Source organism: Variovorax sp. S12S4 (assembly GCF_023195515.1).
Taxonomy (GTDB): Bacteria; Pseudomonadota; Gammaproteobacteria; order Burkholderiales; family Burkholderiaceae_C; genus Variovorax.
Window position 1 is genome coordinate 334,422 of the sequence record NZ_JALPKR020000002.1, and the last position, 221,278, is coordinate 555,699.

209 protein-coding genes and 8 pseudogenes (2 of these 217 only partly in view) are annotated in these 221,278 nt (G+C 66.4%); 110 read left to right on the top strand and 107 right to left on the bottom strand.

All coding sequences use genetic code 11. From position 1 onward, the window contains the following. Nucleotides 1-349: the 3' portion of a nuclear transport factor 2 family protein gene (locus M0765_RS01900; protein ID WP_258501684.1), read on the top strand. The gene continues 179 nt to the left of window position 1, outside the view; 349 of the gene's 528 nt are visible here — the last part of the coding sequence; its start codon lies off the left edge, out of view; its stop codon occupies nucleotides 347-349. A gap of 6 nt (nucleotides 350-355) precedes the next feature. Here the strand turns inward: M0765_RS01900 and M0765_RS01905 are convergent, their stop codons facing one another. Next, the gene (locus M0765_RS01905) at nucleotides 356-1,258 is read right to left on the bottom strand and encodes a LysR substrate-binding domain-containing protein (protein WP_258501685.1); all 903 of its coding nucleotides are present in this window, start codon (nucleotides 1,256-1,258) and stop codon (nucleotides 356-358) included. A gap of 109 nt (nucleotides 1,259-1,367) precedes the next feature. Between M0765_RS01905 and M0765_RS01910 the strand changes: the two genes are divergently transcribed. Both M0765_RS01910 and M0765_RS01915 read left to right on the top strand, forming a co-directional pair. Next, complete coding sequence (locus tag M0765_RS01910) at nucleotides 1,368-2,285, top strand: dihydrodipicolinate synthase family protein (protein WP_258501687.1); 918 nt, start codon at nucleotides 1,368-1,370, stop codon at nucleotides 2,283-2,285. Nucleotides 2,286-2,357: 72 nt separating this feature from the next. Then, the gene (locus M0765_RS01915; protein WP_258501689.1) at nucleotides 2,358-3,317 is read left to right on the top strand and encodes a Bug family tripartite tricarboxylate transporter substrate binding protein; all 960 of its coding nucleotides are present in this window, start codon (nucleotides 2,358-2,360) and stop codon (nucleotides 3,315-3,317) included. Between the two features lie 14 nt (nucleotides 3,318-3,331). On the opposite strand, the pseudogene M0765_RS01920 reads toward M0765_RS01915, so the two are convergent. Next, nucleotides 3,332-3,859, bottom strand: a pseudogene (locus M0765_RS01920) (peroxiredoxin-like family protein); the annotation flags it as partial. A 98-nt stretch (nucleotides 3,860-3,957) separates the two neighbouring features. Between M0765_RS01920 and M0765_RS01925 the strand changes: the two are divergent. Then, nucleotides 3,958-4,731: a helix-turn-helix domain-containing protein gene (locus M0765_RS01925; protein WP_258501691.1), complete on the top strand. Its 774-nt coding sequence runs from the start codon at nucleotides 3,958-3,960 to the stop codon at nucleotides 4,729-4,731. A gap of 65 nt (nucleotides 4,732-4,796) precedes the next feature. Continuing rightward, nucleotides 4,797-5,144, top strand: a complete 348-nt coding sequence (locus M0765_RS01930) for a GFA family protein (protein WP_258501693.1) — start codon at nucleotides 4,797-4,799, stop codon at nucleotides 5,142-5,144. Here the strand turns inward: M0765_RS01930 and M0765_RS01935 are convergent. Genes M0765_RS01935 through M0765_RS01945 form a run of 3 tightly spaced genes read right to left on the bottom strand, consistent with a single transcriptional unit; the run spans nucleotide 5,116 to nucleotide 8,581 of the window. Beyond that, nucleotides 5,116-6,417 (bottom strand): SAM-dependent methyltransferase, encoded by a 1,302-nt coding sequence (locus tag M0765_RS01935; protein ID WP_258501695.1) that lies wholly within the window; start codon nucleotides 6,415-6,417, stop codon nucleotides 5,116-5,118. The genes M0765_RS01930 and M0765_RS01935 overlap by 29 nt on opposite strands. Further along, complete coding sequence (locus M0765_RS01940) at nucleotides 6,414-7,208, bottom strand: DUF1365 domain-containing protein (RefSeq protein WP_258501697.1); 795 nt, start codon at nucleotides 7,206-7,208, stop codon at nucleotides 6,414-6,416. The genes M0765_RS01935 and M0765_RS01940 overlap by 4 nt, the downstream gene beginning before the upstream one ends. After that, complete coding sequence (locus M0765_RS01945; RefSeq protein WP_258501698.1) at nucleotides 7,205-8,581, bottom strand: NAD(P)/FAD-dependent oxidoreductase; 1,377 nt, start codon at nucleotides 8,579-8,581, stop codon at nucleotides 7,205-7,207. Before M0765_RS01945 ends, M0765_RS01940 begins: the two co-directional genes overlap by 4 nt. A gap of 213 nt (nucleotides 8,582-8,794) precedes the next feature. Between M0765_RS01945 and M0765_RS01950 the strand changes: the two genes are divergently transcribed. Both M0765_RS01950 and M0765_RS01955 read left to right on the top strand, forming a co-directional pair. Next, nucleotides 8,795-9,355: a sigma-70 family RNA polymerase sigma factor gene (locus tag M0765_RS01950; protein ID WP_258501699.1), complete on the top strand. Its 561-nt coding sequence runs from the start codon at nucleotides 8,795-8,797 to the stop codon at nucleotides 9,353-9,355. Further along, nucleotides 9,352-10,008 carry a ChrR family anti-sigma-E factor gene (locus tag M0765_RS01955; RefSeq protein ID WP_258501700.1) on the top strand — a complete coding sequence of 219 codons (657 nt, stop codon included), beginning with the start codon at nucleotides 9,352-9,354 and terminating at the stop codon, nucleotides 10,006-10,008. The genes M0765_RS01950 and M0765_RS01955 overlap by 4 nt, the downstream gene beginning before the upstream one ends. A 9-nt stretch (nucleotides 10,009-10,017) precedes the next feature. Here the strand turns inward: M0765_RS01955 and M0765_RS01960 are convergent, their stop codons facing one another. Genes M0765_RS01960 through M0765_RS01980 form a run of 5 tightly spaced genes read right to left on the bottom strand, consistent with a single transcriptional unit; the run spans nucleotide 10,018 to nucleotide 13,498 of the window. Next, entirely contained in the window at nucleotides 10,018-10,428 is a 411-nt protein-coding gene (locus tag M0765_RS01960; RefSeq protein WP_258501702.1) for a DUF2177 family protein, read from the bottom strand. Between the two features lie 41 nt (nucleotides 10,429-10,469). Then, nucleotides 10,470-11,111, bottom strand: a complete 642-nt coding sequence (locus M0765_RS01965; protein ID WP_258501705.1) for a DUF6134 family protein — start codon at nucleotides 11,109-11,111, stop codon at nucleotides 10,470-10,472. Further along, nucleotides 11,108-11,914 (bottom strand): DUF1295 domain-containing protein, encoded by an 807-nt coding sequence (locus tag M0765_RS01970; protein ID WP_258501707.1) that lies wholly within the window; start codon nucleotides 11,912-11,914, stop codon nucleotides 11,108-11,110. The genes M0765_RS01965 and M0765_RS01970 overlap by 4 nt, the downstream gene beginning before the upstream one ends. Further along, nucleotides 11,907-12,458 (bottom strand): DUF2878 domain-containing protein, encoded by a 552-nt coding sequence (locus M0765_RS01975; protein WP_258501708.1) that lies wholly within the window; start codon nucleotides 12,456-12,458, stop codon nucleotides 11,907-11,909. Before M0765_RS01975 ends, M0765_RS01970 begins: the two co-directional genes overlap by 8 nt. Continuing rightward, on the bottom strand, nucleotides 12,455-13,498 hold the full coding sequence (locus M0765_RS01980) for an SAM-dependent methyltransferase (protein ID WP_258501709.1): 1,044 nt from the start codon (nucleotides 13,496-13,498) through the stop codon (nucleotides 12,455-12,457). The genes M0765_RS01975 and M0765_RS01980 overlap by 4 nt, the downstream gene beginning before the upstream one ends. 110 nt (nucleotides 13,499-13,608) lie before the next feature. Between M0765_RS01980 and M0765_RS01985 the strand changes: the two genes are divergently transcribed. Together M0765_RS01985 and M0765_RS01990 are read left to right on the top strand one after the other, a co-directional pair. Next, nucleotides 13,609-14,655, top strand: coding sequence for a LysR family transcriptional regulator (locus M0765_RS01985; RefSeq protein ID WP_258501710.1), 1,047 nt, complete (start codon nucleotides 13,609-13,611; stop codon nucleotides 14,653-14,655). A gap of 54 nt (nucleotides 14,656-14,709) precedes the next feature. Then, nucleotides 14,710-15,195: a GNAT family N-acetyltransferase gene (locus tag M0765_RS01990; RefSeq protein ID WP_157615022.1), complete on the top strand. Its 486-nt coding sequence runs from the start codon at nucleotides 14,710-14,712 to the stop codon at nucleotides 15,193-15,195. Nucleotides 15,196-15,206: 11 nt separating this feature from the next. Here M0765_RS01990 and M0765_RS01995 read toward each other — a convergent pair whose 3' ends face one another. Beyond that, nucleotides 15,207-15,551 carry a hypothetical protein gene (locus M0765_RS01995; RefSeq protein ID WP_258501711.1) on the bottom strand — a complete coding sequence of 115 codons (345 nt, stop codon included), beginning with the start codon at nucleotides 15,549-15,551 and terminating at the stop codon, nucleotides 15,207-15,209. Between the two features lie 263 nt (nucleotides 15,552-15,814). Between M0765_RS01995 and M0765_RS28960 the strand changes: the two are divergent. Beyond that, a pseudogene (locus M0765_RS28960) lies at nucleotides 15,815-19,130 on the top strand (autotransporter outer membrane beta-barrel domain-containing protein). A 24-nt stretch (nucleotides 19,131-19,154) separates the two neighbouring features. Here the strand turns inward: M0765_RS28960 and M0765_RS02020 are convergent. Next, nucleotides 19,155-19,808 carry an FABP family protein gene (locus M0765_RS02020; RefSeq protein WP_258501714.1) on the bottom strand — a complete coding sequence of 218 codons (654 nt, stop codon included), beginning with the start codon at nucleotides 19,806-19,808 and terminating at the stop codon, nucleotides 19,155-19,157. 66 nt (nucleotides 19,809-19,874) lie between these two features. Then, nucleotides 19,875-21,185, bottom strand: a complete 1,311-nt coding sequence (locus M0765_RS02025) for a hemolysin family protein (RefSeq protein ID WP_258501715.1) — start codon at nucleotides 21,183-21,185, stop codon at nucleotides 19,875-19,877. Between the two features lie 23 nt (nucleotides 21,186-21,208). Between M0765_RS02025 and M0765_RS02030 the strand changes: the two genes are divergently transcribed. Further along, on the top strand, nucleotides 21,209-22,051 hold the full coding sequence (locus M0765_RS02030) for a symmetrical bis(5'-nucleosyl)-tetraphosphatase (RefSeq protein WP_258501716.1): 843 nt from the start codon (nucleotides 21,209-21,211) through the stop codon (nucleotides 22,049-22,051). 12 nt (nucleotides 22,052-22,063) lie between these two features. On the opposite strand, the gene M0765_RS02035 is transcribed toward M0765_RS02030, so the two are convergent. The 8 genes from M0765_RS02035 to M0765_RS02070 all read right to left on the bottom strand — a co-directional run bounded on the left by M0765_RS02035 (nucleotide 22,064) and on the right by M0765_RS02070 (nucleotide 30,256). Then, nucleotides 22,064-23,044, bottom strand: coding sequence for an ABC transporter substrate-binding protein (locus M0765_RS02035; protein ID WP_258501717.1), 981 nt, complete (start codon nucleotides 23,042-23,044; stop codon nucleotides 22,064-22,066). 34 nt (nucleotides 23,045-23,078) lie between these two features. Next, complete coding sequence (locus M0765_RS02040) at nucleotides 23,079-24,242, bottom strand: c-type cytochrome (RefSeq protein WP_258501718.1); 1,164 nt, start codon at nucleotides 24,240-24,242, stop codon at nucleotides 23,079-23,081. A 1-nt stretch (nucleotide 24,243) separates the two neighbouring features. Continuing rightward, the gene (locus tag M0765_RS02045) at nucleotides 24,244-25,038 is read right to left on the bottom strand and encodes an ABC transporter ATP-binding protein (protein WP_258501719.1); all 795 of its coding nucleotides are present in this window, start codon (nucleotides 25,036-25,038) and stop codon (nucleotides 24,244-24,246) included. Next, nucleotides 25,032-26,000 (bottom strand): ABC transporter permease, encoded by a 969-nt coding sequence (locus tag M0765_RS02050; RefSeq protein WP_446751585.1) that lies wholly within the window; start codon nucleotides 25,998-26,000, stop codon nucleotides 25,032-25,034. Before M0765_RS02050 ends, M0765_RS02045 begins: the two co-directional genes overlap by 7 nt. 109 nt (nucleotides 26,001-26,109) lie before the next feature. Beyond that, the gene (locus tag M0765_RS02055) at nucleotides 26,110-27,111 is read right to left on the bottom strand and encodes an ABC transporter substrate-binding protein (RefSeq protein WP_258501720.1); all 1,002 of its coding nucleotides are present in this window, start codon (nucleotides 27,109-27,111) and stop codon (nucleotides 26,110-26,112) included. Nucleotides 27,112-27,136: 25 nt separating this feature from the next. Beyond that, nucleotides 27,137-27,961 carry a class II aldolase/adducin family protein gene (locus M0765_RS02060; protein WP_258501721.1) on the bottom strand — a complete coding sequence of 275 codons (825 nt, stop codon included), beginning with the start codon at nucleotides 27,959-27,961 and terminating at the stop codon, nucleotides 27,137-27,139. 147 nt (nucleotides 27,962-28,108) lie between these two features. Beyond that, nucleotides 28,109-29,218, bottom strand: coding sequence for an LLM class flavin-dependent oxidoreductase (locus M0765_RS02065; protein ID WP_258501722.1), 1,110 nt, complete (start codon nucleotides 29,216-29,218; stop codon nucleotides 28,109-28,111). Nucleotides 29,219-29,251: 33 nt separating this feature from the next. Next, a complete protein-coding gene (locus M0765_RS02070; RefSeq protein ID WP_258501723.1) occupies nucleotides 29,252-30,256 on the bottom strand; it encodes an ABC transporter substrate-binding protein in 1,005 nt (334 codons plus the stop codon). Between the two features lie 109 nt (nucleotides 30,257-30,365). On the opposite strand from M0765_RS02070, the gene M0765_RS02075 reads away from it, so the two are divergent. From M0765_RS02075 to M0765_RS02090, 4 genes are read left to right on the top strand one after another with little or no spacing between them, the layout of a single operon-like run. Next, the gene (locus tag M0765_RS02075) at nucleotides 30,366-31,610 is read left to right on the top strand and encodes an acyl-CoA dehydrogenase family protein (protein ID WP_258501724.1); all 1,245 of its coding nucleotides are present in this window, start codon (nucleotides 30,366-30,368) and stop codon (nucleotides 31,608-31,610) included. Then, the gene (locus M0765_RS02080) at nucleotides 31,607-32,590 is read left to right on the top strand and encodes an ABC transporter substrate-binding protein (RefSeq protein ID WP_258501726.1); all 984 of its coding nucleotides are present in this window, start codon (nucleotides 31,607-31,609) and stop codon (nucleotides 32,588-32,590) included. Before M0765_RS02075 ends, M0765_RS02080 begins: the two co-directional genes overlap by 4 nt. Next, nucleotides 32,587-33,207: a cysteine dioxygenase family protein gene (locus M0765_RS02085; protein ID WP_258501728.1), complete on the top strand. Its 621-nt coding sequence runs from the start codon at nucleotides 32,587-32,589 to the stop codon at nucleotides 33,205-33,207. Before M0765_RS02080 ends, M0765_RS02085 begins: the two co-directional genes overlap by 4 nt. Next, a complete protein-coding gene (locus M0765_RS02090) occupies nucleotides 33,204-34,829 on the top strand; it encodes a rhodanese-related sulfurtransferase (RefSeq protein ID WP_258501730.1) in 1,626 nt (541 codons plus the stop codon). The genes M0765_RS02085 and M0765_RS02090 overlap by 4 nt, the downstream gene beginning before the upstream one ends. Before the next feature lie 96 nt (nucleotides 34,830-34,925). Here M0765_RS02090 and M0765_RS02095 read toward each other — a convergent pair. From M0765_RS02095 to M0765_RS02115, 5 genes and pseudogenes are all read right to left on the bottom strand, one after another. Beyond that, nucleotides 34,926-36,393, bottom strand: a pseudogene (locus M0765_RS02095) (DEAD/DEAH box helicase). Between the two features lie 132 nt (nucleotides 36,394-36,525). Beyond that, nucleotides 36,526-37,404, bottom strand: a complete 879-nt coding sequence (gene ypfJ, locus M0765_RS02100) for a KPN_02809 family neutral zinc metallopeptidase (RefSeq protein WP_258501732.1) — start codon at nucleotides 37,402-37,404, stop codon at nucleotides 36,526-36,528. 149 nt (nucleotides 37,405-37,553) lie between these two features. Next, nucleotides 37,554-38,120, bottom strand: a complete 567-nt coding sequence (dcd, locus tag M0765_RS02105) for a dCTP deaminase (RefSeq protein ID WP_258501734.1) — start codon at nucleotides 38,118-38,120, stop codon at nucleotides 37,554-37,556. Nucleotides 38,121-38,198: 78 nt separating this feature from the next. Then, entirely contained in the window at nucleotides 38,199-39,485 is a 1,287-nt protein-coding gene (gene guaD, locus M0765_RS02110; protein WP_258501736.1) for a guanine deaminase, read from the bottom strand. A 133-nt stretch (nucleotides 39,486-39,618) separates the two neighbouring features. Next, nucleotides 39,619-40,224, bottom strand: a complete 606-nt coding sequence (locus tag M0765_RS02115; RefSeq protein WP_258501737.1) for a short chain dehydrogenase — start codon at nucleotides 40,222-40,224, stop codon at nucleotides 39,619-39,621. A 107-nt stretch (nucleotides 40,225-40,331) separates the two neighbouring features. Here M0765_RS02115 and M0765_RS02120 point away from each other — a divergent pair, with 107 nt between their 5' ends. Then, nucleotides 40,332-41,213: a LysR family transcriptional regulator gene (locus M0765_RS02120; RefSeq protein ID WP_258501739.1), complete on the top strand. Its 882-nt coding sequence runs from the start codon at nucleotides 40,332-40,334 to the stop codon at nucleotides 41,211-41,213. Nucleotides 41,214-41,223: 10 nt separating this feature from the next. Here the strand turns inward: M0765_RS02120 and M0765_RS02125 are convergent, their stop codons facing one another. Both M0765_RS02125 and M0765_RS02130 read right to left on the bottom strand, forming a co-directional pair. Further along, nucleotides 41,224-42,324: a BMP family ABC transporter substrate-binding protein gene (locus M0765_RS02125; protein WP_258501741.1), complete on the bottom strand. Its 1,101-nt coding sequence runs from the start codon at nucleotides 42,322-42,324 to the stop codon at nucleotides 41,224-41,226. A gap of 88 nt (nucleotides 42,325-42,412) precedes the next feature. Continuing rightward, nucleotides 42,413-43,357 (bottom strand): LysR substrate-binding domain-containing protein, encoded by a 945-nt coding sequence (locus M0765_RS02130; protein WP_258501742.1) that lies wholly within the window; start codon nucleotides 43,355-43,357, stop codon nucleotides 42,413-42,415. Nucleotides 43,358-43,453: 96 nt separating this feature from the next. Between M0765_RS02130 and M0765_RS02135 the strand changes: the two genes are divergently transcribed. Continuing rightward, on the top strand, nucleotides 43,454-44,764 hold the full coding sequence (locus M0765_RS02135; RefSeq protein WP_258501743.1) for an MFS transporter: 1,311 nt from the start codon (nucleotides 43,454-43,456) through the stop codon (nucleotides 44,762-44,764). Here M0765_RS02135 and M0765_RS02140 read toward each other — a convergent pair. Then, nucleotides 44,725-45,786 carry an adenosine deaminase gene (locus M0765_RS02140; protein WP_258501744.1) on the bottom strand — a complete coding sequence of 354 codons (1,062 nt, stop codon included), beginning with the start codon at nucleotides 45,784-45,786 and terminating at the stop codon, nucleotides 44,725-44,727. The two genes, M0765_RS02135 and M0765_RS02140, sit on opposite strands and share 40 nt — an antisense overlap. 109 nt (nucleotides 45,787-45,895) lie before the next feature. Here M0765_RS02140 and M0765_RS02145 point away from each other — a divergent pair, with 109 nt between their 5' ends. Further along, the gene (locus M0765_RS02145; protein WP_258501745.1) at nucleotides 45,896-46,792 is read left to right on the top strand and encodes an amidohydrolase family protein; all 897 of its coding nucleotides are present in this window, start codon (nucleotides 45,896-45,898) and stop codon (nucleotides 46,790-46,792) included. On the opposite strand, the gene M0765_RS02150 is transcribed toward M0765_RS02145, so the two are convergent. After that, nucleotides 46,779-48,479, bottom strand: coding sequence for a PAS domain-containing sensor histidine kinase (locus M0765_RS02150; RefSeq protein WP_258501747.1), 1,701 nt, complete (start codon nucleotides 48,477-48,479; stop codon nucleotides 46,779-46,781). The genes M0765_RS02145 and M0765_RS02150 overlap by 14 nt on opposite strands. 147 nt (nucleotides 48,480-48,626) lie before the next feature. Between M0765_RS02150 and M0765_RS02155 the strand changes: the two genes are divergently transcribed. Together M0765_RS02155 and M0765_RS02160 are read left to right on the top strand one after the other, a co-directional pair. Beyond that, complete coding sequence (locus M0765_RS02155; protein WP_258501748.1) at nucleotides 48,627-49,271, top strand: TetR/AcrR family transcriptional regulator; 645 nt, start codon at nucleotides 48,627-48,629, stop codon at nucleotides 49,269-49,271. Next, a pseudogene (locus M0765_RS02160) lies at nucleotides 49,268-50,504 on the top strand (glycosyltransferase). Before M0765_RS02155 ends, M0765_RS02160 begins: the two are co-directional and overlap by 4 nt. 14 nt (nucleotides 50,505-50,518) lie before the next feature. Here M0765_RS02160 and M0765_RS02165 read toward each other — a convergent pair. Together M0765_RS02165 and M0765_RS02170 are read right to left on the bottom strand one after the other, a co-directional pair. After that, the gene (locus M0765_RS02165; RefSeq protein WP_258501750.1) at nucleotides 50,519-52,069 is read right to left on the bottom strand and encodes a serine hydrolase domain-containing protein; all 1,551 of its coding nucleotides are present in this window, start codon (nucleotides 52,067-52,069) and stop codon (nucleotides 50,519-50,521) included. 44 nt (nucleotides 52,070-52,113) lie between these two features. Next, on the bottom strand, nucleotides 52,114-53,016 hold the full coding sequence (locus tag M0765_RS02170) for a LysR family transcriptional regulator (protein WP_258501751.1): 903 nt from the start codon (nucleotides 53,014-53,016) through the stop codon (nucleotides 52,114-52,116). A 139-nt stretch (nucleotides 53,017-53,155) separates the two neighbouring features. On the opposite strand from M0765_RS02170, the gene M0765_RS02175 reads away from it, so the two are divergent. Together M0765_RS02175 and M0765_RS02180 are read left to right on the top strand one after the other, a co-directional pair. After that, on the top strand, nucleotides 53,156-53,548 hold the full coding sequence (locus M0765_RS02175; protein ID WP_258501752.1) for an alcohol dehydrogenase catalytic domain-containing protein: 393 nt from the start codon (nucleotides 53,156-53,158) through the stop codon (nucleotides 53,546-53,548). Next, nucleotides 53,536-54,168 (top strand): zinc-binding dehydrogenase, encoded by a 633-nt coding sequence (locus M0765_RS02180; RefSeq protein ID WP_258501753.1) that lies wholly within the window; start codon nucleotides 53,536-53,538, stop codon nucleotides 54,166-54,168. Before M0765_RS02175 ends, M0765_RS02180 begins: the two co-directional genes overlap by 13 nt. A 1-nt stretch (nucleotide 54,169) precedes the next feature. Here the strand turns inward: M0765_RS02180 and M0765_RS02185 are convergent, their stop codons facing one another. Then, the gene (locus M0765_RS02185; RefSeq protein ID WP_258501755.1) at nucleotides 54,170-55,354 is read right to left on the bottom strand and encodes an amylo-alpha-1,6-glucosidase; all 1,185 of its coding nucleotides are present in this window, start codon (nucleotides 55,352-55,354) and stop codon (nucleotides 54,170-54,172) included. Beyond that, nucleotides 55,341-56,339: a GlxA family transcriptional regulator gene (locus M0765_RS02190; RefSeq protein WP_258501756.1), complete on the bottom strand. Its 999-nt coding sequence runs from the start codon at nucleotides 56,337-56,339 to the stop codon at nucleotides 55,341-55,343. Before M0765_RS02190 ends, M0765_RS02185 begins: the two co-directional genes overlap by 14 nt. Nucleotides 56,340-56,380: 41 nt before the next feature. Here M0765_RS02190 and M0765_RS02195 point away from each other — a divergent pair, with 41 nt between their 5' ends. Continuing rightward, complete coding sequence (locus M0765_RS02195; protein WP_258501757.1) at nucleotides 56,381-57,520, top strand: DJ-1/PfpI family protein; 1,140 nt, start codon at nucleotides 56,381-56,383, stop codon at nucleotides 57,518-57,520. A gap of 68 nt (nucleotides 57,521-57,588) precedes the next feature. On the opposite strand, the gene M0765_RS02200 is transcribed toward M0765_RS02195, so the two are convergent. The 9 genes from M0765_RS02200 to M0765_RS02240 all read right to left on the bottom strand — a co-directional run bounded on the left by M0765_RS02200 (nucleotide 57,589) and on the right by M0765_RS02240 (nucleotide 70,435). Next, on the bottom strand, nucleotides 57,589-58,764 hold the full coding sequence (locus tag M0765_RS02200) for a BMP family ABC transporter substrate-binding protein (protein ID WP_258501760.1): 1,176 nt from the start codon (nucleotides 58,762-58,764) through the stop codon (nucleotides 57,589-57,591). Between the two features lie 49 nt (nucleotides 58,765-58,813). Then, the gene (locus tag M0765_RS02205; protein ID WP_258501762.1) at nucleotides 58,814-59,734 is read right to left on the bottom strand and encodes an ABC transporter permease; all 921 of its coding nucleotides are present in this window, start codon (nucleotides 59,732-59,734) and stop codon (nucleotides 58,814-58,816) included. Between the two features lie 195 nt (nucleotides 59,735-59,929). Next, the gene (locus M0765_RS02210; protein ID WP_258501763.1) at nucleotides 59,930-61,075 is read right to left on the bottom strand and encodes an ABC transporter permease; all 1,146 of its coding nucleotides are present in this window, start codon (nucleotides 61,073-61,075) and stop codon (nucleotides 59,930-59,932) included. Further along, a complete protein-coding gene (locus M0765_RS02215; RefSeq protein ID WP_258501764.1) occupies nucleotides 61,068-62,597 on the bottom strand; it encodes an ABC transporter ATP-binding protein in 1,530 nt (509 codons plus the stop codon). The genes M0765_RS02210 and M0765_RS02215 overlap by 8 nt, the downstream gene beginning before the upstream one ends. 102 nt (nucleotides 62,598-62,699) lie before the next feature. Further along, entirely contained in the window at nucleotides 62,700-63,983 is a 1,284-nt protein-coding gene (locus M0765_RS02220) for an NCS2 family permease (protein WP_258508088.1), read from the bottom strand. 176 nt (nucleotides 63,984-64,159) lie between these two features. Then, nucleotides 64,160-65,143 carry a LysR family transcriptional regulator gene (locus tag M0765_RS02225; RefSeq protein ID WP_258501765.1) on the bottom strand — a complete coding sequence of 328 codons (984 nt, stop codon included), beginning with the start codon at nucleotides 65,141-65,143 and terminating at the stop codon, nucleotides 64,160-64,162. A gap of 126 nt (nucleotides 65,144-65,269) precedes the next feature. Then, nucleotides 65,270-67,720: a xanthine dehydrogenase molybdopterin binding subunit gene (gene xdhB / locus M0765_RS02230; RefSeq protein ID WP_258501767.1), complete on the bottom strand. Its 2,451-nt coding sequence runs from the start codon at nucleotides 67,718-67,720 to the stop codon at nucleotides 65,270-65,272. Between the two features lie 2 nt (nucleotides 67,721-67,722). Beyond that, nucleotides 67,723-69,336 (bottom strand): xanthine dehydrogenase small subunit, encoded by a 1,614-nt coding sequence (gene xdhA, locus M0765_RS02235; protein WP_258501768.1) that lies wholly within the window; start codon nucleotides 69,334-69,336, stop codon nucleotides 67,723-67,725. A gap of 193 nt (nucleotides 69,337-69,529) precedes the next feature. Then, nucleotides 69,530-70,435, bottom strand: a complete 906-nt coding sequence (locus M0765_RS02240) for a LysR family transcriptional regulator (protein WP_446751530.1) — start codon at nucleotides 70,433-70,435, stop codon at nucleotides 69,530-69,532. 128 nt (nucleotides 70,436-70,563) lie between these two features. Here M0765_RS02240 and M0765_RS02245 point away from each other — a divergent pair, with 128 nt between their 5' ends. The 9 genes from M0765_RS02245 (at nucleotide 70,564) to mgtA (ending at nucleotide 81,549) form a co-directional block, all read left to right on the top strand. Continuing rightward, nucleotides 70,564-71,763 carry a PQQ-dependent sugar dehydrogenase gene (locus tag M0765_RS02245; protein WP_258501770.1) on the top strand — a complete coding sequence of 400 codons (1,200 nt, stop codon included), beginning with the start codon at nucleotides 70,564-70,566 and terminating at the stop codon, nucleotides 71,761-71,763. A 44-nt stretch (nucleotides 71,764-71,807) separates the two neighbouring features. Continuing rightward, nucleotides 71,808-72,419 (top strand): c-type cytochrome, encoded by a 612-nt coding sequence (locus M0765_RS02250; protein ID WP_258501771.1) that lies wholly within the window; start codon nucleotides 71,808-71,810, stop codon nucleotides 72,417-72,419. Between the two features lie 105 nt (nucleotides 72,420-72,524). Then, on the top strand, nucleotides 72,525-74,684 hold the full coding sequence (locus M0765_RS02255) for an indolepyruvate ferredoxin oxidoreductase subunit alpha (RefSeq protein WP_258501772.1): 2,160 nt from the start codon (nucleotides 72,525-72,527) through the stop codon (nucleotides 74,682-74,684). 8 nt (nucleotides 74,685-74,692) lie between these two features. After that, nucleotides 74,693-76,309, top strand: coding sequence for an indolepyruvate oxidoreductase subunit beta family protein (locus M0765_RS02260; protein WP_258501773.1), 1,617 nt, complete (start codon nucleotides 74,693-74,695; stop codon nucleotides 76,307-76,309). 35 nt (nucleotides 76,310-76,344) lie between these two features. Beyond that, on the top strand, nucleotides 76,345-77,346 hold the full coding sequence (locus tag M0765_RS02265; protein WP_258501775.1) for a Bug family tripartite tricarboxylate transporter substrate binding protein: 1,002 nt from the start codon (nucleotides 76,345-76,347) through the stop codon (nucleotides 77,344-77,346). A gap of 19 nt (nucleotides 77,347-77,365) precedes the next feature. After that, entirely contained in the window at nucleotides 77,366-77,785 is a 420-nt protein-coding gene (locus M0765_RS02270) for an acyl-CoA thioesterase (RefSeq protein WP_258501776.1), read from the top strand. A 57-nt stretch (nucleotides 77,786-77,842) separates the two neighbouring features. Beyond that, complete coding sequence (locus M0765_RS02275; protein WP_258501777.1) at nucleotides 77,843-78,055, top strand: hypothetical protein; 213 nt, start codon at nucleotides 77,843-77,845, stop codon at nucleotides 78,053-78,055. Nucleotides 78,056-78,413: 358 nt separating this feature from the next. Next, nucleotides 78,414-78,620, top strand: a complete 207-nt coding sequence (locus M0765_RS02280; RefSeq protein WP_258501778.1) for a hypothetical protein — start codon at nucleotides 78,414-78,416, stop codon at nucleotides 78,618-78,620. A gap of 202 nt (nucleotides 78,621-78,822) precedes the next feature. Beyond that, on the top strand, nucleotides 78,823-81,549 hold the full coding sequence (gene mgtA, locus M0765_RS02285) for a magnesium-translocating P-type ATPase (protein WP_258501779.1): 2,727 nt from the start codon (nucleotides 78,823-78,825) through the stop codon (nucleotides 81,547-81,549). 374 nt (nucleotides 81,550-81,923) lie between these two features. On the opposite strand, the gene M0765_RS02290 is transcribed toward mgtA, so the two are convergent. The 4 genes from M0765_RS02290 to xdhC all read right to left on the bottom strand — a co-directional run bounded on the left by M0765_RS02290 (nucleotide 81,924) and on the right by xdhC (nucleotide 87,203). Beyond that, nucleotides 81,924-83,366 carry an NAD-dependent succinate-semialdehyde dehydrogenase gene (locus M0765_RS02290; RefSeq protein ID WP_258501780.1) on the bottom strand — a complete coding sequence of 481 codons (1,443 nt, stop codon included), beginning with the start codon at nucleotides 83,364-83,366 and terminating at the stop codon, nucleotides 81,924-81,926. Nucleotides 83,367-83,548: 182 nt separating this feature from the next. Continuing rightward, nucleotides 83,549-84,889, bottom strand: coding sequence for a glycerate kinase type-2 family protein (locus M0765_RS02295; RefSeq protein ID WP_258501781.1), 1,341 nt, complete (start codon nucleotides 84,887-84,889; stop codon nucleotides 83,549-83,551). Between the two features lie 75 nt (nucleotides 84,890-84,964). Continuing rightward, nucleotides 84,965-86,170 (bottom strand): urate hydroxylase PuuD, encoded by a 1,206-nt coding sequence (locus tag M0765_RS02300; protein ID WP_258501782.1) that lies wholly within the window; start codon nucleotides 86,168-86,170, stop codon nucleotides 84,965-84,967. 226 nt (nucleotides 86,171-86,396) lie between these two features. Continuing rightward, complete coding sequence (xdhC, locus tag M0765_RS02305; protein WP_258501784.1) at nucleotides 86,397-87,203, bottom strand: xanthine dehydrogenase accessory protein XdhC; 807 nt, start codon at nucleotides 87,201-87,203, stop codon at nucleotides 86,397-86,399. A 53-nt stretch (nucleotides 87,204-87,256) separates the two neighbouring features. Between xdhC and M0765_RS02310 the strand changes: the two genes are divergently transcribed. Beyond that, a complete protein-coding gene (locus M0765_RS02310) occupies nucleotides 87,257-87,760 on the top strand; it encodes a hypothetical protein (RefSeq protein ID WP_258501785.1) in 504 nt (167 codons plus the stop codon). A 3-nt stretch (nucleotides 87,761-87,763) separates the two neighbouring features. On the opposite strand, the gene uraH is transcribed toward M0765_RS02310, so the two are convergent. Continuing rightward, the gene (gene uraH, locus M0765_RS02315) at nucleotides 87,764-88,114 is read right to left on the bottom strand and encodes a hydroxyisourate hydrolase (RefSeq protein WP_126748146.1); all 351 of its coding nucleotides are present in this window, start codon (nucleotides 88,112-88,114) and stop codon (nucleotides 87,764-87,766) included. A 104-nt stretch (nucleotides 88,115-88,218) separates the two neighbouring features. Between uraH and M0765_RS02320 the strand changes: the two genes are divergently transcribed. The 5 genes from M0765_RS02320 (at nucleotide 88,219) to M0765_RS02340 (ending at nucleotide 93,900) form a co-directional block, all read left to right on the top strand. Beyond that, a complete protein-coding gene (locus tag M0765_RS02320; RefSeq protein ID WP_225612662.1) occupies nucleotides 88,219-88,884 on the top strand; it encodes a GntR family transcriptional regulator in 666 nt (221 codons plus the stop codon). Between the two features lie 6 nt (nucleotides 88,885-88,890). After that, a complete protein-coding gene (gene puuE / locus M0765_RS02325; RefSeq protein ID WP_258501790.1) occupies nucleotides 88,891-89,856 on the top strand; it encodes an allantoinase PuuE in 966 nt (321 codons plus the stop codon). Between the two features lie 2 nt (nucleotides 89,857-89,858). Further along, entirely contained in the window at nucleotides 89,859-91,637 is a 1,779-nt protein-coding gene (gene uraD / locus M0765_RS02330; protein ID WP_258501791.1) for a 2-oxo-4-hydroxy-4-carboxy-5-ureidoimidazoline decarboxylase, read from the top strand. 11 nt (nucleotides 91,638-91,648) lie between these two features. Next, nucleotides 91,649-92,875 carry a M20 family metallopeptidase gene (locus M0765_RS02335; RefSeq protein ID WP_258501792.1) on the top strand — a complete coding sequence of 409 codons (1,227 nt, stop codon included), beginning with the start codon at nucleotides 91,649-91,651 and terminating at the stop codon, nucleotides 92,873-92,875. 131 nt (nucleotides 92,876-93,006) lie between these two features. After that, nucleotides 93,007-93,900: an alpha/beta fold hydrolase gene (locus M0765_RS02340; RefSeq protein ID WP_258501794.1), complete on the top strand. Its 894-nt coding sequence runs from the start codon at nucleotides 93,007-93,009 to the stop codon at nucleotides 93,898-93,900. On the opposite strand, the gene M0765_RS02345 is transcribed toward M0765_RS02340, so the two are convergent. Both M0765_RS02345 and M0765_RS02350 read right to left on the bottom strand, forming a co-directional pair. Continuing rightward, nucleotides 93,863-95,179, bottom strand: a complete 1,317-nt coding sequence (locus tag M0765_RS02345) for an aminotransferase class V-fold PLP-dependent enzyme (protein ID WP_258501795.1) — start codon at nucleotides 95,177-95,179, stop codon at nucleotides 93,863-93,865. The two genes, M0765_RS02340 and M0765_RS02345, sit on opposite strands and share 38 nt — an antisense overlap. Nucleotides 95,180-95,181: 2 nt before the next feature. Beyond that, complete coding sequence (locus tag M0765_RS02350; protein WP_258501796.1) at nucleotides 95,182-96,075, bottom strand: amino acid ABC transporter substrate-binding protein; 894 nt, start codon at nucleotides 96,073-96,075, stop codon at nucleotides 95,182-95,184. Nucleotides 96,076-96,220: 145 nt separating this feature from the next. Between M0765_RS02350 and M0765_RS02355 the strand changes: the two genes are divergently transcribed. The 5 genes from M0765_RS02355 to M0765_RS02375 all read left to right on the top strand — a co-directional run bounded on the left by M0765_RS02355 (nucleotide 96,221) and on the right by M0765_RS02375 (nucleotide 100,632). Continuing rightward, nucleotides 96,221-97,165 carry a LysR family transcriptional regulator gene (locus tag M0765_RS02355; protein WP_258501797.1) on the top strand — a complete coding sequence of 315 codons (945 nt, stop codon included), beginning with the start codon at nucleotides 96,221-96,223 and terminating at the stop codon, nucleotides 97,163-97,165. A 28-nt stretch (nucleotides 97,166-97,193) separates the two neighbouring features. After that, entirely contained in the window at nucleotides 97,194-97,664 is a 471-nt protein-coding gene (locus M0765_RS02360; RefSeq protein ID WP_258501798.1) for an SET domain-containing protein, read from the top strand. A 98-nt stretch (nucleotides 97,665-97,762) separates the two neighbouring features. Next, nucleotides 97,763-98,509 (top strand): response regulator, encoded by a 747-nt coding sequence (locus M0765_RS02365; protein ID WP_258501799.1) that lies wholly within the window; start codon nucleotides 97,763-97,765, stop codon nucleotides 98,507-98,509. Nucleotides 98,510-98,518: 9 nt separating this feature from the next. Beyond that, nucleotides 98,519-99,790 carry a PAS domain S-box protein gene (locus M0765_RS02370; protein WP_258501800.1) on the top strand — a complete coding sequence of 424 codons (1,272 nt, stop codon included), beginning with the start codon at nucleotides 98,519-98,521 and terminating at the stop codon, nucleotides 99,788-99,790. Then, nucleotides 99,697-100,632 (top strand): ATP-binding protein, encoded by a 936-nt coding sequence (locus tag M0765_RS02375; protein ID WP_258501801.1) that lies wholly within the window; start codon nucleotides 99,697-99,699, stop codon nucleotides 100,630-100,632. Before M0765_RS02370 ends, M0765_RS02375 begins: the two co-directional genes overlap by 94 nt. Before the next feature lie 20 nt (nucleotides 100,633-100,652). Here M0765_RS02375 and M0765_RS02380 read toward each other — a convergent pair whose 3' ends face one another. From M0765_RS02380 to M0765_RS02400, 5 genes are read right to left on the bottom strand one after another with little or no spacing between them, the layout of a single operon-like run. Continuing rightward, nucleotides 100,653-101,930, bottom strand: coding sequence for an NAD(P)/FAD-dependent oxidoreductase (locus M0765_RS02380; RefSeq protein WP_258501803.1), 1,278 nt, complete (start codon nucleotides 101,928-101,930; stop codon nucleotides 100,653-100,655). A gap of 52 nt (nucleotides 101,931-101,982) precedes the next feature. Beyond that, nucleotides 101,983-102,861 carry a GNAT family N-acetyltransferase gene (locus M0765_RS02385; RefSeq protein ID WP_258501805.1) on the bottom strand — a complete coding sequence of 293 codons (879 nt, stop codon included), beginning with the start codon at nucleotides 102,859-102,861 and terminating at the stop codon, nucleotides 101,983-101,985. A gap of 8 nt (nucleotides 102,862-102,869) precedes the next feature. Further along, nucleotides 102,870-104,195 (bottom strand): NAD(P)/FAD-dependent oxidoreductase, encoded by a 1,326-nt coding sequence (locus tag M0765_RS02390; RefSeq protein WP_258501806.1) that lies wholly within the window; start codon nucleotides 104,193-104,195, stop codon nucleotides 102,870-102,872. Between the two features lie 35 nt (nucleotides 104,196-104,230). After that, nucleotides 104,231-105,667, bottom strand: coding sequence for an aldehyde dehydrogenase family protein (locus tag M0765_RS02395; RefSeq protein WP_258501807.1), 1,437 nt, complete (start codon nucleotides 105,665-105,667; stop codon nucleotides 104,231-104,233). A 15-nt stretch (nucleotides 105,668-105,682) separates the two neighbouring features. After that, nucleotides 105,683-106,036 carry a cupin domain-containing protein gene (locus M0765_RS02400; RefSeq protein WP_258501808.1) on the bottom strand — a complete coding sequence of 118 codons (354 nt, stop codon included), beginning with the start codon at nucleotides 106,034-106,036 and terminating at the stop codon, nucleotides 105,683-105,685. Nucleotides 106,037-106,319: 283 nt separating this feature from the next. Here M0765_RS02400 and M0765_RS02405 point away from each other — a divergent pair, with 283 nt between their 5' ends. The 4 genes from M0765_RS02405 to M0765_RS02420 all read left to right on the top strand — a co-directional run bounded on the left by M0765_RS02405 (nucleotide 106,320) and on the right by M0765_RS02420 (nucleotide 111,042). Further along, nucleotides 106,320-107,813: an NCS1 family nucleobase:cation symporter-1 gene (locus tag M0765_RS02405; protein WP_258501809.1), complete on the top strand. Its 1,494-nt coding sequence runs from the start codon at nucleotides 106,320-106,322 to the stop codon at nucleotides 107,811-107,813. Nucleotides 107,814-107,841: 28 nt separating this feature from the next. Beyond that, nucleotides 107,842-108,579: an aspartate/glutamate racemase family protein gene (locus M0765_RS02410; protein WP_258501810.1), complete on the top strand. Its 738-nt coding sequence runs from the start codon at nucleotides 107,842-107,844 to the stop codon at nucleotides 108,577-108,579. A gap of 48 nt (nucleotides 108,580-108,627) precedes the next feature. Continuing rightward, nucleotides 108,628-109,404: a GntR family transcriptional regulator gene (locus M0765_RS02415; protein WP_258501811.1), complete on the top strand. Its 777-nt coding sequence runs from the start codon at nucleotides 108,628-108,630 to the stop codon at nucleotides 109,402-109,404. 141 nt (nucleotides 109,405-109,545) lie between these two features. Further along, nucleotides 109,546-111,042, top strand: coding sequence for a nucleobase:cation symporter-2 family protein (locus tag M0765_RS02420; protein WP_258501812.1), 1,497 nt, complete (start codon nucleotides 109,546-109,548; stop codon nucleotides 111,040-111,042). Between the two features lie 15 nt (nucleotides 111,043-111,057). Here M0765_RS02420 and M0765_RS02425 read toward each other — a convergent pair whose 3' ends face one another. Continuing rightward, nucleotides 111,058-111,915, bottom strand: coding sequence for an aldo/keto reductase (locus tag M0765_RS02425; protein ID WP_258501813.1), 858 nt, complete (start codon nucleotides 111,913-111,915; stop codon nucleotides 111,058-111,060). 297 nt (nucleotides 111,916-112,212) lie between these two features. Between M0765_RS02425 and M0765_RS02430 the strand changes: the two genes are divergently transcribed. Beyond that, nucleotides 112,213-112,698: a DUF305 domain-containing protein gene (locus tag M0765_RS02430; protein ID WP_258501814.1), complete on the top strand. Its 486-nt coding sequence runs from the start codon at nucleotides 112,213-112,215 to the stop codon at nucleotides 112,696-112,698. A gap of 11 nt (nucleotides 112,699-112,709) precedes the next feature. On the opposite strand, the gene M0765_RS02435 is transcribed toward M0765_RS02430, so the two are convergent. The 7 genes from M0765_RS02435 to M0765_RS29375 form a co-directional block, all read right to left on the bottom strand. Next, the gene (locus tag M0765_RS02435; protein WP_258501815.1) at nucleotides 112,710-113,162 is read right to left on the bottom strand and encodes a hypothetical protein; all 453 of its coding nucleotides are present in this window, start codon (nucleotides 113,160-113,162) and stop codon (nucleotides 112,710-112,712) included. A gap of 46 nt (nucleotides 113,163-113,208) precedes the next feature. Continuing rightward, a complete protein-coding gene (locus tag M0765_RS02440; RefSeq protein ID WP_258501816.1) occupies nucleotides 113,209-114,366 on the bottom strand; it encodes a DUF3526 domain-containing protein in 1,158 nt (385 codons plus the stop codon). Continuing rightward, complete coding sequence (locus M0765_RS02445; RefSeq protein ID WP_258501818.1) at nucleotides 114,366-114,620, bottom strand: hypothetical protein; 255 nt, start codon at nucleotides 114,618-114,620, stop codon at nucleotides 114,366-114,368. The genes M0765_RS02440 and M0765_RS02445 overlap by 1 nt, the downstream gene beginning before the upstream one ends. Further along, nucleotides 114,617-116,038: a DUF3526 domain-containing protein gene (locus tag M0765_RS02450; protein WP_258501820.1), complete on the bottom strand. Its 1,422-nt coding sequence runs from the start codon at nucleotides 116,036-116,038 to the stop codon at nucleotides 114,617-114,619. The genes M0765_RS02445 and M0765_RS02450 overlap by 4 nt, the downstream gene beginning before the upstream one ends. After that, a complete protein-coding gene (locus tag M0765_RS02455; protein WP_258501821.1) occupies nucleotides 116,035-116,769 on the bottom strand; it encodes an ABC transporter ATP-binding protein in 735 nt (244 codons plus the stop codon). The genes M0765_RS02450 and M0765_RS02455 overlap by 4 nt, the downstream gene beginning before the upstream one ends. Before the next feature lie 8 nt (nucleotides 116,770-116,777). Beyond that, nucleotides 116,778-118,832 (bottom strand): TonB-dependent receptor, encoded by a 2,055-nt coding sequence (locus tag M0765_RS02460; protein WP_258501823.1) that lies wholly within the window; start codon nucleotides 118,830-118,832, stop codon nucleotides 116,778-116,780. A gap of 128 nt (nucleotides 118,833-118,960) precedes the next feature. Beyond that, nucleotides 118,961-119,323 carry a DUF2946 family protein gene (locus M0765_RS29375; RefSeq protein WP_446751531.1) on the bottom strand — a complete coding sequence of 121 codons (363 nt, stop codon included), beginning with the start codon at nucleotides 119,321-119,323 and terminating at the stop codon, nucleotides 118,961-118,963. Between the two features lie 74 nt (nucleotides 119,324-119,397). Here M0765_RS29375 and M0765_RS02470 point away from each other — a divergent pair, with 74 nt between their 5' ends. The 7 genes from M0765_RS02470 (at nucleotide 119,398) to M0765_RS02500 (ending at nucleotide 126,204) form a co-directional block, all read left to right on the top strand. Further along, complete coding sequence (locus M0765_RS02470) at nucleotides 119,398-119,805, top strand: Fur family transcriptional regulator (protein ID WP_258501826.1); 408 nt, start codon at nucleotides 119,398-119,400, stop codon at nucleotides 119,803-119,805. Nucleotides 119,806-119,813: 8 nt separating this feature from the next. Next, on the top strand, nucleotides 119,814-120,698 hold the full coding sequence (locus tag M0765_RS02475; RefSeq protein ID WP_258508089.1) for a DMT family transporter: 885 nt from the start codon (nucleotides 119,814-119,816) through the stop codon (nucleotides 120,696-120,698). Between the two features lie 185 nt (nucleotides 120,699-120,883). Further along, on the top strand, nucleotides 120,884-122,218 hold the full coding sequence (locus tag M0765_RS02480) for a C4-dicarboxylate transporter DctA (RefSeq protein WP_258501827.1): 1,335 nt from the start codon (nucleotides 120,884-120,886) through the stop codon (nucleotides 122,216-122,218). 5 nt (nucleotides 122,219-122,223) lie between these two features. Beyond that, nucleotides 122,224-122,931 carry a GntR family transcriptional regulator gene (locus tag M0765_RS02485; protein ID WP_258501829.1) on the top strand — a complete coding sequence of 236 codons (708 nt, stop codon included), beginning with the start codon at nucleotides 122,224-122,226 and terminating at the stop codon, nucleotides 122,929-122,931. Nucleotides 122,932-122,993: 62 nt separating this feature from the next. Next, a complete protein-coding gene (locus tag M0765_RS02490) occupies nucleotides 122,994-124,097 on the top strand; it encodes an AI-2E family transporter (protein WP_258501830.1) in 1,104 nt (367 codons plus the stop codon). Between the two features lie 162 nt (nucleotides 124,098-124,259). Continuing rightward, nucleotides 124,260-124,697, top strand: coding sequence for a DUF2141 domain-containing protein (locus tag M0765_RS02495; RefSeq protein ID WP_258501832.1), 438 nt, complete (start codon nucleotides 124,260-124,262; stop codon nucleotides 124,695-124,697). A gap of 10 nt (nucleotides 124,698-124,707) precedes the next feature. Next, nucleotides 124,708-126,204, top strand: coding sequence for a carotenoid oxygenase family protein (locus M0765_RS02500; RefSeq protein ID WP_258501834.1), 1,497 nt, complete (start codon nucleotides 124,708-124,710; stop codon nucleotides 126,202-126,204). 20 nt (nucleotides 126,205-126,224) lie between these two features. Here the strand turns inward: M0765_RS02500 and M0765_RS02505 are convergent, their stop codons facing one another. Then, nucleotides 126,225-127,127 carry a LysR family transcriptional regulator gene (locus M0765_RS02505; RefSeq protein ID WP_258501835.1) on the bottom strand — a complete coding sequence of 301 codons (903 nt, stop codon included), beginning with the start codon at nucleotides 127,125-127,127 and terminating at the stop codon, nucleotides 126,225-126,227. Between the two features lie 111 nt (nucleotides 127,128-127,238). Between M0765_RS02505 and gcl the strand changes: the two genes are divergently transcribed. From gcl to M0765_RS02520, 3 genes are read left to right on the top strand one after another with little or no spacing between them, the layout of a single operon-like run. Further along, nucleotides 127,239-129,032, top strand: a complete 1,794-nt coding sequence (gcl, locus tag M0765_RS02510) for a glyoxylate carboligase (RefSeq protein ID WP_258501836.1) — start codon at nucleotides 127,239-127,241, stop codon at nucleotides 129,030-129,032. 17 nt (nucleotides 129,033-129,049) lie between these two features. Further along, nucleotides 129,050-129,835: a hydroxypyruvate isomerase gene (gene hyi, locus M0765_RS02515; protein WP_258501837.1), complete on the top strand. Its 786-nt coding sequence runs from the start codon at nucleotides 129,050-129,052 to the stop codon at nucleotides 129,833-129,835. A gap of 35 nt (nucleotides 129,836-129,870) precedes the next feature. Continuing rightward, complete coding sequence (locus tag M0765_RS02520; protein ID WP_258501838.1) at nucleotides 129,871-130,779, top strand: 2-hydroxy-3-oxopropionate reductase; 909 nt, start codon at nucleotides 129,871-129,873, stop codon at nucleotides 130,777-130,779. Nucleotides 130,780-130,788: 9 nt separating this feature from the next. Here the strand turns inward: M0765_RS02520 and M0765_RS02525 are convergent, their stop codons facing one another. Continuing rightward, a complete protein-coding gene (locus M0765_RS02525) occupies nucleotides 130,789-132,129 on the bottom strand; it encodes an NAD(P)/FAD-dependent oxidoreductase (protein WP_258501839.1) in 1,341 nt (446 codons plus the stop codon). A gap of 241 nt (nucleotides 132,130-132,370) precedes the next feature. On the opposite strand from M0765_RS02525, the gene M0765_RS02530 reads away from it, so the two are divergent. From M0765_RS02530 to M0765_RS02565, 8 genes are all read left to right on the top strand, one after another. Next, nucleotides 132,371-134,674: an NADP-dependent malic enzyme gene (locus M0765_RS02530; protein ID WP_258501840.1), complete on the top strand. Its 2,304-nt coding sequence runs from the start codon at nucleotides 132,371-132,373 to the stop codon at nucleotides 134,672-134,674. Between the two features lie 222 nt (nucleotides 134,675-134,896). Beyond that, nucleotides 134,897-135,511 carry a TRAP transporter small permease gene (locus M0765_RS02535; protein WP_258501842.1) on the top strand — a complete coding sequence of 205 codons (615 nt, stop codon included), beginning with the start codon at nucleotides 134,897-134,899 and terminating at the stop codon, nucleotides 135,509-135,511. A gap of 1 nt (nucleotide 135,512) precedes the next feature. Beyond that, on the top strand, nucleotides 135,513-136,778 hold the full coding sequence (locus tag M0765_RS02540; RefSeq protein ID WP_258501844.1) for a TRAP transporter large permease: 1,266 nt from the start codon (nucleotides 135,513-135,515) through the stop codon (nucleotides 136,776-136,778). 45 nt (nucleotides 136,779-136,823) lie between these two features. Beyond that, complete coding sequence (locus M0765_RS02545) at nucleotides 136,824-137,825, top strand: TRAP transporter substrate-binding protein (protein ID WP_258501846.1); 1,002 nt, start codon at nucleotides 136,824-136,826, stop codon at nucleotides 137,823-137,825. 234 nt (nucleotides 137,826-138,059) lie between these two features. After that, entirely contained in the window at nucleotides 138,060-139,094 is a 1,035-nt protein-coding gene (locus tag M0765_RS02550) for an ABC transporter substrate-binding protein (protein WP_258501847.1), read from the top strand. Continuing rightward, on the top strand, nucleotides 139,094-139,954 hold the full coding sequence (locus M0765_RS02555) for an ABC transporter ATP-binding protein (RefSeq protein ID WP_258501848.1): 861 nt from the start codon (nucleotides 139,094-139,096) through the stop codon (nucleotides 139,952-139,954). Before M0765_RS02550 ends, M0765_RS02555 begins: the two co-directional genes overlap by 1 nt. 9 nt (nucleotides 139,955-139,963) lie before the next feature. Then, nucleotides 139,964-140,734 carry an ABC transporter permease gene (locus M0765_RS02560; RefSeq protein ID WP_258501850.1) on the top strand — a complete coding sequence of 257 codons (771 nt, stop codon included), beginning with the start codon at nucleotides 139,964-139,966 and terminating at the stop codon, nucleotides 140,732-140,734. A 10-nt stretch (nucleotides 140,735-140,744) separates the two neighbouring features. Beyond that, nucleotides 140,745-141,221, top strand: a complete 477-nt coding sequence (locus M0765_RS02565; protein WP_258501851.1) for a nucleoside deaminase — start codon at nucleotides 140,745-140,747, stop codon at nucleotides 141,219-141,221. Nucleotides 141,222-141,225: 4 nt separating this feature from the next. On the opposite strand, the gene M0765_RS02570 is transcribed toward M0765_RS02565, so the two are convergent. The 3 genes from M0765_RS02570 to M0765_RS02580 form a co-directional block, all read right to left on the bottom strand. Next, nucleotides 141,226-141,450 carry an oxidoreductase-like domain-containing protein gene (locus M0765_RS02570; protein WP_258501852.1) on the bottom strand — a complete coding sequence of 75 codons (225 nt, stop codon included), beginning with the start codon at nucleotides 141,448-141,450 and terminating at the stop codon, nucleotides 141,226-141,228. Nucleotides 141,451-141,493: 43 nt separating this feature from the next. Continuing rightward, complete coding sequence (lpxO, locus tag M0765_RS02575) at nucleotides 141,494-142,390, bottom strand: lipid A hydroxylase LpxO (protein ID WP_126748103.1); 897 nt, start codon at nucleotides 142,388-142,390, stop codon at nucleotides 141,494-141,496. 86 nt (nucleotides 142,391-142,476) lie between these two features. Then, on the bottom strand, nucleotides 142,477-143,349 hold the full coding sequence (locus tag M0765_RS02580) for an NAD(P)-dependent oxidoreductase (RefSeq protein WP_258501854.1): 873 nt from the start codon (nucleotides 143,347-143,349) through the stop codon (nucleotides 142,477-142,479). A gap of 126 nt (nucleotides 143,350-143,475) precedes the next feature. On the opposite strand from M0765_RS02580, the gene M0765_RS02585 reads away from it, so the two are divergent. Beyond that, nucleotides 143,476-143,808 carry a winged helix-turn-helix transcriptional regulator gene (locus tag M0765_RS02585; RefSeq protein ID WP_258501855.1) on the top strand — a complete coding sequence of 111 codons (333 nt, stop codon included), beginning with the start codon at nucleotides 143,476-143,478 and terminating at the stop codon, nucleotides 143,806-143,808. A gap of 31 nt (nucleotides 143,809-143,839) precedes the next feature. Here M0765_RS02585 and M0765_RS02590 read toward each other — a convergent pair whose 3' ends face one another. From M0765_RS02590 to M0765_RS02600, 3 genes are all read right to left on the bottom strand, one after another. After that, nucleotides 143,840-144,238 (bottom strand): OsmC family protein, encoded by a 399-nt coding sequence (locus tag M0765_RS02590; RefSeq protein WP_258501857.1) that lies wholly within the window; start codon nucleotides 144,236-144,238, stop codon nucleotides 143,840-143,842. 70 nt (nucleotides 144,239-144,308) lie between these two features. Further along, entirely contained in the window at nucleotides 144,309-144,776 is a 468-nt protein-coding gene (locus tag M0765_RS02595; RefSeq protein ID WP_055803119.1) for a winged helix-turn-helix transcriptional regulator, read from the bottom strand. 1 nt (nucleotide 144,777) lies between these two features. Continuing rightward, nucleotides 144,778-144,906 carry a hypothetical protein gene (locus M0765_RS02600; RefSeq protein ID WP_258501859.1) on the bottom strand — a complete coding sequence of 43 codons (129 nt, stop codon included), beginning with the start codon at nucleotides 144,904-144,906 and terminating at the stop codon, nucleotides 144,778-144,780. On the opposite strand from M0765_RS02600, the gene M0765_RS02605 reads away from it, so the two are divergent. Further along, complete coding sequence (locus M0765_RS02605) at nucleotides 144,905-146,206, top strand: D-amino acid dehydrogenase (RefSeq protein WP_258501860.1); 1,302 nt, start codon at nucleotides 144,905-144,907, stop codon at nucleotides 146,204-146,206. The genes M0765_RS02600 and M0765_RS02605 overlap by 2 nt on opposite strands. A 303-nt stretch (nucleotides 146,207-146,509) precedes the next feature. Here M0765_RS02605 and M0765_RS02610 read toward each other — a convergent pair whose 3' ends face one another. Next, entirely contained in the window at nucleotides 146,510-147,592 is a 1,083-nt protein-coding gene (locus M0765_RS02610) for an aromatic ring-hydroxylating dioxygenase subunit alpha (RefSeq protein WP_258501861.1), read from the bottom strand. Between the two features lie 334 nt (nucleotides 147,593-147,926). Here M0765_RS02610 and M0765_RS02615 point away from each other — a divergent pair, with 334 nt between their 5' ends. The 3 genes from M0765_RS02615 (at nucleotide 147,927) to M0765_RS02625 (ending at nucleotide 150,496) form a co-directional block, all read left to right on the top strand. Next, nucleotides 147,927-148,952 carry an ABC transporter substrate-binding protein gene (locus M0765_RS02615; RefSeq protein WP_258501862.1) on the top strand — a complete coding sequence of 342 codons (1,026 nt, stop codon included), beginning with the start codon at nucleotides 147,927-147,929 and terminating at the stop codon, nucleotides 148,950-148,952. A 56-nt stretch (nucleotides 148,953-149,008) separates the two neighbouring features. Continuing rightward, nucleotides 149,009-149,533: a nucleoside deaminase gene (locus M0765_RS02620; RefSeq protein WP_258508090.1), complete on the top strand. Its 525-nt coding sequence runs from the start codon at nucleotides 149,009-149,011 to the stop codon at nucleotides 149,531-149,533. A 132-nt stretch (nucleotides 149,534-149,665) separates the two neighbouring features. Continuing rightward, the gene (locus M0765_RS02625) at nucleotides 149,666-150,496 is read left to right on the top strand and encodes an urease accessory protein UreD (protein ID WP_258501863.1); all 831 of its coding nucleotides are present in this window, start codon (nucleotides 149,666-149,668) and stop codon (nucleotides 150,494-150,496) included. 13 nt (nucleotides 150,497-150,509) lie between these two features. On the opposite strand, the gene M0765_RS02630 is transcribed toward M0765_RS02625, so the two are convergent. Next, nucleotides 150,510-151,382, bottom strand: coding sequence for a LysR substrate-binding domain-containing protein (locus tag M0765_RS02630; protein WP_258501864.1), 873 nt, complete (start codon nucleotides 151,380-151,382; stop codon nucleotides 150,510-150,512). A 108-nt stretch (nucleotides 151,383-151,490) separates the two neighbouring features. On the opposite strand from M0765_RS02630, the gene M0765_RS02635 reads away from it, so the two are divergent. From M0765_RS02635 to metC, 4 genes are all read left to right on the top strand, one after another. Continuing rightward, nucleotides 151,491-152,081: a mercaptosuccinate dioxygenase gene (locus M0765_RS02635; protein WP_258501865.1), complete on the top strand. Its 591-nt coding sequence runs from the start codon at nucleotides 151,491-151,493 to the stop codon at nucleotides 152,079-152,081. Nucleotides 152,082-152,168: 87 nt separating this feature from the next. Then, complete coding sequence (locus tag M0765_RS02640; protein ID WP_258501866.1) at nucleotides 152,169-153,755, top strand: rhodanese-like domain-containing protein; 1,587 nt, start codon at nucleotides 152,169-152,171, stop codon at nucleotides 153,753-153,755. 58 nt (nucleotides 153,756-153,813) lie between these two features. Continuing rightward, complete coding sequence (locus tag M0765_RS02645; protein WP_258501867.1) at nucleotides 153,814-154,824, top strand: Bug family tripartite tricarboxylate transporter substrate binding protein; 1,011 nt, start codon at nucleotides 153,814-153,816, stop codon at nucleotides 154,822-154,824. Between the two features lie 35 nt (nucleotides 154,825-154,859). Then, nucleotides 154,860-156,062 (top strand): cystathionine beta-lyase, encoded by a 1,203-nt coding sequence (gene metC / locus M0765_RS02650; RefSeq protein WP_258501868.1) that lies wholly within the window; start codon nucleotides 154,860-154,862, stop codon nucleotides 156,060-156,062. A 16-nt stretch (nucleotides 156,063-156,078) separates the two neighbouring features. Here the strand turns inward: metC and M0765_RS02655 are convergent, their stop codons facing one another. The 8 genes from M0765_RS02655 to M0765_RS02690 form a co-directional block, all read right to left on the bottom strand. After that, a complete protein-coding gene (locus M0765_RS02655; RefSeq protein ID WP_258501869.1) occupies nucleotides 156,079-156,912 on the bottom strand; it encodes an alpha/beta hydrolase in 834 nt (277 codons plus the stop codon). 33 nt (nucleotides 156,913-156,945) lie between these two features. Next, entirely contained in the window at nucleotides 156,946-157,293 is a 348-nt protein-coding gene (locus M0765_RS02660) for a DUF1161 domain-containing protein (RefSeq protein WP_258501870.1), read from the bottom strand. Nucleotides 157,294-157,445: 152 nt separating this feature from the next. Beyond that, nucleotides 157,446-157,865 (bottom strand): sel1 repeat family protein, encoded by a 420-nt coding sequence (locus M0765_RS02665; RefSeq protein WP_258501871.1) that lies wholly within the window; start codon nucleotides 157,863-157,865, stop codon nucleotides 157,446-157,448. A 132-nt stretch (nucleotides 157,866-157,997) separates the two neighbouring features. Then, a complete protein-coding gene (locus M0765_RS02670) occupies nucleotides 157,998-159,263 on the bottom strand; it encodes a glutamate carboxypeptidase (RefSeq protein ID WP_258501872.1) in 1,266 nt (421 codons plus the stop codon). Between the two features lie 127 nt (nucleotides 159,264-159,390). Continuing rightward, a complete protein-coding gene (locus tag M0765_RS02675) occupies nucleotides 159,391-159,597 on the bottom strand; it encodes a YbdD/YjiX family protein (protein ID WP_258501873.1) in 207 nt (68 codons plus the stop codon). A gap of 8 nt (nucleotides 159,598-159,605) precedes the next feature. After that, complete coding sequence (locus tag M0765_RS02680) at nucleotides 159,606-161,672, bottom strand: carbon starvation CstA family protein (RefSeq protein ID WP_258501874.1); 2,067 nt, start codon at nucleotides 161,670-161,672, stop codon at nucleotides 159,606-159,608. Between the two features lie 134 nt (nucleotides 161,673-161,806). Then, nucleotides 161,807-162,295, bottom strand: coding sequence for a C40 family peptidase (locus tag M0765_RS02685; protein WP_258501875.1), 489 nt, complete (start codon nucleotides 162,293-162,295; stop codon nucleotides 161,807-161,809). A 137-nt stretch (nucleotides 162,296-162,432) separates the two neighbouring features. Next, complete coding sequence (locus M0765_RS02690; RefSeq protein ID WP_258501877.1) at nucleotides 162,433-162,801, bottom strand: DsrE family protein; 369 nt, start codon at nucleotides 162,799-162,801, stop codon at nucleotides 162,433-162,435. Between the two features lie 55 nt (nucleotides 162,802-162,856). On the opposite strand from M0765_RS02690, the gene M0765_RS02695 reads away from it, so the two are divergent. The 7 genes and pseudogenes from M0765_RS02695 (at nucleotide 162,857) to M0765_RS02725 (ending at nucleotide 169,541) form a co-directional block, all read left to right on the top strand. Then, the gene (locus M0765_RS02695; RefSeq protein WP_258501878.1) at nucleotides 162,857-163,873 is read left to right on the top strand and encodes an AraC family transcriptional regulator; all 1,017 of its coding nucleotides are present in this window, start codon (nucleotides 162,857-162,859) and stop codon (nucleotides 163,871-163,873) included. Nucleotides 163,874-163,918: 45 nt separating this feature from the next. Beyond that, nucleotides 163,919-164,938, top strand: coding sequence for an AraC family transcriptional regulator (locus M0765_RS02700; protein ID WP_258501880.1), 1,020 nt, complete (start codon nucleotides 163,919-163,921; stop codon nucleotides 164,936-164,938). Nucleotides 164,939-165,086: 148 nt separating this feature from the next. Further along, nucleotides 165,087-165,827: a nitroreductase gene (locus M0765_RS02705; RefSeq protein ID WP_258501882.1), complete on the top strand. Its 741-nt coding sequence runs from the start codon at nucleotides 165,087-165,089 to the stop codon at nucleotides 165,825-165,827. Further along, nucleotides 165,824-167,478 (top strand): annotated as a pseudogene (locus tag M0765_RS02710) (AMP-binding protein). Before M0765_RS02705 ends, M0765_RS02710 begins: the two are co-directional and overlap by 4 nt. Beyond that, nucleotides 167,471-167,950: a MaoC family dehydratase gene (locus M0765_RS02715; protein WP_258501884.1), complete on the top strand. Its 480-nt coding sequence runs from the start codon at nucleotides 167,471-167,473 to the stop codon at nucleotides 167,948-167,950. The pseudogene M0765_RS02710 and the gene M0765_RS02715 overlap by 8 nt, the downstream one beginning before the upstream one ends. Nucleotides 167,951-168,062: 112 nt before the next feature. Continuing rightward, nucleotides 168,063-168,746 carry a hypothetical protein gene (locus M0765_RS02720; RefSeq protein WP_258501885.1) on the top strand — a complete coding sequence of 228 codons (684 nt, stop codon included), beginning with the start codon at nucleotides 168,063-168,065 and terminating at the stop codon, nucleotides 168,744-168,746. Between the two features lie 153 nt (nucleotides 168,747-168,899). After that, on the top strand, nucleotides 168,900-169,541 hold the full coding sequence (locus M0765_RS02725) for a dihydrofolate reductase family protein (protein ID WP_258501886.1): 642 nt from the start codon (nucleotides 168,900-168,902) through the stop codon (nucleotides 169,539-169,541). A gap of 99 nt (nucleotides 169,542-169,640) precedes the next feature. Here M0765_RS02725 and M0765_RS02730 read toward each other — a convergent pair whose 3' ends face one another. The 3 genes from M0765_RS02730 to map form a co-directional block, all read right to left on the bottom strand. Next, entirely contained in the window at nucleotides 169,641-170,114 is a 474-nt protein-coding gene (locus M0765_RS02730) for a hypothetical protein (RefSeq protein ID WP_258501888.1), read from the bottom strand. A 188-nt stretch (nucleotides 170,115-170,302) separates the two neighbouring features. Continuing rightward, nucleotides 170,303-170,674, bottom strand: a complete 372-nt coding sequence (locus tag M0765_RS02735) for a VOC family protein (RefSeq protein ID WP_258501889.1) — start codon at nucleotides 170,672-170,674, stop codon at nucleotides 170,303-170,305. Between the two features lie 70 nt (nucleotides 170,675-170,744). Further along, the gene (map, locus tag M0765_RS02740; RefSeq protein WP_258501891.1) at nucleotides 170,745-171,491 is read right to left on the bottom strand and encodes a type I methionyl aminopeptidase; all 747 of its coding nucleotides are present in this window, start codon (nucleotides 171,489-171,491) and stop codon (nucleotides 170,745-170,747) included. A gap of 148 nt (nucleotides 171,492-171,639) precedes the next feature. Here map and M0765_RS02745 point away from each other — a divergent pair, with 148 nt between their 5' ends. The 7 genes from M0765_RS02745 to M0765_RS02775 all read left to right on the top strand — a co-directional run bounded on the left by M0765_RS02745 (nucleotide 171,640) and on the right by M0765_RS02775 (nucleotide 177,436). After that, nucleotides 171,640-172,134, top strand: coding sequence for a helix-turn-helix transcriptional regulator (locus tag M0765_RS02745; RefSeq protein ID WP_258501893.1), 495 nt, complete (start codon nucleotides 171,640-171,642; stop codon nucleotides 172,132-172,134). Next, the gene (locus M0765_RS02750; RefSeq protein ID WP_258501894.1) at nucleotides 172,131-172,538 is read left to right on the top strand and encodes a VOC family protein; all 408 of its coding nucleotides are present in this window, start codon (nucleotides 172,131-172,133) and stop codon (nucleotides 172,536-172,538) included. The genes M0765_RS02745 and M0765_RS02750 overlap by 4 nt, the downstream gene beginning before the upstream one ends. 50 nt (nucleotides 172,539-172,588) lie before the next feature. Continuing rightward, on the top strand, nucleotides 172,589-174,226 hold the full coding sequence (locus M0765_RS02755) for a sensor histidine kinase (protein WP_258501896.1): 1,638 nt from the start codon (nucleotides 172,589-172,591) through the stop codon (nucleotides 174,224-174,226). Then, nucleotides 174,223-174,906: a response regulator transcription factor gene (locus tag M0765_RS02760; protein ID WP_258501897.1), complete on the top strand. Its 684-nt coding sequence runs from the start codon at nucleotides 174,223-174,225 to the stop codon at nucleotides 174,904-174,906. Before M0765_RS02755 ends, M0765_RS02760 begins: the two co-directional genes overlap by 4 nt. Before the next feature lie 172 nt (nucleotides 174,907-175,078). Then, on the top strand, nucleotides 175,079-175,561 hold the full coding sequence (locus M0765_RS02765) for an SgcJ/EcaC family oxidoreductase (protein ID WP_446751532.1): 483 nt from the start codon (nucleotides 175,079-175,081) through the stop codon (nucleotides 175,559-175,561). A 127-nt stretch (nucleotides 175,562-175,688) separates the two neighbouring features. Beyond that, nucleotides 175,689-176,249 (top strand): hypothetical protein, encoded by a 561-nt coding sequence (locus M0765_RS02770; protein WP_258501898.1) that lies wholly within the window; start codon nucleotides 175,689-175,691, stop codon nucleotides 176,247-176,249. Continuing rightward, entirely contained in the window at nucleotides 176,246-177,436 is a 1,191-nt protein-coding gene (locus M0765_RS02775) for a PrsW family intramembrane metalloprotease (RefSeq protein WP_258501899.1), read from the top strand. The genes M0765_RS02770 and M0765_RS02775 overlap by 4 nt, the downstream gene beginning before the upstream one ends. 8 nt (nucleotides 177,437-177,444) lie before the next feature. Here M0765_RS02775 and M0765_RS29380 read toward each other — a convergent pair whose 3' ends face one another. After that, the gene (locus M0765_RS29380) at nucleotides 177,445-177,618 is read right to left on the bottom strand and encodes a helix-turn-helix transcriptional regulator (RefSeq protein WP_446751586.1); all 174 of its coding nucleotides are present in this window, start codon (nucleotides 177,616-177,618) and stop codon (nucleotides 177,445-177,447) included. A gap of 246 nt (nucleotides 177,619-177,864) precedes the next feature. Continuing rightward, nucleotides 177,865-178,364 (bottom strand): annotated as a pseudogene (locus M0765_RS29385) (cupin domain-containing protein); the annotation flags it as partial. 74 nt (nucleotides 178,365-178,438) lie between these two features. Here M0765_RS29385 and M0765_RS02785 point away from each other — a divergent pair. From M0765_RS02785 to M0765_RS28965, 3 genes are all read left to right on the top strand, one after another. Continuing rightward, a complete protein-coding gene (locus tag M0765_RS02785) occupies nucleotides 178,439-179,182 on the top strand; it encodes an SDR family oxidoreductase (RefSeq protein ID WP_258501901.1) in 744 nt (247 codons plus the stop codon). Nucleotides 179,183-179,333: 151 nt separating this feature from the next. Continuing rightward, entirely contained in the window at nucleotides 179,334-180,122 is a 789-nt protein-coding gene (locus M0765_RS02790) for an extensin-like domain-containing protein (protein WP_258501902.1), read from the top strand. A gap of 207 nt (nucleotides 180,123-180,329) precedes the next feature. Further along, nucleotides 180,330-181,898, top strand: coding sequence for a serine hydrolase domain-containing protein (locus tag M0765_RS28965; RefSeq protein WP_274708753.1), 1,569 nt, complete (start codon nucleotides 180,330-180,332; stop codon nucleotides 181,896-181,898). Nucleotides 181,899-181,911: 13 nt separating this feature from the next. Here the strand turns inward: M0765_RS28965 and M0765_RS02800 are convergent. Beyond that, nucleotides 181,912-182,707: pseudogene (locus M0765_RS02800) on the bottom strand (SDR family NAD(P)-dependent oxidoreductase). 57 nt (nucleotides 182,708-182,764) lie between these two features. After that, complete coding sequence (locus M0765_RS02805) at nucleotides 182,765-183,394, bottom strand: class I SAM-dependent methyltransferase (RefSeq protein ID WP_258501903.1); 630 nt, start codon at nucleotides 183,392-183,394, stop codon at nucleotides 182,765-182,767. Between the two features lie 170 nt (nucleotides 183,395-183,564). Between M0765_RS02805 and M0765_RS02810 the strand changes: the two genes are divergently transcribed. Together M0765_RS02810 and M0765_RS29135 are read left to right on the top strand one after the other, a co-directional pair. Further along, complete coding sequence (locus M0765_RS02810; protein ID WP_258501904.1) at nucleotides 183,565-183,963, top strand: VOC family protein; 399 nt, start codon at nucleotides 183,565-183,567, stop codon at nucleotides 183,961-183,963. 18 nt (nucleotides 183,964-183,981) lie between these two features. Continuing rightward, the gene (locus tag M0765_RS29135; RefSeq protein WP_258501905.1) at nucleotides 183,982-184,809 is read left to right on the top strand and encodes a helix-turn-helix transcriptional regulator; all 828 of its coding nucleotides are present in this window, start codon (nucleotides 183,982-183,984) and stop codon (nucleotides 184,807-184,809) included. A 21-nt stretch (nucleotides 184,810-184,830) separates the two neighbouring features. Here M0765_RS29135 and M0765_RS02820 read toward each other — a convergent pair whose 3' ends face one another. Next, nucleotides 184,831-185,628: a helix-turn-helix transcriptional regulator gene (locus M0765_RS02820; protein ID WP_443098584.1), complete on the bottom strand. Its 798-nt coding sequence runs from the start codon at nucleotides 185,626-185,628 to the stop codon at nucleotides 184,831-184,833. A gap of 71 nt (nucleotides 185,629-185,699) precedes the next feature. Between M0765_RS02820 and M0765_RS02825 the strand changes: the two genes are divergently transcribed. After that, on the top strand, nucleotides 185,700-186,188 hold the full coding sequence (locus M0765_RS02825; RefSeq protein ID WP_258501907.1) for a DUF3237 domain-containing protein: 489 nt from the start codon (nucleotides 185,700-185,702) through the stop codon (nucleotides 186,186-186,188). A 49-nt stretch (nucleotides 186,189-186,237) separates the two neighbouring features. Next, nucleotides 186,238-187,251, top strand: coding sequence for a Bug family tripartite tricarboxylate transporter substrate binding protein (locus M0765_RS02830; RefSeq protein WP_258501909.1), 1,014 nt, complete (start codon nucleotides 186,238-186,240; stop codon nucleotides 187,249-187,251). A gap of 18 nt (nucleotides 187,252-187,269) precedes the next feature. Here M0765_RS02830 and M0765_RS02835 read toward each other — a convergent pair whose 3' ends face one another. Continuing rightward, a complete protein-coding gene (locus M0765_RS02835; RefSeq protein ID WP_258501910.1) occupies nucleotides 187,270-188,172 on the bottom strand; it encodes a LysR family transcriptional regulator in 903 nt (300 codons plus the stop codon). Between the two features lie 130 nt (nucleotides 188,173-188,302). Between M0765_RS02835 and M0765_RS02840 the strand changes: the two genes are divergently transcribed. Both M0765_RS02840 and M0765_RS02845 read left to right on the top strand, forming a co-directional pair. After that, a complete protein-coding gene (locus tag M0765_RS02840) occupies nucleotides 188,303-189,097 on the top strand; it encodes an SDR family NAD(P)-dependent oxidoreductase (RefSeq protein WP_258501912.1) in 795 nt (264 codons plus the stop codon). A 15-nt stretch (nucleotides 189,098-189,112) separates the two neighbouring features. Continuing rightward, nucleotides 189,113-190,312, top strand: a complete 1,200-nt coding sequence (locus tag M0765_RS02845; RefSeq protein WP_258501913.1) for a major royal jelly family protein — start codon at nucleotides 189,113-189,115, stop codon at nucleotides 190,310-190,312. A 1-nt stretch (nucleotide 190,313) separates the two neighbouring features. Here M0765_RS02845 and M0765_RS02850 read toward each other — a convergent pair. The 3 genes and pseudogenes from M0765_RS02850 to M0765_RS02860 all read right to left on the bottom strand — a co-directional run. Further along, nucleotides 190,314-191,051, bottom strand: a pseudogene (locus tag M0765_RS02850) (NADPH-dependent F420 reductase); the annotation flags it as partial. Nucleotides 191,052-191,067: 16 nt separating this feature from the next. Continuing rightward, nucleotides 191,068-192,045 (bottom strand): tripartite tricarboxylate transporter substrate-binding protein, encoded by a 978-nt coding sequence (locus tag M0765_RS02855; protein ID WP_258501915.1) that lies wholly within the window; start codon nucleotides 192,043-192,045, stop codon nucleotides 191,068-191,070. Between the two features lie 30 nt (nucleotides 192,046-192,075). Further along, a complete protein-coding gene (locus M0765_RS02860) occupies nucleotides 192,076-193,242 on the bottom strand; it encodes a mandelate racemase/muconate lactonizing enzyme family protein (protein ID WP_258501916.1) in 1,167 nt (388 codons plus the stop codon). A 103-nt stretch (nucleotides 193,243-193,345) separates the two neighbouring features. Between M0765_RS02860 and M0765_RS02865 the strand changes: the two genes are divergently transcribed. From M0765_RS02865 to M0765_RS02885, 5 genes are all read left to right on the top strand, one after another. Continuing rightward, entirely contained in the window at nucleotides 193,346-194,242 is an 897-nt protein-coding gene (locus tag M0765_RS02865) for a LysR family transcriptional regulator (protein WP_446751587.1), read from the top strand. A 51-nt stretch (nucleotides 194,243-194,293) separates the two neighbouring features. Beyond that, entirely contained in the window at nucleotides 194,294-194,548 is a 255-nt protein-coding gene (locus M0765_RS02870; RefSeq protein ID WP_258501918.1) for a DUF7661 family protein, read from the top strand. 158 nt (nucleotides 194,549-194,706) lie between these two features. Then, a complete protein-coding gene (locus M0765_RS02875; protein WP_258501919.1) occupies nucleotides 194,707-195,360 on the top strand; it encodes an alpha/beta fold hydrolase in 654 nt (217 codons plus the stop codon). 14 nt (nucleotides 195,361-195,374) lie between these two features. Continuing rightward, nucleotides 195,375-197,759, top strand: a complete 2,385-nt coding sequence (locus M0765_RS02880; protein ID WP_258501920.1) for a DNA polymerase II — start codon at nucleotides 195,375-195,377, stop codon at nucleotides 197,757-197,759. A gap of 88 nt (nucleotides 197,760-197,847) precedes the next feature. Next, nucleotides 197,848-198,975 (top strand): sensor histidine kinase, encoded by a 1,128-nt coding sequence (locus tag M0765_RS02885; RefSeq protein WP_258501921.1) that lies wholly within the window; start codon nucleotides 197,848-197,850, stop codon nucleotides 198,973-198,975. 13 nt (nucleotides 198,976-198,988) lie between these two features. Here the strand turns inward: M0765_RS02885 and M0765_RS02890 are convergent, their stop codons facing one another. From M0765_RS02890 to ppk2, 12 genes are all read right to left on the bottom strand, one after another. Beyond that, the gene (locus M0765_RS02890) at nucleotides 198,989-199,630 is read right to left on the bottom strand and encodes a response regulator transcription factor (RefSeq protein WP_126748070.1); all 642 of its coding nucleotides are present in this window, start codon (nucleotides 199,628-199,630) and stop codon (nucleotides 198,989-198,991) included. Nucleotides 199,631-199,642: 12 nt separating this feature from the next. Then, nucleotides 199,643-201,007 (bottom strand): cache domain-containing protein, encoded by a 1,365-nt coding sequence (locus tag M0765_RS02895; RefSeq protein WP_258501922.1) that lies wholly within the window; start codon nucleotides 201,005-201,007, stop codon nucleotides 199,643-199,645. A 60-nt stretch (nucleotides 201,008-201,067) separates the two neighbouring features. Further along, entirely contained in the window at nucleotides 201,068-202,006 is a 939-nt protein-coding gene (locus tag M0765_RS02900; protein ID WP_258501924.1) for a VTT domain-containing protein, read from the bottom strand. Between the two features lie 37 nt (nucleotides 202,007-202,043). Further along, nucleotides 202,044-203,054, bottom strand: a complete 1,011-nt coding sequence (locus tag M0765_RS02905; RefSeq protein WP_258501925.1) for an aldo/keto reductase — start codon at nucleotides 203,052-203,054, stop codon at nucleotides 202,044-202,046. A 90-nt stretch (nucleotides 203,055-203,144) separates the two neighbouring features. Next, complete coding sequence (locus M0765_RS02910; protein ID WP_258501926.1) at nucleotides 203,145-204,395, bottom strand: MFS transporter; 1,251 nt, start codon at nucleotides 204,393-204,395, stop codon at nucleotides 203,145-203,147. Between the two features lie 142 nt (nucleotides 204,396-204,537). Then, the gene (urtE, locus tag M0765_RS02915; protein WP_258501927.1) at nucleotides 204,538-205,230 is read right to left on the bottom strand and encodes an urea ABC transporter ATP-binding subunit UrtE; all 693 of its coding nucleotides are present in this window, start codon (nucleotides 205,228-205,230) and stop codon (nucleotides 204,538-204,540) included. Between the two features lie 12 nt (nucleotides 205,231-205,242). Continuing rightward, on the bottom strand, nucleotides 205,243-206,121 hold the full coding sequence (urtD, locus tag M0765_RS02920; protein WP_258501928.1) for an urea ABC transporter ATP-binding protein UrtD: 879 nt from the start codon (nucleotides 206,119-206,121) through the stop codon (nucleotides 205,243-205,245). Further along, on the bottom strand, nucleotides 206,118-207,347 hold the full coding sequence (gene urtC / locus M0765_RS02925) for an urea ABC transporter permease subunit UrtC (protein WP_258501929.1): 1,230 nt from the start codon (nucleotides 207,345-207,347) through the stop codon (nucleotides 206,118-206,120). The genes urtD and urtC overlap by 4 nt, the downstream gene beginning before the upstream one ends. Further along, on the bottom strand, nucleotides 207,344-208,891 hold the full coding sequence (gene urtB, locus M0765_RS02930) for an urea ABC transporter permease subunit UrtB (RefSeq protein WP_258501930.1): 1,548 nt from the start codon (nucleotides 208,889-208,891) through the stop codon (nucleotides 207,344-207,346). Before urtB ends, urtC begins: the two co-directional genes overlap by 4 nt. A gap of 181 nt (nucleotides 208,892-209,072) precedes the next feature. Continuing rightward, nucleotides 209,073-210,341 carry an urea ABC transporter substrate-binding protein gene (gene urtA / locus M0765_RS02935; RefSeq protein ID WP_055803051.1) on the bottom strand — a complete coding sequence of 423 codons (1,269 nt, stop codon included), beginning with the start codon at nucleotides 210,339-210,341 and terminating at the stop codon, nucleotides 209,073-209,075. Between the two features lie 142 nt (nucleotides 210,342-210,483). Next, a complete protein-coding gene (locus M0765_RS02940; protein ID WP_258501933.1) occupies nucleotides 210,484-211,551 on the bottom strand; it encodes an extracellular catalytic domain type 1 short-chain-length polyhydroxyalkanoate depolymerase in 1,068 nt (355 codons plus the stop codon). Nucleotides 211,552-211,621: 70 nt separating this feature from the next. Continuing rightward, nucleotides 211,622-212,539, bottom strand: a complete 918-nt coding sequence (gene ppk2, locus M0765_RS02945) for a polyphosphate kinase 2 (protein ID WP_446751588.1) — start codon at nucleotides 212,537-212,539, stop codon at nucleotides 211,622-211,624. A gap of 156 nt (nucleotides 212,540-212,695) precedes the next feature. Between ppk2 and M0765_RS02950 the strand changes: the two genes are divergently transcribed. From M0765_RS02950 to M0765_RS02980, 7 genes are all read left to right on the top strand, one after another. Beyond that, the gene (locus M0765_RS02950) at nucleotides 212,696-213,730 is read left to right on the top strand and encodes a transporter (RefSeq protein ID WP_258501935.1); all 1,035 of its coding nucleotides are present in this window, start codon (nucleotides 212,696-212,698) and stop codon (nucleotides 213,728-213,730) included. A gap of 97 nt (nucleotides 213,731-213,827) precedes the next feature. Next, nucleotides 213,828-214,685, top strand: coding sequence for a 3',5'-nucleoside bisphosphate phosphatase (locus M0765_RS02955; protein WP_258501937.1), 858 nt, complete (start codon nucleotides 213,828-213,830; stop codon nucleotides 214,683-214,685). After that, nucleotides 214,682-215,659 carry a DMT family transporter gene (locus tag M0765_RS02960; protein ID WP_157615235.1) on the top strand — a complete coding sequence of 326 codons (978 nt, stop codon included), beginning with the start codon at nucleotides 214,682-214,684 and terminating at the stop codon, nucleotides 215,657-215,659. The genes M0765_RS02955 and M0765_RS02960 overlap by 4 nt, the downstream gene beginning before the upstream one ends. Before the next feature lie 15 nt (nucleotides 215,660-215,674). Continuing rightward, nucleotides 215,675-216,310 carry an L-threonylcarbamoyladenylate synthase gene (locus M0765_RS02965; RefSeq protein WP_258501941.1) on the top strand — a complete coding sequence of 212 codons (636 nt, stop codon included), beginning with the start codon at nucleotides 215,675-215,677 and terminating at the stop codon, nucleotides 216,308-216,310. Nucleotides 216,311-216,353: 43 nt separating this feature from the next. Beyond that, the gene (locus tag M0765_RS02970) at nucleotides 216,354-217,025 is read left to right on the top strand and encodes a site-2 protease family protein (RefSeq protein ID WP_126750083.1); all 672 of its coding nucleotides are present in this window, start codon (nucleotides 216,354-216,356) and stop codon (nucleotides 217,023-217,025) included. A gap of 10 nt (nucleotides 217,026-217,035) precedes the next feature. Next, entirely contained in the window at nucleotides 217,036-218,367 is a 1,332-nt protein-coding gene (locus M0765_RS02975) for a tryptophan--tRNA ligase (protein WP_258501944.1), read from the top strand. 72 nt (nucleotides 218,368-218,439) lie between these two features. After that, entirely contained in the window at nucleotides 218,440-219,042 is a 603-nt protein-coding gene (locus M0765_RS02980) for a response regulator transcription factor (protein ID WP_258501945.1), read from the top strand. A gap of 172 nt (nucleotides 219,043-219,214) precedes the next feature. Here the strand turns inward: M0765_RS02980 and shkS are convergent, their stop codons facing one another. Further along, a complete protein-coding gene (gene shkS / locus M0765_RS02985; RefSeq protein WP_258501946.1) occupies nucleotides 219,215-220,633 on the bottom strand; it encodes a surface-behavior sensor histidine kinase ShkS in 1,419 nt (472 codons plus the stop codon). A 233-nt stretch (nucleotides 220,634-220,866) separates the two neighbouring features. Beyond that, on the bottom strand, nucleotides 220,867-221,278 hold the 3' portion of the coding sequence (locus tag M0765_RS02990; RefSeq protein ID WP_258501947.1) for a glycosyltransferase family 2 protein. Its footprint extends 365 nt past the window's final position; only the last 412 of its 777 coding nucleotides appear in the window; its start codon lies off the right edge, out of view — the gene reads right to left on this strand; its stop codon occupies nucleotides 220,867-220,869.

The following is a 221,278-nucleotide window of genomic DNA, read 5'->3' on the forward strand; positions in this document are numbered from 1 at the left end:
GACCTTCTTCCAGGACGTGCTGTCGCCCGACGTGGTGTGGACCATCAAGGGCACCAGCCCCGTGGCCGGCACGTACCGCGGCCGGCAAGATTTTCTCGACCGTGCGGTAAAGCCTTTTGCCGACCGGTTGTCGGCGCCCATACGCCCGGTGGTGAAAGACATCTGGGCCAGCGGCAACGACGTGGTCGTGCATTGGGACGGCACCACCACCGCGGCCGACGGCGTGCCCTACAGCAACAGCTATGTGTGGATCTTCCGCATGAAGGACAGGCGCGCGAGCGAGGTCATCGCCTTTCTCGACCTGGCGCCTTACGACGACGTGCTCCGGCGAGTGCCCGTCCCAAAGTAGGCGACCCTACGGCCTTGCAGGAGCCGGATACGCCTGCTGGATGAGCATGCGCAGCGTATCCGCCACGCCATGCCGGCCGCCGCGGCGCCAAGCCAGGTGCAGCTCGACGTCGAAGCCGCTCGCATCGTGCAGCGGCTTGAACACCACCCCGGCATAGCGCAGCCTGTGCGCGGAGTGCGGCACCACCGCCACGCCCACGCCCGCGTTCACCAGCGACAGTATCGAGTGCGTGTGGCTCAGCGTTTGCACCACTTCGGGCGCGACACCTTCGGCGCGCAGCCTTCCGGCCACCAACTCATAGAGGTAGCGAGACTCCGACGGGCAGAACTCGATGAAGGCCTGCCCCTCGAGCGCGCCCAGCGGTATCGATTCAAGCTGCGCCAGCGGGTGCTCCGCCGGTACGGCAAGCACAAAGGGCTCGCGGAATATGGCGGCCGATTCGGTAAAGCTGCGCGGCGCAAACGGCCGCACGATGCCCAGCTCGATGCGGTCGGCGCCAATGGCCTCGATCTGGTCTGCGGTCTGCATTTCGCGCAGCATCACCTGCACGTCTGGCAACTGGGCGCGCACCGTGGCCAACAGCTGCGGGAGCATGGTGAAGCTGGCCGCGGGAATGAACCCCATGGTCACGCTGCCGGCATCGGCGCGCATGGCGCGGCGCGCGGCCAGCGTGGCGGCCTGGCTGCGGCGCAGGATGTCTTCGGCCTCTCGCAGAAACACCTCGCCGGCGGGCGTGAGCCGCACGCTGCCGCCCGCACGCTCGAGCAGCAGCACGCCCACTTCATGCTCCAGCAGCTGAATCTGCCGCGTGAGCGGCGGCTGCGTCATGTTCAGCGAGGCGGCGGCGCGGCCGAAATGCAGTTCGGTGGCAACGGCCACAAAGCAGCGGAGTTGGGTGAGCTGGAACACGATTCAAATCTTGAATGGCGGCATCCCATGTATGGATTGGACGCTGTTGCCGGTGGCTCCTAGAGTAGCCGTTCTCCGCGCTTCATCCATTTTCCAATCCTTATTCGACATGAGTTCTTTCCAAGGCCGCGCGTTGCGCGAGGCACTCAACGGCATCTCCGGCATTCTGGTAACGCCCTTCGACGCCAGCGACGCCATCAGCGTTGCACCGCTCAAGCCGGTGGTCGACCGCGCCGTGCAGGCCGGCGTGCATGTGCTGGTTGCCAACGGCAACACCAGCGAGTTCTACGGCCTGCAGGCGCATGAGGCCGAGCGCATGGTGCATGCCACAGCCGAATGCATTGCGGGCCGCGTGCCCCTGTTGGCCGGCGTGGGCCGCAGCGTTCATGAAGCCTGCGCCCTGGCGCGCGCCTCGCGCGAGGCCGGCGCCGACGCGCTGATGGTGCACCAGCCGCCTGACCCTTTTGTTGCGCCGCGCGGCGTGGTGGCGTACCTGCGAAAGATCGCGGACGCGGCCGATGGCCTGCCGATGGTGCTGTACCTGCGCAACGAGAACATCGGCCTGGCCGCCATCGAGGAGCTGTGCCGCATTCCCGAGATCGTGGGCGTGAAGTGGGCCTCGCCCACGCCGCTGGTGCTGGCCGAGGCCATGCGCCGCACCGCAGACCGCCAATTGGCCTGGGTGGGCGGCCTGGCCGAAGTGTGGGCGCCGCCCTTCTACGCCGTGGGCGCGCGCGGGTTCACCTCGGGCCTCATCAACGTGCTGCCGGAGCGCTCGGTGGCCATCTACAACGCGCTTGAAGCGGCCGACCATGCGCTGGCCATGCGGCTCATCGGCGAGATGCTGCCCTTCGAAGAGCTTCGCGCGCAAGAAAACAACGGCACCAACGTGACCGTGGTGAAGACCGCACTGCAGTTGATGGGCAACGACTGCGGCGCGACCCGTCCGCCTTCGGCCTGGCCGCTGACGGACCACCAGCACCGGCAGTTGCACGCGCTCATGTCGGGCTGGAACCTGCTGCGCTGATCTCTTGCGGCAGTGCGCGGATTCGAAGTTGCCGCTCTCTTTTCCTTCTCCATAACTATTAAGGACAAACCAATGAACCATCGCCGATCGCTCCTGGCACTTGCCATGCTTCTTCCGCTCTGCGGCGCCGCCAGCGCGCAGAACTTTCCCGCGCGGCCCATCACCATCGTGGTGGGCTCCAGCGCCGGCAGCGCCACCGACGGGCTGGCGCGCGCCATTGGGCTGGAGCTGACCAAGGAAACGGGCCAGCCCGTGATCGTCGACAACCGGGCCGGCGCCTTCGGCGGCATTGCGGCGCAGTTTGTCGCGCGTGCGCAGCCCGACGGCTACACGGTGTTCATGACCACCAACACCACGCAGTCGGCCAACCCCCACCTGCAGAAAAAGCTCTCGTACGACCCGATCAAGGACTTCGCGCCGGTGTCGCTGCTGACCAAGGGCTATCAGCTGCTGGTGGTCAACCCGCAGGTCAAGGCCAACAACGTGGCCGAACTGGTTGCCGCCGCCAAGGCCGCGCCGGGCAAGCTCAACTATGGCTCGGGCAGTTCGTCCGCGCAGGTGGCCACCGAGTTGTTCCAGCAGATGACGGGCACCAAGTTCAACTACGTGCCCTACAAGGCCAACCCGCCGGCAGTGCTCGACCTGGTGGCGGGCCAAACCGACCTGATGATTGCCGACCTTGCCACCACCCTGCCCCACGTCAAGGCGGGCAAGCTGCGCGCACTGGGCGTGAGCAGCCCCAAGCGCCTGCCGCTGGTGCAGGGCGTTCCGGCCATTGCCGAATCGCTGCCCGGCTACGAGTTCGGCTACTGGAACGCGCTCTACGCGCCTGCCGGCACGCCGGCCCCGGTGGTGCAGCGGCTGAATGCGCTCATGCACCGCGCCATCGAAACGCCCGCGGTGCAAAAGCTCGTCGAACAGGCCGGCATGGAGGCTGCGCTCTCCACGCCCGATGAACTGGCGCGCTTCCAGCTGGCGGAGCTCAGCCGCTGGGGGCAGATCATCAAGACCGCGGGCATCGCTGCGGAATAGGCAGCGCTACCTGTTCAGGCCGGTTGCTCGTGCAGCGGGCCTGTGTACTCACCCCGGGCCGGGTAGTCGTTCTTGATGACGAAATCCAGCGCCTGCACCATCTCCGCGAAGTTGGGGCGCACAAAGGGCATCGACTGCACCGAGAGGTAGTAAACGATGTTGTCGGGCCTGACGAGAAACAAGCCTGGCTCCGAAAAAAGCGGCGGCTCCTCGATGCCGATGGACGTCTTGCCGCGAGACGCCGAAACGTACAGGCCCCACTCCCTGGCCTTCAAAAGCGAAAGCCCGTAGCCGATGCGCAAGTTGGCTGCGCCGATCTTCTCGGCCATGGCGCGTGCGCGTTCTTCGCCGTCCGAGCTGATGGCAATGGTGTTGACGCCGCGCTCTGCGAATGACGGGGTCAGCCGCTCCAGCTCCTTCAGGTAGGTGGCGCAAATCGGGCAATGCAGGCCCCGGTAGAAGCACAGCAGCGTCATTCGCTCGGGTGCGTCGTCGGCCAGGCGAAAGGGGCCGCCGGCGAGGGTATCGACCACGAGTTCCGGGGCTTGTTGGCGGGGGTCAGCATGTGGGTGTTCCTTTGAGGTGGTTGCAAACTAGCCTCAAAGATCGCATGCTTGCGATCATGAAGAGTCCAGATTCCATGATTCAAAGTCCAAAGCCGGCCAAGGCCGACCGCCTTGCAGCGTTCATCGAGGTGTTCAAGCTGCGGGTTGCCGTGCTCGCCGAGCCTCTCACGCGCGGGCCGGTGTTGCTGCTGGCGGGCGAGGACGGAATGGACGGTGAAGCCGGTGCCCGGGTCGTCTTTCGGCTGCGTGGCTTCAGCGCGTTGCCGCCTGATCTGCGCGTTGCAGCCCATGTCGATTTCGACAACGACACCAACCCGCTGATGAGCGCCATGCCCGACGAGATATCGGTGCCGCTGAAGGAGTCGCTCGCGCTGGAGGCCACCGCGAAGGCATTTCTTTCGGAGGCCATTGAAAGCCGCTGCGGCCGCAGCGCAGCCCTGAACCGCCTGGCCGAAGTGCTCATGCTGATGGTGCTGAGAAGCGCAATAGACACTGGTGCGCAGAAGCCGGGTCTGCTTGCCGGGCTTGCGCACCCCGCGCTGCATCGCGCGCTGGTGTCGATTCACGAGGCGCCGTCGCGGCAATGGACGGTGGACGACCTGGCGGACCGAACGGCCATGTCCAGGAGCGCATTCATGTCGGCGTTTCGCGCGACGGTGGGTATGACGCCGATGGCGTACCTGAGCTCCTGGCGACTCACGCTGGCGCGCCGGCACCTGGCGGCCGGAGACGCCGTGAAGCTGACGGCGCGGCGGGCCGGCTTTGGGAGCGCCGCGGCTTTTTCGAGGGCGTTCTCCAGGGCGTATGGGCACGCGCCGGCCGAATTGAAGCGTGCCGCCAGCGCTTGACAATACCGCCGCATTCGCCCAATACTCAACCCAACGGTTAACTATTGGATGAGAGGACACCCCGCATGAAATACCAGGGAAGCTGCCACTGCGGCCGCATCAAGTTCGAGGCCGAGGGCGAGATCACCTCGGCCCTGTCGTGCAATTGCTCCATGTGCCAGCGTAAGGGCACGCTGATGTGGTTTGTGCCGCGCGGCAACATGCAGCTGCTCACGCCCGAAGAAGACACCAGCGTCTACCTCTTCAACAAGCACGTGATCAAGCACCGCTTCTGCCCCGAGTGCGGCATTCATCCCTATGGCGAAGCCAAGGCCCCGTCGGGCGAGCCGATGGCGGCCATCAATCTCCGTTGCATCGAGGGCATCGACCTGCAGGCGGTTCCTGTCACGCAGTTCGACGGACGATCGGTATAGGCGCGGGCTGGCTCGGCGCGTGCGTCAGCGTGAAGAGCCCCACGTCGACCCGTCCCGACAGAAAGCCCGCCTCGCAGTAGCAGAGGTAGTACTCCCACAGCCGCTTGAACGAGGCGTCGAAGCCCAGCGGCTCGATGGTCGGCCATGCCGCAAGAAAGCGGTGCCGCCATTCGGCGAGCGTGGCGGCATAGCTGGCGCCGAATGATTCGGCGCATTCCAGCGCAAGGCCCGCGCGCGCGGCCTCGGCCTCGAGCGCGTGCACCGAGGGCAGCATGCCGCCCGGAAAGATGAAGCGCTGGATGAAGTCGGGGCTGCGGCGGTATTGCTCGAAGTGCTCGCCCGCAATGGTGATGACCTGAACCACCGCCGTGCCGCCCGGCGCCAGGCTCTCCCGCAGCGTGTCGAAGTACACCGGCCAGTAGCGCTCGCCCACCGCCTCGAGCATCTCGATGGACACGATCCGGTCGTAGCGGCCCTGCACGTCGCGGTAGTCCTGCAGGCGCAGGTCGATCTGCGCCTGCAGCCCCTCTTCCTGCACGCGCTGCTGCGCATGCGCGAGCTGTTCGGAAGACAGCGTGAGGCCCGTGACCTGCGCCCCGTTTCGCCGCGCCAGCGCGAGTGCGAGTGCGCCCCAGCCGCATCCGATTTCGAGCACCGAGTCGCCGGGCGCCGGTGCAAGCAGCTCGGCGATGCGGTCGATCTTGGCCGCCTGCGCCTCTTCGAGCGATTCGTCGCCCGTGGCGTACAGCGCGCTCGAATAGATCAGGTCGGCGTCGAGCCACTGGGCGTAGAACGCATTGCCCATGTCGTAGTGGAAGGAGATGTTCTGCCGGCTGCCGCGGCGCGTGTTGGCGCGCATGCGGTGAACGGCGCGGCCGAACCATTTCGCGGGCAACGAGGCTTGGAAGACGCGGCCCCAGCCGGCCTCGTTGCGAATGCCGAATTCGAGCAGCGCCGTCAAGTCATGGGTCGACCAGTCGCCATCACGGTAAGACTCGGCAAGGCCGATGTCGCCTCGCAGCAGCATGCGCGCGAGCGGCCTCCAGCGGTGCAGCCTGATGGCGGCATGCGGGCCTGCCGCCGCGCCGCGGCCTTCCACGCGCTCGCCATTGGGCAGTTCCACGGAAATGGCGCCGCAGTGCACGCTGCGCAGCAGGCGCGCCAGCAGCCGGCGCAGCGGCCGACGAATCCAGGACGTTGGAGCAAGCCCCACGGGCGAGCCGAGCGCCGCAGCCTCGAGGCCGCTGGACGTGGAAGAAGTTGAATTGCTCATGAGTCCTTGGTTCCAGCAATGGTGACCGGCTTCGCGGGCGCGGGCGGGCAAGAGCGGAAGCGCGCGCCCTTCACCCACAGCCGCAGCGCCTCCCAGTGAATGGCGGCGATGACCTTGAAGGTCAGCAGCGGATGGGAGAAGAACGCCAGCGCCAGTGCCGCATCGCCCAGCGGTCGGCGCTGCGCATCCAGGCTCGCGGTGAGCACTGCGCCTTCCGCATCGCGCGCGGTAATGCCGATGCGTAGCCCCTTGCGCTCTGCATCAGGCGGCTCGACGCGAAAGTCGTAGCGCATGTCGATATCGAGAAACGGCGATACATGAAAGTGCTTGGCGCACTGCTGCGCAATGCGTTCGCCGTGGCGCTCCGCCTCGTCTACCGGAATCAGGTAGCTGTGGCGCTGGCCGAAGGTGTTGCTCACCTCATAGAGCACGGCCTGCAGGCCGCCATCCGGGTGGCCGCAAAAGTACACACTGAGCGGATTGAACGCATAGCCCAGGATGCGCGGCATGCTGAGCAGGTGGATGGCGCCGCCCGTGCGCAGGCCCGCGGCATCGAGCTGCCGTTCCACATACCCGCGCAGCGCCATGCCGTCGCCCGCGCCGTAGTCACTTTCATGCAGGCTGAACAGGTTGAAGCGGTTGAATGAAAAGAGCCGCAGCCTGCGCGAAAGCGCCGGCAGTTCGTCGACGTCCACCAGCAGCGAGAACACGCGGTAGCCCAGCCGGTGGCGCGCCGGGCGCAGCCGCTGGTGCGTTACGCGGCCAAGATAGAGGGCGGAGCCTTGCTTCAAGCAGCCTCCGCCGCAGCGGTGGGACGCAGCTTGATGCGGCCCGATTCGTTCGGCACAGTCCACGGGCGGCGCACGCCGCCCAGCGCCTCGGCCACGGCCAGGCCGGCCTGCAACCCGTCTTCATGGAAGCCCGATCCGAAGTAGGCCCCGCAGAACCAGGTGCGGCGCTGCCCCTGCAGCGACCAGAGTTCGTCCTGCGCACGCATGGCGGCCGAGTTGAACACCGGGTGCTCGTACACCTCGCTGCCGATCAAATGCTCGCGCGCCGGCTCGTGCACGGGGTTGAGGGTAAGAAAGAGCGGCGTGCCTTCCGGAATGCCCTGCAGCCTGTTCATCCAGTAGGTCACGCACAGCGCGCCGCCTCGGCTGCGGTCGGCCAGATAGTTCCAGCTGGACCACACCGCGCGCCGGTGAGGCATGAGGCTCGGGTCGCTGTGCAGCACCGCGCGGTTGCGGCTGTAGCCGAAGGCGCCGAGCAGCCGCGTTTCGGCGCTGCTTGCGTCCGGCAGCAGGCGCAGCGCCTGGTCGGCGTGCGTGGCCAGCACCACATGGTCGAACCGCCTCGGCGCGCCTCCGCCTTCGGTCAGCACAAGAACGGAGTCGGCCTCGCGCCGCACCTGCACGGCGGCAGTGTCCAGCCGCAGCCGGTCGCCCATGCCGTGGGTGAGCCGCTGCACGTAGCGCACGCTGCCGCCCGCCACGGTGCGCCACAGCGGCCGGCCGCCAAGATTGAGCAAGTGGTGGTTCTCGCAAAAGCGAACGAAGGCCTCGGTCGGGTAGTCGCCGATGCGCGCGGCGGGGGTCGACCAGATGGCCGCCGCCATCGGGTACAGGTGGTCTTCCCTGAAGGCCTGGCCGTAGCCTCGCGCAGCAAGGTAGCAATCGAGCGGCAGCAAGCCGTATTGCGCCGCATCGCCCGGCGCCTGCCGGTAAAAGCGCACCAGGTCGTACAGCATCGACCAGAAACGCGGACTTGCCAGGTTGCCGCGCTGCGCGAACAGGCCGCCCAGGCCGCTGCCCGAATACTCGAGCGCGCCGTTGTCCAGGCTCACGGCAAAAGACATCTCCGCAGGCTGCGTTGCCACGCCCAGGTGCGCGAACAATGCCGTGAGGTTTGGGTAGGCCGATTCGTTGTAGACGATGAAGCCCGTGTCGACCGGGGTCACCCCCGCCCCGCTCGAGACCTGCACGGTGTTGCTGTGGCCGCCGGGCCGGTTGTCGGCCTCGTACAACGTGACCCGGTGCCGCTGCGACAGCAGCCAGGCGGCCGAAAGCCCCGAAATGCCGCTGCCGATGACCGCAATATCGAGCGCCGGCCCGCCAGGAGCCTGGATGTGCGGCGCGGGCGTGTCGGAGGCTGCTGCAATCGTCATGGGGGCTCCGAAAAGAAGATGTGGCAACTTGTACGCGGCCAGCGCCGGTTTGGATTTGCCCCTATTACAAAGAACCGCTGTGATCTAATGCCGCCGGCGGTGCGTAAGAGCAGCATGAACACCGTCCGACAAACCACGGCACCGGTCTCCTCGCGCGTTCGACCGCGAGCGCCTTGGCTGTCGATCGTGACACTGCATCAAGGCCGGGACGCGATGCCGACAAGCGAAGAACTCAACAACCTGGCCCAGGCAGTGGCCCGCAACGGCGACCGGCAAGCCTTTGCCGCGCTGTTCAAGCATTTCGCGCCGCGCGTAAAGTCTTACCTGATACGGCTCGGCACCTCCGAAGGGCTGGCCGAGGAGCTGGCCCAGGAAGCCATGGTGAGCGTCTGGCGCAAGGCGCCGAGCTTCGACCCCGCCCTTGCCAATGTTTCCACCTGGATCTTCACCATTGCGCGCAACCTGCGGGTGGACCATTTCAGGCGCATTGGCAACCGCACGGCCGACGCGGAGGAGCTCGACGGCGACGACATGCCCGACACGCTTCCCCAACCGGACGAACTTTTGCTGACGCGGCAGCGCGAAGCCGGCGTGCGCGCGGCCATGGCGCAGTTGCCCGACGAACAGGCGCAGGTGCTGCGCCTTTCCTTTTACGAGGAGCAACCGCACTCGCAGATTGCAAAGGCGCTGGGCCTTCCGCTCGGCACCGTCAAGTCGCGCGTGCGCCTGGCCGTTCGCCATTTGCGGCGGCTGCTCGATGGACTCGAACCATGACGACGATTCAACATCACCCAGACGACGAGTTGCTGCTGGCCCATGCGGCGGGCAGCCTTGACCGCGGCCATTCGGTGGTCGTTGCCAGCCATGTCGAGAACTGCGCGCATTGCCGCGAACGCATGCGCGTGTTCGAGGCCGTGGGCGGCGCGCTGCTGGACGAACTGCCGCCCGCAACCATGGCACCCAATGCACTCGCGCGCACGATGGCGGCCATCGACGCATCGCCCAAACCCCTTGCCGTGCCCGCGCAGGCGCCCCACCCCGTGCTTCCGCCCGGCATGACCTGGCCGCGCTCGCTTGCGGGGTGCCCCGCCACGCGCTGGCGCTGGCTGGGGCCCGGCATGCGCTGGAGCCGCGTGACCTTGCCCGACGATCCGGCGGCCAATGTGTTTCTGCTGCGCATTGGCGCGGGCAAGAACCTGCCGATGCACACGCACAGCGACTCCGAGCTCACGCAGGTGCTCTACGGCACCTTCCATGACGGACGCGCGCTGTTCGGCCCGGGCGATTTCGACGAGGCGGACGGCAGCTTTCACCACCAGCCGGTGGTGCAGGCGGGCGGTGAATGCATCTGCCTTGCCTCGGTGCGCGGCCGGGTGCTGTTCAACGGGGTGGTGGCACGCACGCTGGGCGCGCTGGTGGGCATGTAGCGGGCCGCGTCAGCGGCTCACAGCCAAAGTCACCTTGGCCGCCACTGCAGCCGAAACCGCGGTGACGAAAGTGCCCCAGCACAGGTCGGCGATGGTCACGGTCCATGACCAATCTTTCAGCGTGGCCTGGTTGGTCAGGTCATAGGTGGCATAGGCCATGAGCCCGAGCAGCGCGCCAAGGCCCAGCGACGTGAGCCAGCGCCCGCTGCCGAGCGCGGGCGACACGGCAAACACCACCACGCCCGCCAGGTAAATGGCATAGAAAGCGGCGGCCGGACCCAGCGAAAAACGCTCCAGCATCAAATGGCCGAGCGCCGGCCGATAGAGCCGGTCGGCCATGACGGTCAGCCAGATGGCGTCGAGCACCAAAAAGACCACGGCCGACGCCGCATAGGCGATGGCGAATTGCCGGATGGACATGAATGTTTTCTCTCTGTTGGTTTGGATAAAAGACCGTCGTATCACTTCAGCCGATAGACCAGTTTGCGCCCACCGTCGACCATCGAGTCGAGCCCGACCCATTCGCCCTGCGCCGAATACCAGACGTCGATCGGCTGCGCCGGGCCGTCGATGCGCCAGCGCGTTGCTGCCACCTGCCGCCCGCGCACCTCGACCGTGCCGCCGCCGGCGCGGCTGACCTGCACGCTCTCGCTGCGGCCGGTCTGCGCATTGAGCAGGCGCGGCTGGCGCTGGATGGCGGGGTTCCAGTAGGCAAAGCTCATGACGCAGCCCTTGAGCGCCTGGCGGCCCGCGTCGGTGACCACGGCGAGCCCGTCGCCTTCGGCCTCGGTCCGCACGCGGCTGGCCTTGCCGTCGTCGTCTGTGGTGGCGGTCAATTCGCTCAGGCAATCTCCGCGCCATTTCTCGGCGGCGCGATGGCGGTAGCGGTACACGGTGAGCCCCAGCAGCTTGACGGTAAAGCTCGCCTCGCTCACCACGCTGCGCGCCTCTTCGGTGCCACCGATGCTGAAGCGATGCTCGCCAATGGGTTTGTCGTCGAGGAACACGCTGAAGATCGAGTCGCCGGCCGGCGCCGCTGCAGCGGGCGAAGCCGCCAGCGCACAGGCAAGGCACACCATTGCGCCGTAGCAAGCTGTTTTCATCGGGGTTTCCCACGCTGAGGGCCGGGCACGAAGGCGTTGGTGCGCGCAATGTAGTCGCGGTAGGCCGGGCGCCGTTCGGCGATGTCCTTCTCGAGCAGGCTCACGCCGGACACCTTCAACAGAAGCACCGTCATGAGCACCGGTGACACCGCCGCCCAGGCACCGCCCCACCCGGCTCCGGCCATGGCCATGAGCCACACCCCCCACCAGACAGATGCCTCCCCAAAGTAGTTGGGATGCCGCGTGTAGCGCCAGAGGCCGCGGTCCATCACCTTGCCCCTGTTCGCCGCGTCGGCCTTGAAGCGCGCCATCTGCGCGTCGCCGATGCTCTCGAACGCAACGCCGAACAGCGCCAGCCCGATGCCTGCTGCATCGAGCATGTTCAGCTCGCGCGCCGACGACATGCCGGCGAGGAAAGGGGCAGAGACAATCCACGCCAGCACAGCCTGCAGGCCGAACACCAGGTACAGGCTCTTGAATCCGAAGTTCGGTTGGTTGCGTTCGCGGATCTGGCGGTAGCGCCGGTCCTCACCATGCCCCCAGTTGCGCCAGCTGATGAAAGCGCTGAGCCGCAATGCCCACACGGTGGCGATCAGCAGCATGCACAGCCCGCGCGGCCCCGCTTGCGGCGGCAGCAGAAGGAAGTACATGGCCGCCGCGGCCAGGATGCAAAGCGACCAGACGCGATCGATCAGGCTGGCGTCGCGCCGTGCCAGGCTGGCGAGCCAGGTTGCGAATGCCAGGACGGCGGTTGTCCCGAGTCCGGCCAGGGCCACCGTCATGAGGCTCGTGTTCTCACCCATGGCTCGTCTCCGGAACGCCGACGCCGTCGAAGCGAATCGAAAGCCGCACCAGCACCGGCATGAGCACCGCCCAGACCACAGCCAGCGTGAGCAGCGCGGGCTCAGGATGCACAAACTCGGCGCCGCCAAGCCGCACGCCCGACGCGAACGACAGCGGACCGAGAACAGCGCCGAGCACGCATGCCAGCCACGGCCGCGCGCGCAGCCACCGCATCGTCACGTTCAGCGCAATGGCGAGCAGCCCCCAGAGCGCCACCAGCCAGTAAGGGGCCAGGTACGGCACGGGCTGCCCGGACGGATAGACCACATGGCCCTGCAGGACGACCGCCGTCTCGATGAAGAACCCCACGGCGCAAGCCACCGCCACGAGCCGCGCTTCGCGTGCCGGCCGGGCCGAAACGAGAAGGTGCCACCCGATGGCCGCCGCAACGCAGGCCGTGCCCGCAAGCGGCAACTGGTGCGCCGCGCCCAGCACGGCCGCAAACCACGCCAGCTGGAACACGGCCAGGTTCGACAGCTGGACGGCGCGCGTGGGCCCGTTCATGCGCGCCGCTCGAAAAGGTAATGGCTCACCCACCACCGCTGGCCGCTCTCATAGCCGAAAAGCTCGGCCACCGACATGAAGAAGAGCCGCCAGCGCATCCACCACAGTTCGGCATCGGCGCCGTAGGTTCTTCTGAAGAGCGGAAACAGCATCATGCGGCGCCCGTCCATGTTGGTGAGCCACGCTTCAGCGGTGCGCTGGTAGTGCGTGCCGTCCCAGCGCCATTGGCGCAGCACCCGCAGGTCGTCCTGGCAGCGCAGCGCCAGGCTGTCGCCCGGCATCATCCCGCCGGAGAAAAAATGGCGGCTCATCCAGTCGCTCGCATCGCGTTCCTCGAAGGCGTAGGGCGCGTCGCGGTGCGCAAACACATGCATGAAGAAGCGGCCCTCGGGCCGCAGCCACCGCGCCACGTTGGCAAAGGCGCGCGGCCAGTTGCGCAGGTGCTCGAACATCTCGACCGAGACGATGCGGTCGAACCGGTCGGCCGTGTAGAACTCGTTGAAGTCGCGCGTGACGACGCGAACGTTGTGCAGCCCACGGCGCGTGGCCTCCACCTCGATGTACTCGCGCTGCGACTGCGAGTTGGACAGCGCCGTGATGCGGCTCGCGGGGTAGCGCTCGGCCATCCACAACGTGAGCGAACCCCAGCCGCAGCCGAGCTCGAGCACGTCCTGCCCGTCGCGCAGGTCCGCGCGCTCGCAGGTGGCCTCCAGCGCGGCCGATTCGGCCTGCATCAAGGTCTTTGCGCCTTCGGGCCAGAAGCAGCTGCTGTACTTGCGGTGATGCCCCAGCACGGCGCCGAAGAAACCGGCCGGCACTTCGTAGTGCTGTTCGTTGGCTTTCTCGGGCAGGGGCGCCAGCGGTGCGGCGCTCATTTCGCGCAGAAACATTTCGGTGAGCTCGGCGGTTTCTTCCGCGGCGCCGCCTTCGAGCTCGGCCAGCCTGGCCCTGAGCAGGCGCCGGATGCCCAGCCGCACGAGAGTGTCGGGCACGAGGCCCCGCTCGACCGAGCGAATGGCGGCTTCAGTGGTTTGCGGCATGCGCGTGAAATCCTTGTTCGCGGCGGCGGAAAGTGCCGCCTGCCGCTATACGCGGGAATCCTCGGGTTGGATCTGCAGCCGCGCGGGGAAACTGAAACAATGCAGCCACCATGGACGGCCTCGATCTCATCAAAACATTCCGCGAAGTGGCGTTCCGGCGCAGCTTCTCCCGTGCAGCCATTTCGCTGGGCATGTCGAAAGCCACGGTCAGCCGCTATGTGGCCGAGCTCGAAGAGCGCAGCGGCGTGCGGCTGCTCAACCGCTCCACCCGTTCGCTCAGCCTGACGGATGCGGGGCAGGTGCTGCTCGACCGCAGCGCCGAACTGGTGGCCATGGCCGAGAACACGCTGAACGACCTGCAGGCCCATGGCTCGCACCCGCGCGGGCGCCTGCGCATGAGCGCGCCGCACGGGCTGATTGCGGGCTGGCTGTCCGACGTGATTGCCGAATTCATCAAGCTCTACCCAGAGGTGTATGTGAGCCTGGTGTTCACCAACAGCGAGATCGACCTGATCGAGGAAGGCATCGACATTCACCTGACAGGCGGGCGCATCGACGACATGAACCTGATCGTGCGGCGGCTGGTGCCGTTCGACATGGTGGTGTGCGCAAGCCCCGGCTATTGGGCGCAGCGCGGCATTCCCAAGGTGCCCGAAGACTTGGCCCGCCACGACGTGCTGAGCTATTCGGCAAAGCCCACCACCCACCTGCCTTTCGAGACCAAGGGCAAGCCGGTCGAGGTGCAGGTGCACAGCCGCATGGAGGCCAACGACGCGGTTGCGCTCATCGAGCTGGCGCTGCGTGGCGCGGGCGTGGCCTATGTGCCCGAGCCGCTGGCGCAGTCGCACCTGGAGCGCGGCGCGCTGGTGCCGGTGCTGCGCGAGCACATGCCGAAGGACCATTGGCTTTACGCGGCCTATTCGCAGCGCCGGCACAACAGCGCCGCCATGCGCGCGATGCTCGACTTTCTCGAGCAGTCGATGGGGCCGGCCGGCGAGCCGCCGGTGCTGCCGCCCATTCCGCCGCTGACGGCGGTGGTGCCGACCGCATGCAATCTTTCGGCGCCGCGCAAGGCTGCCGGCGCTCCCGCGCCTGTGGCCAAAAAGAACAAGTCGCCGGCCGAAGAAGAATTGCTGAACCCTTTCTTCGGACGCTGAGCGGGCTGCAGTCGTGTTGCAATCGCATGTTTTCAACGTGCAGGCAGCCGACGCATGACGACCTCTTCTTCCCCTTCGCCTTCTTCTTCCCTTCTGGTTCGCCCTCCGGTGCCGGAAGACTACGCCGGCTGGAAACCGCTATGGGACGGCTACAACGCCTTCTACGAGCGCGAGGGCCCCACGGCGCTGCCGGAAGAGATCACGCGGGTAACGTGGCAGCGCTTCTTCGACGCCTACGAGCCGGTGCATGCGCTGGTGGCCGAGCGCGATGGCCGGCTGGTGGGGCTGACGCACTACCTCTTTCACCGCAGCACCACGCGCATCGAGCCGAACTGCTACCTGCAGGACCTGTTCACGCTGCCTTCGGAACGCGGCCGCGGCGTGGGGCGCCAGCTGATCGAAGGCGTGTACGCGCATGTGAAGCGCGTGGGCGCGCACCGCGTGTACTGGCAGACGCACGTCACCAACACCGCGGGCCGCATGCTCTACGACAAGATGGCCTCGCACGACGGATTCATCGTGTACGGCACGCTCGTCTGATCGCCTGAAAGTCAGTACTTGATGGTGACGCCGGCTTTCACGCCGTTGTTGTTCTTGCCGTCGCTCAGCACGCCGCCCGTGAGCGACACATTGCCGCCCGTGCTCGCACCCAGCGAGTAGGTCGGCCGCGGCGTGGAGGTGTCGGTGCCTATGTAGGTGCCGCTGCCGTCGGGCCGCTCCACGCCAATGGTGGCGCCCTTGGTGTAGGCCGAGGTTTCGGTGGGGTTGACGTTCGGCGCCACGTAGATGGTGCCCTTGTCGTCGCTGTCGACCGGCACCCTCACGGGCTCCGCCGCTGCGGTAACGGCCGCGCACCACGCGGCCACGCTCACGCTTGCAAAGATCCATTTGCTCATGGCCCCATCCTGCGGGCTCGGCGGCGCCGCGCCTGTAGGACGAGAGGCAGGCCTGCCCGCATCGGCAGGCGATTTGTCATGGTTCGCACCAGCACGCGCGGGGCGTTTGTCTCCCCGGAAAAGGGGCGCACCGCTCATGTCCGCATGTGACGCAATTTTTACATTGGCTCCACGGCAAAAAAACGCTTGCAGTCCGGTCCGGACACCAGGCGACGCCTCCGTTGGCAGGTCAGCGGGGGAACACGCCGCCAAAAGGTAGAGCCATGAACAGAATTTTTCGAACCCTCTGGAATCCTTCGCTCGGCGCATGGGTGGCGGCACCCGAAGTTTCGCGCGGCCACGCCCGGCCAGGCCGCGGCGGCGGCAATGTCGAAGGACGCAGCCGCGCAGGCCCGATGGCCGACCTCCGCCTGCACGCGATCGCCCTGTCTGTGCTGCTGCTGGGCGCAGCCCTGGCCCTGCCCGCGGGCGCGGCCGGCGGTACCGGTGGCCAGCCCGTGGGTGACACCACCCTGCACGCCGGCGACGGCGGCAGCGACGGCCAGGGCGGCACCGGCGGGCTCAACGACACCAGCGTCAACGCCCGCGGCGGCGATGGCGGCGCCTCCACCGAGAGCGGCCCCAGCGCCGGCAGCGCCGCCGACATCGGCAGCTTCGGCGGTGCCACTCCCGGCGCGGGCGGTGCCGCCGGTGCCTCCACCACCGAGCTCTCGCCCGGCGTGTGGCAGGGCGACGCCGGCATCGCCGGCCAATCGCAGACCGGCGACTTTGCCAATGGCAACGGCTATGGCGGCGGCGGCGGCGGCGGCCAGATCGGCAACGCCATGAGCCCCGCCACCACCGCGGCCAGCTTCTCCGCCACCGGCGGTGCGGGCGGCGCCGGCGGCCACGGCTACTGGGCCGCGGGCGGCGGCGGCGCAGGCGGCCACGGCGCCACGCTGCTCGACCCCTGGCCGATGTCGCTGCCAGCGGCGTCTTCACCGGCGGCGCGGGCGGCGCGGGCGGCGATGCCTTCTCCCAGGCCGGCGGCGGCGGCAGCGGCGGCAGCGGGCTGTGGCTGCGCAGCGCCACCCCGGGCCTGACCTTGACCCACAGCGGCACCTCGGCGGGCGGGACTGGCGGCGCGGGCGGCTCGGAGCTGCTGCCGGCGCGCAGCAACGCCTCGGGCGGCGGTGGGGGCGCCGGCGGGGCCGGCCTCACGCTCGCGGGCAGCACCGCGCTGACAGTGATCAACACCGGCCAGCTCCTGGGCGGTGCCGGGGGCGCGGGCGGCACCGGCGGCGGCGGGGCAGGCGGCACCGGCACCCCGGGCAACGGCGGCGACGGCGGGGCCGGGCTGGCCTCGGCCGGTGCGGGCGGCGTGATCGTCAACAGCGGCACCATCGCCGGCGGGGCGGGCGGTGCGGGCGGCGCCAGCAGCAACGGCGGGCCCGCAGGTCTTCCAGGAGCCGGCGGGGCCGGGATAACGGGCGCGGACCTGGATGTCACCCACAACGGCGGCACCCTGGCCGGCGGGCTGGGCGGCGACGGCGTCACACGCGCGCCGGCGGTGGCGTTCACCGGCGGCAGCAGCAACCGCCTGGTGCTGAACGCGGGCGGCACGATGCTCGGTGCGGTGGCCATCGACAGCGGCGCGAGCGCGCGCCTCGTGGCGGGCGCGGACGGATTGGACCTGGGCAATGCGCTGCTGCTGGGCGGCACGGGCACCATCGACAGCAACGGCCATGGCCTGGGCTGGTCGGGCCCGATCTCGGGCGCGGGCGAGCTGGTGAAGGTGGGCGCGGGCACCTTGACCCTGAGCGGGGCGAACACGTACACGGGCGCCACCCGGGTGGCGGCGGGCAGCCTGCGCGCGGGGGCGGCAGGCACCTTCAGCAATGCGAGCGCGTTCACGGTGGACGCGGGGGCGGTGCTGGACCTGGCGGGGCACAGCCAGACCATTGCGGGCATGGCCAGCGCGGGCACGGTGTCGCTGCTGAGCGGCTCGCCGGGGGCGACGCTGACGGTGCAGGGCCCCTGGGTGGGCAATGGCGGCACGCTGCGCCTGGGCACGGCGCTGGGGGCAGCGGGAGCCTGAGCGACCGGCTGATCCTGAGCGGCTGCACGGCGATTGCCAGCGGCACGACGAACATCCAGATCACCAACCTGGGCGGGCTGGGGGCGCTGACGGTGGGCAGCGGCATCGAGGTGGTGACGGCGATGAACGGGGCCACGACGACGGCGCAGACCACGCGCGATGCGTTCCGCCTGGCCGGTGGCCATGTGGATGCGGGGGCCTACGAGTACCGGCTGCATGCGGCCGATGCCTCGGGGGCGGGGGAGAACTGGTATTTGCGGTCCGGCATCATCATTGCGCCACCGCCACCGCCACCGCCACCGCCACCGCCCCCTCCGCCTCCTCCTGCGCCTCCTGCGCCTCCTGCTCCCCCTGCGCCTCCGGGACCACCAGCGCCTGCACCTGCACCTGCACCTGCACCTGCGCCTGCACCTGCGCCTGCACCTGCACCTGCACCTGCACCTGCACCTGCGCCGGCACCGGCACCGGACGACGGCAACCCGCTGAGCGGCGACGGCGGCTCTCCCAACGCGCCGGCGGGCATCACGGTGCCCACCTACCGCGCCGAAGTGCCGCTCTACGCCGCGCTGCCCGAGCAGTTCCGCCAGTCCAACCTGGCCATGGTGGGCAACCTCCACCAGCGCGTGGGCGACGAGAACGCGGGCGGGGCCGGCATTGCCACGCCCAACCAGAGCCTGCGCCAGGGCTGGGCCCGCATCATCAGCATGGACCGCACCACGAGCCAGGGCGGCACCGTCAGCCCCACCAGCGAAGGGCGCCTCACGGGCTTCCAGGCCGGCAACGACCTGTGGGCCGATCCGAACTGGCGCGTCGGCATCTACATCGGCCAACTCGAGGACGATGTGCGCGTGAGCGGCTTTGCACGCGGCGTGCAGGGCTACGCGGCCGGCTCCAACGACCTGCGCAGCCAGTACCTGGGCGCCTATGCCACCTGGAAGAACGACAGCGGCCTGTACCTGGACGGCGTGCTGCAAGCGGGCCGCCACCGCTACACCGCGGCAACGGACCTGGGCGCCGCCAGTTCGGGCAAGGGCCGCAGCCTGCTGGCTTCCATCGAGGTGGGCCAGGCCTTCCGCATTTCACCGGAGTGGATCGTCGAGCCGCAGCTGCAACTGGTGCACCAGCGCGTGAGCCTGGACGACACCGGCATCGTCGGCGCCGTGGTGCAGCAGGACAGCCACAGCGGCTGGCTGGTGCGCGCCGGCGTGCGCATCAAGGGCGAGCTGACCACCGCCGCAGGGCCGCTGCAACCTTATGCGCGGCTCAACGTTTATCGCAGCAGCAGCGGCACCGACGTGACGCGCTTCACAGGGCCCGCGGCCTACACCGACATTGCCAGCCGCACGGGCGGCACGAGCACCGAACTGGCGGCCGGCGCCACGCTGCGGCTGACCCAGAACATGAGCCTGTACGGAGAGCTGGGCAAGTACTGGGCGTCAGGCGGCGGGGCGCGCACGAAGAGCGGCGTGAACGGCAGCGTGGGCGTGAAGATCCGCTGGTAGGGCTTGCCGACGCTCCTTTGGCCGTTATCGGGGAGAGACCACCACCGCAGCAGGCGCGTCGGGCATCGCCAACGGGTTGAGCCCCGGCTCCGCCACCCGCGTGAGCGTGTTGCGGTCGGTGTGATGGAAAGGCTCGGCCCGCCCCTGGATCTGCATCACGGTGTCCTGGTCGTAGGACCAGGTGCCGTCGGCGTTGATGGTGACCGTGATGTTCCACGCGAGCGTGGTGAAGGCTTCTTCGATGAACGGGTTGGACACGATGCCGTTCACCAGGCTGCCGCGCTCGGCGCTGAGCGTGAAGCGCGTGTCGCCGGCCTTGGCATGGCCGCTTGCCATGGCCACCTGGCCGCGCGGAATGGCCAGCGTGTGCATCACCGTGCCGGTGGCCGGCTCCCAGAGCCAGTAGCCCACCTGGTCGTGGTACATCTTGGTGAGGCCGGGCTTGTGGATGTAGGTGTGGTAGCGCAGGCCGTACAGCAGCTGCGGGCCGTTGGTCTGCGGATCGATGGGCTGCAGCTCGTAGCGCTCGACATAGACCTGCGTCTTGGGGCCTTCGCGCTTGGGCTTCACGTCCACGCCGCGGCTGCCCTCCCAGATGCCTGCCATGGCGCGCAGCGGCCCCAGGTTGGCAAGGGTGTCGGGGTCGGCATTCGGCTCGGTGTAGATGTCTTCGGTCATGGTGGGGCTGCGATCATGCGATCGCTTGGTGGGGTCTTGTTGAAATTCTGATGGAGCGGGCAGGCGCTAGTCGCCGTGCGCCGCCGACTTGTCGGGCGCGGCCAGCACGCGGTCGATGCGGCGGCCCTCGAGCGCGGCGATTTCGAAATGCCAGCCCGCGCATTCGATCACCTCGCCCGCCTTGGGCAGATGGCCCGAAACGGCCATCAGCAAACCTGCCACGGTGTTGTAGCGCCCGCGCTCTTCGTCGGGCAGCTCGCGAATGCCGAGCCGCGCGCGCAGTTCCGAAACCGGCATCAGCCCGTCGAGCTCCCACACGCCATCGGGCCGCTCGCGGGCCCAGGCGTCGGTAAGGGTGCCGGGCTGCAGCTCGCCGGTGATGGCTTCGAGCATGTCGCGCGGCGTCATGAGGCCCTGCACCACGCCGTATTCGTCGACCACGAACACCAGCCGGCCGCCGCGCTCGCGGAACTGCTCGAGCAGTTCCATGCCGGTAAGAGTCTCGGGCACGAACACGGCCGGAGCGGCCTCTTGCCCGAGCACGCCCGCGTGCTCGGTGCCCAGCCGCAGCAGATGCGCCACGCTGATCACGCCGACCACGTCGTCGAGCGAATTGCGGCACACCGGGTACCACGAATGCACGATGTTGAGCGCGCCCGCATCGGCCACCTTCTTCAGCGCCTGCGCCACGGTGTCCGACGCGTCGAGCCATTCGATGTCGGCGCGCGGAATCATCAGCGACGACAGGCGCCGGTCGTCCAGGTGGAATACGTTGCGCACCATCTGGTGCTCGTGCTGCTCGATCACGCCGGCGTCCACGCCCTCTTCCAGGCTGGCGGAAATTTCTTCCTCGGTCATGGAGCGGGCGGCGTTGGCGTCGATGCGCAGCAGCTTCAGCACCGTGGCCGTGGCGCCCGCCAGCAGCCACACGAAGGGCTTGGCGCCCTTGGCCAGCCCGCGCATGGGGCGCGACACCCAGCGCGCCACGGGCTCGGGGTAGAGCTGGCCGATGCGCTTGGGCACCAGCTCGCCGAAGATGATGGTGAAGAAAGTGATGCCGGTCACCACCACCGCGGTGGAAACCACGCTGGCCGTGCCGCGGCCCATGCCCAGGGTTTCCATCCAGAGCGAGAGCGGCGCCGCGAAGGCGGCCTCGCCGACGATACCGCTGAGCATGCCGATCGACGTGATGCCGATCTGCACGGTCGAGAGGAAGTGGGTGGGTTCCTCCATCAACCGGAGCGCGGCTTCCGCGCCGGTATCTCCCGTCTCGGCCAGCGCGGCAAGGCGCGCGCGCCGGCTGGTTGAAAGGGCCATTTCGGACATTGCGAACAACGCATTCAGCGAAGTCAGCAAGGCCAGCAGGAGAACATCCATGAACAGGGGGTGAAAATAAGGAAATGGCACTTTACTTGATCGGCGACATCCAGGGCTGCGACGCCGCCCTCCAGAAACTGCTCGACAAGATCGGTTTTTCTCCCAGCCGCGACACCGTCGTGCTGCTCGGCGACCTGGTCAACCGCGGCCCGGATTCAGCGGCGGTGCTGCGCCGCGTGCAGGGCTACGGCGCGTCCGCGCTCAGCCTTCTCGGCAACCACGACCTGCACCTGCTGGGCGTGGCGCACGGTGCACGCAAACCCAGCCGCAAGGACACCCTGGCCGGCCTGCTCAAGGCGCCCGACAGCGAAGCCCTGCTCGAATGGGTGCGCCAGCAGCACATGGCGCTGCACATGCAAATCGACGGCGGCGACCTGCTCATGGTGCACGCGGGCGTGCTGCCGCAGTGGACGGTGGGCGACACGCTGGTGCTGGCGGCCGAGGTCGAATCGGTGCTGCGCGGCCCGGCGCTCGGCGAGTTCCTGCTCACCATGTACGGCAACGAGCCCGCGCAGTGGAGCGATTCGCTCACCGGCAGCGCGCGGCTGCGCGCCATCGTGAACGCGCTCACGCGCATGCGCTTCTGCTCGGCCGATGGGGTGATGGAGTTCGAGAGCAAGGACGGCGCCGCCACCGCCCCCGAAGGCTTCATGCCCTGGTTCGACGTGCCCGGCCGCAAGACCGCGAACGCCACGGTCGCGTTCGGCCACTGGTCCACGCTGGGCTGGCTTTCGCGGCCTGACCTGCTTTCGACCGACACCGGCTGCGTCTGGGGCGGCTGCCTGAGCGCGGTGCGCATCGGCGCCACGCTGCATGAGCGCGAGCTGATCCAGGTGAAGTGCGAGCAGGCGCAAAAGCCGGGCTGACCGTCCGCGCGGCTAGGCGCCCGCGGCCACGCCAAAGCCCGTATCGAACGTGCCCTTCACATCGAGCGGCTGCTTGATGAGCCCCACCTGCCGGTAGAAATCCGCCGTGCCCTGCTGGTCTGCAATCACCTGCGCATCGATCGATATCCACTTCTGCCGGCGGCGCTCGAACTGCAGCTTGGCCGCCTCGGGCGGAATGCCGATGATGCGGGCGAGCGCGGCCGAATAGGCATCGACGTTGCGGTACGACCAGAGCTGCGCCTTCACCACGCGCTGCAGAAAGTCTTGCAGCACCGGGCGCTTGGCGGCAATGGCCGCATCGGTGGCCGCCAGGTAGCTGAGGCCCGGCAGCAGGCCGCGGCCGCTGACGAGCACGCGCGCATGCTGGCTGACCTCCGCCATCGCGGTGTAGGGCTCCCAGGTGGCCCAGGCGTCGACCGAGCCCTGCGTGAGTGCGAGCTTGGCATCGGCTGGTGCAAGAAAGCGGATGTTCACCTCTTCGGGCTTGAGGCCGGCCGCCGTGATGGCCTTGAGCGTGATGTAGTGGCCGATGGACCCGCGGTTGGTTGCAATGCTCTTGCCCTTGAGATCGGCCGCGGTCTTGAGCGGTGAGTCGGGCCGCACCAGCACTGCCGTGCCGTATGAGTCCGAACGGTTGGCGCCGATGGCTTTCACGCGCGTGCCGGCGGCCAGCGCAAAGATGAGCGGCGCATCGCCGATGGGACCGGAATCGACCGCGGCGGCGTTCAGCGCCTCGGCCAGCGGTGCGGCCGCGGGGAACTCGGACCACTGGATGTCGTAGCCGAGGCCCTCAAGGCCGTTGGCCGCTTCGAGCAATGCACGCAGGCCGCCCTTCTGGTCACCGGCCTTGAGCACCTGCCGGCCTTGTGCATTGGCCTGGAACGAAATGGCAGGCAAGCTGATGGCCGTGGCGGCAGCGAGGCTGTGCGTGAGCAGCCGCCGGCGCGCTCTGTCGGGGTGTGGTGAGTGCATGGGTTCTCCGTGTTTGTTGCGGGTAAAAAAACGGTCAGTGGATGAAGCCGCCCTTGATGAAGCGCACCGGCTCGGCGTCCATGCGGGCGATGAGCGCGCCCAATCCATCGGTGGGCGATGCCGCGCCCTGCCCTGGCTCCGCCGGTGTGCGTTCGCTGCGGCAGACCAGGTCGTCGTCGGACCAGCCGACGTTGCCTGGCTCGCCGCGCACGCGCAGCCAGCCGTCGCGGTCGGCGATGAGTTGCGTGCCCGCGAGGCGGTCGGTCCCGGTGATCAAGGCCAGCGCCTCCCATGCGGCGGCGGACTGCACAACGCAATCGGCGCTGGCGCCCGATGCCATTGGCGACGGCGGCACCAGCAGCACCGTCACGAGCCGCGGGTCTTCAGCCGGCGCTGCATTGCCGGCGACGATGCGCACGCGCTGCCCGCGCCAGCTTGCGAGCGACCGCGCAGGCTGCGAGCCGCAACGCACCGCCATGTCGGGCAGGCCGATGGGCTGCGGCCAGTTGCCGAGCGCGCGCAGGCTCTGGCCCGCGCCCAGCGCCTTCATGTAGTCGATGAGCGCCCAGGCATCGGACTCGTCGATGTTCGCGCCGAAGCCCGGCATCGTGGCCCTGCCATGCTGCGCATCGCGCGTGCCGTGAAGAATGCGCCAGAGCAGGTCGCCGTCGGCACGCCGCCACAGCAAGGGGCCGCTCAGGTTCGGCGGCCACACCGCCAGCGAGGCCGCGAGCGGGCCTTCGCCCCTGCCATCCGCGCCGTGGCACGCGACGCAGTTCTGTTCGTAGAGTACGCGGCCCCTGGCGATGGAGGCGGCCGTGAAACCGGTCGGCGATGCCTGGAAACTTGTGGGCGTTGCCGGCACCAGCACCACATGCGCCGCCGGCCATGGCGCGGCGATCAGCAGCATCGGCACCACGGCCAGAAGGTAGAAGCGCGAGCGCCGCCACAGCAGCGCGAGGAGTAGCGCAAGCAGCGCTGCGGCAACAAAGACCAGCGTCCATGCGAGGCTGCGCGCCTGGCCCAGGTCGATCAGCAGGTTCTCGCCAGAGAGGCGCTGCGACCAAGGCCAGGCCGGCTGGCCGTGCATCTGCCGTGCGAGCCCGAGCGCATCGAGCACGCGCAGCAGCTGCAGCTGGGCGCCTTGCAGCAGGCCGATCAGCAAGTTGAGCCAATCGGCCTCGGGCGTGCTTTTCATCTCACCAGGTGGCGTCGAGCCCCAGGTGCCGGAGTGCTTCGTGGCGCAACTCGGCGAGCCTTGCATGGCCGCGGTGGCGCGGATACGGCAGGTCGACCACGATCTCTGCCGCAACACGCGCCGGCCGGTCGCTGAGCACGATCACGCGGTTGGCAAGGAACAGCGCCTCTTCCACGTCGTGCGTCACCAGCAGTGCCGAAAAGCCCGCGCGCTGCCACAGGTTGACGAGCTCGCTCTGCATTGCGATGCGCGTGAGCGAATCGAGCTTGCCGAGCGGCTCGTCGAGCACCAGCAATTGCGGGTCGTTCACCAGCGCGCGTGCCAATGCCACGCGCTGCGCCATGCCGCCCGAAAGCTGGTGCGGAAAAACCTTTGCAAAGTCGCTCAGGCCCACGAGCTTGAGCGCCTCGTCGACGCGCCCGCGCTGCGCCTTGAGCACGCCGCGCGCCTGCAGACCGAGCGCGACGTTGTCCCACACACTGCGCCACGGATAGAGCGTCGGGTCCTGGAACACGACGATGCGCGACGGGTCGGGCCGGGTGATCGGCGCATCGTCCTGCGTGATGTGGCCGGCCGTGGCGGGTTCGAGCCCGGCCACCAGCCGCAGCAAGGTCGACTTGCCGCAGCCGCTCGGCCCCAGCAGCGCGACAAACTCGCCGGGCTTCACGGTAAGGTCTATGTCGTCGAGCACCTGCAGCGGCCCAGCCGGCACATCGAACCAGTGGCTCACGCCGCGAATGTCGATGTGCGCGCCGGCCTGTCGCACACCGGGTTCTGCAACAACGGTGGCTACCATTTGACGGTTCCCTTCTGCCAAGACAGCACGCGGTCGCGCACCTTGAAGAGCAGCGTGATCAGGCCCGAGCACAGCACGGCCATCACGATCAGCGCGGCGTACATGTTCGAGTACGAAGCCCAGCCCTGCGCCCACGAGAGGTAGAAGCCCAGGCCGGCCTTCACACCCATCATCTCGGCCGTGACGAGCACCGAGAACGCGGCACCCAGCCCCATGAAGAGCCCCACGAACACCTGCGGCAGCGCAGCGGGTATCGCCACGCGCAGCACCAGGAAGCGCTCGCTCGCGCCCATGGTGCGCGCCACGTCGTAGTAGTTGCGGTTCACTGTTGCCACGCCGGACCAGGTGAGCACCGCCACCGGAAAGCCCGTCGCCAGCGCGATCAGGAACACGGCCGCCGCATAGCTCGACGGAAAGAAGAAGAACGCGAGCGGCAGCAGCGCTGAAGCCGGCACCGGCCCCAGAAAGCGCAGCACCGGATGCACCCAGTAGCCCGCGATGCGCGACCAGCCAATGGTCACGCCAGTGAGAAAGCCCGCGAGCGCGCCCAGCACGAAGCCGTGCGCCAGCAGACGCGCCGAGTGCAGCAGGCTTTCACCGAGGCGGCGCCAGTCGTCGATGTAGGTTTCGACCAGGCTTTGCGGCGGCGCGAAGAACGGCGTGGGGAGCAGCGCGAGCTTGGCTGTTGCGATCTCCCAGATCGCGAAGAGCACGGGCAGCGCGACCAGCCACGGCCCGGCCGGCCGCAGCAGGGCTGCGATGCGGCCGGCGCGCGAGCCGAGCAGCGCGACGATCGACAGCAGCGCGCCCACCACGATGGCAGCGATGCCAAACTCGTCCGTGTAGGCCCAGTCGCTGAAGCCCACGGCTTGGTTCGGCCAGTAGATGGTGAGCAGGCCGAGCGCGAGCCAGGTCGCAGCGGCGGCTAAGCCGATGCGCCATGTGGGCAGGACCGCTTGGATACGGGGCGATGTCGATGCGGGAGCAGGTGTGCGTACGAGCGCCGCGGCCCCCACCCTGGCCCTCCCCGGAAGGGGAGGGAATCGAAGCCCAATGCGGGGTCTGGGGTGCTCATGCGAGTGGATCGAAAGAGACGTGTTCGGCAAAGCGCACCGGGTCGGTGGTCTTCTTGAGCACGCCCACGCTTCGGAAATCTCGCGCATAGAACTCCACCTCGTCGCGCAGGTTCTTGCCCAGCGGATGGTGGTTGTGCGTGAGCGTGCCGAGCAGCGCGCGCAGGTCTTCCACCGGCACCTTGGGCGAATACTTGGCGAAGAGCTTGGCCGATTCGTTCGGGTTCTCGGCCACGTAATCCGACGCCTGCGCAATGGCGCGCACGAGCGCCGCGACGGTCGGCTTGTCCTTGCGCACCAGCTCGCCGCGGGCGCCCACGATGCAGCAGACCTTGTCCTTGTATTCGCCGGAGAGGTTGCTTGCAATCTCCACGAAGGCGCCCTTGTTGCGCTTCTCGATCAGGTAGACGTTCGGGTCGCCGTCGGCAATCGCATGGATCTCGCCCTTCTGCACCGCAATGTCGAGCAGGTCGGCCGGGTACTGGCGCCAGGTCACGTCCTTCTCGGCATCGATGCCGTTCTTCGCAAGCAATATGGAGAAGAAGTTCTTGCCCGGGCTTGCGATGTCCGAAACGCCGATGATCTTGCCCTTGAGGCTTGCAAGGCTGGTGGCGCCCGCGCTCTTTGCACCCACCAGCCGCACGCAGCCGCCGTGCGAGCTGCCGACGATCTTCACGTCGAAGCCCGATTCCAGCGGCTTGAGCCAGCGGTGGATCATGCCCACGGCCGCATCGGCCTTGGCCGTGGCGAGCGATTCCAGCAGCTGGTCGGTGGAGCCGGTGTAGTTGATCAGGTCCACCTGCAGGCCGTTGCGTTCGAAGTAGCCGCGCTCCTGCGCCACCACCACGGGCGAAAGGCAGAACGCGGCGGCGTTCCATGCAAAGGTGAGCTTGCGCGCCTGCTGAGAGAAAGCCTGCGAGGCGATCAGCCCGCCCGAGGCGACCACGGCGGCGGCACCGCCGACGCGCAAGACGCTGCGGCGTGAAAGGGATGCGGTCATCGAGAACTCCGTTGGTTTTTTATCTTCAGTCCAGCAGTTCGGGTTCCGCTTCGACGAGGCCTTGGTAAAGGCTGTCGAAGGAATGGATGGCCCCCTCCGGGCCGCCGATCTGGCTGTGGGTGTGGCGTGCCGTCGCCTCGTCGATGGGCTGCGGCTTGCCGGCGGCTTCGGCCAGCAGTTGCGTGTGGCAGGCGTTGTCGAGTGCGATGTACCACCACGCGGCAGCTTCCACCGTGGGGCCCGCGGTCAGGATGCCGTGGTTCTTGAGAATGGCGCCCTTCTTGTCGCCCAGCGCCTGTGCAATGCGGTCGCCTTCGCTGGTGTCGACCACCATGCCGGTGAAATCGTCGAACAGCGCCACGTCTTCATGGAACACGCAGCTGTCCTGCGTGATGGTGTCGAGCTTGCGGCCCAGCGTGGACCAGGCCTTGCCGTAGGTCGAATGCGTGTGGGCCGCGGCAACGATCTTCGGGTTGTGCTCGTGGATGGCGGCGTGAATGGCAAAGGCGGCCTTGTTGAGCGGCCTGTCGCCGATCACGGTCTCGCCTTTCGAATTGACCAGCAGCAGGTCGGACACCTTGATGCGCGAGAAGTGAATGCCTAGCGGGTTGACCCAGAAATGGTCGGTGAGCTCCGGGTCGCGCGCGGTGATGTGGCCGGCAAGCCCCTGCGCAAAGCCGAAACGTGCGAACAGGCGGAAGGCGCCGGCCAGGCGCTCCTGCCGGTGGCGGCGCTCGGCCTGCACGCTGGTGCGCGGTGGGATGGGGTCGAACCAGTATTTTTGCTGCGGGTTCGGGTTGCGCCGAAGCGCGAAGCCGGCATCCCAGTCGATCGACAGAACTGCACTCATGAAGATTTCCTCGTGTTGGGTATTGCTCCTTCCCCCTCTGGGGGAAGGCTGGGATGGGGGCGGGCGGCGCTTGCAGGGCCGCGGCGTGTTGAACGCCGCTTACCCCCACCCCTGCCCTCCCCGGAAGGGGAGGAGAGAAAAGCGGGATCACGCAGCCTTGCGAATCGAGGTTGCGCGCTGGGCCACCAGCTCACGCGTGCGCGGAATCAGCTCGCGGCCGTAGTCCGTCGCATCCTCCAGCGGATCGAATCCTCGGATCAAGAAGGTGGTCACGCCCAGGTCGTAGTAGTCGAGTAGCGCATCGGCCACCTGCTCGGGCGTGCCGACCAGCGCGGTGCTGTTCGAGCGGCCGCCGATCTCCTGCGCCACCGCGGTCCACAGCCGCTTGTCGAGTCGCGTGCCCTTCTCGGCCGCGGCCAGCAGGCGCTTGGCGCCTTCGCTCTGCTGCGGCCCGCCGCGGTTGTAGCCCTGCACCACGCGAAGCCGCTTGGTCTCAGCCAGGATGTTGTCCGCACGCGCCCACGCGGCCTCTTCGGTCTCCGCCAGGATCGGCCGGAACGACACCGAGAAGCGCACGCTGCGCCCGTGCTTCGCCGCCTCGGCGCGCACGCGGGTGGTGAGCTCGCGCGCCTGGTCGAGCGATTCGCCCCACAGCGCATACACGTCGGCGTACTTGCCTGCGACGGGAATCGCAGCTTCCGACGCACCACCAAAATACACCGGCACATGCGGCTTGCCGTTGCGCGTCTGCACCGGCTTCACTTCCGAGAACGCATTCTGGAAGCGGTAGTGCGCACCCTCGTGGTCGAAGGGCTTCTCGCTGGTCCACACCTTGTGCAGCACTTCCAGGTACTCATCGGTGCGGGCATAACGCTGGTCGTGATCGAGCCAGTCGCCGTCGCGGCGCTGTTCCTCGTCGGAGCCGCCCGAGATGTAGTGCACGCCGAGCCGCCCGCCGCTGAACTGGTCGAGCGACGCAAATTGCCGCGCAGCCAGCGTGGGCGCAACAAAGCCGGGCCGATGCGCCAGCATGAAGTGAATGCGCTCGGTGACCGAGGCGGCATAGGCCACCGTCAACGTTGCGTCGGGACTGGTGGAATGGTGCGGCACCAGCACACGGTCGAAGCCCGCGTTCTCATGCGCCTGCGCAAAGGCGCGCACATAGTCCCGGTCGATCGCGGGGCCCTTGGCGGCGTGGATCTCCGAGACCTTCTGGCCCTGGATCATGCCGATGAATTCAACGTCGTTCTGGCTCATGGTGTCCTCGTGTTTTCAGATGGATGCGGTTGTTCAGGCGGCAGGCAGGCGCAGCACGTTTTCGAAGCTGCGATCCCACAGGGGCTTCACGTCGGCCGGGCCATCGAGCACGCCGATCTTCAGGAAGGTGTCGGCCACCTGCTGGTGGCTGCGCACCACGGCATCGGTGACGGGGCCCAGGCTGTAGTCGCCGCTACGGCCATTGAAGAGCTCGACCAGATCGCCCACCGGCACGCGCGTCTCGGCCGACTGCGCACGCGCATAGGCCAGGAAGTTGCCGTTGATCCATGCGAACGAGCGCTGCAGGCGCTGCAGCAGGTCGCTCAATGCCGCGCGGCGCAGCGCATCGTCCAGCGCGCGCGGGTTGGCATAGATGGGAAAGTTTCCCGACAGATAACCCACGCCGGTCTTGATGGTGCGCGCGCCGTACTGCGTGCGCGCCAGCTGGCCGTTGTAGCCGTAGATGGCCCATGCATCGAGATCGCCGCGCGCAAAGGCCGAAAGGCCGTCCGACGGCGTGAGGCTCACGGCCTGGATGTCGCTGAACGAGAGCCCCGCCTCGGCCAGTTGCCTGGCCAGGTAGTAGTGCGAAGTGGTGGCGCGCACATAGCCCACGCGCTTGCCCTTGAAGTCCGCAATGCTGCGGATCGGTGAATCCTTGCGTGCGAGCGTCGCCTGGTTGTTCAGGTCTTCATGCGTCACAGCCACCAGCTTCACGCTGGACTTCTGGCGCGCGGCGAATACCGGCGGAATCTCGCTCCCCGAGCCCAGGTCGAGTGCATCGCCGTTGATGGCCTCGATGTGCAGCACGCCGTTGTTGAGTTCGCGCCAGTCAATCTTGTAGGGCGTGTCGGCCTGGCCCGAGGCCGTGAGCAGCGGTCGCCACAGGCCCTTGTAGGTGCCCACGCGCAGGGTCACGCCGGAGAGGTCGCGTGCCGGTGCCGCGGCCCGCGAAGCGCCGGTTGCAGCGGCCATGGCGCTCCAGGCCGCGGCGGCCTGCAGCAGGCGGCGCCTGTCGAGTGGGAATTCAGGTTTCATGCACCGGACCGTACCGGCGCACACGGCAAAAGCGAACGCAGAAAAACGAGTTTGCATATGCAGGATGCGTCGTTTCCGGCGCGGCACGGGGCCGGTACTGTGCGCAACCATGAGTGCACTCCCCTTGCGCCGCCTGCCGGCCACCAATGAATTCCCCACATCAAGCGCCGCTCCGGCCGCGGTCGACGGCGCCCTCTTGGCACGCCTGTCGACCCAGTTCGCGGCCACGGCAGCCGACCACGACCGAAGCGGCGCCTTTCCGCGCCAGAACTTCGAGGCGCTGCAATCGCACGGCCTCATCGGCCTGGTGGCACCTGCGGCGTACGGCGGCGCCGGTGCCAGCCTGGCCACCGCGCGGCGTGTGATTGCCGCGGTGGCGCGCGGCGAGCCTGCTACTGCCTTGATCCTGACGATGACCTACCTGCAGCACCATGCACTCGCGCGCAGCGACAGCCGCTGGCCGTTGCACCTGCGCGAACGCGTGCTGCGCGATGCGGTGGAGCACGGCGCGCTCATCAATGCGCTGCGCGTGGAGCCCGCGCTCGGCTCGCCGGCACGTGGCGGCCTGCCCGCGACCATTGCCCACCGCGAAGGCAGCGGGTGGAAGATCGACGGCCACAAGCTCTACACGACCGGCATCGAGGGGCTCTCCTGGCTTGCCGTATGGGCGCGCACTGACGAAGCCGCGCCGCGCACCGGCATCTTCCTGGTGCCGCGCCATGCGCCCGGCGTGCGCGTGATCGCAAGCTGGGACCACCTGGGCCTGCGAGCCTCTGGCAGCCATGAAGTGGTGTTCGAGAACGTCGCGATCGACCTCGACCATGCGGTCGACCTGCGCGCCCCGGCCGACTGGGCACCCGACGCGGGCAGCCAGACGGACATCGACGCACACGCCACGCAGCAAGCGTGGATGACCGTGCTGCTCGGCAGCCTGTACGACGCGGTGGCGCAGGCCGCGAATGACTGGTTGACCGGCTTCCTGAACCACCGCGCACCCGGCAGCCTGGGCGCGCCGCTTGCAAGCCTGCCGCGCGTGCAGGAGCACGTGGGAGAAATCGCCGCGCTGCTGCGCACCAACCGCGTGCTGCTCGACGATGCGGCCCGCGCGGTCGACGAAGGGCGCGCGCAGCCGGCCACCGAGAGTGGATTGCTGAAGTACACCGTGACGGGCAACGCAGTGCGCGCCGTCGAAATCGCGCTGCAACTGAGCGGCAACCACGGCCTCGCACGGCAGAACCCGCTGGAGCGGCACCACCGTGACGTGCTGTGCAGCCGCATCCACACGCCGCAGAACGACGCCATCCTGGTTGCGGCGGGCGCTCGCGCATTGCAGTCTTCGGGAGCCGCCGCATGACCGACCTTCTCTTCTCCAGGGCTTCGCGCCGAAGCTGGCTCAAGCAGGGCACCGCTCTTGCACTGGCAGCTGCCGGCTCCATGCGTGCATGGGCGCAGCAGCCGCAGACCACGCTGGTGCTCGGCGACCAGGCCGGAGGCTTGCGCGCCCTCTTCGAGGCATCGAAGGCGCTCGACGACGCGCCCTTCGCTTACCGCTGGGCCAACTTCCAGGGCGCCGCGCCGCTGTTCGAAGCGCAGCGCAGCGCGGCGGTCGACACCGCGGTGGCTGGCGACCTGCCGGTGCTGGCCGCGGCCGTCGGCCGCACGCCGCTGAAGATCGTCGCCACGCGCGTGGGCAAGGCCGATGCGCTGGGCATCGTGGTACAACCCGATTCGCCGCTGCGCACCGTGGCCGACCTGCGCGGCAAGACCGTCATTGTTTCGTCCGCGCGCGGCAGCATCTCGCAGTACCAGCTGTATGGCGCGCTCGAAGAAGCCGGCGTGCCGCGCAGCGAGGTCACGGTGAAGTTCGTGCTGCCCACGGATGCAGCCGCGGCCTTTGCGTCGAAGCAGATCGATGCCTGGGCCGTGTTCGACCCCTACTACACGATCGCGCTGCAGCAGGGCGGGCGCATCTTGCGCGACGGACGCGGCATCAACACGGCCCTGGGCTTCATCACCGCCAGCGAGCCTTCGCTGGCCGATCCGGCCAAGCGCATTGCCATCGTGCAGTTTCTCGACCGGCTGGCGCGCGCGGGCGAATGGGCGCTGGCCAACCCCGAGGCGTATGCGCAGGCCTACAGCAAGCTCACGCGGCTGCCGATCGAGTCGGCGCGCATCATCACCGCGCGTGCCTCGGTCACGGGCCGGCCGGTGGCCGAAGCCGACATCGTCGCCTTGCAGGCGGTGGCCGACCGCTCGGCGCGCGACGGCATCCTGCCGGTGCGCGTGGACGTGCGCGCCATCACCGATGCGCAACTCTGGAAACGGCCCGCATGACGGCACCCGAAGTTGCCGCCATCGCACCACTGCGTGAATTCGTCGGCGCATTCGGCCGGCTGCTCGACAGCGCACCCGACGAGCCGCGCATTCTTCTTGAAGGCCGCGCGCTGCTTCGCACGCTGGTCGCGCGAGACGACTGGCTGCCCGACGCGTTCGCGCAGCCCGACCCGGTGCACTACCGCCAGTTCCTGCTGCATGCCGACAGCACCGAGCGCTTTTCGGTCGTGAGCTTTGTGTGGGGGCCGGGCCAGGCGACGCCGGTGCACGACCACACCGTGTGGGGCCTGATCGGCATGCTGCGCGGCGCCGAATACAGCCAGGGCTATGCGGTCGGCAGCGACGGCCGGGCACGGGCGCAAGGCGAGGCCGTGCGGCTCGACGCCGGCGACGTGGAGGCCGTGTCGCCCACCGTGGGCGACCTGCATCGCGTGCACAACGCGCATGAAGACCGCGTTTCCATCAGCATCCACGTATACGGCGCCAACATCGGCGCCGTGCGGCGGCATACTTACCCGGCCGAGGGCGGACGCAAGCCCTTCGTTTCGGGTTACTCCAACACGCTTCTTCCCAACCTCTGGGACCGCTCCGCCGAACTCCGATCGACATTCGCATGACAAGCACCACCGCCTTTCCCCTGCTGCCCTTTGCCGCCGTGCGCGAGCGCCTGCTCGCACGCGAAGAAACCGCGCTGCTCGACGTGCGCGAAGAAGATCCCTTCGCGCAGGAACATCCGCTGTGGGCCGCCAACCTGCCGCTTTCGCGCATCGAGGTCGAAGCCTGGCGGCGCATTCCGCGGCGCAGCACCTTCATCGTGCTCTACGGCACACACGACGGCATCGACCTGGCGCCGCTCGCCGCGCAAACACTGGCCGCGCTCGGCTACACCAACGTGCACCTGCTCGAAGGCGGCCTCGAGAGCTGGCGCGCGGCCGGCGGCGAGCTGTTTCGCGACGTGAACGTGCCCAGCAAGTCGTTCGGCGAACTGGTCGAGCACGAGCGGCACACGCCATCGCTTTCCGCGCCCGAGGTGAAGGCGCTGGTCGAGGGCACGGCGAACGTGGTGGTGCTCGATGCGCGCCGCTTCGACGAATACCAGACCATGAGCATTCCCTCGGCCACCAGCGTGCCCGGCGCAGAACTGGTGCTGCGTGTGCGGGAGCTCGCGCCCGACCCGGCCACGCAGGTGATCGTCAACTGCGCGGGCCGCACGCGCAGCATCATCGGCACGCAATCGCTGGTGAACGCGGGCATTCCGAATCCGGTGGCAGCCTTGCGCAACGGCACCATCGGCTGGAAACTCGCGGGGCAGGTGCTCGACCATGGCGCGAGCCGCCGCGCGCCCGGCGCGGTGACCGATGCGACCCGCGCACAGGCACAGGCCGATGCGCGCCGCGTGGCCGACAAGGCCGGCGTGCGGCGCATCGCGCTCGACGCACTGCACACGCTCGAAGCACCGGAGCGCACGCTCTACCGCTTCGACGTGCGCACGCCCGAGGAATACGAGGCCGGCCACCTGCCCGGCTTTGCGAGCGCGCCCGGCGGTCAGCTGGTGCAGGAAACGGATCACCAGGTGCCGGTGCGCGGCGCACGCATCGTGCTGGCGGACGACGACGGCGTGCGCGCATCGATGAGCGCTTCATGGCTAGCGCAGATGGGCTGGGAGGTGTATGTGCCCGATGCGGTGCCCGCGGCTTCGTTGTTCACTGAAACCGCGGCGCCTGCGCCCATCTATCCACCTGTTGCGTCAGCCGTTGCCGAAATCGAACCGAAGGCGCTGGCAGCGCTGCTTTCGCAGCCCGGCACCGCGGTGATCGACGTGACCACCAGCGCCAACTACGTGAAGCGGCACATTCCCGGCGCCTGGTACGCCATTCGCGCGCAACTGGCACAGGCCATCGGCACTGCAATTCCGTCATCGCAGCGCTATGTGCTCACCTGCGGCAGCAGCCTGCTCGCGCGCTATGCCGCGGCCGACTTGCGCACCTTGCTCGATGCGCGCGGCCAAGGCGATGCGGAAGTGCTGGTGCTGGCCGGCGGAAACGCGGCGTGGTTTGCCGCGGGCCTGGAGGCCGAATCGGGCGAGACGCGGCTGGCTACGCCGCGCACCGATCGCTACCGCCGCCCTTACGAAGGCACCGATGCGCCTGCTGAAGCGATGCAGGCGTATCTGGATTGGGAATTCGGGCTGGTGGCACAACTGGCACGCGACGGTACGCATCACTTTCACGTGGTCTGAGCGTTTGCGCTCGGGCCGATGGGCCCAAAGAAAAAGCCGGCATTGCCGGCTTTTTTGTGGACGGGAGGCCTTGCCGAAGCAAGCCCCTGTGCTTTGTCAGCTCGTCTCGGCGCTCTTGAACAGCGCAGCAACCTTGCGCTTGGTCTTGATGTTGCTCGAGATGCCGCGCGCGGGCGCAGCCTTGGCGGCGGCTTCCCAGTCGGGAGCGGCTTCGCGCTCGCCCGGCTCATAGGGCTTGTCGAAGAACGGATCGCGCGGGGCGGAGGGTGCGCGGTGCGGGCGTCCGCCGCCGCGGCGCGCATCGGGCGCCGATGCTGCTGCGCTCGCGCGGCTGATCGAGCACATCGCGTGCGTCGCCGGCCTCGCCCTCTTCGCGCCAGTGGCGGCGGCCGTCGTTGATGCGGCCGCGCGGCTTGTCTTCTTCGAACTCGACGGGTTCGAGCTCGATCTTCTTCTTGATCAGCTTCTCGATGTCGGCCACTAGGCGCGCATCGTTGCCGCCGCTGGCAAAGCTCACGGCCAGGCCCGAGGCGCCGGCACGGCCCGTGCGGCCGATGCGGTGCACGTAGTCTTCGGCGTTGAACGGAATGTCGAAGTTGAAAACCGCCGGCACGTCCTTGATGTCGAGGCCGCGGGCCGCGACGTCGGTGCACACCAGGAGGTCGACCTCGCCGGCCTTGAACGAGGCGAGCGCCTTCAGGCGTTCGTCCTGGCTCTTGTCGCCGTGCAGCGCCGTGGTGCGAAGACCGTCGCGCTCCAGCGAGCGCGCGAGGCGCGCGCAGCCGAGCTTGCTGTTGACGAAGACAAAGGCCTGCGTGATGCCGCGCTGCTTCACGATCTGCTTGAGGGCGCGGCGCTTGTCGTCGTCGCTCACGCTGTAGAAGTGCTGCTCGACGGTCGACGCCGTTTCGTTCGGCCGCGCCACTTCGATGGTGACGGGGTTCTGCAGGTAGCTGCCGGCCAGCCGCTTGATTTCAGGCGAGAAGGTGGCCGAGAAGAGGAGCGTGGTGCGCTGCTTGGGCAGGTAGCTCAGGATGCGCTGCAGGTCGGGCAGAAAGCCGATGTCCAGCATGCGGTCGGCCTCGTCGAGCACCACGTACTCCACCTGGTTGAGCACCGCGTTCTTGGCTTCGATGTGGTCGAGCAACCGGCCCGGCGTGGCCACCAGCACCTCGACGCCCTTCTTGAGCTCGAGTGTCTGCGGCTTCATGTCGATGCCGCCGAACACCACCGTGCTGCGCAGGTTGGTGTACTTGGCGTACAGCTTGACCTGCTGGGCCACCTGGTCGGCCAGTTCGCGCGTGGGCAGCAACACCAGTGCACGCACCGGGTGCCGCGCGGGCGAGGTGGACGAGTTCTCGTGCTTGAGCATGCGCTGCAGCAGCGGCAGCGAAAACGCTGCGGTCTTGCCGGTGCCGGTCTGCGCGGCCCCCATCACGTCCTGCCCCGAAAGCACGACCGGAATGGCCTGCTCCTGGATGGGAGTCATGGTCTCGTAGCCCATTTCGGCTACGGCGCGCGCCAGCGGTTCCGCCAGCGATAGATTGGAGAAGGAGCTTGTCATTAAGCCTTCTATTGTCGCATTGCCGCAAAAAATGGCAGTGACGGCGCCGTGACAACGTCCGCGCCGGCCGCATTGCTATTTATTTTATAGCACCATACGCAACAACCATGCGCCCCTGCGGCGCTCCAAGGCTCAAAGGGTGCGCGCGTTGAAAGTGTCGCAAGACTTGATATCGCCGCTCTGGTACCCCGCGCCGAACCAGCGTTGGCGCTGCGCGCTGGAGCCGTGGGTGAAGCTGTCGGGCACCACCGCGCGGCCCGCGGAACGCTGCAAGGCGTCGTCGCCGATCTTCTGCGCAGCGTTCATGGCGGCCTCGATGTCGCCCGGCTCGAGCCACTTCTTCGACTCTTGCGAATGGTGCGCCCAGATGCCGGCAAAACAGTCGGCCTGCAGTTCGACGCGAACGCTCAGCGCGTTGTTCTGCGACTGGCTCAGCCGTCCGCGCATGCCGTCTACCTTGGCGGTCACGCCGAGTTCGTCCTGCACGTGGTGGCCTACCTCGTGCGCAATGACATAGGCCTGCGCAAACTCGCCCGGCGCGCCGAGCTGGTTCTTGAGCGTGTCGTAGAAGCTCAGGTCGATGTACACCTTCTTGTCGCCCGGGCAGTAGAACGGCCCCATGGCCGATTGCCCGGTGCCGCAGGCCGTGGGCGTGGCGCCGCGAAACAGCACGAGCCGGGGCGGCTGGTAGGTGCCGCCGTTCTGCCGGAAGATGTTGGTCCAGACCACCTCGGTGTTCTTGAGCACCGTCGAGACGAAGGCCGCCTCGCGGTCTCCCGATGGCGGCTTGGGTGCGGGCCCTTGTTGCTGCTGCACCTGGACGGGATCGCCACCGCCACTCAGGAGGCTGAGCACCGTGAGCGGGTTGATGCCGAAGATCCAGCCGGCAATCAGCGCGACCGCGATGGTGCCGATGCCGATGCTGCGGCCGCCGATGAAGCCGCCGCCTCCGCCGCCCCCACTGCGCCTGTCTTCGACGTTGTCCGATTGTTCGTTGCCTTCCCATCTCATCGCAGTCTCCTTGCCGGGCAGTTGTGCCGGAGCGTCGCTGGATGGTACTTTGTCCGCGCCGGTGCCTTGTAAGCAAAACAGGCATTTGCATGCCTGTGGTGACGCCGTCGGAAGCGGAGGAACGCGAGGGGTACCCCTCGCGAGGCCTCTCAGGTCTTGGGGAGCGTAACGCCGCGCTGGCCCTGGTATTTGCCGCCGCGGTCCTTGTAGCTGGTTTCGCAGACCTCGTCGCTCTCGAAGAACAGCACCTGCGCGCAGCCCTCGCCCGCGTAGATCTTGGCGGGCAGCGGCGTGGTGTTGCTGAACTCGAGCGTCACGTAGCCTTCCCATTCGGGCTCGAACGGGGTCACGTTGACGATGATGCCGCAGCGCGCATAGGTGCTCTTGCCCAGGCAGATGGTGAGCACGTTGCGCGGGATGCGAAAGTATTCGACCGTGCGCGCCAGCGCAAAGCTGTTGGGCGGAATGATGCAGTAGTCGCCGTGCATGTCGACGAAGCTCTTCTCGTCGAAGTTCTTCGGGTCGACCACGGTGCTGTGGATGTTGGTGAAAACCTTGAATTCAGGCGCGCAACGGATGTCGTAGCCGTAGCTCGAAGTGCCGTAGCTGATGATCTTGTGGCCGGCGGCCTCGCGCACCTGGCCGGGCTCGAAGGGGTCGATCATGCCGGTCTGCTCGGCCATGCGCCGGATCCATTTGTCGCTCTTGATGCTCATATGCGGTCGCTGATGCTGCTGCGGGGGAGGAATGGCGCGAATTGTGGCATGTACCATGCCTCGCCCTCCCGGCTGCGGCTATTCCGCCTGCGAGATCACCGTCCGCTCGATCAGCCGGTCATCGCCCAGCACGATCATCGAGAACAGCAGCTCCTCCAGGTTGTTCGCGCGGGCGGCCTTGCGGGCCATCAAAGGCGTGGCCTGGGGGTTGAGCACCAGAAAGTCGGCTTCGCAACCGGGCTGCAGGTTGCCGATCACGCCTTCGAGCCCCAGCGCGCGCGCCGCGCCGCCGGTGTGGCGCCACCACAGCTGCGAAGGCGCAATGCTCAGGCCGGCCTTGGTTTGCCCCTCGCGGCCCACGTAGTAGGCCGCCATCATCGTGTGGAAGGGGCTGAAGCTGGTGCCGCCGCCCACGTCGCTCGCCAGGCCGTAGGGGTACCCGACGCGGTCGGCCGCGCCGAAGTCGAAGAAGCCGCTGCCCAGGAACAGGTTGCTGGTCGGGCTTACCGCGGCAGCCGTTTTGGTGTCGCGCAGCAGCTCGCGGTCGGTGTCGTCCAGGTAGATGCAGTGCGCGTATACGGCGCGTTCGCGCATCAGCCCGAAGCCGGCATACACATCGAGGTAAGAGCGCGCCTGCGGGTACAGCTCGCGCACCCACGCCACCTCGTCGCGATTTTCGGCCACGTGCGACTGGATCCATGTGTCGGCGTACTTCGCGGCCAGCTCGCCGGCGCCGCGCATCTGCGCGTCGGTGCTCGCGGGCGCAAAGCGCGGTGTGATGGCGTAGCCCAGGCGGCCGGTGTTGTGCCACTTGCGGATCAGCGCTTCCGAGTCGATGAGGCTCTGCTCGGTCTCGTCGCGCACGCCGTCGGGCGAATGCCGGTCCTGCAGCACCTTGCCGCTGATCATGCGCAAGCCCCGGCGCTGGGCGCCTTCAAAAAAGGCATCGACCGACGCCACGTGCGACGTGGCAAAGGTCAGCGCCGTGGTGACGCCGTTGCGCAGCAGCTCGTCGAAGAACACGTCGGCCACTTCGTTCGAATGCGACGGGTCGATGAACTTGGCTTCCGCCGGGAATGTGTAGTTCTCCAGCCAGGGCAGGAGCCCCGGCGAGGGCGAACCGATGATGTCCGTTTGCGGAAAGTGGATGTGCATGTCCACGAAGCCCGGCGCGAGGATGCGGCCCGGCAGGTGGGTCAGCTCGGCATCGGGGTGGCGCGGCGACACGGCGGCGTGGCTGCCGGCGTCGAGCACGCGCTGGCAGCCGGTGCTGTCGGGGGCGACGACCAGAAGGCCGTCTTCATCGAAAACGGGCAGTCCGGCATCGTCGAATCGCAGGAGGGAGGCGCGGTAGGCTTTTTTCATCGTTGCTGCGGAGGGTAAACCAGCCCGGCAGCGCCGCAATTTCCATGCGCGTATGAGTGCTATATGGGGAACGTACTCCCCTCGGACGCGGTGACGAGCGCGAGCAGCGCGCCGGCAAGTCGCGTGCACCTGCTCATTGCCACACGCGAAACACGCGCCCCGTCAGCGGACCTTCAATGCTGCGCACATAAGCCAGCGCCACGCGCGCGGCCGGTACGGTTTCGACGCCCGGAAAGAGCGCGCCATATGCCGCCAACGATTCGGTCAGCAGCGTCGGACTGACCGCATTGATGCGCAGGCCGCGGCCCAGCTCGATGGCTGCGCCTTTCACAAAACCCTCGACCGCGGCATTCACGGCAGCCGCATTGGCTCCGCCGCGAACCGGATCGTCGGCCGCCACGCCCGTGGTCAGTGTGATCGAGCCGCCATCTCTCAGCATGTGCTGGCCCAGCAGCGCGAGGCGCACCTGGCCGAGCAGCTTGTCCTGCAGGCCGATGTTGAAATCGGCCGGCCGCATTTCAGCGAGCGGCCCGAAAAACAGCCCGCCGGCCGCCGAGACGATCGCATCGACCCGCCCTACCGCGGAATACAGCGCCTCGACGCTCGCGTCGCTCGTGATGTCGACCTGCCGATCGCCGCGCGTGCGGCCCGCACGCACCACCTCATGCCCGCGCGCGGCCAGCGCCTCTGCCACGGCACTGCCCACTGCGCCAGTCGCGCCCACAACAAGAACCTTCATGGAAAACCTCGCCAAATGAATCAGGAAGGTTCCATTGTTTTGCGAATCGATAGTTTGATAAATTGCCATCCGGTTCGGCAATTCGAAACTCTGGGTTCTCAATCAATATGGACAAGCTGCGCGCGATGGAAGTCTTCGTCGCCACGGTGGACGCGGGCAGCTTTGCCGCGGCCGCCGAGGCGCTCGATCTCTCGGCCGTGATGGTCGGCAAGCACATCCGCGCACTTGAGGATCAGCTCGGCGCTCGCCTGCTCGAGCGCACCACGCGGCGCCACGCACTCACGGAAATCGGCGCGGCCTACCTGGAGCGTTGCCGCGACGTGCTCGCGAGCGTGCACACGGCCGACGGCGTGGCCGAGTCGCTGCGCGCCATGCCGCAGGGCGTGCTGCGCGTGACAGCGCCCGTCGCCTATGGCGCTCACCGGCTCACACCTGTCATTGCCGAGTACATCGCGGCCTATCCGCAGGTGAAGGTGGACCTGAACCTGAACGACCGCGTGGTCGATCTGGCCGAAGAGGGCTTCGACTGCGGCATCCGCTCGGGTGCCGCGGTCGATGAACACCTCATTGCGCGGCCGCTCGCATTGGCACGCATGTTCGCGGTTGCGAGCCCCGCCTGGGTTGCGCGCCACGGGCTTCCGAAGCACCCGTCCGAGCTGGAAGCTTTTCCGCTGCTGGGCTTCGCGGCGTGGGGGCCGAACCATTCATGGCGCTTCACGCGCAACGGGCAGACGGTGCAAGTGCCCGTGCGCGGCCCGCTCAGCACCAACAACGGCCAGGCGCTGCTGGCCGCGGCGATTGCGGGCGTCGGGGTGATCGTGCAGGCCGACGCGCTGCTCGGCCCCGCCCTGGCCTCGGGTCAGGTGGTTCGGTTGCTGCCCAAGTGGGAGTTGCCGACGCGGCAGGTTCACATCATGCGGTTGCCCGAAGCCCGGCCGAGCGCCAAGCTTCGGACCTTCGTCGACTTTGTCGTCGAGCGACTGGGTTAAAGCGACTGGGCTACCGCGTAACGCGGCCCTGCACGCCTTCGGCCAGCCAGTTCATCTTCAGGATCTGCTCGTCGTTCAGCTGCGCACCTTTCGCGATGACGACACGGCCCTCGTTGTCGCGCATGTCGCCGTTCACCGCGCGAAACGGCTGCAGCTTGCCCGCGGCAATGTCCTGCTGGCGCGCCAGCACCTCCTGCTGCACGGCCTTGGGCACCTTGGTGCCGAAGTCGCCGACGCGAATCATTCCTTCCTTCACGCCGCCCCAGACGTTGCCGCTCTTCCAGCTGCCGTCGAGCACCGCCTGCGCGCGCTGCGTGTAGTAGCCGCCCCACTGGTGGGTAACGGCGACGATCTGCGCATCGGGCGCGATCTTGCGCATGTCGGAGTGATAGGCAACGGCCATCTTGCCGCGCTCCTGCGCCGCGGCCATCACCGCGGTGGAGCCGGTGTGAAAGGCGACGACGTCGGCGTTCTGGTTGAACAGCGCCATGGCCGCGTCGCGCTCCTTCGGCGGGTCGAACCATTCGTTGAGCCACACCACGACCACCTTGGCATTCGGGTTGATCGAACGCATGCCGAGCGTGAAGGCGTTGATGCCTTGCAGCACTTCAGGAATCGGAAAGCCCGCCACGTAGCCGGCCACGTTCGTCTTCGTCATGCGGCCGGCCGCAATGCCTGCGAGGTAGCGGCCTTCGTAGTAGCGCGCATTGGCCGTTGCCACGTTGGGCGCGGCCTTGTAGCCGGTGACCGATTCGAACTTCACATCCGGAAAGTCGCGCGCCACCTTCAACGTCGGTTCCATGTAGCCGAAGCTGGGCGTGAAGATCAGCCGGTTGCCCTGCTGCGCAAGATCGCGGATCACGCGCTCGGCGTCGGCCCCCTCGGGCACGTTCTCGACGAAGGTGGTCTTAACCTTGCCGCCGAGTGCCGCATCGACGGCCTTGCGGCCCTCTTCATGCTGGCGCACCCAGCCGGCGTCGGTGACCGGCGTCACGTAGACGAAGCCGATCTTCAGCGGCTCCTTGGGAGCCTGCGGTTGCGAAAAGGCGGGAGATAAAAAACAGGCGGCTGCCCACGCCAGAACGGCGCGGCCCGCGAGGTTTTTGTACATGGTGGTCCTCTACATGGCCCCGGAAAAGCAAAAACCCGCAGCAGGCCGGGACGCCCTGCTGCGGGGTTCGGATTCTAGCGGGGGCCGTTCAGTGAAGCTGCGCGGGCTCCAGCTGCACATGCTGGCGCACGGCCTCCAGCAACAGCGTGGCAAGCCGCTCCACCGGCGTCTCGGCCGCGGCCTGCGCGCGGTAGAGCATGAGCGACATCTGCGGCAGCGCCGGAAGGCCCACGGCCGTGCGGTCGATGGGGCGCACATGCGCAGGCAGGCCGAAGGGCGTGCGCACCGAAAGGCCGAGGCCCGCCGAGGTGGCCGCCCACAAGGCCGCAAGGCTGGCGCTGGTGAACGCATGGCGCCACGGCGTGCCCGCGCGGTCGAGCGCGGCGGTGACAATTTCGCGCAACGGGCACGGCGCGTCGAGCAGCACCAGCGGCAGCGGTTCCCTGGTCTTGCGGGCGCCGCCGCGGCGCTCGCGCTCTTTCCACCAGGGCGCATCGAGCGCATCGGGCGCACGGGGGCCGATCCACTGCAGCGGCAGCCGCGCCACGCGCTCGCCGTGCGGCGTCATCTGCTCGCCGGTATCCCACACCAGCGCCAGGTCGAGTTGCCGAAGCTCGAGCCGCTCGCGCAGTTCGGCACTGCGCGCCACGCAGGCTTCGATGCGCACCTTGGGGTGCGCGCGCGAAAAGCGCCCGAGCACGGCGGGCAGCAGCGTCTCGCCGAAGTCTTCCTGCAGGCCGAGCCGCACCCAGCCCTGCAAGTCGGCCCCGCGCATGGCGGCGCCGGCCTCCTCGTTGAGCTCGAGCATGCGGTGGGCGTAGGCAAGCAGCGTTTCGCCCGCATCGGTGAGCTCCAGGCCGCGGCCGGCCTTGCGGAAAAGCGCCGTGCCGGCCTGCGCCTCGAGCTTCTTGAGCTGCGCGCTCACTGCCGATGTGGAGCGGCCCAGCCGATCCGCCGCACGCGCATAGCTGCCGAGCGCGATGCCGGTGGAAAAACTGCGCAGCACATCGAGATCGAACATCACCTGAGACATGGATTTACCCCTCAACAATCGTCCTGTTTTTTTGAACGGTTGCACCATTATTTTCTGATTTTCAAAATCTTTGCAACGGCGGAAACTCCGCCGCAAATGAACCCATCGACCTCCTCTTCTTCATTCCCGCCCAGTCATCGCTGGAAGGTGCTGGCCGCGGGCGTGGCCGCCAACGCAGCTTTCTCCGTGGCCTTCAGCGGCATTCCAATGACCGCGGTGCTGATGCGCACCGGCTACCAGCTCGACAACGCCACGCTTGGCCTGGTGCTGGGCCTGATGGGCCTGGGCATTGCGGTGAGCGAGCTGCCCTGGGGCCTGTTGACCGACCGCTGGGGCGACAGGCCGGTGCTGCTGACGGGTTTGGGCAGCACCGCCGTTGCACTCACGGCAATGGCGCTCTGGGCCGCGCCCAGCGCGCAGCACATTCCCGGCCTGGGCTGGCTGGGGGCAGGGCTGCTGCTGGTGGGCCTGCTCGGCGGCAGCGTCAACGGTGCGAGCGGCCGGGCGGTGATGACGTGGTTCGATGCCGGAGAGCGCGGGCTTGCCATGAGCATCCGCCAAACCGCCGTGCCGCTGGGCGGCGGCATCGGCGCACTGGTGTTGCCCTTTGTCGCGCTGCACTTCGGCTTTGCCGCGCTCTACGGGCTGCTGGCGGTACTGTGCCTGCTGAGCGCGGTGATGAGCTGGGCCTGGGTGCATGAGCCGCCGATTGCGCCGCGCAGCCAGGCCGGGGCTGCACAAGCCTCGGCTTCACCGCAGAGCGGCCCGCTGCGCGATGCGCGCGTCTGGCGCATCGTGGCCGGCATCGGCATTCTGTGCGCGCCGCAGTTCGCGGTGCTGTCTTTCGGCACGGTGTTCCTCAATGACTTCGGCCATGCCGGGCTCGCAACCATCACCGCCACCATGGTGTTCATACAGATCGGCGCGATGGTCATGCGCGTATGGAGCGGCCGCTGGACCGATCGCCGCCGCAACCGCCCCGCCTATCTGCGCGCCTGCAGCGCACTGAGCGTGCTGCTGTTCGCGGGCCTTGCCGGGCTGGTGATGGCGGCTGGCACGCACACGGCCGACTCGGCGGCGTTGCGCGTGGCGCTGGTGGTGCTGCTGGCCGCGAGCGGTGTCTGCGTATCCGCCTGGCACGGTGTGGCCTATACAGAGCTGGCCACGATGGCCGGCGCGGCCCGCGCCGGCACCGCCCTCGGCATGGCGAACACCAGCGTGTTCCTGGTGTGCTTTGTCACGCCCTTTTCCATTCCGCATCTGCTCACGCTGCAGGGCTGGGCGCTGGTGTGGCTCGCGGCCAGCGCCGCTGCGCTGGTGGCGATGCCGCTGCTGGTTCCGCGGCAACGTGCCGCCGCGGATGCCGGTCAGAAGGTTGCGAAGACGTCGTTGAGCCGGTCGACGTAGGCGCGCTTGGCCGCCACGTCGATGAAGCTGCCTTCGAAGCTGTTGGCCGCGAGTTGCCATGCCTGCTGAACGCTGAGCCCGGTCGCCGCGAAGGTCTGCGTGAAGTTCTGGTTCATGTAGCCGCCGAAGTACGCCGGGTCGTCCGAATTGACGGTGGCGACCAGCCCCGCATCGAGCAGCGCACCGAGGTTGTGCTGCGCCAGGTCGGGGAACACGCAGAGCTTGAGATTCGACAGCGGGCACACGGTGAGCGGAATGCGCTCTTGCGCAAGCCGCTTCATCAGCGCCGGGTCTTTCGCGCTCTGGACGCCGTGGTCGACGCGTTCGACCTTCAGCACGTCGAGTGCGCTCCACACGTACTCCGGCGGGCCCTCCTCGCCGGCATGCGCGACAAGGTGCAAGCCTAGCTCGCGGCAGCGCGCGAACACGCGCGCAAACTTTTCGGGCGGATGGCCCACTTCGCTCGAATCGAGCCCCACGCCGATGAACTTGTCGCGGTAAGGCAGCGCCTGCTCCAGCGTTTCGAAGGCTTCTTCTTCGCTCAGGTGGCGCAGAAAGCACAGGATGAGCGCGGCGCTCACGCCCAGCTTGGGCAGCGCGTCGACGCAGGCCCGGTGCAGGCCGTTCACCACCACTTCCATCGGCACGCCGCGCGCCGTGTGCGTCTGAGGGTCGAAGAACATCTCGGTGCGCACCACGTTGTCGGCCGCGGCGCGCTCCAGGTAGGCCCAGGCCATGTCGTAGAAGTCTTGCTCCTTGAGCAACACGCTGGCGCCGGCGTAGTAGATGTCGAGAAAACTCTGCAGGTTGGTGAAGGCATAGGCGCGGCGCAGGTCTTCCACGCTCGCGTAGGGAATGCTCACGCCGTTGCGCTGCGCGAGCGCGAAGATCAGCTCGGGCTCGAGCGAACCTTCGATGTGCATGTGCAGCTCGGCCTTGGGCATGGCGCGCAGCAGCTCGGGCAGGCGGTCGGCGGCAATGTTGCCGAAGCTCTTGTCGAAGACGGGTCGGTAGTCGGTCATGGCGGGGCAAATCTGGCGTTGTGATTGCACACAGCATAAGCGCTGCCGCGCCCGTGCGCGAGGCCGCCGCGGCCCGGATAATCGCGCTTCCACCCCGCATGAGGATTCCATGAGAGCCATTGCGCCTATTGCAGCCCTGCTTCTGGCCGCCTGCTCGGCGGTTGCCGTGCCTTCCGCCTTTGCACAGACACCCTACGCCGGCCCGCTGTTCGACACGCACCTGCACTACAACCAGGAAGCCTGGGACGGCAACACCGGGCCGTATCCGCCGGCCGAGGCGCTCGCGCGCATGCAGCGCAACAATGTGAAGGCGATCATCGCCAATTCGCGGCCCAACGCCGGCACGCAAACCCTGGCGGCGGCGCGCGAAACCCGCGAGGCGGGCGTTACCGTGGTGCCCTTCGTGCGCCTGTACCGCAACCGCGACGACTACAGCAACTGGTTCCGCGACGAAACCATCCACGAGATGGTGCAGACCGAACTGGCGCGCGGCACCGCAAGCGGGCCTTACCGCGGCATCGGCGAATTCCACCTGTACGAGAGCGCCAATGCCAACGGCCCCGTCGCCAAGAAGCTCATTGCACTGGCGGAACGGCAAAAGCTCGCGGTGCTTGCGCACGTCGACGACGTGGCGATCGACCTGCTGATGGCCAACGCACCATCGAAGGGCCAATCGCTGCGCCTCATCTGGGCACACACGGGCATAGGCGGCGCGCCGATCGAACGCGTGCAGGCGCTGCTGGAACGCTACCCGCTGCTGATGGGCGAGCTCTCTTATCGGCCGGGGCTCACCTGCGAGGGCGGCAAGCTGTGCCCCGATTGGCGCGCGCTGCTGCTCAAGTACCCCGACCGCTTCGTCGTCGGCTCCGACACCTGGGTCAACCAGCGCTGGAGCGCCTACGACGAGATCATGCGCGGCTACCGCACCTGGCTTGGCGACCTGCCGCCCGACGTGGCGCAGCGCATTGCGTGGGGCAACGCGGCCGCGCTGTTCAGCCTGCGCTGAGCGGGGCCGCTGCCTTGGCCTCGACCGGCAGTTCGAGCGTGAACGCCGCACCGGTGCCGGGCCCATCGCTGTGCGCCGTGAGGGTGCCGCCCATCTCATGCGCGGCGATTACCGCGCTGTGCAGGCCGAACCCATGGCCGGTCTTCTTGGTGGTGAAGCCGTGCACGAACACCTGGGTCAGCGCCTGCGTCTCTATGCCCACCCCGTTGTCCGCCACGCAGATGCGAAGCCGCTGGCCCGGCAGCAGCTCCACCCGCAGCGTGAGCCTGGGCTCGCGGTCGGCCACGCCGTCCATGGCCTGCTCGGCGTTGCTGATGAGGTTCACCAGAATCTGAAGTATTCGCCCGTGATCGAGCATCAACTCGGGAACATCGGCAATCTCTTTTTCGATCACCATCTGGCGCCGCTTCAAAGCCTCTTCGTTGATGCGCAGCGCATCCTCGACCAGATCGCGGATCTGCACCTTCTCCAGCAGCCTCGAAGCCCCGGCGTGGGCCTGCTGCGCAGCAATGATCTCCTTGATGTGTTCCACGTTCTTGCTCAGCGCCGCAAGCTCCTTGATGGCGTCGTTCTGCTCCGTCACCAGCGCCGAGGCCAGCTGGCGCAAATAGCCGGGAAGCATCTTGCCCTTGGGGTCCGACGCCAGGAACGCGCCCAGGTCATCCGCATGCTCATCCAGCAGTTGCACCGCCCGCGCAAGCCCGGCCACCTTGGAAGCACGAACGCGCGAAAGAATGAGCGCTGCGGAGACGTTCACGCTGTTGAGCACATTGCCCACGTTGTGCAGCACATTGGTGGCAATGCGGGCCATGCCCGCCAGGTGCGAGGCCTCGACCAGTTGCTTGTGCACCTCGGCAATCTGGCGCTCGGCCTCCTTCAGGTCCGAGATGTTCTTGGTGATGCCGAAGGTTCCGACGATCTCGCCCGCACGGTTGCGCAGCGGCATCTTCGTGGTCAGGGCCCAGGTGTCGGGCCGCCCGTCGATCCAGGTTTCTCTTTCGACCTTGCCGATCATCGGCAGGCCGGTGCGGATGATCTCCTGCTCGTCTTCGAAGGCCGGCCGTGCATGGTCTTCGGAGAAGACGTCGAAATCGGACTTGCCGACAAGCCCCTCGGGCGTGGACATTCCGAATTCAAGGGCTTGGGCCGTGCTGGTCTTGATGAAGCGGGACTGCGCGTCCTTGAAGTAGATGTGGTCCGGGGAGTTGTCCAGGAGCGCGCGAAGAAGATCGCGCTCGTTGGCCAGCATCTCGTCTTCCCGGTGGCGCCGGGTCACCTCGAGCACGACCCCCTGGCTGCCGATGACCGCTCCGCTCGGCCCCAGCACCGCGGATTCGACCACCTGCCAAGTCTGGGGCTGCCCGCCCGCGCCAGAAAGAACTTCTTCGCGCTCGAGTTGCTGCCCCGTCTGCACGATCTGCGCGTGCTGCCTGTCTTCCCGCTCTGCGAGTTCCGGCCGCCAAGGCGAGTCCGGCCGTTGTGCCGCTTCGGCAGAGGCGATCTCGGCGGCAGTGCGGCCCAGGATCCGGTCCGCCGGCGTGCGCTTGAGCTGGCTGAACCGCTCGTTCACGAAGACGAACCGCCCCGCGGCGTCCTTGCGAAAAATTGCGGCGGGCAACTGCTCGACGATCGGCGTCGTGTCTTGCAGAAGGGTTGCGCTTGCGACCGAGGCGGTTTGGCTTGGCATGGCGATGCGGCTCCCGAGAAAAAATGTCTTATATCCCGGGCCGCGGGCGGACACCAGCCTTGGATCTCCCGCCCCGCCCGCCTCGATCCGCGTCAATTATGAACATCGTATAAACTTGAACGACGTTCATATTTCAATGGCTGACCTTTGGCAGACGCAGAACCTACAGGCAGGCGCGAGCGGCGCCGCGCCCAAACGCTCGACAGCGTGGCAACCATTGCCATGCGGCTCTTCGAAGCCAATGGCTACAACGCCACCACCATGGAGCAAATCGCGCTGCAGGCCGATGTGGCCAAGGGCACGCTGTACAACCACTTTCCGACCAAGGAGGCGATCCTTGCGCACTGGGTGCACAAGGAGCTGGCGGAGGACACGCAACGGCTGAGCCGCCTGGCCGAGAAGCCCGGCAGCTTCGAGTCGCGGCTGATGCAGCTGCTCGACGCGTCGGCCGAATGGTCTGAGCGCTACCGGGCCTACCTGCTCGACTATTTCCGGTTCCGCTTTCTCAACATCGAGGACGAGCTCGACGCCGGCGAGGCCCAGGGGCGCCCGCGCGACCTCGCAGGGCTCTTTGCGCTGCTGATCGCGCAGGCGCAGCAAGACGGCACGCTGCGCGCCGACCTGCCCGCCGAGCACCTGGCTTCGCTGCTGCACCACCTGTACTTCGGCGCGCTGATGCGATGGCTCACGCAGCCGGGCCTGGTGCTCGGCGACGAGTTTGCGGTCATTGTCGAAATCTTTGTCGGCGGCGCCCGTGCCGCCGGCAAGCCACTGCGGAGAAAGCGCGCATGAAGATCGCCGTCGTTACCTATGGCACCGAGGGCGATACCCGCCCGCTCGCGGCGCTGTGCCATGCGCTCGACAACGCGGGCCACGCGTCGGTGCTGCTGGCGGACGCGTCGACGCTGGGCACCGCGCAGCGGCTCGGCGTGCACTCGCATGCATTGGCAGGCGACATCCGCGGTGCGCTGGGCACCGGCGGGGCCATTGCCAACGTCGTGGCGCAGAGCGACCGGCCCGGGGCGGCCGCCAAGGCGCTTGCGGACATTGCCAACGTGCAAGCCGCGGCCTGGCTGCGGCGAACGGTCGAGACTGCGCGCGGCTGCGACGCCATCGTGTGTGCGGGACTCGCCGCTTTCGTGGGGCTGTCGGCGGCGGAAGCACTCGATGTGCCCGCGATTGGTGCCGGCATGTTCCCGCTCACCCCGACGCGTGAGTTCGCATCACCTTTCCTGCCGCCTTCGCGCGTGCCGCGCTTTCTGAACCGCGCCAGCCATCACCTGGTCACTGCGATGCTGTGGCGTGCATTCCGGCCGGCGCTGAATGCGGCACGCGCCGAAGTGTGCGGCCTGCCGCCGCGCCGCCGCATGTGGACCGCGCACCCGGCGCTCTACGGCTTTTCGCCCAGCCTTGTGCCACGGCCGGCCGATTGGCCCGCGAACGCCGCCGTGTGCGGCCAGTGGATTCCGCCGGCACCTGATTGGCAACCGCCGCAGCCGCTGAGCACCTTCCTCGCCGCGGGCGAGCCACCGGTCTACATCGGCTTCGGCAGCATGACCGGCTTCGACGCGAGCCGCCTGCGCCAGGTGGTGGTCGATGCCGTCGCGGGCCGGCGTGCCGTGCTCAACCCCGGCTGGAGCGGCATCGACGTGCAGCAGCTCCCCGCCAACTTCCATGTGGTGGGCGACACGCCGCACGACTGGCTGTTTCCGCTGATGTCGGTGGTGGTGCATCACGGCGGTTCGGGCACCACGCATTCGGCCGCGCGCGGGCGTGCCGTCGGTGGTGGTGCCCTTTGCGGGCGATCAGTTCTTCTGGGCGCACCGAATGGCGCTGGCAGGCGTTGCGCCGGAGGGGGTTGCAGGCAGCCGCCTGGGCGCGGATGAACTGGCGCGGGCCATTGCATTTGCAGATCGCCCGGAGGTGCGTGCCAAGGCGCATGCCTTGGGCGAGCAGATGCGTGCGGAAAACGGATTGGCGCGCGCGGTGGAGGCCATCGAGAAAATCGTGGCGACTGCTGCCTGATTCGATGGTTGCCGCTAGTCCGCGGCCCTGCCCTGCACCTGGGTCTTGAAGCCTCGGTTGTTTTCGAAAGCCACGTTCAGCCTGGCGCCATCGAAGCGCAGCAGGTACATCGACACGTCGCCATCGCTCAGCGAACGCGAGAAGATGCGAAAGCTCTGCGGGTCGGTCCAGTCGCCCCTGACCGCAACCGGCGCGTCGGCAACCCTTTCGTTGATGCAGTAGTAGCCGTCGAGCCCCAGCGGCCCGGTCACCGGCTCGGCAGGCGCATCGGTGCGGCCGTTGTCGAAGAGTATTTCGTAGCTTGGGTTTGCCGCCGTGAGATCGAGCATCAGGCGTCTCACACCCAACAGATTGCGGTCGAATTGCCAGACCTTACGCGAGACCGTTGCAGCAAGCTCGGGCGCAGGCGCCACGGGGCTTTGCTTTTCTACGGATGCAGCGCGAATGCGATCGGCCAGCACGGCCTGCGCAGCGCCGTCTTCGGCCAGCGGCCGGGCCGAACGCGCAGAGGCCGCGATCATGTCGATGAACGGAGGCAGCAGGTAGTTGCGCCTTCCCGTGACGACCGCAACCACGTCGATGTCCGGCATCACGATGATGAGCTGCCGGTTCATGCCCGCCGCAATGTAGGCGCGCTTTTCCGGAATGGTCCACCAGCCGTTCGCATAGCGGAAGACGGGCCCATTCTTGAAGCCCATGTCCACCGATGCTTGAAAGACCTGCTCCACCCACGCGGCGGGCAGCAACTGGCGCCCTTCCCATTGGCCCTTGCGCAAGTAGAGGTAGCCGATCTTCGCCATGTCGCGCGGATGCAGGTAAAGACCGAAGCCGCCGGTCTCGATGCCCTGCGGGTCCTTGCGCCAGCGAACGTCGCCGATGCCCAGCGGCTGGAACAGCCTGCGCTGCGCATAGGCCAGCGTGCTGCCGCCTGTCTTCTTCGCAAGAATGGCCGACAGCAGATGCGTGTTGCCGCTGTTGTAGTTGAAGCCGCCGCCGGGCGGCTGCGCCATCGGGCGGTCGAGCACAAAGCCTTGCCAGTCGCGACTGCGCCCGAACTGCAGTGCTGTCTCGGGCACCGAATCGTCAAGCTTCTCCTTCCAATCGATGCCCGAGGTCATGTCGAGCAGGTGCCCGATGGTCATCGCCTTCTTCGACGCATCGAGATTCGCAATGCTGCGCTCGGGAAAGAGGTCGATCACCGGCTGGTCGCGCGAAGCCAGCACCCCGTCCTGGAGCGCCATGCCGGTGAGCGTTCCGACGACGGCCTTGGTGGTGGAGTTCACCGCATGCTTGAGATTGGCGCGGTAGGGTGCGTAGTAGGCCTCGGCAACCAGCCTTCCATAGCGCGTGACGAGCAGGCTGTCCATCGCGTTGGCGGCGCCAAAGTCGACCAGCCTGGCGACCGCGGCGGAATCCATGCCTTGCGCCTCGGGTGTGCTTGCCAACCACCCGGCGGTCGGCCAGACGGCCGGCTCGTCCGCCGGTGCGGCCTTGAGTGGCAAGGCCGCAAAGAACAGCGAGGCCGCCATGGTGGCCAGGAGGCTTGTCTTGCCGTGCACTCGCATACCGGTCTCCCAGTGAGTTTGGCGCCGATCATATCGGCGCTGCTTCAATCGCCAAAGGCGCGCAGCATCGCCTTGCGCAGCCAGGCCTCCGCCGGGTCCTTGTCGGTTACGGCGCGCCATGCCAGCTTGATCTGGTAGCTCGGGCTTTCGAACGGCAAAGCCTCGTAGCGAAGCCCGCCCTGCGCAGACAGCGCCTGTGCCACATGCTCGGGCACCGTGGCCAGCAACTCGGTGCCGGCCAGCACCGCGGGCAGGCTGCCGAACTGCGGCACCGAGAAGGCCACGTCGCGCTGCCGGCCAAGTTCGCTCAACGTCTCGTCGACGGTGCCGCAGAGGTCGCCCGCGTAGGTCACGAGCACATGCCGGCGGCGGCAGTAATCGTCGAGCGAAATTTTTCCGGCGGCGGTGTCGGCGCGCAGCAGCGCGAAACGCGCCGTGCGAACCTTGCGGACCTTCGCGCCCGCGGGCAGGTCTTTCAGGAAGCTCATCACCGCACTGACCTGCCCGTCGTCAAGGTGCTGTGCAGCGTTGCGGTAGCAGACGGTGAGCGTGACCAGCCTGGCGCTCGGCGCCTCGGCACCGAGCGCGCGAAGCAGCCGCGGCAGCATGGCGATCTGCAGGTCGTCCGTCAGGCCGATGCGAAACACCGGCGCGGCGCGACCGGGCTCGAACTCCGCCTGCGCGCGCAGCGTCGCCTCGATCTGCTCGAGTGCCGGCCCAAGCCCCTGCATCAGCGCCAGCGCGCGCTCGGTCGGCTCCATCACGCGTCCCTGGCGCACCAGCAGCGGATCGCCCGTGAGCTCGCGCAGCCGCGCCAGCGCATGGCTCACCGCGGGCTGCCCCAGGTTCAGCCGCTCGGCGGCGCGGCTGACGTGCCGCTCGCGCATGAGCGCCGCCAGCACAGTGAGCAGGTTCAGGTCGATACGGCTGAGTTCGATCGGTTTCATCCGGGCGCTATGGAGTTATCGATTAAGTGCATACCGAATATCGTCTCAATCGATTTCCTTGATTGCCGCAAGGCCACTAGATTGGCTTGGTCGGTTGCTTCAGTCGTGCAGCCTTCGTTCTATCAAGGAGTGTTTTCGTATGAGCAAGATGGTTCGCTTTCACGAGTTCGGCGGTGCCGAGGTGCTGAAGATCGAACAGGTGGCAACGCCCTTGCCCGGCGCCGGCGAGGTGCGCATTGCGGTGCAGGCCATCGGCCTGAACTGGGCCGATGCGCTGTGGCGCCAGAACCTGTACATCGAAGATGCAACCCTGCCGGCCGGGCTGGGCAACGAGGCGGCCGGCACCATCGATGCGGTCGGCGCGGGTGTCAGCGGCTTCTCCATCGGCGACCGGGTTGCGGTTCTGCCGGGAGCCAATCAGGGCCGCTACCCTACGTATGGCGACAGCATCCTGTTCCCCGCGGCCCACGTGGTCCGCTACCCGGAGCAGCTCTCCCCGCGCAAGCCGCCGGCGCCTACATGGCCTACCTGACGGGCTACTTTCCGATGTTCGAGATGGCGCGGCTGCAGCGCGGGCAAACGATGCTCGTCACAGGCGCTTCATCGGGCACGGGCATCGCGGCGCTGCAGATGGCGCGTGCGGCCGGCATCATTGCCATTGCAACCACCCGCACGGCGGCCAAGCGCCAGGCGCTCTTCGATGCGGGCGCGGCGCATGTGGTGGTCACGCAAGACGAAGACGTGGTCGAACGCGTGCTGGCGCTCACCGATGGCCGCGGCGTCGACCTGGTGTACGACGGCGTGGGCGGTGCGCAGCTGGAGCGGCTCGGCGGCGTGGTCGCGCAGCGCGGTTGGTATGTGCTGTACGGGCTCTCCGGCGGCGCGGAGCTCAGGTATCCGGTTCTTGCGCAGTTTCGCAAGAGCTGGCGCTTCCACGTCTACACGGTTCTGGAGTTCATCGGTTCACCCACCATGGGCCTTCCGCGCGACGAGGACGCGTTCGGCCGCGGGCTGCGCTTCGTCAACGAGGGCCTGGCCAGCGGCGCCTTGCAGATGCGCATCGACCGCAGCTTTGCGCTCGACGATGTGGTGAAGGCTCACCAGTACCTCGAACGCGCGGGCCACGTCGGCAAGATCGTTCTCACAGTCTGAGCTACCAGGCCGCCTCGCCGCCCTGCAAGGCGCGCTGCGCAAGCAGGAAGGTGGCGGCGTTCCAGCTCTGGCCCGCCATTCCCATCGGCACCAGGGTGCGGCCGTGGAACCACTCGGTAAAGCGCCAGCCGCCGAGTTCGTTCACGTGCGCCAGGCGTGCAAGCTCGGGCCAGGCGAGATCGTGCAGGCCCAGGTGTGCGAGCGCCATCACCCAGAAGCCGCCCACAAAGGGCCAGATGCCGCCGTTGTGATACTGGTGCACCACGTTCTGCTGATGGCGCGCCATGTACGGCCGCCACAGCGCATGCTCGCGCGTGAGCGGATGCAGCACCACGCGCACCGGGTAAGGCTCGCAGGCGCGCGCCGCCGCAATGGTCTTGACGATGCGCCGCGCCATTGAAGAATCCGCCAGCCCGCTCTGTATGGCCAGCACATTGCCGAACACGTCGCCCTCGTTGCCCACGAACGAAAGGTTGACGAAGCTGAGATACAGGCCCGGGTCGTCCCGCCCGCGGCGCGCGTAGTGGCGCAGCAATCTTGCGCGGTGGTACTCGGGCAGGTCTTGCTGGAACGGATTGAACAGATGGTTGAAGTGATGTTCGGTCGCTTCGGCGTGCTCCAGCGCGAAGCGGCGCTTCACGTCGTACCAGAGCGCGTTGGTGTACAGCACATAGCCCGAGCGGGGCATGATGTCGGCCCAGTCGCTGGCCTCGTTCTGCTGCAGCAGCCTGAAGTGCTGGTGCTCCTGCGCGAGCAGCCAGCCGATGGCGCGCTCCACCTCGCCGCTCCAGTGCGAGGCACCCACCCGGCCATGGCGGCGCACATGGTCCACCGCAATCAGCCACCACAGCGTGGCATCGATGCAGCCCAGGTACCAGAAGTCGGCGTCCAGGCCTTCGGGGTCGACGTATTTGGGAATCTGCCCGTTGGCGGCCTGCTGCGCCGCGAGCGCATCGAGGCTGGCGACGGCGCCCGCCTCCAGCGCGGGCACGCCGCTGCCGCACATCGCCATCACGCAAATGGCGGCATCGCGCCCGAAGATGCGCGTGTAGCGCCGCGCCACCGCCGCCTCCGTGGGGCTGGCGGCCAGGATGCCGTGCGGCGTCAGGTTGCGCTCCAGGAGCTGGATGGAAGCTTGGGCGCAGTTGTCGATCAGTGCAAGGGTGCTGGCGTCAAGTTTGGTCATGGGTTCGATAGGCTTGCGGCGTCAGGCCGTGCTGCCGCGCGAAGGCGCGCTGCAGTGCATCCACCGATCCGAAGCCGCTGAGGCTCGCGATCCGGTCTTGCGGCCACTGCGTCTGGCGCAGCAGTTGCGCGGCGGCTGCCACGCGAATCTGTTCAACAAAGCGCGCCGGCGTGCGGCCGGTCTCGGCCGCAAAGGCGCGCGCGAAATTTCTCGGGCTCATCTGCACACGCCCGGCCAGCGCCTCCACCGAGAGATCGTCCTGCGGATGCGTGCCGATCCACGCCACCAGTTCGCGCAGCCGATGGCTGGCCGAAGCCTGCGCCTCGAGCGCCTGGCTCAGCTGCGGCTGCTCGGCGCCGCGCAGCATGGGCAGCGCCAGTGTGCGGGCGATCTCCATCGACACGGCATGGCCGAGGTCGTCCTCCACCAATGCGAGCGCCAGCTCGATTCCGGTGGTAACGCCGGCCGATGTCCACACCGGCCCGTCATGCACGTAGATGCGTTCGCGCTGCACCCGCACCTGCGGCCACAGCGCCTGCAGCTGGTCGCAGGCGCGCCAGTGCGTGGTGGCCTCGCGGCCGTCGAGCAGGCCGGCCGCGGCAAGCGCGAATGCCCCGCTGCACACGCTGGCAATACGGCGTACGCCGGGCGCAACCTCCGCAAGCCAGGCACCGATCCGCTGCTCCACGATGGCGGCGCGCACGCCCGGCTCGTCGCCACCCGCGACGACCAGCGTGTCGATCGCGGCGGGCAGTTGCCGCAGGTTGCAGGTTCCGGCAAAGCTCAGGCCGCCGTTCGTCAGCACGTTACCGCCCGAAGGCGACGCGATGTGCAAGCGATAGCTGCCGGGCCGCAGCAGCTCGGCCTTGCTGAACACGCTCGCCGGCCCGGCGATGTCGATGGCCTCGACACCGTCGAACGCGACAAGCACCACATCGCTGGCAGAAACCGCGGCTTCTTCGTCCTTGTGGGTCAGGGTCTGCATTCGTAGTCTCAGGGCATCGTCACGTCGACAAGGGTACGGCCATGTGGAGATGGGTTGGGGCGCTGATCGGAGCAAGTATTGCAGCCTTTGCACTGGCAGGCTGCAGCGGGAGCGCGACACCGCTGCCGCCCGCGCACGCGGACGCGTCCCGAAGCGAGCGCGAGAAGCAGGCCTTTGTCGAGGCCCTGAAGCCCCGCCGTGCCGGCAGGCCCGTGATTGCCGTGCTCGCGCTGAACGAAGGCACCGAGATGACCGACCTGCTGCTGCCGCATGCGGTGCTCAGGCGTGCCGATGTGGCCGAGGTGCGCATCGTGGCGCCGCGCAGCGGACGGGTGAGCCTGTATCCCGCACTGGCGATCGACGGCGCGCAGGACTTTGCCGGCTTCGACCGGCAGAACCCTTCGGGCGCCGACTACGTGATCGTGCCCGCGATGATCACGGAGGACGACCCCGCCGTCTCCGCATGGTTGAAGCAGCAGGCGGCGCGGGGCGCGCGCGTGATCGGCGTCTGCTCCGGCGCGCTGGTGGTCGGCCGCGCCGGCCTGCTCGACGGGCGTCGCTTTGCGGGCCATTGGTACGACCGCGGCACGCTGCAAAAGCGCCACCCCGGCGCCACCTACGTGCCGCACCAGCGCTACGTGGTGGACCGCGGCGTTGCCACGACCACCGGCATCACAGCCTCGGTGCCGACCATGCTCGCACTGGTCGAAGCCATCGGCGGGCCCGAGAAGGCAAAGGCAGTCGCCACCGAGCTGGGCGTGGCCTCCTGGAGCCCCGGGCACGACAGCACGCCGTTCTATCTCGACGCAGGCCGCAGAGCCGACTTTCTGCTGAACAAGGCCGCTTTCTGGCGCAACGAGCGGCGCAGCATCGAGGTGCGCAACGGCAGCGACGACATCGCCCTGGCGCTCGTGGCCGATGCTTGGTCGCGCAGCGGGCGCGCCAGCGTGGAGGCGGTGTCGGATTCAGGGCCGGTGACGCTGCGCAGCGGGCTGGTGCTCATGGCGCAGCCCTCCAGCAGCGGGAAAGCGCCGCCCCTGCCCCTCTCGGCAACGCTCAAGCCCGTGCAGCAACTGGACCGCACGCTGTGCGAGATCGGCGCGCGCCACGGCATGGCGCGGCGCAACTGGGTCATGCTCGAGATGGAATACCCCGGGCCGGTGAGCGGCTGCCCAAGCTGAACTTCAGCCGCTTGAAACAAAAGGGCCGCCCGCAGGCGACCCTTTTCTGGATGCAACGCTCGAAGCGATTACTTCTTGTCGCCGCCCGGCACCTTGCCTTCCACGCCCTTGACGTAGAAGTTCACGCCAGAGAGAAACTTGTCGTCGGCCACGGCGTCCTTGGCGACCACTTCCTTGCCGTCCTGGCCGAGGATCGGGCCCTTCCAGATCACGAAGCTGCCGTCCTTCAGGCCCTTCTTCACTTCTTCGACCTTGGTCTTGATGTCGGCCGGCACGTCTTCGGCAATGGAGACGATGTCGATGGCGCCTTCCTTCACGCCCCACCAGCTTTGGCCGGTGGCCCACTTGCCGTCGAGCGCGTCTTGCGTGGCCTTGATGTAGTACGGCGCCCAGTTGATGGTGGCCGAGGCCAGGTGGGCCTTGGGGCCGTAGGCGGTCATATCCGAATCCCAGCCGAAGGCGCGCTTGCCCTTTTCCTGTGCGGTCTTGAGCACGGCCGGCGAGTCGGTGTTCTGGAACAGCACGTCGGCGCCGCCGTTGATGAGCGCGGTGGCCGCCTCGGTTTCCTTCGGTGGGCTGAACCATTCGTTCACCCACACCACCTTGGTGGTGATCTTCGGGTTGACCGACTGTGCGCCCAGCGTAAAGCTGTTGATGTTGCGCAGCACCTCGGGAATCGGCACAGAGCCCACCACGCCGAGCGTGTTGCTCTTGGTCATGGCACCGGCAATCACGCCGGCCATGTAGGCGCCTTCGTAGGTGCGGCTGTCGTAAGTGCGCATGTTCTCGGCCGTCTTGTAGCCGGTGGCATGCTCGAACTTCACGTCCTTGCTGTCGGTGGCCACCTTGAGCATGGGCTCCATGTAGCCGAAGGTGGTGCCGAAGATCAGCTTGTTGCCCTGCCCGACCATGTCGCGGAACACGCGCTCGGCGTCGGCGCCTTCGGGCACGCTCTCGACGAAAGTGGTCTTGATCTTGTCGCCGAATTCTTTTTCAAGCGCCTTGCGGCCGTTGTCGTGCGCGAAGGTCCAGCCGCCGTCTCCCACCGGGCCGATGTATGCGAATGCGATGTTGAGCGGCGCGGCCGGTGCCGGTGCGGCGGCAGCAGGCGCCGGGGCGGGCGCGGGGGCCGCGGCCGGTGGCGCTGCCTCTTCTTTCTTGCCGCAGCCGATCAGGGCTGCCGAAGCCACCGCGGTCAGGGCGGCGAGCTTGAGCAGGGAAGAGCGCTTGTTCAGATCATTCATTGTCGGAAATCCTCAAAAAGGACAGGTTGGCGGAAAACGAAAAACGAGATTATGAGCCGGGGTAGAACGGCTTTCCGATGGATGCCGGCATGTTGATGCGAATGAACGCCGGGTTGCGCGAAATCAGGGCCAGCACCACGATGGGCGCGATGTACTGCAGCATGCTGAGGAACTGCGGCGGCACGTCGACGCCGCTGCTCTGCAGGTGAAAGCCCAACATCGAGACGCCGCCGAAGAGGTAAGCGCCCAGCAGCACGCGAATCGGCCGCCAGGTGGCAAAGGTGGTGAGCGCCAGCGCGATCCAGCCGCGGCCCGCGACCATTCCTTCGACCCACAGCGGCGTGTAGACGGTCGAGAGGTACGCGCCCGCCAGCCCGCACAGCGCGCCGCCCGCAATCACCGCCATGAAGCGGATGCGCCGCACCGGGTAGCCGAGCGCATGCGCCGATTCGGGCGACTCGCCCACCGAGCGCAGCACCAGCCCGGCGCGGGTGCGGTACAGGAACCAGATCAGGCCAAAGGTCAGGACGACCGCGAAATACACCATGGGGTGATGCCGGAACAGCGCGGGTCCGACGAGCGGAATGTCGCTGAGCACCGGCACGGCGTACGACACGCTTTCGGGCAGCTTGGCCTGCACGAAGTTGATGCCCACGAAGGCGGAGAAGCCGACACCGAACAGGCTGAGCGCAAGCCCGGTGGCGTACTGGTTGGTGTTGAGCCAGATCACCAGCACGCCGAAGAAGGCTGCCAGCAATGCGCCGGCCGCCATGCCGGCCAGGAAGCCGAGCCAGGGGTTGTGCGTGATGACCACCGTCGCAAAGCCGGCGATGGCGGCGCAGAGCATCATGCCTTCGGCGCCGAGGTTGACGATGCCGGCTTTCTCGTTGATGAGGAGGCCCAGTGCCGCAATGGCGAGCACGGTGCCGGCGCTGAGGGTGGAACCCAGCAGGAGTGCGTAGCTGTCCATTTTTCAGTTGCTCCGGCGTGGGGTACTGTTGTTCGATAGGGCGCGTTCTTTGCGCTCTTGTTCAGGGCGGGTGCACAGGCCACCGGGTACTCCCCTCCGCGAATGTCCCCCGCCTTCGGCTCCTCCTTTATTTCGCTGCGCGGAGCACCCGATGCCCTGTGCACTGGGGCACGCTGCTGGTGTTCGGCGGTTCATTCAGAGCGCTCCTTCGGTCGAACGCGCGGCCGGCGCAGTCAACGGCGTGCTGGCTTGCAGCGAGCTCGTCGTGTGGCTAGCGGCCTTGGCGGCTGCCTTGCGGCGGATGCGGTACGCAATGAGCGTGTCGCACGCCAGGAGCGTGAAGAGCAGGAGGCCCTGGAAGACGCCGGTGAGCGACTTGGGCAGGCCGAGACGCGACTGCGCCAACTCACCGCCGATGTAGAACATGCTCATGAGGATGGCCGAGAACACCATGCCGACCGGATGCAGCCGCCCGACGAAGGCCACGATGATGGCCGCGAAACCGTAGCCCGCCGGCACGTACGGCGTGAGCTGGCCGAGGGGGCCGGCCACTTCGAGCGCGCCGGCCAGGCCTGCGGCGCCGCCCGAGGTGAGCAGCGCGATCCAGATGGCTCGCCGTGCGGAGAAGCCCGCGTAGCGCGCGGCCGCCGGTGCTAGCCCGCCGACCTGCTGGGCGAAACCGGCCCGGGTGCGGAACAGGAACACCCACAGCGCGCCCACGCCGAGCAGCGCGATGATCAGGCCGATGCTCACGCGCGAACCCTTGAAGAGCCGCGGAATCTGCGTCACGGCCTCGAAGGTTTTCGACTGCGGAAAGTTGTAGCCCTGCGGATCTTTCCACGGGCCGAACACCATGTAGCCGAGCAGCAGCGTGGCCACGTACACCAGCATCAGGCTCACCAGGATTTCGTTGGCATTGAACTTGTCGCGCAAGAACGCCACGATGCCGGCCCACACCATGCCGCCGAGGGTGCCCGCAACAAGAATGGCCACGACGATCCATGAGCCGGTGGTCTTGTCGGCCATGAGCGCAACGCCGCCTGCGGCAATGGCGCCGAACACGAACTGGCCTTCGGCGCCGATGTTCCACACATTCGAGCGAAAGCACACCGCCAGGCCGAGCGCGATGATGAGCAGCGGCGTGGCCTTGATCGTGAGCTCGCCGATGGCGTAGCCGCTCTTGATGGGTTCGTAGAAGAACACCAGCAGGCCCTTGACCGGGTCTTTGCCCAGCGCGGCGAACAGCGCCACTCCGATCAGCACGGTGATCAGCAGCGCCAGGATCGGCGAGGCAAAGGTCCAGAAGCGCGAAAGCTCCGGGCGGGGTTCGAGCTTAAGCATGGGCCGCCTCCTTGTTGTTGCTGTTCTTATCCCAGAGGCCGCTCATCCACTCGCCGATCTGCGGCAGCGTGGCGGCCGCGCGGTCGATGGATGGCGAGAGGCGGCCCTTGGCAATCACATGCAGCCGGTCGCTGATGTCGAACAGCTCGTCGAGTTCTTCGCTCACCACCAGCACGGCACAGCCCGCATCGCGCAGCGCGAGAATTTCGCTGCGAATGAGCGCGGCGGCGCCCACGTCCACGCCCCAGGTCGGCTGCGCGACGATGAAGAGCTTGGGGTTGGCGTCGATCTCGCGGCCGACGATGAACTTCTGCAGGTTGCCGCCCGAGAGCGAACGCGCCGCGGCATTCGGTCCGCCGGCCTTGACGTTGAAGCGCTCGATGATGCCGCGGGCATGTTTTTCGAGCGCCGAGGTGCGGATCCAGCCGCCCTTGCCCACCGCATTGCCGCGCGTGAGCAAGAGGTTGTGCGCAAGGCCGAGCGTGGGCACCGCGCCGCGGCCCAGCCGTTCTTCCGGCACAAAGTGCAGGCCAAGTGCGCGCCGCGCGCGGGGCCTGAGCCGGCCGGCCGGCTTGTCGAACACCCGCACCATCGCGGCCTCGGCGCGCACGTCTTCGCCGGAGAGCGCGTAGAGCAGCTCCTTCTGGCCGTTGCCGGACACGCCCGCAATGCCGACCACCTCGCCGGCGCGCACCTCGAACGAAATGCCGTCGAGGTCGACGCCGAACTGGTCTTCACGCGCAAGAGAAAGCCTGTCGACATGCAGCGCCACCGCACCCGCATGCACCGGCCGGTGCTTGAGCGGCGGCGGCTCGGCGCCGATCATCAGCCGCGAGAGCGACTCGTTGCTTTCGTTCTGCGGATTGCACACGCCCGTGACCTTGCCGCCGCGCAGCACCGTGCAGGCCGTGCACAGCTCGCGGATCTCGTGCAGCTTGTGGCTGATGTAGAGGATGCTGCAGCCTTCGGAGGCCAGCTTGTTGAGCACCGTGAAGAGCTTGACGACCGCCTGCGGCGTGAGCACCGAGGTCGGCTCGTCCAGGATCAGCAGCTTGGGGTTGGTGAGCAGCGCGCGGATGATTTCCACGCGTTGCATCTCGCCCACCGAGAGCGTGTGCACCGGCCGCGAGGGATCGATGTCGAGCCCGTATTCGCTCGCCTTGGCCGTGATGCTGCGGGCCACCTCGGCCAGCTGCAGAGACTTGTCCAGGCCCAGCCACACGTTTTCGGCCACGGTGAGCGTGTCGAACAGGCTGAAATGCTGGAACACCATGCTGATGCCCAGCGCCCTCGCCTGCTGCGGGTTGCGCAGGTTGACGGCCTGGCCGTCGAAGATGACGGTGCCTTCGTCGGGCTTGACCGAGCCGTAGATGATCTTCATCAACGTCGATTTGCCGGCGCCGTTCTCGCCGAGCACGGCATGGATCTCGCCGGGCGCCACGGCCAGCGAGATGTCGCTGTTCGCCACCACCGCGGGGTAGCGCTTGCTGATGTTCGCGAGCTGGAGTCTGGGGGTTGTCATGCCGGGTTTCGTGGGTTTGTCTCGTTCAACAGCAACAAGCGGAAAACATAGCTACAAGTTTAATAGCGTCCCCGCAACCATCGGCGCCCGACGGCGCTTTGCTCAGTGTCCGCCGATGTAGGCGAACTTGAACAGGAAAATTGCTGCGATCACCCAGACCATCGCATGCACTTCCCGTGCCCGGCCGGTGAAGAGCTTGAGCACGGCATACGTGATGAAGCCGAAGGCCAGGCCGTTGGCAATCGAGTAGGTGAACGGCATGGCCAGCGCGGTCACTGCCGCGGGAATCACTTCGGTGGTGTCTTCCCAGTCGAGCTCGACCAGGTCGCGCAGCATCAGACAGCCCACGAACAGCAGCGCCGGCGCGGTGGCGTAGGCCGGCACCGAGCCCGCGAGCGGCGAGATCATCAGGCACGCGAGAAACAGCCCCGCCACCACCACGGCCGTGAGGCCGGTGCGCCCGCCTGCCTGCACACCCGCCGCGCTTTCCACGTAGGCGGTGGTGCTCGAGGTGCCGAGCAGCGAGCCCGCGAAGATGGCGCCGCTGTCGGCCAGGAGCGCCTTGTTCATGCGCTCCATCTTGCCGGGTACCAGCAAGCCGGCGCGCTTGGCCACGCCCATCAGCGTGCCGGTGGCGTCGAACATCTCGACCAGGAAGAACACCAGCACCACGTTCAGGATGCCGCCCTTCAGCGCGCCCAGGATGTCGAGCTGCATGAAGGTGGGCGCGATGGACGGCGGCGCGTCGAACACGCCGTGGAACTTGTTGCCGCCGAAGAAGAACGACAGCACCGTCACCAGCAGGATGCCGATCAATATCGCGCCGCGCACCTTGAGCCGGTCGAGCGCCACGATCACCAGGAAGCCCAGCGTGGCCAGCACCACCGGCGCCGAATGCAGGTCGCCCAGCGTGACGAAGGTGGCCGGCGAGGCGGCCACCACGCCCGCGCTCTTGAGCGCGATGAGCGCCAAAAACATGCCGATGCCCACGGTGATCGCCGTTCGAAGCGACTGCGGTATGCCCTGTATGAACAGCTCCCGCAATCCGGTGACGGTGACGATGAGGAACAGGCAGCCCGAGATGAACACCGCGCCCAGCGCCACCTGCCACGTGTAGCCCATGCCCAGCACCACCACGTAGGCGAAGTAGGCGTTCAGGCCCATGCCCGGCGCCATGGCAATCGGGTAGTTGGCATACAGCCCCATGATCAGCGTGCCCAGCGCCGCGATCAGGCAGGTGGCCACGAACACCGCGCCCTTCGGCATGCCTGCATCGCCGAGGATCGATGGGTTCACGAAGATGATGTAGGCCATCGTCAGGAAGGTGGTGAGCCCTGCGATGACCTCGGTGCGCACGGTGGTGTTGTGCTCGGTGAGCTTGAACATGCGTTCAAGCAAGCCCGCATTCCGCGGCGCGGTGCGCGCGGCTGTCCCCGAGGCGTGGGGATCGGTGACCTTGGGCACCTCTTCAAACCTGTTCATGTCGCTTGTCTCCAGCTGTTGTATTTGGCGGTTCGTTCATCGTCGCCCCGGCCGCGACGCCGGCGCGGCCGAAGGATTCGTCAGGGCGGGTCGGGAGCCTCCGCTGCGACGGCCCGCTGGGCCTGGGTGGTGAAGGCGGGCCGCAGCGAGGCCGCCACGTCCTTGATGCATTCGCGCAGCCAGCGCGCGGAACTCGACGAATGGGTGCGCTCGTGCCAGAGCTGGTAGTACATGAGGCGCGGCAGCGCCACCGGGCAATCGAGAATCTTCACCGGCAGCCGCGCGGCAAAGCGCTCGCAATACTGGCGGCCGGTGGTGAGCACCAAGAGGCTCGAGGCCACCATGTCCGGAATGAGGCTGAAGTGCGCGCAGCGCGCCGTGATGTTGCGCTGCCTGCCCAGCTCGTCGAGCATCTGGTCGATGATGCCGCGCCCGCCCGGGTGCATGGGCGTAGGCGCAATGTGCTCGGCCGCGAGCCAGGTTTCCAGGTCCCAGCCGCGGCGCACGGCCGGATGGTCCTGGTTGACCAGCGACACCACCTCGTCGCCGAAGAGCCGCGCCATGTGCAGGTCTTCGGGCGGCTTGAGCCAGTTGCCGATGACCAGATCGACCTGCCCGAGCGCAAGGTGGCCGTGATAGTCGGAATCGGGCGTGAGCGCATGGATCTCGATCTGGCACAGCGGCGCCTCGCGCTTCACGTGCGCCACCAGCATCGGCAGGAAGAGCGGGTCCATGTAGTCGCTCGCCGCGATGCGGAAGGTGGTGGCCGCCGACTGCGGCTCGAAGCCGCGCGCATCGGAGAACAGCATTTCGGCCGCGCGCAGGATGCTGGCCGCGGGCTCGATCATGCGCAGCCCCGCATCGGTCGGCACCATGCCCGAACCCGAGCGCACCAGCAGCGGGTCGCCCGAGAGTTCGCGCAGGCGCTTCAGCGCGGCCGACACGGCCGGTTGGTACATGCCCAGGCGAATGGCGGCGCGCGAAACGCTGCGGTCGGTCAGCACGGTGTGCAGCACCCGGATGAGGTGCAGGTCGATCTTGTCGAACAAGGCCTGGTCACGCATGGCTTGGCCCCCGGCGGTGGGCCGCACCCGCGGCCCGGCAAGGCCGGTTCCGCGGTGTTTCGCGAAGAGGACGAGGGCGTAGGGCATTGGCAGGACTTTGGACATGCGCCAAAGTCTACGAGTGGGCTATGCGGACTGGACGGCCGTGATGGCGCGAAGAATCGATTCGCTCGTGGCCGGCGCCTTCAGCGGCGGATCGACCCTGTGGCCGCCCGCGGCGGACACCGCGTCGCGGATGGCGAAGAACACCGAGAACGGCAGCAGCAGCGGCGGTTCGCCCACGGCCTTGCTGCGGTGGATGGAGTCTTCGAAGTTCTGGCCTTCGAACAGGCGCACGTTGAAGATCGGCGGGCAGTCGTTGGCGGTCGGAATCTTGTAGGTGCTGGGGGCGTGCGTGGTGAGCTTGCCGCTCTGGGGGTGCCACACCAGCTCTTCGGTCGTGAGCCAGCCCATGCCCTGGATGAAGGCGCCTTCGACCTGGCCGATGTCCACGGCCGGGTTCAGCGACTTGCCTGCGTCGTGCAGGATGTCGGCGCGCAGCAACTTCCATTCGCCGGTGAGCGTGTCGACGACCACCTCGCTCACCGCCGCGCCATAGGCGTAGTAGTAGAACGGGCGGCCCTGCATCTTTTCCTTGTCCCAGCTGAGGCCCGGGGTGGCGTAGAAGCCGTCCGACCAGAGCTGCTTGCGGTCGAGATACGCCTCGCCCACCACGGTGCTGAAGGCCAGCGTGCGGCCGTTGACCTCGACCTTGTCGTTCGCAAAGCGCACTTCGCTTGCCTTGCCGCCATGGCGTTCGGCCGCGCTTTGCGCAAGCCGCTCGCGGATCTGCCGCGCCGCATCTTGCGCGGCCTTGCCGTTCAGGTCGGCGCCGGTCGATGCGGCGGTGGCCGAGGTGTTGGCCACCTTGGTGGTGTCGGTGGCGGTCACGCGCACGCGCTCGAAGCTCACGCCCAGTTCGTGCGCCACCACCTGCGCCACCTTGGTGTTGAGGCCCTGCCCCATCTCGGTTCCGCCGTGGTTCACAAGAATGGAGCCGTCGGTGTACACATGCACCAGTGCGCCGGCCTGGTTGAAATGCTTCACGTTGAACGAAATGCCGAACTTGAGCGGCGCCAGCGCGAGGCCGCGCTTGAGCACCACACTCTTCCGGTTGAACGCGGCGATCTCCTCGCGCCTGGCGCGGTAATCGCTGCTCGTTTCGAGCTCGGCCACCAGTTCGTGCACGATGTTGTCGGTCACGGTCTGGCGGTAGGGCGTGACGTTGTTCTCCGCCTTGCCGTAGAAGTTGACGCGCCGAACGTCGAGCGGGTCTTTCTTCAGCTCGCGCGCGACCGAGTCGAGGATGTTCTCGACGGCAATGGCGCCTTGCGGCCCGCCAAAGCCGCGGAAGGCCGTGTTGCTCTGCGTGTTGGTCTTGCCCGAATAGCCGTGCATTGCCACGTTGGGCAACCAGTAGGCGTTGTCGAAGTGGCACAGCGCACGCGTCATCACGGGGCCCGAAAGATCGGCCGAGTGGCCGGCGCGCGAGACCATGGTGATCTCTGCGCCGAGGATACGTCCCTCGTCGTCATAGCCCACGTCGTACTCGTACCAGAAGCAGTGGCGGCGGCCGGTGATCATGAAGTCGTCGTCGCGGTCGAGCCTGAGCTTGACCGGGCGGCGCAGCTTGCTGGCCGCCACCGCGGCCACGCAGGCGAACAGCGCCGATTGCGATTCCTTGCCGCCGAAGCCGCCGCCCATGCGCCGGCATTCGACATGCACCTCGTTCGACTGCAGGTGCAGCGCATGCGCCACCAGGTGCTGCATCTCGCTCGGGTGCTGCGTGGAGCAATGGATGTGCAGCGCGCCGCCCTCCTTCGGAATGGCGTAGCTGATCTGGCCTTCGAGGTAGAACTGCTCCTGCCCGCCCACGTCGAGCGTGGCCTTGTGGCGGTGCGGCGCGGTGGCAATGGCGGCGCGCACCGCCGCCTCGTCGCCTTCGTTGGCCACGCCGCCGCTGCGCACGATGTGCATTGGCGGCACCACATACTGGCCGCGCGCGTGTGCATCCTGCGGCGTGAGCACGGGCGGCTCGGCTTCGACGGCGATGGCGTCCTTGGCCTTTGCGGCGGCGCGGCGCGCGGCATCGCGGCTTTCGGCAATCACCGCGAACACCGGCTGGCCCAGGTAGCGGATCTGGCCGCCGTCTTTCAGCGAAAGCAATATCGGGTCGTCGTGCACGATCGAGCCGCAGTCGTTGGTGCCAGGAATGTCGTCGGCCGTCAGCACCGACACCACGCCCGGCATGGCGCAAATCGCATCGAGCGACAGCGCCGTCACCCGGCCGTTGGCTGCGGGCGAGAGGCCCAGCGCGCAATGCAGCGTGCCGGCAATCTCGGGAATGTCGTCGATGTAGGTGGCTTCGCCGGCCACGTGCAGGTGCGCCGATTCGTGCGGGCGGCTGATGCCAACTCGCGCGCCGAGTTCGTGCGCCACCGCCTCGGCCGCGGGGTCGATGCGCGCGGCGGTGTTCTTCAGGTAGTCGGCAAATGGCTCGGCGGGCTGCAGCAGGCGGGCGTCGATGGGCTTGTTCATGGTCAGACTCCTTCCGCCGCGGCCTTGGCCGAGGCATGGGGCATCACGCTCCAGACGCTGGTCTCTTCGAGCGAGAGTGCGTCGTCGGCGCGGGTTTCGAGCCAGAGGCGCTGGATGAGGTTCTGCGCCACCTGCAGCCGGTAGTCGGCCGAAGCGCGCATGTCCGACAGCGGCTTGAAGTCTTGCGCGAGCGCGAGCTTGGCGGCGTTCACGCTGGCTTGCGTCCAGGGCTTGCCCACGAGTGCGGCCTCGGCCTGGGCGGCGCGCTTCACGGTGGCGGCCATGCCGCCGAAGGCCAGGCGCACGGCCTTCACCGTGTCGCTGCCCTCTTCCAGCTCCACCGCAAAACCGGCGCACAGCGCGGAAATATCGCAATCGAAGCGCTTGCTGATCTTGTAGGCACGCACCTGGCGGCGCATGGCCGCGAGCGGAACCGCGAGGCCCTGCACAAATTCGCCGGGCTGCAGCTGGTTCTTCATGTAGTCGACATAAAAATCGGGCAGCGGCATGCGGCGCACCGCATCGCCACGGCGCAGCTCGATCTCCGCGTCGAGCGACATCAGCACCGGCGGCGAATCGCCGATGGGCGAACCATTGGCCACGTTGCCGCCCATGGTGCCGGCATGGCGGATGGGCGGCGACGCAAAGCGCAGCCACACGTCCTGCAGGCTGGGCACGCGCTGCACCAGGGCTTCGAATGCGGATTCGAGCGATGCGCCGGCGCCGATGTAGAGCTCGTCGGCACGCGCCTCGACGATCTTCATTTCAGCCACGTCGCCCACGTAGATGATGTCGCCCAGGTCGCGAAACTGCTTGTTGACCCACAGGCCGACGTCGGTGGAGCCCGAGAGCAACTGTGCGCCGGGCTTCTGCACGCGCAGCGCCGCAAGCTGCGCGAGCGTTCTGGGCGCATGAAAGTGGTCGATGCGGGCGCCGAGCGGCGCGGCGTAGTCGAGGCCCTCTTGCTGCAAATTCCCTTGCAGGGCCGTGAGCGCGGCCACCACCGGCTGCGCATCGAGCCGCACCGGAGGCAGGTCGAACATGCGTTGGCCGGCGTCGAGAATCGGCCGGTAGCCGGTGCAGCGGCACAGGTTGCCTGAAAGATCGTCGGCCAGCTGTTGGCGCGTGGGCAGGGTGCCCTCGGCTTGGTGGTGCTCGTAGGCGGACCACAGCGACATCACGAACCCCGGGGTGCAAAAGCCGCACTGCGAGCCGTGGCAATCGACCATGGCCTGCTGCACCGGGTGCAGGCGGTGCACGGGATGGGGGCGCTTGTCCTGCGCCTGAACTTCGGTCTCGCCTGCCGCATGGGCCTGGCACTGGTCCTTGAGGTCTTCGACCGTGAAGAGCGCCTTGCCGTGCAAGGTGGGCAAGAACTGGATGCAGGCGTTCACGGTCTGCAGCTTCAGGCCGCCGGCCTCGGCCAGCTCGCCAATGACCACGGTGCAGGCGCCGCAGTCGCCTTCGTTGCAGCCTTCCTTGGTGCCTGTGCAGTGCGCGTCCTCGCGCAGCCAGTCGAGCACGGAGCGCGTGGGGTGGACGCCGCTGACGTCGACGGCTTTTCCGCGGTGGAAGAACCGGATGGGTTGGGTCTTGTTGCTGCTCTCGGTGCTCATGCTCTTCGTGCTCGTGGGCGGCTCGTTTCGGCCAAGCGTTGACGTTAGCGGCTTGCGCCGCCGGGTACATACCGCAGCGCCCATATTGCGTATGTGGGGGCTGGTATGCAAGCTACGGGGAAACCCTTGAGCCAGTGAGCAATTCCTGGGCCACATCGGGCGTCATCCGCCCCGGCGGATGCCGCTTTTTTCATCAAGCGCCCTCCGAGAACAGTTCGGTGATCACCTGCCGCAGCCAGCGGTTGGCCGGATCGGCCTCGAAGCGCCTGCTCCAATGCAGCGACACGGTGAAGTCGCGCAGCGGAAAAGCGGGCTCCACGATGGCGTAGCCGCCCTCTTCTGCGAACCCGCGCGCGATGTTGCGCGGCATCACCACCGCAAGGTCGGTGGCGCGCACGATGGCGGGCAGCACCATGAAGTGCTCGGTGGTCAGCCGCACCCGCTCTTCCAGGTTGAGCAACTGCAATATGCGCAGCGTTTCCGCATGCGTGCGCACCGCCACGTATTCGAGCGTTTGCAGCGCCTCGATGAGGGCCTGGCTGTTGCGCCGGCCGCGCGCGAACGGATGGCCCTTGCGCAACAGCACGATGTAGCGGTCTTTCAGCAGGTGCTTGCGCTGCGTGTCGCGCACCTTGGGCAAAAAGCCGAAGGCAAAGTCGATGCGGCCGCTGTCGAGCGCGGGCGCTATGTCGGTCGGCAACAGCGGCAGGGTCTCGATGCGGACGCCGGGCGCCAGCTCGCCAAGCCGCGCCATGAGCGGAGGCAAGAAGCGGCCTTCGCCGATGTCGCTCATGTGAATGCGAAAGGTCTTGCGCGATGCCTGCGGCTCGAATCGACCGGGCTCCTGCAGCGCTTCTTCCAGCGTGTTGAGCGCGGCCTGCACCGCAACGGCCAGCCGGTCGGCGCGCGGCGTGGGCGCCACACCGCCGGGCGCACGCGTGAAGAGCGCGTCTTTCAGCAGCAGGCGCAGGCGGCCCAGGCCATGGCTGGCGGCGGGCTGCGTAAGGCCCAGCTCTTCGGCGGCGCGGCTCACGCTGCGTGCGCGATAGACCGCATCGAACAGTCGCAGCAGGTTGAGGTCTATCGTTTGTATATGCATGGTGTGCATATTACTTAGCTCGAATATTTTATTGAAGACCCGGCGCAGGGCTCGCACACTGGCCGCCGTTGCCGATTGACCCAAGGTCGGCGAACACGAAGAGCCCACCCACGAGAAGGAGACAAGACATGGCCAGACTGCGTCCGCATGCGGCAATTGCCGCCCTGCTTTGCGTTGCCACCACTGCCGCATGGGCCCAGCAGCCGCCGGCCGAGGAGCCGGGCTGGGCCAAGGGGCGCCCCAAGACAGAGGCGGCCACGCGCATGGCGCCGGTTCCTTCCTTCCCTATTCCCACCGCGGCCGACCAGTTGCCCACCACCAAGTTCAAGCTGCCGCCGGGCTTCAAGGTGGAGACCTGGGCCTCGGGCGTGCTCGACGCGCGGTCGCTCCGCCAGGGCGACAAAGGCACGGTGTTCGTGAGCACGCTCTTCGTGGGCAACAAGGTCTATGCCATTGCCGAGAAGGGCGACCGCAAGCCCAAGACCATCGTCGACAAGACCGAGTTCGCCACCGGCATCGAATACCACAAGGGTGCGCTGTACCTTGCCACGCACAAGCAGATCGTTCGCTACGACAGCATCGAAGACAAGCTCGACAACCCCGGCACGCCGGTGGTGCTCAACGACAAGCTGCCCGGCGGGCAGGACCACAGCTGGCGCTACCTGCGGGTTCACAACGACAAGCTCTACTACGCCGTGGGCGCGCCCTGCAACATCTGCGACCCCGACGAGAAGCATGCGCGCATCTTTCGCATGAACCTGGATGGAAGCGGCATCGAGACGGTGGCGCGCGGCGTGCGCAACACGGTGGGCTTCGACTTCGACCCGAAGACGGGCAACCTCTGGTTTACCGACAACGGGCGCGACTGGCTCAGCGAAGACCTGCCGAACGACGAACTGAACGTGGTGACCGCGCCCAACCAGCACTTCGGCTATCCGTATTGCCACCAGGGCAACATCGCCGACCCCGAGTTCGGCTGGGGCAAGAACTGCGGCGAGTTCACCAAGCCCGCGGCGCTGCTCGGCCCGCACGCGGCCGGCCTGGGCCTCACGTTCTATAACGGGAAGATGTTCCCGAGCAAGTACCGCGGCGCGATGTTCATCGCGCGCCATGGCCCATGGAACCGCACCACCAAGTACGCGGACATTGCCGTGGCATGGCCGGACGGCAAGGGCGGCGCGAAGGTCGAGCCGTTCATGACGGGCTTCGTCGAGAACAACAACTATCTCGGGCGGCCGGTGGACTTCCTGGTGCTGAAGGACGGCTCCATGCTCGTGAGCGACGACCACGCGGGCGCGATCTACCGCATCAGCTACGGCGGCCGATGAGCAGGGGTTTCGTTCTTGCAGCTTTCATGCCGGCAGGCGTAGCCATGGCCATGATGCTCCTCGCTTCGGCAGCGCCTTCCGCCAGTGCGCAAGGCACGCAGGCTGCGCAGGGCAGCTATGCGCAGCGCTATGCGGCGGTGTGCGCCTCGTGCCACGGTGCCAACGGGCGCAGTGACATGGCGGGAACACCGGTGCTCGCGGGCCAGCATTCGTTCTATGCCATCACGCAGCTGTTCCTGTTTCGTGAAGGCCGGCGCGACAACCCCGCGATGACGGCGGTGGCCAAGACCATGAAGGACGAGGACCTGCGTGGCTTCTCGGAGTTCATTGCCACGCTGCCGGCCGTGCCCGCACCGCCCCCGGCCGCGCCGCCCGATGCCGCCCGCATGGCGCGTGGGCAGGCGCTGGCGCAAACGCACCGCTGCGTGATCTGCCACGGCGCCGACCTGAGCGGCGGACAGCAGGTGCCGCGCATCGCACAGCAGCGCGAAGACTACCTGCAGATGACGCTGCACGGCTTTCGCACCGGCAAGCGGCCTGGCTACACGCAGGCGATGACCGAGGCCGTGAGCGGCATCCCGCCGGAGGACCTGGACACCCTTGCCTACTACGTGGCGCGCTTTCCCGGCACCGCCGCCAAGCCGCCCGGCAAGTAGCCACCGATACCGCAGCGCAACGCCGGCGAAAGCACGGCGCGGGAAACGCGCGCCTTTGCCCGCCAGCCATTCAACCACCACATCAACCCATCGGAGCCGAATCTCTTGGAAGTTTCATTCAGCAAGGAAGTGGAATCGCTGCGCCTGGGCGCCGGCGACACGTTCCACGGCGAGGGCATTCTCGCGATCACCAAAGGCCTGCTGCAATCCGGCGTGGCCTACGTCGGGGGCTACCAGGGTGCGCCGGTCTCCCACCTGCTCGACGTGATGGTGCAGGCCAAGACATACATGGACGAACTGGGCGTGCACGTGGAGGCCTGCTCCAACGAGGCCTCCGCGGCCGCCATGCTCGGCGCTTCCATCCACTACCCGCTGCGTGGCGCCGTGACGTGGAAGTCCATCGTCGGCACCAACGTGGCGGCCGATGCGCTCTCCAATCTCTCGTCGCCCGGCGTGACGGGCGGCGTGCTGGTGGTGGTGGGCGAGGACTACGGCGAAGGGGCGAGCGTGATCCAGGAGCGCACGCATGCCTACGCGCTCAAGTCGAGCATGTGCCTGCTCGATCCGCGGCCCGACCTCGGCCAGATGGTGCGCATGGTCGAGCACGGCTTCCGGCTCTCGGAGGCCTCGAACATGCCATGCCTCATGGAGCTGCGCATCCGCACCTGCCATGTGCGCGGCAGCTTCGAGTGCAAGGACAACATTGCGCCGGCCGTCTCTACCCGGGCGCTGATGACGGAACCCGCGGGCTTCGACTACATGCGGCTCGCGCACCCGCCTGTCACCTTCCGCCACGAAAAGCTCAAGGGCGACGAGCGCATTCCGGCGGCGCGGCGCTACATCGTGGAGCACGGGCTCAACGAACTCATTCCGGGTAGTCGCCACGCCGACCTGGGCATCGTGGTGCAGGGCGGGCTCTACAACGCGCTGATTCGCAGCCTGCAGCAGCAGGGCCTGGCCGATGCCTTCGGCGAGACGGACGTTCCGATTCTGGTGCTCAACGTGACCTGCCCGCTGGTGCCCGAGCAGGTGGCCGACTTCTGCGTGGGCAAGCGCGCGGTGCTGGTGGTGGAAGAAGGCCAGCCCGAATACATCGAGCAGGACATCGCCACGCTGCTGCGCCGGCGCGACATCCAGACGCCGCTGCACGGCAAGGACATGCTGCCTTCGGCGGGTGAATACGGCGTAGAAGTGCTCGCGGGCGGCATCGGCACGTTCGCGGCCAAATACATCGGGCCGGGCGAAGCCTCTTCGTCCGCCGCGGCCTGGCTGGCCGGCAACCGCGAGAGGCGCGAGGCCGTGGCGCGCCAGCTCTCCGCACCGCTGCCCAACCGGCCGCCGAGCTTTTGCGTCGGCTGCCCCGAACGCCCGGTGTTCTCGGCCCTGAAGCTTGCGCAGCAACAGACGGGCCCCGTGCACATTGCGGCCGACATCGGCTGCCACGCCTTCGGCACTTTCGAGCCGTTTTCGATGGGGCATTCGATCCTGGGCTACGGCATGAGCCTGGCGAGCCGCGCGGGCGTGGCGCCGATGATGAACCGACGCACGCTGTCGATCATGGGCGACGGCGGCTTCTGGCACAACGGCCTGCTCACGGGCGTGCAGAGCGCGCTCTTCAACGACGACGACGCGGTGCTGCTGATCTTCAAGAACGGCTACACCTCGGCCACGGGCACGCAGGACATCATCTCCACGCCCGACGACGAGATGAAGGAGCGCGCGGTCGACAAGCAGCAGAGCCTGGTCGACAAGAACCAGACCATCGAAGCCACGCTGACGGGCCTGGGCGTGAAGTGGATGCGCACCGTCACCACCTACGACGTGGAGCGCATGCGCAAGACGCTGACCGAAGCGCTCACCAGCGACTTCAACGGCCTGAAGGTGGTGATTGCCGAAGGCGAGTGCCAGCTGGAGCGCCAGCGCCGCATCAAGCCGTGGATTGCAAGCCTGCTCAAGAAAGGCGAGCGCGTGGTGCGCGTGAAATACGGCGTCGACGAAGACGTGTGCAACGGCGACCACGCGTGCATCCGCCTGTCGGGTTGCCCCACCCTCACGCTGAAGGACAACCCCGATCCGCTCAAGGTCGACCCGGTTGCCACCGTGATCGACGGCTGCGTGGGCTGCGGCCTGTGCGGCGAGAACGCGCACGCGGCCACGCTGTGCCCGAGCTTTTATCGCGCCGAGGTGGTGCAGAACCCGAAATGGCACGAACGCCTGCTGCACTCGCTGCGCGGGGCCGTGGTGCGCGCCCTTCAACCCGCATGAGTCACGCCATGGAACAGAACCGACCCATCACCCTTCTCGTCTGCGCCCTGGGCGGCGAAGGCGGCGGCGTGCTTACCGAGTGGCTGGTCGACATTGCCCGCCACGCCGGCTATGCCGCGCAGAGCACGTCGATTCCCGGCGTGGCGCAGCGCACCGGCGCCACCACCTACTACATCGAAGTGTTTCCGGTGCCGCTCGCGCAGCTCGCCGGCAGGCGGCCGGTGTTCAGCCTGAGCCCGGTGCCGGGCGCGCTCGACGCCATCGTCTCTTCGGAACTGCTCGAGACCGCGCGGCAGATCGGCAACGGCATGAGCGCACCGCTGCGCACGCTGGTCATCAGCTCTTCGGCGCGCATCTTCACCACGGCCGAACGCATGCAGCCCGGCGACGGCCGCGCCGATGCGCAGCACCTGCTCGACGTGGTCAAGGCCTTCAGCCGCGAGCACCATGTGTTCGACATGAACGCCGTGGCGCGCGAGGCCGGCACGGTGGTCAGCGCCGTGATGCTCGGCGCCATTGCGGGCAGCGGCCTTTTCCCCTTTCCGCGCGCGGCCTACGAGCACGTGGTGCGCGGCGGCGACACCAGCGCGCCCGAAAAGCTGAACAAGATGGCCGCGGCCAGCCTGCGCGGCTTTGCCGCCGCCTTCGATGCGGTAAGCGCGCCGCGCGCGCAGGCCGCCTTCGTGAGCAGCATCATGGCGGGCGACACGGCCGACGCACCGCCACCGGCGCGCGCGCTGCCCGACGACGTGGCGCGGCGCTTTCCACCGGCGGTGCACGACATGCTCGCGCTCGGCCATGCGCGCGTGCTCGACTACCAGGACGCTGACTACGCCAAGCTCTATGCCGCGCGGCTGGCCAGGGTGCTCGATGCCGAGCGTGCCGCCGACCCGGCCGGTGCGCAGGGCTTTGCCATCACCCGTGAGGCCGCGCGCTGGCTCGCACTGTGGATGGCCTTCGACGACATCGTTCGCGTGGCCGCGCTCAAGGGCCGAGCAAGCCGTGCGCAGCGCGTGCGGCAGGAAGTGCGTGCCTCCGATGAAGACATCGTGAAGGTCTACGACCACTTCAAGCCCGGCGCGCCCGAGTTCGCCGCGCTGCTGCCGCCCGGCCTTTCGCGCCGCGTGACCACATGGGACCGCACCCGCCAGGCGCGCGGCCGGGAGCCCTGGGCCCTGCCGCTCAAGGTGGGCAGCCACTCGGTGCTCGGCATGGCGTCGCTGCGCCTTCTGTCTTCGCTCAAATGGCTGCGCCGGCGCGGCCAGCGCTTTTCCGAAGAACAAGCCTTGATCGAACGTTGGCTCGCGGCCGTGGAAAGCGGCACACGTGAAACCTGGTCACTGGGCCGCGAAGTCGCACTGTGCGGACGGCTCATCAAGGGCTATGGCAGCACCAATGAACGCGGCAAGCACAACCTGCTGCACGTGATCGACGAGCTCGCGGGCCGTACGGCCTTGCCTGCAACGAAGCGCGCAGAGGCGGTTTCTGCGGCGCGCGAGGCGGCCCTGGCGGACGAAGGCGGCAAGGCGCTCGACGCCGCGCTGTTGCGCCACGGCGCGGCACCCCGGCCATTGCAGGCGCAGCCAATCCGCTGGATGAAGCGGCCGCCTTCCACCACTGCCTGATGCAGATTTCATAACAACCAAGGAGACACAACACCATGCCCCAACCCACCCTTCCCTGGCGACGCCGCCTTGTTTTGACCGCCGCCTGCGCGCTCTTGGCCTGCACGCATGCGCAGACGCATGCTCAGGCGCAGTCCGGCGCATGGCCCGCCAAGCCGATCAAGGTGGTCGTCAACTTTCCGCCGGGCGGCGCCGCGGACCAGATCGCGCGTGCGGTCTCGCAGCCGCTGCAGGAATCGCTCAAGCAACCCGTGGTCATCGAGAACCGTGCGGGTGCCAACGGCAACGTCGGCGGTGAGTCGGTGGCGCGCGCGCCCGCCGACGGCTACACGCTGCTCATGAGTTCAGGCGGCATGGTGTCGGTAAACCCGCACCTGTATTCGCGAATGAGCTTCGACCCGGCCAAGGACCTGGTGCCGGTGGCAGCGGCCGCGCGCGTGCTGGTCTTTCTGGTGGCCAAGCCTTCGCTGCCGCCCACCAACGTGCGCGAATTCATCTCGTACCTCAAGGCCAACCCGGGCAAGCTCTCGTACGGCTCGCCGGGCAACGGCAGCTCGCCGCACCTGGCGGGCGAAATGTTCAAGAGCCAAGCCGGCGTCTTCGCGCTGCATGTGCCCTACCGCGGCGCCGCCCCTGCGCTGCAGGACCTGCTCGCGGGCCAGATCGACTATGCGTTCGATCCTGGCATCGGCCTGCAGCAGGTGCGCGCCGGCAAGCTGCGGCTGCTGGCGGTGGGCAGCCCGCACCGTTCGCCGCAGTTTCCTGATGTGCCCACGCTCGACGAGGCCGGACTGCGTGGCTTCGATGCCGACACGGTGTTCGGCTTCTATGCGCCCGCGGGCACGCCGCCCGAAGTGGTGGCGCAGCTCAATACGCAGATCAACCGCGCGCTTGCGCTGCCGGCCGTGAAGGAGCGCATTGCCGCGCTGGGCGGCGAAGCGTTGCCGGGCTCGCCGGCCGATTTCCAGCAACGCGCCGCGGCCGATTCGCAGCGCTTCGGGGCGCTGATCCGCGAACGGAAAATCGTTGCCGACTGAGCACCGCGACAATGAACAGATGAGCAGCAGCAAAGAAATCACCTACACCGCGCGCGTCGAGTTCGGCGACTGCGATCCGGCCGGCATCGTCTGGTTTCCCAACTTCTTCCGCTGGATCGATGCGGCTTCGCGCCACTTCTTTGCGGAATGCGGCGTACCGCGCTGGGAAGAAACCACCAAGACGCTCGGTGTGATCGGCACCCCACTGGTCGACACGCACACGCGCTTCGTCAAGGCGGCGAGCTACGGCGACACGCTGCACATTGCGGTGCGCATTGCCGAGTGGCGCGACAAGAGCTTTGTGCAGACCTACCGCGTGACGCGTGGCGACGAGCTGATTCTCGAGTGCGAGGAAGTGCGCATCTTTGCGGCCCGGCGCGAAGGCGGCGGTATCCGCGCGGTGCCGATTCCGCCGGAAATTCGTTCGCTGTGCGAATAGGAAGCCCGCGCTCGCTTGCCCTTATCGTGCTTACTCGCTCTTACTTAGAATGGCCTGATGAACCGGCACCTCCTTTTTCCGCTCGCCTTGCTTGTTGTTACCGGCTGCTCCTCGCCTCCCAACGAGGTGACGCCGTTTCGCGACGGCGCGCTGCGTGCCCCTACCTACGTGCAGGCCTCCGACTACTGCAGCGCACGGAATGCAACGCCCAAGTGGCTCGGCAGGGCGCCGGCCGAGTCGGGCGTGCTGTTTCAGTGCATCGCCAACTGAAGCCAGCAGGCCGCTCCCGCACCTTCGGAGCCACCGCGCTGGCAGCGCGGAATATGCCGCCAAGGGTTGACGCACCTCATGACGCAGTGCAACAATCGCAAGATCTTCACTTCGGAGCCTCGTGCGTGGACAGTGCCAGTTGGATCAGTGACAAGACGCGTGCCTCGGCAGGCGTGACACATACGGCCCTCTAGCGCAGGCTCTCTTGCGCTGCGGCCGCCGTGCACGCAGCGTGACCCGTTCGCCCATCAGGCCAGCGGTTCTCCCCTTCCGAATCCCGCCGTTCTGCGTCACTGACTTTTTCAGTCAGCTTGCGTGCGTCCGTGCGCGAGGCCCTTCACCGCGAAGGAGCCTTGCCATGCGTCAATTCCAATCTCGTCAGCAGCACCAGCAGCCGATGCAGGACACCGTTCGCCCGGCGGCGCACGTGCCTGCACGCGAAGCAGCCACCAAGCAGGACCTCGACAACGAGATGCTGGACCGCGCCGCCGCGCTCTGGACCACGCGGCGCATCCGCAGCTTCTTCCTGCTGCTGGAACAACCCTCCCGCACCACGCAACGCTGAAACGCAGCACCGCACAGCTCGGCACGCACGAATCAAGGAGGCCTTCCATGGACCCCGCTTCTCATTGGCGCCCCTGCGCGCCACCCATGTTCCGACCCATCGATAACAACAGTTTGCAGCGCACCGCGCCGCAGGGGATTCCCACGCCTGATTGACGCGGGAGGTTCTTCCCTTCGCGGCCCGCGCCACGAAGGAAAAAAGAATGAAGAACGTCCTGAAGTCCGTTTTCGAGAGCTTCCTGCGCAGCCGCCGCATGCTGCATCACTTCGAGCGCTGGCAGACGATGCTGGGCTCGAAGCCCGTCGGCGTAGCCTCCGCCGCCATGCCGCCGGACATTGCGAAGGCGCTGGCCGCCGCATCGCATGCCGACGCAAGAGAGCTGCTCGCCGCACTCGGCAGCTCGCCACAGGGCCTGGGCGAAGAGCAGGCACAGGCGCTGCGCAAGCGCCTTGGCAGCAACGAGGTTCGCCACGAGCAACCTTTGCCGTGGTGGACGCACCTGTGGCAGTGCTACCGCAATCCGTTCAACCTGCTGCTCACGGTGCTGGCGCTCGTGTCTTACGTGACCGAAGACATGAAGGCCGCACTCGTGATCGGCAGCATGGTGGGGCTGTCGACGGTGCTGCGCTTTTTGCAGGAGTCGCGCTCCAACAAGGCGGCCGAGCGGCTCAAGGCGATGGTGAGCAACACCGCCACCGTGCTGCGGCCGGAACCCGGCGCCGCGAGCGCGCCGCGCGTTGAAGTGCCGATGCGCGACCTTGTGCCGGGCGACGTGATCGCGCTTTCGGCCGGCGACATGATTCCGGCCGACTGCCGCCTGCTGGGCGCCAAGGACCTGTTCATCAGCCAGTCCGCATTGACGGGCGAAGCCATGCCGGTCGAGAAATTTTCCGTCATCGACCGGAGCAGCCGCGAAGCCGGCGTGCTGGAGCGCGAGAACCTTCTGTTCATGGGCACCAGCGTGATCAGCGGCACCGCCACCGCGCTGATCGTGCACACCGGCAACCGCACCTTCTTCGGCGCGCTCGCGCAGCGCGTGGCCGCGGCCGACCAGGGCACGAGCGCGTTCCAGGCCGGCATCAACCGCGTGAGCTGGGTGCTGATCCGCTTCATGCTGGTGATGGCCCCGCTGGTGCTGGTGATCAACGGCGTGTCCAAGGGCGACTGGTGGGAGGCGGCGCTGTTCGCGCTGTCGATCGCCGTCGGGCTCACGCCCGAGATGCTGCCGATGATCGTGACCGCCACCCTGGCCAAGGGCGCGGTGGTGATGTCGCGGCAGAAGGTGATCGTGAAGCGGCTCGAAGCCATTCACAACTTTGGCGCGATGGACGTGCTGTGCACCGACAAGACCGGCACGCTGACGCAGGACCGCATTGTGCTGGAGCGCCATACCAACGCCTGGGGCGAGGCGTCGAACCGAGTGCTGCAGCTGGCCTACCTGAACAGCTTTCACCAGACGGGTCTGAAGAACCTGCTCGACAAGGCCGTGCTGAACCACGCCGAGATGCAGCTCGAGACGCGGCTGCAGACGGCCTGGCGCAAGATCGATGAAGTGCCGTTCGACTTCTCGCGCCGCCGCATGTCGGTGGTGGTGGAGAACGGCGGCAGCGAGCACCTGCTGATCTGCAAGGGTGCGCTGGAAGAGATTCTTTCGGTGTGTACTGCGGTGGAGCGCGGCGCGGAAGTGCTGGCGCTCGATGGCGACTTGCTGGCGAGCATCCACCGCGTGGCATCGGAGCTGAACGCGCAGGGGCTGCGCGTGGTGGCCGTCGCCAGCCGTGCACTGAGAGCTAACGCCCGCAAGCCCGCCTACGGCGTGGCCGATGAATCAGGGCTCACGCTGCTGGGGTACGTGGCGTTCCTGGATCCGCCGAAGGAATCGACCGCGCCCGCGCTGCGCGCCCTGGCGGAGCATGGCGTGGCGGTGAAGGTGCTCACGGGCGACAACGAACTGGTTGCGCGCAAGGTTTGCGGCGACGTGGGCATCGAAGCCGGCCATGTGGTGCTCGGCCGCGAGATCGAGGCGCTGGACGATGCGGGGTTGCGCACGCTGGTCGAGCAGCACCAGGTGTTTGCCAAACTCACGCCGGCGCACAAGGAGCGCATCGTGCACGCGCTGCATGCCAACGGGCACGTGGTCGGCTTCATGGGTGACGGCATCAACGATGCGCCTGCGCTGCGTGCGGCGGACATCGGCATTTCGGTGGACGGCGCGGTGGACGTGGCCAAGGAGTCGGCGGACATCATCCTGCTGGAGAAGAGCCTGATGGTGCTGGAGCAGGGCGTGATCGAAGGGCGCCGCACTTTCGCCAACATGCTCAAGTACATCAAGCTCACGGCGAGCTCGAACTTCGGCAACGTGTTCTCGGTGCTGGTGGCGAGCGCGTTCCTCCCATTCTTGCCGATGCTGCCGCTGCACCTCTTGGTGCAGAACCTGCTGTACGACGTGTCGCAGATTGCGATTCCGTTCGATAACGTCGACCCGGAATTCTTGCGCAAGCCGCAGAGCTGGAACCCGGCCGACCTGGGGCGGTTCATGGTGTTCTTCGGGCCGCTCAGTTCGGTGTTCGACATCCTGACCTACGCAGTGATGTGGTTCGTGTTCTCGGCCAACACGGTTGCTCACCAGACCTTGTTCCAGTCGGGCTGGTTTGTCGAGGGCCTGCTGTCGCAAACACTCATCGTGCACCTGATCCGCACGCGGAAGATCCCGTTCCTGCAAAGCCGCGCCGCCTGGCCGCTGCTGGCCATGGGCGCCGCCATTGCCGCGGCGGGCATCTGGCTGCCAATGGGACGGTTCGCACACTACTTCAGGCTGCAGGCGCTTCCGCTGGCCTACTTTCCATGGCTGGCGGCGATGCTGGCTGGGTATGCGACGCTGACGCAGGCGGTCAAGGGTTGGTATGCGCGGCGGTATGGGTGGCAGTGATTTTTGGCCCTTTGTTCTTAGTGCTGCTATTCAGGGCGCGTGCAAAGGCCACCGGGTACTCCCCTCCGCGAATGTCCCCGGGGCTGCGCCCCTCCTCCTTTATTTCGCTGCGGGGAGCACCCGATGCCCTGTGCACACCGAGCGCTGCGCTTGTTCCGTTCGATCGGCGACCGCTCTGGATAACGCGCCCGTCGATGGGGTGCCTTGCGCAGCGAAATAAAGGAGGAGGCCGCAGGCCGGGGGACATTCGCGGAGAAAGGTACCCCGTCGGCGGGTGCGCCGCCCTGAACAACGCCACCGCACTAAATAAAAAAGCGGCACCGCCGAAGCGATGCCGCCTTTCCAAAAGAACCTGGGCGATCTGAACGAACCGCTCAGATGCTCATGATCGAAACAGCCTTGGTGTTCAGGTAGGCCTCGAGAGCCTCCGGGCCGCCTTCCGAGCCGTAGCCCGAATCCTTCACACCGCCGAACGGCATTTCGGGCGAGGGTGCGGCGGGCTGGTTGATCCACAACATGCCGAGTTCGAGCCTCTGGCTCAGCAGATGCGCGTTCTTGATCGACTTGGTGAACGCGTAGCCTGCCAGGCCGAACGGCAGGCGGTTGGCTTCGGTGATGGCTTCTTCGAGCGTGTCGAAACCGCGGATCGCCGCAATGGGACCGAAGGGTTCGTTGTTGAACACGTCGGCATCGAGCGGCACGTCGGTCAGCACCGTGGGCGCGAAGAAGTTGCCCGTGTCGCCGACGCGTTCGCCGCCGGCCGCAATGGTTGCGCCCTTCTTGCGCGCATCGTCCAGCACATGGGCCATGGCCGTCAGGCGGCGTGCGTTGGCGAGCGGGCCGATGGTCGTGCCTTCGGCCAGGCCGTCGCCGAGCTTCAGGCCTTCGGTGTACTTGACCAGCGTGCGGGCGAATTCTTCGCGCAGGCTGTTGTGCACCAGAAAGCGGGTGGGCGAAATGCAGACCTGGCCGGCATTGCGAAACTTGGCGGCGCCTGCGGCCTTGACGGCCAGGGCGACGTCGGCGTCTTCAGCGACGATGACCGGTGCGTGGCCGCCCAGCTCCATGGTGACGCGCTTCATGTGCGCGCCGGCCAGTGCGGCCAGTTGCTTGCCGACCGGCGTGGACCCCGTGAAGGTGACCTTGCGGATGATCGGGTGCGAGATCAGGTAGTTCGAGATTTCGGCCGGGTTGCCGAACACCAGGCCCACGGTACCGGGCGGAATGCCGGCATCTACGAAAGCCTGCAGCAGCGCGGCGGGCGATGCCGGGGTTTCCTCAGGCGCCTTTACCAGGAACGAGCAGCCGGTGGCCAGCGCGGCGCCGAGCTTGCGCACGATCTGGTTGATGGGGAAGTTCCAGGGCGTGAAGGCGGCGACGGGGCCGAGCGGCTCCTTGATCACCAGTTGCTGCGCAGCCAGGTTGCGCGAGGGCACGATGCGGCCGTAGACGCGGCGGCCTTCGTCGGCAAACCATTCAATGATGTCGGCGGCGGCCAGCGTTTCGCCCTTGGCTTCGGCCAGCGGCTTGCCTTGTTCCTGCGTGAGCAGCTTGGCGATTTCCGGGGCGCGTTCGCGGATCAGGCCGGCGGCGCGGCGCATGACGGCGGCGCGCTCGTTGGCGGGCGTGTTGCGCCACTTTTCGAAGCCGCGCTGGGCGGCGGCCAGGGCGCGGTCGAGGTCGGCGATGCTGGCATGCGCCACCTTGCCGATGGCCTTGCCGGTGGCCGGGTTCACGACGTCCAGGGTCTTGCCGCCGGTGGCGTCGACCCATTCGTTGTCGATCAGCAGGCGGGTGTCGGTGTAGCTGGCGGTCATGGCGAACTTTTCCTTCGAGGACTGGATGGTGGGTGAAAAAGGGGAAAATCTGGATGCGCGGTGCGGCACCCGGAAGGTGCGCTTGCGACAGCGGCGGCAATTTGCCGCCGGGTGCATAGATTAACCCGAGTTCGCGAAGGCCGCCGGAGCCGGGAAACCGGCCCCTTTTGCCGTTGCAGCCGCTACAGAATCAGGAGCGCGCGGAAGTCGTTGACGTTGGTGTTCGTGGGCCCGGTCACGAACAGGTCGCCAATCGCGTCGAAGTAGCCGTACGCATCGTTGCGGTCGAGGTGGTCCGACAGCTTGCGGCCGGCCGCGGTGGCGCGCGCCAGCGTGTCGGGCGTGACGAAGGCGCCAGCGTTGTCTTCCACGCCATCGATGCCGTCGGTGTCGGCGGCCAGCGCCCACACCTGCGGCTGGCCCATCAGCGCGCCGGCCAGGCCCATGCAGAGTTCGCCGGCACGCCCGCCCCTGCCCTTGGCCTGCCCGGGCTGCCGCGGCCGGATGGTGACGGTGGTTTCGCCACCCGAAAGAATGACGCACGGCCGCGCAAAGGGCTGGCCGCGATTCGCCACGGCGCGTGCGAGCGCGGCGTGCATCTTGCCCACCTCGCGCGATTCGCCTTCGATTTCGTCGCTGAGGATGTGCGCCTCGATGCCGGCTTCGCGTGCCGCCTTGGCCGCGGCTTCGAGCGATTGCTGCGGCGTGGCGATCATGTGGACCTCATGGCCGTTGAAGACCGCATCGCCCGGCTTCGGGGTTTCGAGTTCGCCGCTCTCGAGCTGGGCGCGCACAGGCGCCGGCACCTCGATGCCGTAGCGGTCGAGAATGGCCAGCGCATCGGCGCAGGTGGTGGCGTCGGGCACCGTGGGGCCGCTCGCAATGACGGCCGCGTCGTCGCCCGGCACGTCGCTGATGGTGAGCGTGATCACCCGCGCCGGGGCGCAGGCCGCGGCCAGCCGGCCACCCTTGATGCGCGAGAGGTGCTTGCGCACGCAGTTCATCTCGCCGATGTGCGCGCCGCTGTCGAGCAGTTGCTTGTTGATGCGCTGCTTGTCGGCCAGCGTGAGGCCTTCGGCCGGCAGCACCAGCAGCGACGAGCCACCGCCCGAGATCAGGCACAGCACCAGGTCATCGGCCGTAAGGCCCTGCGTCAGCGCAAGAATGCGCTCGGCGGCCTGCTGCCCGGCCGCGTCGGGCACCGGGTGCGCGGCTTCGACGAGTCCGATGCGCTGGGGCACGCCCTCGGGGCGCGGCGGAATGTGGTCGTAGCGCGTGACGACGAGGCCCGAGAGCGGCGCGTCGGCCGGCCACAGGGCTTCGAGCGCCTGAACCATCGAGCCGCCGGCCTTGCCCGCGCCGAGCACCAGCGTGCGGCCCTTGGGCGGCGACGGCAAGTGCGCGCCCAGCGTGGACAGCGGCAGAGCGCGGTCCACCGCCACGCGGTAGAGATGTTCGAGGAAGGCGCGCGGTGCTTTGCGCGGGTCAGGGGTGGGGCCGAAAGAAGGGCTCGATGCGGTCATGGCTTGCTTTGTCTCCATCCGGCAATTGTGCGGCGAACGGCGGTCCGCCCTCTTGACCGCGGTCTATCCCTGCGTCTAGTTCGTCTTGGCGCCGGCCTGGAACCAGCGGCCGATCAATGCGCGCTCTTCGTCGGTCATGCCCGTTGTGTTGTTCATCGGCATGATCTTCGTCACCACCACCTGCTGGTAGATGGCCTGGGCATGCGCCGCCACCTGGTCGGGCGTGTCGACGCGCACGTTCTTCATTTGCACGGCGGCGCCGTGGCACATGAAGCAGCGCTGCTCGAGCACCTTCTGCACGTCCTTGAACGCCACGGCGGGCGCTGCTGCTGCAGCCGCGGGCGCCGCAGCCGGCTCGGGCTTCATCCACACGATGGTGAGGCCCAGCACCACGATGCCGACCAGCGCATAGGGCAGCGGGTTGCCCGCGTTGCCGAGCTTGAACCGATGCCGCACCACGAAGAACTGGCGAATGGCCGCACCGCCCAGCATGATGAGCAGCAGCACGATCCAGTTGTACTTGTGCGTGTAGGTAAAGCTGTAGTGGTTGCTCAGCATCGCGAACAGCACGGGCAGCGTGAAGTAGGTGTTGTGCACGCTGCGCTGCTTGCCGCGCTGGCCGTGCACCGGATCGACCGGCCGGCCTTCGCGCAGTGCCTGCACATTCTTGCGCTGGCCCGGAATGATCCAGAAGAACACGTTGCCGCTCATCGTGGTGGCCATCATCGCGCCCACCAGCAAGAAGGCCGCGCGGCCCGCGAACCACTGGCAGGCTAGCCAGGTTGCGAAGACGATGAAGATGGCGATCAGCACGCCCACGATGGTGTCGCCGTTCTTGCGGCGGCCGAAGATCTGGCAGATGCCGTCGTACACCATCCAGAACACGACGAAGAAGGCCAGCGCCACGCTGATCGCCGCGCCGGGCTGCCAGTCCATCTTGCTCTTGTCGATCAGGTAGGTGCTGGCGTTCCACAGGTACGACATGGTGAAGAGCGCAAAGCCCGTGATCCACGTGCTGTAGCTCTCCCAGTACGACCAGTGCAGGTGGTCCGGCAGCTTCTTGGGCGCCAGCGCGTACTTCTGCATGTTGTAGAAGCCGCCGCCGTGCACGGCCCACTGCTCGCCGCCCACGCCCTTGTCGAGCGACTCCTGGTCCTGCGGCTTCTCGAGGCTGTTGTCCAGCATCACGAAGTAGAAGGAGGCGCCGATCCAGGCGATGGCGGTGATGACGTGGACCCAGCGCAGCAGCAGGTTGGCCCAGTCGAGGTAGTAACTTTCCATGTATGAGGTGCTCTCTCTCAACTCCTTGGGCGCGTGGGGGCGCCGCCAAGGGGTTTCTTCAGCCTGCTCACCACTGCGGGCGCTGTAAGCAGAGAAAGTGCCGCGAACGCAGGCTCCATGACATGGGCCTCGCTCCGCTGCGGCTTGTTGTGGACTGAAAGTGTATACAGTTTTGGCAAGTGTCGAGTTGCTTTTTTTGAAGGCGTCGTCGCCGGGAAAACCCTGTTCAACCCAGTGATTGCAACAACTGTGCCGCCACCGCCACGGCAATCACTTCCGGCTCCTTGCCAGTGATGCCGGGCACGCCGATGGGGCAGGTGATGCGGGCCAGCTCGTCGGGCGTGAAGCCGCGCGCCTCGAGCCGGTGGCTGAAGGTGGCCCACTTGGTCTTGCTGCCGATCAAGCCGATGTAGGGCAGGTCGTTATGCGTGCGCAGCCGCTTGAGGCAGGCGATGACGATGTCCAGGTCTTCGGCATGGCTGAAGCTCATGATCAGCACGCGGCTGCCCGGTGCGAGCGCGGCCACGGCGTCCTGCACGGGCTCGGAATGCTCGGTGTCGATCTGTGCCGGCAGCGCCTCGGGGAACACGCCGTCACGGCTGTCGATCCAGCGCACGGTAAACGGCAGGCTGGCCAGCAGCCGCGCGAGCGCCGCGCCCACGTGGCCGCCGCCGAACAGCGCCACGGGCTTGAGCTGGGCGACCAAGTCGCGTTGCAGCGCCGGGGCATCGGCGGCCGTGATGCGCCGGTACGAGAGAAACACCACGCCGCCGCAGCACTGCCCCAGGCTCGGGCCGAGCGGGTAGCGCTGAATGCCGTCGATGGCACGCCGCCCCTCGAGCAGCTCGCGCGCTTCCTGCGTGGCCTGGAACTCGAGCTGGCCGCCACCGATGGTGCCCGTGAGCCCTTCGGCCCACACCGCCATCCATGTGCCGGCTTCGCGCGGCGCCGATCCTTGGGTCGATTCGACGCGCACCAGCACCGCGTCTTCGCGCGCAAGGCGCGCCAGCAATTGATCGACCATGCCGTTCATTTCCGATACCTTCGGTTGCGGGGTTGCACGAGACTCACGGTATAAACCCGGCGATGAATCGTCAGCTTACGCCCCGTCGCCTTGCCTTGGCGGCATCCGTTCTTTCTTGCGCTCTCTGGCTTGCCGGCTGCGGGAGCACCGGCACCGTTCCGGGCCAGCTGAGCGACGTCAAGACCGATCGCGGCGGGGCCGGCGCCGCGCCCCGCGCATCGAATGCGGCCACCGCGCGCGAGTACCGCCGCGATGCCGCGCGCCACATCTACGAAGCCAACAGGTCGCGCATCTACAGCGGCCAGCTGCCGCCCCTGCTGTACGCGGTCGGTACGCTGCAGGTCAACCTCGATGCCGGCGGCAAAGTGGTGTCGCTGCACTGGATGCGCGCGCCCAAGCATGCGCCCGAGGTCATCGCCGAGATCGAACGCTTCGTGCTGCAGGCCGCGCCCTTCCCTGCGGCCACGCGCCTGGGTGCCGTCACGTGGACCGACACCTGGCTGTGGGACAAGAGCGGGCGCTTCCAGCTCGACACGCTCACCGAAGGGCAGCTGCAAGGCGACTGACCCTCAGGAGCCGCGGTAGGTGGAGTAGCTCCACGGGCTCACGAGCAGCGGCACGTGGTAGTGCTGGTCGGTGTGCGCCACGCCGAAGTCCAGCGACACCTTGTTCAGGAAATTGGGCTCGGGCAGCTTCACGCCGCGCGCCTTGAAGTAACCCGCCACGTCGAACACCAGCCGGTAGGTGCCGGCCTTGAGCGAGTTGTTGTCGTAGAGCGGCCCGTCGCTGCGGCCGTCTGAATTGAGCGTGAAACGCTTCACCAGCGTCGCATCGTCGCCTTGGGTGGTGTACAGCGCCACCTCCATGCCGGCGGCGGGGCCGCCGTGCATCGTGTCCAGTACGTGGGTGCTCAGGCCCATGGGGCGCTCCTTCAATGATGGAACGACGAGGTTCCGGATGGGGCGGGAAATTCCGGTGGACAAAAGTGTATACAGTTACCGGCTTTGGGTCTATCATGAAAAACATGGAGTCCTCCACCACCCGTTCGATCGTCGACGCGCTCACCAAGGCAATCGTCGAGCACCGGCTGCAGCCCGGCACCAAGCTGGCCGAGCAGAAGCTGGCCGACCATTTCGGTGTGTCGCGCACGCTGGTGCGCCAGGCGCTGTTCCAGCTGTCGCAGAACAAGCTCATTCGCCTCGAGCCCGCGCGCGGCGCCTTCGTGGCGGCACCGGCCGTCGACGAGGCACGCCAGGTGTTTGCGGTGCGCCGAATGCTCGAGGCCGAGATGACGCGCGAGTTCGTGCGCACCGTCACGCCGGCGAAGATCAAGGCGCTGAAGGAACACGTGGCGCTCGAAAAGTCCGCCGTGTCGGGCGAAGACATTTCGGGCCGAACCGAGCTGCTGGGCGACTTTCACGTGCGCATGGCCGAGCTCATGGGCAACCAGGTGCTGGCGCAAATACTTGGCGAGCTGATCTCGCGCTGCGCCCTCATCACGCTCATGTACCAGAGCACCAGCGCGGCCGAGCACTCCAACGACGAGCACGCCGACATCGTGAAGGCGCTGGCCGCGCGCGACGAAGAGCGCGCCGTGCGCCTCATGACTGAACACCTGGAACACGTCGAAGCCAACCTCACGTTCGACCGCAAGGTTCCGACCAACGACATCTCTTTGGCGCTGTCCTGAACATCCATGACCGTCTACGACACCACCCTGCCCTACCCGCGCGACCTCGTCGGCTACGGCCGCAACCCGCCGCATTCCCAATGGCCCGGCGGCGCGCGCATTGCGGTGCAGTTCGTCCTCAATTACGAAGAGGGCGGCGAGAATGCCACGCTCCACGGCGACGCAGGCTCCGAGCAATTCCTTTCCGAGATGTTCAACCCGGCGAGCTTTCCGGACCGGCACATCAGCATGGAAGGCATCTACGAATACGGCTCGCGTGCCGGCGTGTGGCGTATCCTGCGCGAATTCGAGAAGCGCGGCCTGCCGCTCACGGTGTTCGGCGTGGGCATGGCGCTCGAGCGCTACCCCGAGCTCACCGCCGCCTTCAAGGAGCTGGGCCATGAAATCGCCTGCCACGGCTGGCGCTGGATTCACTACCAGAACCTGGACGAAGCCACCGAGCGCGAGCACATGCGCCTGGGCATGGAAGCCATCGAAAAGCTGACGGGAGAACGCGCCCTGGGCTGGTACACCGGCCGCGACAGCCCGCGCACCCGCCGCCTGGTGGCGGACTACGGCGGCTTCGAATACGACAGCGACTACTACGGCGACGACCTGCCCTTCTGGATGAAGGTGCAAAAGACCGACGGCACCGTGGTGCCGCAGCTCATCGTGCCCTACACGCTCGACTGCAACGACATGCGCTTTGCGTTGCCGCAGGGCTACTCGCATGCCGACCCGTTCTTCCAGTACATGAAGGACACCTTCGACGCGCTCTATGCCGAAGGCGACCCCGCCGGCGACAACAGCCCCAAGATGATGAGCATCGGCATGCACTGCCGGCTGCTCGGGCGGCCCGGCCGCATTACCGCGCTGCAGCGCTTTCTCGACCACATCGGCCAGCACGACCGCGTGTGGGTCTGCCGGCGCGTCGACATCGCGCGGCACTGGAAGCAGGCGCATCCCTTCGAATCTGCCGCCTCAGGAAGCTGACCATGAGCCTCACCATTGCCCAACTCAACGCGGCCGTACCGGCCGAAGCCGTGGCCCTGCTCGACGGCATCTACGAGCATTCGCCGTGGATTGCGCAACGCGCACTCGCCGCGCGCCCCTTCCGCTCGCTCGCGCACCTGAAGCATGCGCTGGTACAGGCATTGGCCGCTTCGTCGGCCGAAGAAAAGATCGGCCTCATTCGCGCCCACCCCGAGCTCGCGGGCAAGGCCATGGTCAGCAAGACGCTCACGGCCGAATCGACCAACGAGCAGAGCAAGGCCGGCCTGACCGACTGCACGCCCGAAGAGTTCGCAAAGATCCAGAAGCTCAATGCCGACTACAACGCGAAATTCGGCTTTCCCTTCATTCTTGCGGTGCGCGGGCCCCGCGGCACGGGCCTTTCGAAGCGCGAGATCATCGACACCTTCGAGCGCCGGTTGTTCAACCACCCTGAATTCGAGCTCGGCGAAGCGCTGCGCAACATCCATCGCATTGCCGAGATTCGCCTGGACGACAAGTTCGGCGCCGACATCTCTCTTGGCAACGACGTGTGGGACTGGCACGAAGCACTCTCGGCGCATACCGATCCGGGCTACGCCGAAAAAGGCCAGCTCACCGTGACCTACCTGACCGACGCGCACCGTGCCTGCGCGCAGCAGATTTCGAGCTGGATGCGCGACTGCGGCTTCGACTCCGTGCACATCGATGCGGTCGGCAACGTGGTCGGCCGCTACGAAGGCGCAACGCCCGATGCCAAGACCCTGCTCACCGGCTCGCACTACGACACCGTGCGCAACGGCGGCAAGTACGACGGTCGGCTGGGCATCTTCGTGCCGATGGCCTGCGTGCGCGAACTCAAGCGCCAGGGCAGGCGCTTGCCCTTCGCCTTCGAGGTGGTGGGCTTTGCGGAGGAAGAAGGCCAGCGGTACAAGGCCACCTTCCTGGGATCGGGCGCGCTCATCGGCCACTTCGATCCGCGCTGGCTCGACCAGAAGGACGCCGACGGCATCACCATGCGCGAAGCCATGAAGCACGCGGGCCTGGACGAAGCCGACATCCCGAAGATCCAGCGCGACCCGGCCCGCTACCTCGGCTTTGTCGAGGTGCACATCGAGCAGGGCCCGGTACTCACCGAGCTCGACCTGCCGCTGGGCATCGTCACGGCCATCAACGGCGGCGTGCGCTACGTGGGCGAGATCATCGGCACGGCCAGCCACGCGGGCACCACGCCCATGGACCGCCGCCGCGACGCGGCCGCCGCTGTGGCCGAACTCATTCTCTACACCGAGCAGCGCGCCGCGAAAGACGGCGACTCCGTCGGCACCGTGGGCATGCTCGAAGTGCCGAGCGGGTCGATCAACGTGGTGCCGGGGCGCTGCAAATTCAGCCTCGACCTGCGCGCGCCGAACAATGCGCAACGCGATGCGCTGGCCGACGACGTGCTGGCCGAACTCAAGGCCATTTGCGAACGCCGCGGTGTGCGCTATGAGCTCGAAGAAACGATGCGCGCCTCTGCCGCGCCCAGCGAGCCGGACTGGCAGCAGCGCTGGGAAAAGGCGGTCGATGCGCTGGGCATTCCACTCTTTCGCATGCCTAGCGGCGCCGGTCACGACGCAATGAAGCTGCACGAGGTGATGCCGCAGGCCATGCTCTTCGTGCGCGGCATCAACTCGGGCATCAGCCACAACCCGCTCGAATCGAGCACCAACGACGACATTCAACTGGCCGTACAGGCCTTCCAGAACCTGCTGGACAACCTTGCCGCCGAACAAGCGCACTGAAAAGAAAACACATGACCGACTACGCCAAGCTCGACGCCTGGATCGACGCGCACTTCGACGAGGAAGTGCAGTTTCTGCAGCAACTGGTGCGCGTGCCCACCGACACCCCGCCCGGCAACAACGCGCCGCACGCCGAGCGCACGGCCGAGCTGCTGAAGGACTTCGGCCTGGACGCCGAGAAGCACGCCGTGCCGGAGCAAGAGGTGAAGGACTATGGCCTCGAGTCGATCACCAACCTGATCGTGCGCCGCCCCTATGGCGCCGGTGGCCGCACCGTGGCCCTCAATGCACATGGCGACGTGGTGCCGCCCGGCGAAGGCTGGACGCATGACCCGTACGGCGGCGAAATTGCCGATGGCAGCCTTTACGGCCGGGCCGCCGCCGTGAGCAAGAGCGACTTCGCGAGCTTTACCTTTGCGCTGCGCGCGCTCGAAGCCGTGGCCAAGCCGACCAAGGGCAGCGTGGAACTGCACTTCACCTACGACGAAGAGTTCGGCGGCATCCTCGGCCCGGGCTGGCTGCTCAAGCAGGGGCTCACCAAGCCCGACCTGATGATCGCGGCCGGCTTCAGCTACGAAGTGGTCACCGCCCACAACGGCTGCCTGCAGATGGAAGTGACGGTGCACGGCAAGATGGCGCATGCGGCCATTCCCACCACCGGCGTCGATGCGCTGCAGGGCGCGGTGAAGATCCTCAATGCGCTCTACGCGCAGAACACGCTCTACCAGCAGGTAACGTCGAAGGTCGAGGGCATCACGCACCCGTACCTCAACGTGGGGCGCATCGAAGGCGGCACCAACACCAACGTGGTGCCAGGCAAGGTGGTGTTCAAGCTCGACCGCCGCATGATCCCCGAAGAGAACCCGGTCGAGGTCGAAGCCACGATCCGCAAGGTGATCGCCGATGCGGCGGCCGAAAGCGCCGGCATCACGGTGGAAATCAAGCGCCTGCTGCTGGCCAATTCGATGAAGCCGCTGGCCGGCAACAAGCCGCTGGTCGACGCCATCCAGAAGCACGGGCACGCTGTATTCGGCGAGCCGGTCAAGGCCATGGGCACGCCCCTTTACACCGACGTGCGCCTTTATGGCGAGGCAGGCATTCCGGGCGTGATCTACGGCGCCGGCCCGCGCACCGTGCTCGAGTCGCATGCCAAGCGTAGCGACGAACGCGTGGTGCTCGAAGACCTGCGCCGCGCCACCAAGGTGATTGCGCGCACGCTGAGCGACCTGCTGGCCTGAGCCCCCGGGGCGGGGTCACCTGCCGACCGGCCTGCGTTGCGGCCGTCCGACGCAGCGCATCAGCGGCCACCTACACCCGCCGGCAGGCACCGGCGCGCAGCATGGGGCGCATGACCGAACGCAGTTCCTCCATGTCCGCCCTGCCCGCCGATGCGCATGCGGTCTCGCATCGCTTCATCGATGTCGACGGGACGCAGATCTTCTACCGCGAAGCCGGCCCGCGCGATGCGCCGGTGCTGCTGCTGCCGCACGGCTATCCGTGCTCGTCTTTCCAGTACCGCCGGCTCATGCCGGCGCTGGCCGACAAGTGGCGGCTGGTGGCGCCGGACTATCCCGGCTTTGGCCTGAGCGGCACACCGCCGGCCGATGCCTTCGGCTTCGACTTCGACGCCTATGCGGGCTTTCTCGAGGCCTTCTGCAACAAGCTGGAGATCGGCAGGTACGGCCTGTACCTGCACGACTACGGTTCGCAGATCGGCCTGCGCCTGGCCATTCGGCGCCCTCAGCGCGTGGCCGCGCTCATCATCCAGAACGGCGATATCTACGAAGACACGCTCGGCCCCAAGTACAAGGCCATCCAGGAATTCTGGCGCGACCCGTCGGCAAAGAACCGCGCGGTGCTCGAAGAAGCGGTGAGCGAAGACGGCTTTCGCGCCGAGTTCGTCGGCGAGGTCTCCGAGGCCCAGGCCGCGCAGATTCCGCCCGACCTGTGGAAGCTGCATTGGCCGCTGATGAACACGCCGCCGCGGCGCGAGCTATCGCTCAAGCTGATGGAAGGGCTGAAGCAGAACCTCGAGTGGTTTCCACGTTATCAGGCCTATCTGCGCGAACACCAGCCGCCCGCCCTCATCGTCTGGGGGCCGAACGACGGCTACATGCCCGAGGCCTCCGCGCGCGCCTACCTGCGTGACATTCCGAAGGCCGAGCTGGTTTTGACGGACGGCGGGCACTGGCTGCTCGAGACGCACCTCGAGCAGGTGGTTCCCGTCATCCGGCGGTTCCTGTCCGCAGCCCTTTCGCGCTGAGGGCAATCTCATGCGTCACATGGAGAAACTTTTCCATGTCGGCCAGAGAGTTGCAATGCAGCGGTGAGACGCGCACCGTGCCTTCGAGCCCGAACGAGTCGAGCATGCGCTTGGAGTAGATGCTGCTCGCCACGCGCTCGTACACCGTCACGCCGCGCTTGCCGTACTCGACCACCGCCTGCGTGCAGTCCAGGTGATCGAAGCCGATGCCGATGATGAGGTCGCGCTTCGTCAGGTCCGGATGGTCGAGGAAGACCTTCACGCCTTCGATATTGCGCAGGCCCGTGGCCTCGCCGCTGCCGTCGAGCAGCGCCGCGAGCAAGGCCCGCTCGTGCAACTCGATGTGCGCGATGCCGGCTTCGAACAGCGCCCGCCGCTCGGCAGCATCCGAAAAATGGCCGCCGAGCCAGCACACGTAGTCGACGATTTCGGTGACCACCGCAAACTGCCACGGCGCCGAGCTGCCCAGGTCCCAGAAGTCGGGCTTCTTGCCCGCGAGCTTGTGGTGCGGCAGCAGCGCCGCGCGGTCCGACACCCACGACAGGCCCGAGCCCCGGCAACCGAAGAACTTGTACGGCGCCATGTTGATGCCGTCCACCGGCGTCTTCTGCAGGTCGATCAGCCCGTGCGGCGCGTGCTGCACCGCGTCCACCACGATGTAGAGATCGGGCTTGATCTCCCTTGCACGCCGCACGATCTGCTCCAGGTCGAGCTTGGCGCCCGAGATGTTCGACGCGTAGATGACATTGAGCAGGCAGGTTTCCTTGTCCACCAGCCGCACGATCTCGTCGGCATCGACGCCGCCGGTCTCGGGATTGCTGCGTGCCACCCGCAGCTCGCGGCCGGCCCGTTGTGCATAGAGGCTCATCGCGTCGAACGACGAGGGATGCTCGAGTACGGTGGTAACCATGTTCGTGCCCGGCACGTTCTCGGCGACCGCGCGCACCATGTCGAACATGGCGCCCGACGCGGTCAACGACGCATACACACTGCCGCCGCGCGCGTTGAAGATGGTGCGCAGGTCGTCCGTGCCGCGAGCCTGAATCTGCTGCAGTTCGACAGCTGCGGCGTGGATGCGCTCCGCGTTGTCGGGAATGGCATCGACCTGCGCGAAGCGCTCGACCGCCGCCTTCAGCCGGAACGAGCCGCCCGCATTGTCGAAATAGAGCCGCTCGCGCCCGTGGTGGTCGTGGTCGACGTTGAGAAAGCGCTGCTTCACCGCGCGCATGAGCGCATCGGGAAACGCCAGTCCGTTGGCGTGGTGTGTGGTGGCCGGCATCCTCAAACGCCCTTGTTGTTCGGGTTCTTGTAGGCCTCGCGCACCGCGTCGGACATCGGGAAATTCAGGTTCACGTTGCGCGGCGGAATGGGCGACATGAACCACTTGGCGTAGAGCTTGTCGATGGCGCCGGACTTCATCATCTCGGTCACGGCCTGGTCGACGATGGCCTTGAACTCGGGGTCTTCCTTGCGCATCATGATGCCGTAGGGCTCTTGCCGCAGCACGTCCTTGAGCAGCTTGTAGTCGGAGGCATTGGGCTGGTTGGCAATGAGGCCGGCGAGCTGCACATCGTCGAGCACATAGGCCACGGCGCGGTCGCTCGCCAGCAGCAGGAAGGCGTCGGCCGTGTCCTTGCCTGCGATCTCCTGCACCTCGATGTTCTCGGTCTTGCGGAAGCCGCGCAGCAGCTGCATCGAGGTGCTGCCCGCCACGGTGGCCACGGTCTTGCCCTGCAGGTCGGCAATCGAGTTGATGCCCGAGTTCTTCTTGACCGCGGCGGTGATGTTGGTGACGAAGTGGCTCGGCGCAAAGTCGACCTGCTGCTGGCGCTGCACGGTGTTGGTGGTGGTCGCGCAGTCGAGGTCGACCGTACCGTTCTGCACCAGCGGAATGCGGTTGGTCGAATTGAGCAGCGTGTAGCGCACGTCGATCTTCTGCATGCCCAGCTTGGCCTTGATGGCGTCGACCACCTTCAGGCAAATTTCGTTGGTGAAGCCGATGGGCGCGCTTTCTGCACCCGTCTTGTAGGAGAACGGAATCTGCGTGTCGCGGCTGCCGATCTGCACCGTGCCGCTTTCCTTGATCTTGCGCAGCGTGGGGCTTTCTTGCGCCGCCGCGACACCGCAGGCCAGCGCGATGCCGGCGCCAAGCACGAGAGACAGTTTGAAGTTCATGGAATGTTCCTTTGAAGATGAAGCAGGAAGTACACGGAGCAGCACGGTGCGAATCTTCGGCGCGGCTTCAAATTTCCAAAAGCGATTTTTTGTGATTGAATTACATGAATAAAAGTATTCATTTCAGGAACCCCGGCGCATCGTGATGACCTTCAAGCAACTCGAGGCCCTGTACTGGATCGCCAAGCTCGGCGGCTTTGCGCAGGCGGCCAACCAGCTTCACACCTCGCAATCGGCCGTGTCCAAGCGGGTGCATGAACTCGAGCTGCTGTTCGACACCGAGCTTTTCGACCGAACCCAGCGCACCGCCCGGCTAACCGAAAAAGGCGAAGAGATGTTCGTGCTTGCGGCCCGGCTGCTCGAACAGCGCGATGCCGCCGTCGAGCAGTTCAGCAAGCCGGGCGTGGTGGAGCGGCGGCTGCGCATCGGCGTGACGGAACTCACCGCAATGACCTGGTTGCCCCGGCTGGTGGGGCTGATCCAGCGGCACTACCCCAAGGTCATTCTCGAGCCCGACGTGGACGACAGCCTGCAGCTGCGCGACAAGCTGCTGGCGGACGAACTCGACCTGGTGATCGTGCCCGACACCTTTGCCGATTCGCGCATGCAGAGCAAGTCCATCGGCAAGGTGCAGAGCGCCTGGATGTGCAAGCCGGGCGTGGTGGCCGCCGCCGGCACCGTGCGGCTGCACGAACTCGCCCGGCACCGCATGCTGGTGCAAGGCAGCAACTCGGGCACAGGACGCGCCTACGACGCGTGGATGAAGGACCAGGGCGTGCAGCCCTCGGACACCATCGTGGTGAGCAACCTCGTGGCGCTGACGGGCCTCACGGTATCGGGCCTGGGCGTGAGCTACCTGCCGCGCCAGTGCCTCGACCCGCTCGTTTCAGCCGGCATGCTTGCCGTGATCGAGGTGATGCCCGCCCTGCCCGCGGTGCATTACGTGGCCATGAACAAGGGCGAGCACCGTAGCGCGCTCACTTCGTCGATCGTGATGCTGGCGCAGGAGTGCTGCGACTTCACGCGCATGTTCCAGGCCCAAGCCGATGAAGAACACGACAAAAAACGCGAGGAAGAACGCAAGCAATGAGCAAGGTGGCTGGTGCACACTTGGGCCCATGAAACGCCGCAAGCAAACCTCGTCCACGCCGTTCATCCGCGTCGGGCCCAGCGGAGTGCACGGGCTCGGCGCCTTTGCAACGCGCGACTTGCCCGCCTACGCATTCCTCGGGCTCTACGAAGGCCGCCGCTACACGCAGCAGGAAATCGCCGCCGGCGCGTGGAACGACCAGCTCACCTACCTCTTCACCCTCTCCAACCAAGAGACCATCGACGGCGGCAAGGGCGGCAACGGCACGCGCCACCTCAACCATGCCTGCGACCCCAACTGCGAGGCGGTCGAAGAGTACGACGATGCGGGCGAGCTGGTGCTGAAGTTCCAGACCATCGTGCCGGTGGATGCGGGCGACGAGCTGTTCATCGACTATTCCCTGACCGCCGACGACGGTTCGCCGGCCTCCAAATACCCTTGCCATTGCGGTTCGCCCAACTGCCGCGGCACCATGCTGGCCCCGGTCGAGGCGGAGTGACCGCGCGCTGATCCGTTCACCTGGCGGCGGGGCGTGCTACGCTTGAACGGCCCCCAACAATGCCATGGCACTCGCGCCGCAAAAGCGAGCTTCCCCGAATGAAATCCGCCTTTCACATCGCGGTCCTCGACGACGAAGTCGACATCACCCAGCTGCTGGCCAACTACCTTCAAAGCCACGGCTTTCGAGTGACGCAGCTGCACGACGGCGCCTCGCTCATGAAGCTGATGGGCAGCGATCCGGCCGACCTCGTCCTGCTCGACCTGGGGCTGCCCGGCGAAGACGGCTTTTCCATCGCCCGCCGCATGCGCGAAAACTGGCGCTGCGGGCTCGTCATCGTCACCGGCCGCGGCGACGCGGTGGACAAGGTCGTCGGCCTGGAAGTGGGCGCCGACGACTACGTGACCAAGCCGTTCGATTTGCGCGAACTGGTGGCACGGGTCAAGGCCGTGCTCAGGCGATTGGCACCCGACGATGCGTCCACTGCAGCGGCGGCCGCGCCTGCATCGGCCGCAGCGAACCCTTCCGAGCGGCTCCGCTTCGCCGGATGGCAGCTCGACCTCGCGGCGCGCAGCCTGACCAACCCACAAGGCCAGAACGTTTCGCTCACGGGCGGTGAATTCGATCTGCTGTGCGCATTTGCGCACCACCCAGGGCGCGTGCTCTCGCGCGACTTCCTGCTTGAGCAAACACGCGGACGCGAAGCCGCTCCTTTCGACCGCACCATCGACGTGCAGGTCGGCCGGCTGCGCAAGAAGATCGAAGCCGATCCGGACGATCCGCAGATCATCAAGTCGGTGCGGGGCGCGGGCTACATCCTGGTTCCGCCGGTCACCCAGGGCTGAGCCGAGCGTATGGCCAACCCCTCTTCGCCCAAGACTGCCGAGCCGACGCTTGCCACCTTGCAGGGGCTGCCTTCCGGCATTGAAGAGAGCAGCGTCTTCCGGTCGCTCTTCATTGCCTATCCCGATGCCCTGCTGCTCGTCGACCAGGCCGGCGGCATCGTGCTGGCCAACCCTTCCGCGGCCAGCCTGCTCGGCTTTGCGGTGGACGAACTGGTCGGGCTGAACGTCGACGCCCTGGTGCCCGACAGCATCCGCCCGCGCCATGCCGCCTACCGCGAAGCCTATGGCCGGGCACCCCGCGCGCGGCCCATGGGCACGCAGATGGAGCTCGTGGCCAAGCGCAAGGACGGCAGCGAGGTGATGGTGGAGATCGCGCTCAGTCCGCTGCAAAGCCACGGCCTGCCGTTCGTGGTGGCCGCCATCCGCGACATTGGCGCCTACCCGCGCGTGAAGCAGGCGCTGCAGCGGGCGCGCTACAGCGACTACCTCGCGCAGCTGGGCCGACTGGCGGTCGACACGCGCGACCCGCAGGTGATGCTCGACCACGTGCCCACCATTGCGGCGGAAGCGCTGGAGGTCGAGGTGGCCATGGTGCTGCTGCTGGAAAGCAGCCGTCTCGAATTCCGCGTGGCGAGCGGCGTGGGCCTGGTGCCCGGCGAAGAAATCGGCGCGCGCATTGCGAGCCATGCGAACACGCCGCCCGGTTTCGTGTTTGCCGAGGCTCAGCCCGTGGAAGTGCCCGACTACGGCAGTGAGCGCCGCTTCGCCGTGCCGCAGGCCTACCTCGACGCCGGCCTGGTGAGCGCACTGGCCGTGCCCTTCTACGACCGCGGGCGCTTCATCGGCGTGTTGACCGTGCACTCGCGCCAGGCCAAGCGCTTTGGCGACGAGGAACTGCGGTTTCTGGAATCGCTCTCGAACCTGCTGGCCACCAGCCTGCAGCGGGTGCAGACCGAAGAGGCGCTCAGCCACGCCCAGCGGCTCGAAAGCGTCGGCCAGCTCACGGGCGGCATTGCGCACGACTTCAACAACCTGCTCACGGTGATCCAGGGCAACCTGCAGGTGCTCGAAGAACTGCCCGCCATTGCCCAAGACGGCTATGCGCAGCAGCTGGTGGGGGCCGCGGCGCGGCCTCGCGGCGCGGCGCCGAGCTCACGGGCAAGCTGCTGGCGTTTTCACGCCGGCAGATGCTGCAGCCCAACGCCGTGGACCCGCATGCCATGCTGCATTCGCTGGCCGACATGCTGCGGCGTACGCTCGACCAGCGCATCGGCATCGTGATCGACGCCACGCCGGATTGCCCGCCCGTTCTTGCCGACCCGGGGCAGCTCGAATCGGCGCTGTTGAACATTGCCATCAACGCGCGCGATGCGATGCCCGAAGGCGGCACGCTGCACTTTCGCGCCGAGGCCTGCGGCGCGCTGCCTCGCGAAGTGCTCAATGAACTGGGCGAGGCCGGCGAACACGGCAGCTTCGTTGCCATTTCGGTTGCCGACAGCGGCACCGGCATGACCGAGGAAGTGAAGGAGCGCGCGTTCGAGCCGTTCTTCACCACCAAGGAAGCCGGCCGCGGCACGGGCCTTGGCTTGAGCACGGTGTACGGCTTCGTGAAGCAGTCCAAGGGCGCCATTGCCATCGCAACCCAGCCGGGCGCGGGCACCACGGTTACGCTGTACCTGCCCCAGCTGTTCGACGCGGCGCCTCCCGCCGCGCCCGACGACGACGACGGCGAGCAGGCACTGCCCGCCGGGCTGCGCGTGATGCTCGTCGAAGACGACGCCGAAGTGCGCAAGGTGGTCCACACGTTCCTGGCCACGCTCGGCTGCGAAGTGGTGGCGGCGGAAAACGCCGAGCAGGCCCTTGTGCAGATGGAGTCGGACACGGGCGCTTTCGACGTGCTGCTGAGCGACATTGCGCTCGGCCCCGGCATGCGCGGAACGCGGCTTGCCGCCGAGGCGCAGCAGCGCTTTCCGCGGCTCGCGATTCTTCTCATGTCGGGCTTCTCGTCGGAGCTGCTCGATGCCGACCGGGAGGCGCCGCCGAGCTGGGAGCTGCTGCGCAAGCCCTATTCGCGCGCAGAGCTTGCGCGCGCCCTGGCCCGGGTGCTCGCCGCGCGGCCTTGACGGCCCCGCGCCGAAGCTGTTCAGCGCACCAGATCCTGGAAGCGGTAGTAGGCACCGACGATCGGAAGAAACCACGGCTTGCCGAAATGCCCGGGAATTGCGGGCCAGTCGAAGTCGCGCCACGGGTTCAGGTCGGCGCGGCCATTCAGCACTTCGGCCATGATCGCGCCCATGTAGGTCGACATGTGGGTTCCGTGCCCGCTGTAGCCCATGGAATAGAAAAGCCCGTTGCGCTCTCCGGCGCGCGGCAGGCGGTCGCGTGTCATGTCGACCATGCCGCCCCAGCAGTAATCGATACGGGTGTCTCTCAACTCGGGAAAGACTTGCACGAGCGACCGCTGCAGGATGGCACCGCTCTTCACGTCCGACTTGGGGTTGGTCGCCGCAAAACGCGCGCGGCCACCGAACAGCAGACGGTTGTCCGGCGTCACGCGAAAGTAATTGACGAAGTTCTTCGTGTCCGTCGTCATGCGGCGGCGCGGCGTCAGCCGGTCGAGCACTTCGACCGGGAGCGGCTCGGTCACGATGATGAATGCACCCACTGGCACGATGCGGCGGCGGAACCACGCGAGCGGCCCCACGGCCGATGTGCCGGTCGCAAGCAGCACCTGTCGGGCACGGATGCTGCCGCCGGGCGTTTCGACCTGATGCACCGAACCGCCCTGCCGCTTGAGGCCCACAACGGGCGCGTTCTCGTAGATGCGCACGCCGCGCTTCGCAGCCGCCACGGCAAGGCCATGGCCGTAGCGCCCCACGTGCATGCCCGCGCTCTTGCCGAAGACCATGCCGCCGAAATATTGGTCAGACCCGATCTCGCTGCGCAGTTCGGCCCGCGTCACCATGTGGGTGTCGGGATCGCATTCCTTCGCCATCAGCGCTTGCGAGCGGGCCAGCTTGTCGTAGTGTTCCGGCTTGGCGGCGAGCTTGAGCTTGCCGACACGCTTGAAGTCGCAATCGATGCCCTCCTCCGCAATCAGCGACTCCACCTTGGAAACGCCCGCGTCGAACGCGCGATAGAGCATGTTGGCCCGCTCGCGCCCGAGCTTGCCCGACAGCGCGCAATAGTCTTGCGCGAAGCCGTTGTTGCACATGCCACCATTGCGGCCGGAGGCGGCACTGCCCACGTTCCCGGCGTCGAGCACCGCAACGCTTGCACCCTTCTTGGCCAGTGCGATGGCCGCGGACAAGCCGGTGAAGCCCGCACCGACCACCGCCACATCGACATCGCCGCCGGGCGCCTCGGCCTGGCCGCCGGTAAACCTGGGCGCGGTATCTAGCCAATAGGGCATCAGCTTCATAAGTGGATTTCCGTCATGTCAGGGGAACGCTTGGGTGTGCCGAGCCGGCGGCTCAGCCGAACGACTGGTTCGAAAGGGCGAACAGGCGCGGGTGGGCATCTGCCAGGGCATCTGCAACGGGTGCGGCATCGGCTGTGCGACGCTGTACATCGCGCACCATCGGCACCGCATGGCCGACGCAAGGCAGCCCCATCTGGGCAAGCCATGCAGACAGGCCGCTGTCCTCCGTCACGTCGATGCGAACAAACCGGCCGCGAAAGCGGTCCGCGAGCGCGGCGATGAGGTCCCTTGCATCGGCCGCGCTGCTGGCGCCCGATGCGACCACCGGGCCGATCACCACGCCATGCCCGAACTCCCTTGCCGAGGCGTAGGCCGACACACGGGCACCGCGGTCGACGACCATCGTCGTTCCGGCCGCGAGCAATGCATGGAGCAAAGCGGTGCGGTCCATTCCCGTGGCAGCCAGGTCCAGCCGGCGCAGGCTCTCGCCGTCTGCCGGCTGCATGGGCCGCAGGTGCGACGGCGCGGCAGGCAGAGCGGCTTCAGGCGGCAGTGCGGCCTGGTGCTGGAACACCTGCCCGCGGGCGACGAACCCGAGTTGCGTATAGAGCGGAAGCCCTTCCTGTGTGGAGTTGAGGAACACGGTGCGGTTGCCCGCCTCGTCGAGCAGCTTCTCCATCAGGGCACGCCCCAGGCCGCGCCCCTGCATGGCCGGGTCCACGATGATCATGCCCACCGAGGCGTGGGTCTCGCCATAGGGCCACCACATCGCCGTGGCCACCAGGCGGCCGTCGGCTTCCACCGCGAAGCCGCTGCCGAGCTCGAGGGCAAAGCGCCAGTCGGCCTCGCGGTAGGGCCACGCCAGCGCGGCCGATTGCCAGACGGCGTCGGGCAAGTGCTCCGCGCGCAGCGCGGTGAGCCGCGGCGTCATGGCTGTCTTCAGAAGTCCGCGACCTTGCCCCACGCCGACGACAGGAACCTGTCCGGGTGGTAGGGGCGCGGATCGACGATGGGTTCGGCGCCGCTGACGATGTCGGCAATCAAATGGCCGGCCCCGGGGCCGATGCCGAAGCCATGGCCGCTGAACCCGGCCGCCAGCACGAATCCGGGCAGGTTCGACATCTCGCCGATTCCGGGAACGCCGTCGGGCGTGCTGTCGACATAGCCGGCCCAGGCAGCGCTGACCGAACTCTGCTTCAGCTCCGGCACCAGCTCCACCGCCCGCTTGTAGGTGAGGCTCACCACCGATGCGTCCACCTTCGGGTCGAGAACACGCATGCGCTCCATCGGCGTCGGCTTGTCGAGCCGCCAGCGGGACCAGCCCTCATGCCCCGAGCGGACGCCTTCGAGCCCGCCGGGCGCGAGATTGCGCCACCGCCGCTGGAACATGGGCAGGAACTGCGGCGCAAAACGCAGCAGCTGCGGCGTGGGGTCCACGCGTCCCCGGCCGCTGATGGCCAGGGTGTATCCGCCGTCCACGCGCCGCGTCATGGAAACGCCGGTCGTGTGGAGCGCAGCCGGTATGTCCTTGCCGCCCGTGGCAACCGACAGCACCGTCTGCCGGATGGCAGCCTGCGGAAACCGGATGCCGTATTGGCGGCAGAACGAGGACGCCCAAGCGCCGCCTGCGAGCACCGCGACCTTGGTGCGGATGGTCCCCTTCTCGGTGACCACGGCCGAAAGCCGGCCGCCCTCGGTTTCTACACCGCGCGCGGCGCAGCCCTGGTGTACCGTGCCGCCCAGTTTCATGAGCGCCCGCACCACGGCCGGCGCCGCACGTGATGGGTCGGCAGTGCCGTCGGTTGGCGCAAAGACGCCGCCCTTCCAGGCCTTGCCGGTTGCGCGGCCGCGCTGCGCCGCTTCGTCCGCGGTCAGCATCTGGGTCTTGACGTCGACGGTGCGCGCAAACTCGCCCCACCGCGCCCAGCCTTCCAGTTCTTTCTCGCTGTTGCTGAGGTAGAGCAACCCGCATCTCTGGAAGCCCGTCACCTCGCCGGTTTCTGCGGTGAACTGCTCCCACAGGTCCAGGCTTTTGGTGGCCATCGGCAATTCGCGCGCATCGCGGTTCTGCTGGCGGCACCAGCCCCAGTTTCGGCTCGACTGCTCGGCGCCGACGCGGCCCTTTTCCACCAGCGCCACCTTCATGCCGCGCTTGGCCATGTAGTACGCGGCAAAAGCGCCGATGATGCCGCCGCCAATCACGACGACGTCCGCATGCGTCGGCAGGTCCGGGCTCGACTCGACTGGAAATAGAGGTGCAGGCATTCTCGGGATGTCCGTTGAGGGATCGATGAAACTGGTCAGTAGCCGACGACGGCCTTGGTCTCGAGATACTCCTCGAGCCCATGCACGCCGTATTCGCGCCCGTTGCCGGACCGCTTGTACCCACCGAACGGCGCATGGCTGGTCCATGCCGGGTAGTTGATGTGCACCTGGCCGGCGCGAAGCTGCGCCGCCACGCGCCGCGCCCGCTCGCGGTCGCCGGACTGCACGCTGGCGCTGAGTCCGTAGACGGTGTCGTTCGCAATCGCGATGGCCTCGGCCTCGTCGGCGTAGGGAATGAGGACCAGCACGGGGCCGAAGATTTCTTCCTGCGCCACCCTCATGCCGGGTGCCACATCCGAAAACACCGTGGGCCGTGCAAAGTAGCCGTGTGCCAGCCCGGCAGGCCTGCCCAGGCCACCGCAGACGAGCTTGGCGCCCTCTTCGATGCCGCTGGCGATCATCGCTTGCACCCTCGCGTATTGCGCGGCGTTGGCGATGGGGCCCATCGTCGTTTGTTCATCGCGCGGGTCGCCGAGCGTGATGTTGGCCACGGCTGCAGCGGCCAATGCTTCCACCTCGGCCAGGCGTGACGCGGGCACCAGCATGCGCGTCGGTGCGCTGCATGACTGGCCCGCGTTGCGCATGCCGGCCAGCACGCCCTTTGCCACCGCCTGCTCGAAATCGGCGTCGTCGAGAAGAAGGTTGGGCGACTTGCCGCCCAGCTCCTGCACCACGCGCTTGACCGTCACCGCAGCCGCCTGCGCCACGAGCACGCCCGCGCGGGTCGATCCGGTGATGGAGATCATGTCGACGCCCGGGTGTGCCGCCAGTGCCGCACCGACGACCTCGCCCGTGCCGCCGACGACGTTGAACACACCGGGCGGCGTGCCGGCATCGTGCATCACCTGCGCGAAGAGCTGCGCGCTGTAGGGAGACAGCTCGCTGGGCTTCAGCACCACCGTGCAGCCCGCGGCAATTGCCGGCGCGACCTTGGCCGTGAGCTGATACAGCGGCCAGTTCCACGGCGTGATCAGCGCACACACGCCGATCGGCTCCTTCGAAATCGCCATGCCGCTTTCGACGGAAAGAAACTTGTAGCCCTGCAGCACCTCGATCTGCGCGCGGACATGCGCAACGGCAAAAGGCACATGGGCAGCTCGGGCGAAGGCGATGGGAGCCCCCATCTCTGCCGCGATGGCTTGTGCGAACAGTTCCGCGCGCTCTTCCAGCAACGCCAGGATACGGCCCAGCAGCGCAAGCCGCTCGCCGGCCGTGCTTTGCGAGAACGTTTCAAACGCACGTCGGGCCGCGGCAACGGCAAGGTCGACATCCGCCGGCGAGCCGGCCGCGATGTGCCCGACGATCTCTTCGGTAAACGGGTTGACGACGGCGATGCGCGCGGCATGGGCGCGGTCCTGCCAGGACCCGTCGATGTAGAAGCGGGCATCGTCCATGCGTGGCTCTGCGGTCATCGCGGCGCTTTCCGGTCAGGCGATGACCCACACCTTGCGCACTGTCTCGATGGTGCGCCATGTGCCGATGTAGCCCGGCTTCATGATGAAGCAGTCGCCGGCCCTGTAGGTCTGCGGCGGCTGGCCTTGCTCGGTGATCTCGACCACGCCCGAAAGAATGTGGCAGAACTCCCAAGTGTCGCCCTTGATGGAGTGATTGACGCCGACGGTCGACTCGAACACGCCGGCGCGCACCGCGCCGTCCTTCGCGCTGTCCACGTCCCAGTTGCGGCACACGACATCGCCCTCGATGACGCGCTCCGCCGGCGGGCGGTATTCACGCGGTTCGCCGAGCTGGTCGAGTTTGAAGGGGACGAGAAGATTGGACATTGGGTGCCTGTTCGCAGAGGTCTGATGGTGGGCCAATGCTAAAGAAAGCACCGCCCGGGCCGATGCTGAACCGGGCCCCTGTAAAGGTGCGAAATGTGCGATTGCGGGCCTTCAACAGCCGATCGTGCGGCGGCGGGATCTCAGGGAATCTACGGATATATGATTTGCCGGATGGGGTTGATTGCACACTGTTTTTGTATACAAATAACGCACCCGATTCCCGGCGCCCCGACTTGCGCCGGAAAAGCGGTCCCTCAATCCACCATTCGCACGAGGAAAGACCATGAGCACAGTTGTCAGCCAGGCCCCCGCGGGGGCGAGCGAAGCCGGCCATGCGCCGCATGCCGAATCCAACGCGCTGATCAAGCCGGGCTACGACCCGCGGCTGACCAACGAAGACCTGGCCCCTCTCAAGAAACAGACCTGGGGCCAATACAACATCTTTGCGTTCTGGATGTCCGACGTGCACAGCGTGGGCGGCTACATCACGGCCGGCAGCCTGTTCGCGCTGGGCCTCTCCAGCTGGCAGGTGCTGGTGTCGCTGCTGGTGGGCATCGTGATCGTACAGTTCTTCTGCAACCTGGTGGCCAAGCCCAGCCAGGTGACGGGCGTGCCCTACCCCGTGGTGTGCCGCGCCTCGTTCGGCGTGCTGGGCGCCAACATCCCGGCCATCATCCGCGGGCTGATTGCGGTGGCCTGGTACGGCGTGCAAACGTACCTCGCATCGGCGGCCTTCATGGTGCTGGCGCTGCACATGTTTCCCAACCTGGCGCCCTATGCCGACGTGGCGCAGCACGGCTTTGCGGGCCTGTCGACACTGGGCTGGGTGGCGTTCATGATCATGTGGGTGCTGCAGGCCTTCGTGTTCTGGCACGGCATGGAAGCGATCCGCAAGTTCATCGACTGGGCCGGCCCGGCCGTGTACGTGGTGATGGCCATCCTCTGCGGCTGGCTGGTGTGGAAGGCGGGCTGGCGCAACATCGACCTGAACCTGGGCGGCATCAAGTTCCAGGGCTGGGACGCGCTGCCCGTGATGCTCTCGGCCATTGCGCTGGTGGTGAGCTACTTCAGCGGGCCGATGCTCAACTTTGGCGACTTCTCGCGCTACGGAAAGAGCTTCGACGCGGTGAAGAAGGGCAACTTCTGGGGCCTGCCGATCAACTTCGTGTTCTTCTCGCTGCTGACGGTGATCACCACCGCCGCCACGCTGCCGGTGTTCGGCGAACTGATCACCGATCCGGTGCACACCGTGGGCAAGATCGACAGCACCACCGCCGTGGTGCTGGGCGCGCTGACTTTCATGATCGCCACCATCGGCATCAACATCGTGGCCAACTTTGTGTCGCCGGCCTTCGACTTCTCCAACGTGGCGCCGCAGCACATCAGCTGGCGCACGGGCGGCATGATCGCCGCGGTGGGCTCGGTGTTCCTCACGCCGTGGAACCTCTACAACAGCCCCGAGGTCATTCACTACACGCTGGACGTGCTGGGTTCGTTCATCGGTCCGCTGTTCGGCATCCTGATTGCCGACTACTACATCGTGCGCAAGCAGCGCATCGACGTGGACGCGCTCTACACCATGAGCCCCAAGGGAGAGTACTGGTACAGCGGCGGCTACAACCCCAAGGCCATCCAGGCCATGATCCCGTCCGCGCTGGTGCCGATTCTTTGCGTGATGGTGCCCGCGCTGCGGGGTGGCGCGAACTATGCATGGTTCATCGGCATGGGCCTGGGCTTTGTCATCTATGCCCTGCTGAACCGCAACAGCAAGACTTGAAATACTGAAAGAGAGAAAGGGCCGCGCCGTGCGCATCAAGATCATCAATCCCAACACCACCTGGAGCATGACCGAGAAGATCGGCGCCTGCGCCCGCGCGGTGGCGCAGCCCGGCACGGAAATCGTCGCGGTCAGCCCGGCCATGGGGCCGGTCTCCATCGAGAGCCACTATGACGAGGCGCTGGCCGTGCCCGGCCTGCTGCAGGAAATTGCGGCCGGCGAGCGCGACGGCACCGACGGCTACGTGATCGCCTGCTTCGGCGATCCGGGCCTGAAGGCCGCACGCGAACTGGCGCGCGGGCCGGTGGTGGGCATTGCCGAAGCCGCCATGCACCTGGCCAGCATGGTGGGCAGCCGCTTCAGCGTGGTGACCACGCTGGGCCGCACCATGGGGCAGGCCTGGCACCTGGCCGAGATCTACGGCATGGAGCGCTTTTGCGCCAACGTGCGCGCCTGCGAGCTGCCGGTGCTCGAGCTCGAGGAGCCCGGCTCCAACGCACGCGAGCGCATCGTGGACGAATGCCGCCGCGCGCTGGAGGAAGACGGCTCCGACTGCATCGTGCTCGGCTGCGCCGGCATGACCGACCTGTGCGAGCACATCGGCGGGCTGCTCGGCGTGCCGGTGATCGATGGCGTCGCGGCGGGCACCAAGCTCATCGAATCGCTGGTCGCGCTGAAGCTGCAAACCAGCAAGCGCGGCGAACTGGCGCACCCGCTGCCCAAGACCATGAAGGGTGCGCTCGAGGGTTTTACCCTGCCCAGGTAGCTGGGCGTTCGGGGCGCGGCAACGGCCTTGCTGGGCCACAATCTCCGCATGCCTCGCGCCAGCTCCAAATCATCCGCCCCTGCCATCTCTCCCACTCCTGACGCTGCTGCCACCGCCGCGGCAGAAAACGCCGCACCTGCCGCAGACAAGGGAAGTTCCATCGAAAGCATCGCGCAGGACATCGCCACCGCCATCGTCGAGAAGCGCCTGCCTCCGGGCACCTGGCTGCGCGAAGAAGCGCTGGGGCGCGTCTATTCGGTGAGCCGCACCAAGATCAGGGCTGCCCTGCTCATGCTGTCGAAAGACAAGCTCATCGAGATCATTCCCGACAAGGGTGCATTCGTGTGCCAGCCCACGGTGCAAGAGGCACGCGAGGTGTTCGCGGTGCGCCGCATTCTCGAAAGCGAAGTGGTGCGCCTGTTCATTGCCAACGCCCGCACGCGCGACTACCAGGTGCTGGAGCAGCACATCCGCTTCGAGCGCACGGCGCTGCGCCAGACCACCACCACGGGCACCGTGCGCGAGAAGGTGCTGGGCGACTTCCACGTGGCGCTGGCCGAGGCCACGGGAAACAAGACCCTGGCCGAACTGGTGCGCGAACTGGTGGCGCGCAGTTCGCTGATTGCCATGCTCTACCACTCGTCGAACGACCCGCATTGCTCGTCGGACGAGCATTCGGAGTTCCTGCGCATCTGCCGCAAGGGCGACGTGGAAGGTGCGGTGCTTTGCATGATCGACCATCTGCAGCGCATCGAGGCCAGCCTGGAGCTGGGCACCGAAAAGCCGGACCGGCAGCTCGACCTGGTGAAGGCGCTGCTCGCCTAGAAAGCAAGCCGCCGCGGTGCGGGTTTTCCTGCATCCAGTTTGCCGCATAAATTGTATACAGTTTGGCGTACACACATTGTGGACGCCACGCCAAGCCGCGCCGCCCACGCATGTTCCCCTTGCTTCGCCAGGAGATGCACGATGACGGCCGAGACCTCTTCCCCTGTTCACACAGTTCATCCGGTGGACCAGCGGCTGCCCTCGGGCAAGCTCGCGGCGCTCGGCCTTCAGCATGTGCTGGTGATGTATGCGGGGGCCGTCGCGGTGCCGCTGATCGTCGGCCGTGCGCTCAAGCTCTCACCCGACGAGGTCGCGCTGCTGATCTCGGCCGACCTGTTCTGCTGCGGCATTGCCACGCTGATCCAGGCGCTGGGCGCCACGCAGTGGTTCGGCATCAAGCTGCCGGTGATGATGGGTGTGACCTTCGCGTCGGTCGCGCCCATGGTGGCCATTGCCAACGCCAACCCCGGGAAGAACGGCGCGCAGCTGCTGTTCGGCGCCATCATCGGCGCGGGCGTGGTGTCGATACTGATCGCGCCGCTGGTGAGCCGCATGCTGCGCTTCTTTCCGCCGGTGGTCACGGGCACCATCATCGCGGTGATCGGCATCAGCCTGATGCGCGTGGGCATCAACTGGATCTTCGGCAACCCGGTGGGGCCGACGGCGCCCGCGCTGGTGGACCCGGTGTATGCCAAATGGCTCGCGGAGGTAACCTCGCCGGGCAGCTCGATTCCGGCGGTGCCCAAGGGCTTTGCCATCATGCCCACTGTGCCCAACCCCAAGTACGCGGACCTGCCGGGCTTCGGCGTGGCGGCGCTGGTGCTGGTGTCCATCTTGCTGATCGTCAAGTACGCCAAGGGCTTCATCGCCAACATCTCGGTGCTGCTGGGCATCGTGATCGGCGCGGTGGTGGCCTCGGCCACGGGCCTCATGACCTACGAGAAGGTCGGCAAGGCTGCCTGGGTGGACGTGGTGCTGCCCTTTCACTTCGGCATGCCGCAGTTCGACCCGATCCTCATTCTCACGATGACGCTGATCATGATCGTGGTGATGATCGAATCGACCGGCATGTTCCTCGCGCTCGGCGAAATGACCGATCGCAAGATCACGCAGAAGGACCTGGCCAAGGGCCTGCGCACCGACGGCCTCGGCACGCTCATCGGCGGCATCTTCAACACCTTTCCGTACACCAGCTTTTCGCAGAACGTGGGCTTGGTGGCCGTCACGGGCGTCAAGAGCCGCTATGTCTGCGTGGCGGGCGGCGTGATCCTCGTCGTGCTCGGCCTGCTGCCCAAGATGGCGGCGCTGATCGAATCGCTGCCCACGGTGGTGCTTGGCGGCGCGGGCCTGGTGATGTTCGGCATGGTGGCCGCCACCGGCATCCGCATTCTTTCGGGCGTGGACTTCAAGGGCAACCGGCACAACGCAATGATCGTCGCGGTGTCGATCGGCATCGGCATGATTCCGCTCATTGCACCCAACTTCAAGCAGTGGATGCCGCATGGGATCCACTCGCTGGTCGAATCGGGCATTCTGCTGGCGTCGATCAGCGCGGTGCTGCTGAACCTGTTCCTGAACGGTGCCAAGCACGACGAGCAGGCGGTGATTGCCGCGGCCAAGCAGGCCGAAGCGCACTGACCGCCGCCCGTCAGTTCAGATCATCGCGAGCGGTGCCTTGCGCCGGGGCGGTGGATGGAGGCGGTCGAGCTCGGCGAGCGTGGCCGCGTCGAGCTCGAGGTCGGCGGCAGCAAGGTTCTCCTGCAGATGGGCGCTGCGCACCGCCTTCGGTATGGCAACCACGCCGGGCCTGGCGATCACGGCCGCAAGGGCGAGCTGCGCGGCGGTCACGCCGAGTCGCGCTGCCAACACTCCCAGCGCCTTGTCCGAAGCCAGCGCGCCCTGGTCGATCGGGCTGTAGGCCATCAGCGGCATGCCGCGTTCGCGCAGCCAGGGCAGCAGGCTGAACTCAGGGCCGCGTTCACCCAGCGAAAGGTAGACCTGGTTGGCCGCGCAGCCAGGGCCTTGGCCCACCGCCTGCGCGAGTTCTTCCATGTCGTCCGTGTCGAAGTTGCTTACGCCCCAATGGCCGATGCGCCCCTTGGCGACCAGTGCCTGCATCGCATCGGCCGTTTCGCGCAGCGGATGGCTGCCGCGCCAGTGCAGCAGGTAGAGGTCGATCATGTCGAGGCCCAGGCGCTTCAGGCTGCGCTCGCAGGCTTCGGGCGTGCCGCGGCGGCTTGCGTTGTGCGGGTAGACCTTGCTGACGATGAACAGCTCGTCGCGCCGCACGTCGCCGGCGCGCAGCGCCTCGGCCAGGGCTTGGCCAAGCACCGTTTCGGCGCCGCCCTCGCCGTACATCTCGGCGGTGTCGATCAACCGGTAGCCCATGGCGATGGCGTCGCGCACCGCGGCCACTTCCGACGCGCGGCGGTTCGCCGCCTCGCCCATGCGCCAGGTGCCGAGGCCGAGCACCGGAATGTCGCGGGCATTGGAGAGAGGGAGTGTTCGCATGGCTAAATCGTAGCGGGTCGCATGCCCGAGGCAAGACTGTCGGTTGTCGGGCCAATTCCTACACGGCTTCAGCATCCCGCTGACAGAAGCCAAGGCTGCAACGGCGCAGTCTGGTTTCGGACGTGGTGAGCTCCTCTGGGTCCGGACAGTGCTTTTAGTGAGATTTGAGCAAGCACGATGTACCCGCAGCCAGACATGCCGGCGGACAAGCCAATGAGCCGCGCTCGTGGGCCAAAGCGCATGACATGAAAAGCACACCACGCCCCTCGCCCGTTCCGCCATCACAAGGAGAACACAATGGGCCACCAAGACCCTGCCTCCCGGCACGGAGGCACGCACCACTACATGATGTTTGCGCTGAACATGCTGCTCAGCCTCGTCGTCATGTACTTCGTCATGTTTTCGATGATCGACGGCTGGGGCGACTTCCGCAACAACCTCAACATGTTCTACATGGCGCTCACCATGGTCGCGCCCATGGGCATCATCATGCTTGCGACGATGCGCGGGATGTACCCCAACAAGGCGGTCAACGGCGTGCTGTATGCCGCGCTTGCGATCCTCTTCGTCGCCGCGCTTGCCGGCACGCGGCAGCAGAGCGTGATCGGCGACAAGCAGTTCGTCGCCTCGATGGTGCCCCACCACTCCGGCGCCATTCTCATGTGCCGCGAGGCCAGCCTGAAAGACCCCGAGCTGGTCAAGCTGTGCGGCCAGATCTCCAATTCCCAGCGCAGCGAGATCGAACAGATGAATGCGATACGGGCCCGGTTGAACACCATGTAGGGCCCGGCGACTCAAGCGATCTCAGTGGCCTCCGCCCACATCCTGTTGAAAAAAGACTCCCGGGCCTTGTCGAACACGGCGCTTGAGTGAAGACCGACCGCGGACTCTATCCGCGTGGTCTTGCCGAAGTCAGCGCTGGAGACCCAGACCGTGTCCGGCGCCACGAGCACGACTTTGGCGTTGTTGCTGTGATGCAGCGCCACGCGTACATCGGGGAAGCGGAGCTTGAGCGCCCTCGCCTCCTTTTGCGCATCGGCATTCGCAATGATGAAGATGTCTCGCGGGCGCTTGCCCAAGGTCTGGGCGATGTATTCCGGGTCGGGAAGGGCCCCGGTCATGATCAGGACGGGGCCGACCACGCGCGCGATCTGCGACAGGCGCTTGTTCCACGTGCTTGTGCAAACGGAGATCTTCGCGTCTTCGCAGGAGAACGCAAAGCCGCCACTGTCGTCTCTGAAAATCATGTGGTGCTTGGAAAAGGTGAACTGATGCGGTGGCGGCGGTGCGCCTTCAAGGACGGAGGCCGGCGCGCGCAGGGCCCACAGCGGCAATCAGTGCGATCGCGAGGATGCTCAACGCCATCGCACCTCGCCAGGCCGCGCTCTCCGGACGTATTGCCACAGGCTCGAACATGGGCAGCTTGTCGTAGTGCTCCGCGGTCAACCCGCGGTAGCTCATGACCCGGGGCACGAAATAGGCACGCCAGGCGTCCTCGTATGAATTGACGGCTTTCACATGCCGCGCGTAGCGCGGAGCATCGATGCCGGCAAGCCGGTCGGCCGTCATCGCGAGCGCCATGCCCGGCGAAAGCCAGGACCATCGCTCGAGCAGAACAAAACGGCGCGCGCGGGTTTCGTCGAACGCCGCCATCAGCGGGCGGATCTCGCGGTCCTGGGCCAGGTACCTCGGCAGGAAGCTGACTGGCCAGGTGTGGGTGCTGCGCCCGGCCGGCCGGTCAGCCGGGTGAGCGGCGTACCAGGCGGCCAGGTGCTCCTCCATATGCACTTCGGCGTCCTGCTGGGCGGCGCGCAGTTCAGCAACGGCCGTCAGCCGCGATGGCATCGGTGCCTCAACGTCGGCAATGCCCGCCAAGGCCGCGGGTACGACGAACGTGGCCAGCAGCCACGCACCGAGCATGCCGAGCGCGGCAGCGCCGGACGACACCGGCAGCAGGCAGAACAGCCCGGCCAACGCAGTCCAGCAGACGGTGAACGCGCCCAGTGTCGCCAGCCAGACCACCGCGGCGTGCCAGGTCGAGCCCGGGTCCAGCGCAAACGCCAGCAGCGACGCACCGGCGGCCAGTGACCAGGCCACCGCCACGCGAATGCAAAGCGCGATCGCGAACACCCTCCAGGGTTGCGCGCATTGCGCAACCACGAGCCGCCACCGGCCTTGCTCCCGGTCCTCCTGCACCAGTCCGTAGCAAAGCCCCAGGATGGCGAGCGGCAGCAGCAGCGCGACCAGCGTCGCGAAATCAGGTGGGCCCAGGTCTTCGAGCAGCGGGTTCGCGATCCGGTCGCTCTTGCGGGCGTCGGTGTGCCGGCTCTCGACCGTGACGCGCATCGTCGGGCTCAGCAGCTCGAATGTTCCGGTTCCAAGGGCAACGCCGCCGAGCGCTGGCAGATGCGCGGGAGGCGCGTTGAGCCGGGCGAACTGGAACGCGGCCATCATTGCCTTGGTGTCGCCCCCGGCGCGGCGGCGCCCGTTTTGGCGGCCGCCTCGCGCGCCTGTGTTCGCGCCTGTGTTCGCGCCTGTTCCCACGTGGCCATCTCCTGCGCATTCAGGAGCCGCAATTCCCTGGCGGCAAGTCCTGACCAGAGTGCACTCACGCACAGCAGCGCGGCAAAAACACCCGACACCCAGACATGCGTGTGCTGGCGAACGAAGCGCCGCCATTCCGCACGCAAGATGAGGTTCATCATGGCCGCAGCCTCCGCGCGGCAAGCACCAGCAAGCCGCAGGCCGCCGTCGCCCAGGCGAGCAGCAAGCCGAGGTCGGGCAACGCTGCGCGCAATGCGAAAGCGATGTTGGGCGGCGTGTAGTGAAACGCATCGACCGACCGCCACAGCGCGTCGCCGGCGTACTTGTCGTCGAACGAAGTCAGCCCGCGGGTGTTGTCCATGTCCCACTGGTCGATCTTGATGTTCGCGCGGCGGCGGTACTGCTCGGCCGCTTCCTCGAAGTGGCGCTGATGCGCGAGGTCGGTGCCCGAGAGCTTCATCGAGATCGCACGCATGGCCGTCGTCGGGCTGAGTGCCGAGGCAATGCGCGCAACGCTCTCCTGCATTGCGTAGCGATCCCAGAGGCGGCCGAAGTGGATCGCATGCACGCGGTCGGCGTAGGCGTCGCGCTCCATCCGGCGCAGCGCATAGGCGCCGAAGGGCAGGTCTTCCAGGCGACGCACGTTGTGCCGGCGCAGAAGCTCCGCATCGAAACGTTCGTTGCGCACGGCCAGCGCGCCATCGCCCGGCAGGCCTTCGGCGTAGTCGCGCTGGATGTCGCCCCAGAAGCGCTCGGCCGTCGGCAGCGGTGCAGCGGCCTGCGCGCTCGCGGCACCCAGGCGCGGCACGACGAAGACGAAGGCGATCCACAGGCCCAGCACGACGAACAGCGCGCGCCGGCTGCTCGCCACCATGGCCGACACCGCCAGCGCCAAGGCTGCAAAGACACCGCAGTAGATCAAGAAGGTGCCCGCCAGAACGGCCGCGCGCCATACGGCGTCCGCGCCAGGCGATGCGCCTGCCGTCACCAACGCAAGACCCGCCCCCACTGCGGCCAGCGGAACCAGCGAGACCACCGCGAGCAGCGCCAGGAACTTTCCTGCAAGCAGCGCGCGGCCCGGCAAGCCGGCGCTGTGCAGCATGCGCAAGGTTCCGCTTTCCCGTTCCAGGCTGACGGCGTTGAAAGCCAGGGCGACGATCAGCAGCGGCAGCAGCGCCTGCAGCACGAAGGCCGGCGTGAAAGACCCGAAGCGCACCGACGGCGGCTCGTCGGCCGCCGGACGGAAGCGCGCCATGTTGCGCCGATGCGGTTCGAGCCAGAGCGCCTGGCCCAGGTAAGGGCCGAGACCGGGATCGAGCACGGCAAGCGGCGAGTCGGGGCGGAAGGCGTAGAGGCCGAAATGCGCGCCACGATGCGGGTGCTTGTCGCCCTGCGAATCCCACTGCTGGCGCACCAGCTCACTGACCTGCGCCTTCTCGTGCGCAAGCCGCCGCTGCTGCTGGGCCGAAGCGAACAGCAGGCCGGCCAGCAGCAGCGACAGCGAGACGGCAAGCACAACAAAACGCCCGTCGCGAACGAGCGCGCGCAGTTCCTTTCGCAGCACCGCGGCGGCCGTCATGTGGCCCGCTCCAAAGGCGCCGTGCGCGTGTGAGCCAGATAGGCGCGCTCCAGCTCGTCGTGGCTGACGGTGTGCGTATCGAACTGCGCGACGAGACGCCCTTCCTTCATGATTCCGATGCAGTCCGCAACCTGCTTGGCGTTGAACAGGTCGTGCGTGGCCATCAGCACGGCCATGCCGGCGTCGGCAGCGGCGCGCACGCGCTGTGCAAAGTCGTTCGCGGCACCAGGGTCGAGGCCCGAGGTGGGCTCGTCGAGCAGCATCGCCTTTGCATGTTTGGCATGCGCAATGGCAAGGCCGACCTTTTGCCGCATGCCCTTCGAGTAAGTCGCGACACGCGCTGTGTGCGACGCCGTCTGCAGGCCGGCCTGGTCCAGCAGGGCACGTGCGGCCGCATCGGCCAGCGGCACGCCACCCAGCGCACAGAAGTACTGAAGGTTTTCGATGCCGCTCAGGTACGGATACAGCGCCACGTTCTCGGGCAGGTAGGCCAGATGGCGCCGCGCCGCAGCAGCGTTGCGGCGCGGATCGATCCCGGCGACCTGGACGCTTCCGGCCGACGGCGCCACGAAACCCAGCAGTGCGTTCAGCGTGGTTGTCTTGCCCGCCCCGTTGCCGCCGAGCAGCGCGTAGACGCTGCCGGCCGGCACGCTCAAGTCGAGTCCGTCGATTGCGCGGCGCCCGCCCAAGGTGACGACCAGCCCTCGCGCCGAGAGCACTTCGTGATCCATGCGGCGCCTCAGAAAAAGTAGCGCATGGACGCGCCGACCTGCGTGCGCGGCTGCGGCGACACCAGCAAGCCGGCCGCGGTGCCGTAGGCGATGTCGCTCGCAAACCGCCGCGGCTGAAAGATCGCGAACACCGAGAACTGGAACTGCTGCCAGTCGTAGGTTGCCTTCAGGTCGTAGCGCGTATAGGTCGGCATGGTTCGCAGCTGGGTCTGCGGCGTGCCTTCGTAGTACGGATTGCCGGAGGTCAGATAGGCGTCGGCATTGACGGTGAGCCGGCCTTCGCCGAGACGCCGGCGGTACTCCGCCCCCAGCTTGACCTGGTGCCGCGGCACCGACAGCCGCTCGCCGGTGTTGGGCAGCGGGTTGTTGACGCGCGCCTCGAGCACGCGGCCGTAGCTGCCGTAGACCGACCATGCACTGTCGATCCGCAGCCGCGATTCGAGCTCGAAGCCCTTGCGCGTGGTCTCGCCCACAGACTTGAACGAGCCGTCCACCTGGGCGACGATTTCGTCCTGGTTGAGCGTGTGATAGACCACGCCCGATGCGCTCCACGAGGCGGTGGGCGACACCGTGAAACCCAGGTCGTGGGACTTGACCTTCGAAGGCGCCACATCGAACACCGTGCCGCCGCGCGCGCCCAACGGCCCGGTCGCGCCGCTGCCGCTGATCTGCTCTGCGGCGGGCGATCGAAAGCCCTCGGCAATGTTGGCGAAGATGTCTAGCTTCGGCGTCACGCTCCACACCGCACCGATCTTCGGTGTCGTCACGGCACTGGTGTAGTCGGTGGAGGCGGCGGGCAGTTTGCGGTTCCCGATGTCGTAGTCGAACCAGTCGCGCCGCACGCCGCCGACCAGCTTGAAGTTCTGCGCGAGCTTGTACTGCCCTTGGGCAAACAGGCCATAGGTCAACAGATCGAGCTCCTGGTTGTTGATGTAGCTGGCCGTCGGCACACCATTGCGCCAGACGCGGCGCAGCGCATCGCCCTTGTCGCGGCGCAGCTCGCCGCCCACGAAAAGCGAGGCCGCATCGCCGAAGACGAAGTTCTGCGCCAGCCGCCCGCCGTAGAAGTGGCGGTCGTCCTCGCCCACTGTTTGCAGAACGCTGCTCGTCGAGGTGCCGCGCACCCGTTCGAAAGTCTCGCCATAGGCCGTGGCGTACCAGCCTGCCTCGCCGCTGGCCGGTGTGCGATTGAAGACCAGTGCCGTGCGTTCGCCGCTGCCAAAGCCCGGCAGGTTGAATTGGGTCGATCGGGGGTCCACAGTGCCGCGCTGCAGATCGGGCAGCAGCAGGTAGCCGGGCGCTCTCGACTCGGAGCGGTAGTGGTTCACGCGCAGGCTGTACAGGCCATCGCCCAGCTGGGTCGAAAGCTTCCAGAACAGGTTGTCCCGCTCGATGCGGCCATCGCGCCGGTAGCTGTCGGTGCGGTAGGCATCGGCGATGAAGAGCGACTGCACGTCGTTGAAGCGGTTGGACAGCACCAGCGACCCGCGGCGCCCGCCGTAGCTTTCGAGCGAGACTCCGAAGCTCGACGACGCGGGAACCGTTTGCGTCGTGATGCCCACTGCGCCGGCGCGGTTCTGGTCCCCGTACAACGCCGAGACCGGCCCCTTGATCACGTCGATGCGACCGATCATGTCGGGCGTCAGCCATTCAAGGAAAGCCGGTCCGTGGCCTGCGCCGGCCTGGCTCGACGGCATGTTCTGGGGCACGCCGTCCACGTACACCGCGGTGTCCGCGCCGTGCGTTCCCTGCGTGGCGAAACCGCGCATGCGAAAGCCGTTGCCCGTGTCGCCCTGGTCGATGTTGTTGGCGACCACGCCGGGTACGCGGCGAAAGATGTTCGAGATGTCCCGCCCGACGTTGAGCGTGCCGAGCTCTTCGGGCGTGATGACCGTCACGCCCGCGGGCAGGCCGGTGCTGTCGGCGGTGACTTGCGTGCGCTTGCCTTGAAGGTCGACGCGGTCGCCTTCGGCGGTCACGCGCACTTCGTTCAGCGTGCCGGCCGGCGCTTGCGTCTGCGCTGAAGCGAGCAGGGGCGTCGCAAGCGCGAATGCGAAAGCCATGGGTGCCCGGCACCCCAGAGATGGTGAGTTCATGAAAGGAGGAAAGAAGACGTCAGGCAGCAGCTACGCTGGCGCGCGGCCAGCGTCTGCAACGAACTCGGACAGGCCGCGCTGCTTGCGCGGCGGCCTCAGACGCTCTGTGGCGGGCCCCGAGGCGAGGCGCCCCGATACACGGGGGCTGCAATGACGTGCGCCGGCGCCTGGCGCTGGCGCTGGAGACGTGCAGGCGGTGGGCTGGCCGGCAGCTCAGGCCTGGAAGCCAGCAGCACCTGGTGGGCGTGCGCCATGCATCCGCTGCAATGGCAGGGCGCCTCGCCACCTTCGTTGCCGTCGTCTTCGCTTCCGCCATCCGCGCTGTGGAGATGCTGGAAATGCCCGGACGCCGAAGCCTGATGTCCGGCCCCCGTTTCCGCACCATGCGGCGTGCCCGCGCCCGCGTTGATGAACGCGACCGCAAGAACCAGCCAGAGAAGAAAACGAGAAATGCGCATGGCGGAAAAGCGTGGATCATAGCGACGAACCCGCTAATTGCAAATCCATTCTCATTTGCGATTACCATCGGCGCGTGGAACGTCATACACGCCAACGCGATGCGGTGCTGACCGCGCTGTCCGACAGCCGGCGGTCTCTTACCCCGCAGGAGATCTGCGAGCTTGCGCAGCGCTCGGTCCCACGCCTGAGCCTTTCAACGGTCTATCGGCAGCTGAAGAGCCTGCTGGAGGACGGCGAAATCGTGGGCGTCGATTTGCCGGGCCAGGCCACGCGCTACGAGGCGCTGTGCGAATCCGATCATGGCGAGCCCGGCCACCATCACCATCACTTCCAATGCGGCGACTGCGGGCGCGTGTTTCCGATTCACGGCTGCCCCGGACGCATGGAAGACCTGGCGCCCAAGGGTTTTCTGGTGCAGCGCCACGATCTGACGCTGCACGGGCGATGCGCGGATTGCGCGAGTGCTCGCTCTCGCAGGTAACGCTGAGCATGCCCTCGAGCGGAACTCTGCGCGGCATCACCGCAATGCTGTTGGCCTGCGCCTTCTTTGCCTGCATGGACGCGCTGCTCAAGAACCTGGCCGGGCACTACCCGCCCGTGCAAGTGATGGCACTGCGCGGCCTCACGGCGCTGCCCCTGGTGTGCCTGTACATCGCGTGGCGACGCGAGGCAGCAGGCGTTTTCAACCGTCGGCTGCGTTGGCGCCTGCACCTGCTGCGCACCGGGCTGAACATGACGATGCTTGTGCTCTTCGTCCATGGCCTGAAGTCCTTGGGCTTGGCAGAGGCCTACACCCTTACTTTCATCGCTCCGCTGCTGATGGTGCTCATCGCCGTGCCGATGCTGGGCGAGCCAGTCCTGCCGCGGCACTGGGTCGCCATCGGGCTGGGCTTCGTCGGTGTCGTGATCGCGCTGCGGCCCGAGCAGGGGGCCTTCCTCTCGGTGGGCGCTCTGGCGATCCTGGCGGCCGCAGTGTGCTACGCGCTGTCGAACATGCTGGGCCGACTCATCAGCCGCACCGAATCGAGCGCCGCGCTGGTCTTCTGGACCACCGCCGGCATGGCTGTGGGTGGTTGCCTGCTATCGGCGCCGCAGTGGGTGCCGATCCAGGCCCAGCACACGTGGGTGCTGGCGGGTTTGGCCATCAGCGGCTTTCTGGGCCAGATGGCCATCGCCGAAGCCTTCCGCCACGGCCAAGCCGCCGCCATCGCTCCCTTCGAATACAGCGCCCTCGCCTGGGCGCTTGTGCTGGACTGGGCATTCTGGCAAGCCACGCCCGATGCATGGACGCTAGGTGGCGGCGCGTTGATCGTTGCGAGCGGACTGTGGCTGGCGCGAATCGAGGTACCAAGGCCCGCGCGGCAATCCGAATAGGCTGGAATGCGCGCTGCAACGCGAGCTGCAACGGCTCGACCTCGCGCCGTGTGCCGCGCCAATTGAATTCGTAGCCACCCGCCCCGCCCGGGAATACCCTGCTGCACAAGCGCCCATTCTTGCCTACATTGCTTGCATACAAGATTTCCCCAATCTTGCATTCAACCCCGATGGAAGGTTCCTCCATGCCCCGCTTCGTCAAATCCCTATTCGGCCAGGTCGTCATTGCGCTGGTGCTCGGCGTGCTGGCCGGCCTCTTCGTGCCGGAGTTCGCCGTCAAGCTCAAGCCGCTTGGCGACGGTTTCATCAAGCTGATCAAGATGATCATCCCGGTGCTGGTGTTCTGCGTGGTGGTGCACGGCATTGCCGGCGCGGGCGACCTGAAGCGCGTGGGCCGGGTCGGCGTGAAGGCGCTGATCTACTTCGAGGTGCTGACCACCATCGCACTGGCCATGGGCCTGGTGCTGGCCTTCGTGTTCGAGCCGGGCGTAGGCATGAACGTGGACCCGGGCAAGCTCGACGCCGGCGCCATGAGCGCCTATGCGTCGAACGCCGACAAGCTCACGAGCGGCGGCACGGTCGAGTTCCTGATGAAGCTGATTCCGACCACGGTGGTCAACGCCTTTGCCACCGGCGACGTGCTGCAGGTGCTGCTGTTCGCAGTGCTGTTCGGCTGCGCACTGTCTTTGCTGGGCGAGCGCGGCAAGCCGGTGAGCGCGGTGGTGGACTCGCTTTCGCTGGTGCTGTTCAAGATCATGGGCATCATCATCAAGCTGGCGCCGCTGGGTGTGCTGGGCGCCATTGCGTTCACGGTGGGCAAATACGGCATCGGTTCGCTCAAGCAACTGGGCATGCTGGTCGCGCTCTTCTACGGCGCGGTGCTGGTGTTCGTTTTCGTGGTGCTCGGGCTGGTCATGCGCATGTCGGGGTTCAGCCTCTTCAAGCTGCTGCGCTACCTGCGCGAAGAGCTCGCCATCGTGTTTGCCACCACCTCATCGGACAGCGTGCTGCCGCAGATCATGGCCAAGCTGCGCCGCATGGGCATTCGCGATTCCACCGTGGGCCTGGTGATTCCCACGGGCTACTCGTTCAACCTGGACGCGTTTTCGATCTACATCACGCTGGCGGCGGTGTTCATTGCGCAGGCCACCAACACGCCGATCTCGATGTCGGACCTGCTGACCATCCTGGCCATTGCGCTGGTCACCTCCAAGGGCGCGCACGGCGTGCCGGGCTCGGCCATCGTGGTGCTGGCCGCCACGTTGCACGCGATTCCAGCCATCCCGGCCATCGGGCTGGTGCTGGTGCTTTCGGTCGACTGGTTCATGGGCATTGCCCGCGCGCTGGGCAACCTGATCGGCAACTGCGTGGCCACCGTGGCCGTGGCAGCCTGGGAGGGCGATATCGACCGCGAGCGGGCCCACGCCGTGCTCAACGGCACCTACACCCCCGACGACGAACCGCTGGCCGAACCTGAACTGCCGGTGGTACCCCTTGGCGCGGGCGCCGGCAGCCGCTGAAACCGATGGCTGCCGACAACGTCAATCCCACCTCCATTGCCGAGCGCGTGGTCGAGGCCATCCTGGCGCAGAAGCTCGCGCCGGGCGAGCGGCTCGGCGAGCAGGCGCTGGCCGAGAACTTCGCGGTCAGCCGGACCATGGTGCGCGAGGCGCTCATGCAGCTGCAGGCGCGCGGCTTCGTCGAGGTGCAGTCGCGCCGCGGCTGGTATGTGGTGGAGCCCTCGGCCGAGGAAGCGCGCGACGCTTTCTCGGCGCGGCGCATCGTCGAGGCGGGCATCCTGGCCGAAAGCGAGGGCCGGCCGCTGCAAAAGGCCATACGCAAGCTGCGCGACCACATTGCCGACGAGCAGCGTGCCATCGAGGGCGCCGACGCCGCCACGCGCGCCTTCCTGTTGGCCGACTTTCATGTGTGCCTGGCCGAGCAGATGGGGCACCAGCTGCTGGTCGACGTGCTGCGCGACCTCACGGCCCGCACCACGCTGGCGGCCACGCTCTACCAGTCGAAGCATGAGGCCGGCCAGTCCTGCGCGGAGCACGGCGCCATCGTCGCCGCGCTGGAGGCCGGCGACACCGCCACGGCGCGCAAGCTGATGATCGACCACATCGGCAATGTCGAGCGTTCGCTCGAGGTAGACACCACCGCCGGGCCCGACGCGCCGGCGCGCCTGCGCGCCACCTTGTCCCCGGTGGCGCTGCCGCGCGCGAGGCGCTAGCCGACTAGGCATTTCGACCGACACAAACGTGCGTTCAGGCTCGGCTACAGTCCGAGTCACATATGAATTCACCCCAACTCCAGCGCGGCGTATTCCTCGCCCTGCTCGCCATCGTCACGGTCGCCTTTCTCTGGGTGCTGGTGCCCTTCTTCGGCGCGGTGCTGTGGGGGGTGGCGCTGGCCATCCTGTTCACGCCGCTGTACAAGTGGCTGCTCAAGAAAATGCCGGGCAAGCGCAACGCCGCCGCGCTGTCGACATTGACCATCTGCCTGTTCATCGTGATTCTTCCGCTGGCCATGGTCGGCGTATCGCTGGTGCAGGAGATCGTGCAGGTCACGCAGAGCATCCGCTCGGGGCAGATCAACTTCGCGGCCTACTTCCAGCAGATCCTCAACGCCATGCCGCAATGGCTGCTGAACATCTTCGACCGCTTCAACCTGGGCGACATGGAAGCCTGGCAGGAACGCATCTCCGCCGGGGCGGCGCAGGGCAGCCAGCTCATCGCGGGCCAGGCGCTCACCATCGGCCAGAACACCTTCGACTTCCTCATCAGCTTCTTCGTGATGCTGTACCTGCTGTACTTCCTGGTGCGCGACGGCGCGGCGCTTTCCAAGACCATGCGCGAAGCGGTGCCGCTTGCCAAGCCGCACACCCACTACCTGCTCAACAAGTTCACGACCGTAATCCGCGCCACCGTGAAGGGCAACGTGGCGGTGGCCATTGCGCAGGGCGCCATCGGCGGTATCGCCTTCTGGCTGCTGGGCGTGCAGGGCGCGCTGCTGTGGGCGGTGCTGATGGCGTTTCTCTCGCTGCTGCCGGCGGTGGGCGCGGCGCTCATCTGGGGGCCGGTGGCGATCTACTTCCTTGCCACGGGCCACTTCTGGCAGGGCGGCATCCTGATCTTCGTGGGCGTGTTCGTGATCGGGCTGGTCGACAACATCCTGCGGCCGGTGCTGGTGGGCAAGGACACGCAGATGCCCGACTACATCGTGCTGATGTCGACCATCGGGGGCATGGCGATCTTCGGCATCAACGGCTTCGTGGTCGGCCCGGTGATTGCCGCGCTCTTCATGGCGGCGTGGAGCCTGTTCGTGGAATCGGGGCAATGGGAAAACCCGCCCGGCGCGGGTTCGGCCGACGCGGGCGACGACAAGAAGAGCAACTGAACAAAGCTCCACTGGCGCCAGCCTGGAGCGGCTGAAGCGGGCGCGCCTTGCGCCTGCCGTGTGCATCTGGCGCGGGCGCTGCCGCATTTCGTCGCATGGCGCTGGGCAGCGCACGGCGCCTGCGGGATCGTCGGACCTCCAACTTCCAAGACGAGGTCTTTCATGCACTTTCTCGCACTCCTGTCCGGGCCTGGCGCCCACGCCTTGTGCGCCGCCGCACTCCTCGCACCGCTGAGCGCCCTTGCCGCCGACCTGAGCCTGAGCGTGGCCGACGGACCTGCCGCCGAAGCCACGCTGTATGTTGCGCTGTACAACGACGCCGCCAGCTACGCCGACAGCAAGGCCGTGGCGTCGCAGACCGCGCCGATGCAGGGCGGCAAGGCCCGGCTCGTGTTCACAGGACTCGCGCCGGGGCGCTACGCTCTGAGGGCGTTCGCCGACGAAAACGGCAATGGCAAGCTCGACACCAACATGATGGGCATGCCGACCGAGCGCTACGGCTTCTCGAACGACGCGAAGGGCAACCGCGCGGCACCCGTCTTCGAAGCCGCAGCGATCAGCGTCGACGCCGACCTGCAGACCGTCATTCACCTGCGCTGAGGAGACCGCCATGGAACGACGCGAACTCCTGCGCCTGCTGGCTTCGGCCAGCGCCCTGCCCCTGCTGGCACCGCTGGCCCGCGCGGCCGGTACGGACGACTGGCAAGCCCAGTTCGAAGCCGCCGGCACGCCCTGGAAGACCGGCTTCGCCACGCCCCCGGACGACCTCCCGCTGACCCGCGCCGCGGTGCGCGGACGCTTCCCGGATGCCGTGGCCGGCACGCTGTTTCGCATCGGCCCGGCCGGCCACGACCTTGGCGGCGAGCGCTACCGCCACTGGTTCGACGGCGACGGCATGGTGCACCGCTTCACGATCGACGGGGCCGACGTGCGGCACCAGGGCCGCTACGTCGCCACGCCCAAGCGCGTGGCCGAGGTGCGGGCCGGCCGCCGCCTGTTCGAAGCCTTCGGCACCATGCCGCCGGGCGTCGAGCCGCCGACCTCGGCCGACAGCATCAACGTCGCCAATACCAGCGTGCTGCCGATGCGCGGCGAGGTGCTGGCGCTGTGGGAAGGCGGCTCGGCCACCCGCGTCGACGCGCACACGCTGGACACGCTGGGCCTGAAGACCTGGCGGGCCGACCTCGCGGGGATGCCGTTCTCGGCCCATCCCAAGGTCGATCCGGCCGGCACGGTGTGGAACTTCGGCGTGAGTTCCGGCCAGGGCCTGCTGGCGCTGTACGAGATTGCGCCCGAAGGCACGCTGCGGCGCGCAGCCGTGGTGCCGCTGGCCGACATGCCGATGGTCCATGACTTCGCCGTGACCGAGCGGCACCTGGTGTTCCTGATGCCGCCACTGGTGTACGACGCCAAGCGCAAGGAGGCCGGTGCGAGCTTTCTCGATGCCCACGTCTGGCGGCCGGAACTTGGCATGCGCGCGCTGGTGATCGACAAGCAGAACTGGGAGCGACGCCAGATGCTCACACTGCCGGCCGGCTTCTTGTTCCATGTGGGCAACGCCTGGGAAGAAGACACGCCGCGCGGCACGCTCATCCACATCGACTACGTGCGTTCAGACAACGCCGATTCTGTGTTCACGACCAACCGCGAAGTGATGCGCGCGCGCCGCGTGAAGAGCACGGACCCGCACCTGACCGTCGCCACGCTGAACCTCGGCACGGGCAAGGCCATGCAGAAAACGCTGCCACAGGAAGCCGAGTTTCCGCGCGTCGACCCGCGACGTGTCGGCCTGCGTCATCGCCAAGTGGTGCACGCAACGCAGATCCGGCCCGACCTGCCAGGCTTCGGCGCTGTCGCGCGCACGGATGTCGAGACCGGTCGCAGCCAGCGCTTCAGCTACGGGGCGCAGGCCATCGTGGAAGAGCATGTCTTCGTGCCGGACGGCACCAGGCCAGGCTGGGTGCTGGGCACGGTGCTCGATTTCGGTCGGCAGAAGACCGTGCTGTCGTGCTTCGCGGCCGACCACCTGGCGGCCGGCCCGGTGGCGCAGGCCGCGCTGCCCTACACGCTGCCGCTGGGCCTGCACGGCGCCTTCGTGCCGGCTTGATAGAGAGATGGCGGGCGCGGTCAGCCGCCCCACCACCCTTCGGCAAACCGCCCCTGCAGGAAGGCCACGAAGCCCGACACCTTGCCCGGCACCAGCTTGGGCGAGGGAAAGACGGCGTGGATCTCCTGCTCGGGCAGCTTATGGTCGGCCAGCACTTCGAGCACCTTGCCCGAGGCCAGCGATTCGCTCGCCACGTAGCGCGGCATGAGCGCAATGCCCAGGCCGTCGCGCGCGGCGGCCAGCACGGCGGAAAGGTTGTTGGAGCGGAAGCGACCCGAGACGGGCACCGTCACCGGGTCGCCCTTGGGCGTGTGCATGCGCCAGAACTCGTCGCCCACCACGCTGCTGTAGATGAGCGCCACATGCGCGCTCAGGTCTTGCGCGCGCTTGGGGGTGCCGTGCTTCTTCAGGTAGCCCGGCGCCGCGACCATGGCCCAGGGGTTGGTGCCGAGGTAGCGCGCGCCCAGCGATGAATCGGCCAGCTTGCCCATGCGGATGGCCACGTCGATGCCCTGCGCAATCAAGTCCACATAGCGGTCCTCGAAGCTCAGGTCGAGCTGCACCTGCGGATGCCGACGCATGTATTCGAGTGCCAGCGGCACCACCACGCGGCGGCCAAAGGCCACCGACGTGCCCACGCGCAAGAGGCCCTGCGCTTGGTTCTGCCGCAGTTGCACGATGCTTTCGGCCTCCTCGGCCTCGCGCACGATGTTCTTGCACTTCTCGTAGTAGAGCGCACCCGGTTCGGTGAGGCTCACGCCGCGCGTGTTGCGGTTGAGCAGCCGCACCTTCAGCCGCGCCTCGGTGGCCGCGACCTGCTTGGTCACGGTGGGCTGCGTGGTGTGGAACTCGAGCGCCGCTTTCGAGAAGCTGCCAGTCTCCACCACGCGAACGAACATTTCCATTGCCAGTAGTCGATCCATGGCCGGATGGTAGCCACTTATTCCAGGGTGGAATAGCTTTTATGGTCCGCAGCCGTCTTCTTCGAATGGCCCGCGCTTCCTACAGTGGCCTCAACTCAAGGAGACAGTCCCATGGCAAAAATGAAAGCGGTCCAGGCCGCCGTGCTGGTGATGGAAAAAGAAGGCGTGACGCAGGCCTTCGGCGTGCCCGGCGCCGCCATCAACCCGATGTATTCGGCGCTGCGCCAGCGCGGCAGCATTTCGCACATCCTCGCGCGCCATGTGGAAGGCGCCTCGCACATGGCCGAGGGCTACACCCGTGCGGTGGCGGGCAACATCGGCGTGTGCATCGGCACCTCGGGGCCGGCGGGCACCGACATGATCACCGGCCTTTATTCGGCCTGGGCCGATTCGATTCCCATTCTTTGCATTACCGGCCAGGCGCCCCGCGCACGGCTCTACAAGGAAGACTTCCAGGCGGTCGATATCGAGTCGATCTCCAAGCCAGTCACCAAGTGGTCGGTCACCGTGCGCGAGCCGGGCCAGGTGCCGCAGGTGTTCCAGCAGGCCTTTCACCTGATGCGCTCGGGACGCCCCGGCCCGGTGCTGGTGGACCTGCCCTTCGACGTGCAGATGGCCGAGATCGAGTTCGACATCGACAGCTACGAGCCGCTCACCCCCTACAAGCCCGCTGCCACGCGCGCCCAGATCGAGAAGGCCATCGGCATGCTCCAGGCGGCCGAGCGCCCGCTGATCGTGGCCGGCGGCGGCGTCATCAACGCCGATGCTTCCGACCTGCTCGTGCGCTTTGCCGAAGCCACCGGCGTGCCGGTGATTCCCACGCTGATGGGCTGGGGCGCGATTCCCGACGACCATCCGCTGATGGCCGGCATGTGCGGCCTGCAGACCAGCCACCGCTATGGCAACGCGACCATGCTGGCGAGCGACTTCGTGCTCGGCATCGGCAACCGCTGGGCCAACCGCCACACGGGCTCGGTCGACGTCTACACCAAGGGCCGCACCTTCGTGCACTTGGACATCGAGCCCACGCAGATCGGCCGCGTGTTCACGCCCGACTTCGGCATCGTGTCGGACGCCAAGGCCGCGCTCACGCTCTTCGTCGAAGTGGCCGAGGAGATGAAGGCCGCCGGCAAGCTCACCGACCGCCGCGCGTGGGCCAAATCGTGCATCGAGCGCAAGAAGACCATGCTGCGCAAGACCAACTTCGACGACGTGCCGATGAAGCCGCAGCGCGTGTACCAGTGCATGAACAACAACTTCAGCAACGACACCTGCTACGTGAGCACCATCGGGCTCTCGCAGATTGCGGCCGCCCAGTTTTTGCATGTGTACAACCCGCGCCACTGGATCAACTGCGGCCAGGCCGGCCCGCTGGGCTGGACCATTCCCGCCGCACTGGGCGTGCGCGCCGCCGACCCGTCGCGCAAGATCGTCGCGCTCTCGGGCGACTACGACTTCCAGTTCATGATCGAAGAGCTGGCCGTGGGTGCGCAGTTCAAGCTGCCGTACATCCACATCGTGGTCAACAACTCCTACCTCGGCCTCATCCGCCAGGCGCAGCGCGGCTTCGAGATGGACTACTGCGTGCAGCTCGCGTTCGACAACATCAACGCGGGGCCCGATGCGGGCATCGAAAGCAGCTACGGCGTGGACCACCTCAAGGTTGTCGAAGGCCTGGGCTGCAAGGCGATCCGCGTGAACAAGCAGGAAGAGATCGCACCGGCCATCCAGCGCGCCGAGGCTCTCATGGCCGAGTTCAGCGTGCCGGTCGTCATCGAGGTGATGCTCGAGCGCGTGACCAACATCGCGATGGGCACCGAGATCGACAACATCACCGAGTTCGAGCCCCTGGCCGAACACCCGGCCGATGCCCCCACCGCCGTTGCGGCCGAGATGCTGGACTGAGCACGGAGACACGCACCATGCCCAAGTTTGCAGCCAACCTCACGATGCTCTTCACCGAGCTGCCGTTCATGCAGCGCTTCGAGGCCGCCGCCAAGGCGGGCTTCGAGGCGGTGGAATACCTGTTCCCCTACCCCTTCGAAAAGAAGGAGCTCACTGCCGCGCTGCGCGCCAACGGTCTGCAGCAGGTTCTGCACAACCTGCCGGCCGGCGACTGGGACAAGGGCGAGCGCGGCATTGCCTGCCACCCGGACCGCACCGGCGAATTCCGCGAAGGCATTGCGATGGCCATCGACTACGCCACGGCCCTGGGTTGCCCGCAACTCAATTGCCTGGTCGGCAAGGTGCCGGCCGGCGTGAGCACCGAGGCCGCGCACAAGACCGTGGTCGAGAACCTACGCCTTGCCGCTAGCGAGCTCGAGGCGGCCGGCCTGCGGCTTTTGATCGAGCCCATCAATACCTTCGACATTCCGGGCTTCTTTCTCACTCGCACCGACCAGGCGCTGGCGCTGATCGACGAAGTGGGCTCTTCCAACCTGCGGGTGCAATACGACATCTATCACGCGCAGCGCATGGAAGGCGAGCTCGGCAGCACGCTGTCGAAGAACCTCGCGCGCATCGGCCACATCCAGCTGGCCGACAACCCGGGCCGCGGCGAACCGGGCACGGGCGAAATCAACTACCCGTGGCTTTTCAAGCACATCGATTCGATCGGCTACGACGGCTGGATCGGCTGCGAATACAAGCCGCGCAGCGACACCGTCGACGGTCTGGGCTGGCGGCAGGCCCTGACGCAGCAGAAGTGAACGAAGAAGACAACAGCATTCAAGGAAACAGAGACATGTCGCAATCGAAAAAAATCGGATTCATCGGCCTCGGCATCATGGGCGCGCCCATGGCGGGCCATCTGCTCGACGCGGGATACCAGCTGTTCGTGAACACCCAGGGCAACACGCCCGAGCCTTTCATCTCCAAGGCGACCATCTGCGCCTCGGCCGCGGACGTGGCGCGCCAGGCCGACGTGATCTTCATCATGGTGCCCGACACGCCCGACGTAGAGAAAGTGCTTTTCGGCGAGCCGGGCACGCTGGGCGTGGCCGAAGGCCTGAAGGACTCGCGCGGCAAGATCGTGGTCGATTGCAGCTCCATCGATCCGATTGCCACCAAGGGCTTTGCCAAGCGCATCCTCGCGCTCGGCTGCGGCTATATCGACGCGCCGGTTTCCGGCGGCGAAGTGGGCGCCAAAGCCGCGAGCCTCACCATCATGTGCGGCGGCGACGAAGGCACCTTCGGCCAGGTGCGGCCGCTGCTCGAGAAGATGGGCAAGAACGTCACGCTGGTCGGCAACGTGGGCGACGGACAGGTCTGCAAAGTGGCCAACCAGATCATCGTGGCACTGAACATCGCGGCGGTGGGCGAGGCCCTGCTGTTCGCATCCAAGGCAGGCGCCGATCCGGCCAAGGTGCGCCAGGCGCTGATGGGCGGCTTCGCGAGCTCGCGCATCCTTGAGGTGCATGGCGAACGCATGATCAAGCGCACCTTTGCGCCGGGTTTTCGCATCTCGCTGCACCAGAAGGATCTGAACCTGGCGCTGCAAAGCGCACGGGCCCTGGGCGTGGCGCTGCCGCAGACGGCGGGCGCGGCGCAGCTGATGAACGCGTGCGCCGCATTGGGCCATGGGCAACAAGACCACTCGGCACTGGTGCGCGCGCTCGAAGCGCTCGCCCAGCACACCGTTACGCCGGACTGAGCCTGCGGCTCAGGTCTTTGCAGCCTCTAGGGATTCCTTGAGGTTGCGCCGGCGCCAGGCCCAGGTCTTGATGGCCTGCGGCAGGATGCCGACGCACGACGCGTAGTACGTCACCTTGAAGCCCCAGAAGCGCGGGCCGATGGGCGTGTTGCGGAACAGGTCGCCCGCGAGGATGGACAGCAGCGCCTCCTGCATGCGCCAGATGTTGCGCGGCGCCATGAACAGCCGGCGAATCGCGGGCGAAGTGATGCGGTAGATGAACCACGAGAACATCTTCGGTCCGTGCTTCATCACCTTCTCGTAGTGGCGGAAGGCCTTTTCGGCTTCTTTCGCCTCGCCCTTGAGCCACAGGTCGGCCGCCTTGGCGGCCTCGAAACCGCTGTTCATCGCCAGGTACACGCCCGAAGAGAACATCGGGTCGACAAAAGCATAAGCGTCGCCCACCATCATGAAGCGATCGCCGCGGCAGAACTTGGAGTCGTAGGCGTAGTTGCCGGTGGTGGTGGCGCCTTCCATCAGCGTGGCGTTCTTCAGGCGTGCGGCCAGCTTGGGTGCGAGCGCGATGGTTTCCATCAGGAATTCTTCGAGCGACTTGCCTTGGCGGCGCTTGAAGTACGCGGGCGAGGCCACGGCGCCGACGCTCACGGTGCCGTCCTTCAGCGGGATGTACCAGAACCAGCCGTGGTCGAACCAGAAGAGCGAGATATTGCCCTCGAAGCGGCCCGGGCGGCGTTCCGCATTAGCAAAGTGTCCGTAGAGCGCCGCGCTCGCATGCTTGCGGTTGCGCTGCTTGGCGTCGAACTGGCTCGACAGCAGCGTGTCGCGGCCGCTGGCATCGATGACGAAGCGCGGGCGCCACTGGGTCTCGGTGCCGTCGTCGGCCTTGACCTTCACCAGCGCGCGGTTGTCGGCCGTGCCCTTGCCGGCGTCCATATCGACACCTGTCACGCGCTGGCCTTCGAAGGTGCGTGCACCAAGCTTGCCGGCATGGCGGAACAGCAGTTCGTCGAACTCGGAGCGGCGCACGTGCACGGCATACGGAAAGCTCTTGTCCATGGCCTCGCCGAAGTCGAAGTGGCTCGAGTGGTCGTGCCAAGGCGAGACAAACTCGGCGCCGTGCTTCTTGATGCCGATGGCTTCGACCTCGGTGCGCACGCCCAGCCGGTCGAAAAGCGGCATGTTCATGGGCAGCAGCGACTCGCCGATGTGAAAGCGCGGGTGCTGCGCCTTCTCGATCAGCACCACATCGTGCCCCTTGTCCGCAAGCAGCGCCGCCACGGTCGAGCCCGAAGGCCCGCCGCCGATGACCACGACGTCGGGGTCGGTGGTGGTGAAAGCTCCGGGTGTCATGCGCTGCCCTCTTCGTTGTCTTTGTGTGTCTTGATTGACGATGGCCGGCGGCCTTGGCTGCACGGCTCTGCATTGCCTTGTTTAACCTTGGTTGCCCTTGGCCAACACTTTCGGAGTTTAGCGAACCAGCGCTTCGGTTCCGCGCAGGCTATAGGGTCAGGCGTTTTCGGCATTTCCCCTTTGGGAACAAGCCATGCTTTTGCGGTAGCCTCATTGCCCGTCAGAAACAAGGAGACATTTCATGGCTGCACCCCTCTCCCCCGCAGAAGAAGCTCTTCGCGATGCAGCGCGCGAATACCACCGCTCGCCCGTCAAGGGCAAGATTTCGGTCACGCCGACCAAGCCGCTCCTGAACCAGCGCGACCTGTCCCTGGCCTATTCGCCCGGCGTGGCCTACCCCTGCCTCGACATCGCGGCCGACCCGTCGCTGGCGGCCGACTTCACCGCGCGCGGCAACCTGGTGGGCGTGGTCACCAACGGCACGGCGGTGCTGGGCCTGGGCAACATCGGCCCGCTGGCCGCCAAGCCGGTCATGGAGGGCAAGGGCTGCCTGTTCAAGAAATTCGCCGGCATCGACGTGTTCGACATCGAACTTGCCGAGACCGACCCCGACAAGCTGGTCGACATCATCGCGGCGCTGGAGCCCACGCTGGGCGGCATCAACCTCGAGGACATCAAGGCGCCCGAGTGCTTCTACATCGAGAAGAAGCTGCGCGAGCGCATGAACATTCCGGTGTTCCATGACGACCAGCACGGCACGGCCATCATCTCGGCCGCGGCGCTGATCAACGGGCTCGAACTGGTCGGCAAGAAGATCGAGGACGTGAAGATTGCCGTCTCGGGCGCCGGCGCGGCCGCCATTGCCTGCCTCGACGTGATGGTGGGCCTGGGCGCCAAGCCCGCCAACATCTACGCCTGCGACTCCAAGGGCCTGATCTACATGGGCCGCGCGGGCGGCTTCGACGACTCCAAGGCGCGCTACGCGCAGAAGGACACCGGCGCCCGCACCCTGGCCGACGTGGTGAAGGACGCCGATGTGTTCCTCGGCTGCTCGGCCCCGGGCGTGATGAGCGCCGACATGGTGAAGACCATGGGCACGCAGCCGATCATCCTGGCGCTGGCCAACCCCGAGCCCGAGATCCGGCCCGAACTTGCCAAGGCCGTGCGGCCCGACTGCATCATTGCCACCGGCCGTTCCGACTACCCGAACCAGGTGAACAACGTGCTGTGCTTCCCGTACATCTTCCGCGGCGCGCTCGACTGCGGCGCCAGCAAGATCACGGAAGAAATGAAGCTGGCCTGCGTGCGCGAGATCGCCGAGCTCACCAAGGCCGACATCAGCGAAGAGGTGGCCACCGCCTATGCGGGCCAGGAGCTGTCTTTCGGGCCCGACTACATCATTCCCAAGCCCTTCGATTCGCGGCTCATCCTGCGCATTGCGCCGGCCGTGGCCAAGGCGGCGCACGCATCCGGCGTGGCCGCGCGGCCCATCGAAGACATGGACGCCTACCGCCAGCACCTGACGCGCTTCGTCTACCAGACCGGCATGTTCATGCGCCCGGTGTTCAGCGCCGCCAAGATCGCGGCCGCCAAGCGCGTGGCCTATGCCGAAGGCGAAGACGAGCGCGTGCTGCGCGCGGCCCAGCTGGCCGTGGACGAAGGCCTGGCCCAACCCATCCTGATCGGCCGCCCCGCGGTGATCGAGGCGCGCATCAAGAAGGCCGGCCTGCACATCCGTGTGGGCACCGACGTGGAAATTGTCGACCCCGAAGACGACCCGCGCTTTCGCATCTACTGGGAGAGCTTTCACAAGCTCATGGGCCGCCGCGGCGTAACGCCCGAGGCCGCCAAGACCATGGTGCGCCGCTCCAACACCATCATTGCGGCGCTGATGCTGCACCTGGGCGATGCCGACGCCATGATCTGCGGGCTGGTGGGGCGCTTTGACGTGCACCTGGAGCACATCCGCAACCTCATTGGCCTGAAGCGCGGCGCACCGGGCTTTGCCACGCTGAACGCACTCACGCTCGAAAAGCGCACGGTGTTCATCACCGACACCAACGTGAACGAGGACCCGAGCGCCGAACTGCTTGCCAGCATCGCGATGATGGCGGCCGAAGAGGTGCGCCGCTTCGGGCTGCCGCCGAAGGTGGCCTTTCTTTCGCACTCGAACTACGGCACCTCGAGCCGCGGCTCGGCACGCAAGATGCGGTTGGCGCGCGACCTGTTCGCGCAGATGGCGCCCGACATCGAATGCGACGGCGAAATGCACGGCGACTCCGCACTGTCCGAAGAAGTGCGCCGCATCGCGCTGCCCGAGACCACGCTCACCGGCGAAGCCAACCTGCTGGTGTGCCCGAACCTGGACTCCGCCCACATCCTCTACAACGTGCTGAAGATGACGGGCGCCAATGGCATCACGGTCGGCCCCATCCTGCTGGGCGCCTCGGGCTCGGCGCATGTGCTCACACCTTCGTCGACGGTGCGGCGCGTGGTCAACATGACGGCACTGGCGGTGGCGAATGCGACGACCGCGCTGAAGTAACAGGCCCCGCCTTCACCAAACCGACGCCCCGCTGCAGCACGCAGCGGGGCGTTTTTCATTGCGGCGCGGTACGTCGCATGCACCGTTTCCGCCCGCTCATCATTTTTTCGGCTGGCATGCAATCTGCTAATACCCTGAGCAGATATTCCAAATATCTTATTAATATATTTAAAACCTCGGCTTCTGGCCCTTCTTCAACCTTCACCTCTTTTCCCTTCTCACATGGAAGAACACGCCTTGGAACGCGGGGGCTTTTCCCGCCGGGTGCTCGATGCGTCCGACTTCGTCCTGCGCTGGGAGCGCCGCCTGCTTTCCGGGCTGATGGGCCTGCTCATGGTGCTGGTGCTGCTGAACGTGGTCACGCGCTACAGCGGCGTGCCCCTTTATTGGGTGGACGAGGCCTCGGTGTACTGCGTGGTGTGGCTCACCTTCATCGGAGCCTCGGCAATGACGCGGCTGCGGCTGGACTTTGCAGTGACGCTGCTCACCGACAAGCTCGGCGAAAAAGCGGTGCGCATTGCCAAGGCCGCCGCTTCGGGCGGCGTGCTGCTGCTCGGCCTTGCGCTGCTGGCCATGTGCTGGCTCTACATGGACCCGGTGGGCATCGTGCGCCATGGCTTCGATGCCAAGGAATACGCGGCCGAGTCCTTCAACTTTCTTTATACCGAGCGCACGCAAACGCTCAACTGGTCGGCCTGGGCCGTCCAGCTGATCCTGCCGGTCTTCTCGGCCACGCTCAGCCTGCATGCGCTGTCCAACCTGCTCGAAGACCTTGGCCTGCAGCCCCGGCGCACGCACGCCGAGTTCCATGTGACCAACGCGGACGCGGTGAACTGACATGCTGACCTCCGCATTCTTCCTGTTGATCATGCTGGTCGGCGTGCCGATCGGCGCCTGCCTGTGCCTTGCGGGCATCGTCTACATCCTCAACTCGGGCGACACGGTGCTCTTCCAGTCGTTTCCGGTGCAGATGTTCGGCGGTGTCGACAGCTACAGCCTCATTGCAATTCCGCTGTTCATCCTGATCGGCGAGGTCATGAACGGCGGCGGCATCACCAAGCGGCTGGTCGACCTGGCGCTGGCCTTCATCGGCTCGGTGAAGGGCGGCCTCGCCTACGTGAACATCCTGGCCAACATGCTGGTGTCGTCGATCATCGGCTCGGCCACGGCGCAGGTGGCCATCATGAGCCAGATCATGGTGCCCGAGATGGAGAAGCAGGGCTACGACAAGACCTTTGCCGCCGGCATCACGGTGTACGGCGGCATGCTGGGGCCGATCATTCCGCCGTCGGTGATGTTCGTGGTGTACAGCGTGCTGGCGCAGGTGGCGGTGGGCGACATGCTCATTGCCGGCATCATTCCCGGGGTGATTCTCACGGTGCTGTTCTTCATCGTGATCGCATGCATGGGCGTGATCTACAACTACCCGCGCACCGCAAAGCGCACCATCAGGCAGCGGCTGCACACCATTCTCACGGCCTGCCCCACGCTGCTGATTCCCATCGTGATCGTCGGCTCCATCCTCGGCGGCGTGGCCAACCCGACCGAATCGGCGGCGGTGGGCGCGGTGGCCGCGGTGCTGATCGGCCGCTATGTCACCAAGGAATTCCGCTTCGCGATGATTCCGCAGATCCTGCTGAAGTCGGCAATCTACTCGGCGGTGGTGCTGTTTTTGGTGGCCGCGGCGGCGGTGTTCTCGTGGCTCCTGATCTACGGCAAGGTTCCGCAGGCCACGGCCGCATGGATCCAGACGGTGGCGAAGGACCCTATCGCCTTCTTGCTGCTGGTGAACCTGATCCTGCTGGTGATCGGCACGGTGATCGACGGCATTCCGGGGTTGATCATGACCGTGCCGATCCTGCTGCCCATTGCCACGGAGATCTACGGCATCGATCCGCGCCACTTCGGCGTGGTGGTGGTGATCAACCTGGTGCTCGGGCTGATGACGCCGCCCGTGGGGCTGAGCTTCTTCGTGGCTTCGGCCGTCACCGGCGCCAAGCCCGGAAAGATGTTCATCGTCACGCTGCCGTTCTTCCTCATCTGCTGCGCGGCGCTGGTGCTGCTGTCGCTCTTTCCGAGCCTGTCGCTGGCCTTGCTCAAGTAAGCCCGACAAGCGCCCCGTTTTTCCTTCACTCAACCGGAGCCTCGCATGTCCCTCTCCCGCCGCAAATTCGTCGTCCAGGCCGCCGCCGGTACCGCCGCCGCGTCGTCCGCTCTGTTCAGCACCGTGTCGCGCGCAGCAGCCGCCAAGGAGTTCCGCCTCGGCCTCATCACGCCCGCCGGCCACTCGTGGAACCGCGCCGCGGTGGGCTTCGGCGAAGCACTCAAGAAGGCCACCGACGGCCGCCTGAGCGCTACCGTGTTCCATTCGGGCCAATTGGGCAACGAGTCGGCCATGATGCAGCAGCTGCAGTCGGGCGCGCTGGACATGGGCTGGATCCAGGCCGCCGAGCTCGGCTCACGCGTCTCCAGCGTGGCGGCCATCAACGCGCCCTACCTCGTGCGCTCCACCACCAACGTGGCGTCGCTGGTGCGAACGCCGGCCGCGCTCAAGCTGCTCGAGGTGCTGCCACGCGAAACCGGCACCATCGGCCTGGGCTGGGGCATCACCGGCATGCGGGTGGTGTTTTCGACCAAGCCCATCGCCACGCCCACCGACCTCAAGGGCATGAAGCTGCGCATCAACCCGACGCCGGTGTACCGCGACTTCTATCAATTGCTCGGCGCCGCCCCCACGCCGATTCCCACGCCCGCCGTTTTCGACGCCATGTCGAACGGACAGGTCGACGGGCTGGAGGCGGACATCGAGTTTTCATGGAACCAGCGCTTCGACCGGGTCGCGAAGACCATGCTGCCGATGAACGCGCTGTTCATGCCCTTTGCACCGCTGGTCTCGGGCCGCATCTGGCAGACGCTCGACGCCAAGGACAAGTCGCTCATCACCGACCTGGTGAAGCAGTCGCTCGACGCGCAGATCAGGGACATCGTGACCACCGAACTCGGCCTGATCGACAAGTTCAAGACGAGCGGCATCACCATCAAGAGCGACGCCGGCTACAACCCCGCGCCGATCATTGCGGAGTTCGACAAGATCTGGCTGCCCAAGGCCCCGCAGATCGCCGAGCTGCGCAAGATCGGCGCCGCGCTCTGAACCTGCGCGCGAGGCCGGCACTTGGGGCGCCGGCCGGCAAGCCGGCGCCCCAAATTGGTTCAAGCTTCAAGCTTCTTTCGGCTGAAATCCGCGAGAACTCACAAAACGGGTGCGCATAGCCACGCCCGCGCCCCAACTTTGCACCGCGCCAGTTCATCGGGAGGGTTCGCACCAATCGCGTGCGGGCACCGTTTTTGCTTGAATGCAGAAGCATTCACCTCCAACGGATTTCGCATGAACAAGCGCCAACTGCTCCAGTCCTTCCTCGCCGCCTCGGCCCTCAGCTTCGGTCTTTCTTCGGCCCTTGCCCAGACCACGACGCCGATCAAGTTCCAGCTCGACTGGCGCTTCGAAGGGCCGGCCGCGCTGTTCCTGCACCCCGCCGCCAAGGGCTACTTCAAGGCCGCCGGCCTGGACGTGACCATCGACGCGGGCAACGGCTCGGGCGGCACCGTCACACGCGTGGCCTCCGGCGCCTACGAAATGGGCTTTGCCGACCTTGCCGCGCTGATGGAATTCCACGCCAACAACCCCGACAGCCCCAACAAGCCGGTCGCGGTGATGATGGTCTACAACAACACGCCAGCCTCGGTCATGACGCTGAAGAAGAGCGGCATCACCAAGCCGGCCGACCTGGCCGGCAAGAAGCTCGGCGCACCGGTGTTCGACGCGGGCCGCCGCGCATTCCCGATCTTTGCCAAGGCCAACAACATCGGCGCAGTCAACTGGACCGCCATGGACCCGACGCTGCGCGAAACCATGCTGATCCGCGGCGACATCGACGCGATCACGGGCTTCACGTTTACCTCGCTACTCAACCTAGAAGCACGCGGCGCCAAGGCCGCCGACATCGTCGTGCTGCCCTACCCCGACTACGGCGTGAAGCTGTACGGCAACGTGATCATCGCGTCGCCCAAGCTCATCAAGGAGAACCCCGAGGCAGTGAAGAAATTCCTCTCGGCGTTTGCCAAGGGCGCGAAGGAAGTCATCGCCAACCCGGCGGTGGCCATCGAATCGGTGAAGGCGCGCGACGGCATCATCGACAGCAAGCTCGAAACCCGCCGCCTGCAACTGGCCATCGACACCGTGATCAACAGCGCCGATGCGCGCAGCGACGGCTTCGGCGCCGTGAACGCCGGCCGCATGTCGCTGATGGCCTCGCAAGTGTCCGACGCATTCAACACCAAGACGCGCGTGAGCCCCGACGCGGTGTGGACCGCGGCGCTGCTGCCGCCCGCGGCCGAACTCAACGGCGTGCTGCGCAAGTGATGCCAGCGGACGCATCGAGCACGGACGCGGCTCCCTTCGTCGACTTTCAGGACGTCTGGCTCGCCTACAACGAAGAGCTGCTGCGCGCCAACCACTTCGCGGTCGAGGCCATCGACCTGAAGGTGAGGCGCGGGGAGTTCATCGCCATCGTCGGGCCTTCGGGCTGCGGCAAGTCGACGTTCATGAAGCTCACCACGGGGCTGAAGATGCCGTCGATGGGCAAGATCCGCATCGACGGCCAGCCCGTGACCGGGCCGCTCAAGATCTCGGGCATGGCGTTTCAGGCGCCTTCGCTGCTGCCGTGGCGCACCACGGTCGACAACGTGCTGCTGCCGCTCGAAATCGTCGAGCCCTACCGCTCCAGCTTCAAGGCCAAGCGCAAGGAATATGTCGAGCGCGCGCGCAAGCTGCTGCAGAAGGTGGGTCTTGCGGGCTATGAAGACAAGTTTCCCTGGCAGCTCTCGGGCGGCATGCAGCAGCGCGCAAGCATTTGCCGCGCGCTCATTCACGAGCCCAAGATGCTGCTGCTCGACGAGCCCTTCGGCGCGCTCGACGCCTTCACGCGCGAAGAGCTCTGGTGCATTCTTCGCGACCTCTGGACCGAGCAGCAGTTCAACGTCATCCTGGTGACGCACGACCTGCGCGAATCGGTGTTCCTGGCCGACACGGTTTATGTGATGAGCAAGAGCCCGGGCCGCTTCGTGGTGAAGCGCGAGATCGAGCTGCCGCGTCCGCGCGAACTGGAGCTCACGTACACCAAGGAGTTCACCGACATCGTGCTGGAACTGCGCGGACACATCGGCGCCATTCGAAACACGGGCATCAGCGCGGCGCAGACAGCGGCCGCGGTGTCTCACTGAAGGCGCGCCATGAAGAACACCAAGCAAATCGAACGCTGGTCGCCATGGCTGCTGCTCGTGGCAGTGATCCTGCTGTGGCAGGTGATCTGCGCGGGCTTCGGCGTTTCGGACTTCATCTTTCCGAGCCCGCTGCGCATCTGGAACCAGTTCTGGGAATTCAAGGAAATCATCGCGGGCCATGCATGGCGCACCTTCTGGGTGACGATGGCGGGCTTCGGCCTGGCCATTGTGGTGGGCGTACTGCTGGGCTTCGTGATCGGCAGTTCGCGCATCGCGTATGCGGCGATCTATCCGCTCATGACGGCCTTCAACGCGCTGCCCAAGGCGGCCTTCGTGCCCATCCTGGTGGTGTGGTTCGGCATCGGCGTCGGGCCGGCCATTCTCACGGCCTTCCTGATCAGCTTCTTCCCGATCATGGTGAACATTGCCACCGGCCTTGCCACGCTGGAGCCCGAGCTGGAAGACGTGCTGCGCGTGCTCGGCGCCAAGCGCTGGGATGTGCTTGTGAAGATCGGCCTGCCGCGCTCCATGCCCTACTTCTTCGGCTCGCTCAAGGTCGCGATCACGCTGGCTTTTGTCGGCACCACGGTGAGCGAGATGACGGCGGCCAACGAAGGCATCGGCTACCTGCTGATTTCCGCCGGCTCGGCCATGCAGATGGGCCTGGCTTTTGCAGGCCTGATGGTGGTGGGCGCGATGGCCATGCTGATGTATGAGCTCTTCAGCGTGATCGAGAAGCACACGACCGGGTGGGCGCACCGCGGTTCGCAAAACCAGTGATGCGGAGCGAATGACACGCGACCAGATCATCCGCGCGCTGCGGCGCGCCGACGAGGTGGCCCGCCGCGCCATGGCGATGGGCCGGCATCCCTTCGGTGCCGTGCTCGTTGCGCCCGACGGCGAAACCATCCTCGCCGAGCAGGGCAACATCGACACGGTGAACCACGCCGAAGCCACGCTGGCGCGCCATGCCGCGCAGAACTGGCCGGCGGAGTATCTGTGGCAATGCACGCTGGTCACGACCTTCGAGCCTTGCGCCATGTGCGCAGGCACCGGCTACTGGGCGAACATCGGCCGCATCGTCTACGGCGCGGAAGAAAGCGCCTTGCTCGCGCTCACGGGCGACCACCCCGAGAACCCCACGCTGAGCCTGCCCTGCCGCGAGGTCTTCGCGCGCGGGCAAAAGAAGATAGAGGTGATCGGGCCGGTGCCTGAGGTGGCGGACGAGATGATCGCCACGCACCGCGGCTTCTGGGAAGCGCGTTAGAGCGCTAGGCCAGCAGCAGCGACGCCTCGTCGCGCCAATACGCAATGGCTGCCAGCCAGCCTTCCCACACGCAGCCGTTGCAGCCGCGTCCGCAGCAGGTGGTGGGCTCGGGCGGTGGCACGCGCAGGGTGAGCCGCTGCGCAGCGGCCTCGGACTGAACGGCCTCGATCAGCGCCTGGGCGCTGGCAAGGTCGACCGGCACGGGCAGGTCTTTGTCTGCAAGGGACATGGGCAGGCAGCGGTGGCTGGGGAGCGCGCGGCAGGCTGGGGCCTTACCAGAAGATCCAGAGCGCAAGGCCGCCGAAGATCGACCACTTCACAAGGTAGTACGCGCGCTTGTCCCAGGCCTTGAGACGCTTGCCGATGACGCGGATCTGATAGATGTACTTGAACGCGCGGTTGATGCCGCCGGTCTTGTCGCCAACGTCGTTGGGCGAAGCGGCCGCGGCCAACAGGTTCTTTGCAAACCAGCGGTTCACGGCACTGGCCCAGCGGTACTTGAGCGGACGCTCGATGTCGCAGAACAGGATCACGCGGTCCTTGTCGGTCGTGTTCTCGGCGTAGTGGATGTAGGTTTCGTCGAACACCACGGCCTCGCCGTCGCGCCAGTGGTAGCGCTGGCCGTCCACGTCGATGTAGCAGCCCTCCACGCCCGGCGTCCACAGGCCCAGGTGGTAGCGCAGCGAGCCCGCAAACGGGTCGCGGTGGCGCACGAGGCGGCTGCCCGGCGGGAGCTCGGCAAACATGGCGGCCTTGATGGTGCCGATGCCTTTCAGCAGCTCGGTCGTGCGCGGGCACAGCACGGCGGCGGAGGGATGCGCATCGTCGTACCACTTGAGATAGAAGCGCTTCCAGCCGCTCTTGAAGAAGGAGTTGAAGCCCACGTCGTTGAACTGGCTCGAGGCCTTGATGCTGCCGCCATTGCGCATGGCCAGCGCCTCTTCGCGGATGACCTGCCAGTTCTCTTCGAGCACCCGCATCTCCGGAAACTGCGCGGGCGACAGGTACGGCGTGCTCGGCACCTTCGAGAAGATGTACATGAAGGCGTTCAACGGCGCCAGGAAGGTCGAATGATCAGAAAGCTGCCTGAAAAAACGATGCCGGACCTGGCCGCGGAAGTGAACGTAGAGTGCGCTGAGCGCGAAGATGGCGAGAATGACCCACTTCATTAAAGTGTCCTGTAAAGCGGGTCGTAGTGTAATTCTTCACACTTGTTCCGGCTGACTGCGGCCTTTCATGCCCTTTACAGGCCCCTTCAGCCGCGCAGCAGCTTGATCAGCGCCGCCAGCTCCTCCCCACCCAGCCCCGCTGCATCGGCCCGCTGGAACAACCCTGCCGCGAACGTCGGAAACTCGGTATTGATGCCGGCCTGCTGCGCGGTCTGCAGGATGCGCTGGGTCGCTTCCACCGAAATGCGCATCGGGCTTTGCGATATTGCGAAGTTGCCCGACTGGATAACACTGCCTTCGTGCTGCAGGAACCCGGCGAAGGTGGGCATGATGCCCGCCACGATGCGGCCGTATTCCGCCACGTCGAAACCCTCATGCTCGGCCACGCGCGCGCCGTGCAAGAAGCCGAGCATGGTGCCGTAGACGGTCGACAGCGTGGCCAGGTCCATGGCCGCGGCGGCGCTCGCCTTTTCGCCCAGGTACACGATGCCGCCGCCCAGAACGCCGAGCAACGGCTCGGCCGCGCGAAACACGTGCTGTGCGCCCGACATGAGAATGGGCGTATCGGGCTGCCCCATCTGGTCGGGCGCCGCCTGAATGGCGCCTTCGAGGTAGGTCGCGCCCTGGCGGTGCGCCCAGGCTTCGGCATCGCGCGCGTCCTGCGGACTGCCGGTGGTGAGCTGCACCAGCAGGCGACCGTCCATTGCCGCGGCCACGCCCTCGGCGCCAAGAATCGCGTCAACCGCGCGGTAGTCGTACACGCACATCAGGGCCACCGGGCTTGCGCGCAAGGCTTCGGCGGCACTGCGCGCGAGCACGGCGCCCCGGCTCACCAGCGCCGCGGCCTTGTCCGCCGTGCGGTTCCACACCCTGACCTTGTAGCCCTTGTCGAGGTAGAGCCGCGCGATGGTCACGCCCATCGATCCCAGGCCCAAGACGGTAATTTCCTTGTTGCTCATGCCAGTTGTCCGCAAGTTGTGAAGAGGCCTGCATCGTAGGAATTGCACTCCTCAATGGTCAAGTACCTACAATAAAGTGAGGTACTTACCAAAACGCATGTATTCAACCAGCAAGGGCAAGAACGGATGAAAGACAAAAAACCCTACAACTGCGGCATCGGCCCCGCGTTCGAGGTCATCGGCGGCAAGTGGAAAGCCGTGATCCTGTGGGAGCTTCATGCGCAGCCGCGCCGCTTCGGCGAGCTGAAGCGGCTCTTGCCGGACATCAGCGAGAAGATGCTGATCCAGCAGTTGCGCGAACTGGAGGCGGACGGCATCGTGCACCGCGAGGTGTTCCACGAAGTGCCGCCGCGGGTGGAGTATTCGGAGACGAAGCTCGGTGCATCGCTCAATGCGGCACTCGGGCCGCTGGCGGATTGGGGCGACCGCTATGCCAAGCGCGCGGGCGTGGCACGCTGAACTTTGCCGGTGCCCCGCGTGCCGGGGCCGATCAGGCCCAGCCGGTTTCGATTTCGGTCTTCACCTCGGTCATGAGCCGGTGCACCGGGCACTTGCCCGCCACGCGCAGCAACTCGTCGCGCTGCGCCTCGGTGAGTTCGCCGGTCACGCGCAAGCTCGACTTCAGCCGGTAGACGCCCTTGCGCTCCTCGCTGTCGTCCCGGTCGACGATCACCTCGATGTCTTCCACCGGCATGCCCTTGCGGCGCGCGTAGATCAGCACCGTGAGCGCCTTGCAGGCCGCCAGCGAGGCGTCGTACAGGTCGTGCGGCTCGGGCCCCGCATCGCTGCCGCCGCCGGCCGGCGAGGCATCGATGGGAATCTCGTGGCTGCGAATCTTGAGAATGTGACGCGTGCCCGTGATGCCGTCGCGCCGGACCGTGATGCTCATGCCGATGTCCTTGGTGGTGGATGTGGGTGTGGCTGTGAATGCCGGGCGCGATGGTAGCCCCTGGCCTTGCTCAACGGTCGACCGCAAGCATCAGCGTTTCCTTGATTTCTTCCATCACCACGTAGCTGTGCGATTCGGCAGCCACGGGCAGCTTCTTGAGAATGTCGCCCAAGAGGTGCCGGTACTCGCTCATGCCGCTCAGGCGCGCCTTCACCAGGTAGTCGAAGCTGCCCGAGACCAGGTGGCACTCGAGCACCTCGGGCATGTGGAGCAGCTCCTTGCGCACCTTGTCGAACACGTCGCCCGACTTGGCGGAGAGCTTGATTTCGACGAACACCAGCAGCGTCTTGCCGAGCGCCTCGGGCGACACATGCGCGTGGTAGCCGCTGATGACGCCTTCGCGTTCCATGCGCTTCACGCGCTCGGCGCAAGGCGATGCCGACAGGCCGATGCGCTCGGCCAATTCGGTCATGGAAATGCGGCCCTGGCGCTGCAGCAGGTCGAGGATCTTGCGGTCGATGCGGTCGAGTTCGGGCATTTCACTCCTCGCGGGGCATTGGGCAAAAGTTTTCAGTGACTTTCACTGAAAACCGCTTGAAAACGATGAAATCCACCGGATTGTGCGCCTTAGATTTCGTGTATTCACCTTCAATCTGGTAAATATCCATGAAAGTCATCGTTCTTGGCGGCGGCGTGATCGGCACCACGACGGCCTACTACCTCGCCCGCTCGGGTGCCGATGTGACGCTGCTCGACCGGCAGGCCGGCCCGGCCGAGGAAACCAGCTTCGGCAACGCCGGGCAGGTGTCGCCAGGCTATTCGACGCCATGGGCTGCACCGGGCATTCCGCTGAAGGCGATCAAGTGGATGTTCCAGAAGCACGCGCCGCTGTCGATCCGCCCGGACGGCACGCTGTTCCAGCTGCGCTGGATCGCGGCGATGCTGCGCAACTGCTCGCCCGAGCGCTACGCGGTGAACAAGGAACGCATGATGCGCGTGGCCGAATACAGCCGCGGCTGCCTGCAGCAACTGCGCGCCGAAACGGGCCTTCAATACGAACACCGCACCGGCGGCACGCTGCAGCTGTTCCGCACGCAGGCGCAGCTCGATGCAGTGCAGCGCGACATCGCGGTGCTCGAGGAATGCGGCGTGCCCTACGAACTGCTCGACCGCGATGCGCTCGCGCGTGTCGAGCCGGCGCTGGCCGGCGCGCGCGATCGGCTCACGGGCGGCCTGCGCCTGCCGAACGACGAAACCGGCGACTGCCACCTGTTCACCCGCGGCCTTGCCGACATTGCACGCGGCCTGGGCGTGGACTTCCGCTTCGGCCAGACCATCGACGGACTGGAGACCGACGGCGGCCGCATCACCGGTGTGCGCACCAAGGCCGGCAAGATTCTTACGGCCGACCGCTACGTGGTGGCCTTCGGCAGCTATTCGCGCGCGGCCATCGCATCGCTGGGGCTGGACATTCCGGTGTATCCCGTCAAGGGCTACTCGCTCACCGTGCCGCTTATCGACGAATCGCTGGCGCCGCAATCGACCGTGCTCGACGAGACCTACAAAGTGGCGGTCACGCGTTTCGACAACCGCATTCGCGTGGGCGGCATGGCCGAACTCGGCGGCTTCGACCTGCGGCTGAACCCGCACCGCCGTGCCACGCTCGAGAAGGTGGTGAGCGACCTGTTCCCCGGCGGCGATCTGCCGCGCGCCACCTTCTGGACTGGCCTGCGCCCCATGACGCCAGACAGCACACCCATCGTCGGCGCCACACGCTACCCGAACCTGTTTTTGAACACGGGCCACGGCACGCTGGGCTGGACGATGGCTTGCGGCTCGGGCAAGCTGATCTCCGACCTTGTGACGGGTCAGCGGCCGGAGATTCGCACGGACGGGCTGGCGATGGACCGCTATACGCAAGGGACCTCGCGTACTGCGCGCCCGAGTCCTGCGACTGCTGCGGCCTGAGGCCTGTGGTTTTGGGGCTGCTGTTCAGGGCGCGTGCAAAGGCCACCGGGTACTCCCCTCCGCGAATGTCCCCGGGGCTGCGCCCCTCCTCCTTTATTTCGCTGCGCGGAGCACCCGATGGCCTGTGCACATGGACGCGCTGCTGGTGCATCGCTGATCAACGACTGCTCTTTGCATCGCACCCGCTGGCGGGGTGCCGTGCGCAGCGAAATAAAGGAGGAGGCCGCAGGCCGGGGGACATTCGCGGAGTAAGGTACCCCGTCGGCGGGTGCGCCGCCCCGAACAACCACAGCGCCAAAAAACTCAGGCCGCCTTCGAAATCGGAATGGTCACAGCGTTCATCCCGCGATAAACCTCCGCCTCGCCATGCTTCGCAAGCAACTGCATCAGGTGCTTGCGAATCAGCATCCCAGGCCGATCGGACTCCATCGAATATTCGACACCCCGACGCCGCGTGTCGACCAGCGCATCAGGGTCCGTCGATTCGAGGATGTCCTTGTCCTCGCGCGTGATCTCCTCGTCGAAGTCGATCAACATCTGCGCCGCGCAATCGGCCTCGGTGTCGTTGCGGAACAGCCATTGGCACAGCTGCATGCGGCCATCGTCGATGGGTGTGAAGCAGTTGATGATGATGTGGCGCACGCCGCTCGGGTATTCGATGTCGAGCCGGCGCGAGAACGGCAGAAAGTAGGCGTTGCGCATGTGGCGCGTGGTGATCGGGTCCGTCACGCCGCTGATGGCGTGAAACTTGGCGGGGTTGACGGCCTCGATCACAGTTTCCGCATGGAAGCCGCTTTCGTTCTCCACCAGCTCGTATTTGCTCGGCTTCGGGCTTGCGGCCACGCCGAAGGTGGCGCGGTGCACAAAGCTGAAGTGCGAGTTGTCGAATGAATTTTCCAGCGCCCGCATCGGGCTGGTCTGCCACTCTTCATGGAACTGGAAGATGGTGCGGTAGCCCGGGTCGGTGAATTCGGGAATCGCTGGAATATCCGCAAGCGGTTCTTCCAGGGCCACCCATGCATAGCCATAGCGCGCAGTGCAGCGGTAGGCGGTCGTCTTGTACTCCGGCGAAATCTTGCGGTCGGGCTCGTACTGCGGAATGCGGATCACCTGCCCGCTGCGGTCGTAGGTCCAGCCGTGATAACCGCACTGGATGGCGCCCTGCCCGCAGGCCTTGCCTTCACCATCGACGCACCAGCCCTTCGAGAGCTTGGCCGTGCGATGGCAGCACCGGTCGCGCAGCGCAGCAGGCTGACCGTCGGCGTCGATGAAGAGAACGATGTCTTCGCCCAGCAGCGTGAAGGGCTTGGGGCCATGGGCCAGGTCGGCAAGCGGCATGACGGCATGCCAGAACTTGCGGAAGACGGGTTGTTGGGTGACGAGCATGCGTGGACTCCTTCTGTTGTTGCGCGTGGGTACGAACGAACCTGAAAGAGCAATTTCCTGCCGCGGGGCTGAACGCTTCTACTCTGCGCCACTTGTCATGCAAATTGCGCGCCCGCATTGTGGCCCGGGCCGGCGCAGCCTCCAAGCACCCGATGGCAATGCCCGAGCAAAAGACCGTGGCATGCGGCTTGGCATGGCTCGTGCATGAACTTGCGCAAGAGTAGAAGCGTTCAGCAGCGCACGCACCACCGTTGTGCGCCCGCCCGGAAATTGCTCTTGAAGTGCCTCCTGCCTTGGCGGGAGGGTTCAAGACCCGAGAATTCCGAGGCCCCACATGCAACGTCGATTCTTTCTTGCGGCCAGTGCCGCCACCCTTGCCGCCCCTGCCGTCTTTGCCCAAGGCGGCGGCAAGCTGATCCCGCTCAAGTTCACACTCGATTTCCGCATCAACGGCCAGACCGCGCCCTTCTTCCTCGCGCACAGCAAGGGCTACTACAGGGACGAAGGCCTGGACGTGACCATCGACACCGGCGCCGGCTCGGTCGCGTCGATCACGCGCATCGCAAGCGGTGTCTACCAGATGGGCCTGGGCGACATCAGTTCGCTGGTCGAATTCAATGCGCAGAACCCCGGCACCCCGATGGTGCAGGCCGTGTACCAGTACTACAACCGCGCACCCTTCGTGATCATCGGCCGCAAGGACCGCGGGGTGACCGGCGACTTCAAGAGCCTGGCGGGCAAGAAGGTGGCCGCGGCGGCCGTTGAATCGACCCGCCGCGCGTGGCCGATGGTGGCGCGCAAGCAAGGCATGCGCAGCGATGCGTTCCAATGGCAGACCACCGACTTCAGCGCGCGCGACAACGTGATGGTGCGCGGCGACGTCGATGCAGCCACTTACTTTCACGATTCCGCCATTTCGCTCTTCGCGCGCATGAAGGCCGAGGAACTGTCGGTGCTCAAGTATTCGGACGCAGGCGTCGACCTGTACGGCAACGCCATTCTTGCGAGCAGCAACCTCATTGCGCAGAACCCCAAGCTGGTTGCAGCCTTTCTGCGCGCCACCAACCGCGCCATCGTCGAGACCTTTGCCAACCCGGCGCCCAGCATTGCGGCCATGCGCCAGCGCGAACCCATCCTCGACGAAAAGATGGAGCTCGAGCGCTGGGGCGTCACGGCGCAATACGTGGGCGCCGCAGACACGCGGGGCCACGGCCTGGGCGACATCAGGAAGCTCACGCTCGAGCAGCAGGTCGACGAGGTCGTCGACGTATTCGGCCTCAAGGTCAAGCCCGCGTCCGACGCCATCTTCAACACTTCGATGCTGCCATCGCGGAGCGAACGTACCCTCTCCAAGACATGAGCCAAGACATGAGCCAAGACATGAGCCAAGACATGAGCCAAGATATTACCCAAGGCATGAACATCAGCAACAGCCACACCGTACCCCCTGAAGAAACCACGCTCGACGAGCGGGACGAGCGCTACCTGCGCAAGGCCATCGTCTGGTCGCATGCGGCGCGCCGGCGTGGCAACCGGCCCTTCGGATCGGTCATCGTCTCGGCCGCCGGCGAGGTGCTGGCCGAGGCCGGCAACAGCAACACCGAAACCGGCGACTGCACCGCCCATGCGGAGGTGAATGCGCTGCGCGCGCTGGCCGGGAAAGGCCTCACGCGCGAAGAGCTTGCGGGCGCCACCATCTATGCATCGGGCGAGCCCTGCGTGATGTGCGCGGGTGCCATCTTCTGGTCGAACATCGGCCGCGTGGTGTTCGGCATCGACGCCGAGCGGCTGCGCGTGTTCCGCGGCGAGCGGCAGGATCAGCGCGATGCGGAGCTGTCGTGCCGCGATGTGTTCCGCGCGTCGCCGCACCCAATCGAATGCATCGGCCCGGCGCTGCTCGACGAAGCGAGTGCCGCGCATGACGGAGCGTGGGGGGTCTAGGCTCGCCCCCAGTCTTCGCGCACTGCGTGTCGCTTCGCCAACCCCCTACCGGGGGCAACACCTGAGGCCCGGCGAAGCCGGTTCCTCGGTGTTCCGCGCGAAGAAGACCGTGCGGGCGAATAGACTCGTTGGATGTCCTGGCACGCCCATCTTCATCTCGACTACCGACAGGAAACCGCCCGCAGCGTCGCGCGCTTTCGCCATGACGGCCCGCTGCGCATCCTGCAGAGCCTTTACCCCGAGGGAGACGCGATCTGCCACAACGTGCTGGTTCATCCGCCGGGCGGGCTGGTGGGCGGCGACACGCTGGACATCGACATCGAGGCGGCGGACGGAAGCCACGGGCTGATCACCACGCCGGGTGCTTCGCGCTTCTATCGCTCCGAAGGCGAGCTGGCGCTGCAGCGCACGCGCATCCGGCTTGCCAAGGGCGCGCGGCTCGAGTGGCTGCCTCTGGAGGCCATCTGCTACAGCGGCTGCCGGGCCGAGAACCGGCTCACCATCGAGGCCGAACCCGGCGCCGAGATGATCGGCTGGGACGTGACCGCGCTCGGGTTGCCCAACGCCAATCAGCCCTTCGAGCGCGGCACCTATCTGCAGCACATCGAAGTGCCCGGCGTCTGGCTGGAGCGCGGGCGTATCGATGCGGCCGACCAGCGGCTGCTGCAAAGCCTGCTGGGCTTCGGCGGGCATCGCTGCATCGCGTCGCTGTTCTTCGTGTCGGGCACGCCGGCCGCGCGGGCGCGGCGCGAGACGCTGCTTGCGCTCGCGCGCGAGGCCATCGATGCGCACGGCCTGCAGGAGAGCGCTGGCGTGACGAGCCCGCATGCGGAGATCGTCGTGCTGCGCGTGCTGGCGCCGGTGGTCGAGCCCGCGATGCAGCTGCTGCGGCAGGTGTGGCAGGCCTGGCGCGCCGAGCTGTGGCAGCTGCCCGCGAGCTCGCCGCGCATCTGGGCCACCTAGCCCCACCAAGGGTTCAGGCCGGCATGTCGGTGCGCGGCAGCCGCAGGTGCTTCTTCAGCGTCTCGAACACCTGCCGCGTGACCGGGTTCACCACGTGGCTGCGCACGTACAGGTAGTAGGCCAGGTCGGGCAGGCGCGGCATGCCGTCGCCCGCGCCCAGCACGCGCAGGCCCGCGTCGAGCTGCTCCACGCCGCGCGCCGTCACGCCGAGGCCCGCGCGCAACGCGGCCTTGATGCCGATCAGGCTCGACGAGGTGTAGCGCGGTGTCCAGGCCACGCCCGCGGCATCGAGCGCCTCGTGGCCGATGCGGCGGAAGATGCTCGGGCCATCGGCCATGATCAGCGGCACCGGCTTGGCCGGATCGTGCACATAGCTCGCGGCGCAGAGCCACACGGTCGGTGAATTGCGCAGCACCACGCCATCGAACTGCGGATCGGCGCGGTTGGAGATGATCATGTCGACCTCGCCGCTCTTGAGCGAGGTCATGAGGTAGGGGCTGCGGCCGATGTGGATGTCGAGCTGCAGCAGCGGAGAAGTGCGCGCCACCTCGGACAGCAGCAGCGGCAGCATGGTCTCGGCCACGTCGTGCGGTGCGCCGATGCGCAGGTTGCCTTCGAGTTCGCCCTGCCGGAGGCTGCGCAGCGCCTCGTCGTTGAGCGCGAGCAGGTGGTGCGCATAGGTCAGGAGCCGTTCGCCATGTTCGGTGAGGCGCTTCTGCCGGCCCTGCTTGGCGAAGAGCGGGTGGCCCATCTGCTCTTCGAGCCGCTGCATCTGCTGCGTGATGGCCGACTGCGTGCGCCCCAGGTGCACGGCCGCCGCAGCAAAGCTGTGGTGGCTGACGACGGCCGCGAAGGAGCGCAGCAGTTCAAGATCGAGCGTGGGCATACATTAATTTTATTGATGTATTTCTTGCGCCGGCTGGATTGTCGGGTCACACCCCGGTCACTACAGTGAATGCACACCAAGACACGCATCCTCACTGGAGAACCCTGCATGAGCACCCTGTCCGACCAACGCCGCGAGGCGGTCGCCGCGTCCATTGCCCGGATGAAGAAAGCCATTGACGGCGCTGAACCGACCCGCGAAAAGCTCGATGCGGTGCTCGACGCGCTGCAAGGGCTGGCTGCGCGCACCGACTACTGGGGCGCCGCCGACTTTCCTGCGCCCGAGGCCGGCGAGCACCAGGCCCGCTACCTGATTGCCGAGGACCCGGACCAGAGCTACGCGCTCTACCTCAACGTGATGCGGCCGGGCAAGAAGATCGTGCCGCACAACCACACCACCTGGGCCTGCATTGCCGCGGTGGAAGGCACCGAGCACAACCGCGTGTACGAGCGGCGCGACGACGGCTCGGTGCCGGGTGTCGGCAAGCTCGAGGAAACCGCGCTGGTCGTGGTTGCGCCCGGCAAGGGCATCGCGCTGATGCCCGAAGACATTCACTCGGTCGAGATCCAGGGCGAGCAGGTCATTCGGCACCTGCACATGTACGGCCGCGCGCTCGAAACGCTGAACCAGCGCACCGCGTACGACTTGGCGGCCGGCACGTACCAGACGATGGGCATCGGCGTGCAGACGCGCCGCTAGACCCCTTTTTCAACTTCGTCTTCTTTCATGCGGGCCGTGCAGAACGCGGCCTCGCAGGACCGCGTTCGTCCCAACGGCTCGCTTCCCATGACCTCTTTCATCGATCCGAAGACCCTCAAATCCTGGCTGCACGACGGCGGCGAGATCGCGCTGCTCGACGTGCGCGAGCACGGCCAGTACGGCGAGGCGCATCTGTTCTACGGCATTCCCCTGCCCTTCAGCCGGCTCGAACTCGACGCACCGCGACTCGTGCCGCGCCGCAGCTTGCGCGCGGTCGTGTATGACGACGGCGACTGCGATGTGGCCGAGCGCGCCGCCCGCCGGCTTGCTGCGCTGGGCTACACCGGCGTGCATGTGCTGCAGGGCGGCACCCGCGCCTGGAAGATCGCGGGCCATGCGCTCTTCGCAGGCGTCAACCTGCCTTCGAAGACCTTCGGCGAGCTGGCCGAAGAGGCCTATCACACGCCCCGCGTGAGCGCCGACCAGTTGGCCGAGATGCTGGGGCGCAAGGAGAAGGTGGTGGTACTCGACGGCCGGCCGGTGAGCGAGTTCCACAAGATGAACATCCCCACGGCCACCTGCTGCCCCAACGGCGAGCTCGCCTACCGCGTGCGCCGGCTGGTGCCCGACACCACCACGCCCATCGTCATCAATTGCGCGGGCCGCACGCGCAGCATCATCGGCGCGCAGACGCTCATCAACCTGGGTCTTCCCAACCCCGTCTATGCGCTGGAGAACGGCACGCAGGGCTGGTACCTGAACGACCACGCGCTGGAGCACGGCGGCACGCGGCGCTATGCAGCGGACAGCGGCAACACAGATCTTCGGCCGGCCGCCAAGGCGCTGGCCGAACGCTTTGGCGTACCCACAGTGAGCGCGCAGACCGTGCGTCAATGGGCCGGCGATGCCAGCCGCACCCTGTTTCTCTGCGACGTGCGCACGCCCGAGGAATTCGCGGCCGGCACGCTGCCCGGCGCACAGCACACGCCCGGCGGGCAATTGATGCAGGCCGGCGACCAGTACGTCGGCGTGCGCGGCGCGCGGCTCGTGCTGTTCGACAACGACGGCGTGCGTGCGCCCACCATTGCGCATTGGCTGCGGCAGATGGGCCACGAGGCGAGCGTGCTCGAAGGCGGGCTAGCGAGTGGGCTGTCGCTCGCGCCCGCCGCTGCGCCGGCAGCACCTGCGCTGTCGACGATCGACGCACAGGCGCTGTCCGCCCGCCTCGCGCAGGGCGACGTGGCGCTGGTCGACCTGCGCCCGAGCATGCAGTTCCGTGCCGGCCACATCCCGCAGGCGCGCTGGTCGATACGCCCGCGCCTGGCCGACGACCTGAAGAACGAAACCCGCCAGCTCGTGCTGGTGGCCGACGACGATGCGCTCGCGGCCTGGGCCGCGGCGTCGGAGCTGGCCGGCCTCTCGCACGCGCCGCTGCTGCTTGCAGGCGGCATGGCCGCATGGCGCGGCGCCGGGCTTCCAGTGGAAGCCACGCCCGCCCTGCCCACCGATGCGGACTGCATCGACTACCTGTTCTTCGTGCACGACCGCCACGACGGCAACAAGGAAGCCGCGCGCTGCTACCTGGCCTGGGAGACCGGGCTGGTGGCGCAGCTCGATGCGCAGGAGCGCTCGGCTTTCAGGCTGCCTGTCGCTTCCGAGAGTCCGCACGCCTAGTCCCGCTTGCTCTTCCTCATCCGTGCGCCGTTGTCAGTTCCTTTCCAGGAGTCCCGTCATGTCGTCTGCCCATCGCATTCCGAGCCTTGCCCGCCTTTCCGTCGCTGCCGCATGGCTCGCGGCCATGGCCCTGCAGCCTGCCTCGGCCCAGCCGCTGCCGGCACGCGACGGCTTTCCGTCGCAAACGGTGAAGTTCGTCTCGCCCTTTCCCCCAGGCGGCGGCAACGACGCCACGGCCCGGCTGGTGACCACGCGGCTGCCGGAAATCATGGGCCAGGCCGCGGTGGTGGACAACCGCGGCGGCGCGGGCGGCAACATCGGCGCCAAGTCGGTGGCCGAGGCCAGGCCCGACGGCTACACGGTGCTGACCTCGCAGGTGTCGATCATGGCGGTGAACCCTTCGCTCTACTCGGCGCCCGGCTTCGATCCGCTGAAGAACTTCATGCCGATCACGCAGATCAACGCGGCGCCGCTCGCGCTGGTGGTGGAAGCCAATTCGCCCTACAAGACCTTTGCCGACCTCGTCACGCGCGCCAAGGCGAGCCCCGGCAAGGTCACCTATGCCACGCCGGGCAATGGCACGCTCTCGCACATGGTCGGCGTGGTGCTGCAAAAGAACAGCGGCGTGGACATGACCCACGTGCCCTACAAGGGCGCCGGCCCCGCGCTCACCGACCTGCTCGGCGGGCAGGTCGATGTGCTCGTGACCTCGACCTCCTCGGTCGCGGGCATGGTGCAGAACGGCAAGCTGCGCGTGCTTGCCGTCACCAGCCCACGCCGCATCGGCGTGTTCGCCAAGGTACCCACGCTCGAGGAACTGGGCTACGCCAATGCCCGCTTCGAAGACTGGTATGGCTTTTTCGCGCCAGCCGGCACGCCGCCCGAGCGCGTGGCCTACCTGAACGAGGCCATCGTGCGCACGCTGCGCCTGCCCGAAGTGACCAAGCTCGTGAACGACGGCGGCAGCGAGGTGGTGGCCAGCACGCCCGAAGCCTTTGCCGCGCAGCTGCGCCAGGACATCGACCGCTGGTCGGGTATCGTCAAGCTTTCCGGCGCGAAGGCGGATTGACGCCCCATAGGGGCCCGCGCTCGCTGAAACACACCATGTCCGATTCGCCCAAAGATCCCGCAGACCAGTCCCTCGACACCCGGCTCGTCCACACCGGCAAGGCCCCGGCCTACTTCGGCGGCTCGCCGGTCAACACGCCGCTGGTGCGCGCGAGCACCGTGCTGTTCGACAGCGTGGCCGCCATGCGCGACACGCGCGCGCGGCGCGATGGCGAGCGCGCCTTCAGCTACGGCGCACGCGGCACGCCCACCACCTTCGCGCTCGAAGACGCGGTGAGCGAACTCGAAGGCGCCCACCGCACGCGCCTTTTCCCCACCGGCCTTGCCGCCATCGGCATGGTGCTGCTGTCGTACCTGAAGCCCGGCGACCATGTGCTGATGTCGGACAGCGTGTACGAACCGGCGCGCAACCTCGTGCATTCGTTCCTCGATCCCTATGGCATCCGCTGCACCTTCTTTGCCGCGGACGGCAGCGGCATCGAAGAGCTGTTCGAGCCGAACACCAGGCTCGTGTATGCCGAGTGCCCAGGTTCGCTGGTCTACGAGATGTGCGACCTGCCCAGGCTGGCCGCACTGGCCCACGCGCGCGGCGCGCTCCTGGCGGCGGACAACACCTGGGGCTCGGGCGTTCAATACCGGCCACTCGCGCTGGGCGCCGACATCTCGCTGATGGCCGCCACCAAATACCTCTCGGGCCATTCGGACGTGATGATGGGCACCGTCGCCACCACGCGCGAGGCCTGGCAGCCGCTCAATGAGCGCTGCGACGCCTTCGGCATGACCGTGAGCCCCGACGATGCCTGGCTGGTGCTGCGCGGCATGCGCACGCTGTCCGCCCGGCTGCAAATGCACGAGCGGCATGCGATGGAAGTGGCGCACTGGCTGGAGGCACGGCCCGAAGTGGCAGCGGTGTTCTGCCCCGCGCTGCCGCAGCATCCGGGCCACGGCCTCTGGAAGCGCGATTGCCGTGGCACCAACGGGCTCGTCTCGTTCGAGCTGCAGCCGGGCATCGAGGACGCTTCGGTCGATCGCCTCGTCGATGCGCTGTCGCTGTTCGGCCGGGGCTCGTCGTGGGGCGGCTACGAGAGCCTGGTGGCCTGGGCCAACATGCGCGCAGCGCGCAGCGTGACCGACTGGAGCCGGCGTGGTGCTGTCATTCGACTGCACGTGGGGCTCGAAGCGCCCTCGGATCTGCTGCGCGATCTTGAATGTGGCTTTGCGGCCCTGGGTGCCGGCTGAAGGCGCCTCCAGCGGCTCAGGCTGCGACCGGCTCGGGAAGGATGGCCGTCAGCGCGAAGTCGACAAGGTGGAGCCAGGTTGCTTCGAGGCCCATGATGCTGTGATGGTCGGAGCCGGGAACGGTCTGCACCGAGATGGGCGTCGGCCATGCGGCGATGAGCTTCTGCGAGCGCTCGGGCAGCACCACGTCGTCATGCTCGGCCAGCAGCACCTGGGTCTTGGCGGCCACTTCCTTGCAGTGCGTCAGTGAATCGAAGCGATGCCGCAGCAGCAGCGCAAGCGGCACGAGCGGAAAGCGCCTCTTGGCCACTTCCAGCATCGAGTCGTAGGGCGTGACCAGTTGCAGGCTGGAGAACTCCTGCTGCGCCACCAGCTGGATGGCCACGCCCGTGCCCAGGCTTCGGCCGACCACGTGCAGGCGCGCCTGCGGAAAGGCCTTGCGCAAGTGGCGGGCGAACTGGATGGCGTCCGCAACCGACGCGATCTCGGAGGGATGGCCCTGCGAATCGGCCACACCCCGGTAGTTGACCGCGGCAAAGCCGAAACCTTCCGGTAGCCAGTGCAATGCCTGCGCGGTGGCGCGCACGTCCTCGCCCCGCCCGGCAAAGTAGATGAAGAGGTCTTGCAGTGCCTCTTCGCCATGCGGGTGATAGACATACCCGCGCACCATGCCGCCCGGCACCGTGTGCGAGTAGGTGGAAAAGTCGTCGGACAGATGAACGACGGGCAGCTTTCGGGCGTTGAACAGAATGTGCCCCTGGCGTGTTGCCAGGAGCGTCCAGTACGCGGCGATGCCGCCAATGGCAGCGGCCGACGCCGAGAGTGCAATGCGGAAGGCTTTGGATGACAAGGTTTTCTCCGGAAGAGGCTTTACGCCGGGCGGCTACTTCTTGCAGTCGCCACCGACGGAAACCGTGCCGTCCTTGCATTCGGTCAGGATGCGTTCGTCGGCCGCGCGCGGGGGCGCGCCGTTCGAGGCGGCTTCCTGCGCGGGTGATGTGGGCGATGCACCTTCGCGCTGGTAAACGATTTTCTTGCTGCCGAGCTCGCAGCTGCCCACCACCTGGCCGCTCGCCTCTGCATTCGCATCGACGGTGGCTACGGTAAACCGCGTGACGCCGGCCGCGGCAATCTTCGCTTCGATCTGGGTACGCAGTGCTTCGCAGTTTTCAGCAGCAGCGTTGGCGGTGCCTGCCGAAGCAAGCGCGATGTAAATCAACCAGGGTTTCATGATGAGTCTGTCTCGTACCGTGGGTACCGAGGGGTTTGCGAGCCAAGAGTCTAGCCCCGCATTTCCGGAAGAAGCATCCTCGCACACGCTCTGGTAACCGCAGGTCACGGCCGCCAGGATGCAGACTCATCCGTCAACAACTTGTTCGAAGCCTATTCGCAAGCGCTTCTGCCCGCCGGAGACTGGCGCAGCCTGTTCAGAAAGATGAGCTGGCTCTTCGCCGTATCGCTGCCCTGCGACGCCGCCTTCATCATCCAGCCGCGGGCCTCGCAGCGGTCTGCCTTGACGGCCGATCCGTAGAGCGTGGGCCCTGCCAGCAGCACCATGCCCAGCATCTCCTGCGCCTCGGCACTGCCCTCTCCAGCAGCCTGCCGGAGCTCATCGAGCATGGTGCGGTAGTCGCGGGCCGTCTGTGCTTCGAGTGCCAGCTGAAACCGCTGCTCGGCATGCAAGACGATCTTCGGTTCCGCCGGCTGCGCCGCGGAGAGCGCCGCCGTCAGGCAAAGGCCGCCGGCCAGCACGATGCGCCAGCGCAGCGACCAGCTTGCGATTTGATTCAATTCGGATGCCATATCGATGTTCTCCACCGGTTGTTCGGGTGAAGGGCATCGTGGCAGCAAGCGCTTGCAAAAAGAAACTGGAATTCACACAGGCAGGCTCAGGCAGTGCCTGAGTCCGTGCCTTGGTCAGCAATCTATGACGCTTCAGTTGGCGCTCAGGTCCATCAGCATGCGCGACAGCAGATAGAGCCGTGGCACCACGCTTTCGACCTCTGCGTACTCGTCCGGCGTGTGGATGCCGCCGCCCACAATGCCGAAGCCGTCGAGCACCGGTACGCCCACTCCGGCCACCAGGCTTGCATCGGCCGCGCCGCCGCTGCTTTCAATGGTGAGCTTCTTGCCGATCTCGGCGTAGATGCCCTCGGCCATGGCCACGAGCTTGTCCGACGCAGGCGAACGCGGCATCGGCGGCAGGCCGCGGATGAGCCGAACGCGCACTTCGGTGTCGGGAATCAGCTTGTTCTGCGAGATGCGGACCAGGTCCTTCTCGACCCGGTCGAGCTCTTCGGGCGTGGCGGCGCGCACATCGCCCCTGGCGCTTGCGGTGGCGGGAATCACGTTGGTCGGCCCGTTGGCATTGAGCACCGTGAAGTTGACCGTGGTCTTCTTCGCCGCATCGCCCGTCTTCGCCAGCTGCAGCACCTGGTGCGCCACTTCCATCGCCGCATTGCGGCCCGCTTCGGGCGCAACGCCCGCGTGCGAGGCGAGCCCCTTCACTTCGATGAGCGCCGTGGCCGAGCCCTTGCGCTCCACCACGAGTCCGTCGGCCGGGCGGCCCGGCTCGAGGTTCAGCGCCACGTCATGCTGCTTGGCAATGCGCTCGATGAGCGCGCTGGTGCCCACCGATCCCACCTCTTCGTTCGTGTCGATGAGGAAGGTGATCTGCCCATAGTCCTTGAAGCCGATCTTCTGCAGGATCTTCAACGCCTGGAGCCCGGCGACCACGCCGCCCTTGTTGTCCATGACGCCGGGGCCGTAGGCGCGCCCGTCCTTGATGTAGAACGGCTTGGCCGCGGCCGTGCCTTCCTTGAACACCGTATCGATGTGGGCGAGGATCAGGATCTTCTTCTTGCCCTGCCCGGTGATCGTGGCGACCACGTTGGTGCCGGGATGCGGCTCCGCCGGAAAAGTCTCGATGCGCGCGTCGAGCTTGCGCAGTTCGGCAACGACGATTTCGCGCACCTTGTCGAGCCCCTCGGTGTTGGCCGAGCCGGAGTCGATGTTGACCATTTGCTCCAGCAGCTTCAGCGCTTCTTCCTTCTGCTGCGTGGCCGCATCCAGCGCACCCTGGTGCGGCTTCTGCGCCATGGCGGCGCCAGCGAACAGCGCGCAAGCCAGTACTGCGCCCTGGCAGGCAGTGCGCAATGGCGCGGGTTTGGTGAAGTGATTGCGCTTGTGAAGACGAGTCATGGAATCCGTTCTGTTGTTCGTTCGAAGTTGGACGAAGGAAAGCCCGCTGGCGCGGGCTCCCTCAGGCTATCACCCGCTTTCCGCGCGGGTCAAGCGAACAAAACACGGACGGACCGGATTTCGCGGCCTAGCAGCAGCGGCCCTTGCCTCCGCCGTAGCGCGCTTCGAGACGCTCGCGGAAGAAGGCCTCGTAGCTCATCGGCGGCTGGTCCGGATGCGTGGCCGACATGTGGGTCAGGTAGGCGTCGTAGTCCGGCAGCCCGACCATGAGCCGCAGCGACTGCTTGAGCGAGCGGGCAAAGTAGCGCCCGGCTTCCGGCAATGCAAGGGCCATGGCTGTGCTCAGCGCGCGGCCGATGCGGCCATCGGTTCGAAAGGCGTTTCTTGCGCGGTCGGCCGGCTGGCCGCGCGCGCGGCAAGGCAAGCCTTGATGCTGTACACCAGCACGCTCAGCACCACGAACATGAACAGCGCGCACAGCGCGGCGTCGAGCCGGTCGTTGAAGACGATGCGCGACATGGCCTCAGGCGTCTTCGCGGGCGCCACCAGCACGCCGTTGGCCAGGCCTTCGGTGTACTTGGCCGCGTGCGAGAGAAAGCCGATCTTCGGGTCGGGCGAGAAGATCTTCTGCCAGCCGGCCGTGAGCGTGCAGGCCAGCAGCCATGCGGCCGGCGCAATGGCCACCCACGCATAGCGCTCGCGCTTCATGCGGAACAGCACCACCACGCCGAGCAGCAGCGCCACCGCGGCCAGCATCTGGTTGGAGATGCCGAAGAGCGGCCACAGCGTGTTGATGCCGCCCAGCGGATCGACCACACCCTGGTAGAGAAAGTAGCCCCAGGCCGCCACGCACAGCGCCGTGGCAAACAGGTTGGCCGGCAGCGAATCGGTGCGCTTGAGCGCGGGCACGAAGCTGCCCAGCAGGTCTTGCAGCATGAAGCGGCCCGCGCGGGTGCCGGCGTCCACGGCCGTGAGGATGAACAGCGCCTCGAACAGAATTGCGAAGTGGTACCAGAAGGCCATCATGGCCTGCCCGCCGATCACCTGGTGAAGGATGTGGGCCATGCCCACGGCCAGCGTCGGCGCACCGCCCGCACGGCCGAGGATGGTGGTTTCGCCCACGTCCTTGGCGGTTTGCAACAGCATCTCGGGTGTGACCACGAAGCCCCAGCTCGAAATGGTTTGCGCCGCCTGCTGCGCAGTGCTGCCCACCAGCGCGGCCGGGCTGTTCATTGCGAAGTAGATGCCCGGCTCGATGCACGAAGCCGCCACCAGCGCCATCACCGCCACGAACGATTCGGCCAGCATGCCGCCGTAGCCGATGAAGCGCGCATGGCGCTCGTTGTCGAGCATCTTGGGCGTGGTGCCCGAAGAGATCAGCGCGTGGAAGCCAGACACCGCGCCGCACGCGATGGTGATGAACAAAAACGGGAACAGGCTGCCCGACCACACCGGACCGTTGCCCTGCGCAAACTGCGTGACGGCCGGCATCTGCAGCGTGGGCATGACAAACACGATGCCGATGGCCAGCGCGATGATGGTGCCGATCTTCAAGAAGGTCGACAGGTAATCGCGCGGCGCCAGCAGCAACCACACCGGCAGGCTGGCGGCCACGAAGCCGTAGCCCACGAGCATCCACGTGAGCGCCTTGCCGTCGAAGGTGAAGAGCGGTGCCCATTCAGGGTTCTGGCTTACGGCCTGCCCGCCGAAGATGGCAAGCATCAGCAGCACGAAGCCGATCAGCGACACCTCGCCGATGCGCCCCGGGCGAATGAAGCGCAGGTACACGCCCATGAACAGCGCCACCGGAATGGTGGCCGCCACCGTGAAGGTGCCCCACGGCGATTCGGCCAGTGCCTTCACCACGATCAGCGCCAGCACCGCGAGGATGATGATCATGATCATGAAGGTGCCGAAGAGCGCGATCATCCCGGGCACCACGCCCATCTCCTGCTTGACCAGGTCGCCGAGCGAGCGGCCGTCGCGCCGCGTGGAGATGAACAGGATGATGAAGTCTTGCACCGCGCCCGCGAACACCACGCCCGCCAGCACCCACAAGAGGCCCGGCAGGTAGCCCATCTGCGCCGCGAGCACCGGGCCCACCAGCGGCCCCGCACCGGCAATGGCCGCAAAGTGGTGGCCGAACAGCACGTTCTTGTCGGTGGGCACGTAGTCGAGCCCGTCGTTGTGGCGGTGCGCCGGCGTCTTGCGGTTGCCGTCAAGCACCAGCACCTTCTCGGCGATGAACAGGCTGTAATAGCGGTAGGCGATCAGGTAGGTGCAGATCGCGGCGGTCACCACCCAGAGGGCGTTGACGCTTTCGCCGCGCGTCAGGGCGACGGTGCCCAGCGCAAAAGCGCCGAGCACGGCCACGGCTAGCCACACCAGGTGGCGGCGGATGCTGTGCATGGGAATGTCTCCTGGAATTGAACCCGGGAGTGTTCCGCGTCGGCCCCGAGCCCGCATCCGTCGCACCGCGCGGGCTAGGTGCGTGGCTTTGCGTAATGGAAAACCCGGAGCCGAGCCCGAAGGCCGGCCCGAATTCAGAGCCGACGAACCTGCACCGGCTGGCGCGACCAGTACACGCCGTCGAGCCGGTCGAGCCGCACTTCGCCGCCGGTGGACGGCGCATGCACGAACTGCCCTGCGCCCACGTAAATGCCCGCATGCGAGGGCGTGGATGCACCGAAGAGCACCAGGTCGCCCGATCGGATGTCGGACGCCGCCACCGGCCGGCCGAACCCGGCCAAACGGGCCACCGTGCGCGGCATGGCCTGGCCGGCGCTGTTCTTGTACACGTAGCCGATGAGGCCGCTGCAATCGAACCCACCCTCGGGCGTGTTGCCGCCATAGCGGTACGGCGTGCCGACCAGGCCGAGCGCATGGATCGCGACGCCGTTCGATTGCTCGGCCGTCAGGGGCGTGGTGCTGTAGGTGCCTGTCGAAGGGGGCATGCGCGGGCTTGCACAGCCCAGCGCCAGGAGGCAGGCGCCAATGGGAAGCAGACGAAGCAGCCGTAGGAGCAGCGGCATGCGGGAAGGTGGCCTGGGTGCGAGTGCGTCTTGCAAGTCTTGCATGTGGAATGGCGGGTCTTGTGGACGTGGCCAGACTCTAACGCGCCCAGCCCGCGGACCGCCGACCCCACCCGCCTACCGCGGCGCCGCTTTGCCTAGAAGCTCAACGTCGCCGCGCCCCGCTTGATCAGCTCGTGCATCACGCTGGAGCCGGCGATGACCACGCCTTCGAGCAGGCTCTCCTGCGTGTAGCCGCGGCTCTTCACGCAGGGCGTGCAGGCCCAGAGCGTGCCGCCTCGCGAAAGAAAGTCGCGCAGCATGTCGGCCAGCGGTTCCAATGGCTTGACGTGCGTCATGTCGGATGCGCCGCGCCGCACGAGATCGACACCCGCGCTGGTGAGAAAAATGGAGACCTTCAGCCCCGAGGTCATGCCGCCCAGGGCAATGACCAGTCCGACGGAGGACAATTCATGGTCGATGCCATGCGTGATTACAACGACCAGATCGCGTGTCTCGGTGTTCATAGTGGTCTCCATTGAATGAGTGGAGCCAGCGTACGCTTCATGCCGGAGGCAGGCCATGACCAAAATGCCGGAAGTCTTGACCCAAACATCGCCGGGTCGTTCGGGGGACATGCTGTCGGATTTGCTCGAAAGCATGCACGTCACAGGCATGGTGCTGTTCCGTGCCGAGTTCCGCGAGCCCTGGTGCGTGACGAGCGTCGATTCGGGCCAGATGGCCGCGATGCTCGCGCTCGGCTCGAGCCGCGTGATTCCCTTTCACATCATCGGCTCCGGCGGCTGCCGGATCGAGCTGCCCGAGCGCGAACCCATGCGGCTGAACAGCGGCGATGCCGTGCTGCTGCCGTATGGCGGCGTTCACCGCCTGAGCGGCGGCGACGCCACGGCGCCGGTACACATCGGCCAGTTGCTGCCGCAGCCTCCGTGGGCCGGCATGCCGCTGGTGGAGCATGGCGGAGCCGGCGGCGCCACCAGCGTCATCTGCGGATTCATACGCTGCGACGAGCTGCTGTTTCACCCCGTGCTGCGGCACCTGCCCGACGTGCTGCACATCACGCCGGACACCACGCCGGCCGACCACTGGCTGGCCACCACCATCCGCCATACCGTGACCGAGGCCAGCAAGCCGCAGCCCGGATGGCGCAGCATGCTGCCGCGACTCACCGAGTTGATGTTCGTGGAAATCCTGCGCAAGCACATGCAGGGCCTCTCGGCCGACGAGGTGGGCTGGTTCGCGGCGTACAACGATGCCGTGGTCGGCTCGGCCCTGAAGCTGCTGCACGCAGCGCCGCTGGAAGACTGGAACCTGGAGAGCCTGGCCCGCGGCGTAGGCGTGTCGCGCACCGTGCTGAGCGAACGGTTCAATCACTTTCTCGACCAGCCGCCGATGCAATACCTGGCGCACTGGCGCCTGCAGCTGGCCGCCAAGCACTTGAAGAGCAGCGAGCTGCCGATCAAGATCATTGCCGACCACGCAAGGTACGAGTCGGAGGCGGCTTTCAGCCGGGCGTTCAAGCGGCGCTTCGGCGTGCCGCCTGGGGACTGGCGGCGAAGGCAGGCGCAGGGGCTGGGTTGATCGAGCGATGAACGGCGCCATGGCATCTATTTGCAAAGAGTCTGCATGAAATCAGCAGGGTTGAAGGGCACTGTCTCCATCGAGCTCGTGCACGAGGCACTGCACGCCGCGGCGCTCAGGAACATGGACATAACCAGCGTGCTCGAAAGCGCAAAGCTGGATCGCGATCTGCTGAATGCACCCCGTGCGCGCATCTCCGCTGCCGCCTACTCGCGCATGTGGGTGGCGCTCGCCGACCTGATGGACGACGAGTTCTTCGGCCTCGACAGCCACGGGCTTCGCCGCGGAAGCTATGCGCTCATGACGCGCGCAGCGGTCAGCTCCAACAACCTGGAGCACGCGCTGCGCCGCATCCTCCGATTTCTTCACGCCACATTGGACGACTTTCACGGCGAGCTGGTCCGCTCGGCGGACGAGGCCCGCGTCGTCTTGCATGACGGCGGCGTGCTACGCCGGCTGTTCGGCTACGGCACCTGGTTCATCCTCGTTCACGGCCTGGCATGCTGGCTCGTTCACAGGCGCATTCCCTTGCGCGAGATGCAGTTCCGGTGCCCGCCTCCCGGCGACGACAGCCACTACCGCACGCGGTTCTGCGAGAACGTGAAGTTCAACGGCGAGACCACGCACATCACGTTCGCAAGCGATCTGCTGGATTTGAAGATCGCGGAATCTCCAGACACGGTCGACAATTTCTTGCGCGCGGCGCCGGCCAACCTGCTGGTCAAGTACCGCAATGACGCGAGCACCAGCGCGCAGGTTCGCAACAGGTTGCGCAGCCAGTTGCCCGATGCCTGGCCGGAGCTGGAGAAGCTGGCGCAGGAACTCTGCGTTTCCGGCACCACCCTCCAGCGCCGCCTGCAGCAAGAGGGCGTGAACTACCAGCGTGTGAAGGACGACCTTCGGCGGGACATTGCCATCGATCTGCTGTCGAGCGCGACCTTGACGGTGGCTGAAGTCGCAGCCCGGACGGGGTTCCAGGAGACAAGCGCTTTTCATCGCGCGTTCAAGAAATGGACGGGTGTCAGCCCCGGCGCGTATCGCTCCTCCCGCCCCGGGCGGGAATAGGCGCTCCCCAGGAAGAGCTTCGCATGCCCAAAGGCCCCGATCCAATCGAGGCGTTCGGGCATGGGCTTCGGTTGCTTGCAGAACTAACCTCCGCTCGCACCCGCAGCTTGCGTGTGCCAAGCGCTTGTTGAAAGCAAGGAACCCTGGAATGAACCGAATGATGGCACCGCCGCTCGGCGCAGAAACGCTGCGAGCGGCAGTCGATTGGGCAATTGCCACCCGGCGCAGCGTGAGAGCGTATTTGCCGAGGCCTGTGCCACGGGAAGAAATCGAAGCGATCCTCTCGACCGCGCGCTACAGCGCTTCGGGCATGAACATGCAACCCTGGCATGTGCATGTGCTGACCGGGCCTGCGAAGACAAGCCTGTGCGCAGCCATTGCGGCGCTCGACGACGATCCCCGGCTATCGGGCGAGCTGCTGGAGCCTTACGACTACTACCCGCGGGAATGGTTCTCCCCCTATCTCGAGCGGCGCCGCAAGGTCGGATGGGATCTGTACGGCCTGCTTGGCATTGCCAAGGGCGACAAGCAGCGCATGCACCTGCAGCACGGGCGCAACTATCGGTTCTTCGATGCGCCCGTGGGCCTGTTCTTCACCGTCGACCGCTCGCTCCAGGAAGGAAGCCTGCTGGACTACGGCATGTTCCTGCAGAGCGTGATGGTGGCCGCGCGAAGCCGGGGCCTTCACACCTGCCCCCAGGCGGCCTTCCTGAAGTTTCACCGCCAGATCGGCGAGTTGTTGGAAATACCCACGGGCCAGATGCTCGTTTGCGGTATGAGCCTGGGCTACGCGGACGAGTCGTCGATAGAGAACTCGCTCGTTACCGAGCGGGAGCCGGTTTCCTCATTCACGACGTTCCACAACAATGCAAAGGAGACAAGAGCATGAGCGCGGAATCCTATGGCAAGGGCCTCGACCGCTGCGAGGCCAATCATGTGCCGCTGACGCCACTCGGCTTTCTCGATCGCGCCGCGCTGGCGCATCCGGACCGCCCGGCCGTGGTGCACGGCGATCTGTCGCGAAGCTGGGCGCAGACGCGCGAGCGCTGCCATCGCCTTGCGTCGGCGCTGGTGATCCGCGGCGTTCAGCCGGGGGACACCGTTTCAGTGCTGGCGCCCAATACACCCGCCATGCTGGAGGCGCATTTCGGCGTGCCGCTGGCAGGCGCCGTTCTCAATGCGATCAACCACCGACTGGATGCCGAAGCGATTGCATTCATCCTGCGCCATGGCGAATGCAAGCTGCTGATGGTCGACCGCGAGTTCTCTGCAACGGTTGCCGCTGCCTTGAAGCTGCTCGACGAGCCTCCAGCGGTCATCGACATCAACGACCACCTCGCGCCGGCCGGTGAACGCATCGGCGAGACCGACTACGAATCTTTGCTGGCGAGCGGAGACCCACACTTCGCCGGCCGCTGGCCGAGCGATGAATGGCAGCCCATAGCCCTGAACTACACCTCCGGCACCACGGGGACCCGAAGGGCGTGGTCGCGAGCCACCGCGGCACCTACCTCATGAGCCTGCTGCAGATCACGAACTGGGCCATGCCGCGGGCGCCGAGATATCTGTGGACGCTGCCCATGTTCCATGCCAACGGATGGTGCTTCACCTGGGCCGTCACTGCGGCGGCGGGCACCCATGTCTGCCTGCGCAGAGTGTCGGCCGAGGCGGTGCTACAGGCTATCGACAGGCACGAGATAGATCATCTCTGCGCGGCGCCGGTCGTCATGGCCATGCTCGCGGACTCGGCGCAAGACATCAGACTGTCCCGCCCCGTGCGCGTGCTCACCGCGGGGTCCCCTCCTCCGCTTGCCGTGCTCAACAGTGTTTTGGCCATGGGTTTCGATGTGGAGCACGTCTTCGGCATCACGGAGGTTTGCGGCACGCCGGTGAGTTGCGCATGGCAAGACGGCTGGGACGATCTTCCCAAGGCCGAGCAAGGCAAGCTGCGGGTGCGCCAGGGCGTGCGCGCCGCCATGTTCGAAGGCCTCATGGTCGGCGATGCGGACACCCTGGCGCCCGTTTCGCAGGACGGAAAAACTGCGGGAGAGCTCATGCTGCGCGGCAACACGGTAATGATGGGCTACTTCAAGAACGAGGCCGCAACGCGCAAGGCGCTCGCCAACGGATGGTTCCGTACCGGGGACGTCGCGGTACTCCATGGCAACGGCTATGCGCAGATCACGGATCGTTCGAAAGACGTGATCATTTCGGGCGGAGAGAACATCTCTTCCGTCGAAGTCGAGGACGTGGTTCACGGTCACCCAGCCGTCTTGCATGCCGCCGTGGTCGCCCAGCCAGACGGGAAATGGGGCGAAGTGCCCTGCGTGTTCATCGAACTCCGGGCAGGTGCCGCGGCACCGTCGGAGCAAGAAATCATTGCCTTCTGCCGTGAGCGGCTGGCGCACTTCAAGTGTCCGCGCCGCGTGATCTTCAGCAGCTTGCCGAAAACGGCCACGGGCAAGATCCAGAAATTCCGCCTGCGCCAGCAAGCCGGAAGCCAGGAAGCCATCACCGGGCTCGCGAGGCCGCATGACTGAGTTCGAACCCGCTGCCGGGGCGCCCATAGAGCCCGGCTACCGCTTCTCGCGGACCCACGCCTTCGACGAAGAGCAAGTCAGAAGGTTTGCCCTGGCCGCGGGAGACGACAACCCACTGCACCACGACGCGGAATTTGCAAGAGGCACGCGCTTCGGCGGCTTGATAGCAAGCGGCACGCACACCACCTCGCTCTTGATGGGGCTTACCGCCAGTCACTTTGCCAAGAAAGGAAACGTGCTCGGAATCAACTTCTCGGTCGACCTGCTGCGCCCCGTGCGGGCGAGCGAGACGGTACTCATCGAATGGAATGTACTGTCGATCGCGGCCCGCCCGAGAGGCGGCAGCATCATCGAGATGCAGGGCTGGGTGAAAGACGCGGATGACCGGACCAGCGTTCTTGCGCATGGCACGGTGCTGCTCGCGCCTAGCTCGTCATCACAGTTGCCCCGCACCGGTAGTCAGGCTGGCTGAAATTTGCACGAGTGCGTGCCGTGCGTAAGGCTTGTCACGGCTGCGAGTACAGTTCTTTTTGCGCTATCAACAAGGGTACGGACGCACAGTCCGCGCCGAATCGGGGAGTTCAATGGGCATCGAATATCGGCACTTTCTTGTCGTGGACGACGCGCGATGGAAGCCGCAGGCAGACACAGTGTCAAGGGTCGAACAGGTGCTTCGCGCTTGGTCGTTGGGTGATCGCCCGGATAAGGTCATTGACTTGGTTCGAGGAGAACAGCTCTCCACTGAGACTTCCACAACCTCAGCACCGGGTAGAGGAATCGCAGTGATCTATGGCGGAGTCGATGGTGCCGCTGTCGAAAAGCTGGCTGGCCCGTCCTACTATCCGGATCTGAATGCCGCTGACCGCTACATCATGAGCACGACACTGATCGTTGGGGATGACTACCGGTTGCACACAACCGCAGACAGCAGTATCTACTTCGAGGTGGTAGAACCGCCACTCGACTCAAAAGGGCGTCAGCTTGACCCGATCGACGGCGAGTATTCGTCGGCTCTCTACGCGGACACGTTCGCGGGGACGGACGTTTCATCGCCCCCGGTGGTAGTGGCGCATGTCGCCGAATTTGCACAGAAGAACATTGGCTGGGCTAAGTGCAACGGATTCTGGCGGGTGGCACTGGTAATCGATTTCGGAAAGGACATTCCCGGCTTCGCTAGAGGTATTCATTGTCTGCCCGCCATCCAGTTTGTGCATGACCTCAGCGAAGCCTTTAGAGGCCCTGTTCTCCAGATTGGCGAGTTCGACTAATCACGGAGCGCCCGCAAAATCGCGGCCAGCTAAGTTGAGCCTCGGTGACGCCGCTAAGGCCGTTGGCAGAAAACGAGGCTTTGTTGTCATTGCTGCGGTAACGCGCAGCTCCTAGACTCGCCGCTCCAATGCCTGGAGCAAGGGGCTAATGCCATGTCAAAGCTTCGATTCAGGATCTCGATTTCGCTGGACGGGTTTGTCGCCGGTCCGCACCAAAGCTTGCAGGAACCGCTCGGGGCTGGCGGCGAGCAATTGCATGAATGGGTGGTCCCGCTGGAGGCCTGGCGCCGGCCACACGGCCTGGATGGCGGCGTGGTGAACGAGAGCACGGCGGTGATGGAAGACGAACTCGTCAACATCGGCGCGACCATCATGGGACGCAACATGTTCGGCGGCGGCCCAGGGCCGTGGGACAACACGAATCCCTGGAACGGCTGGTGGGGCCGCAATCCGCCGTTTCGTCACCCGGTATTCGTGCTGACCCACCACGCGCGCGAACCCTTGATGATGGAAGGCGGCACGAGCTTCACGTTCGTGACCGACGGCATCGAGAGTGCACTGGACCAAGCCCGGCGCGCGGCAGGCGGAAAGGACGTGGCACTGGCGGGTGGGGCCAACGCCGCGCAGCAGTACCTGAAAGCCGGCCTCATCGATGAAATGCAGCTGCACCTCGCGCCGATCTTGCTCGGCGGTGGGGAACGCCTGTTCGACGGCGTCGACACCCTGCATTCCCTTGCCCTGGTGAAGACGATCGCGGCGCCGGACGTGACCCACCTGAAATTCGCGAGAAAGTAAAAGCGCACTTGGCGGCAGACGTTGGCTTAGCGCTCTAGTGGTAGATGCCGTAGAGATACTGTTCCAGTCCGCTGTGGGTCGGCAATCTGATCGGTGCTACTAAGTGCCCCGCGCACGAACATGGTGAATAACTATCGTCTCGGCTGCGATCTCCTCGACCCATTCTTCAGGTGTCATGTAAGGCCGTTCGCCTTGATGCTCCTGATGGAAACGCACGATGGGGTTGTCGTATTCTGTGTAGTAGACGAAGAAGCCGCGGGTGGGAAAGTCGTGCGCAAGTTTCGCCGCAACGGCTTCCGCCCACCGTTTGCCGAAGACGCAGGCAGCTCGAAAGTCCGGATGCTCATCCTCCCACCATGGCTCATCCGGAAGATGCGCGCTGTGGGAGAAACAGTCGAGGACGTGCGTGTGATTGGCGTTGTGCTCGACATACGTGCGATCGGGTGACTGCGTGAGGCACGATGGCGGTGCGCACCATGAAAAGAAAATGAGTCCGTCGACCATCTTGAAGACAGGCCACAGATAGTCAGCGCTTGCCAAGCCTGCCCGCATTGGTACTTTTTTGATTTTCATATCCAGAGTCTGGCACGTCACGGTATTCCCACGACTTCATCGTCGCAGGCGCTCCCGTTCGAGATTCCATCGGTAAGCACTCGGGCGAAACCGGTGATCTCGCCGCTTGCGGCCAGCGCAAACAACCTGCGTATCCGATCCTTGCGATCGAGCCGTCATCGCGAAGCGCCAGTTATGGCGTGTCTTCGCTACCTCAGTGGCTGCTGCACAAGCTGAAGCTCGTTGCCGGAAGGGTCGCGCAGCGTTGCAAGAATGCCGCCCCATGCCTGTTGCTCCGGAAGCCCGGTGAACGCAACGCCAAGCGAGACCAGCTCGCTGTACTTCGACTGAACGTCCGCCACGTCGAAAGACAGCCCCGTGAAACGCCCGATAAGCGCCTGGTCTTCCGCGGGGGCATCCGCGTCGACATGCTCGACGACCAGGCTCATCGGTCCTGCGTCGAACACGCGAAAGCCCTCTTCGCTTCGCGGCGATGTGAGCGGCAAGCCAAGCAGCTCTTCGTAGAAACGGGACGCGCCCGGCAGGTCTCGAACAAAAATGCGTGCGGTGCGAAGCTGCATGGTCTCTCCTGGCGAGCGTTGGTGGATGGCTAGGGCATACGAGAAACGAAGGGCGAATCCCTGTTCGCAGTCAGTGCAGCGTCACGACGATGGGGGCACCCTTGGTGATGATCATCGTGTGTTCATACTGCGCGGACAAGTTTCCGCTTGCGCCTGCGAGCGTCCACCCGTCGGCAGCTTCCGTCACGATGCGGCTCTTGGTCGAAAGAAACGGTTCGATGGTGATGACCATTCCTTCTTGCAGGATGCGTTTGTCCGAGGGATCGAAATAGCCGGCGATGTGCTCCGGCTCTTCGTGCAGCGCACGGCCGACGCCGTGGCTCCCGAGGTTTTCGATGACCTTGAAACCATAGGCCTTTGCAGTGCGCTCGATGGCGGCGCCGATGGCGTTGATCGGTTGCCCTGCCCTGGCGCTCTTCATTGCTTCGGCAAGGGCCGTACGCGTGGCGTGGCAGAGCCGGGTCTTCTGCGGGTTGGTCGGGGGCACCACGATGGTCCCGCCGGTATCGGCAAAGTAGCCGTTGAGCTCGGCCGACACATCGATGTTCAGGACATCCCCTGCCTTGATGATCCGGTCCCCGGGGATTCCGTGCGCCGCCTCTTCATTGATGCTGATGCACGTCGCTCCAGGAAATTTGTATGTCAGCCTTGGTGCGGACCGCGCGCCCTGTTCTTCCAGCAGCTGCTCGCCGAGCGCGTCGAGCTCGCGCGTGGTCATGCCAGGTTCTGCGGCATCGAGCATCTGGCGCAGCACGAACGAGACGATTCTGCCGATCCGTTTCAATGCTGCGACGTCGTCCTGGGTTTCGATGGTCATCTGAGGTATTTGTGGAAGATTCGGTTGAAAGATCTTTTTTGGGTGGCGCACGGGCCTTGGAGGGCATTATCCGGTACCTATGGCGCTGGTACGCGCCAAACACACGAGGGAGAGCGTTGAACGTGAATCTGCATCTTCAGGGGGCTGCGTGAGCGAAGCCCCTGCCCTTCAAGACCCCGATCTGCTGCGCCGGCTGCTGCGCGCAAAAGACCGGATGGACGCCGCATCGCACGAAGAGTGGCCCGTGGGCCGTCTCGCGGAGGTAAGCGGCGTGTCCGAAGCCCACTTCGCGCGATCGTTCAAGCAGGCCTTCGGCATTCCGCCGCACCGCTATCTGCTCACCCGGCGCATCGAGCGCGCGATGGCCTTGCTGCGCGAAACCGACCGGCCCATCACCGACATTGCCTTCGATACGGGCTGGGCAAGCCTGGGCACCTTCGGGCGCACCTTTCGCGACATTACCGGCCACAGCCCGAGCGCGGTGCGCTCGCAAGGCAAGCAGGCGGTGCGCGAGCTCGGCCCGGTGCCCGAGTGCATCGTGAGCGCCGCGCGCCGGCCCGGGCTCACGACCGCAGTTTCGGAGAAGCGGCGCCAGGCGGCAAACGGTACAAACAAGCCCGAACAAACACAGGAGAGTTCATGAAGCAGGGCATTGATGTAGCCGGTTTGTATGTGCGCGACCAGGACGAGGCGCTTTCGTTCTATGTAGACAAACTCGGGTTTCGCGTTCACACCGATGTGGGCAACGGCGGCTATCGCTGGCTCACGGTGCAGCACCCGGAGCAGCCGTCGTTCCAGCTTGGGCTTTTTCTGCCCGGCCCGCCGGTGCACGATGAGGCAACGGCCCAGGCGCTGCGCGCCATCGTGGCCAAGGGTGCGATGCCTCCGCTCGTTCTCACGGTAAGCGACTGCCGCGCGGCCTACGACCGGATGCTCGCCCTGGGGGTGGAGTTCACGCAGGAGCCCGTGGAGCGCTACGGCACCGTGGACGCGGGCTTTCGCGATCCTTCCGGCAACGGGTGGAAGATGATCCAAGGCCGCGGCTGAGGCCTGCGGCACGCCATCGCACGGCCTCGCGGGCTTGCTAAAGTCCGCGCATGTTCAGATCAAGGCTTTCGCTGGCGTTCGCCGCACTGGTTACGCTGGTTTGCATCCAGGCGGCCTTCGTCTACTGGGGCTCGGCGCGCGTCAATGTCTATACGCAACACAGCCGCCTGGCGAGCGATATCCTCTCGGAGCTGCTGGAACTGTCGGCCAACAAGCAGCGGCTTCGGGTGTGGGCATCGCAGCAACTGATGAATGCAGGTGCCTCCAGCGAAACGCGCGACCGCTGGTTGGCAGGCATGCAGGCCAGTGCGGCCCGACTCAACGAGCTGGCGCACCGCGACCTGGCCGTGTGGACCGAGATCGCGGCCAGCGATGGCTCCGCGGTACCCGCGGAGGTCACGCAGCTGGTCGATGCGGTTGAACTGCTGGACGCCAACATTGCCGACGTGCACGAGCGGCTGCTGCGCCTGACGCCGCTGGAGCGAGGCGCCGAGTTCTCCGCCGTATGGCAGGAGCTCAACCAGGTGTTCGACGTGACGCGCGGGCGCGACCTGCGCGAACTGGTGAACGGCGCCATCGAGCGCCAGCGCCGCACAGTGCCGGTGGCCCGTGCCGCCACCGAGCGCGGCCTCGAGGCGCTGCGCCTGAAGGCCATCGCGCTGGCCGCGCTCACGCTGGCCGCTGCCGTGCTGATGGCCGTGCACCTGAACCGACGGCTGCAGCGGCCGCTCGACCGCTTGCTGGCCGGCACGCAGGCCCTGCAGGCCGGCAATCTCGACCACCGCCTGGCCCTGGGTTCGCACGACGAGTTCGACCGGGTCGCCGAGCATTTCAACGCCATGGCGGTCGAACTGCAGCAGCACCGCAATGCCGCCGAAGCTGCCCGGCGCCGGCTGGAAGACGCAGTCGAAGCGCGCACCGCGGAGTTGCGCAGCGCGCACGACACCTTGCAGCAGATCGACCAGCGACGCCGGCAGCTCTTTGCCGACCTCAGCCATGAGCTGCGCACCCCGGCCACGGCCATTCGCGGCGAGGCCGAGATTGCGCTGCGCGGAAGCGACAAGCCGCTCGCCGAATACAAGCAGACGCTGGGGCGCATCGTCGGCGGCGTGAAGCAGCTGGCCGGCGTGATCGACGACCTGATGCTGATCGCCCGCGCGGAAGCCGACCAGCTCGTGATGCGGCCCGGCGAGGTCGAATTGCAGCAACTCGTCGCCGACGCCGCCGAGCAGGCCGAAGCGCTCGGTGCGCTGCACGGCGTGCGGGTGCAGCTCGAAGCGCAAGACGGCACCGCGGCGCAGCCGGTGCACGTGCATGTGGATGCCGACCGCCTTCGCCAGGCGCTGATGATCGTGCTGGACAACGCGGTGCGCTATTCACACGCAGGCTGTACGGTGCGCCTTGGCTGGCGCGAGCGCGGCGAGCAGGTCGACATCGTCGTGCAGGACGAGGGCATCGGCATCGATCCGCACGAGATGCCCACCGTGTTCCAGCGCTTTCACCGCGGCCGGCGCGCGCGCGATCACCGGGTGGAAGGCACCGGCATCGGGCTGTCGATTGCGCAGGCCATCGTGGGCGCGCACCATGGCCATATCGGCATCGACAGCGTTCCCTTTGCCGGCACCACTGTCAGCATCAGCCTGCCGAAATCGCACGGCGACCAGGCCGCTTCGCTGGAGGCGGCATGAACATTCTCATCGTGGAAGACGATCCGCGCGTTGCCGATTTTCTGCTGCGCGGTTTGCGCGCCGAGGGCTATGGCGTGCAGCTCGCGCGCACCGGCACCGAGGGCTTGGAGCGCGCGCGCGGCGGTGATCTCTCGCTGCTGGTTCTCGACCTGATGCTGCCCGGCCTGAGCGGCCTTGAGCTGTGCCAGACGCTGCGCGCCGAAGGCCACCATGTACCGGTGCTGATGCTCACCGCCATGAGCACGCTCGAAGACAAGGTAAAGGGCCTGCGGCTGGGTGCCGACGACTACCTTACCAAGCCGTTTGCGTTCGAGGAACTGCTCGCACGCATCGAAGCGCTGATGCGCCGCGGCCGCGAACAGCGCCCGCAGGCCAGCACGCTGCAGCTGGCCGACCTGGTACTCGACCGCGAGCGCATGCAGGTCACGCGAGCCGGCCGGCCGGTTTCTCTCACGGCGCGCGAACTGGCCTTTCTGGAGCTGTTGATGAGCGCCCCGGGCCGCGTGTACAGCCGCGAACGCATCCTGTCGAACGTGTGGGGCACCAACGAGGACCCGCTGACCAACGTGGTCGATGTGTATGTGCGCCGCCTTCGCAGCAAGATCGACGACGGCCATGCGCTTGCGCTGCTGAAGACGGTGCGCGGCTTCGGCTACCGGCTCGACGCGCAGGAAAGCTGAAAAGAAGCTCGCCCGCGTTCATGCGCTGTTCATCTGCGCGTTAACCGTTCGTCATTCCGCGCAGAGGCTCGCGTTCATGCACGCGGCCAACACTTGATTCCTGCGCCGCGATGCGGTGCAGCGCCGGCACAACACGGCGTCGCTTTCATCTCACTGCACAGGAATCAAAAAAATGAAGATGCGACTTCTCGCCACCACCGCCGCCACCAGCCTGCTGGCCCTTAGCTTCGCCACCGGCGCCAACGCCGCGCCCGGCGCGGCGGCTTGCGCCCCTGTGACCCAAGCGCAGGTCAGCGCGCTGTTCGACCGCTGGAACGATTCGCTGCGCACACTCGACCCGGACAAGGTCACCGCCAACTACGCACCCGACGGCGTGCTGCTGCCCACCGTGTCGAACAACCCGCGCAGCACGCCTGCGGAAATTCGCGACTACTTCGTCAAGTTTCTGAAGGGCGAGCCGCGGGGCACGATCGACAAGCGCATCATCCGCATCGGTTGCAACGTGGCGCAAGACGTGGGCACCTATACCTTCAAGTTCAAGGACGGCACATCGGTGCACGCGCGCTACACCTACGTGTATGAACTGGTGAACGGCCAATGGCTCATCGCCCATCACCACTCGTCGGCAATGCCCGAGTCCGTTGCGGGCAAGTAAACGGCCGCACGCGCTGCCGCTGGAGATGCGCGCGGGTTCCTCCTCACCGCCATTTCCAGCGGCGGCGGATGATCGTCGTCCGCCGGGGGCGATGCAAGAGCAGCCCGCCGTGTGGCACGATAAAAGCATGCTCGAGCCCTCACGCCGCATTCCATACCGCACCTGGCCAGGCGCGCTTGCCGTTCTGCTTGCCATTGCCGGGTATGTCGGCGGCCTGAAATTGTGGGACAGCCGCACCCCCGGGAGCCGGCCGCTGCCCGCGGGCGAAACGGTGGCGGTCGGGCACGCGCGGTTCGTTCCCGCCGAAGGATGGGAAATGGACGTGTCCCGCTCCAGGACGGGCAGGTCCCTGATGCTGTTCAAGGGCGGCCACAAGTTCTTGGTGACTACCGGGTCATGGGCAGGCGGGCCCGACGGGCCGATGACGCGGCAGCAAAGGTTGATGGAACGCGGCCAGGGCTTGCAGATCGACGGCGACGTGTCCGGCTTTGTCACGCCGTGGGGCCTGCAGGGCAAGACCTTTGCCTACTACGGGTCGAAGCTGGCGGGGCGGTTCTGGCAGGTGGTCGACCTGCAGCGCCGCTCGCTGGTGCAGATCGACGTCTACGGCGCGAGCGATGGCTTGAACGAGGCCATGGCCGACGCGCGCAGCATGCTCGAATCGATGGACCTGGAGGCTCCGCAATGAACCTCGAACTTCCCGAGCAACAGGATCGCGCCGAATGGCCGGTGGGCACCGACTCGTTCTTCCAGCCGCGCCGCGCGGCCTTCTGGCTGCTGTCCGCGCTGATCGTCAATGGGCTGTTCTACACCTTCAACATGTTCTCGGTGGGGTTCCGGGTCGTCCCCATCACTGCGTTGCTGGGACTGCTGGTGTGGGGCATCTACACGCTGGTTTTTCTGCTGGTGTTTCGCACGCTCGATTTGCTCGAGCAGCATCCGCCGGAAGCTTTTTTCCTGGCATTCGCGTGGGGCGGCCTGGGCGCGGTCTACTTTGCCGCGCCGGCGAACATTGCCATTCAGAGCCTGTGCGCCAAGCTGGTGTCGCCCGATTTCGTGGCGATCTGGGGACCGGCCATTGCGGGCCCGATCACCGAGGAGTTCTTGAAACTAGCGGGCGTGGTGCTGCTCATTCTTGTGGCGCGCAACCAGTTCCAGACCTACCTCTCGGTGCTCATCGTCGGGGCCATGACGGGGCTTGGCTTCCAGGTGGTCGAAAACCTCACCTACACCGTCAACGCTTCCATGCACTTTCCGCTCGAGAACCAGGTGTACCCCGTGCTGCTGAACCTGCTGACGCGCGGTCTGCTGAGCGGGCTGTGGAGCCACGCGGCCTACACCACGATCGCGTCTTTCGGCCTCGCCTGGTTCCTGCTGCACCCTGAACGCCCCATGGCGGCAAGAATCGGCTGCGCCCTTCTGTGCTTTGCGCTGGCCTGGGCCATGCATTTCATCTGGAACTCGCCTTGGCTCGAAGATCTTTTCGACGGCGGCTACGGCGAGATGGCGGTGCTGCTTGTCGTCAAGGGCATTCCCGCGATGATTGCCGCCGGGCTCTTCTGGCGCGTGGCCGCCCGTGAGAACGGCGCCTACCTGCACGCCCTTGCGGCCTACTTCGTACCCGAGCGCGATCTGATCCGCGACGACGAGTGGGTTCGGCTGGGCGCGCCTCTGTCGCGCTACAGGGTTCGCATTGAAATGGGCTGGACCTTCGGCCTGCGCGCGAGGCGCCTGAAAACGCAGCTGCAGCGCGAGCAGTTGCGGCTTATCCGCAAGGCAATGACCTACGGGCGCGGGGCGCAGACGCTGCGGCACGAGGTGGCGATAAGGCGGCTGCGCGCCATGCTGGATCCGCTCATCACCACCCAACCCTGAAGCCCCCGCTAGCCCTGGCGTGCAAAGCGACCCGGCGGCCGGCCCACATGGCGGCTGAACGCGGTGCTGAATGTGCTGGCGGAGCCGTAGCCCACGCGCTCGGCAACTTCCGCAATGCCGACGTCGCTGCGGGCCAGCAGGTCTTTGGCGAGCGCCATGCGCCAGGCGAGCAGGTACTCCATGGGCGGCAGGCCCACGGCGCGAGAGAAGCGTTCAAAAAAGCCGACCGCGACAGTGCCGCCTTTCTTGCAAGATCGGCCACCGTCCACGACTGCGCGGGATCGCCATGCAGGTGCCGCAGCGCGGTGGACAACCGCGGATCGGCCAACCCGCGAAGCAGCCCCGGCGGCGCGCGCTCCCCCGGGGGTGGAGCGGAGGGCTTCGATCAGCAGCAATTCAACGAGGCGTTCAAGGACGAGATCGCGCCCCGGTTTCTGCTGGAGCGATTCCTCCCTTACGAGCTGCACCAGCACTGAAAGGCGCCCGATGTCGCGCACGTGCAGCAGCGCTGGAAGCAGCGAAGCCAGCAACGACGCGTCCGGCGATTCGAAGGCAAAGTAGCCGCCGAGCATTCGCATGTCCGGGGGCCTTCGCGCCTGCCGTGGCGAATTTCTTCCGTTGGCGCGGGCACCTTCCTGGCGTCCACAAACACCGGCTCCGCAGGTTCGAGGCCCGACATGGTGAACCCCGGCGTGGCGGGCATGAGCACGAAGTCGCCCGCGGCAAGGGCAAGAGGCTCTTGCCCGTCTACCGCAAGAACGCATTCGCCTTCGAGCATGGTGCAGAAGCTGGGCTCGCCGAACGCCGAATAGCGAACCGCCCATGAGCCCGCGCCGCTGATGACCTTCGAGTACACCGCGCGCGGGCGCAGCAGCTTGACGACATCGGAGAGTGGATCGGACATGCCGGACTCCTGCAAACAAAACATGGACTATAGGTTATTCAAAGTCCTTCCCTGCGCCGATATCGTGACGCACCTTCACCCAAACTCAAAGGAACCCAATGAAGACCGTCCTGATCACCGGCTGCTCGTCTGGCTACGGCCTGGAAACCGCGCGCCACTTTCACGCGCAAGGCTGGCACGTCGTTGCGACCATGCGCACGCCGCGCGCCGAACTCCTGCCTGTGTCGGAACGCCTTCGCGTGCTGCCGCTTGACGTGACAAGGCCCGAGAGCATTGCCGCGGCGCTCGAAGCCGCCGGACCTATCGACGTGCTGGTCAACAACGCGGGGCTGGGGCTCTTCGGCGCGTTCGAGGCAACGCCGATGGCCACCGTGCGCGAGATATTCGAAACCAATACCTTCGGCATGATGGCGATGACCCAGGCCGTGCTGCCGCAGTTCCGGCTCAGGAAGTCCGGCGTGGTCATCAACGTCACATCCACGGTCACCCTCGCACCCATGCCGCTGGTGGCGGCCTACACCGCGAGCAAGACCGCCATCGAAGGCTTCACCGAGTCCCTGGTGTTCGAGCTCGCGCCTTTCAACATTCGCGCAAAGCTCGTCGAGCCCGGGTATGGCCCGGGCACGCAATTCACCGCCAACGGAGCTGAACGCATGCAGGGCTTGATTCCCGAGGCCTATGCCCCGCTGGCGCACCGCGTGTTCGCGGAACTGGGCAACCCGGCGGCAATGACTACCGCGGCCGACGTGGCCGAGGCGGTGTGGCACGCCGCGAACGACCCCGCGCCGACGTTGCGGTATCCCGCCGGTGCGGACGCGATTGCACTCGCCGGCAGCAAATAGGAAAGCCCGAGGCCCGCCGGCACCTGACCGCACAGCAGAAAGCCACGTCAGACTACAGCCGAGTAACGCCAGGCCTTCTAGCGTTCTGCTTTTTGCAGAGCTTCAGCATGGCTGATCCAATCCTGCCTGGCGCTGCATCGGAGCGCTTGCCTTGAACCTTTCTGATGATCCGGCAAAGCCCACGCCCTCGAGGCGCAAGCGCTGGCTCGGCACGGCGTTTTTGTGCGCCGTGCTCGCTGCACTTTTGCTGGGCGCGTGGGCGGTCGCTACCGGCAGGCTGCAGATTCCGGAGCGCTTCAATCCGTGGGCGCCGCTCGACGTTAGTGCGCCGCCCGACTGGCTGACCGGCTACAAGCTTTCGCGCGCCCGCAGCGAGCCTGCGCGCTGCCTGGCCGCGCTGGCGCAAACCGGCATGCAGTACGACCTGCTGCCCGACCGAACCACCGCCCCCGGCTGCGGCTTCAAGAACGCGGTGAGACTGCGCTCCGCCGGCGTGCGGCTCGGCACGGCGCCTTCGCTGAGTTGCCCCATGGCGCTGTCCTTCTTCATGTGGGAGAGGCACGCACTGCAACCCGCCGCCCTGCAGCACTTCGGCCAACCGGTGGCGGCCATCGACCACCTGGGCAGCTACGCCTGCCGCAACGTGAACCGCGGCGAAGGCGCCGTGCCGGGTGCTTCGCGCAGCCGGCATGCGACAGCCGATGCGCTCGACGTTGCCGGCCTGACGCTTGCCAACGGCCGCCGCATCACGGTGCTGCAGGCATGGCCTCGCGGCGGCTCCGCCGACGCGGCAAGCACCAGCGATCCGGCCGCGCTGCTGGTGCGCGATGCGCACCGCGGCGCCTGCCGGTTCTTCAACGGCGTACTCGGCCCCGACTACAACGCGGCGCACCGGGACCATCTTCATCTGGAAACCGGCGGGTATGAGGTGTGCCGCTGACAGCGGCTTCTCTCCCAACCCGCGTCATCGCAAAGACGTGTTTGATGCGCCTTGCTGAACAGGTGAGAACCTTGGAGCTACATCGCTCGCGCTTCCCCGAAAAGAGCTAGGCGGCCGCATGGGATTCACACACAATCCCGCCGGTGTCGGAGTTTGCGCACGGCAAACACCCACCGCTCCCATCGCAAAGCTACCCAAGGACCGCCAATGCATTGCCCGATCCGCCGTTCCCTTGCCACAACCGCTGCGGCCCTGAGCCTGGCAACCCTGCTGGCCTCGTGCGGTGGTGGTGGTGGCGGCGGGGGTGGAGGCGGCGGAGTGGTCGGTGTTCCGGTGACACCGCCGCCCACCACGGCCCAGCTGCCCGAACGCGACGCGCTCATTGCCCGGGCCCGGGCGCTCGAACTGAACACACCTTATGTGCCACCGCCCGGCAACGTGCTCGAGCACCACACCTCCGGCTATGCCAAGACGATGTGTTCCGCCGTGTTCATTACGGGCATCGACCCCGACGTTGCCGCCGAGAGCCTCGGCTACTTCGTGGGCCCCTATGAGCAGCGCAAGAACGTGGGCAAGCCCGTGGTCGATCGCGTGAAGAAAGAGGTCCGCATCTCGATTCCCAACGGCCCGACGTTGGTCGCGCGCCACTTTGGCTCGCAGGGCTGCGTCACGCTGCCGGCGGGCAGCGACGGCGTTTTCTTCACGCCCGTCGAGGTGAAGAGCACCCTGCCCGACCCCGCGACCCAGCCCTGGCCGATGGGCGACGTGCTGCCTGGCGACCCGCCGCCCGCGGAAGTCAACATGGCGAAGGTGAACGAGGCGGTCGAGGCGGCGTTCGGAGTGCCGGAGGCCTACACGGCGGCTTTCGTGGTCACGCACAAGGGGCGCATCGTTGCGGAGCGCTACATGAACGGCATCGGCCCGACGACGCCGCTCGAATCATGGTCGATGGGCAAGAGCGTCGTTGCCACCATGATGGGCGTGCTCATCAAGCAGGGTGTGTACAAGCTCGACCAGCAGGCACCGATCCCCGAGTGGCAAGGGGCCGGCGACGGCCGCCAGCAGATCAAGATCTCGGACATCCTGCAGATGTCGAGCGGGCTGCGCATCAAGGCGCCCGACGACCCGGACTTTGACCCCAACGGCACCTACCCCGATCACACCTACTACTACACCGGCCGCATCAACGCCTTCAACTATGCCGCCACCCGCCCGCAGCAATGGCCGCCCGGCGCGGTGGGCCGCTACCGCAACACCGACCCCGTGCTTGCCAACTACCTGGTGCGCCTTGCGGTGGAGAAGCGCGGCGAGGAGTACCTCTCGTTTCCGCAACGCGCGCTGTTCGACAAGATCGGCATCCGCTCGATGGTCATCGAGACCGACCCCTACGGCAACTTTCTCACGCAAGGCTACGACTTCATGTCGGGACGCGACTGGGCCCGCCTGGGCAACCTCTACCTGCAGGACGGCGTGTGGAACGGCGAGCGCATTCTTCCCGAAGGCTTCGTCAATTTCGTGAGCAGCGTTGCGCCGGCGTGGGCCGCGGACAAGCGCCCCATCTACGGCGGCTTCTTCTGGATCAACGGCATGAGTTCATTGGCCGCGCCGACGTCGGCCTACTACATGCTTGGCGCGGGAGGCCAGTTCGTGCTGGTGATTCCTTCGCACGATCTCGTCGTGGTGCGCATCGGGCATTCCAAGGGCCAGTGGTTCGCAACCTCGACGCTGAACAAGGCGCTTGCGCTGCTGACCGCCGCGGTGCCGCGCGTGCGCTGACGCGGGCAAGCAATCAGGACGTGGGCGCGCCCTTGCGCAAGGTGGGCAAGCCCACGCCGGCGGCATCGAAGCCGCCGTCCACCGCGAGCACCTGGCCGTTGATGAAGCTGGCCTCGTCGCTGCACAGAAAGCCCACCGTGTTGGCCATCTCTTCCGTCGTGCCGTAGCGGCCCAGCGGGATGGTGTCGTAGTAGTCGGAGCGGATTGCCACGGTGTGCACGAGCTTGGCCATTTCGGTTTCGACGGGCCCCGGCGCGATCACGTTCACGCGCACGCCGGCGTTGCCGAGTTCGACCGCATGCTGCTTGGTCAGGTGGATGAGCGCCGCCTTGCTGGTGCCATACGCCACGCGCAGCGGTGCTCGCGCGCAGGCCCGAAATGGAAGCGACATTGACCACCGCGCCACGCCCGCGCGCCACCATCAGCGCACCGAAAGCCTGCGTGCACAGAAAAGCGCCGTCGAGGTTGGTGCCGAGCACTGTGCGCCACTCTTCGAACGAAGTCTGGAGCACCGGCTTGAACACCGCCACGCCTGCGTTGTTGACCAGCGCATCGACATGGCCGAAGCGCTCGACGACGGCCTTGGCGGCGCTGGCGACCTGCAGCGGTTTCGAGACGTCGCAGTGCAAGCCGAGCACCCTCTCGGGTTGAGCCAGATCGGCCACCGCCTGATCGAGCGTGGAGGCATCGATGTCGAGCAGCGCGACGTTGTAGCCATGTGCCAGAAACCAGCGGCCGATGGCCAGGCCGATGCCGCGTGCACCTCCGGTGACGACAGCGACGCGAGACGAAGCGGGGAGATCAGTCATGGAAGTTTCTACGGTGAGCGGAGTGGTGCAGGCGGAATTGTGCGCCCCGCGGGCTAGTCAGCGACCGAACACCAACAGCAGGTTGTTCGCGGGCATCGCCTGGCGTTCACGCAATGAGAGGCCCGCTGCGCGCGCTTCTGCCGCCACATCTTTCAGGCGGCGAATGCCCCAGCCGGAATTGCGTGAACGCAGGTCTTCATCGAAGGCGAGGTTGCTTGGTGCGGGCACGGCGTCTTCTTCGAAGTAAGGCCCGTAAGTGATCAACACCCCGCCGGGAAGCAGGTGCCGCGAGGCCCCGTGCATCAGCGCGACGCATGCGGCCCACGGTGCGATGTGCAGCATGTTGGCGCAGTAGATCGCGTCGAACTTCGTTTCTTCTTCGCCTTGGCCGAACGCAGCGCCTTGCGAGGGCCATTGCGGCGCCGTTACGTCGAGCAGGAGCGGCGGCCTGAGATTGGGCAGTGCGGCTTCTTCGACGCGCGCCTCAAGAGCGGGGAGCATGCGGGCGTCTGCGTCGGTAGGCTGCCATGTCCATCGGGGCATTGCCGCTGCAAACCAGGCGGCATGCTGGCCTGTGCCGGATGCGATTTCCAGCGCGGCGCCACGCTCGCCGAGGATGCGTGTCAATGCCTCGAGGATGGGCTGCTTGTTGCGGTCGGCAGCTGGGCTGTGGGGTAAATCAGGCATTCTGGAATCGGCGCGGATGGAATGAACTGGAGGGTATCAGGACGAGGCCCGCTCGACGATGTGAGCGGATCGGCACTGAATTTGAGCGACTTTGAGCTATGAGCGCCCTCAATGCGTGCCTAAACTCGCTTCCTTGTCAAATTGTCCAAAAAGCAGAAAAGGAGATACCAATGTTCAATCACATCATGATCGGCAGCAACGACATCGAGCGCTCTGAACGCTTCTACGATGCGGTTCTTCGCGTGATCGGCGCAGAGAACGGGCCTGTCCGCAACGTTGCGGCGACGGGTCATGTTCGCCTGTTCTACCGGCACGACGGAAGTACGCTGGGGATCAGCGAGCCCATCGACAACCAGCCTGCCACGTGTGCGAACGGAGGCACCATCGCGTTCAAATGCGCGAGCCCCGAGCTGGTGAAAGAGTTTCACGACACGGCGGTGGCGCATGGCGGCGTATCGATCGAAGATCCGCCGGGTTTGCGTGACGAGGCGTTGGGCCGCTATTACCTCGCCTACGTGCGCGACCCCGATGGCAACAAGCTGTGTGCCATTCACCGGGTGCGTTCCTAGCCTTCATCACCGCTGGTCGTGACGAAGCACGTCTCGGTAAGGTCCCTGGTCTCGCGCCCGGAGATCGGCACGACGGCCAATGTCGTTCAGCACAGCACGCTCCGAATCAGCCAGCTGGCGCTCGACAGCCCTGCCCTCATACTGCTGCGGCACGGCAAGAAGACGCTCCAGTCCGGCCAGCGCCGCTGGAGCCTGCAAGGCGGCGAAGCCATTGTGCTGGCCGGCGGCCAGACCTTCGACGTGTTCAACCAGCTGTCGGCACAAGGTCTTTTCGAAGCACGCTGGCTCCTTTGGGACAAGGCGATCATCGAAGGTTTCGAGCAGGGTTGCCATGAAGCGCGGCCCCTGCGCCAGGCGGCCGTGCTCCGGGGCGCCGGGCGAGAGTTCCACGATTCCGTCGACCGCGCCATCGAAGCGGTGTCCTCCAACGCTTCCCAGGTTCCCGCCGAGATTGCAAGGCACCGGATGGCGGAGGTGTTGGTGTGGCTGTCCTTGTTCGACATCGCGCTCGCGGCCCCGCAAGGCGCAACAACGATGGTGGCAAGGCTGCGCAGCTTGTTCGCCGGCTCGCTTTCAGAGCCGTGGACGATGGCCTCGGTGGCCGCTCGGCTTGCCATGAGCGAAGCAACGCTCAGGCGAAGACTGAGTGCGGAGGGAGCGACCTTCGCGTCGGTATTGACCGATGCACGCATGTCGTTCGCCATGACGTTGCTCCAATCGACCGACCATGCGGTCACCCGAATCGCATCGAGCGTCGGCTACGATTCGGCGTCGCGATTTTCGGTAAGGTTCCGCGCACGGTTTGGATTTGCCCCGACGGCGGTTCGCGGCCATCGCAGGACCTGAACGCGAACAACAAGCACGCGGTCAAACCCCGGCTTTGCCTGCCCCGCGCTCCGGCAGCATGAGCGCGAACAGCTCGCTGCGAAAGTGGATTCCGAGCCTGTTGAAAGCCCGGTTGCGATAGGTCTTGACCGTTGGCAGCGCCAGGCCCATATCTGATGCGATGCCCTCCTGGGTCATGCCGCGCAGCAGCCGAAGGCACACGTTCAACTCCTGCGTCGTGAGGGCCGGACAACGGGCCAGCAGCCGCGCCCTGAGTTCGTCGGCCACGTCGACGCGTGTCAGGGCGATGTGCTTTCGGGCCAGGGCCATGAGCAGGCGCCCGGCAATGCCGAAGTCGGCCAGCTGCGCATCGCTGAGCGGACGCTGATGGGTATGCCGATAGAAGTTGACTGCAAACAGCGCATCGTCGCACGCCGCAGGCTCCTCCTCGACCACGGACACGCGTTCCACCACGCCATGGGCTTCATACACCTTGGCACGATGTTCGGCGGGCACTTCCGGCGCGGTGATATGGCACACGCGCAGTTGCGGCGCACTCGTTTCGCGCAAGGTGCGGTCGCTTCGGATGGGGCCCGAGAGGTAGGCGCGCCAACAGTCCCGCGTGGTGTCGGGCATGCCCCGGCTGCCGCTCAGAAAGATCGCCGGCCGCGAGCCGGTGCGGTAGACCGAGAACGAGCCCACCGGCAATGCCGAGGCCATGGCCTCCAGAAGGCAGGCCCCGAACCCCGGTTCGCCCACCGCGGGCACCACCATCGGCAGGCGCTGCAGCAGCGGCGCTCCGACAGGTTCGGCGGACAAATCAGGAATCCAGGTGCGCATGGGGCAATACGGGGAATCCCGTCATCTTCCAGGATGACAGCGCTGCCCGGCCACCGGACTTACGCTAGGGCATGGCTCCCATCCCTCAGCAAGACGATCCGCTTGCCGCGCCGCGGCTCACCTGGTTTGCCGACATATCCGTCGACGTCGGCGAGCCGATGGTGCTCAGCGAGGGCGCCCAGGGGCTGCGCCGCGTGGTGCCCATTCTGGGTGGCCATGCCAAGGGTGAGGGCTGGACCGGACGCGTGCTGCCAGGCGGCGCCGATTTTCAGCGCATCGCGAGCGACACGGTCTCGGAACTGGACGCGCGCTACGGCCTGGAGACGGATGCGGGCGACCGCATCTACGTGCGCAACCGCGCGATGCGCACGGCACCGGCCGAGGTGATGGCGCAACTGCTGCGTGGCGACCCTGTCGACCCGGCGCAGGTCTATTTCCGTTGTGCGCCCTCGTTCGAAACGCGCAGCGAGTCGCTGCGCTGGATCACCGAGCGGATGTTCGTCGGGGTCGGCGTGCGCCACCCGGCCCAGGTCGTCATGCGCTTTTTCGTGCTGCAGTAATCCCACGCGCCGACCCGCCTCCCTATTTCAACACCGACAGGAGACCTGAATGACCACCGCCCTTTCCACGGGCGCGCGCCGCCGCGCGCTCATCGCCGCCACCACGCTGATCGGGCTCGCAGGCATGTCGTGGGCGTCGCAGGCGCTCGCCCAGACAGCCGCTTATCCCCAGCGGCCGGTGCGCCTTGTCGTCGGCTTTCCGGCCGGCAGCGGTCCGGACATCGTGGCGCGGCTGCTGGCCCAGAAGCTGTCCGAGGGATGGGGAAATCTCGGCGTCATCGTCGACAACAAGCCGGGCGCCGGCGGGCTGATCGCCGCTTCTGAGGTGGCGCGTGCGCAGCCCGACGGCTACACGCTCATGCTCGGAGAAACCGGCCAGCTGGCCATTGCGCCCAGCAGCTACAGCAAGCTCTCCTACGACCCGAAGAAAGACTTCGTGCCCGTGAGCCAGGTGGTCACCTCCAACTTCATGCTGGTGGTCAACCCTGCCAAGGTGCCGGCGCGTGACGTGAAGCAGTTCGTGGAATGGAGCCGCGGGCAGAAGGGACTGTTCATGGGCACATTCGGCGCAGGCACGCCGGGCCACTTCGGCGCGTTTCTCTTCGGCGACGCCATCGGCATCAAGCCGGAGCCGGTGCACTACAAGACCACGGGCGATGCGCTGGGCGGCCTGTTCAGCGGCGATGTGTCGGGTGCCTTCGCGAGCGTGGGCCTGTCGGCAGCCAACGTGAAGGCCGGCAAGCTGATCGCGCTGGCCTCCAGCGGCGATACACGCAGCGCCAGCCTGCCCGACGTTCCGACCTTCCGCGAGCAAGGTTTTCCGCAGCTGGCTTTCAACTCGTGGTTCGGCGTCGTCGCGCCGGCCAGGACGCCGCCAGAGATCGTCGCCCGGCTGGAGACGGACATCCGCAAAGCCGTGCAGTCGGCCGAAGGCAAGGCGAAACTGGAGGATGCGGGCTTCAGCGTCACGGGCACCACGTCGCAGGAGTTCGCCCGCGTGATCGCGGCGGACACGGCAAGCTGGGGCAAGGTGGTCGCCGCGACAGGCTTCAAGGCGGATTGAGCCCGGAGGAGGCTCGCATCACGTTTGCTTTTCGGCCAGAAAATCGATCAGCGCACGCGACGCGGACGAGAGCCGGCGGTGCGGTGCATAGATCACCGAGAACGGCCGTGTGCGCCCGCGTGACTGCGCCAGCACCTCGACCGCACGGCCCTGAGCCACGAACTCGCGTGCGATGAAGTCATAGGTCTGGCAGATGCCCAGGCCGTTCAGGGCCAGCGAAACCACACCCATCACATCGTCCGACACCTGCAGGCTGCCGTGCGGCAGCCAGTCGAGGTCGCGTCCATCCTCACGCAGCAGCCAGGGCGACACACGGCCGGTGCTCGGCATCACGAAAGGCAGGCAGCTGTGGTGCGCAAGTTCGGCCACGCTGCCCGGCGCGCCCGCGCGCTCGATGTAGCCCGGCGCCGCGAGCAGGCACATTGGCGCGTCTTCGAGCTTGCGGGCGACCATGCCGCTGTCGGGCAACTGGCCCAGCCGGATCGCGAGGTCGTAGCCCTCGGCCACCAGGTCTACGTTGCGATTGGTGATGTTCAGTTCGACGCGCACTTGCGGATGCCGCGCGGAAAAACTCAGCAGCAGCGCCGGCAGCCGATGATGGCCGTAGGTGGTCGGCACGCTCAGGCGCACGCTGCCCGCCAGCGCATCGCCCGGGACCTGCATCGCCCGCTCGGCATCGTCGATCAGCGCGAAAGCCGCGCGCGACTGCTCGAGGTAGGTACGCCCTTCTTCAGTCAGGCCCAAGCGCCGTGTCGTGCGGCGCAGCAGCTGCACACCAAGCCGCGTTTCGAGCCGGGTAATGGCGCGGCTGAGCACCGACGGCGTGGTGGCTAGCGCCACAGCAGCGGCCGTCATGGAGCCCTTCTCGACCACTGTGACGAAGGTTTCCACATCTCCCAGGTGATCGAATCGCCGCGCCATCTTGACTCCTGAAGAACAAATATTTTCCTTTGAGGCCAGTTTATCGCCTGCTCAGCCATCAATACAGTCGAACCATGACTTGGGCCACGGCCCGAGCCCCTGAAACAAGCCATCAAGGAACACCTGCATCATGGATCTGCAACTCAGCGGCAAGACCGCCATCGTCACCGGCGCAACGGCCGGCATCGGCCTGGCCATTGCGACCACGCTTGCGCGCGAAGGCGTGTCGGTCACCATTACCGGGCGCGGCGGCGACAAGCTGGACGCCGCAGTGCAGCGGATTGCAGCCGCGGCGCCGGGCAGCCGGGTAACCGCCGTGGTCGCCGACCAGAGCAGCGCAGAGGGCGCGGCCCGGCTGATCGAAGCGCAGCCGGACGCGGACATCCTGGTGAACAACCTCGGCTACTACGAAGCCAAGCCCTTCGCCGAAATTACCGACGAAGACTGGCTGCGCATGATCGAGGTCAATGTGATGTCGGGTGTGCGCCTGTCGCGCCATTACTTCCCGCGCATGCTGCAGAAGAACTGGGGCCGGGTGATCTTCATGTCGAGCGAGGTCGGCGCATTCACCCCGCCGGACATGGTGCACTACGGCGTCAGCAAGTCGGCGCAGCTTGCGGTGTCGCGCGGCTTGGCCGAGTTGACCAAGGGCACCGGCGTCACCGTCAACAGCGTGCTGCCTGCGGCCACCCGCTCCGAAGGCATCGTGGAGTACCTGCGGCAGACGGCGCCGCGCGCCGGCATGACCGACGCGCAGATCGAAGCGCACTTCTTCCAGACCTACCGGCCCAGCTCGCTCATCGCCCGGATGATCGAGGCCGACGAAATAGCGGCCATGGTGGCGCTGCTGGCCAGCCCGTTGGGCGCAGCGTCCAACGGCGCCGCGGTGCGCGTCGAGGGCGGCTCCTTCCGCTCGATTCTCTGATCCGGAGATTGCACCATGTCGTCTCCGCTCATCGTGCTGGCTGCCGCCTTCGCACTTTCCACCGCGGCCTCTTCCGCCGACACCGCGCCCCTCGAGCGCTGGCGCAGCTACGCCGGCGTGAGCTGGGAGGCGCCGAAGGACGGCGCCGATCCGGCGCCGTTCGAATCGTCGGTCAATGCACCCATTGCGGGCTTGCACTTCGACGCACAAGGCGCCGCCTACGTCAGCACGCCGCGGCTGGTGTCTGCCGACGCACCGGCAACCCTCAGCAAGCTGGACACCCGCGTGCAAACCGGGCCAGCGCGACTGACGGCATTTCCGTCGAAAGAGGGCAACGCCGTGAAAGGCGCGCCGGACCAGAGCTTGCGCAATGTGCTGGGCTTTCACGTCGACCGCAAGAACGGATGGCTGTGGGCGCTCGACCTGGGCTTTGTGGCCGGCGAATCCGAAGCACCGCCGGGCGCCCAGAAGGTGCTTGTGCTCGACCTGAAGTCAGGCCGCACGGTAAAGCGCATCGGGCTGGACGGCGCGGCCGACCGCAAGGGCAGCTTTCTCAACGACATTGCAGTCGACGAACAGCGCCGCGTGGCCTATATCTCCGACAGCGGCATGCGCAGCGCACCGAACAACATGGTGGGCTTGATCGTGGTGGACTTCGCCTCAGGCAAGGCGCGGCGCGTGCTGGACAGGAACCCGAACCTGCAGGTCGAGCCCGGCGTGAAGGTGGTTGCTCATGGTGCGGAGGTTTGGCCGGGCAACCCGCTGCTGCTCGGCATCAACGGCATTGCGCTGTCGCCCGATGCCCGCACGCTCTACTGGACAGTGACGACAGGGACGCGCGCCCGCGCACTTCCGACGGCGATTCTGCGCAAGGCCGGTGCGAGCGACGACCAGATTGCCGCGGCGATCCGCGATCTAGGCAGCGTAGGCGGCAACACCGACGGGATCGCGACGGATTCGGCGGGCGGGCTCTACATCACGGACGTTACGCGCAACGGCATCGTGAAGTACGACCCTCGCACAAAGTCGATGTCGCTGATCGCGTCCGATGAAGGCGTGCGCTGGCCCGACACCGCCGCAATCCATCCGGATGGCGACCTGGTCTTCACCTCGAGTGCCTTGAACGATCATTTTGCGGGAGCGGTCAAAAGCGGAGAGGAGCGATATGAGCTGTGGCGCTTGCGGATCGACGGGAAGATGGCACGGCCGCGCTGATCTATGCGGTAGCACTCCGGTTTCGCGCCACGATTTGCGCGTGCGTCAGTGCGCCGCCTGCCGATGCAAACTCCTTCATCAAGGCATCCCGATTGCTGGGCGCGCGCTCCCTTTTCGCTGCTTCGACCGCCAGCTTCAAATCACCGATCGTCAACTCGGTGCAGTATGCGGGCGTTCCCGGCTGCTGGCGCCAGGAGTCCTGGAGGCCCCCGGCGTCCAGCGCGTCAAACCCTGTTTGATCGACCAGCTGCCGGGCTGTCGCCGTTGCCGTCGCATCGTCTCCAGCCACGGGAATCGCGAGACGACCGGGCGTACCTGCAGGCCGTCCCCCTGCTTCCAAGGTCGCGGCCAGAACGGCGTTCCATGCCTTCACCACGGGACGTCCGATCTGTTCCTGGCTCCATATGCTTTCAGGCTTTCCGCCGTCCACCTCGGCAATTGCGCCATCGCGGCTTGGATAGTAGTTGGAGGTATCGATGACCACAACCTCCTGCGCCACGCTCTCGAACAGGTTCGCGAGGTCCCGATGACTTGCAAACGGAATCGCAAGGATGACGACCTCGGCATCGGCCACCGCCTTTTCCTTGGTCACCGGCGTGGCACCCACTTCGTCGGCGAGGTCCCGAATGGTTTGCGGCCCCTTCGAGTTGGCAAGCCTGACGTCATGGCCGCTGGCTGCGAGCTTGCGGGCGAGGCACGCGCCGATATTGCCGGCGCCGATGATTCCGATCTTCACGCTCTTTCTCTCCTCGCGCTCAGTCGGCGTATTCGCCGGCGTCCTTGATCACTTTCGCCCAGCGGGCCTTCTCAGCTTCCACGAACTTCCTGTGGCCGGCCGGGGCCAGGCGCTCGTCATTCACCACGGTAAGGCCCAGCGCCTCTTCGCGCTTGATGAGTTCCGCGTCCTTCAAGGCGACGCGAAGCGCCGCGTTCAGCTTCTCCAGCACCGCGGGCGGCGTTCCCTTGGGCGCATACAAGCCGTGCCAGACCTGCACGTCGAAGTCCTTGAGTCCGGACTCCGACAGCGTGGCGGTGTCCTTGAGCGATGGCAGCGGCAGGCGCTTGAGGCTTGTCACGCCGTAGACCTTGACCTTCTTGCCTTCGATCTGCGGAACGGCGTTGGTGGCCTGCTCGCACATGAGATCGACCTGCCCGCCAATAAGGTCCGTCATGGCTGGCGCGGTTCCCTTGTAGGGCACGGCCGTCATGGTGGTCTTCAAGGCGCTTTGGAACATCAAGCCGCAGAGGTGCGATGCAGAGCCCAAGCCTGCATGGGCGAGGTTGACCTTTCCGCCGTTCGCGGCAATCCACTTGCGCAGGTCCGCGAAGCTGTTGGCTTCCAGGGTCGGCTTGCCGATCACCACCGAAGGAGCTTCGTTGATCACACCCAGCATCTCGAAATCATCGGGCACCTTGTAAGAGAGCTTGCGATACAGCGCGGGCGCGGTTGCCATGCCGATGTGATGCACCAGCAGCGTGTAGCCGTCCGGGGTGGCGCGCGCCACCTTGGCCGAGCCGATGGTGCCGCCCGCACCGGCAGCGTTTTCGACGACCACGGTCTGGCCGAGCGGCTTGCGCAGTGCCTCGGCCAGATCGCGGGCGATCTTGTCGCTCGGGCCGCCGGCTGCGAACGGGACCACCAGCGTGACGGGTTTGTCCGGAAACTCTGCAGAGGCCAACGCAGCCGAAGCGAACAGGCCGAGGCCGGCGGCGTAGCGCCAAATGCTTTTCATGGTGTTGTCTCCTTGGGTGGGTTATTTGCTTCAGGCCGAAAGCGCTTGCATCTCCCGGTACAGATCGGCCTTGCCTTCGAAGCCGATTCCCGGCAAGTCAGGCAGGGTCACAAAGCTGTTCTCGACCTTCACACCGTCCGGGAACCCGCCGAACGGCTGAAAAAGGTCAGGATACGACTCGTTGCCGCCAAGGCCAAGGCCGGCCGCAATGTTCAGCGACATCTGGTGACCGCCGTGCGGGATGCAGCGGCTTGCCGACCAGCCATGTTCCTTCAACATCTCCAGCGTGCGCAGGTACTCGACCAGGCCGTAACTAAGCGCGCAGTCGAACTGCAGCCAATCGCGGTCCGGGCGCATGCCGCCGTAGCGGATCAGGTTGCGCGCATCCTGCATCGAGAAAAGGTCTTCCCCCGTGGCCATCGGGTTCTTGTAGAAATTGCGGAGGGCCGCTTGCAGTTCGAAGTCCAACGGGTCGCCCGGCTCCTCGTACCAGAACAGGTCGTATTGCGACAGGGCCTTGGCATAGGCAATCGCGGTTTCCAGGTCGAAGCGGCCGTTGGCGTCGACGCAGAGCTTCTGGCCGTCCTGCAGCACTTCCATGATCGAGTCGATGCGGCGCAGGTCTTCGTCGAGTGAGGCTCCGCCGATCTTCTTCTTCACGACCGTGTAGCCACGGTCGATGTAGCTGCGCATCTCGTCCTTCAGCTTTCCGTGGTCTTGCCCCGGGTAGTAGTAGCCTCCCGCTGCGTAGACGAAGATTTTGCGGTTGGGCTTGCCGTCGCCGTAGCGGTCGGCCAGCAACTGGAACAGCGGCTTTCCTTCGATCTTGGCCACCGCGTCCCACACCGCCATGTCGATGGTGCCGATGGCCACCGAGCGCTCGCCATGGCCGCCCGGCTTCTCATTGGTGAACATGGTGTTCCAGATCTTGTGCGGATCGAGGTTGTTGCCTCTGTCGTCGACGAGGGACGACGGGTTCGCTTCCATGATGCGCGGGATGAACCGCTCGCGCATCAGCTTGCCCTGGCCGTAGCGGCCGTTGGAGTTGAAGCCGTAGCCGACGACCGGCTTGCCATCGCGGATCACGTCGGTGATCACCGCGACAAGGCTCAGCGTCATCTTGCTAAAGTCGATGTAGGCGTTGCGAATGGGCGAGCTGATGGGGATGGTCTTCTCGCGGATTTCGACGATCTTCACGGTTGTCTCCAGAACGGGTGAGTGGGAGACTGAATGGTCGGCCGCGCCGCCTTTTTCGGCCAATGTTCAATTTCTCAACTTCTATGCGCTGGACGAACCGGACATGAACCTGATCTGGCTTGACGACTTCCTGGCGTTGGCGGCAACAGGCAACTTCTCGCGCGCAGCCGATGAACGCCATAGCTCCCAGCCCGCATTCAGCCGCCGCATTCGCGCGCTGGAAGAGTGGATCGGCGCCGACCTGTTCGACCGCAGCACGCAGCCCGCCACGCTCACCGAAGTGGGTGAGTGGTTTGCCGCGGTGGCGCAGGAACTGATCGCGAGGGTGGCCCGCGTACCAGGTGACGCGAGGAAGATTGCGGAGGCCAGTTCGGTGACCCTGCGCATCGCGTGCACGCATGCGCTTTCCATGACTTTTTTGCCGCGATGGATTCGAAGCCTCGAGTCCAGCATCACGCTCGGGCCGGTGCAGCTCATGTCCGACGTGCTTCAGCGCTGCGAATCGCTGATGCTGCAAAGCAAGGTTCAGTTCGTTCTGAGCCACGCACATCCCGATGCGCATGGCGCGCTCGATGCAGACACATACGAATCAGCCCGGATCGGTGGGGACATGCTGATTGCAGTGTCCGCACCCGATGGCTCCGGCAAGCCGCTGCATCAGCTTTCACGCAAAGGCGCATCGGCCGTGCCGGTGCTCTTGTACAGCGAGGAATCGGGGCTGGGGCGCATCATGCGCGCCTTGGTGAGCCCGCGGCTGGAGTCGCTCGATGTCCAAGTCGTTTTCACGGCTCATCTCGCCTCGGTGCTCCGGACGATGGCGCTGGACGGCAGGGGCATCGCATGGCTGCCGCAGACCCTTGTGGAAGAAGACATCGGCCAAGGGCGCCTTGTCGCCGCAGCGAGCAGCGAGTGGGCCGTTCCGCTGGAGATCAGGCTCTATCGGGACAGCAAGCTCCTGGGGAAGGCGGCGAATGAATTCTGGAGTGCTGCGATCAGGTGAGCAGCCAGTCGCAGTCGCAGTCGTTGACCGATTGTTGAGAATGGATGCTCTATGCGATACCGCTTCAACGTTTTCGGGCGAATCATTGCCATCGAGCGAGTCGGCGACGCATGGGCCGCTCACCTTGCAGGAGACGACGGCAAGCGTCGGCCAGCAGGACTCGCGATTCCGTCCGATGTGCCTCACGCCGAGCTGGCGCAGTATCTCTACGACATCTACCATGAGTCTGCGACGCCCACGAACGGCGATGTCTTCGAGATCGAGCCCCGAGGTCAAGAACCCATAGAGACTCGTCGCCGACAATAGGTAAACGGCAAGATTCCGAAGGCCGCAACCGCCTATGCAGAAGGGCCGCCGAGCGATGCGCGAACGCGATCTGCAAACGACAATGGCGCGTGTTGAACGTGCTGCGGTCCGATGGCTCAACGCTGGCTCCGCCGCCTCATTCGAGAGGACAAAATCAGATGGCAAGATTCGTTTTGGTGCCGGGAGGTTGGCACGGGGCATGGGCCTTCGACGATGTGAGCAAGGTGCTCTCGAGCGAAGGCCACGAAGTGCAGGCGCTCACGCTCTCCGGCCTTGGCGATGAGCCTGCGAACGGGGTCAATCTCGAACGTCATATCGACGAGGTGGTTCAGGCGATTCGGGGGCACGATACGCAGGCCATTCTTGTCGGTCATTCATATGGAGGAATGGTCATCACGGGTGCGGCCGACAAGGAGCCGTCGCGCGTGGAAGCGATCGTTTACGCCGATGCCTATGTGCCGGACAACGGCGCGTCGGTTTGGTCGCTCACCACCCAGAATTATCGGGAGCGTTTCATTGCGGGCGTGGCGGCGGATGGCTTGAGCTGTGCGCCTTCGGTTCATCTGGACAGGCGATGCCGCCCGCACCCCATCGCGACCTTTCTGCAGGCGATCAAGTTGACGGGCGCGTGGCGCAATGTCCGAAGCAAAGCCTTCGTTGCCGCGTTCGGCTGGGAAGGGAGTCCGTTCATCGAGCTGTACGAACGTCTGCGGCTGGACGCCGAATGGGCTACGCATCGTCTGGACTGCGCACACGATATTCCGCGGCTTGCCCCAGAGCCTTTCGCGAGAATCCTCCTGGAGTACGTATAGGAAGCCGAGCTCTCGTGACATCAACCGAACTCCAGGGCTTCATCCTTACCCGCCACTGGCGTGACGCGCCCGCCGGTACAGAGATCGAGTACTGGCTGGCAACCGATGCGGGGCCGAGGAAAGTGTTGCTGACCTCGCGCCGCAGCGTCGCGTTCGTCGCCAATCGGCATCGGGGGGCGGTGGAAGCCCACCTCACGGCCATGCCGGACGTGCAGTTGCGTGAGCTTGAACTGAAGACGTTCCATCAGGAACCTGTCCTCGGTGTGTATGCGAAGCACTTCCGCCAGCTTGGCCGGTTGGCGCGCGCCCTGCAGGCCCAGGGCATTTCCTTGCTCGAGGCCGACGTGCGCCCGCACGACCGCTACCTGATGGAACGCTTCATCACCGCCGGCGTGCGGGTGGAAGGCGGGCGGGTAGAGCGCGCCACCATCGTCGACTGCAAGCTCAAGCCCGCGCCCGAGTACCGTCCCGTGCTGAAGGTCGTGTCGCTGGACATTGAGACGAGCCAAGACGAAGCGCTCTATTCCATCGCGCTGGACGGCACGCCGGAGCGCGTCGTCTTCATGTTGGGCGAGCCGCCGCCAGAGCCGCCAGCCGGGTCTGACGAACCCATGGCCTTTTTGCTGATCTATTGCGCGTCCCGCAAGGCCATGATCGAAAAGCTCAACGACTGGTTCGAGCGGAATGACCCTGACGTCATCATCGGCTGGAACGTCATCCAGTTCGACCTGCGCGTGCTGCAGAAGACGGCCAACGACTGCGGCGTGCAGTTCCTGCTGGGGCGGGAGGGCCGCCCGATCGAATGGCGGACCCATCCGGGCAAGCAGGGCTACCTGTTCGCGCCTACATCGGGCCGGGTCATCATCGACGGCATCGACGCGCTCAAGGCCGCGGTGTGGAGCTTTCCGTCCTTCAGCCTGGAGACCGTCTCGCAAGCGCTGCTCGGTGAAGGCAAGGCCATCGGCGATGAGTACGACAAGATGGCGGAGATCGAGCGACGCTACCAGGAAGACAAGCCCGCGCTCGCGCTCTACAACATCCGGGACTGCGAGCTGGTGCTGCGGATCTTCGACAAGGCCAAGCTGCTGCAGTTCGTGATGGAGCGGGCCCAGACCACCGGCCTGCAGGCCGACCACTTCGGCGGCTCCATCGCTGCGTTCAGCCACCACTACATGCCGCGGATGCACCGCCTGGGTTACGTGGCGCCGAATGTGGGCGAAATTGCGAGCAAGGCCTATCCGGGCGGGTACGTGATGGACTCCAAACCGGGCTTCTACGACTCCGTCGTGGTGCTGGACTACAAGAGCCTCTACCCTTCCATCATCCGGACCTTCCTGGTCGATCCGGTGGGCCTTGTCGAGGGAACGAATGCCAGCGACCCGGCCGTATGCATCAGGGGACCGAAGGGGACAGTCTTTTCGCGGGACAGGCACTGCCTGCCCGAGATCGTGACCACGCTCTGGCGCGCCCGGGACGAGGCCAAGCGGACGAAGAACGAGCCGCTGTCGCAAGCGCTGAAGCTGCTCATGAACTCCTTTGCCGGCGTGCTGGGCGCGGCCGAGTGCCGGTTCTTCAACCCCGATCTGGTGTCCGCCGTCACCCTGCGCGGACACGAGATGATGAAGCTCACGCGCGAGTTCGTGGAGAGGCGGGGCTACGAGGCCATCTATGGCGATACCGACTCCATCTTCATCTGGCTCAAGCGCACCCACACCAACGAGGAGGCGCACGCCGTCGCGGCAAGCCTGGCGGCCGACATCAACGACTGGTGGACGCGCACCCTTCGCGACGAGCAGGGCCTGGAGAGTTTTCTGGAGATCGAGGTGGACACTCACTACAAGAAGTTCTTCATGCCCACCATTCGCGGCTCGGAGGTCGGCAGCAAGAAGCGCTACGCGGGCCTGAGTGTCGATGCCGCCGGCAAGGAGGAGATGGTGTACCGCGGCCTGGAGATGGCACGCAGCGACTGGACCCCGCTGGCGCGGCAGTTCCAGGAGGGCCTGCTTTCACGCATTTTTCAGGGCGCGCCCTACAAGGAATTCGTGACCGACTATGCGAGGTCGACACTGGCCGGCGCCAAGGACGACCTGCTCATCTACCGCAAGCGCCTGCGCCATCGGCTCGACGCCTATCTGGTCAACGTGCCGCCGCAGGTGCGAGCCGCTCGCATTGCCGACGAACACAACGGCCGCATCGGCCGGCCCAAGCAGTATCAGAAAGGCGGCTGGATCCAATACGTGATGACCAGGAACGGGCCGGAGCCGCTGGAAACCCGCCATTCGCACATCGACTACGAGCATTACCTGACCAGGCAGCTCCAGCCGATTGCCGACGCCATTCTCCAGCCCATCGGAGAGAGCTTCATGGCCTTGACGACTTCGCAGCGCGGGCTTTTCTAGCCGAGATCGACGCGGCGAATGCAGGCAGAATGCGGCACGGTCTCCTCGCTTTCGGTCATCTACCTTGTCACTGCTCTCGAAGGCACCTATGCGTCTGGCTGAATTCATCAACATCCATAGCGAGACGATCGTCGCCGAGGCGGCACGGTACGCGCGTACGCTGGCGCCCCTTGCACATGAATCGGAGCTGACCCTCAGGGATCACATCCCGAAGATCCTCGAGGCGATCGTGCTCGACCTGGAGAACAGCCAGTCGTCCAACGAAGCGCATGCCAAGTCCCTGGGCCAAGGGGCGGCCCTTTCGGGTACCGAAGATTCCGCTGCTCAAACGCATGGGCGCCAAAGAGCGAGAAGCGGCCTTCAAATGACCCAGCTCGTCGCCGAGTACCGCGCCCTCAGAGCGGGTGTGCTCAGGCTGTGGGCAGAAAAGGAGCCTGTTGCGGTTTCTGTGGTCGACGTCATCCGGTTCAACGAAGCCATCGACCAGGCCGTGGCGGAGTCCGTCGAGTTCTTTTCCGAGGAAACCGATCAGCTCAGGAACGTATTCCTGGGGGTACTGGGGCATGACTTGCGTGGGCCCCTGAATGCGATTCTTCTCACCGCAGAACTCATTTCGAGAAAGACAAAAGAATCGCCGATGTCCGAAGTGGGTGTGCTGATACGCAGCGGGCGGCGAATGGCGTCGCTCCTGGACACTTTGCTGCAGTACAACAGGTCGGCCCTGGGTGGAGGCATGAAGATTCACCGGGAGCACACCAACCTGGGCGAACAATGTGCCGCAGAAGTCGAACTGTTGCGCGCCGCACTTCCGGACGCGCACATCGATTTTTCGGCAGGAGCGGATACAGAGGGCTTGTTCGACGCCTCAGCCGTGCGCGAAGCATTGGGGAACCTGGTCAACAACGCGGCGACCTACGGCGACGCCGGGCCCATTTCGGTGACTTTGACCGGCGGCGTGGGTGCCGTCTTGCTGAAGGTGGCGAATACGGGTCAGGAGATTCCTTCCGCCGAAATTCCCAAGTTGTTCAAGGCCCTTGAGCGAGGTTCCGCAGCCGGCGCCTCCGGCAATCGGACAAGTCTCGGGCTCGGGCTCTTCATCGTGCAGCAGATTGTTGCCGCACATGGCGGACAGGTGCGATGCGTGAGTTCCCCGGCGGGCACGAGCTTCGAGCTCGAACTTCCCCGAATCGCGGCGAGCGCATCACCGACCGCGTAAGAGGCCCGGCGGTTCACCCGCCCCCAAATTCCCGCGCGTGCTCCACCGCGTACTTGATCAGCTCGGCCTGCCCCTCGATCCCCAGCCGCCGTTTGATGCTCTGCCGGTGCGCTTCCACCGTGCGAACGCTGAGCCCGAGGTCGCGCGCAATCTGCTTGCTGGATTCACCCCTGCCCAGCGCCGTGAGTATTTCGCTCTCGCGCGGCGTGAGCAGCGGCTTGGGCGCCTGGTTGCGGAACAGCTTCTTTGAAACGGCCGGGCTCAGGAAGGTGCCGCCGGCCGATACGGCCTCTATGGCGGCAACGATCTCGGCGGCCGGCGCGTCCTTCAGCACGTAGCCGCGCGCGCCTACCTGCAAGGCCTTCTGCACGTACTCGGGGTTGTCGTACATGCTGAGCATCACCACGTGCGGCGCGGGCTGGCGTTGCAGCACGAGCGCGGCCAGGTCGATGCCGTTCATGTCCTTCATGCCAACATCCATCAGCAGCAGGTCGGGGCGCAGTTCTTCGACGAGCGCAAGCGCCTCGGCTGCGCTGCCCGCCTCGCCGACGATCTCGAGGTTGGGCATGGAGCCGAGCCGCGCGCGCAGGCCGTCGCGCACCAACGGGTGGTCGTCGACCAGAAAGAGGCGGATGGATCGGGCGGCGTCTTTCATCGCGGGGTCCGGCTATTCAGGCTTGGCGCTCTGGGTCGGCACTTCGGCCACGATGGTTGTTCCGCCTTCGCCAGACCGCACGCTGAGCCGCCCGCCGATCGACTCCATGCGCTCGCGCATGTTGCGCAGGCCGATGCCGCGGCGCGGGTCGAGCTGCATGGCGTCTACGTCGAAACCTTCGCCGTCGTCGCCAATCTCCAGCCGCACACCGTCTTCGTCCGAGAAGCCGAGGGCAATGTGCACGCGGTTCGCCTTTGCGTGCTTGCGCACATTGGTCAGCGCCTCTTGCGTGACGCGGAAGAGCGCGGTCTTGGCTTCTTGCGAGAGCTCGAAGGCCTCGCCTTCGATCATGATCGACGCATCGATGGCGCCCTCTTCCGCAAACTCGTCGCCCAGGCGTTGCAATGCGGCGGGCAGGCCAAGGGTGTCGAGCAGCGCCGGGCGCAGCCGATGCGAAATGCGCCGCACTTCGAGCAGCGAATCATTGAGCCTTTGCAGTGCCTTGGTCAGTGCGGGCGGTGACGCCTGGCTTTCGCGGTCGAGTGCATCCACGGCGGATTCGATGAGCAGCTTGGCGGACACCAGCGTTTGGCTGGTACCGTCGTGCAGCTCGCGCGCGAGGTGGCCGCGCTCTTCTTCTTGCGACTGAACCACGCGCCGCGCGAGCAGCCGCAGCTTGGCCTCGGCCACGCGGTGTTCGCTCAGGTTGAGCAGCAGGCCGGTGGCGCTCACCACGCCCAGGCACAGCGCGGCAATGCCGGCAATCCAGAGCAGCGTGGTGGTGACATTGGCGCTCATCTGCCGGTCGAGCGCCTGCATGGTGGTTTCGATGTCGTCGAGGTACAGGCCGGTGCCGACCATCCAGTTCCAGCGCGGCAACGCGGTGACGTAGCCCAGCTTGGGCGCCATCTGCTCGCTGGAGGGCTTGCGCCATTCGTACTCGACATAGCCGCCGCCCACGCGCGCGCCGGCAATCAGGTCTTGTATGGTGAAGCGGCCGCGGGAGTCGCGCAGGTCCCAGAGGTTCTTGCCCACGAGGTCGGGCTGGCGCGAATGCATGAGGGAGCGGCCCTGCATGTCGTAGACGAAGAAGTAGCCGTCATCGCCGTAGTCGAGCGCGGCCAGGCGGCGCAGGGCTTCGTTGCGGGTTTCTTCGTCGTCCAGGCCCGCGTCGTACAGCGGCCGCACGATGCTCACGGCCAGGTCGACATAGCTGCGCAGTTCGCTGCGCCGCTGGTCCATGTAGCTTTTCTCGATGAGCGCACGCTCGCGCCGCGCCAGGTCATGCTCCTGGTGGCGCACCGCCAGGGCAACCAGCACCAGCGCGATGAGCAGCGGTGCAACGGCCAGCGCGACGATCTTGGTGCGGAGGTTCATCGGAGGGCAAGACTACCACCGGGGCGGGTCCTGTCCTGCCCGATGACGCGGTTGGACCGATCAGTGCAGACTGGTGGGCCGACCCGAGGCTACCCATGCGTCGAGCCCGCCTGTGAGCGGCAGTGCGCGGCGTGCGCCGCGGGCCAGCAGCACGCGCGCAGCCTGGGCGGCCGACACCTCGTTGGGGCAATTGCAGTAAAGCACCACGTCGCGCCCGCCCACCAGCGGCAGCTCTCCATGCCGCTGCTGCAGCGCCTTGAGCGTGTATGAAAGCGCACCCGGAATGCGGCGCGGGTCGACCTGCAGGCCGGCCTCTCCACGCACATCGATGACCAGCGGCGGCACCTCGCCGGCCAGCAGATCGTGCAGCTCGTCCACGGTGATGCGCGGCATGCCGGTCAGCCGCATGAATGCGCGGCGGCGCCAGTAGCGCACAACCAGCATCACGGCCAGCACAACCACAAGCGCAAGCGTCGCAATGCCGCCAGCCTGCGCGAGCATGGCCAGCACCTCCTGGATCTGGTCGCGAAAAGCCCAGCCGAGCCCGAGGAAAACGCCGGTCCAGATGAGTGCGGCGCCAATATCGAACCCGATGAAGCGCCACACCGACATGCCCAGCGCACCGGCCATCGGCGGCGCCACCACCGAGACGCCGGGCACGAACTTGGCGGCCACCAGCGAGAGGCCGCCCCACCGGCCTATGAGCGATTCGCCGCGCCGCACGCATGAGTCGGGCGACAGCGAGATGCGGCACAGAAGGCGCATGAAGCGGTAGCCGAAACGCCGCCCGGCATAGAACCAGGCGCCGTCGCCCAGCAGGTTGGCAAGCACCGCAGCCACCACCACGCCCACCACCGAGACATTGCCAGCCGCCAGCAACGCGCCCGAAACCACCAGCACGGCTGCGGCAGGCACGGGCAAGCCGAGGCGCGCGGCAAAGCTCGCCGCGAAGACGATCGCGATCGCGTTCTGCACCAGCAGCGACATCAGCTGTGCCATGGCAGCAGCGCGAGGTGGGGGTTCACTCGTTCAGGGCCTAGCGGGGCGCGTCGCCCTTGCGGTATTCGGCCGTGAGCTCGTCGAGCTTCTGCTTCAGTGCCGGGTCGAGCTTGTATTCCGCGGCTGCCAGCGTAGCGTCGAGCTGTTCGGGCCGGCTGGCGCCCAGCAGCGGCGCGGTAATGAGCGGGTTGGCCATGACCCACGCGACCGCCAGCGTGGCCAGCGGCACACCGGCTTCGTCGGCCAGCTTGTGCAGCTGCGTCACCGTGTTGAAGCTGCGCTCGTTCCAGTAGCGGTCCTGGTACATGCCGCCCGCGGTGCCGAGCGTGAAGCGCGTGTTTTCCTCAGGCTTGGCACCGGGCTTGTACTTGCCGGTGAGCAGGCCGCCGGCCAGTGGGTTGTAGGGAATTACGCCCAGGCCTTCTTCGGCCGCCAGCGGCAGCAGCTCGCGTTCGATTTCGCGGAACAGCAGGCTGTAGCGCGGCTGCACCGACACATAGCGCGTGAGCTTGTGCAGCTCGGCCTTGCCGAGCGCGCGGGCCAGCCGGTAGGCCAGGAAGTTGGACACGCCGATGTAGCGCGCGCGGCCGGATCTGACGATGACGTCCAGCGCCTCCAGGCTCTCTTCGAGCGGTGTCTCGCGGTCGTCGCTGTGCAGCTGGTACAGGTCGACATGGTCGGTCTGCAGCCGCTTGAGCGAGGCGTCGATGGCGTCGAGCAGGTGCTTGCGCGATGCGCCCTGGTCCCAGCTGTTGGGGCCGACCTTGCCGACAGCCTTGGTGGCCACCACGAAGCGGCGGCGGCCGGTGGGGCCTTGCTTCTGCAGCCAGCGGCCGATGATTTCTTCGGTGCGGCCGGTGGTCTCGACGGTGCCGCCCAGCGGGTACACGTCGGCCGTATCCAGAAAGTTGATGCCGCCTTCCGCGGCCTTGTCGAGAATGCTGTGCGACACGGCCTCGTCGGTCTGCAGGCCGAAGGTCATGGTGCCGAGCGCAAGGCGCGACACGGTCAGGCCCGTGCGGCCGAGCCGGGTGGTGGGAATGCTCATGGTGGTCTCGATCCGAAGCGATGAGAGAGGTGTGGAAGGGCGGCGGTCATCATAGACACGGCCGCACAATCCTGCATGCGCCGGTTTTTCTCAGGTGGCTTCGAGCCGGCCGCCCTGCCGTGCGCCGGTGCGTGCGCTCATTACCGCCCAAGCGAAGATGCCGATGCCCGCGAGCGCCAGCAGCGCCCCGACCCACCCGGTCGAGGTCCAGCCCAGGCCCGCCGCAATGGCCACGCCGCCGAGCCACGCGCCGAGCGCGTTGGCCATGTTGAAGGCCGAGTGGTTGAGCGCGGCGGCAAGCGTCTGCGCGTCGCCGGCCACGTCCATCAGGCGAATCTGCAGCGCCGGGCCGATGGCGACGGTGGTGCCGATGAGAAACACATTGAACGCAGCGGTAAAGACGTTGTGCGCCGCGAACGTGAACATGGCGAGCACCAGCGCCGCATACACCAGCAGGCCGCCGATGGTGCGCATGAGCGACTTGTCGGCCAGCCGCGAGCCGACGAGGTTGCCCGTGACCATGCCCAGGCCGAACAGCGCAAGCACGAAGGGCACGCCGCCCAAAGGCAAGCCAGCCACCTCGATGAGCGTGGGCTTGATGTAGCTGAACACCGAGAACATGCCGCCGAAGCCGATGGCGCCGATGCCTAGCGTGAACCACACCTGCTTGCGCTTGAGCGCGCCAAGCTCGCGCCAGGGGCTGGCGCCTGCGGGCGCCGCAAGATCGGGAATGTCGCGGCGCAGCAGCGCCACGGCAATCAGCGCGATGACGCCGACGAACACGAAGGCCGCGCGCCAGCCGAACAACTGCCCGAGCCAGGCGGCAATCGGCACGCCGACGAGCGTGGCGCCGGTGAGCCCCAGCATGACAAGGCCCACGGCCCGCGCGCGGCGGCCGGGTGGCGCCAGCGTGGCCGCCACCAGCGCGGCAACGCCAAAGTAAGTGCCGTGCGGCAGGCCGGTCGCAAAGCGCAGCAGGTTGAGCGACATGTAGCCCGGGGCCATGGCGCTGGCGAAATTGCCGGCGGCAAAAATGGCCATGAGCGCAATCAGCAGTGCGCGGCGCCGCCAACCCGCGGCAAGCACCGCGAGCACGGGCGCGCCGATGACCACGCCGAGCGCGTAGGCGCTGATGACGTGGCCCGCCTGCGGAATGGTGACGTCGATGTCGCGCGCAACCTCGGGCAGCAGGCCCATGATCACGAATTCACCCGTGCCGATGGCGAAGCCGCCCACGCCGAGTGCGAGCACGGCCCGCAGGAAGTTGACGGGGCGCGGCGATGCGGAAGAAGAAACAGCGGTGTCCGCGCTGCTGTCGGGCGCGGGTGGGGAGGCGTTCAAGGCCAGGCTCCTGGGAGGTGCCCGGCGGCGCGGGCAGAAGCCAAATTTTAGGGTAAACCCTGAATTTCTGCCGATACGGCGATGCCGCGAGACCAATACCGCCAACCGCCAACCGCCATGCCGGCGGGTGGCCGGCCGTCTGTCAGATCGCCACGAGCTGGCGCACGCCCTGCGCTTCCATGTCCTTGCCGAGGCCGCGCGCAATCACCTCGCCGCGCTCCATCACAAGGTAGTCGTCGGCCAGTTCCTGGGCAAAGTCGTAGTACTGCTCGCACAGCACGATGGCCATGTCGCCGCGATCGGCCAGCATGCGGATGACGCGGCCGATGTCCTTGATGATGCTGGGCTGGATGCCTTCGGTCGGCTCGTCGAGGATCAGCAGCTTGGGCTTGGGCGCCAGGGCACGCGCAATGGCAAGCTGCTGCTGCTGCCCGCCGGAGAGGTCGCCTCCCCGCCGGTTGATCATTTGCTTGAGCACGGGGAACAGCTCGAACAGTTCCGACGGAATGGGCGTGCTGCCACTCTTGTAGGCGAGGCCCATGCGCAGGTTTTCCTCCACCGTGAGTCTTGAGAAGATCTCCCGGCCTTGGGGAACAAAGCCGATGCCGGCTCTTGCTCTTTCGTAGGGCGTGGTCTTTTGGATCGGCTTGCCTTCGAGTTCGATACTGCCGCTCTTGATGGGGACCAGGCCCATCAACGACTTCAGAAGCGTTGTCTTGCCCACGCCGTTGCGGCCCAGCAGCACGGTGACCTTGCCGAGCGTTGCTTGGAAGCTCACGTCCCGCAGGATGTGGGAGCCGCCGTAGTACTGGTGGATGTTCTTGACTGTCAGCATGAAATCGATTCCTCAGCGGCCAAGATAAACCTCGATCACGCGCTCATCGGACTGCACTTCGTCCAACGTGCCTTGAGCGAGCACCGATCCATCGCACAGCACGGTCACGATCTCGGAAATGGTGCGGATGAAGCTCATGTCGTGCTCCACCACCATCAGCGAGTGCTTGCCCTTGAGGGTGAGAAACAGCTCGGCGGTGCGCGCGGTTTCTTCGTCGGTCATGCCGGCGACGGGCTCGTCGAGCAGCAGCAGCTTCGGGTCTTGCATCAGCAGCATGCCGATTTCGAGCCATTGCTTCTGGCCGTGGCTCAGGTTGCCGGCCAGGCGCGACACGCTGTCAGCCAGGTGAATGGTGTGCAGCACTTCGGCCAGCCGGTCGCTCTGCGCCGAGTCGAGCCTGAACAGCATCGACGCGCGAACGCCCTTGTTGGTCTTGAGCGCGAGCTCGAGGTTCTCGAACACGGTGAGATGCTCGAACACCGTCGGCTTCTGGAACTTGCGGCCGATGCCCAGTTGGGCAATGTCGGCCTCGCGGTGGCGCAGCAGGTCGATGGTGCTGCCGAAGAACACCGTGCCCGAGTCGGGCCGCGTCTTGCCGGTGATGATGTCCATCATCGTCGTCTTGCCCGCGCCGTTGGGGCCGATGATGCAGCGCAGCTCGCCCGGCGCAATATCGAGCGACAGCTTGTTGATCGCCTTGAAGCCGTCGAAGCTCACGCTCACGTCCTCAAGGTACAGGATGCGGCCGTGCGTGATGTCGACCTCGCCCGGCGTGGCAATGCGGCCGAAGCCGGCGGAACGACCGCCCGACTCGGTGCTGCCGCTCACGTAGTGCATGCCGTGGGCCCTTGCCGCGCGCTCGGCCCCGGCTTCCATCAGGTCGGGCGTCATGCGCGCGCTCCCTTCACTTCAGGCGCGAGCGGTGCATGCAGCGCCTCGGGCTCCATGCCCTGCGCGGCGGCCATGGCGCGCTGCGCTTCCTCGCGGCCGGCACTCGGTGCAGCGGGTGCCGCCTTCTCACGCGACAGCCATTTCTTCACCAGGCCCACGATGCCGTTCGGCAGGAACAGCGTGACGGCAATGAACAACGCGCCAAGGAAGTACAGCCAGTACTCCGGGTACGCCACAGTGAGCCAGCTCTTCGCACCGTTGACGATGAAAGCGCCGATGATCGGCCCGATGAGCGTTGCGCGACCCCCCACGGCCGCCCAGATCGCGATCTCGATGGAGTTGGCCGCGCTCATCTCGCCCGGGTTGATGATGCCGACCTGCGGCACGTACAACGCACCGGCCACGCCGCACATGATGGCCGAGATGACCCAGATGGTGAGCTTGTAAGGCAGCGGGTTGTAGCCCGAGAACATCACGCGCGTTTCGGCATCGCGAATGGCTTGGAGCACGCGACCGAACTTGCTGCCGATGAGCCATTTGGCAAACAGGAAGAAGCCGAGCAGCGTGATGCCTGTGAGCGCGAAGAGCGTCATGCGCATTTCTTGCGTGGCAATCGGAATACCGAGGATGCGCTTGAAGTCGGTAAAGCCGTTGTTGCCGCCAAAGCCCGTCTCGTTGCGGAAGAACAGCAGCATCGCCGCAAAGGTCATCGCCTGCGTGATGATCGAGAAGTACACGCCCTTGATGCGCGAGCGGAAGGCGAAGAAGCCGAACACGAAGGCGATGAGGCCCGGCACCGCGACGATGAGGATCAGCGTGGCGATGAAGCTGTCGCTGAAGGTCCAGTGCCAAGGCAGCGTCTTCCAGTCGAGAAACACCATGAAGTCCGGCAGGTCGCTCTTGTAGTTGCCGTCGCGGCCGATCTGGCGCATGAGGTACATGCCCATCATGTAACCGCCCAGCGCAAAGAAGAGGCCATGGCCCAGCGAGAGGATGCCGGTGTAGCCCCAGATCAGGTCCATGGCCAGCGCGCAGATGGCGTAGCACATGATCTTGCCGACCAGCGCCACGGCGTAGTCGCTCATGTGCAGCGGGCTGCCGGCCGGCACCACCATGTTGAGCACCGGTGCCACGGCGCACACCACGATCAGCGTGACGAAGAAGGCTGTCCAGCCCTTGCCGCTCAACAGCGGCCCTTTGGTGGGAAGTACGACCTCGCTGCTCATGCCTCTGCGCTCCGGCCCTTCACGGCGAAGATGCCCTGAGGTCTCTTTTGAATGAAGATGATGATGAAGACAAGCACCGCAATCTTCGCGAGCACCGCGCCCGCCCAGCCTTCGATGAACTTGTTGAGAATGCCGAGCCCCATGGCCGCATACACCGTGCCCGCGAGCTGGCCTACGCCGCCCATCACGACCACCATGAAGCTGTCGACGATGTAGCTCTGTCCGAGGTCAGGACCCACGTTGCCGATCTGACTCAGCGCACAGCCTGCGAGGCCGGCAATGCCGGAGCCGAGCGCGAAGGCATAGGTGTCGATGCGTGCCGTGTTCACGCCCATGCACGAGGCGATCGGGCGGTTCTGCGTGACGCCGCGCACGAACAGGCCGAGGCGCGTGCGGCCGATGAGCCAGCCCATCGCAAGCAGCACCAGCACTGCGAAGATGATGATGCAGATGCGGTTCCACGGCAGCGTGACGTTGCTCAGCATGGTGAAGCCGCCGCTCATCCAGCCGGGGTTTTCCACGCCGACGTTCTGCGCGCCGAAGAGCGTGCGCACGAGCTGCTGCAGCATCAGGCTGATGCCCCAGGTGGCGAGCAGCGTTTCGAGCGGGCGGCCGTAAAGAAAGCGGATCACCCCGCGTTCGAGCACCGCACCGACGAGCGCCGACGCAAGGAACGCCACCGGAACGGCCGCCACCAGGTACCAGCCGAAGGCCGCCTCGGGCATGTAGCGCTGGAAGATGCCCTGCATCACGTAGGTGGCATAGGCGCCGATCATCATCAGCTCGCCGTGCGCCATGTTGATGACGCCCATCAGGCCGTAGGTAATGGCCAGGCCCAGCGCGGCGAGCAGCAGCACCGAGCCCAGGCTGATGCCGCTGAACACCGCGTTGATGCGGTCGCCCCACACCAGCGAGCCGTCGATGCTGGCAATGGAAGCGACGATGGCGGCCTTGACGTCCGCTTCGGTCTCGTCGGCGAGCCGCTGGTTGAGCAGCAGCTTGGTGTCGGGGCTGCTGTTGGCGCCCAACTCCTTGGCCGCGGCGAGGCGCTTGGCCTTGTCGGCGCTGGTGAGCATGCTGGCGGCGCGCACCAGCTGGAGCTGCGCCTTGATGCCGGGGTTGGTCTCGGCGGCCAGCGCCTTCTCGACCATGGGCACGCGGGATTCGTCGGGCTCCTTGAAGAGCGCCTGCGCGGCTTCGGCGCGCACCGCGTCGTCCTTGCTGGTGAGCTTGAGCGCAGCCTGCGCGGCATCGAGCGCGCCGCGCATCAGGTTGTTGTTCACCACGTCCTCGGCGGTGTCGGGCACTTTCAGTTCGGCGCCGGTCACCGGGTCGTAGCCCTTGTCATCCTTCATCACGAAGACCTTGTCTTCGGTGTACTTGACCGCGTCTTCCGACATGGCCTGGATGAAAGCGGCGGTTTTTTCGTCGGCCGTGAGCACGGCCTTGTTGAGCGCGGTGATGCGCGATTCGGAATCGCCGGAGGCGATGGCCCTGGCTTCGTCGGCGGTCAACGCGTGAGCGGCCGTTGCCATGAGCAGCATGGCGGCGAGTGCGCAGTGAAGGGATCGTCGAAGCATTGTGAAAGTGGGAGTTGGGATTGGCTCCCTCCCTTCCGGGGAGGGTTGGGGTGGGGCACACGGCGCTCATTCAGGCGCAGTGACCAGATCGACCGCCGCTTGCCCCCACCCCTGCCCTCCCCCAGCGGGGAGGGAGAAAACACGCTTACAGCGACTTGCCGGCCGGCTGATCCGGCTTCTTGTCGTTGCCTTCGATATACGGGCTCCACGGCTTGGCCTTGACCGGGCCCGGCGTCTTCCACACCACGCTGAACTGGCCGTCGGCCTTGATCTCGCCGATGAACACGCTCTTGTGCAGGTGATGGTTCTTCTCGTCCATCTTCGAGACGATGCCCGAAGGAGCAGTGAAAGTCTGGCCGGCCATGGCGGCAATCACCTTGTCGGTGTCCGTGCTCTTGGCCTTCTCGACGGCCTGCTTCCACATGTGGATGCCGATCCAGGTGGCTTCCATCGGGTCGTTGGTGAGCGGCTTGTCCTTGTGGCCGGCGATGTTCTTGGCCTTGGCGTAGTCGCCCCACTGCTTGATGAACGCCGTGTTGGTCGGGTTCTTGATCGACATGAAGTAGTTCCATGCGGCCAAGTGGCCGACCAGCGGCTTGGTGTCCACGCCGCGCAGTTCTTCTTCGCCTACCGAGAAGGCCACCACTGGCACGTCCTTGGCCTTCAGGCCGGCGTTGCCGAGTTCCTTGTAGAAGGGCACGTTGGAGTCGCCGTTGATGGTCGACACCACGGCCGTCTTGCCGCCGGCCGAGAACTTCTTGATGTCGGCGACGATGGTCTGGTAGTCGCTGTGGCCGAAGGGGGTGTACTTCTCGTCGATGTCGGTGTCCTTCACGCCCTTGCTCTTCAGGTAGGCGCGCAGGATCTTGTTGGTGGTGCGGGGGTACACGTAGTCGGTGCCCAGCAGCACCCAGCGCTTGGCGCCGCCGCCTTCCTTGCTCATCAGGTAGTCGACGGCCGGAATGGCTTGCTGGTTGGGCGCGGCGCCGGTGTAGAACACGTTCTTGGAGAGCTCTTCGCCTTCGTATTGCACGGGGTAGAACAGCAGGCCGTTCATTTCCTCGACCACCGGCAGCACCGACTTGCGCGACACCGAGGTCCAGCAGCCGAAGATCACCGAAACCTTGTCCTGGCCGAGCAGTTGCTTGGTCTTTTCGGCGAACAGGGGCCAGTTGGAAGCGGGGTCGACCACCACGGGCTCGAGCTGCTTGCCCAGCACGCCGCCCTTCTTGTTGATGTCTTCAATGGCCATCAGCACCGTGTCTTTCAACACGGTTTCAGAAATGGCCATCGTGCCCGACAGCGAGTGCAGCACGCCGACCTTGATGGTGTCGGCAGCGAATGCCGGCGCAGCGGAGATGCTGGCCAGGGCGACGGCGGCGGTGAGCGCCTTGAGGGTGAAACGACGTTGCATGTGGAACTCCTGCTCCGGGGTGGTTGAAACCTTGTCGCCGGGCTCGCCGGACGATGGAGGGGAGTCTGCGGATTCGACCGCGCGCGAGAAATACGCCGGGTGGCGTACACGGAGGTATTCAGGGCAGCAGCCCCGGCCCGCCTTAACGTCCCGGTGTCAGGTCAAGCTCCGGCGCCTCGCGCTTGAATTGCGCCGCCGCAAAGGCCCAGACCATCCGCGTGGCATCCGGCCCGGCCGGGTCGCTGAAAAGCAGGCTGGCCTTGCCGCCGCTCCACGCGTGGCCCAAACCCGCAATCTCGCACAGCGTGACCAGCGTGCGGCCCTTGCGGCGGAACTGGGTCACCCGCATGGGGTGCCGCTTGCCGCGCTGGAGCGTGCGCGCGAGCCCCGGCTTTGCGCCCACCGCCGTGGCCCACACGGCCGCACTGTTGACGGCGTTGCTCGGCGCCACCACGGCATCGGCATCGCCGTGCAGCACCAGCATCGGCGGCAATGTCGCGAAGACTGCGGCGGCGCCCATCGCCTTGCCGACCGCGGTGGAGGGCATGGGCGGCGTGTGCTGGCCGCGCATCGCGCCCAGCGCGGTGGCCGAAGATTTCGCGGCGCCCGGCGCCACGCCCGAATGCATGACCACAGCGCGGAATCGCAGCGGGTAGCGGGTTGCCAGCAATGCCGCCATGCTGGCCCCGGCCGAGAGGCCAGCCAGCGCGATGCGCTCGCGGTCTACCGGATACAGCACGCAGGCCTGGTCGATGGCCGCCATCAGCGTGGCCGCTTCGGCGTCGGCCTTGCCCGAGCGCCGCTCGTACCAGTTCCAGCAGCCTTGCGGATGGGCCAGCCTGTCTTGTTCCAGGTAGAGCACCAGGAAGCGTTGCCGCACCGCGAGCGCGTTCATGCGCGTGCTGGCCGCAAAGTCGCGGCCGGTCTGGCCGCAGCCGTGCAGCATGACCATGAGCGGCAGCCTTTCGCCGGGCTTCAGCTTCAGGTCGGCCGGGCGAAACAGGTGATAGCCCCGTGCGCCGCCCGGGCCCAGCGCCATGCCGCTGAGCCAGTCGCCCCGGCCCGGCGGCGGCTTGAGGCGCTTGGCGGTGGCGCGCTGCACCTGCCCCGTCACGCGCTTGCTGTTGCTCAGCGTGAGCTTGGTCAGGGCCTTCAGGTTGCGCTCGTAGGCGCGGGCGAAGAGAGAAGCAGTGGTGGAGCGGCGAACCATGGGCGCAGTGTGAAGGCAAAGCGCCGGGCGTCCAAACGGCCGATCAAGACCTGGTGCCCCGCTCCCCGCTTCAGTAGATCTCCGGCACCATCATGCTCGCCGGCACCGGCTGGCGCAGGTAGTCGGCGTGGCGCTCCCGTGCGGGCAGTTGGACCGGCGGATGCGCCACCTCCTGGTAGGGCAACTGGCCCAACAGGTGGCTGATGCAGTTGAGCCGCGCCTTCTTCTTGTCGACCGCCTGCACCACCCACCAGGGCGCCTCGGGAATGTGCGTGCGCTCCAGCATGATTTCCTTGGCCTTGGTGTATTCCTCCCAACGGCGGCGGCTTTCGAGGTCCATGGGGCTCAGCTTCCATTGCTTGAGCGGATCGTGAATGCGCCCGAGAAAGCGCATGTGCTGCTCGTCGTCGGTAATGGAGAACCAGTACTTGATGAGCTTGATGCCCGAGCGCACCAGCATCTTTTCGAACTCCGGCACGGTGCGGAAGAACTCTTCGTACTCGTCGTCGGTGCAAAAGCCCATCACGCGCTCGACGCCGGCGCGGTTGTACCAGCTGCGGTCGAACAGCACCATTTCGCCGGCCGCCGGCAGGTGCGCGGCATAGCGCTGAAAGTACCACTGGGTGCGTTCGCGGTCGTTGGGCGCCGGCAGCGCGGCCACGCGCGCCACGCGCGGGTTCAGCCGCTGGGTAATGCGCTTGATCACGCCGCCCTTGCCGGCCGCGTCGCGGCCTTCGAAAAGAATGACCACCTTCTGCTTGCTGTGCTGCACCCAGTCCTGCAGCTTCACCAGTTCGCCCTGCAGGCGGAACAGCTCCTTGAAGTAGGCCTGCCGCGCGGCCTTGTCGGTGGCGCGGGCGGCGGGGTCGAGGTCGCCGATGTCGCGGTCTTCGATCTCCAGCTCGAGCTCCTCGTCATAGCTGTCGATCAAATCGCGGGCGATGCGTTGCATCAGGTCTTCGTGGTCTGGAAGTGCGCTCGTCAGCATCATGGCTAGGAAAGAGAGAGGTGTGAGGTGGATCAAGGCATGCTGCACGCAGCGTATGACCGTTGCGTGACGAATTGGCGTCGGCGGACACGAGGTTGTCATATAGGTCGAACACCATCTGGCAAACCCCTTTGGCTTTCCTGATCCACACGCACCTTGCCGGCACTCCATGACCTGGCCGCCAATTCGTACGGCGGCGACGAAGCCGGGCTGATCTGCGGCTATTTGTTCGACGCCGCCGCGCCGGAGCCCGTGCGGGCGATCGACTCGGCGCAGGCCGCGGCCTGGCTGGACACCGGCGCGCCGCCCTCGTCAGACTCCGCATTCTTGTGGTTGCACTTCAACCTGAGCCATGCCCAGGCCGAGCGCTGGCTGCTGCGTCATGCGCAGCTCTCCGACACTTTTTATGAAGCGCTGCACGAGGGCCTGCCCTCCACGCGCATCGAACGCGCCGACGATTCGCTGATTGCCGTCATCAACGACGTGCACTTCGAGTTCAGCTTCGAGCCCTCGGACATCTCCACGCTCTGGATCAGCGTGGGGCCGCGCCTGGTGGTGACGGCGCGCGCCAAGCCGCTGCGCTCGGTCGACGCGCTGCGAACGGCGGTCAAGGCCGGAGACGCGCCGCGCTCGAGCACCGAACTGCTCGAGCACCTGCTGCGCGCCCAAGCCGACGTGCTGGTGAAGATCGTGCGCGGCGTTACTTCGCGCATCGACCGCATCGAGGATGAGCTGCTGGCCGGCCGGCTCGACCACAAGCGTGCGCGGCTCGGGGTGCTGCGCCGGCTGCTGGTGCGGCTGCAGCGGCTGCTGGCGCCGGAACCCGCCGCCCTCTTCCGCCTGCTGCAAGGGCCGCCGGCCTGGATGGCCGAGCCCGATGCGCAAGAACTGCGCGGCTCCACCGAAGAATTTTCGGTGGTGCTGCGCGACATGCAGGCACTGCAGGAGCGCATCAAGCTGCTGCAGGAAGAAATTGCAGCCAACGTCAACGAGGACAACAACCGCAGCCTGTTCGTGCTGACGGTGGTGACCGTGCTCGCGCTGCCCATCAATATCCTTGCCGGCCTGTTCGGAATGAACGTGGGCGGTATTCCGTTGGCCGAGCACAAGTACGGGTTCTGGATCGTGGTGGCCATCGTCGCCAGCTTTACCGCGGTGGCCGCATGGACGGCTTTTCGCAAGAAGCGCTAAGCCGCATCGGCCGCGGTAGTAATGCTATTTATTTAATAGCAACCACAATAGCATCCATGCGCCCGCATCGGTGTTGCAGACCCAATAGAATGATCATGTGTCCTCTATTCTCAATGCCGATCTGCACTGCCATTCCGTGGTTTCCGACGGCACGCTGACGCCCGAAGAACTGGCAGCGCGCGCCGCTGCCAACGGGGTCGAACTCTGGGCGCTCACCGACCACGACGAAGTCGGCGGCCAGCACCGCGCGGCCGCTGCCGCGCGGGCCAACGGGCTGCGCTATCTCACCGGCACCGAGATTTCGGTCACCTTTGCCAACGAAACGGTGCACATCGTCGGCCTGGGCTTCGACCCGGACGATGCCGCCATGACGCAGGGCCTCTACGACACGCGCGGCGGCCGTGGCAAACGCGCGCAAGAAATGGCCGAGGGGCTGGCCAAGGTCGGCATTCACGGGGCTTATGAAGGCGCGCTCAAGTTCGTCGGCAACCCCGAGCTGATCTCGCGCACCCACTTTGCGCGCTTCCTGGTCGAGCAGGGGCATTGCCGCGACACGCCCGAGGTGTTTCGCAAGTACCTGACCGAAGGCAAGCCCGGCTACGTGCCGCACCGCTGGGCCTCGCTGAAAGACGCGGTCAGTTGGATCACCGCCGCCAAGGGCATGGCCGTCATTGCGCACCCGGGCCGCTACAAGTTCACCGCCAATGAGGAATACGCGCTGTTTCTCGAATTCAAGGCGCACGGCGGGCAGGCGATCGAGGTCGTCACCGGCAGCCATACGACAGCCGAATACGTCGAATACGCCGACAAGGCGCTCGAGTTCGATTTCGCCGCTTCGCGCGGCAGCGATTTCCACAGCCCCGACGAAAGCCATTGCGATCTCGGCAAGCTGCCACCGTTGCCCGGCGCGCTCACGCCGGTGTGGGAACTGCTCAGCCACCGCATCCAGCAGTGAGCCAGAGCCCCGGGCCCGGCACCGACAGCGCGGCCACGGCCGCACTGGCGAATGCCCGCGCCGCCGCACAGCAGACGCGCGACGTCGAATCCGAACGCATCCTCGCGGGCATCGGCCTGGTGCTGGTGGCGGTGGCCTGCTTTGCCACGCTCGACACGGCCACCAAGACATCGACCGCCGCCGTGCCGATTCTCATGGGCGTGTGGTTCCGCTATGCCTTCCAGGCCGTGGCCACAACAGCAGTGCTGCTGCCCAAGCACGGCACGGCCCTGCTGCGCACGCAGCATCCGCGCTACCAGCTGCTGCGCGGTGCGCTGCTGCTGGCGTCGAGCACGCTGGCCTTCTTGAGCCTGCGCTACATGCCGCTGGCGGAGTTCACGTCCATCGTGCTGATAGCGCCGCTGGTCATTACGCTTCTGGCGGCCACCACGCTGAAGGAGCATGTTTCGGTGCTGCGCTGGGCGTTGGTGGCGGGCGGCTTTGCCGGCACGCTGGTCATCTTGCGGCCGGGCGGCGATGCATTCAGCTGGGCCGTGCTGCTGCCCATCGGGCTGGTGCTGACCAATGCATGGTTCCAGGTGCTCACAAGCAAGCTGGCGCAAACCGAGAACCCGCTCACCATGCATTTCTATACCGGCTGGGTGGGCACGTTGATCGCGTCCCTGGCGCTGCCGTTCGTGTGGACGGCCCTGCCCTCGTGGCACTGGTGGGCGTTGCTGTGCCTCATGGGTTTCATGGGCACGGTGGGGCACTTCATTCTTATCCTCGCCTACCAGCGCGCGCCGGCTTCCACGCTGACGCCGTATCTTTATGCCCAGATCGCCTTTGCCATGCTGGGCGGCTGGCTCGTTTTTTCACACGTGCCCGACCGCGTCTCGCTCATCGGCATTTCGATGATTGCGGTTTGCGGTGCGGCCGGCGCTTGGCTCACGGTGCGCGAGCGCCGCGTGCCCATCGAGCCGGCGGAATCGTAATCAGGAATCTTCTTCATGGCCCAGTACTTCGAAGTCCACCCGGACAACCCCCAACAGCGCCTGTTGAAGCAGGCCGCCACGCTGCTGCAGCGCGGCGAGATCGTGGCCGTGCCCACCGACTCAAGCTACGCGCTGGCCTGCCACCTCGACGACAAGGATGCGGTCGACCAACTGCGCCGCATCCGCCAGGTCGACGAGAAGCACCATCTCACGCTGATCTGCCGCGACCTGAGCGAGCTGGCCAACTATGCACGCGTCGACAACAAGCAGTACCGCCTGCTGAAGGCCGCCACGCCGGGCCCCTACACCTTCCTGCTCGAAGCCACCAAGGAAGTGCCGCGTCGCGTGAGCCATCCGCAGCGCAAGACCATCGGCCTGCGGGTGCCCGACCACAAGGTGCTGCTCGAACTGCTGGCGCTGCACGGCGCACCGCTCTTGGCCACCACCCTCATCGCACCCGGCGAAACCGAAGCACTGAACGACGCGCAGACCATTCGCGAGCGTTTCGAAAAGCAGATCGGCGCCGTCATCGACGCGGGCGCCTGCCCTTCGCAGCCCACCACCGTGGTCGACCTCACGCCCATGGGCACGGGCGACGATCCGGTCGTGGTGCGGCAAGGCCGCGGCGCGCTGGCGGTGCTTGGCCTCTGACGAGCGGCACCGAAGCTTCCAGTCTGTCTGACACAATCGCCCAGTGGATATTTCCAACCTGATACAGACCGTACTTATTTACGCACTGCCCGTGGTTTTTGCGATCACGGTGCACGAGGCGGCGCACGGCTATGTGGCGCGCCATTTCGGTGACGAGACGGCAACAATCATGGGCCGCGTCACGCTCAACCCCATGAAGCACATCGACCCCATCGGGACCATCCTGATGCCGTTGCTGCTGTACTTTGCAACCTCTGGTGCGTTCCTGTTCGGTTATGCCAAGCCGGTGCCGGTGAACTTCGGGCGCCTTCGCCATCCCAAGCGCGACATGATCTGGGTGGCGCTGGCCGGCCCGGCGTCCAACTTTGTGCAAGCCATTCTTTGGGCCCTGCTGCTGGTCGGGCTTGTCGCAGCGGGCATCGATGAAACCTTTTTCATCAAAATGGCGCAAGGCGGCGTGCTGGTCAACCTGGTGATGTGGGCCTTCAACCTGTTTCCACTGCCCCCGCTCGACGGCGGGCGCGTACTCGCAGGCCTGCTCCCCAACGGCCCGGCGCAAAACTTTCTAGCGCGCATCGAACCCTTCGGTTTCTTCATCGTGATGGGCCTGGTCATCGCCGGCATCGTCAGCACCTTCTGGCTGCGTCCGCTGATGGATGTCGGCTACACGGTCATCAACGTGCTTATTTCACCGCTCACGGCTTTGCTGCGTTAAGTTCCTCTCCATGGCTTCGTCTTCTTCAGCTCCCCTGCGCGTCCTGACCGGCATCACGCCGTCCGGCACGCCGCACCTCGGCAACTACGTCGGCTCGATCCGCCATTCGGTGCGGCAGAGCGTGGCGCCGGGCGTGGAGAGCTTCTTCTTCCTGGCCGACTACCACGCGCTCATCAAGGTGCAGGAGCCGGCGCTCATCCAGCGCTCCACGCTCGAAATTGCGGCCAGCTGGCTGGCTTGCGGGCTCGACCCCGAGCGCGTGACCTTCTACCGCCAGTCGGACATCGCCGAAATTACCGAGCTCACCTGGTTTCTGACCTGCGTGACCGGCAAGGGTGTGCTCAATCGCGCCCATGCCTACAAGGCGCAGCTCGACAAGAACGTGGCCAAGGGCGAAGACCCGGATTCCGACGTGACTGCGGGCCTGTTCATGTACCCGGTGCTGATGGGCGCCGATATCTTGATGTTCAACGCGCACAAGGTGCCCGTGGGCCGCGATCAGGTGCAGCACATTGAAATGGCGCGCGACATGGCGCAGCGCTTCAACCACCAGTACGGCGAGCACTTCACGCTGCCCGACGCCGAGATCGACGATGCCGTCGCCACCCTGCCCGGCCTGGACGGCCGCAAGATGAGCAAGAGCTACGGCAACACCATTCCGCTGTTTGCGCCGCGCGGCCAGCTGCAAAAGCAGATTTCGAGCATCGTCACCGACTCGCGCGCGCCCGGCGAGCCCAAGGACACCGAAGGCTCTGCGCTGTTCCAGATCTACCAGGCCTTTGCCAGCGCCGAAGAAACCGAGACGCTCCGCAAGGCGTACGTCGAAGGCATCGGCTGGGGCGACGCCAAGCAGATGCTGTTCGAGCGCATCGACCGCGAAGTGGCACCGCTGCGCGCCCGCTACGACGAACTGATGAACAACCCGGCGGAGATCGAGCGCATTCTGCTCATCGGCGCCGAAAAGGCCCGCAAGCTCTCGCGCCCCTTCATGACCGAACTGCGTCATGCGGTGGGGCTGCGCAACCTTGCGGCGGGCCGGGACAAGGGCGGCGCGCGCAAGGCGGCCAAGGTCGCCAAGCCGAGTTTCAAGCAGTACCGCGAGCGCGACGGGCTGTTCTATTTCAAACTGCTCGATGCGAACGGCGCTGCGCTGCTGCAAAGCCGTGGTTTCGCGTCGCCGCAGGAAGCCGGGCGCGCAATTGCCGCCCTGCAGCAACAGCGCGGCGCGGCATTGACCGCGCTCGCCGACCAGTTGGAGCCGGTCGGCACGGAAGAATTGAGCGCCGCGAATGCGGCGCTGGAAGCACTGGCGGAGGCAACGACCGCGACCAGCGGAAGTTGATCCGGCATATGTCCATCGGCTCACCCGCCGGGGACAGACGAGAGTAGACGGGCGATCACAAAGGAAGAAAACATGAGCATTTATGTCATCGACGACCATCCCCTGATGCGCGACGCCATCGTGATGGTGTTGCGGCGCCTGCGGCCGGCCGAAAACATCGTCGAGCTCGAGCGGCTGGACAAGCTCGCGAGCTCGGTTCAGCAGCGCGGCGCGCCGACCCTTTTCTGCCTCGACCTGAAGCTGCCCGACACCAACGGCGTTTCGGGCGTGGTCGCGGTCAAGCAGGTCTACCCCAACGTGCCGATCGCCGTTTATTCGGCGGCACCGGCTGCGGACATGGAAGACGCTTGCATCGAAGCGGGCGCCGACACCTACATCGAGAAGTCGGCCAGCTCGGCCGAACTGGCCGCCGTGCTGCGCGGCCTCTTGATGGCCGGCTCGGAAGAAGCGGACGAGCCCGCGCTGGCCAACAACAGCAAGCTGTCGAAGCGCCAGACGCAGCTGATCGCCATGCTCGACAAGGGCATGAGCAACCGCGACATCGCCACCGACCTGGAGATCAGCGAACACACGGTGAAGGTGCACCTGTGGCGCCTGTTCCGCCGCCTGGGCGTGAAGAGCCGCACGCAGGCCCTGCACTACGCGCGGACCAACGGGCTGATTTCGAGTAACTGAGGCTCCCCCAGTCTGCGCGCACTTCGTGTCGCTACGCCAACCCCTACCGGGGGCAACACCAGAGGCCCGGCAAAGCCGGTTCCTCGGTGTTTCTGGAAGGGGACTAGGGCGAATTTGTTGACTGCTGAAAACCGCGCTGGGCGCGGTTTTTTTATGGCTGCAGGCCGGTCGGTCAGCCGCCGCCGGAGGCGCTGACGCGGGCTTGGGCTACGGCTTCGTCGGCATCGTGCAGCGCAACGCGGAACACGCTGCCGCTGCCGAGGCGGGAGCGCACGCTGACGGGGTGGCCGAGCACGTGGGAGAGCCGGGCGACGATGGCCAGGCCGAGGCCGAAGCCGTCGGATGTGCCGGCATGGTCGGCCACCTTGTAGAACTCCAGGAACACGTCGCGCAGGTGTTCGGGGGCAATGCCGATGCCGGTGTCCCACACCTCGATGCGCATGCCTTCGCGCGTTTGCCGCGAGGCGAGCAGCACGCCGCCGTCGGAGGTGTACTTGATGGCGTTTGCAAGCAGGTTGCCGATCATGCGGCGAACGCGGATGGGGTCGGTCAGGAAGCTGCCTTCCGTCACGTGCACGCGGAAATCGAGCCCCCGGCTTTCGGCAACCGGGCGGTACTGCAGCTCGAGGTCGTGCAGAAGTTCTGCCACATCCACACGCTCGATGTGCAGCCGCACCTGGCCTGAATCGATGCGCGCCAGGTCGAACATCGAATCGAACAGCGCATTCACCGCGTGCGTGGCGCGAACGATCTTGGGCGCGAGTTCCAGCACCAGTTCGGGCTCGTTGCGCAGCCAGTCGGCGTAGAGCGACAGCGCCAATACCGGCTGGCGCATGTCGTGCGCAGCGCTCGCGAGAAAGCGGTTCTTCATGGCCACGGCAGCCACCGCGGCCTGCCGCTGCTGCGTGAGCGACTTGATCAGGATGTGGTTGTGAAACAGCAGCTCCAGGCTGTTGCGCGCCGTCTCGTGAATATGGCGGCCGGCCCGCAGCAGCAAGAACCAATGCAGGATCGGCAGGATCGGCATCAAAAAGCCGTACTGGAAATGCGGCTCCACGATGTTGATGCTTACCAGCCGGATCAGCACCGCTCCGAGCATGGTGATGAACAGCGTGTTGACGTAGCGCTTGAGCAGCGGCGGGTGCAGCGCCAGCCCGTTGAGCGGGAACGTGCCCACGCCGGCCACAATGAGCCAGCTCATGAACTGGTTGACCTGCGGCGTGCGCTCGAAGAACAGCAGGATCGACGCGCCCCACACGATGGCGCTGGTGCTCCACACGAAGCCGTACCGCTCGGTGAACTGCAGCTGCGCCGCAGCGCTCCGGCCGGCGTAGCGCACCGCATAGACCCTGGCCCCCCACGCGCGGAAACCCGTGGCAGCGAAGCCGAAGGCAAGCCACGTGAGCAGCTCCCAGTGGGGCACGTAGCTCCAGTTCAGGCCGACCATCAACGGCATGAGCGCCGCCGACACGATGTAGGAGCCGCGCGCGGAGCGCATCAGGCTGCGGATCAGCTCGCCGCGCACCCACGATTCGGCCTCGTCAGCCGAAGCCGGGACCGGTGTCACGCTTGCGATCGACGCATTGGCCATTGGCGCTTCGCCCCCTCTTTATTCGACTACAGGAAATCCCTCAGCATGCCGGGCATGAAGAGGTGGCGATCTTAACGGCCTTACGCAAATCAGCTTCGCGCAATCAGAACCCACTCACTTCGAGAACTAGCGAATTCGGGGAAAGGAATAAGAGGAGCGATCAGCTTCTTCTCGCCCACATTCGCTGACCAAGCCGAGGCATAGGTCAAAGGCATTCGTCTCCAATGCGGCAGTCACCTGAGATGAAGCCAAGGATGGCGCATGGTGAGTTCGATTTTGAGCCTGGCAGTCGCGCCGACAGTGTCGGTGCGCAGCATCGAAGTGCCATGGACCCGATATCTGCAGAGAATTTCCGGCACATACAGGGCCCGCATTCCCTGGTCGACAAACTTGCACCAGAAGTCGAAATCCTCCCAACCGCCCTCGATGTGGGTGTACCCGCCGACTTGGCGCCACGAGCGCTTGGAGATCAGCGCCATAGCATCGACATAATTGCCGGACCGAAAAAAGCTCTTGCTCCAGACATCTGCATACCCGAGGCCACTTTGATCGCCAAACAACTCGATCTGAGTGTATGCGGCATCGAATTCTCGGTGTTCGATTGCTCCGAACAAGCGGGCAAGCGCGCGAGGGTAGATCTGGTTG

What these genes read in the sequence shown, in the direction of transcription:
- M0765_RS02905 (WP_258501925.1), bottom strand. Translation starts at nt 203,054, where the DNA reads ATGAGCATTCCCACCACCCGGCTCGGCCGCACGGGCCTGACCGTGTCG.
- M0765_RS02390 (WP_258501806.1), bottom strand. Translation starts at nt 104,195, where the DNA reads ATGCCTGCACCTCTATTTCCAGTCGAGTCGAGCCCGGACCTGCCGACG.
- M0765_RS02630 (WP_258501864.1), bottom strand. Translation starts at nt 151,382, where the DNA reads ATGCCCACGCTCGATCTTGAACTGCTGCGCTCCTTCGCGGCCGTCGTC.
- M0765_RS02290 (WP_258501780.1), bottom strand. Translation starts at nt 83,366, where the DNA reads ATGACCGCCAGCTACACCGACACCCGCCTGCTGATCGACAACGAATGG.
- M0765_RS02140 (WP_258501744.1), bottom strand. Translation starts at nt 45,786, where the DNA reads ATGACCGACTACCGACCCGTCTTCGACAAGAGCTTCGGCAACATTGCC.
- M0765_RS02350 (WP_258501796.1), bottom strand. Translation starts at nt 96,075, where the DNA reads ATGAACTTCAAACTGTCTCTCGTGCTTGGCGCCGGCATCGCGCTGGCC.
- ppk2 (WP_446751588.1), bottom strand. Translation starts at nt 212,539, where the DNA reads ATGCTGACGAGCGCACTTCCAGACCACGAAGACCTGATGCAACGCATC.
- M0765_RS02250 (WP_258501771.1), top strand. Translation starts at nt 71,808, where the DNA reads ATGGCCATGATGCTCCTCGCTTCGGCAGCGCCTTCCGCCAGTGCGCAA.
- M0765_RS02060 (WP_258501721.1), bottom strand. Translation starts at nt 27,961, where the DNA reads ATGAGTGCAGTTCTGTCGATCGACTGGGATGCCGGCTTCGCGCTTCGG.
- M0765_RS02130 (WP_258501742.1), bottom strand. Translation starts at nt 43,357, where the DNA reads ATGTCTCAGGTGATGTTCGATCTCGATGTGCTGCGCAGTTTTTCCACC.
- M0765_RS02355 (WP_258501797.1), top strand. Translation starts at nt 96,221, where the DNA reads ATGACCTTCAAGCAACTCGAGGCCCTGTACTGGATCGCCAAGCTCGGC.
- M0765_RS02900 (WP_258501924.1), bottom strand. Translation starts at nt 202,006, where the DNA reads ATGGCACAGCTGATGTCGCTGCTGGTGCAGAACGCGATCGCGATCGTC.
- M0765_RS02765 (WP_446751532.1), top strand. Translation starts at nt 175,079, where the DNA reads ATGAAGATGCGACTTCTCGCCACCACCGCCGCCACCAGCCTGCTGGCC.
- M0765_RS01935 (WP_258501695.1), bottom strand. Translation starts at nt 6,417, where the DNA reads ATGAGCAATTCAACTTCTTCCACGTCCAGCGGCCTCGAGGCTGCGGCG.
- M0765_RS02210 (WP_258501763.1), bottom strand. Translation starts at nt 61,075, where the DNA reads ATGCTTAAGCTCGAACCCCGCCCGGAGCTTTCGCGCTTCTGGACCTTT.
- M0765_RS29380 (WP_446751586.1), bottom strand. Translation starts at nt 177,618, where the DNA reads ATGGAGTACCTGCTCGCCTGGCGCATGGCGCTCGCCAAAGACCTGCTG.
- M0765_RS02870 (WP_258501918.1), top strand. Translation starts at nt 194,294, where the DNA reads ATGCGATACCGCTTCAACGTTTTCGGGCGAATCATTGCCATCGAGCGA.
- ypfJ (WP_258501732.1), bottom strand. Translation starts at nt 37,404, where the DNA reads ATGAGATGGGAAGGCAACGAACAATCGGACAACGTCGAAGACAGGCGC.
- M0765_RS02755 (WP_258501896.1), top strand. Translation starts at nt 172,589, where the DNA reads ATGTTCAGATCAAGGCTTTCGCTGGCGTTCGCCGCACTGGTTACGCTG.
- M0765_RS01960 (WP_258501702.1), bottom strand. Translation starts at nt 10,428, where the DNA reads ATGTCCATCCGGCAATTCGCCATCGCCTATGCGGCGTCGGCCGTGGTC.
- urtC (WP_258501929.1), bottom strand. Translation starts at nt 207,347, where the DNA reads ATGAGCAGCGAGGTCGTACTTCCCACCAAAGGGCCGCTGTTGAGCGGC.
- M0765_RS29375 (WP_446751531.1), bottom strand. Translation starts at nt 119,323, where the DNA reads ATGCGCATTTCTCGTTTTCTTCTCTGGCTGGTTCTTGCGGTCGCGTTC.
- M0765_RS02875 (WP_258501919.1), top strand. Translation starts at nt 194,707, where the DNA reads ATGGCAAGATTCGTTTTGGTGCCGGGAGGTTGGCACGGGGCATGGGCC.
- M0765_RS02820 (WP_443098584.1), bottom strand. Translation starts at nt 185,628, where the DNA reads ATGCGCACCTGGATTCCTGATTTGTCCGCCGAACCTGTCGGAGCGCCG.
- M0765_RS02545 (WP_258501846.1), top strand. Translation starts at nt 136,824, where the DNA reads ATGTCCCTCTCCCGCCGCAAATTCGTCGTCCAGGCCGCCGCCGGTACC.
- M0765_RS02200 (WP_258501760.1), bottom strand. Translation starts at nt 58,764, where the DNA reads ATGAATGATCTGAACAAGCGCTCTTCCCTGCTCAAGCTCGCCGCCCTG.
- M0765_RS02065 (WP_258501722.1), bottom strand. Translation starts at nt 29,218, where the DNA reads ATGAGCCAGAACGACGTTGAATTCATCGGCATGATCCAGGGCCAGAAG.
- M0765_RS01950 (WP_258501699.1), top strand. Translation starts at nt 8,795, where the DNA reads ATGCCGACAAGCGAAGAACTCAACAACCTGGCCCAGGCAGTGGCCCGC.
- M0765_RS02560 (WP_258501850.1), top strand. Translation starts at nt 139,964, where the DNA reads ATGAAGAACACCAAGCAAATCGAACGCTGGTCGCCATGGCTGCTGCTC.
- M0765_RS02320 (WP_225612662.1), top strand. Translation starts at nt 88,219, where the DNA reads ATGGAGTCCTCCACCACCCGTTCGATCGTCGACGCGCTCACCAAGGCA.
- dcd (WP_258501734.1), bottom strand. Translation starts at nt 38,120, where the DNA reads ATGAGCATCAAGAGCGACAAATGGATCCGGCGCATGGCCGAGCAGACC.
- M0765_RS02640 (WP_258501866.1), top strand. Translation starts at nt 152,169, where the DNA reads ATGACCTCTTTCATCGATCCGAAGACCCTCAAATCCTGGCTGCACGAC.
- M0765_RS02965 (WP_258501941.1), top strand. Translation starts at nt 215,675, where the DNA reads ATGGCCCAGTACTTCGAAGTCCACCCGGACAACCCCCAACAGCGCCTG.
- M0765_RS02680 (WP_258501874.1), bottom strand. Translation starts at nt 161,672, where the DNA reads ATGCACAGCATCCGCCGCCACCTGGTGTGGCTAGCCGTGGCCGTGCTC.
- M0765_RS02730 (WP_258501888.1), bottom strand. Translation starts at nt 170,114, where the DNA reads ATGAAAATCAAAAAAGTACCAATGCGGGCAGGCTTGGCAAGCGCTGAC.
- M0765_RS02180 (WP_258501753.1), top strand. Translation starts at nt 53,536, where the DNA reads ATGGCCTACCTGACGGGCTACTTTCCGATGTTCGAGATGGCGCGGCTG.
- M0765_RS02375 (WP_258501801.1), top strand. Translation starts at nt 99,697, where the DNA reads ATGCTGCAGCCCAACGCCGTGGACCCGCATGCCATGCTGCATTCGCTG.
- M0765_RS02785 (WP_258501901.1), top strand. Translation starts at nt 178,439, where the DNA reads ATGAAGACCGTCCTGATCACCGGCTGCTCGTCTGGCTACGGCCTGGAA.
- M0765_RS02120 (WP_258501739.1), top strand. Translation starts at nt 40,332, where the DNA reads ATGGACAAGCTGCGCGCGATGGAAGTCTTCGTCGCCACGGTGGACGCG.
- M0765_RS02020 (WP_258501714.1), bottom strand. Translation starts at nt 19,808, where the DNA reads ATGACCGAAGACATCTACACCGAGCCGAATGCCGACCCCGACACCCTT.
- M0765_RS02115 (WP_258501737.1), bottom strand. Translation starts at nt 40,224, where the DNA reads ATGAAGGTTCTTGTTGTGGGCGCGACTGGCGCAGTGGGCAGTGCCGTG.
- M0765_RS02735 (WP_258501889.1), bottom strand. Translation starts at nt 170,674, where the DNA reads ATGCAGCTTCGCACCGCACGCATTTTTGTTCGAGACCTGCCGGGCGCG.
- M0765_RS02405 (WP_258501809.1), top strand. Translation starts at nt 106,320, where the DNA reads ATGAGCACAGTTGTCAGCCAGGCCCCCGCGGGGGCGAGCGAAGCCGGC.
- M0765_RS02685 (WP_258501875.1), bottom strand. Translation starts at nt 162,295, where the DNA reads ATGCCGCTGCTCCTACGGCTGCTTCGTCTGCTTCCCATTGGCGCCTGC.
- M0765_RS02585 (WP_258501855.1), top strand. Translation starts at nt 143,476, where the DNA reads ATGAAAGACAAAAAACCCTACAACTGCGGCATCGGCCCCGCGTTCGAG.
- xdhC (WP_258501784.1), bottom strand. Translation starts at nt 87,203, where the DNA reads ATGAACGGCATGGTCGATCAATTGCTGGCGCGCCTTGCGCGCGAAGAC.
- M0765_RS02215 (WP_258501764.1), bottom strand. Translation starts at nt 62,597, where the DNA reads ATGACAACCCCCAGACTCCAGCTCGCGAACATCAGCAAGCGCTACCCC.
- M0765_RS02825 (WP_258501907.1), top strand. Translation starts at nt 185,700, where the DNA reads ATGGCTCCCATCCCTCAGCAAGACGATCCGCTTGCCGCGCCGCGGCTC.
- M0765_RS01975 (WP_258501708.1), bottom strand. Translation starts at nt 12,458, where the DNA reads ATGAACGGGCCCACGCGCGCCGTCCAGCTGTCGAACCTGGCCGTGTTC.
- M0765_RS02865 (WP_446751587.1), top strand. Translation starts at nt 193,346, where the DNA reads ATGAACCTGATCTGGCTTGACGACTTCCTGGCGTTGGCGGCAACAGGC.
- M0765_RS02090 (WP_258501730.1), top strand. Translation starts at nt 33,204, where the DNA reads ATGACAAGCACCACCGCCTTTCCCCTGCTGCCCTTTGCCGCCGTGCGC.
- M0765_RS02615 (WP_258501862.1), top strand. Translation starts at nt 147,927, where the DNA reads ATGCAACGTCGATTCTTTCTTGCGGCCAGTGCCGCCACCCTTGCCGCC.
- M0765_RS02135 (WP_258501743.1), top strand. Translation starts at nt 43,454, where the DNA reads ATGAACCCATCGACCTCCTCTTCTTCATTCCCGCCCAGTCATCGCTGG.
- M0765_RS01945 (WP_258501698.1), bottom strand. Translation starts at nt 8,581, where the DNA reads ATGACGATTGCAGCAGCCTCCGACACGCCCGCGCCGCACATCCAGGCT.
- map (WP_258501891.1), bottom strand. Translation starts at nt 171,491, where the DNA reads ATGACCATCGAAACCCAGGACGACGTCGCAGCATTGAAACGGATCGGC.
- M0765_RS02445 (WP_258501818.1), bottom strand. Translation starts at nt 114,620, where the DNA reads ATGATGAACCTCATCTTGCGTGCGGAATGGCGGCGCTTCGTTCGCCAG.
- M0765_RS02520 (WP_258501838.1), top strand. Translation starts at nt 129,871, where the DNA reads ATGTCGCAATCGAAAAAAATCGGATTCATCGGCCTCGGCATCATGGGC.
- M0765_RS01985 (WP_258501710.1), top strand. Translation starts at nt 13,609, where the DNA reads ATGGACGGCCTCGATCTCATCAAAACATTCCGCGAAGTGGCGTTCCGG.
- M0765_RS02380 (WP_258501803.1), bottom strand. Translation starts at nt 101,930, where the DNA reads ATGAAGCTGATGCCCTATTGGCTAGATACCGCGCCCAGGTTTACCGGC.
- M0765_RS02345 (WP_258501795.1), bottom strand. Translation starts at nt 95,179, where the DNA reads ATGCCGGCCACCACACACCACGCCAACGGACTGGCGTTTCCCGATGCG.
- M0765_RS02310 (WP_258501785.1), top strand. Translation starts at nt 87,257, where the DNA reads ATGAATCGTCAGCTTACGCCCCGTCGCCTTGCCTTGGCGGCATCCGTT.
- M0765_RS02260 (WP_258501773.1), top strand. Translation starts at nt 74,693, where the DNA reads ATGGAACAGAACCGACCCATCACCCTTCTCGTCTGCGCCCTGGGCGGC.
- M0765_RS02890 (WP_126748070.1), bottom strand. Translation starts at nt 199,630, where the DNA reads ATGAAAGACGCCGCCCGATCCATCCGCCTCTTTCTGGTCGACGACCAC.
- M0765_RS02300 (WP_258501782.1), bottom strand. Translation starts at nt 86,170, where the DNA reads ATGGAAAGTTACTACCTCGACTGGGCCAACCTGCTGCTGCGCTGGGTC.
- M0765_RS02480 (WP_258501827.1), top strand. Translation starts at nt 120,884, where the DNA reads ATGCCCCGCTTCGTCAAATCCCTATTCGGCCAGGTCGTCATTGCGCTG.
- lpxO (WP_126748103.1), bottom strand. Translation starts at nt 142,390, where the DNA reads ATGAAGTGGGTCATTCTCGCCATCTTCGCGCTCAGCGCACTCTACGTT.
- M0765_RS02440 (WP_258501816.1), bottom strand. Translation starts at nt 114,366, where the DNA reads ATGGCCGCGTTCCAGTTCGCCCGGCTCAACGCGCCTCCCGCGCATCTG.
- M0765_RS02280 (WP_258501778.1), top strand. Translation starts at nt 78,414, where the DNA reads ATGCGTCAATTCCAATCTCGTCAGCAGCACCAGCAGCCGATGCAGGAC.
- M0765_RS02125 (WP_258501741.1), bottom strand. Translation starts at nt 42,324, where the DNA reads ATGTACAAAAACCTCGCGGGCCGCGCCGTTCTGGCGTGGGCAGCCGCC.
- M0765_RS02085 (WP_258501728.1), top strand. Translation starts at nt 32,587, where the DNA reads ATGACGGCACCCGAAGTTGCCGCCATCGCACCACTGCGTGAATTCGTC.
- M0765_RS02495 (WP_258501832.1), top strand. Translation starts at nt 124,260, where the DNA reads ATGCACTTTCTCGCACTCCTGTCCGGGCCTGGCGCCCACGCCTTGTGC.
- M0765_RS02435 (WP_258501815.1), bottom strand. Translation starts at nt 113,162, where the DNA reads ATGATTTTCAGAGACGACAGTGGCGGCTTTGCGTTCTCCTGCGAAGAC.
- M0765_RS02530 (WP_258501840.1), top strand. Translation starts at nt 132,371, where the DNA reads ATGGCTGCACCCCTCTCCCCCGCAGAAGAAGCTCTTCGCGATGCAGCG.
- M0765_RS02725 (WP_258501886.1), top strand. Translation starts at nt 168,900, where the DNA reads ATGTCAAAGCTTCGATTCAGGATCTCGATTTCGCTGGACGGGTTTGTC.
- M0765_RS02075 (WP_258501724.1), top strand. Translation starts at nt 30,366, where the DNA reads ATGAGTGCACTCCCCTTGCGCCGCCTGCCGGCCACCAATGAATTCCCC.
- M0765_RS02600 (WP_258501859.1), bottom strand. Translation starts at nt 144,906, where the DNA reads ATGGATATTTACCAGATTGAAGGTGAATACACGAAATCTAAGGCGCAC.
- M0765_RS02660 (WP_258501870.1), bottom strand. Translation starts at nt 157,293, where the DNA reads ATGAAACCCTGGTTGATTTACATCGCGCTTGCTTCGGCAGGCACCGCC.
- M0765_RS02335 (WP_258501792.1), top strand. Translation starts at nt 91,649, where the DNA reads ATGACCGACTACGCCAAGCTCGACGCCTGGATCGACGCGCACTTCGAC.
- M0765_RS02245 (WP_258501770.1), top strand. Translation starts at nt 70,564, where the DNA reads ATGGCCAGACTGCGTCCGCATGCGGCAATTGCCGCCCTGCTTTGCGTT.
- M0765_RS02485 (WP_258501829.1), top strand. Translation starts at nt 122,224, where the DNA reads ATGGCTGCCGACAACGTCAATCCCACCTCCATTGCCGAGCGCGTGGTC.
- M0765_RS02695 (WP_258501878.1), top strand. Translation starts at nt 162,857, where the DNA reads ATGACCAAAATGCCGGAAGTCTTGACCCAAACATCGCCGGGTCGTTCG.
- M0765_RS02225 (WP_258501765.1), bottom strand. Translation starts at nt 65,143, where the DNA reads ATGCGTGACCAGGCCTTGTTCGACAAGATCGACCTGCACCTCATCCGG.
- M0765_RS02340 (WP_258501794.1), top strand. Translation starts at nt 93,007, where the DNA reads ATGTCCGCCCTGCCCGCCGATGCGCATGCGGTCTCGCATCGCTTCATC.
- gcl (WP_258501836.1), top strand. Translation starts at nt 127,239, where the DNA reads ATGGCAAAAATGAAAGCGGTCCAGGCCGCCGTGCTGGTGATGGAAAAA.
- M0765_RS02195 (WP_258501757.1), top strand. Translation starts at nt 56,381, where the DNA reads ATGTGGAGATGGGTTGGGGCGCTGATCGGAGCAAGTATTGCAGCCTTT.
- M0765_RS02220 (WP_258508088.1), bottom strand. Translation starts at nt 63,983, where the DNA reads ATGTTCAAGCTCACCGAGCACAACACCACCGTGCGCACCGAGGTCATC.
- M0765_RS02170 (WP_258501751.1), bottom strand. Translation starts at nt 53,016, where the DNA reads ATGAAACCGATCGAACTCAGCCGTATCGACCTGAACCTGCTCACTGTG.
- M0765_RS01955 (WP_258501700.1), top strand. Translation starts at nt 9,352, where the DNA reads ATGACGACGATTCAACATCACCCAGACGACGAGTTGCTGCTGGCCCAT.
- M0765_RS02055 (WP_258501720.1), bottom strand. Translation starts at nt 27,111, where the DNA reads ATGACCGCATCCCTTTCACGCCGCAGCGTCTTGCGCGTCGGCGGTGCC.
- M0765_RS02595 (WP_055803119.1), bottom strand. Translation starts at nt 144,776, where the DNA reads ATGCCCGAACTCGACCGCATCGACCGCAAGATCCTCGACCTGCTGCAG.
- M0765_RS02720 (WP_258501885.1), top strand. Translation starts at nt 168,063, where the DNA reads ATGGGCATCGAATATCGGCACTTTCTTGTCGTGGACGACGCGCGATGG.
- M0765_RS02940 (WP_258501933.1), bottom strand. Translation starts at nt 211,551, where the DNA reads ATGGTTCGCCGCTCCACCACTGCTTCTCTCTTCGCCCGCGCCTACGAG.
- M0765_RS02980 (WP_258501945.1), top strand. Translation starts at nt 218,440, where the DNA reads ATGAGCATTTATGTCATCGACGACCATCCCCTGATGCGCGACGCCATC.
- M0765_RS02670 (WP_258501872.1), bottom strand. Translation starts at nt 159,263, where the DNA reads ATGACTCGTCTTCACAAGCGCAATCACTTCACCAAACCCGCGCCATTG.
- M0765_RS02385 (WP_258501805.1), bottom strand. Translation starts at nt 102,861, where the DNA reads ATGACGCCGCGGCTCACCGCGCTGCGCGCGGAGCACTTGCCCGACGCC.
- M0765_RS02475 (WP_258508089.1), top strand. Translation starts at nt 119,814, where the DNA reads ATGCCCTCGAGCGGAACTCTGCGCGGCATCACCGCAATGCTGTTGGCC.
- M0765_RS02750 (WP_258501894.1), top strand. Translation starts at nt 172,131, where the DNA reads ATGAAGCAGGGCATTGATGTAGCCGGTTTGTATGTGCGCGACCAGGAC.
- M0765_RS02550 (WP_258501847.1), top strand. Translation starts at nt 138,060, where the DNA reads ATGAACAAGCGCCAACTGCTCCAGTCCTTCCTCGCCGCCTCGGCCCTC.
- M0765_RS02190 (WP_258501756.1), bottom strand. Translation starts at nt 56,339, where the DNA reads ATGCAGACCCTGACCCACAAGGACGAAGAAGCCGCGGTTTCTGCCAGC.
- M0765_RS02265 (WP_258501775.1), top strand. Translation starts at nt 76,345, where the DNA reads ATGCCCCAACCCACCCTTCCCTGGCGACGCCGCCTTGTTTTGACCGCC.
- M0765_RS01970 (WP_258501707.1), bottom strand. Translation starts at nt 11,914, where the DNA reads ATGGGTGAGAACACGAGCCTCATGACGGTGGCCCTGGCCGGACTCGGG.
- M0765_RS02555 (WP_258501848.1), top strand. Translation starts at nt 139,094, where the DNA reads ATGCCAGCGGACGCATCGAGCACGGACGCGGCTCCCTTCGTCGACTTT.
- M0765_RS02625 (WP_258501863.1), top strand. Translation starts at nt 149,666, where the DNA reads ATGTCCTGGCACGCCCATCTTCATCTCGACTACCGACAGGAAACCGCC.
- M0765_RS02270 (WP_258501776.1), top strand. Translation starts at nt 77,366, where the DNA reads ATGAGCAGCAGCAAAGAAATCACCTACACCGCGCGCGTCGAGTTCGGC.
- M0765_RS02425 (WP_258501813.1), bottom strand. Translation starts at nt 111,915, where the DNA reads ATGCGAACACTCCCTCTCTCCAATGCCCGCGACATTCCGGTGCTCGGC.
- M0765_RS02165 (WP_258501750.1), bottom strand. Translation starts at nt 52,069, where the DNA reads ATGCGAGTGCACGGCAAGACAAGCCTCCTGGCCACCATGGCGGCCTCG.
- M0765_RS02450 (WP_258501820.1), bottom strand. Translation starts at nt 116,038, where the DNA reads ATGACGGCCGCCGCGGTGCTGCGAAAGGAACTGCGCGCGCTCGTTCGC.
- M0765_RS01930 (WP_258501693.1), top strand. Translation starts at nt 4,797, where the DNA reads ATGAAATACCAGGGAAGCTGCCACTGCGGCCGCATCAAGTTCGAGGCC.
- M0765_RS02565 (WP_258501851.1), top strand. Translation starts at nt 140,745, where the DNA reads ATGACACGCGACCAGATCATCCGCGCGCTGCGGCGCGCCGACGAGGTG.
- M0765_RS02295 (WP_258501781.1), bottom strand. Translation starts at nt 84,889, where the DNA reads ATGACCGCATCGAGCCCTTCTTTCGGCCCCACCCCTGACCCGCGCAAA.
- M0765_RS01910 (WP_258501687.1), top strand. Translation starts at nt 1,368, where the DNA reads ATGAGTTCTTTCCAAGGCCGCGCGTTGCGCGAGGCACTCAACGGCATC.
- M0765_RS01965 (WP_258501705.1), bottom strand. Translation starts at nt 11,111, where the DNA reads ATGAAAACAGCTTGCTACGGCGCAATGGTGTGCCTTGCCTGTGCGCTG.
- hyi (WP_258501837.1), top strand. Translation starts at nt 129,050, where the DNA reads ATGCCCAAGTTTGCAGCCAACCTCACGATGCTCTTCACCGAGCTGCCG.
- M0765_RS02620 (WP_258508090.1), top strand. Translation starts at nt 149,009, where the DNA reads ATGAACATCAGCAACAGCCACACCGTACCCCCTGAAGAAACCACGCTC.
- M0765_RS02455 (WP_258501821.1), bottom strand. Translation starts at nt 116,769, where the DNA reads ATGGATCACGAAGTGCTCTCGGCGCGAGGGCTGGTCGTCACCTTGGGC.
- M0765_RS02505 (WP_258501835.1), bottom strand. Translation starts at nt 127,127, where the DNA reads ATGGATCGACTACTGGCAATGGAAATGTTCGTTCGCGTGGTGGAGACT.
- M0765_RS02675 (WP_258501873.1), bottom strand. Translation starts at nt 159,597, where the DNA reads ATGGCCCTTGCATTGCCGGAAGCCGGGCGCTACTTTGCCCGCTCGCTC.
- metC (WP_258501868.1), top strand. Translation starts at nt 154,860, where the DNA reads ATGTCCGATTCGCCCAAAGATCCCGCAGACCAGTCCCTCGACACCCGG.
- M0765_RS02975 (WP_258501944.1), top strand. Translation starts at nt 217,036, where the DNA reads ATGGCTTCGTCTTCTTCAGCTCCCCTGCGCGTCCTGACCGGCATCACG.
- uraH (WP_126748146.1), bottom strand. Translation starts at nt 88,114, where the DNA reads ATGGGCCTGAGCACCCACGTACTGGACACGATGCACGGCGGCCCCGCC.
- M0765_RS02370 (WP_258501800.1), top strand. Translation starts at nt 98,519, where the DNA reads ATGGCCAACCCCTCTTCGCCCAAGACTGCCGAGCCGACGCTTGCCACC.
- M0765_RS02420 (WP_258501812.1), top strand. Translation starts at nt 109,546, where the DNA reads ATGACGGCCGAGACCTCTTCCCCTGTTCACACAGTTCATCCGGTGGAC.
- M0765_RS02070 (WP_258501723.1), bottom strand. Translation starts at nt 30,256, where the DNA reads ATGAAACCTGAATTCCCACTCGACAGGCGCCGCCTGCTGCAGGCCGCC.
- M0765_RS02690 (WP_258501877.1), bottom strand. Translation starts at nt 162,801, where the DNA reads ATGAACACCGAGACACGCGATCTGGTCGTTGTAATCACGCATGGCATC.
- M0765_RS02430 (WP_258501814.1), top strand. Translation starts at nt 112,213, where the DNA reads ATGGGCCACCAAGACCCTGCCTCCCGGCACGGAGGCACGCACCACTAC.
- M0765_RS02665 (WP_258501871.1), bottom strand. Translation starts at nt 157,865, where the DNA reads ATGGCATCCGAATTGAATCAAATCGCAAGCTGGTCGCTGCGCTGGCGC.
- M0765_RS02845 (WP_258501913.1), top strand. Translation starts at nt 189,113, where the DNA reads ATGTCGTCTCCGCTCATCGTGCTGGCTGCCGCCTTCGCACTTTCCACC.
- M0765_RS02185 (WP_258501755.1), bottom strand. Translation starts at nt 55,354, where the DNA reads ATGACCAAACTTGACGCCAGCACCCTTGCACTGATCGACAACTGCGCC.
- M0765_RS02840 (WP_258501912.1), top strand. Translation starts at nt 188,303, where the DNA reads ATGGATCTGCAACTCAGCGGCAAGACCGCCATCGTCACCGGCGCAACG.
- M0765_RS02605 (WP_258501860.1), top strand. Translation starts at nt 144,905, where the DNA reads ATGAAAGTCATCGTTCTTGGCGGCGGCGTGATCGGCACCACGACGGCC.
- M0765_RS02895 (WP_258501922.1), bottom strand. Translation starts at nt 201,007, where the DNA reads ATGAACCTCCGCACCAAGATCGTCGCGCTGGCCGTTGCACCGCTGCTC.
- xdhB (WP_258501767.1), bottom strand. Translation starts at nt 67,720, where the DNA reads ATGAACAAGCCCATCGACGCCCGCCTGCTGCAGCCCGCCGAGCCATTT.
- M0765_RS02040 (WP_258501718.1), bottom strand. Translation starts at nt 24,242, where the DNA reads ATGAAAAGCACGCCCGAGGCCGATTGGCTCAACTTGCTGATCGGCCTG.
- mgtA (WP_258501779.1), top strand. Translation starts at nt 78,823, where the DNA reads ATGAAGAACGTCCTGAAGTCCGTTTTCGAGAGCTTCCTGCGCAGCCGC.
- M0765_RS02490 (WP_258501830.1), top strand. Translation starts at nt 122,994, where the DNA reads ATGAATTCACCCCAACTCCAGCGCGGCGTATTCCTCGCCCTGCTCGCC.
- M0765_RS02775 (WP_258501899.1), top strand. Translation starts at nt 176,246, where the DNA reads ATGAACCTCGAACTTCCCGAGCAACAGGATCGCGCCGAATGGCCGGTG.
- M0765_RS02080 (WP_258501726.1), top strand. Translation starts at nt 31,607, where the DNA reads ATGACCGACCTTCTCTTCTCCAGGGCTTCGCGCCGAAGCTGGCTCAAG.
- M0765_RS02145 (WP_258501745.1), top strand. Translation starts at nt 45,896, where the DNA reads ATGAGAGCCATTGCGCCTATTGCAGCCCTGCTTCTGGCCGCCTGCTCG.
- M0765_RS02645 (WP_258501867.1), top strand. Translation starts at nt 153,814, where the DNA reads ATGTCGTCTGCCCATCGCATTCCGAGCCTTGCCCGCCTTTCCGTCGCT.
- M0765_RS02025 (WP_258501715.1), bottom strand. Translation starts at nt 21,185, where the DNA reads ATGGATGTTCTCCTGCTGGCCTTGCTGACTTCGCTGAATGCGTTGTTC.
- M0765_RS02835 (WP_258501910.1), bottom strand. Translation starts at nt 188,172, where the DNA reads ATGGCGCGGCGATTCGATCACCTGGGAGATGTGGAAACCTTCGTCACA.
- M0765_RS02540 (WP_258501844.1), top strand. Translation starts at nt 135,513, where the DNA reads ATGCTGACCTCCGCATTCTTCCTGTTGATCATGCTGGTCGGCGTGCCG.
- M0765_RS02805 (WP_258501903.1), bottom strand. Translation starts at nt 183,394, where the DNA reads ATGCCTGATTTACCCCACAGCCCAGCTGCCGACCGCAACAAGCAGCCC.
- urtE (WP_258501927.1), bottom strand. Translation starts at nt 205,230, where the DNA reads ATGCTGACAGTCAAGAACATCCACCAGTACTACGGCGGCTCCCACATC.
- M0765_RS02535 (WP_258501842.1), top strand. Translation starts at nt 134,897, where the DNA reads ATGGAAGAACACGCCTTGGAACGCGGGGGCTTTTCCCGCCGGGTGCTC.
- M0765_RS02635 (WP_258501865.1), top strand. Translation starts at nt 151,491, where the DNA reads ATGAGCACCCTGTCCGACCAACGCCGCGAGGCGGTCGCCGCGTCCATT.
- M0765_RS02885 (WP_258501921.1), top strand. Translation starts at nt 197,848, where the DNA reads ATGCGTCTGGCTGAATTCATCAACATCCATAGCGAGACGATCGTCGCC.
- M0765_RS02240 (WP_446751530.1), bottom strand. Translation starts at nt 70,435, where the DNA reads ATGCATATACAAACGATAGACCTCAACCTGCTGCGACTGTTCGATGCG.
- M0765_RS01990 (WP_157615022.1), top strand. Translation starts at nt 14,710, where the DNA reads ATGACGACCTCTTCTTCCCCTTCGCCTTCTTCTTCCCTTCTGGTTCGC.
- M0765_RS02705 (WP_258501882.1), top strand. Translation starts at nt 165,087, where the DNA reads ATGAACCGAATGATGGCACCGCCGCTCGGCGCAGAAACGCTGCGAGCG.
- M0765_RS02365 (WP_258501799.1), top strand. Translation starts at nt 97,763, where the DNA reads ATGAAATCCGCCTTTCACATCGCGGTCCTCGACGACGAAGTCGACATC.
- M0765_RS02715 (WP_258501884.1), top strand. Translation starts at nt 167,471, where the DNA reads ATGACTGAGTTCGAACCCGCTGCCGGGGCGCCCATAGAGCCCGGCTAC.
- M0765_RS02415 (WP_258501811.1), top strand. Translation starts at nt 108,628, where the DNA reads ATGCCTCGCGCCAGCTCCAAATCATCCGCCCCTGCCATCTCTCCCACT.
- M0765_RS02175 (WP_258501752.1), top strand. Translation starts at nt 53,156, where the DNA reads ATGAGCAAGATGGTTCGCTTTCACGAGTTCGGCGGTGCCGAGGTGCTG.
- urtD (WP_258501928.1), bottom strand. Translation starts at nt 206,121, where the DNA reads ATGACGCCCGACCTGATGGAAGCCGGGGCCGAGCGCGCGGCAAGGGCC.
- M0765_RS02205 (WP_258501762.1), bottom strand. Translation starts at nt 59,734, where the DNA reads ATGGACAGCTACGCACTCCTGCTGGGTTCCACCCTCAGCGCCGGCACC.
- puuE (WP_258501790.1), top strand. Translation starts at nt 88,891, where the DNA reads ATGACCGTCTACGACACCACCCTGCCCTACCCGCGCGACCTCGTCGGC.
- M0765_RS02700 (WP_258501880.1), top strand. Translation starts at nt 163,919, where the DNA reads ATGAAATCAGCAGGGTTGAAGGGCACTGTCTCCATCGAGCTCGTGCAC.
- M0765_RS02580 (WP_258501854.1), bottom strand. Translation starts at nt 143,349, where the DNA reads ATGAGCAACAAGGAAATTACCGTCTTGGGCCTGGGATCGATGGGCGTG.
- M0765_RS01925 (WP_258501691.1), top strand. Translation starts at nt 3,958, where the DNA reads ATGATTCAAAGTCCAAAGCCGGCCAAGGCCGACCGCCTTGCAGCGTTC.
- M0765_RS02525 (WP_258501839.1), bottom strand. Translation starts at nt 132,129, where the DNA reads ATGACACCCGGAGCTTTCACCACCACCGACCCCGACGTCGTGGTCATC.
- M0765_RS01995 (WP_258501711.1), bottom strand. Translation starts at nt 15,551, where the DNA reads ATGAGCAAATGGATCTTTGCAAGCGTGAGCGTGGCCGCGTGGTGCGCG.
- M0765_RS02460 (WP_258501823.1), bottom strand. Translation starts at nt 118,832, where the DNA reads ATGGCTTTCGCATTCGCGCTTGCGACGCCCCTGCTCGCTTCAGCGCAG.
- guaD (WP_258501736.1), bottom strand. Translation starts at nt 39,485, where the DNA reads ATGAAAAAAGCCTACCGCGCCTCCCTCCTGCGATTCGACGATGCCGGA.
- M0765_RS02030 (WP_258501716.1), top strand. Translation starts at nt 21,209, where the DNA reads ATGGCACTTTACTTGATCGGCGACATCCAGGGCTGCGACGCCGCCCTC.
- M0765_RS02810 (WP_258501904.1), top strand. Translation starts at nt 183,565, where the DNA reads ATGTTCAATCACATCATGATCGGCAGCAACGACATCGAGCGCTCTGAA.
- M0765_RS02395 (WP_258501807.1), bottom strand. Translation starts at nt 105,667, where the DNA reads ATGACCGCAGAGCCACGCATGGACGATGCCCGCTTCTACATCGACGGG.
- M0765_RS02275 (WP_258501777.1), top strand. Translation starts at nt 77,843, where the DNA reads ATGAACCGGCACCTCCTTTTTCCGCTCGCCTTGCTTGTTGTTACCGGC.
- M0765_RS01915 (WP_258501689.1), top strand. Translation starts at nt 2,358, where the DNA reads ATGAACCATCGCCGATCGCTCCTGGCACTTGCCATGCTTCTTCCGCTC.
- M0765_RS01980 (WP_258501709.1), bottom strand. Translation starts at nt 13,498, where the DNA reads ATGCCGCAAACCACTGAAGCCGCCATTCGCTCGGTCGAGCGGGGCCTC.
- M0765_RS02830 (WP_258501909.1), top strand. Translation starts at nt 186,238, where the DNA reads ATGACCACCGCCCTTTCCACGGGCGCGCGCCGCCGCGCGCTCATCGCC.
- M0765_RS02760 (WP_258501897.1), top strand. Translation starts at nt 174,223, where the DNA reads ATGAACATTCTCATCGTGGAAGACGATCCGCGCGTTGCCGATTTTCTG.
- urtA (WP_055803051.1), bottom strand. Translation starts at nt 210,341, where the DNA reads ATGCAACGTCGTTTCACCCTCAAGGCGCTCACCGCCGCCGTCGCCCTG.
- M0765_RS02610 (WP_258501861.1), bottom strand. Translation starts at nt 147,592, where the DNA reads ATGCTCGTCACCCAACAACCCGTCTTCCGCAAGTTCTGGCATGCCGTC.
- M0765_RS02150 (WP_258501747.1), bottom strand. Translation starts at nt 48,479, where the DNA reads ATGCCAAGCCAAACCGCCTCGGTCGCAAGCGCAACCCTTCTGCAAGAC.
- M0765_RS02045 (WP_258501719.1), bottom strand. Translation starts at nt 25,038, where the DNA reads ATGGTAGCCACCGTTGTTGCAGAACCCGGTGTGCGACAGGCCGGCGCG.
- urtB (WP_258501930.1), bottom strand. Translation starts at nt 208,891, where the DNA reads ATGCTGCTCATGGCAACGGCCGCTCACGCGTTGACCGCCGACGAAGCC.
- M0765_RS02590 (WP_258501857.1), bottom strand. Translation starts at nt 144,238, where the DNA reads ATGAGCATCACGGTCCGGCGCGACGGCATCACGGGCACGCGTCACATT.
- xdhA (WP_258501768.1), bottom strand. Translation starts at nt 69,336, where the DNA reads ATGAGCACCGAGAGCAGCAACAAGACCCAACCCATCCGGTTCTTCCAC.
- M0765_RS02570 (WP_258501852.1), bottom strand. Translation starts at nt 141,450, where the DNA reads ATGTCCCTTGCAGACAAAGACCTGCCCGTGCCGGTCGACCTTGCCAGC.
- M0765_RS02500 (WP_258501834.1), top strand. Translation starts at nt 124,708, where the DNA reads ATGGAACGACGCGAACTCCTGCGCCTGCTGGCTTCGGCCAGCGCCCTG.
- M0765_RS28965 (WP_274708753.1), top strand. Translation starts at nt 180,330, where the DNA reads ATGCATTGCCCGATCCGCCGTTCCCTTGCCACAACCGCTGCGGCCCTG.
- M0765_RS02035 (WP_258501717.1), bottom strand. Translation starts at nt 23,044, where the DNA reads ATGCACTCACCACACCCCGACAGAGCGCGCCGGCGGCTGCTCACGCAC.
- M0765_RS02855 (WP_258501915.1), bottom strand. Translation starts at nt 192,045, where the DNA reads ATGAAAAGCATTTGGCGCTACGCCGCCGGCCTCGGCCTGTTCGCTTCG.
- uraD (WP_258501791.1), top strand. Translation starts at nt 89,859, where the DNA reads ATGAGCCTCACCATTGCCCAACTCAACGCGGCCGTACCGGCCGAAGCC.
- M0765_RS02400 (WP_258501808.1), bottom strand. Translation starts at nt 106,036, where the DNA reads ATGTCCAATCTTCTCGTCCCCTTCAAACTCGACCAGCTCGGCGAACCG.
- shkS (WP_258501946.1), bottom strand. Translation starts at nt 220,633, where the DNA reads ATGGCCAATGCGTCGATCGCAAGCGTGACACCGGTCCCGGCTTCGGCT.
- M0765_RS02360 (WP_258501798.1), top strand. Translation starts at nt 97,194, where the DNA reads ATGAAACGCCGCAAGCAAACCTCGTCCACGCCGTTCATCCGCGTCGGG.
- M0765_RS02770 (WP_258501898.1), top strand. Translation starts at nt 175,689, where the DNA reads ATGCTCGAGCCCTCACGCCGCATTCCATACCGCACCTGGCCAGGCGCG.